A 201,459-nucleotide genomic window follows, 5' to 3' on the forward strand; every position below is an offset into this window, starting at 1 on the left:
TGCCGGAGTTGCCGGTGCAGTACGCGGACTACGCGGTGTGGCAGCGGGAGTGGCTGAAGGGGGAGGTGTTGGAGGAGCAGTTGTCGTGGTGGAGGGCGAGGCTGGCGGGAGCCCCAGAGGTGCTGGAGGTGCCGACGGACCGACCGAGGCCGGCGGTGCAGGGGTATCGCGGTGCGAGCGTGGCGGTGAAGCTGTCCTCGGGGCTGAGCGAGAAGCTGAAGCGCTTGAGTCGGCAGGAGGGCGTGACGCTGTACATGACGTTGCTGGCGGGCTTCCAGGTGCTGCTGGCGCGCTACAGCGGACAGTGGGACGTGGTGGTGGGTTCGCCGGTGTCTGGGCGGACGACGAAGGAAGTGGAGGGCTTGATTGGCTTCTTCGTGAACACGCTGGTGGTGAGGACGGAGGCGTCGAGCGAGCTGACATTCCGCGAGATGTTGGGGCGTGTGAAGGAGTCGGTGCTGGGAGCCTTCGGGCACCAAGAGGTGCCGTTCGAGAAGCTGGTGGAGGCGTTGCAGTCGAGCCGTGACTTGAGTCGCGCGCCCCTGGTCCAGATTGCCTTCGGCTTGAACGGGCCCGCTGAGTTGCCGGCGCTGCCGGGGTTGTCCTCGGTTGAGGTGACGTACGAGCCGGGCATGGCGAAGTTCGACCTCGCGCTGTCGGTGCGTGAGGACGCGGAGGACCTGACGGGCTTCTGGGAACTCAACACGGACCTGTTCGACGCGGCGACCGTGGAGCGCATGGCGGCGCACTTCCAGCAAGTGCTGGAGGCGGCGGTGGAGAATCCGGAGGCGAGGCTGAACGCGCTTCCGATGTCGGGGCACCAAGAAGTGCCGGTGAAGGTGCCGGTTGTTCGTCTCCAGGCTCGGCGGTTGGACCGGCTGGCTCCGGAGGTCGTGCCGGAGGGGTTCATTGCTCCGCGGACGGCCATCGAGGAGCTGGTGGCGGCAGTCTGGGCTCCACTGCTGGGCGTGAGGCACGTGGGGGCCGAAGACAACTTCTTCGAGCGGGGAGGGCACTCGCTGCTGGTGATGCAGGTGGCCTCGCGGCTGCGCGAGGTGTTGGGCCGAGAGGTGTCGGTGCGGACGCTCTTCGAGGCGCCCACTGTCGCCACGCTGGCCAGGAGCCTGGAGAGCGGTGGTACCGGGCAAGGACGGCCAGCGCTGGTGCCCACGACTCGCACGGAGGCTCCGCCCCAGTCGTTCGCACAGCAGCGCCTGTGGTTCCTGGACCGGCTGGAGCCGAACAGCCCGCTCTACAACATTCCCCTCGCGATACGACTGACGGGGGCGATGGACGTCGCCGCCCTGGAGCGCTCCTTCCACACGTTGGTCCGTCGCCACGAGTCCCTGCGGACGACCTTCGAGCAAGGCGACCAAGGGGCGGTGCAGCACATCCAGCCCTTCGCGCCAGTGCCGCTGCGAGTGGTGGACCTGAGTGGCCTCCCTAGCGAGACCCGAGAGCAACAGGCGCTCCGACTGGGGGGCGAGGAAGGACGGCGCCCGTTCGACCTGGGAACGGGCCCGCTGCTGCGAGTGACGCTGTTGAAGCTGAGCGAGCAGGAGCACGTGTTGGTGCTGGTGCTGCACCACATCGTCGCGGACGGCTGGTCGATGGGCGTGCTCACGAAGGAGCTGGAGACGCTCTACAGCTCCTTCGTGAAGGGCGAGGCCGCAACGTTGCCGGAGTTGCCGGTGCAGTACGCGGACTACGCGGTGTGGCAGCGGGAGTGGCTGAAGGGGGAGGTGTTGGAGGAGCAGTTGTCGTGGTGGAGGGCGAGGCTGGCGGGAGCCCCAGAGGTGCTGGAGGTGCCGACGGACCGACCGAGGCCGGCGGTGCAGGGGTATCGCGGTGCGAGCGTGGCGGTGAAGCTGTCCTCGGGGCTGAGCGAGAAGCTGAAGCGCTTGAGTCGGCAGGAGGGCGTGACGCTGTACATGACGTTGCTGGCGGGCTTCCAGGTGCTGCTGGCGCGCTACAGCGGACAGTGGGACGTGGTGGTGGGTTCGCCGGTGTCTGGGCGGACGACGAAGGAAGTGGAGGGCTTGATTGGCTTCTTCGTGAACACGCTGGTGGTGAGGACGGAGGCGTCGAGCGAGCTGACATTCCGGGAGATGCTGAGGCGTGTCCGGGACGCGGTCCTGGGCGCGCTCACGCACCAGGAGGTGCCGTTCGAGAAGCTGGTGGACGCGTTGCAGTTGTCTCGCGACTTGAGCCGCTCGCCGTTGGTGCAGGTGTCCTTCGCGCTCCAGAGTGCGCCGTCGGGGGCCCTCTCGTTGCCGGGGCTCACGCAGCAGCCGATGGACCTGGGAACGAGGACCGCCAAGTTCGACCTCGCGTTGTCCATGGGAGAGGACGCGGAGGGACTGTCAGGCACCTGGGAGCTGAACACGGACCTATACGACACGGCGACCGTGGAGCGCATGGCGACGCACTACCAGCGGTTGCTGGAGGCGGTCGTCGAGGTGCCGGAGGCGACCCTGCGTGCGCTGCCGATGCCTGGGCATCGCGAGGTGCAGGAGAAGGCTGTCGGTTCCCGCATCCAGTCACGCCAAGGCGAGCGCGTGATTCCGGAGCAGGGGTTGGAGGACTTCATCGCGCCCAGGACCGCGATGGAGGAGCTGGTGGCGGAGACCTGGGTCCCGCTGCTGGGCGTGAAGCGGTTGGGCGCGGAGGACAACTTCTTCGAGCGGGGAGGGCACTCGCTGCTGGTGATGCAAGCCGCGTCGCGGCTGCGAGCGGCGTTGGGGCACGAGGTTCCGGTGCGCATGCTCTTCGAGGCACCCACGGTGTCCTCGTTGGCCACGAGTCTGTCCGTGTTGGCGCGGGGTGGGCTCGGGGTTCGGAGTCCGCCGCTGCTCCCCGCATCGCGGGTGGATGCACCACCCCTGTCTTTCGCGCAGCAGCGCTTGTGGTTCCTCGACCGGCTGGAGCCGAACAGCCCGCTCTACAACATCGCCCTGGCCGTGACGATGGAGGGCGTGCTCGACATTGGCGCGCTGGAGAAGGCGTTCCATGCGCTGGTTCACCGCCACGAGTCCCTGAGGACGACGGTCCGACAGGTTGCGCTCGGTGCGGTCCAGCACATCAGTCCTTCCATGGCGGTCCCGCTGCCCGTGGTGGACCTGCGCGGGCTGCCCGTGGAGGCCCGAGCGCATGAAGCCTTGAGGCTCGGGATGCAGGAGGAACGGCGTCCTTTCGACCTGGGCACGGGTCCGCTGCTGCGAGTGACGCTGCTGAAGCTGAGCGAGCAGGAGCATGTGCTGGTGCTGGTACTGCACCACATCGTGTCCGACGGTTGGTCGATGGGCGTGCTCACGAAGGAGCTGGAGGCGCTCTACACCGCCCATGCGAAGGGCGGGGACGCGGCGTTGCCGGAGTTGCCCGTGCAGTACGCGGACTACGCGGTGTGGCAGCGAGAGTGGCTGAAGGGGGAGGTGCTGGAGGAGCAGTTGTCGTGGTGGAGGGCGAGGTTGGAGGGCGCCCCCGAAGCGCTGGAGCTGCCGACCGACCGACCGAGGCCCGCGGTGCAGGGGCATCGTGGCGCGAGCGTGGCGGTGAGGCTGTCCTTCGAGCTGAGCGAGAAGCTGAAGCAGTTGAGCCGGCGGGAAGGTGTGACGCTGTACATGTCACTGCTGGCGGTGTTCCAGGTGCTGCTGGCGCGCTACAGCGGACAGTGGGACGTGGTGGTGGGTTCGCCGGTGTCTGGGCGGACGACGAAGGAAGTGGAGGGGCTGATTGGCTTCTTCGTGAACACGCTGGTGGTGAGGACGGAGGCGTCACGTGCGCTGACGTACCGGGAGCTGCTGGCCCAGGTCCGGGAGTCGGTGCTGGGCGCCTTCGCGCATCAGGAAGTGCCGTTCGAGAAGCTGGTGGACGCGTTGCAGTTGTCTCGAGACTTGAGCCGCTCGCCGTTGGTGCAGGTGTCCTTCGCGCTCCAGAGTGCGCCGTCGGGGGACCTGTCGTTGCCAGGGCTCGCGCTGCGTCCGCTGGACCTGGGGACGCAGGTGGCGAAGTTCGACCTCGCGTTGTCCGTGCGAGAGGACGCGGAGGGAATGGCGGGGTACTGGGTGTTCAACACGGACCTGTTCGACACGGAGACCGTGGAGCGCCTGGCCATCCACTACGAGCGGTTGCTGGAGTCCGCCGTGGCGATGCCCGAAGCGCGGCTGGATGCGCTCGGGATGCCTGGGCACATTGAAGTGCCGGAGAGGACTCCGTCCGTTCGCATCCACGCCCATCGCACGGAGCGGCAGGATTCCGAGCAGATGTCGGAGTCCTTCATCGCGCCCAGGACGGCGATGGAGGAGCGGGTGGCGGAGATCTGGGCTCCGTTGCTCGGCGTGAAGCGCGTTGGCGCGGAGGACAACTTCTTCGAGCGAGGAGGGCACTCGCTGCTGGTGATGCAGGTGGCCTCGCGGTTGCGCGAGCTGCTGGGCCGCGACGTGCCAGTGCGGGTGCTCTTCGAGGCACCCACGGTGTCCGCGCTGGCCTCTCGATTGGATGAACTCTTGAAGGACGGGCTCAGGACAGGTCGTCCAGAGTTGGTCCGCACGGAACGGACGGAGGCACTGCCTCAGTCCTTCGCGCAGCAGCGCTTGTGGTTCCTCGACCGGCTGGAGCCGGGTGGCTCGCTCTACAACATCGCGCTCGCGATGAAGCTGGAGGGCGTGCTCGACGTGAAGGCTCTGGAGCGTGCCTTCAATGAGCTGGTCCGTCGTCACGAGACCCTGAGGACGACCTTCCATCAGCATGCGCAGGGGGCCGTGCAGCGCATCCACGCCGCCGCGTCCCTGCCGTTGTCCGTGGTGGACCTGAGTGGCCTCCCCGTCGAAACCCGAGAGCAAGAGGCCCTCCGACTGGGAGCCGAAGAAGGGCGGCGTCCGTTCGACTTGAGCGCGGGCCCGCTGCTGCGAGTGGCGCTGCTGAAGCTGAGCGAGCAGGAGCACATCCTGGTGCTGGTGCTGCACCACATCGTGTCCGATGGCTGGTCCACGTGGGTGCTCACGAAGGAATTGGAGACGCTCTACGGCGCCTACGTGAAGGGCGAGGCCGTGACGCTGCCGGAGTTGCCCGTGCAGTACGTGGACTACGCGGTGTGGCAGCGGGAATGGCTGACGGGGGAGGTGCTGGAGGAGCAGTTGTCGTGGTGGAGGACGAAGCTGGCGGGAGTCCCCGAAGCGCTGGAGGTGCCGACGGACCGGCCGAGGCCGGCGGTGCAGGGGTACCAGGGCGCGAGCGTGGCGGTGAAGCTGTCCTCTGAGTTGAGCGAGAAGTTGAAGCAACTGAGCCTGCGGGAGGGCGTGACGCTGTACATGACGCTGCTGGCGGGCTTCCAGGTGCTGCTGGCGCGCTACAGCGGACAGTGGGACGTGGTGGTGGGCTCGCCAGTGTCGGGGCGGACGACGAAGGCGGTGGAGGGGCTGATTGGCTTCTTCGTGAACACGCTGGTGGTGAGGACGGAGGCATCGGGTGAGCTGACGTTCCGGGAGATGTTGGGGCGTGTGAAGGAGTCGGTGCTGGGGGCCTTTGGGCACCAGGAAGTGCCGTTCGAGAAGCTGGTGGAGGCTCTGAGCCTGAAGCGCGACATGAGTCGCGCGCCGTTGGTCCAGGTGGTGTTCCAGCTCTTGAACACGCCTTCGGGAGACCTGTCGTTGTCCGGTCTCACGCAACGCCCGTTGGACCTGGGGCTTCGTGCCGCCAAGGTCGACCTCGCGCTGGGATTGAGAGAGACCGCCGACGGTATCGAGGGAGGACTCGAGTTCAGCAGCGACCTGTACGACGTCGCGACCATGGAGCGCTTCGGAGAGCACCTGGAGCGCCTGCTGGAAGGCGCGGTGACCGAGCCGGGCCGGCGACTGCGAGACCTTCCGCTTCTGAGTGTGTCCTCACGACAGTCGCTGCTGGCGCGGGGTGGCAGCGAAGCGCCCTTCGAGGGTGAGTGCCTGCACCGGTTGTTCGAGGCCCAGGTCGCACGAACGCCCGAGGCAGTGGCGGTGGAGATGGAGGGGCAGACGCTGACCTACGCCCAGCTCGACCGGAGAGCCCACAAGTTGGCCACGGTGTTGCGCAAGTGGGGCGTGAGGCCCGACGTGGTGGTGGGCCTGTGCCTGGGGCCGAGCCTCGACTGGGTCGTGGCGATGCTCGCCATCCTCAAGGCGGGCGGCGCCTACCTGCCGATGGACCCTGAGCATCCACCGGAGCGCCTCGCGTACATGCTGGATGACGCGAAGGTCGCGCTGCTGGTGTCGCGCTCGGAAGAGGCGTCGCAACTCGCCTACTCGGGGGCCACCGTGTTGCTGGATGAAATCGGTGAGCTCGATGACCTGGTGGGCGGGGAATCGCTGGCGCCCGAAGTCACGGCGCGAAACCTCGCGTATGTCATCTACACGTCGGGGAGCACGGGGCGCCCGAAGGGGACGCTGCTGACGCACCGGGGAGCCGCGAATCTGGCTGAGTCCTTCCCCTCGGTGCTCGGTGGCCTTGGCCCGGGCGACAGGACGTTGATGTTCGCGACGGTGAGCTTCGATGCCTCCGTGGCGGAGGTCTTCCCCGCACTGCTGAACGGGGCGACGCTGGTCCTGGCGCGGCGCGCGCAGATGGCACCTGGAAGGCCATTGACGGAGTTGCTCGCGCGCGAGCGAATCTCCGTGGCGACCCTGCCGCCGTCGGTCCTGGCGATGATGCCGGTGGTCGAGCTTCCCAGGCTTCGAGTCCTGCTCTCCGCCGGCGAGTCCTGCACCGAGGAACTGGTGGCACGGTGGAGCCCGGGGCGACGTTTCATCAATGGCTATGGCCCGACGGAAGGAACGGTGGCCGCGACCTGGGGCGAGTGCTTCCCGGGAACACGTCCCACGATTGGCAGGCCGTTGCGCAACGTGGTGGTGCGGGTGATGGATGACGCGGGCAATCTGGCTCCCACTGGAGTCTGGGGCGAGCTGTACCTCGGTGGCGTGGGACTGGCGCGAGGGTACCTGGGGCGTCCGGACCTGACGGCCGAGCGCTTCGTCCCGGACCCGTATGGTGAAGGGGGACGGCTATATCGAACGGGTGACGTGGTGCGGCTGCTCGAAGACGGAAGGTTCGAGTACCTGCGCCGTGCCGATGCCCAGGTGAAGGTGCGCGGTGTGCGCGTCGAGCCCGCGGAGGCGAGTGCCGCGCTCGCGGCGCATCCGGAGGTCCGCTCCGCCGTGGTCATGGGCCGGGAAGACACGCCGGGAGACATGCGGCTGGTGGCGTATGTGGTGCCGACGGAGGAGGCCACGTTGACGGCCGATGTGCTGCGCGCGTGGTTGAAGCGCTCGTTGCCGGAGCCGTGGATTCCGTCGGTGTTCGTGGTGCTGCGCGAGTTGCCGCTCACACCGAATGGGAAGGTGGACTGGAAGGTGCTGCCCTCGCCAGAGGCGCACCGGCCAGAGCTGAGCGGTGGCTACGTCGAGCCTCAAGAAGGCCTGGAGCAGGTGATCGCCCAACTGGTGGCGGAGGTGCTGAAGCTGGACCGCGTGGGCGCGGACGACAACTTCTTCGACCTGGGCGGCAACTCACTCCTGCTCCAGATGTTGCAGATGAAGCTGGAGGAGCGACTGGGGCGCAAGGTGCCGTTGGTGTCGCTGCTCCAGTTCCCCACCGTGCGCACGCTCGCTGCTCAGTTGGGGCCCGCCCCGGAGCCGGAGGCGCCTCGCCAGCCCGCGACTTCCGGAGACAGGCGTGAGGGCCTCCAGCGATTGGCACAGCAGCGGCGGCGGCGACCGGGCTCGGATTAACGCAGCAAGCGCGCCAACTTCGCTCCGAGCACCTCGACATGGGGTGCTTGCAGCATCGTGTGGTGGTCGCCAGGGACGACCTCCACGCGCGCCGCCGCGCCCAGGTCCAACCAGCCGAGTTCCGGGTGAGGTGGGAAGCCGGGAGGTGGCTGTTGGGCGCGGAAGTATTGGAACTCGCCCCCGCTCCAGCGCGGCGGCACGTAGAGACTCAATGCCCGCGTGTTCGCGCGCAGCACGTCCAGTTGTCTGCGGGCCGCTTCGAATTCCGAGAAGGGGGGCTCGATACCGTCCCGCGCCGCTTCCTCCTGGAGCAGGCGGAACTGCTCTTCGACGGACAAGTCCTTCGGCCACTCGGTGGAAGGTGTGAACGTCTTCCCCGCGCGGAAGGTCAGCAGCGAGACCTGGTCCGCGAGCTCCGCGGAGACGTGCCCAGGTGGCGGCGTGTCCAGGAGCGCGCACAGGGGCACGCTCTCGCCTTCAGCCGACAGTCGGCGCGCCATCTCGTAGGCGATGGTTCCACCCAGGGATGCACCCACGAGCAGATAGGGACCTCGGGGCCGTACGGTGCGAAGCGCCGTGAGGTAGTGCTCCGCCATCTGCTCCACGGTGGTGTGGCACGAGGTGCCCGAGTTGAGTCCCGCCGACTCGAAGCCGTACATGGGCCGCTCGGGAGCGAGGTGTCTCGCCAGCTCACGGTAGAAGAGCACCTGTCCACCGGCTGCATGCACGAAGAAGACAGGCACCCCGTAAGTTCCCTCCTGGAGTCGCACGAGGCAACTGGGGGCCGTGGGCGCGGCGTCGCGAGCACCTTCTCCAATGCGCGCGGCGAGTCGCGCGATGGTGGGAGATTCCAGCACGGCCTTCAGTGGAAGCCGCGCTCCAAGTCGGTCCTCGATACGGGCACTCAATCGCAAGGCGAGGAGGGAGTCGCCACCCAGCGCGAAGAAGTCGTCATGGATGCCGATGTTCTCCAGGTGGAACGTGAGCCGGAAGCACTCGAGCAACACCTGCTCCGTGGCATCGCGAGGCGCCGAGGCGCGCGGGCCCTCGTCGCGACCCATGGCGGGCCGCACTTCTTCGCGGGCTTCCACGGCACGAGTGGTCGAGGGCGCCGTGGGAGCCGTGGCGGGCTCAATCCAGTGTCGCTCCCGGTCGAAGCTGTAGCCCGGCAGTGGGACGCGTCGGCGCCGCTCTCCGGCGCGGAAGCGCTCCCAGTCGATGGTGATGCCCGCGAGCCAGGCCTCTCCGAGTGACGCGAGTGGATGCGGGGGCTGCTCGGCGGAGGCGGACGCCAACGTGGAGAGGACGGGCTGCGAGGTGCGGGTCGGATGTCGCCGCGCGAGCGAAGACAGCGCCGTGCCCGGGCCAACTTCGATGAAGGCGCGGTCTCCCGTGGAGAGCAGCAGGTGAAGTCCGTCGGAGAAGCGGACTGTCTCGCGCAGATGGCGGCACCAGTACAGTGGGTCCGCTGCTTCGCGCTCGCCGAGCCAGCGCCCGGTGACGCTCGACACCACGGGCAACTTGGGGGCACGGGGGGAGAAGCGGGAGACCACGCGTGCGAAGTCCGCCAGATGTGGTTCGAGCATCACCGAGTGCGCCGCGCGACTCATACGCAGTCTCCGCGTCTCGACGCCTCGCGTGGCGAGCGCGGTCTCCAGGGCATCGAGCGCCTCCAGCGGGCCCGAGAGGACGCAGTCGGAGGGTGTGTTGATGGCCGCCACGGACAGCAGGGGATTCAGCAGGGGCTCCACCTGGGCCAGCGGCGCGAGGACCGCCGTCATCCCGCCAGGAGGGAGCCGCTCCATGATTCTGCCGCGCGCGGCGACCAGCTCCAACGCCTCTTCGAGCGTGAAGACTCCGGCCAGACAGGCCGCGACGTACTCGCCCAGGGAATGGCCGAACAGCGCCTCGGGCTGGACACCCCGGGACAGCCAGAGCTGCGCCAGCGCCCAGTCACAGGTGAACAGCGCCGCCTGGGTCCACACCGGACGTGCCAGCTCACGAGCCGCCGTGTCGTAGCGCTCCGGGGGCGCGAACATCACCTCGCGCAGGTCACCACCGAGCGGGGCACGCAGCAATGCGGCACATCGGTCCACGGCTTCGCGGAACGCGGGCTCACCGAGCAGCTCCGCGCCCATGTTCACTCGCTGCGTGCCTCCGCCCGGGAACAGGAAGACGGCGCTTCTTCGCTCTGCTTCATCGAAGGCGGTGCGAGGTCGAAGTGGGTCGCCCTGGTGCCTCAAGCGCGCGGAGGTCTCCGAGAGCGTGCTCGCGGTGACGAAGCGTCGCCAGCCGAAGCGATTGCGTCCGACTTGAAGGGTGTGGGCCACGTCCGCGAGCGCGGCCTGGGTGTGGCCCAGGTGCTCGGACAGCGCCGTGGTCATCCGCTCCAGCGCGGCCTCGGACCTGGCGGACAGCAACACCAGTTGTTGTTCCGCACGAGGCGGGTCGCTCGCCGGAGTGGGGGCCTCTTCGAGCACGACGTGTACGTTGGTGCCGCCCATGCCGAACGAACTCACCCCCGCGCGTCGAGGGCCCGCGCTGTTCCAGGGACGAGGCTCGGCCACGACGTAGAAGGGACTGCCCGCGAGCTCCAGCAGGGGATTGGGCTGACGGAAGTGGACGGTGGGCGGAAGCTGTCGGTGCTCCAGCGCCAGCACCGCCTTGATGAGTCCGGACACTCCGGCCGCCGCGTCGAGATGGCCCAGGTTGCTCTTCACCGAGCCCAGGCCGATGGTGCCGGGGGCCACGCCTTGGAAGACCTGCTTGAGCGCGGTGACCTCGACAGGGTCTCCCAGCGGCGTGCCCGTGCCGTGGGCTTCGATGAAGGAGATGGAGCGGGGTTCGACTCCGGCCAGGGCCAGTGCATCGCTGATGGCGGCGACCTGCCCGGAGACGGACGGCGCGGTGAAGCCCGCCTTGCTGCTGCCATCGTTGTTGGCGGCGGAGCCGAGGATGACCGCGCGAATCGGGTCTCCATCCGCGAGCGCGTCCTCCAGTCGCTTGAGGAGCACCACGCCGACACCGTTGCCCGGCACGGTGCCCGCCGCCTGGGAGTCGAAGGCGCGGCAGTGTCCATCAGGTGAGGAGATGCCTCCCTCCTGCGTGGGGTACGCGACGAGCTGCGGAGAGCGCACGGCCGCGCCTCCCGCGAGCGCGAGGTTGCACTCCCCCGCGAGCAGCGCCTGACAGGCGAGGTGCACCGCGGTCAGCGATGTGGAGCACGCCGTCTGCACCGTCATCGCGGGCCCGGTGAGGTTCAGCTTGTAGGCCACGCGCGTCGCCAGGAAGTCGCTGTGCGTCCCGAGGATGCTCTCCGTCCAGTCGCTGGAGCGCCGCTCCATGCTGGGCAGGACGTTCGTCAGGAGATAGGTGCTGAGCGAAGCGCCGCCATAGATGCCCACGTGCAGCGGCCGGGCCCGCGCGGCATACCCCGCGGACTCGAGCGCCCCCCAACAGCACTCCATGAAGAGGCGTTGCTGGGGGTCGAGCTGCTCGGCCTCGCGAGGGGAGTAGCCGAAGAAGCGCGCGTCGAAGAGGTCGGCATCCGCGATGACACCCGCCGCCGCGACCCAACCTTCGTCCGAGGGAAGTCCGGCCTTCGCGCGCTGCTCGGCATCCAGCACCGTGACGGATTCAACGCCCGAGATGAGGTTGGACCAGAATCGCCGTGCGTCCGAAGCGCCCGGAAAGCGCAGCGACAGCCCGACGATGGCGATGGCCGTCGGGCCGGGCGGCTCATGAGACACGTTCTCACCCATCCCCGGACTAGAGCATGGCTGGATGCGCGAGTTGAACGTGGATGGCCTCGTACGCTGATAAAACTGATTTAAGCTGGAATAACAGTCGCTGCGGAGGGTCCGCCATGAGTGCGCCCGAGGTGAAGCGAGAGGTAACGAAGGTGCATGGCCTGCCCCCGTTGGTGCCCGTGCCGAGGGACTCGCCTCCGCCGTTGTCCTTCGCCCAGCAGCGCCTGTGGTTCCTCGCGCAGGTGGACGCGGGTGGCTACTCCTACAACGTGCCCTTCTTCGCGCGCCTGAAGGGACGGCTCGACGTAGCGGCGCTCGAGCGCGCCCTGACGGCGCTGGTGATGCGGCATGAAGTCCTGCGCACCACGTTTGGTGAAGAGGCGGGGCGGCCGGTGCAGCGCATCGCGCCCGACGTCGCGGTGACATTGCTCGTGGAGCCCGTGGCAGGAGAGGACGAGGTCCTGCGCCACGCCGAGGCAGAGGCGCGTCGCCCGTTCGACCTGAGCGCTGGGCCGATGCTGCGCGCGCGGTTGTTGAGGGTGAGCGAAGACGAGCACGTGCTGATGTTGATGCTCCATCACGTCTCGTGTGACGGCTGGTCCATGGGGGTGATGGAGCGCGAGCTGCGAGAGCTGTATGGCGCCTTCACCGAGGGCCGCGCGCCGACGTTGCCCGGGTTGCCGGTGCAGTACGCGGACTATGCGCTGTGGCAGCGCGAGTGGCTGAAGGGGGAAGTGCTGGAGTCGCAGCTCGCGTGGTGGAAGGCGCTGCTGTCGGGAGCCTCTCCCGCGCTGGAGCTGCCCGTGGACCGGCCGAGGCCGCCGGTGCAGACGTTTCAGGGGGCCACCGTGGTGATGCCCCTCTCGCCGTCGCTCTCGCAAGCGGTGAAGACGCGGGGCCGCGCCGAGGGCGTGACGCCGTTCATGCTGTTGCTGGCGGGCTTCCAGGTGCTGCTGTCCCGGTACAGCGGCCAACGGGACGTGGTGGTGGGGATGCCCATCTCCGGGCGGAACCGACGCGAGCTGGAGAGCCTCATCGGCTTCTTCGTCAACACGCTCGCGCCGAGGCTGGACGTGGATGGGGAGGAGTCATTCCGGGCGATGCTCGGACGGGTGCGTCGGATGTGTCTGGGGGCCTACGCGAATCAGGACGTCCCGTTCGAGACGGTGGTCGAGGCGATGCGGCCGGTTCGGGACTTGAGTCGCTCACCGCTGTTCCAGGTGATGTTCGTCATCGAGGGGCCGCGCGCCCTGCCGTCCCTGCCCGGGCTCACGGCGAGCCAGGTGGTCTTCGACTCCGGCATGGCGAAGTTCGACCTCACGTTCTTCCTGCGAGAGACGGCCGAGGGCTGGGTCGGCATCTGGGAGTACAACAAAGCGCTGTTCGACGAGGCGACCCTGCGGCGGATGGCGGGTCACTACGTCACGTTGATGGAGGGACTCCTCGCGGACCCGGGGCGACGCGTCGGCGATGTGTCGTTGCTGGACGATGCGGAGCGGCGCGCGTTGCTGCGTGAGTGGAGTGGACGCGCGGATTCGAGCGCCGTGCCCGGCTTGATGCACGCGTGGGTCGAGGCGCAGGTGATGCGCTCGCCCGATGCCGTGGCCGTGACGGACGGACAGTCGTCGCTGACGTACGCGAGCCTGGAGCGGCGTGCGAATCAGCTCGCGCATCACCTGCTGGCGTTGGGCGTACGGCCCGGAGGCACGGTGGGCCTGTGCCTGGAGCGGGCCTCCCTGGAGATGCCGGTGGCGGTGCTGGCGACGCTGAAGGCCGGCGCGGCCTTCCTCCCGTTGGACCCGAGCTATCCATCACAGCGCCTGGAGCAGATGTTGGAGGACACGGGTGCGCCCGTGGTGCTGGTGCACGGTGCGCTGGAGCGCGCGTTGCCCGAGCGCACGGGGACACGGCGCGTCCGGTTGGAAGAGGAGGCGGGACGGATCGAGGCGCGGCCCATGCACGCTCCGGCCGTTCCGCTCTCACCGGAGACTCCCTGTTACTTCGTCTACACGTCGGGGAGCACGGGGCGGCCGAAGGGCATCCTCATGTCCCATCGCGCGGTGGGGAACATGCTGCGCTGGTTGCTCGCGCGCACCGTGGACGCGGGAGCGACGACGCTCCAGTTCGCCTCGCTGAACTTCGATGTGTCGTTCCAGGAGTTGTTCGGGACGTGGTGCCTGGGAGGCACCGTGCTGCTCGTGGGGGAGGAGGAGCGAAGGGACCCGGTGGCCTTGCTGCGACGCATGGTGACTCACGGCGTGGGGCGGTTGTACCTGCCCTTCGTGGCGCTCCAGGCGTTGTGCGAGGTGGCGCAACACGAAGCCGTGCTGCCGCCGCTGCGCGAAGTGGTGACGGCGGGTGAGCAGCTGCAGGTGACTCCCGCGCTGGTGTCCTTCTTCGAGCGGCTGCCGGGGTGCGTGCTGGAGAATCAGTACGGCCCTTCGGAGGCCCACGTCGTCACGGCCTGGAGGGCGCATGGACCGCCCGCGACGTGGCCCGCGCTGCCTCCGGTAGGCGTGCCCATCTCGAACGTGAAGGTGTACGTGCTCGACGAGCGGGGTGCTCCGAGTCCCGTGGGTGTGGTGGGAGAGGTGTACGTCGGGGGCGCGAGTCTCGCGCACGGTTACTGGGAGCGGGCGGAGCTGACGGCGGACCGGTTCATTCCGGATGCGCTGAGTGACGAGCCGGGCGCGAGGCTGTATCGCACGGGGGACAAGGCGCGGTGGTTGGGGGATGGGAATCTGGAGTTCCTGGGGCGGGTGGACGGGCAGGTGAAGGTGCGCGGCTTCCGAGTGGAGCTGGGCGAGGTGGAGGTGGCGCTGAAGGCGCTGCCGGGGGTGAAGGACGCGGTGGTGGTGGTGCGGCAGGAGGAGGGTGGGGAGAAGCGACTGGTGGGCTACGTGGTGCACGCGGAGCCGTGGGACGCGGAGGCGTTGAGGTCGCGACTGGAGCAACGGCTGCCGGAGTACCTGGTGCCGAGTGTCCTGGTGCGCCTGGAGGCCCTGCCGCTGGCTCCCACGGGCAAGGTGGACCGCAAGGCGCTGCCCGCACCGGGACGCCATCAGCTCGCGTCACGCAGGGCGCACGAAGGTCCGCGCGACGAGCTGGAGCGGATGCTGGTGCGCGTGTGGGAAGAGGTGCTGGGCGTGAGCCCCGTGGGGGTGACAGAGGACTTCTTCGCGCTGGGCGGCCACTCGCTGATGGCCATTCGATTGCTCGCGCGCATCCGGGGCGCGGTGGGCCGGGTGCTACCGGTGGCAACGCTCTTCCAGCGCGCGACGGTGGAACATGTCGCGTCCGTGTTGCGTCGGGAGTCCTCGATGTCCGCCTGGAGTCCGCTGGTGCGATTGCAGGAGGGACAGGGACAGCGGCCCTTCTTCTGTGTGCACGCGGTGGGCGGAACGGTCCTGAGTTACGCGGAGCTGGCGAAGTCGTTGGGGCCCGAGCAGCCGTTCTTCGGGCTCCAGTCGCGGGGGCTGGAGGGAGATGTGCCTCCGTGCGAGCTCATCCCGGAGATGGCGAGCCTCTATCTCTCAGCGATGAGGGAGGTGCAGCCACGCGGGCCGTATCGGCTCGGAGGTTGGTCGATGGGGGCCAGCATCGCGTGGGAGATGGCGCACCAGCTCCAACAGCAAGGCGAGCGGACAGAGGTGCTCGCGCTCATCGACGGCTTCGTGCGTCCGTTCGATGGAGAGGGCGCGGCGCCTGGGCACGATGAGGCCCGGCGTTTCGGCGCGATGTTCTACACGGACCTGATGCGCGCGGCGGGGAACGCTGTCGCGATGACCGACGAGGAACTCGCCCGAGAGGACCCCGAGACGCTGATGCGCACCCTGGCGGCGGCGAACCCGAGCGGAGTCCAGTCACTCGAAGCCCTGCGCCGGGTCTTCGAGGTGAACCTCCTGGCGGCGTGGAGCTACGTGCCGGCTCCCTACTCGGGGCCTGTCCTCTCCATCGAGGCCACGGGCACCACGCGTGTGCACGGCTGGGAGCAGGTGGCGACGGGCGAACTCACCGTCCACGCGATTCCCGGTGACCACTACTCCATCTTGCGCGGCCCCGACGTGACACGGCTCGCGTCACTGCTTCGTGAGCACCTCGGGCGGGCTCGGGGCCTCACGACGCGGTGAGGATGGCGGCACCCCGGAATTGCATCCCAGGCTCGAATGGCACGCCGCTGGATGCTCGAAGCAACCCCAGACTGCTCAATACCGACGGACGCTCGGCTCCGGGCCGGAGCCTCGGATGCGCCAGACGGTGAGGCGCTGCGAGTTGGTGTGGCTCACCACCATGCCATCCTGCTGCATCTGCTCCAGCAGACGGTTCGTCTTCAGGCGGTCCAGGCCCACGGCCTTCGCCAGCACGTCACCGGGCAGGCCGGTGATGTTGCGGCGCAGCTCGTTGACGATGGCCTTCTTGAACTCGTTCTTCTGCAGGCCGTCCAGGTCCTGCGTCTTCCACGCCTGGAGGACGCCCGCGGTGATGAGCACCAGCGTCAGCACCGCCACCAGCGGGTAGATGATGTGACTGTTCTGCTCCAGAATCTCGAAGTACTTCGGAGACATGGAGGAGACAGGACGGGTGTAGTCCGGAACTATCTGCGCGAGCAGGCCGGAGAGCTGCAAGGACAATGCGGGAAAGGTCGCCACGGCTCCCCAACTCTAGGGGGAGCCGCGCCTGCCCCGCAACTCGCACGCCGCGTCAGATGACGCCCATGGCCTCGGAGGCGCCCTCGGCGAACAGCGTCGTGTCCGCCTTGGCCAACAATGTGGCGAGCCCCTCGCGCGACTGGGCGCTGATGGCCACCCCGCCCCGCGAGCGCAGCAGCGCCTCCACTTCCTCCGCCGGCATCAGGTCCGCCTTGTTCCAGACCATCAACCGGGGCTTCTCCATCAAATCCAGCGACGAGAGGATCTTCTCCACCGCCTCCACCTGCTCGTCCCTCGCCGGGTCCGCCGCGTCCACCACGTGCAACAGCAGCGTCGCGTCGTACAGCTCTTCCAGCGTGGCGCGGAAGGCCGCCACCAGGTCCTTGGGCAGGTCCCTGATGAAGCCCACCGTGTCGGTGATGATGACCTCGCGCTCCTGAGGGAAGCGCAGCCGGCGGCTCGTCGGGTCCAGCGTGGCGAACAGCTTGTTCTCCGCCAGCACCTGCGCGTTGGTAATCGCGTTGAGCAGCGTGGACTTGCCCGCGTTGGTGTAGCCGACGATGGAGATGACGGGCAGCTCGCGCCGGTTGCGCTGTGCACGCCGCACGCTGCGCTCCTTGCCAATCGCGTCGATGCGCTTCTCCAGATGGGTGATGCGCTCGCGCACCCGGCGTCGGTCGATTTCGAGCTTCGTCTCGCCAGGGCCTCGTCCGCCGATTCCACCCGCGAGCCGGCTGAGCGAGTCGTCGCTCTGCACCAGCCGGGGCAGCCGGTACTTCAGCTGCGCCAGCTCCACCTGGAGCTTGCCCTCCGCGCTCTGTGCCCGCTGCGCGAAGATGTCGAGGATGAGCTGCGTGCGGTCCAGAATCTTGAGGCTGGTGGCCTCGCCGATGTGGCGCCCCTGCGAGGGGGTGAGGTCCTTGTCGAAGATGAGCAGGTCCACCATGGACTGCATGGAGCGCAGGTTGAGGTCCTCCAACTTGCCCCGACCGATGAGGTAGCGAGGGTCCGCCTCGCGCTTCACCTGGAGCACGCTGTCGACGACCTCCACCCCCGCGGTGCGGGCCAGCTCCCGCAGCTCCGCGAGGCTCGCTTCCGCCCGCCCCCGGTTCCCGTCCAGGCACACCGCGACGAGGATGGCCTTCTCCCTCCCGCCCACCGCGCGCGCCGCAGCCTTGCGGCTGAACTCCTCCTCCAGCGCGCCCAGCGTGTCCGTCAGGTCCGGCTGCTCGCCGTGTACGGAGGGCAGGGTGGAGACGTGCCAGAACTCGCCGGTGCCGTTCTCCGGCACCAGATAGGCGTAGTGCAGCACGCCCGGCAGGCCCTCCTGGCCCACGCCCACGGCGGCCACGCAGTCCAGGCGCAGGAGCGCGAGGTCCGTCAGGTCGTCCTTGGTGAGCGGTTCGCTCTTGAGGTGCGTATGCACCAGCCGCAGGCCACGCAGACGCACCTGGCCCGCGCGGGCACGGCCAATGTCGGGCAACTCGAGCTTGTGGGCGTTGCCCACCACCACGTGCTCGATTTCACCCTTGCGGTTGATGAGCACGCCCACCTGGCGGTTCGTCTCGTGGGACAGCTCGGTGAGGTGGCGGGCGAGCTCGGGCGACACGATTTCGTGTGGAGACACGCGCCGGCGGAAGGTGTTGCGCAGCCGGTGTTGCTCGTTCGCCTTGAGGCCCAGGGTGTTGCCGAAGATTTCCTTCAAACGCTTGCTCCTCTGACGAGGACCGGCCGTCCTCGTCCTTCCCGGCACTGTATACGGCGCCGCGTCCGGGTGGCTGACACCGCCGTTGCCGGCCGGATTGCCGGAACCGTAGTGAACACACGGCCCTTGCGCGCTGTTTCCATTTCCGTCCTAGGCTGCCGTGCGTGAGTCACTCGGGACGTAACGCCCTGCGCGCCGCGAAGCGCGTGGTCGTGAAGATCGGCACCAACGCCCTCACCCATGCCACCGGCCGCTTCAACCGCGAGCACTTCGTGGCGCTGGGCAGGGATTTGCTGTGGGCGGCCCAGGGCCGCGAGCTGGTGGTGGTGTCCAGCGGCGCCATCGCCCTGGGCGTGGAGCGACTGGGCCTGTCCGCTCGGCCAAGGGACATCCCAGGCAAGCAGGCGTGCGCCGCGGTGGGACAGAGCCGGCTCATGCAGGCCTACGAGGACGTCTTCGGGGGGCAGGGGCAGGTGGTGGCTCAGGTGCTCCTCACCCACGAGGACATGCGCGACAGGCGGCGCTACCTCAACGTGAAGCACACGCTGGAGCGCCTGCTGTCCGCCAGTGTGGTGCCCGTCATCAACGAGAACGACACCGTCTCCGTGGATGAGCTGAAGTTCGGCGACAACGACACGCTCGCGGGACTGGTCGCGGGCGTGGTGGAGGCCGATGCCCTCGTGCTCCTCTCCGACGTGGATGGCCTGCACACCGCCGACCCGCGACGGGACGCGGGGGCCCGCCTGCTGGAGACGGTGGAGGCGGTGACTCCCGAGGTCCTGGCACTCGCCGGAGGCACCTCCAGTGGCGTGGGCACGGGCGGCATGGCGACCAAGGTCCGCGCCGTCGCGAGCGCCGCGGAGCAGGGCATCCGGGGCGTCATCACCTCCGGCTCCGTGCCCGGCCGCCTGCGCGCCGTGCTGGAGGGCGAGCCCGTGGGCACCCTCTTCGAACCCACGGGAGCGCGCAGGGGTTCGCGTGCCGCGTGGATTGCCCATGCGCTGCGCCCGTTGGGCACACTCACCGTGGATGCCGGGGCACGCGAGGCCATCGTCCAGGGCAAGCGCAGCCTGCTGCCCAGCGGGGTGCGCGGCGTGGAGGGGGACTTCGACCGGGGCGACCCGGTGGATCTGGCGGACGAGTCGGGAGCGGTGTTCGCGCGGGGCCTCGCCTCGTACGACGCCCTGGAGCTGAGGCGCATCGCCGGACGGCGGACGTCCGACATCGAGTCGGTGCTGGGCTACCGCTACCTGGACGAAGCCGTGCACCGCGACGACCTGGCGGTGCTCTAGCGCTGCTGGACGGGAGGGACGCGGGTCAGATGGAGCAGGCGGAGGAGCCGTTGCCGCCATCCGTGCCCAGCTGCATCAGCGCGCGGAACTCCGGAGAGTCCACCTTCATCAGGAGCAGGGACACTTCCAGCTCCCCGGGCACGCGGCCGAGCTGCAGCTTGCGCTGCTGCCCGTGGAGGAGCGCGAGCTCGGAGTGGCCCTTGGCTTCTGGCAGGAGCAGGTCCAACTGGAGGAGGAACGATTCGCCGTCCGCGCGGGGCATCAGCACCAGTCGGTAGTCGGCGAGCGGAGCTCCGGGCCGGCGGCGCTCGGCGCGCAGCGTGCGACCCGTCTCTCCCAGGAGCTTGGGTTGGGCCACCAGTCGGCCTTCGCGCCAGACTTCCACGGCGAAGTAGAGAGGCTCGGCTCCAGCGGACGAAGGCATCACCCCACAGGCCAGCCCCAACAGCAGTGCCAGCCCGGCAACCACGTTACGGAAGGTGCGGTACATGGTGAGGTCCCTTCTGAAGCTGGCGCAGGAATATCCCAAGTCGCGCCCGTAGTGCGAGCCCTCCTTGGGAGGTCTTCGGGTTCCTACCCGAATGACAAATATCACACAGATGAATACCTGCTTGCCTGTTCAGTCAAGGCCGGCTAACTGCCTGCCCCCCTCGCCGACCGGGCCGCTGTTTCCCACTGTCACGTACCCCTTCCTTGACCCCCCGGGGTCCGCCCGGCATCGTCGCCGATCTTCCCGAATGGACCGCACCGAACGCATCCTCGACCTCGTAGCCCTCTTGCTCGACGCCCGCGAGCCCATCTCATGGGCGGAGCTGCGCGAGCACTTCCCCGCTGACTACGGAGGTTCGGACGACGCCGCCGAGCGCAAGTTCGAGCGCGACAAGGCGGAGCTGGTGGAACTGGGCTTTCCGCTCACCTACGTCCAGGGCGATGACGAGCGCCGCGATGGCTACATCGTGGACCGTGACGCCTACTACCTGCCGGAGGCGGACCTGACGAAGGAGGAGCTGGCCGTGCTCTACGCCGCCGGCTCCGCGGCGCTCGCGTCCGGCGTCTTCCCCGGCAGGGATGACCTGGCGCACGCGCTGCGCAAGATTGGCTTCTTCGCGGGCGAGTCGCTGCCCACGCCCAGGGTCCGCATGGAGCTGGGCGCCACCCAGGCGGGACAGGAGAAGGAGGTCTCCGCCCGCCTCGAGCAGCTCTGGGACGCCTGCGCCTCGCGCAAGTGGGTGGAGATGTCCTACGCCAGCCCCAAGCACCCAGGCACCACGCAGCGCAAGGTGGACCCCTACGGGCTCGCGTTGCGGCGGGGCGTCTGGACGCTCGTGGGCCACTGCCACCTGCGCGGCGGCCTGCGCACGTTCCATGTCCACCGCGTGCGCGAGCTGAAGGCGAACACCGCGCGTCCTCGCACGCCGGACTTCCAGGTGCCGGAGGACTTCTCGCTCGACAACCACGTGGCGTACTTCCCGTGGCAGCACCGCTTCCACGAGCCGCTGGAGGTCGTGCTGCGGCTGTCGGGTGCGCTGGCGTCGCGTGCCTCGGGCCTGTTCCCGGGCGCGGTGCTGGAGCCGGTGGCGGAGGGCGGTGTCACGCTCGCGCGACTGAAGGTGAGCTTCCTGGATGGGCTCACGCGCTTCTGCCTCTCGCTGGGGGCGGACTGTGTCGTGGAGGGGCCGGAGAGTGCCCGGTCGCGGCTGCGGGAGATGGCCGCGCGCGTCGCCAACCGTCACGCGGACGCGCTGGAAGACAAGGTGAGCGCATGAGCAACGTCCACGAGCGGCTTCGCCGCCTGCTGTTCCTCGTCCCGTATGTGTCCAAGCACCCCGGCGTCACGGTGGAGGCGCTCGCGCGAGCCCTCAACATCAGCCGCGAGGACCTGCTGGAGGAGCTGGACCTGCTCACGTGCGTGGGCCGGCCACCCTTCAACCCGGACGACTACATCGACATCTACGTGGACAATGACCGCGTCTACGTGGACCTGGACCAGCGCCTGTTCGCGCCGCCCCGGCTGACCGCGGGAGAGGCCGCCGCGCTGGCCGCCTCGGCGGAGCTGTTGCGCCCGGCCTCCGGTGACGCGCTCCAGAGCGCCCTCCAGAAGCTGGAGCATGTGCTCCCACCCCAGGTGCGTGAGCGCTACCGGGAGATGTACCGGAAGATTGACGCCTCCACGGAGGCGCCCCAGGCGCTGGGGCCGCTCACCCGCGCCATTCTCGAAAGACGAGAAGTCACGTTCGGTTATGCCAGCCCGGGCCGGGCCGCCGAGCCGCGCCGGGTGCGTCCGTATGAGCTGCTCAGCCACCGGGGACAGTGGTATCTCCAGGGCTTCTGCCACACCCGGCAGGACGCTCGCCTGTTCCGGCTGGACCGGATGGAAGACCTCACCGTTACTGAAACGCCATTTCTCCCCCCGCCCGACGCCCGGGCGGACGTTCCCAACCCGGCCCGGAGCAGCTCCGAGGCGTCCGTGCGCGTGCGGTTCTCGCCCGTGGCGGCGCCCTATGTGAAGGAGCGCTTCGGCCAGGACGCTCGCCCGCTGGCCGATGGGGGCGTGGAAGTCCTCGTGGCCGGTGACAGCGAGCGCTGGCTCACGCAGTGGGTGCTGTCGTTTGGCGGCGAGGCGGAGGTGATGGAACCGGTCTCCGCGCGAGCGGCCGTTGCCCGAGCGGCGCGTGCCTCGATAGGATTGTAGGGCCCCCATGCCTTTCCAGCTGACGATCTCCGAGGGAAAAGACGCCGGCAAGGAGTTCGTCTTCGACCAGGACTCCGTGCTCATCGGTCGTACGTCCGAATGTGACGTCGTGCTGTACGACCCGGGCGTGTCCCGCAAACATTGCCGCCTGTTCCTCGATGGCGACGCCTACAGCGTCGAGGACCAGGGCAGCGCCAACGGCACCTTGCTCAATGGCACCGCGGTGCAGACGCAGGCCCTGGAGGACGGCGACAAGCTGACCCTGGGGCCGGTGACGTTCGTCTTCGCCCTGATGACGGATGAGCCCTCCACCGGCGAGGAGGAAGTGCCCGCGGGGGCGGAGGACGGCGCGAACAGCACCCGCATCGTCTCAGTGGACGCGCTGAAGCGTCAGCGCAACAAGGGCGTGGCCCTGGCTCCCGAGGGCGCTGACGAGGAGGCCCTGGAGGAGATGCGCCAGGGCGCCACGCGCAACAACCTGAGAGCGCTGCGGCCCGCGGGGCAGAGTGGTGCACGCGCGGCGCTGGCCGCGTCGTCGGAGCCCGCGGCCATCGAGAAGGCACCCTCGTCGGCCCCCGTGCCTCGCCGTCCTCCTGCGACCTCCGCGCCCGTGCGCGCGCGGCCGTCCTCCAATGCCGGTGCGGGCAGCGGCCTGTCCGCCGCCGAGCGCGCCCGCATCCGCCGTGAGTCTCCGGGCCTGGTGGCGAGCGCGAAGCTGTTCTGGGCGGACGCGAGCAACATGGTGCGCGGCGGCCTGGTGGGCGGCGCTGTCACCGTGGTGCTGGGACTCTTCGGCCTGTTGTACTGGCTGGTGCTCAGCGGCGCGGACACGGGACCGGTGGGCGAGGAGCCCTCGGTGCTCACCCAGCAGCCCATCCGCGACTCGTTCGGCCTGGGGCCCGACGTGACGTGGGCCCGGGCGGACATGAAGATTTTCGAGTGGGAGTACACCGCCGCCACCAAGGCCGTGGTCATCCTCCACTACCAGTCGCAGGGCATCTCCAAGGACGAGGTGATGGTCAGCGTCAACGGCGTGGACGTGGGCAAGGTGCCCCCGGACACGCTGGCCAGCCAGGACCGCTCGCTGGAGCTGATGATTCCGTCCCAGCACCTGAAGAAGGGCGAGCCCAACCGCATCGTCTTCGACAACACCAAGAATCCGCCGGGCGAGGACCCCTGGCGTATCTGGAACGTGTGGGTCGAGCGCGCGCTGTTGCCGGACCTGCTGCCCGAGGAGCTGCTGCGTCAGGCCACCGAGTCCTACAAGCGCGGCCGGAAGAACAACGACACGCCGGACATTGGCGCCCGCAACCGCTACGAGGCGTGGAAGTCCTTCCGCGAGGCGTGGCTGATGCTGGAGGCCCACCCGGAGCCCAAGCCGGACCTCTACTACGAGGCCCAGGAGCGCATGAAGGTGGCGCAGCAGGAGCTGGACCGGACCTGCGCCAAGCTGCTGCTGGAGGTGGAGGGCTACTACAACCAGGGCAACTACAAGGCCGCTTCCGCCACCCTGGACCACGTGAAGCAGTACTTCCCGGAGTTTGACCAGCCGTGTGCCACCCGCGCCGAGAACAAGCGCGGAGAGTACGGGCTGTAGCCGCCCCCCAGCTTTCGCGAGCTTGCACCGTCCCGCACCGGACGGTGCATCACCCTGGAGGGCCGTTCAGGCGGCCCTTCGGGTTGCCGCTCCGTGGCGCCGTCCTCACCGTGAGGACCATGCGCGACCTGGAGGTGATGAGCGAGAGGACGGGAGTGTCGGGAGAGGCGCTTCCCGAGCCCGGCTGTGCCCAGAGCCCCCTGCCAGAGCGAGCGCCCGTCTGGAGCCCCGGTGTCTCCGGCCTGCTCCTGGCGCGCTACTACCTGCCGCGCGGCCACGCGGTGACTCGGGGCAACGCGTGCGTGCTCCTGCGCGACGGCGTGGAGGCGTATCCGGCGATGCTGGAGGCCATCCGGCGGGCCCGGCGCTATATCCGCCTGGAGACGTACATGTTCATCACCGACGCCGTCGGTGAGCTGTTCGGCACGGCGCTCGCGGAGGCCGCCGAGCGCGGCGTGCACGTGAAGGTGCTCTACGACGCGGTGGGCTCCTGGACGAGCCGGAAGGGCTACTTCGAGGAGCTGCGCCAGCGCGGCGTGGACATCCGCCCCTTCAAGCCCTTCAACCTGTCGCACGGCTGGCGACACCTGCTGCGCCGGGACCACCGCAAAATCCTCGTCGTGGACGGCGAGGTCGCCTTCACCGGCGGGGTGAACATCTCCGCGCACTGGGCCCCGGAAGGGGAGGGCGCCGGGTGGCGCGACGACGTGCTGCGAATCGAAGGCCCCGCGGTGCACGCCCTGGAGCGGCGCTTCCTGGCCACCTGGCGGATGATGTTCCAGAACCGCATCCACCGCTGGGCGTCCGGGCTGCAGCACCGCCTGCGCCGGCGTCGGGCCGCGTCCCCGCGAGGCGCCACGGGGCTGGCGGTGCTGTCCAGCCGGCGGAGCATCCACCGCGCCTATCTGCACGCCATCCAGCGCTCCCGGCGCAGCGTGCTCATCGCCGCGGCGTACTTCGTGCCGGACCGCAAGCTCGTCGCCGCCCTGCGCGACGCGGCCCGGCGGGGCGTGGAGGTGAGCCTGCTCCTCAACGCCCGCAGCGACCACCCCTTGCTGGAGTTCGTCACCCGGGCCTTCTACGAGAAGCTCCTGGGGGCGGGGGTGCGCATCTTCGAGTGGCAGCGCGGTGTGCTCCACGCGAAGACGGCCGTGGTGGACGGGGCCTGGGGCACCATCGGCTCCTTCAACCTGGAGCGGCTGAGCCTGGCCTTCAACCACGAGGTGAACGCCGTGTTCGCCGACCCCAAGCTGGGCCAGGAACTGGAGGACTCCTTCCGAGCGGACTGCGGTGATTGCCGCGAGGTGACGCTGGCGGAATTCCGCCGCCGGCCCCTCTGGCGCAAGCTGCTGGAGCGCGCCCTGTACAGCCTGCGCAAGGTGTTCTGAGGGACGCGGTCTTGTCCCCAGCCCGCCGCGCCGTTACGGACAGGGTGTCTCAGACGACATTCCCCAGGGGGACGCATGGTTCCGATGAGCGGGGCTGGACTCTTGCTGGGTCAACAGTCCATCGCCGGATGCGCGTGCAGGAACCCTTTGCAACGCGTCAAAGGCGATCCTAGAAGTCCCCACATCCTGCGCACGGAAGGGCACCGCACATGACCGACAGTTTCGGCACGAAGTCCAAGCTCCAGGTGGGCTCGGCCACCTATGACTACTTCAGCCTGAGCAAGCTGGCCAAGGCACATCCCTCGGTGGATCGCCTTCCCTTCTCGTTGAAGGTGCTGCTGGAGAACCTGCTGCGCAACGAGGATGGTCGCGTCGTCAAGCGTGAGCACGTCGAGAAGATGCTGGCGTGGGACCCCAAGGCCACCCCGGACGTGGAGATTTCCTTCCACCCCGCGCGCGTGCTCCTCCAGGACTTCACCGGCGTGCCCGCCGTGGTGGACATGGCGGCGATGCGCGAGGCCCTGGCCACCATGGGTGGCGACCCCGCCAAAATCAATCCGCGCAACCCCGCCGACCTGGTCATCGACCACTCGGTGCAGATCGACTCCTTCGCCACGACGGCGGCCTTCAAGGAGAACGCGGAGCTGGAGTTCGAGCGCAACCGCGAGCGCTACGCCTTCCTGCGCTGGGGACAGAGCGCGTTCAAGGGCTTTGGCGTCGTCCCGCCGGACATCGGCATCTGCCACCAGGTCAATCTGGAGTTCCTGGCGCAGGTGACGTTCCGTCAGGGGACCACGGTGTACCCGGACACGCTGGTGGGCACCGACAGCCACACGACGATGATCAACGGCCTGGGCGTGGTGGGCTGGGGCGTGGGCGGCATCGAGGCGGAGGCCGCGCTGCTCGGCCAGCCGATTACGATGCTCATCCCCCAGGTGGTGGGCTTCAAGCTCACCGGCGCGCTGCCCGCGGGCGCCACCGCGACGGACCTGGTGCTCACCGTCACGCAGATGCTTCGCAAGAAGGGCGTGGTCGGCAAGTTCGTGGAGTTCTTCGGCACCGGCCTCAAGGGCCTGTCCCTCCCGGACCGCGCCACCATCGCGAACATGGCGCCCGAGTACGGGGCGACCATCGGCTTCTTCCCCGTGGACGAGGAGAGCCTCAACTACCTGCGCTTCACCGGCCGTCCCGACGCCGTCGTCGCCCTCACGGAGTCCTACGCCAAGGAGCAGGGCCTGTGGCGCAAGGATGACGCGCCGGAGCCGCTCTTCACCGACACGCTGGAGCTGGACCTGGCCACGGTGGTGCCCAGCCTCGCGGGCCCCAAGCGTCCGCAGGACCGCGTCCCGCTGACGGACATGAAGTCCGGCTACGAGAAGTCACTCGTGGAGATGCTCGCGGCCGGCAAGAGCAAGGGCGAGGACGACGAGGGTGGCGGCAAGGCCAAGGCCCCCGCGGCCCAGGTCCCTCCTGAGCGGCTGGCGCAGACCGTCACCGTGAAGCAGGGCCGGGAGAGCTACCAGCTGGGCCACGGCGCGGTGGTGATTGCGTCGATTACGTCCTGCACCAACACGTCCAACCCGGCGGTGCTGGTGGGCGCGGGCCTGCTCGCGAAGAAGGCCGTGGAGAAGGGCCTCAACCCCAAGCCCTGGGTGAAGACGAGCCTGGCGCCTGGCAGCCGCGTCGTCACCGAGTACCTGCGTGACTCGGGCCTGTTGCCCTACCTGGAGGCCGTCGGCTTCCACGTGGTGGGCTACGGCTGCACCACGTGCATCGGCAACTCCGGTCCGCTGACGGAGCCCGTCGCCAACGCCGTCGTCGAGGGAGACCTCGTCGTCGCCGCGGTGCTCTCCGGCAACCGCAACTTCGAGGGCCGCATCAACCCGCACGTGCGCATGAACTACCTGGCCAGCCCTCCGCTGGTGGTGGCCTACGCGCTCGCCGGCGAGGTGGGGCTGGACATGGACAAGGAGCCGCTGGGCCTGGACCCCAATGGTCGCCCCGTGTTCCTCAAGGACATCTGGCCCACCAACGAGGAAATCAAGACGGTCATCCGCGCGTCGGTGAAGCCCGAGCAGTTCCGCAGCCAGTACGCCAACGCCATGGACGGCGACGCGCTCTGGCAGCAGCTGCCCGTGGGCAAGGGCTCCACGTTCCAGTGGGACATCAAGTCCACCTACGTGCGCAAGCCGCCCTTCTTCGAGAACCTCCCGAAGGAGCCCAAGGCCACGCAGGACATCAAGGGCGCGCGCGTGCTGGCGCTCCTGGGTGACTCCGTGACGACGGACCACATCTCGCCCGCTGGCAACATCGCCAAGACGAGCCCGGCCGCCAAGTACCTGATGGCGGAGGGCGTGGAGCCCAAGGACTTCAACTCCTACGGCGCGCGTCGCGGCAACCACGAGGTGATGGTGCGCGGCACCTTCGCCAACATCCGCCTGAAGAACCTGCTCGTGCCCGGCGTGGAGGGTGGCGTCACCGTGCACATCCCCACCCGCGAGCGGATGAGCATCTACGACGCCTCCATGAAGTACCAGGCGGACGGCACCGCGCTGGTGGTGCTGGCCGGCGCCGAGTACGGCACGGGCTCCAGCCGTGACTGGGCCGCCAAGGGCACGCAGCTTCTGGGCGTGAAGGCCGTCATCGCCAAGAGCTTCGAGCGCATCCACCGCTCCAACCTCGTGGGCATGGGCGTGTTGCCCCTGCAGTTCGAGGCGGGCCAGGACGCGCAGTCGCTCGGCCTCACCGGCCACGAGACGTTCGAAATCACGGGCATCGCGCAGGATTTGGCGCCGCAGAAGAAGCTCACCGTGAAGGCCACGGGTGAGGGCGGCACCAAGGAGTTCACCGCGGTGTGCCGCATCGACACGCCGAACGAGCTCGACTACTACCGGCACGGCGGCATCCTCCAGTACGTGCTGCGCCAGCTCGCGAAGGCGTAGTCCCGGAAGACAGAGACCGGCACCCGCTTTCCTCGGCGGGTGCGGGACTCGCACAGCGGCCCGGAGTGCCCATGTGGCGCTCCGGGCCGTCGTGTCTCAGAGCTCCTTGAGCCGGGCCCAGGCGGCGCGGTAGCGGGCCAGCCGCTCCGTGTCCTTGGCCGTCACCGCGGTGAGCCGGCGCACGTCCATGTTGTCTTCCAGGTCCGCGAGCTTCACCCGCCGCGCCAGCGCGTCCGGACGCAGGCGCTCGATGAAGGCCTCGTACGTCTCGTGCTCCCGCCGCGTGAGGCCCTCCAGCGCGCGCAGCACTTGCTCCGGATATCCCTGCTCCCGCAGCCGCTCCAGCGTCCAGGGCGTGTCCTCCACCACGTCGTGAAGGATTGCGACGGTGCGCTCCTCCTCCGTCTCCAGCCGCATCATCAGCCGCAGCGGGTGCAGGATGTAGGGCTGGCCCGCCTTGTCCCGCTGGCCGCGGTGCGCCTCCACGGCGAGGGCAATCGCGTCTTCGAGGGTGGGCATTCCAGGTGTCCTTCGTGAGGCGCGGCGTCGAGGTCGGCGGAAGTCAGGGCCGCGTCAGTTGTGGTTGCCGGAGCCCGTTCCCGTGGTGCCCTGGGACGTGTTGGCGCCGCCTCCGCCGTTGTAGCTGAGCAGTCCCTCGAGCGCGAGGGTGGTGGGGCTCTGCGTCCCGTCGCTGCGGCGGGGGCGCAGCGTCTTGGAGATGCACACCGCGCCAACGACGACCACCTGGTCATTGTCGCGCCGCCAGTTGGGGGCGACGGGGTCGAACTCGTCCTCGTTGTCGCGGATGTAGAGGTACACGTCGTCCTCGCCGTCACCGTCCACGTCGGCGAAGAGGGCGCGCTTCGCGGTGCGCAGCGCGGTGGAGAACGGGTCCGCGGGCGTCGGGTTGAACGTGGAGCGCACCGGGTCGTGGATGGTCGGCGCGGCCAGGTAGGTGTTCCAGTTCGAGTAGTTGCGCCCGTAGTAGCTGCGCGCGAGCTGGAGACCGCTCTCCGCGCAGCTCTGCCGCTGGCCGGTGCGGCTGCTGGCGACGGCGCGCACGCGCTCACCGCCCGCGTACACCATGAGGCTGGCGACCAGGCCCAGCAGCACGGTGACGAGCATGACCACGACAATCAACGTGGCGCCGCGAGCGGCGCGGTGGAAGGGCTTGCGCGACTTGGGGCTCATGGCGCTCACAGGTTGGCGGCCGCCAGGTTGGGCAGCTCCAGACGGCGGGTGTAGAGGCTGCGGTAGAAGCCATCCGCGGCGACGGCGGCCGGCGGCACGTGGTTCTCCGTGGTGATGGGCTTGTCGTCCGCCAGCACCGCGGTGCTCTGCGTGTTGCGGCGCGGGTTGCGGCCGGTGGCCACCACGCTGACGCGCACCGTGCGCAGGCCCGGCTCGAAGCCGGAGCCCAGCCCGTGCCGCCACGTGTACTGGGACGGATCCTCCTGGCCCGAGGCGTCGAAGCCGAAGGCCACCTGCAGGTCCTCCACGTTCTCCTGCACGACGAAGGGCGGAGTCGCCGCCGGCTCCGAGAAGGGCCTGCCCAGCGCATCCGCCACCAGCGTGCCTTCCGTGCGCAAGAGCGACGGCCGGCCCGACGTGGGGTGGGGGCCGATGAAGAAGTGCACCAGCCGCACCGGATAGACGAGGTCCCCGCTCTGGTAGCCGCCCTTCTCCGGCGCGTTGGAGAAGCCCACCGTCCCCGCCTCGGCGTAGTTCACCTGGCCCGGCACGCCTGGAGACGGCGGGGTGACGACGATGTTGGAGATGAGCGCGGCGCTCGTCATGTTGCTGACCAGGTGGAGCGAGGTCGGCTTGAGGCTCTGCGTGCACGTCACCTGGAGCGCGCCCGTGCCGGGGCGCACCACGGAGACCGCGGCGCCGGGCGTGACGCAGGGCTCGCCCAGGTAGTCGCGGTCCGGCACCACCAGCCACAAGTCGTCGCTGCCGTTGGCGGTGGGCGTGTTGGGAGTGGTGCCCAGGCCGGTGGTGCCGTCGCGGCCGAAGATGGCGCTGACACGCACGGGCACACCGGCCTGCCGCACCCAGATGCCGCCGGGCGCGCCCGCTCCGGCCTGGCGCACCATGCTCATGATGGCCTCGCCGGCGAACCGGGAGGCGTCATGGCTGTCGGCCGTGTGCTCCGTGTTGTGGACGATGCGGCTGCCCGCCATCATCAGCGCCGCCGCGGCCGCGATGATGATGGCCGTGAGGGCCAGGGCGACCATCGTCTCCAGCAGGGTCATTCCTCGCCGGGCTCTCATTGGACGAACACCTCGTTGTGGAACTGGGCGCGCTCCGCGGTGTCGCCCTTGCGCACGACGCGGGTCCACACCGTCACGGGCCGCGAGCCCGCGGGAAGGAGCGCGGAGGCCGCGGTGGGCACGTCGAGCGGCAGGCCGGTCGTCACGAGAATCTCCCGGCAATACGTGCCGTCCGGCAGCGAGGCGTCGTTGCACGCCGTGTTGGCGGGGATGCCCGCGAGCGGCTCCACCTGGCCGGTGGCGGACAGCTTGAAGTACGCCCCGGAGCTGGGGTCACCGGCCACGGGCACGCTCGGGTCCGCCCGCCACGGCGCGGTGCCGGGAGCAATCTTGGTGGGGGCCAGCGTGGGACGCGCTACCGCCTGCGCGAGCAGCGGGCCCTTGGCGGCCAGCCACAGCCGCTGCGTGCTCGCCTCGAGCAGGTGTCGCTTCACCTGGAGCAACTGCCCGTCGTGCACGTCGCGCGAGGCGAACACCATCCCGCCCACCGCGCCGGTGGCGGCGAGCGCCAACACCATCATCGCGATGAGCACTTCGATGAGACTGGAGCCCCGAGGGGCGCGAGGATGTGAGTTCATTCGAAGAACCTCTGGCTCCAGTTGAGCAGCCGGAAGATGAAGCCACCCTGGCCATTGACGCGCAGTTCCTCGTTCGGGCTGGAGGGGCCCTTGGCGCCGGAGTTGTCGATGCGCGTGTTGGTGATGCGGCTGACCTCCAGCCCCACCACGTAGTCCTGCGACGAGGCGCCGTTCTCGCGGTGGTACACCGTCACGCCTCCGAAGTTGGCCAGGTTCAGGCCGGACAGGTTCGTGGCCGCGGCGCTGGCCGAGGTGGCGGTGTTGCCCAAATCCAGCTTCCAGGTGTTGCCGGACATCATCCCGTCGAGCGCCATCAGGTCGCCCAGCTTCCCGTTGGCCGTGCTGAAGTACGCGGTGCGTCCCGCAACGGTGATGTTGCCGTAGATGTGTCGGGGACCCGCGAAGGACAGGGGGAAGGGGGCGGGCTCCTGGAGCACGCCCTGGTTCTCGGCCAGGGTGTGCGCGCTCGAGGCCGTAATCGGGGCGTTGTTCAGCTTGAAGCCGTCCACGCCCATGGGCAGCCGCCGCTTGCGGTCCAGCATCGCCAGGTGCACCTGGCCCGCGGCACCCGGCTGCACCCAGTCCACGCCGCCCGTGCCCACCATGGCGATGAGCTCACCCTCGTAGCCCTTCAGGGCGGTGCCGGTGGTGATGTCCTGCGGCAGCCGCGCCAGCGCCACGTTGGTGGTGATGGGCCGGCGCTCGGTGTCGGTGGAGTCGGTGTCCAGCGCGGAGTACTTGCACGGCGATGTCTCCGAGCACGAGGGGCCCAGGCGCAGCACGTTGGAGTTCTGCCCGGTGGCGCCGTCCAGCTCCCACAGCCGTCCCTCCATGTCGCCCACGTACAGGCGCGAGGCGCCGCCTGTGTCCGTCAGCACGGTGGGCGCGGTGGGCGAGGTGTTGTCCACCCAGCTCTGCGTGTAGTCCTGCTCCCACTGCCACAGCTTCTGGCCGGTGGCGGCGTCGATGGCGAAGACCTCCATGCCGAACGCGGGCGCGCCGGAGGCGCCCGAGCTGCTGGAGGCGACGAACACGGCATAGACGGGCTCCAGGCCCTGGCGCACCACGCCCACGGACAGACCGCGCGTGCCGCCCAGGCCCCCGTAGTTGTAGAGGCCGGAGGGCTCACGGCCCGGGTCCGCCTGGGGCGCCATGAGGAAGCGCGCGTCCTTCTCCTTCCACTTCACCGCCCACTGCGTGCCGCCCGTGTCGCGGTCCGCCAGCTCCACCGGCGCGAACGCCGGGACGGCGCCCGTCTGCGCGTGGCTGCCCACCAGGTGCCACAGCAGCACCGGGCGCAACGGGTTCGTGATGTCCATGGCGAACAAGTCCCGGCCCGGGTTGCCCACGTTGGCCACGAGCACCGTGTGCCACTCGCGCTTGCCGCTGCCCACGAAGTCCGCGAAGACGTCCATCACCACCGGCGCGCTGTTGACGCGCGCGTTGTTGCTGCGCAGCCACGGAATCTGCGTGGCCGGCAGGAAGCTCCACAGCTCCGTGCCCCGAGCCGGCGTCGCGCCGCCGAGGAAGCTCTGGCTCCAGTTCTTCGGGAAGGCGGAGGCCGCGGGGCTGACGTTCGGGAAGGACAGCGTCTCCGCCGGGCCGTCGTAGCCAGCGCCGCCCGACACGTAGAAGGCGTGGAGCTGGCCGTCCAGGCCCGCCGCGTACGCCACGGTGGGGCGGGGCGCGCCCTGGTCCGGGATGTTCGCGCTGGCCTTCACCACCGCGGGCGCGGAGTGGACGAAGCCGCCCAGGTGCGCGCGGTTGTCCGCCTCGTCGTTGTTGCACTGGCTGTCGGAGGGCTCGAGGATGGGCGTGCCCGAGGCGTCGTTCCCCGAGCTGGTGGCGATGCAGAAGCCGCGCACGCGCTGGAGCAGCTGCGCCACCGCGTCGAAGTCCGCGGTGTGCTTCGCCTTGTTGACGGCCTCCGTGCTCTGCCCGAAGTCGGTGCCCGGCAGCTGCGGGGAGTACTGCACCGCCTGCTGCAAGTCGCACACGCCATCGCCCGTCGGGGTGGTGATGAAGTCGAAGCGCGACGTGCCGTCGGGGTTCTGGGCCTCGCCCAGCTTCAGCACGTCCACGCAGCCCGAGTTGGGGGCGGTGCCGTAGTTGGCGTTGATGTCGGTGCCGTCCACGTTTTGCGGCTTCCAGCCCACCTGGAGCACCCCGCGCGGAGCGCGCAGGCCAGCGCCCAGCGAGGGATTGGTCCGCACCTGTCCACCGAAGTAGGTGAAGAGGTTGCGCTCGCCGGGGCGGGGCAGCGCGGTGTCCGCGTCCCACAGGGTGGAGGAGTCCAGGTTGCTCTCGCCCGTGGCGAGCGCGTCGCCGCCGATGAGCGAGTGGGCGCGCAGGTGGCCCGGGAAGTATGGGAACACCCACTGCGAACCCTGGGCGTGCACGTACGTGTCCACGCCGGGCGGATAACCCGACACCGCGTCGTAGGTGGCCGCGAACACCAGGGCGCGAGACCCGTCGGAGTCGCTGCCGTTGGTGTCGTCGAAGGCGACGGGCGCGGAGAGGGCGCGCTCGCTGCTCAGGGGCTCGGAGCCGAGGTTGAGCAGCGTGTTGAGCACGATGCGCGTGCCGGGGACGCTCGACTTGAAGTCGTGGCCCGCGAGATAGACGATGGTCGCCTTCTTCGGGTCATTGTCCTTCTGGTTGAAGCTGAAGAAGTCGTGCCCGCGCCGGTTGTCCTCCGCGACCTGGGCGGCGTTGTCGAAGACGTGCTCGTCCTTGTGGCCGTACCAGCTCACCGCCAGACGGCGCACCCCGTCCTTGTAAGTCACGCGGTAGTTCTCCGTGTGGCCCACCACGCTGTTGAAGCGGAAGTCTCCCATCTGGGAGAACGGGTCTCCGGCGTTGGGGTAGAGGATGCATTCCTGCCGGTTGGCCAGCGGCTGGGCCATGTAGTCCGGGTCCGTGCAGTTGCGCCCGTCCCAGTCATCGCCATCGCTGAGCTTGTTGTACTGGAAGTTGCTCGCCCCCTGGAACCGGGAGCTGAGCACCGGCGTGTTGTCCGGGCGCCTCGTCGTCTCGTAGGACCAGATGCTCGCGCACTCGGCGAACAGGCCGTTGCCGCGCTGGTTGGTGAAGTGCGCGATGTTGTTGAGGGCGTTCTCGCGCTGCGTCGTCGCGCCGTCGCCGTTGGCCACGTACTCATTGCGGGCTTCGTTTCCGATTTCCCAGTGGGGCGCCCAGAACACCTTGTAGCGAGGCTTCTGGGTGACGGGGTCCACCGCGTTGAGCAGCCCCTTGGTGAAGGTGGCCGTGGAGATGAGGTCCACGTTGGCGTGGAGCGCGTCGTAGATGAGGCCGGGCTTCTTGTTGTTGAGCGTGCAGCCCGACGTCGTCCCCTCGGGGCAACCACCGGCTCCCGGGAAGTCCAGGCCCGCGTTGCGCAGGTAGTCGTCCAACATGCCGCCCTTCACCAGGGGGTCTCCGTTGCTGTTCTTGCCGTCGGACAAGTCCAGCAGGGCGATTCTGGGCGGGACGCGGTTGATGCGGCGGGCCACTGGCGCGGTGAACTCGATGGTGGCCTGGTGCATGCGCACGTGGTGGCAGCCGCTGTTGTTCTTGAAGGTGGCGCAGTCGTTCGCGCACGCGGTGCGGAACTTCTCCGGGGACAGGTCGCCGGTGCCGTCGCGGATGAAGTCGATGACGTACTTGGCATCCGCCGCGTCGATGATGAAGGCGCCGCCCATGTACCGCACCGTGCTGAAGCGCGGGCCGGTGACGGTGTTGTTCAGCGTCGCGGCGGTGAAGAACGGGCGGGCGTTGGCGGCCGTGGTGGTGAAGTTCTCGATGGCGCCGTACGGATAGATGCCGGTGGCGGGGAGCGCGCTGCCGTAGTTCACCGGCACCACGGGCTGCTCCGCGGTGTTGGTGATGGTGAAGTCGCAGCCGTCGTTCCACCGCGTGTCGTTGACGGGCGCCGGCGGTGTGTGGCGGTTGGTGGGCACGCACCGGTTGGGCGACGCCTTCAAATCATTGATGGCCAGATACACCGTCACCGGGTGGCTGGCGTTGGCGCCTCCTGGCTGGTTCGACTGGAGGATGCGCCACACCAGTCCGTACGCGGACAGCGAGCCGCAGCCCCGCTGGAAGGTGGCCTGCTCGGGAATGATGAGCGCGCCGCGACTGAAGGTGACGAGGTCCGTCGCCGAGGCGGGCAGTGCCACCAGCAAGGACATGGCGACGAGCGCGCGCCACAGCGTGGAAGAAGGGGGCCGAGGAGTCATGGGGTGCTCCCACCGGGGGTGAACCGACCCAATCCGGGTCAGCTTCGCCACCTCTCTGCACGCCATATGCCCGGGTGCGCCGCGCGCTCGCCCCGAGGACCGCCTCGAAAAATTGCCAGTGCGCCTGTACGCCTGGGAGGTGTGCGGCTATGCAAAGTTTGCGAGTCCGCAATCGTTTGCGTAGCAGCGCCTTCAGGGGTGCGGGGCTGGTTTCACCAGTCCGACTTGCCCCGCAGCGTCTTCTTCTCCGACGTGCGCTTCTTGCCTTCCAGGCGTCGGCGCTTGGCGCCCGCGGTGGGGCGCGTGGCCCTGCGGACCTTGGGCACGAAGGTGAGGGCGCGCAGGCCCTCTCGGAGTCGGTCCAGCGCGACGCCCTTGTTCTGGGTCTGGCTTCGGCGCTCGGTGGCGGTGACGGAGAGCTCCGTGGCGCCGTGGGTGAGGCGCACGCCGCTGGCGGTGGTGTTGCGGTGCTGGCCGCCCGGACCGGAGGCGATGAAGTAGTCCACCTCGCACGCCTTCAGCAGGGCCTCGTCATCGAGCGCCAGGGCGTCCAGCGCGGCTTGTCGGCGTATCGGTGAGGTGGTCATGGCGTCTCTCAAAGTAGCCCTCGACGCCCGTGCCGTGCACCGACTGACTGCTCCCGCCCGGCGCGTACGCGGGCCCTCGGAGGCCCCCTGGTTTCCATCCTTCCGGGGGCGCTCTCTTCTTGAGAGGGTGATTGTATCAAATTGATATGGATGGTGGGCGTTCCCGAGGCGTTCTTAAGTAATTCCAGTGGGTTGGGGTGTGGCCCGGCTGTTGCTCTATGGGTGGCCAGACGCGGTAAGCACAGGAGAAACGAACATGGCCATCAAGACCTGGCAGCTGGATACGACGCACACGACGGTGGGTTTCATGGTTCGCCACATGGTGGTGGCGAAGGTGCACGGCCGCTTCACGCGGTTCGAGGGCAAGGTGGAGGTGAATGGGGATGACCTGGCGCAGGGCTCGGCCGAGGTGAAGATCGACGTGTCGAGCATCGACACGGGCGTGGAGCAGCGTGACAACCACCTGCGCTCGCCGGACTTCTTCGACGCGGCGGCCTTCCCCAAGCTCATCTTCCGCAGCAAGCGCGTGCAGGACGCGGGCAAGGGCCACTACCGCGTGGTGGGTGACCTGACGATTCGCGACGTCACGCGCGAAGTGGTGCTGGAGACGGAGCTGCTCGGGAAGGTGAAGGACCCGTGGGGCAACGAGCGACTGGCCTTCCAGGCGAGCACCAGCATCGACCGCAAGGACTTCGGCCTCTCATGGAACCAGGCGCTGGAGGCAGGCGGGCTGCTGGTGGGTGAGCGTGTGGATATCACCCTGGACGTGCAGGCGGTGGCGGTGGCGGCGGAGAAGGCGGCGTGAAGAAGCCGACGGCGGGACGCCCGCTCACCCGAAGGTCCGTGGCGGGCGGGTTGGTGGTCGGTGCTTCGGGCCTCGTGGGTGGCGGGCTCCTGTCGCGCCCCGCAACGCGGGGTGGGGTTGATGCATCTGAGTTGCAGTTTTAAAGGAAAGGGAGGCAGGCGATGATCTTCGTTCGAAATGCAGAGGAAAGAGGCCATGCCAACCACGGCTGGTTGGACACGCACCACACGTTCTCCTTCGCGGACTACTACGACCCGGACTTCATGGGGTACAGGACGCTGAGGGTCATCAACGAGGACACGGTGGCGCCCAACCGCGGGTTCGGGATGCACCCGCACCGGGACATGGAGATCATCACCTACGTGCTGGGCGGCCAGGTGGAGCACCGCGACAGCATGGGGACCGAGGCGGTCATCAAGCCCGGCGAGGTGCAGCGGATGAGCGCGGGGACGGGCGTGGTGCACAGCGAGATGAACAACTTCTCGGAGCCGCTGCACATGCTGCAGATCTGGGTCGTCCCGAGCGAGAAGGGCCTGAAGCCGGGTTACGAGCAGAAGGCGTTCGACGTGAAGGAGCGCCAGGGCCGCTTCCGGGTGGTGGCGTCGCCGGATGGGCGGGAGGGCTCGCTGACGGTGCACCAGGACCTGGTGCTGCACGGCACGCTGCTGGGCGCGGGTGAGAAGGCGGAGTACGCGCTCGCTCCGGGACGGCACGCGTGGCTGCAGGTGGCGCGGGGTTCGGGCACCCTCAACGGGGTGAAGGTGAAGGCGGGCGACGGGGTGGCGGTGTCGGCCGAGGACAAACTGGTGCTCACCGCCGAGGCGCCGGTGGAGGCCCTGCTGTTCGACATGGCCTGAGCGTACGAATCTGGGCCGGGTGGCGAGGGCTGAGAGGCCCCTGCTCCCCGGCCCTCGTGCGTTTCGAGGGGCGGGCGTGTCGTCCCGACTAGCGGATGTTGAGCGTGAGGCCCGTCTTGGCCTGGCGTCCGTCCTCGCTGGTGGCGATGACGGTGATGGGTACGGGGAGTCGCGTGAGGCTGCTCTGCGTGTAGATGAGGAAGTTGACGGTGGTCTGGTCCGCGGCGACGACCACGGGCTGGGCGGAGATTCTCCGGGTGGGCGACTCGACGGTGAGCGTCACCGGACCGGCGAACGGGGCAATCCGGTTCACCGTGACTCCGACGAACTCGTTCGCGCCCGCGAGCACGGTGATCTGCCGGGGCTCCAGGGTGATGGAGAAATCTGGCTGCGCCACGGTCGGCGGAAGGACGACGACGTAGAACGTGGCGCCCGACGCGAAGTCCTTCACGCTGTCCGTCGCCAGCAGCAGCATCCGCTGGGTGCCGGTGACCTGGATGTCCTGGGCGACGGCGACGGTGACGGGCGTGGTGATGGTCGTCTCGCCCTCGGGGAGCACGACCTCGGGCGTGAGGGTGATGCCGTCGGGTTGGGACTCCAGATTCACCCGGAGCTCTCCGGGCTGGTCTCCCACGCGGTCCAGCGTCAGGTCGAACTGCGCGGACTCACCTGGCATGAGGCTGACCGCTTCAGGCGCGGTGATTTGGACCCGGTAGTAAGGCGAGTTGCTGTTGCAGGAGGCGGCGAACAGGCAGCCGAGGATGAAGAGGCTTCGGCGGATGACGGGCATCATGGTCGTGGGTCTCCCGGGGTCGTCGCAGCATGAAACCCCCGTCTCCGTCGGGCAAGCCGGCTGGAAGGCCAGCGTGCGCGGAGCGACACCGGCCGTGCGCTCTGGAAAAGACGTGAGGGGCTTCGTGGGGAAAGTGACGACGTCCAACCCTCGCTGGGGCCGGACATTCCTTGGGGCGAGGTGTGGGGACCGGAGGACTCGTGTCGGGGACGTAGAACTTCGGGCGGGGTGGTTCGTTCACTGAGACGAACAGACCCCTTCCATTCCCGGAGTACTTCATGGACCTCAAGTCCCTGTCGCGGGCCGTGCTGTCGGCCGCGCTCGCCACCAGCTTGTCCGCTGCCCCCGCCCTGGCCGAGTCCGCCGTCCCCGTGCGGCCTGGCGCCGTGGCTCCCAAGGCGCCCCCAGCGGTGAAGCCTTCCCAGGAGCAGCCCCCGGCGGTGAAGCCCATCCAGGAGGCGCCGCCCCAGGACGCGAAGGTGAAGGCGCCCCGCCCTGAAATCGAGGTGGTCTTCGTGCTCGACACCACGGGCTCGATGAGCGGCCTGCTGGAGGGCGCGAAGGCGAAAATCTACTCCATCGCGTCTCGCATCGCGCAGGGCCGGCCCACGCCGCACCTGAAGGTCGGCCTGGTGGCGTACCGCGACGTGGGGGACGACTATGTGACGAAGCGGTTCGACCTGAGCGACGACCTGGACACGGTGTTCGCGAACCTGCGGCGCTTCGAGGCGGGCGGCGGAGGCGACACGCCCGAGCACGTGGGCCGGGGTCTGGGCGAGGCGGTGTCGAAGCTGTCGTGGAACCAGGACCGGTCGGTGATGAAGGCCATCTTCCTGGTGGGCGACGCGCCTCCGGCGAAGCACAACGACGACTGGGACTTCAAGCACTGGGCCAAGCGCGCCCGCGAGCAGCACATCGTGGTGAACACCGTGCGTTGCGGCTCGGACGAGGAGACGCAGACGGCGTGGAAGTACGTGGCGAAGCTGACGGACGGCACGTTCGACTCCATCGACCAGTCGGGCGGCATGGTGGCGGTGGCGACGCCGTATGACGCGGAGCTGGCGAAGGTGAACTCGGCGCTGGCGTCGAAGACGCTCTACACGGGCAAGGCGGAGGTGCAGACGGCGAACAAGGCCCGCGCCGAGGCCATGGCGGAGCTGGCTCCGGAGGCCGCGGCCGAGCGCATCAGCTACATGCGCAAGACGAGCGGCAGCGGCTCGCCTGGTGCGCCCGCGCCGAGCAGCGCGCCCAAGGCCGTGGGCGGAGCGGTGGACCTGGTCTCCGCGCCCGCGGCGCTGGCGAGCGTGCGTGACGACGAACTGCCCTCGGAGCTGAAGGGCCTGAGCGTGGAGGGGCGGGCGAAGAAGGTGAAGCAGCTCGCCGACGAGAAGAAGGACCTGGAGACGCAGGCGTCCAAGCTCGCCGCCGAGCGCGAGGCGTGGCTCGCGAAGAACCGTCCGGAGAAGGAGGACGCCTTCGACGCCAACGTGATGAAGGGCGTCAAGGCCCAGGCCGCCAAGCACGGCGTGGCGTACTGAGCCGCGCTTCGCTCGAGACACCCAGGGGCCGTGGTTCGCCTTTCCAGGCGGCCACGGCCCTTTTCGCTATTCGCGCGTCACCGCCTGGAGGATGACTTCGCGGCGCCGGTCCAGCAGGCGCAGCGCCAGGGGCAGCGAGCCCCGGTAGATGACCAGGTTGAGGCCCGCGCACAGGGTAATCATCGCCGCGGACTGCCAGGAAGGGCCGTCCTTCCCCGCCAGCTTCAACGCCCAGCCAAAGGGCATGCAGCCGACGCTCGCCGCGACGATGCCCAGCATGGACGCCGTCAGCGGCACCTTGTCGCGCCGCTTGAGGCTCGCGTGGAACTTCACCGGGAAGTAGAGCGAGAGGAAGTTGCCGGCGGCCATCAGCACCGGCACGACGCCCAGCACCGCGGCCAGGGCGCACGCGATGTCCACCGCCGTCCCGAAGCCGAAGTACACCCGGTAGAAGACGGCCACCATCAGCGCCATGCCGAGCGCCGCCGCCGCCTGCACCTGGTTCTTCGCGCGCAGCACGTCCGCCAGGTCCAACGGCGCCGCGAGGAACGCCGCGAAGCCCTGTCCGTCATAGGCGAAGGTGTTCTGGGAGAACGTCGACGCAATCACCACCGCGCCGTAGATGCACAGGCCGCCCATCAGCCACGCGTCCGCGGAGCGACCCAGCAGGAAGACGAACAAGTCCCGCCCGGACAGGAGCTTCAGGAGGATGGCCAGGATGAAGGGCACCGACGCGAGCAGGCGCGCGCGCGGGTTGCGCCACAAGTCCAGCGCCTCGCGCGTCACCAGCGTGGAGAAGCGCGTGCGCGTGCGCTCGAACGGGTTGCTGTCCTTCGCGTCCTTCATCTGCGGCCCCGCGCGTCCCGACTGCCGGTGGAAGCGCATCAGCAGCGCGTATGCCACCGCCATGCCCACGGCCGCGAAGAACAGCAGGCCCAACGCCTCCGCCATCGCCACGCGCGGGCGGAACCAGGCGAGCTGTCCCAGGCCATCTCCGAAGAAGCCCGGAGGCACGCGGCCCAGCGCCACCGCCGCGTTGATGATGAGCGACATGTCCAGCGCGTCCACGCCGTCCTCGCCCACCGCCGTCAGCCACGAGGTGTCGATGGGCGGAATGAACGACGCGGCGATGAGGAACGCCAGCAGGCCGCCGCCCATGATTTCCGCGCTGCGCTTCTCTCGCAGCACGTTGATGACGGCGTACAGCGCCACGCGGCTCCACGCGGCGCAGAGGAACGCGAACAACACGTAGAGCACCACCGCCAGCCACGGTGCCCACAAGGGATAGACGGACGCGAAGCCCAGCGCGGCGCCCGTGAGCGGTGCGTAGAACACCAGCGCGCGCGGCTCGAAGAGGCTGGCCACCGTGGAGGCGATGAGCAGGCGGAAGGGCGAAATCGGAAACGCCGCGTACCGGCTCAGCTCCGAGTGGTCATCCACGCCAGCGGACAACAGCGGCCAGGTCACCCACACGGAGAAGGTGACGAAGCACAGCAGGTTGAGGATGAAGTAGGGCCAGACGTCGCTCTCCACGACGGGCTTGAGCCGCATCAGTGCGAAGAAGAACAGGCCGAAGAACAGGCCCGGCGCGCTCGACGCGACGAACGAGCCCACCGCGAGCAGGCGGCTCTTGCCCGGCCCCTGGTTCAACCCGATGTTGAAGCGCAGCCCCCACAACAGCCACAGGTGCCGGAAGAAACCGGGAACGGCGGGGCGGCTCATGCCGGCTCCCGCAGCGGGACGACGGGAGCGGGGGCCTCGCCGTAGAACGACAGCCGCGCGTTGCGCGACGACGGCACGGCGATGAGCTTCTCGAACACCGCCTCCAGCGAAGAACAGTCGTAGCGCTGGAGCAGGGAGGACACCGGTCCCTGGTCCAGCATGCGTCCGGCCTGGATGATGCCCGCGTGGGTGGCCAGCCGGTCCGCGATCTCCAGCACATGCGTGGTGAGCAGCAGCGTGACGCCGCGCCGGCTCAGCTCGCGCAAGAGTTCGCGGATGACGCCCGCCGCCAGCACGTCGATGCCCTCGAAGGGTTCGTCCAGCAACACCAGCTCCGGTGCGTGGATCAACGCCGCGGCGATGGCGAGCCGCCGCCGCATGCCCTTGGAGTACTCGGAGACGAGCGAGCCCGCCTTGTACGTCAGCTCCGTCAGCTCCAGGAGCTCCGTGGCCCGCGCCCCGGCCTCGTCGCCGTCCAGGCCGTACATGCGCGCGCAGAAGGTGAGGTACTGCCTGCCGGTGAGCCGCTCGAAGAGGCTCAGCTCCTCCGGCACCACGCCCACGCGGCGCTTCACCTCCATGGGCTTTTGCACCGCGTCCACGCCGAGCATGCGGATGGAGCCCGCGTCGGGGCCGTACACGCCTGTCAGGAGCGCGATGCTGGTGGACTTCCCGGCGCCGTTGGGGCCCAGGTACGCATAGAAGGCCCCCTTGGGTATCTGGAGGTCCAGGCCGTTGAGCGCGGTGAAGCCACCAAAGCGCTTGATCAGCCCGCGCGCGTCGACGGCGAGGTCATCGGAAGGGGAGGGCGTCATGAAGTGACGCCATCACACCCGAGCCCGGCCCCCGGCGACAATCCCCACCCGGCGCGCCGGGCACGGAATCCTCAGTGGACGAAGGCCATCTCCGGCGGGCCGACAATCTGCTGCACCGTCATCCGCACCTTGTCCAGGTCCACGGGCTTGGAGATGTAGCCGGCCGCGCCCACCAGCTCCGCCTCCCACTCGAAGCCGTAGCCGGAGATGATGATGATGGGCAGCCCCCGGGCACGCGGCATCTTCTTCAGCGCGTCCAGGAGTCCCCATCCGCTCATCACCGGCATGCGCAGGTCGAGCAACACGGCGGCGGGCATGTCGCCCTCCAGATGGTCCAGCGCTTCGCGGCCGTTGGCGGCCTGAACGGTTCGGTAACCCATCTCCTCGAGGGCATCGCAGATGAGCGTGCGGTGACTCGCGTCGTCATCGACGACCAGGATGTGGGACATGGCAGGGCCTCAGAGGGGAGCTGCGGCGTCTCGGACCGCGGGATTCTATGGGCGGCAAGATGGGAACGGGGAGTTCATTCCGGAAGGGGGCGCCCCACTTTTCAACAGCCAACCACCCTCGCGATGCAACCCGCTTCGCGGCTACTCCTGGGGCTTCTTCTCCAGGTCTCCGGACCCGTCTGCCCCGTGGTCCGTCCGCCGCAGATACGTGTTGTGCGCATAGCCCTGGCGCGACAACCGCTGCGACTCGATGGCGTCCGCGACCTTCGTGCACACCTGTCCCAGCAGGCGCAAGGACTCCGCCAGCAGCTTCTCGGCGTGGTCCTGGGCGTCGGCGGCGGCGATGGTGGTTCGCTCTTTGCGGAACAGCCCTGGCAACTTCATCCCTCCGAATCTAGGAGACCCCGCCGTCAGGCGCCACCGCCCTTGGGGCCCCTTCCGCCCCCCAGGGACCTGTCCCGGCCTCGGACTCGGCGCCACCTCGCTCCCTTGACAGGATTGACCGGCTGGCAAATTTACATTTTTGAGCAGACCTCGCCGGCGACACCCTCTCCAGCCCCGGAACTGTCGTGTAACCCACGGGAATTCAAAGGGCTTAACGAATTTTCAAGTGGGGGGATGACATCGAGTTAATTCGTCCCTACATTGCTTCTCGTCTCATTGCTGCGGAGGAGACGCGCATGGCTTACGACGGCGAGCTGGTGAAGATGGAGAACGGTCGCTGGGCGCGGTTCCAGCGGTGCCAGGTGTACCGCCCGGGTGTGGCGGACGCGGGCGAGACGATGCTGCTGATCGCCGTGGAGCTCGAGGAGCGCTACCAGCTCCTCCTCGACGGGGCGGCGGATTCCCTGGCCCAGTACCGCTACCAGGGCGTGCCCGTGCAGGTCCGGTTGGATCCGGACGCGCAGGCCATCACCCTTCAGCCGGAAGTGGCCGCATCCGTACCCGCCGTGCACTGATGCCGCGCTCCCCGTGAGCGCGCCGGTGCGGGTTTGACGGATTCACAACACAAGGGGCCTCGCGATTCACATCGCGGGGCCCTTTGAATTTACAGCCCCCGGCGGGCTGCGTCAGCGACCCTCCAGCCAGCGCGAGTACGCCCCGAAGTCGTAGCCCCGGCCGAGGAAGTCCCGGACCAGGTCCGCGGCGTCCTTGGAGCCCCCCGGCGCCAGCACGGTGTCGCGGTAGCGGTGGGCGGTCTCCACGTCCATCAGCCCGTGCTCCTCGAAGGGCGTGAGCAGGTCCCTCGCGATGACGAGCGACCAGAGGTACGCGTAGTAGAGCGCCGAGTAGTCGCCATCCAACTGGGTGAAGGCGAGGTGGGCGTACGTGCCGTTGACGGCGCGGAAGGGCAGGTAGCGCTCCTGGAGCGCCAGGACGCTCGCGGTGGAGTCGGTGCCCTCGGGGTTGCCGGCGTGCAGGTTGAGGCTGACGGCGGCGTAGAAGAGCTGCTGGCGCACCCAGAGCCCCTTGCCGAAGGAGTCCGCGCGGCGCATGCGGGAGATGAGGTCGGCGGGCAGCGGCGCGTCCGTGTCGACGTGGCGGGCGAAGCGCTGGAGTGACTCCACGCTCCAGGCCCACTCCTCCAGCACCTGCGCGGGGGCCTCCACGAAGTCGACCTCGGTGCGCGTGCCGGACAGCCCGGCCCAGCGGGCGCGGCCGCCCAGCAGGTGGTGCAGCAGGTGGCCGAACTCGTGGAAGAAGGTGCGCACCTCGGAGTGCTGGAGCAGCGCGGGCCGCGTGCCGGGGCGGGGGAAGTTGCACGTCAGCACGCCCTCCGGCAGGGCCTTGCCCGCGCGGCCGATGGCCAGGTCCCACTGCGCGGCGTGGGTGTACTTGCCGGGGCGCGGGTGCATGTCCAGGTAGAAGCGGCCCCGGCGCTCGGTGCCCTCGTAGACGTCCCAGACCTCCACGTCCGGGTGCCAGACGGGGGCGTCCGGCACGCGTCGGTAGGTGAGCCCGAAGAGGCTGGCGGTGAGGTCCAGCACGCCCTGCTTCACGCGCGTGTATTCGAAGTAGGGCCGCAACTCGCGCGAGTCGAAGCGGTACTGCTCGGCGCGCACGCGGTCCTCCAGCCACGCCTGCTCCCAGGGCTCCACGCGGATGGCGTCGGGCACCTGCTCGCGCTTGCGCGCGAGCAGCGTGGCGTACTCCCCGCGCATGCGGCCGTCGACGGCGGCGGCCAGCTCCTCGATGAAGTCCGCCGCCACCTGCTGTCGGCGCACCATCTTGTCCTCGGCCGCGTAGGCCGCCCAGCTCGGGTAGCCCAGCAGCGTGGCCAGCGCGTGGCGCGCCTGGAGCATCCGCGCGAGCGTGTCCAGGTTGCGCGGATGGCCCCGGCGCCGTCCCAGGCGCCACAGCGCCTCGCGCGCGGCCGTGTCGCGCGCATACGTCATGAAGGGCCCCAGGTCCGAGGAGTCCGTGGCCAGGCGCACGCGGCCATCAGGGCCGGGCGGGTGGGCGCGGACGTAGTCCTCCGGCAGGCCCGCCAGCGCCGACGGGGCCACGTCCAGGTGTCGCACGTCCTCGTGGATGTGGCGGCTGAACTCCTGGCCCAGGACGATGAGCTCCTCCTGGAGCACGCGCACCCGCTCCCGCGTGGCTTCGTCCCGGTCCACGCCCGCGCGCTGGAAGCCCTTGAGCACCCGCGCCACCCAGCGACGGGTCAGCGCGTCCTGACCCTCCAACTCCAACGAGGCCAGCACGTCGTAGACGCGGCGGTCCAACGAGATGTCCGTGCGCACCCGCTCCACGGCCTGCTCGCACCGCTCCGCGGCGGCCCGGAAGGCGCCGTCCGGGTGCACGTTGGCGCCGATGCCAGACCGGCCGACGGCGTCGTCCAGGAGCGCCACCGCGTCGTCATAGGTGGTGAGCAGGGCCTGGGTCGCCAGTCGCCGGGCGCCGGGCGCCGTCAGTCGCGCCACCGCGCCACGGGCCTCCTGGATGTCGCGCCGACACGCTTCCATGAAGCGCTCGGGTGTGGCGGCGAGCAGACGGCCGGCTTCCGGCGCGGGCGCCCCCCGCGTGTCGCCCGTGCGAACGGAGGGCCGGGTCGACGCACCCCCGCACCCCACGAACATGACGGCGGCGACGATGACGAACGTGGAACGCAAAGGGCCCTCCCGAACCGGAGTGTGAAAGCAGCGGCGGAGCCTGGGGCTTCCCCGTATGCGCTCTCGCCAATGAGGACGGATTGGGGTGTCTTTTGTTGCAAAAATTCAACCCGACTGGAGTCAGGAAGTGAATCGACCTGCCCTGAAGTGTGAGTCGGTGTGAAGGGCGGCACAGACGTGTGTGGCTCAGGTGCCCACCTGGAAGAAGCGGGCGGCGTTGTCCCGGGCGACGCGGCGCACGACGCGTTCGGAGAGGCGGGCCTTGGAGAGCAGGTTGGCCACGCGGGCCAGGCCCAGGATGTCACCGGCGCCGTCACCGGCGTCGGAGTTGAGCACCAGCCGTTCGCTGCCCAGCTTGCGCACCAGCGCGACGGCGCGCTCGGCGGCGAGTGCCTCCGGATGCAGCGTGAGACCGGCCCAGTGGCCCACTTCCAGGATGGTGCGCACGGTACGCGCGGTGGCGTGGTCCACCAGCACGCGCGAGGGCAGCACGCCGGACTGGCGCAGCAGAATCAGGATGCGGCGCGTGTGGCGCTCCTTGTCCGCCAGGGGCGTGTGCACGACGACGCGCAGCTTGAGGCTTCGCGCCAGCGCGAGCTGCTCCAGGAAGGCCTCTTCTTCTTCCTCTCCGCCCGCGTGCAGCCCCGTCTCTCCCAGGGCGACGACGCGGCCGCCCTGGAAGTAGTCGGGCAGCGCGGAGAGCACCTCCGACAGGCCGCGCCGGGGGATGCAGCGCGGGTGGACACCCAGCGCGGCGTAGGCGCGGATGCCCACCTTCTCCAGCCGGGGAAGCTGCCGCTCCACCACGTCGTCGAAGTGGCGCAGCAGGGCCTTGGATGTGGGCTCCGGGAAGTGGTGCGCCACCACGAGCGCCCGCTCCACTCCGAAGAAACGCATCGACTCGAGGTCCTGATCGCTCAGGCCTTCCGGGTGCAGGTGCGCGTCGAAGATGGGCAGGGGCTCGGGCACGGTCTCAATCCTGTCCCAGGGAGAGGCCCTCGTTGCGCGGGTCGCTCGCGGAGAAGCGCAGTCCTGTCTTCGGGTCGATGAACACCGCCTCCGCGTCGCCCCACTGGTCCACGCGTCGCACCTTGTGCCCCTTGGCCTCCAGTGCCGACAGTGTGGCCGGCTCCAGGCCCCACTTGTCCACCCACAACTCGTCCGGCAGGTACTGATGGTGGACGCGGCCTTCATTCACCGCGCGCGCCACGTCCATGCCGCTGTCCACCATGTTGCTGATGACCTGGATGACGGTGGTGGGGATGGTGGACCCGCCCGGGCTGCCCACCGCGAGCATGACGCGCTTGGGGTCCTCCTTGGAGAACACCAGCGTGGGCGACATGGAGGACTGGGGCACCTTGCCGGGCTGAATCGCGTTGGGCTCGCCGGTGACGAGTCCGTACGCGTTGGGCACGCCGGGCTGCGCGGCGAAGTCGTCCATCTCGTCGTTCAGCAGCACGCCGGTGCCCTTGGCGACGACGCACGAGCCGAAGCCGTAGTTCACCGTGGCCGTCAGCGCCACCGCGTTGCCCTGCTTGTCCACGACGGAGATGTGCGTGGTGTTCTTGCGCTCCGGCTCCGGCGTCAGCGTCACGGGCTTGTCCGTCAGCGTGGAGCCCTGCGTGCCCGCCGTCTGGGGCAGGAGCGCCAGGCTGGACGTCACCTTCTTCGGGTCGATGGAGCCCGCCAGGTCCGCGATGTGCCCCTTGGAGATGAGCCGCGCGGTGGGCACGTCGGCGAAGTCCGGGTCCCCCAGGTATTTGGCGCGGTCCACGTACGCGCGCCGCAGCGCCTCCACGTACAGGTGCAGGGCCTCCGGGTCCCTGAAGCCGAAGCCCTGGGGCCGCAGTTGCTCCATGGCGCCCAGCACCTGGAGCACCGCCACGCCGCCCGCGCTCGGCGGAGGCATGGTGAGGATGCGGTGGCCGCGGTAGCTGCCCTCCAGCGGCTCGCGCTTGCGCGTCTTGTAGGACGCCAGGTCCTCCAGCGTGAGCACGCCGCCGCCCGCCTGCACCGTGTCGACGATGCCCTTGGCCACCGCGCCCGAGTAGAAGCCCTTGGGGCCGCTCTTGGCGATGCTCGTGAGCGTGCGCGCCAGGTCCGGCTGGCGCAGCAGGTGGCCGATGGGCGGGACGACGTGTTCGCCCTGCTCGTTCTTGACGAGGAAGACGCGGGTCGCCTCCGGGTCCTTGCGCAGACACTCCAGCCGGCCCTCGGCCATGCTGCGGTAGCGCGGCGTCACCCACAGGCCCTTGCGCGCCGCTTCGATGGCCGGCGCCAGGACAACGGACGGGGGCAGAGTGCCGTGCGTCTTGAGCAGCTCCAGATATCCCGCCACCGCGCCCGGCACGGCGACGGCCAGCACGCCGTCCGTGGACAGCCCCGGCACCACCTTGCCGTCCTTCAGGAACATGTCCCGCGTGGCCGCCTTGGGCGCCACCTCGCGGAAGTCCAGCACCCGCGTCGCGCCGGACTTCGCGTCGTGCACCAGCGCGAAGCCGCCGCCGCCCACCCCCGAGTGGTACGGCCCGACGACCGCCGCCACGAAGGCCGCCGCCACCGCCGCGTCCACCGCGTTGCCGCCCTTGTCGAGCATCTTCAAGGCCGCTTCGCTGGCCGGCGGATACGCCGTGGCCACCGCGCCACCCCGGTACGGCCGCGCCGCGTGCGCCACACACGCCATCAATACGAGCGCCACCGCCAGCCCTCGCACCGTCGCCTCCAGCACCCTCGCGCTCGTGCGCGGGGCTTGCTTCTCGAAGCTCGTGTCGTTCACGGGAAAGTCCCCTCCTGGGGGCGCAATCAATACCTTGTGGCTGGCCTTCGTCGCGGATGTTGTGTTACCCGGCGGACACTCACCCACACCTGGGGGCCGGGACTCGGGGGCGCCGCACCGACTACACCTCTCCCGGTATGCACGAACTGTCCGCACCGGACCATGATTTCAACTCAGCAACAATTTTCCTCTTGGATTGTTTTTCAAGAGGGTGCATCCTTCCCCGGTCATGAGTCGCGACTGGGGGAGCAAATGAGCGCACCGGTCACACCTGAGAAACCGACCCGGTCCGGGTCTGTTCCGCCCTCGGGGCGGGTCACGCTCTTTCTCAAGCCGAGCTTCGGAATCACGGTGAAGAGCAACGCGCTGTGCGTGGCCGTGAGCGCGAAGCCGCGACCTGACAACACCTCCGAGACTTCGGAGCCTCGCGCGGTTGACGACTCGATTCCCTGTCCCTAATTCTCCGCCGCATGACAGCTCTGTCGGCGGTGGTGTTGTGTGCGGGCAAGGGCACGCGGATGAAGTCGAAGAAGGCGAAAGTCCTTCACGCCATCCTCGGAAAGCCCCTGTGCGCATATCCCCTCAAGCGAGCGCTCGAGCTTGGCGCCTCCACGGTGGTGCCCGTCGTGGGCCATCAATCGGAGAGCGTGGAGAAGGAAGTCCGGGCGTTGTTTCCGGACGCGCCCCTGCGCTTCGCGCTCCAGCGTGAGCAGCGCGGGACGGCGGACGCGGTGCGCTCTGCGGAAGAGGCCCTGAAGGGGTTCTCCGGCCGGGTCCTCATCCTGTACGGGGATGTGCCCCTGCTCCGTCGTGAAACGCTGGCGGCGCTGCTCGCCGCGCACGACGAGGCGGGCGGGGTGCTGGCGATGGTGACGACGATGCTCGACGACCCCACCGGCTACGGCCGCGTCCTTCGCGAGGGGGGCCGGGTGGTGCGGGTGGTGGAGCAGAAGGACGCCACCGCCGAGCAGCGCGCGGTGAAGGAGTGCAACGCGGGCATCTACTCCGTCGACGCGGCCTTCCTCTGGAAGGCGCTGGCCGAAATCAAACCGAACAATGCGCAGGGTGAGTACTACCTGACGGACCTGGTGGAGCTCGCCTCGAAGCAGGGTCGCGTGGGCACCGTGGACGTGGACGCCACGGAGACCGCGGGCGTGAATGACAAGGTGGAGCTGGCGGCGCGGGCGCGGGTGCTCCAGCGCCGCATCAACGAGGCGCACATGCGCGCCGGCGTTACCTTGTTGGACCCCGACACGACCTTCATCGAAGAGGACGTGGTGGTGGGCGCCGACAGCGAGGTGGGCCCCGGGGTGGTGCTGACGGCGGGCACCGTGGTGGGAGAGAACGTCACCATCGGCCCCGGCTGTGTGGTGAGCGCCTCCACCGTGGCGGACGGCTCCGTGCTCAAGCCCTACTCCGTGTTGGAGGAGGCGAAGGTCGGCGTGCGGAACGTCATTGGCCCGTTCGCTCGCCTGCGTCCCGGGACGGAGCTGGCCGAGGATGTGCATCTGGGTAACTTCGTGGAAACGAAGAAGGCGCAGATCGGCAAGGGGACCAAGGCCAACCACCTGACTTATCTGGGTGACGCCAAGATTGGCGCGGGCTGCAACGTGGGCGCGGGCACCATCACCTGTAACTATGACGGGGTGAACAAGAGCCTCACGGAGCTGGGAGACGGCGTCTTCATCGGCTCCGACACGCAGCTCGTCGCTCCCGTGAAGGTGGGGGACGGCGCCTACGTGGGGGCGGGCACCACGGTGACGAAAAATGTGCCGCCCGGCAGCCTCGCTGTGTCACGCGCGCCACAGGTGACGAAGGAAGGCTGGGTGGCCGCGAAGAAGGCGCGCCGCGCGGCGAAGGGCGGTTGAGCGCGGGCGTGGCTCTTGCTTGGGGAGCGGCCTGACAGCCACTCCCAGAGAAGTATGGGTATCCCTCGGTTTGCTCCGGCGGGCGTGGGCGTGAGAGAGAGGTCTGAATATGTGCGGGATTGTTGGTTACGTCGGTGACAAGGAATCGGCTCCCATCCTGGTGTCCGGGCTCAAGAAGCTCGAGTACCGGGGGTATGACTCGGCGGGCGTCGCGGTGGTCAATCGCAACCAGCTCAACGTGGTGCGCGCCACGGGGAAGCTGCGCAACCTGGAGAACCGGGTGGTGGCGGACCAGCCGCAAGGCAACATCGGCATTGGCCACACCCGTTGGGCCACGCACGGCCGTCCCTCGGACGAGAACGCGCACCCGCACACGTACAAGAACGTCGCGGTGGTCCACAACGGCATCATCGAGAACCACCTGTCACTGAAGGCGCAGCTTCGCGCCAAGGGCCACGTGTTCTCGTCGGAGACGGACACGGAGGTCTTCGCCCACCTCATCTCGGATGAGCTGGAGGCCGGCAAGGAGCTGCCGGACGCGGTGCGCGGGGCCATTGACCAGGTGAAGGGCACGTACGCGCTGGCGGTGGTGAGCGCGACGGACCCCCACCGCATCGTCTGCACGAAGAACGCGTCGCCCATGGTGCTGGGACTGAGCGAGGGGCAGAACTTCATCGCCAGCGACGTGCCCGCGGTGCTCGAGCACACGCGCGACATCGTCTACATGGAGGAGGGTGACCTGGCCATCGTCACCGCCGCCAAGGTGGACATCTTCAACCGCCAGGGTCAGCCGGTGAACCGCGCCACCCGCCGCATCGACTGGACGCCGATGATGGCGGAGAAGGGCGGCTACAAGCACTTCATGCACAAGGAGATCTGGGAGCAGCCCCGCGCCGTCGCGGACACGCTGCGCGGCCGGATGCTCCTGACCGAGGGCGACGTCCACTTCGAGGGCTGGAACATGACGCCCGAGAAGGTCCGCTCGCTGACGAAAATCACCATCCTGGCGTGCGGAACGTCGTGGCACTCGGGCGTGGCCGGCAAGCACATGATTGAGACGCTGGCGCGGCTCCCGGTGGAAGTGGAGCTGGCGAGCGAGTTCCGCTACCGCGACCCGATTGTCGAGTCCTCGCACCTGGCCATCGCCATCAGCCAGTCGGGTGAGACGGCGGACACGCTGGCGGCGTTCAAGGAGGCCAAGGCGCGCGGGGCCACGGCGATGGCCATCTGCAATGTCATTGGCAGCGCGATGACGCGCGAGGCGGAGTTCTCCGTCCTCACCAACGCCGGTCCGGAGATTGGCGTCGCGTCCACCAAGGCGTTCACCACGCAGCTGGTGGCTCTCTACCTGCTGGCGGTGAAGCTGGGCCGCATGCGCGGCACGCTGTCCGTGGCGGCGGCGCAGGAGCACCTCACCCATCTGACGGAAATCCCGAAGATGATTGAAGAGGTGCTCAAGTGCGAGCCGGCCGTGAAGCGCGTGGCCCGTGAGTTCATGAACTCGCAGGACTTCCTCTTCCTCGGTCGCGGCCCCATGCACCCGGTGGCGCTGGAGGGCGCGCTGAAGCTGAAGGAGATTTCGTACATCCACGCGGAGGGCTACGCGGGTGGCGAGATGAAGCACGGCCCGATTGCGCTCATCGACGAGAAGATGCCGGTGGTGGTCATCGCGCCGAAGAAGCCGCACGTGGCCTACGAGAAGATCATCGGCAACATCGAGGAGGTCCGCGCGCGCGGCGGCAAGGTCATCGCCGTCATCGACGAGGACGACGACCAGGTGGGCGGGCTCGCCGACCACGTCATCCGGGTTCCGGCGGCGTGCGCGCTGCTCGCGCCCGTGATTGCCACCATTCCGCTCCAGCTCCTCGCGTACCACGTGGCGGAGATGCGCGGGAATGACGTGGACCAGCCGCGCAACCTCGCCAAGAGCGTGACGGTGGAGTAGCCGCCGCTCGAGCGTCCCTGACGCACGCGAAGCCCGGGTTCCCCTCGAGGGAGCTCGGGCTTTCGTCGTTCTCGGGAGGACTTGGTGCCGGGCGGGGAGCGCTCAGTCCTGTTGGGCCAGCTCCATCAGCAGCTCCAGGTCCTCGGCGGCGTCCATGCTCTCCAGCAGCTCCAGGTTCTCCACCACCTCGCGGTCCTCCTCTGACAGGGCTGTCGCGGGTCGGGTGGGCTCACGCGACGGAGTCCTGGCGGGGACCGGGGGGAGGGGAGCTTCCTCGGTGGCGGGCGTTTCGGACGGGCCCTCGCCAAGAGCCACCGGGGCTGCCACCAGCGCCACGAACAACACGAGAGGTGCGGCGGGGCTCACCGGCGCCGCCTCTCGCGCACGCGCTCCCGCATCTCCTGGCGCTGCTCGGGCGTCATCTGCCGCCAGCGGCGCATGTTCTCCATGAGCTGCTCGCGCCGCTCCGGGTTCTCCCGCAGGTAGGCCTTCATCCGCTGGCGCATCGCGGCGCGCCGCTCCGGGTCCATCTTCCTCAGCTCGCGCGCCTGCTCACGCAGGGCCTGCCGTTCGGCGACGTTGAGCTTGCGCAGCTCCCGCTGGTTGGCGCGCAGCCGCTCGCGCTCCTCGGGGGGCAGCTTGCGCCAGCGCTCCAGGTTGCCCCGGATGCGCGTCTGCTCGTCCTTCGGCAGCGACTTGAACTCGCGCAGCTTTCCGCGCAGCGCTTGCTTCTGCTCCGGCGTCATCTTCTCGAAGCGCTCGGCGGCCGTCGCCGGACGCTCCGTCTCCGCGCGCGCGGCCGCGCCCGTCAGCAGCGCCACCCCCAGGCCCAGCGCCATCCACGTCCGGCCCGTCATTGCGCCACCTCCAGTTCGTGGAGGCTCGCGACGACCTCCAGGTCCTCGGGACTGTCGAGCCCCAACAGCTCGTAGTCCTCGACCAGCTCCAGGTTCGCCGCCAGCTCCATCACCGCCGGGTCCTCCAGCTCCTCGGGTGCCTCGGGGCCCGGCCCCACCACCACCAGCGCCAGCCCCACCGCCACGGCCAGCCCCGCGGAGGGCACCAGCACCGCCGGGCGCAGCAACGTCCGCAGCCGCTCCCACCACGGCACCGGCAGCGCATCCAGCTTCGCCAGCACCGCGCGCCTCGTGTCCGCCGAGGGCACGAAGTCCGGCAACTCCGCAACCCTTGCCACCGTGTGGCGCAGGAGCGCCTCCGTCGCGCGGCACCCGGTGCAGCCGACCAGGTGGGATGCGACTTGCTCGCGGCGGGCCGCGGGCAGCTCGCCGTCCACGTAGGCCGTGAGGTCTTCCTCGAAATGACAGCTCATGCCCTGCTCCTCGCGGGCACGGTGCCCGCCTGCAGCTCTTCAATCCTGCGCGCCACCGCCAGCGTCGCCCGGTGGATGAGGCTCTTCACGGCGGACTCGCTCGCCTCCAGCGCCTCCGCGATGTCCCGGTAGGCCATGCCCTCGAAGCGGCACATGGTGAAGGCCGCGCGCTCCCGGTCACTCATGTCGCGGAGCGCGTCGCCCACCGCCTGCTCCAGCTCCCGTCCCGCCAGCGCCTGGTCCGGCCTGTCGCCGTCCGGCCCCGCCATCTCCACGCCTCCGGTCTCCTCGCCGTCCGGCGCCTCGGTGGACGTGTGGGCCACGCGGTACTCCCCGCGCCGTACTTCGTTGAGGCAGTGATTGGTGGCCACCCGGAACAGGAACGTCTTGAAGCGCGCCGTGGGCTGGTACGCCTTCGCGTTGCGGTAGAGCTTCACGAAGATGTCCTGCGTCAGCTCCTCCGCGCGCTCCCTGTCTCCCACGAAGCGGAAGGCGAAACGCGCCACGCTCGCATGGTAGCGGTCGAACAGCCAGGCGAACGCCCGACGGTCCCCCGCGGCCACCTTCAGCATCGCCTGTGCGTCCGAATCCACGTCCACGGTCGACTTCAACCCCGTTACCCGCAAGAAGTTGCGGACACCGTCTCTTTGAACCGCGCGGGCCTCCGTGGATACAGTCTCCCCGTGTCGGACGCCACGCGCACACATCCACCCAGCTCCAGACCCGAGGAGGGCGCGGACGAGGAGCGTCTGGCGGACCTCGCCGCCTGGGCACCTCCTCCGTCAGAGGCGGCCGGACGGCCCACGCCTCCGGTGGAGCTGCCCCTGCCGGTGCTGGTGCGGGTGGAGCAGGCCGTGGGGGCCTCCCAGGCGGAGCGGCCCGAGGCGGCCGCGCGCCTCAATGAAGTCCTGAAGCAGTTGGGGACCGGCGGCGGGGAGCGGCAGGTGGCGGACACCCTGCACCGGCTGCTCGACGGCGGAAGGCTGGACGGACTGGTGGACGCCGACGGGCGCTCCTGCCGCGCGGTGGCGGTGGAGGCGCTCCTGTCCCTGGGCTTTCCCTACGCCCTGGAAGTCGAGCCCGACGACCTCAAGCACCTGCGCGCCAACACCGCGGCCCGGCCCGGCGGCCGCAAGAGCGTCTTCGATTTCGGGGCCGGAGTGCCCGCCACCGTGCTCACCGGCGGGCTGCTGGCCCAGGTCCTCGAGGAGCTGCTGCGGCCGGGCATCGTCGAAGGCACGGTGACCTTGCAGGTGGGCCTGAGCGTGATGGCGATGATGGCCTTGTGGCTTGCCCCGCCTCGCAGTCCCGTGTACCGGCTGGGCCTGGGCCTGCTGGCCCTCGTGTCGGGCTACGGGCTGCTGTTGGCCCTGGGGTCGGCCGGCCACGCCGGGGGGCTGTGGGCAGGTGTGGCAGGCGCGGTCGCCGTCCTCCTGGCTGCCCTCCGCGAGAGCTAGCTGACCGACAGGATGCAACACGGATGTCAGAGGGGTGGACTAGGGTCTACCCATCGCGTACTAAAAGCGCGTTCAGGTGAGCCGGGGTGGCTCGCCAATACAAGGAGCTCAAGTCAAATGGCCGTGAATCAGGAGAAGGAAAAGGCGATCGAGCTGGCGATGTCCGCGGTGGAGCGCCAGTTCGGTAAGGGTTCGATCATGCGGCTCGGCAACGACGAGCCGCTGATGCACGACGTGCAGGCCATTTCGACGGGCTCGATTTCCTTGGACATCGCCTTGGGCGTGGGCGGCGTGCCGAAGGGCCGAATCATCGAGATTTTCGGACCGGAGTCCTCCGGCAAGACGACGCTGTGTCTCCACATCGTCGCGGAGGCGCAGAAGCGCGGTGGCATCTGCGGCTACGTGGACGCGGAGCACGCGCTGGACGTGGGCTATGCGCGCAAGCTGGGCGTGCGCACCGACGACCTGCTCCTGAGCCAGCCGGACACCGGTGAGCAGGCGCTCGAAATCGCGGAGATGCTGGTGCGCTCGGGCGCCATCGACGTGCTGGTGGTGGACTCGGTGGCCGCGCTCGTCCCCAAGGCGGAGCTCGAGGGCGAGATGGGCGACGCGCACATGGGCGTGCAGGCGCGCCTCATGAGCCAGGCGCTGCGCAAGCTCACGGGCACCATCTCCAAGAGCCAGACGTGCGTCATCTTCATCAACCAGATTCGCATGAAGATTGGCGTGATGTTCGGCAACCCGGAGACGACGACGGGCGGCAACGCGCTGAAGTTCTACGCGTCGCAGCGCATGGACATCCGCCGCATCGGCGCCATCAAGAACGGCGATAACGTGGTGGGCAGCCGCACCCGCGTGAAGGTCGTGAAGAACAAGGTGGCCCCTCCGTTCAAGGAGGTCGAGTTCGACATCATGTACGGCTCGGGCATCTCCCGTGAGGGCGACCTCATCGACCTGGCCTCCAACGACAACATCGTGGAGAAGAGCGGCAGCTGGTTCTCCTTCAATGGAGAGCGCATCGGCCAGGGCCGTGAGAACGCGAAGGACTACCTGCGGGAGCACCCGGAGGTGGCGAAGGAGATTGAGGCGCGCGTGCTGGAGAAGTACGGCATCGCGAAGGGCCCGGGCGCCGCCGCCGCTCCCGCCGCGGAGGAGGCTCCCGCCGAGGCCACCACCGAGAAGCGCCCGCGCGTGAAGGCCGTGAAGTGAGTCGGTGACGGCGGCTCCTCGCGAGCCGCCTCTCGACACGCCGTTCGGGGCTGTCCTCTCCAGTCGAGGGCAGCCCCGTCGTGTTTCATGCGGGCCGCGTGAGTCGCGTGCGTCGCGGAGTGCTGACACGGTGCGTTGTGTCGGAGGCGTGGCGGGGATGTTTCCGGAGTGATGGACGAGGGCCGTAGACTCGCGCGCGCTGGTCCTTCACCCGCGCTCCATTTCGGGAGTCCCGCCTTGTTCGACAGATTGAAGCGTCGCAGCTTCCTGCAGGCCGTGGTTGCCGTCGCGGCAAGCACCTCATTCGGCTGTTCCGACGACGACACGCAGACCCATGACGGTGCGAAGTACTTCCCTCAGTCCATCTGTTCGGGAGATCCGCGTCCGGACAGCGTGGTGTTGTGGGTGCGCGCGGTGAACCCCGACAACGCGGGCGCGGATGCGCCGGTGCGGCTGGAGGTGTCGACGAGCGAGAGCTTCTCGAGCCTGGTGTTGGACAGGAGCTTCACGGCGCTGGTGGCGAATGACCATGCGCTGAAGGTGAAGGTGACGAACCTGTCGCCGCGCACGACGTACTACTACCGCTTCACCTTCGAGACGGGCGGGCAGAAGTACACGACGGCGACGGGCCGCACCCGCACGGCGCCGGCGGCCGGGGATGACGTGGCGGTGAAGTTCGCCTTCGCCAGCTGCCAGGACTACATCGGCCGTTACTACAACGCGTGGCAGCGGCTGCTGCAGCTCGACGAGGACCTGGACTTCGTCGTGTTCCTGGGTGACTACGTCTACGAGACGACGGGCGACCCGTCCTTCCAGTCGGGCGGCGACACCCGGACGGTGAAGTTCAGCGAGCCGGAGAAGGCGCTGAAGGTGGGCACGGGGCTGAGGGCCTTCTTCGCGGCCAACTCGCTGTCCAACTACCGCGACCTCTACAAGACGCTGCGCACGGACAAAATCATCCAGAAGGTCCACGAGCGCTACCCGTTCATCGTCATCTGGGACGACCATGAGTTCTCCGACGACAGCTGGGGGCCCAACGCGACGTACCTGGATGGGCGCGCGTCGGAGCTGCAGTTGGAGCGCAAGCAGAACTCGGAGCGGGCCTTCTTCGAGTACATCCCGCTGGACAACACGAACTCGGCGGAGGGCGCCATGGACCCGGCGGCCGCGCCGGTGTACCCGAACACGCGCGTCTACCGTGACTTCGAGTTCGGCAAGGCGCTGAAGCTGGCGGTGGCCGACTACCGCACCTTCCGTCCGGACCACCTCATCCCCGAGGACGCGTACCCGGGCCGGGTGGCGGTGCCCGCGCAGCTGCTGGCCGTGGCGCTGCCGAACCTGCCCGCGCCGGTGCAGGCGCTGCTCCAGTCGGAGACGTTCGCCTACGTGGACATCGACGCGGCGGAGCACGCCGTGCAGAAGGCGGTGTTGCAGGGCGCGTACGTGCAGCAGGCGATGGGCGCGGGCCTCACCCAGGCGGAGGCCACGGAGAAGGCCGGGTCATGGGTGAAGGGCGGCCAGTCGCTCTTCTACGTCAACCAGGTGCTGACGGCGGTGAACACCGCGCGTGTGGCGGCGCAGCAGCCGGCGATTCCGCTGCTCTCCGCGACGGGCGCGCCCCGGGGGCTGGCCTACGTGCACATGGGCAAGGCGGGCCTGTTCGGCATCCAGGGCTCGCGCTACATCGTGGTGAAGCCCATCTATGACTTGTTCTCGCGCCTCACCTATGGGGCCTCGCAGGGCGCCACGGAGGACGTGCTCGGCCAGGCGCAGCAGGCGTGGCTCCAGACGCAGCTGCAGTCGACCAACACCTGGAAGATTGTCGTCAGCTCCGTGTCGATGACGTCCATGGTGTTCGACCTGTCCGACAAGCCGGACATCGGTGAAGCGACGCTGCGTCAGGCGTTCTACTTCAGCGTGGACCAGTGGGACGGCTTCCCCACGAAGAAGGAGGAGCTGCTGGCGTTCGTCCGGGCGAACCAGGTGAAGAACGCGATGTTCATCTCCGGCGACATCCACGCGTCGTTCGCGTCGGAGGAGTCGGGCGTGCCCACACTGACTGCGCCCGCGATTACCTCCGGCTCCATCAAGGAGCTGGCGGGTCTGGCCGTCTTCGGCGCGGGCTACTCGCCCAACAGCCCCATCTACAAGTACGTCGTCACGCAGTTGAACGATTCGCTCATGGCCTCCAACCCGGGCATGCGCTACGTCAATGGTGACGAGCACGGCTTCGTGGTGATGGAGCTCAAGGGCACGCAGGCGCTGGCCTCCTACCACCTCATCCCCAGCTCCGAGGTGGCCAAGGACTACTCGTTCAAGACGGACAGCGAGCTCGCGGCGAAGTTCACGCGCGTGGACTTCCGCATCGAGAACGGGACGATTACCAAACTCTGATGACGTGACACTCGCTCTCGCCACGCGAGGGGGGGGACGAGGGCCGCGCCGAGAGCCAGGACGCTCCGGTGGCGGCCCTCGCCGCGTCTCGGGCGTGAGTGTCTTCGCACCCAGGTGTGCGGGATTCGGCGTCCGTCTAACCTGACGAATGGCCGAGCCAGGGGGCTCGGTGCGGTGTGTTGCATTCACCAGGACTCGGAGACGCCATGACTGCGCAAAGCATCAAGAAGCTGTCGCTGAAGAAGGAGACCCTTCGCACCCTGGACGTGAATCAGCTGGGGCAGCTCGAGGGGGCGGTGGGCGGGACTACGCCTGCCATCACCATCCCCGTCATCATCATCGCCACCATCATCGCCTCAAACGCCGACTGACGTCGGCGTGACTCCGTAGGGCCCTTCGAGGCACGAGCGCCGCTGGCCTTGAGGTCGGCGGCTCTCCGGCGGAGCGAGGGGCGCTGCCGCGGAGGCAGTCCTCCGAGGTGGAACGCGTTAGAAGTCGGGCCATGACGACTGGCTCCTCGGCTTCGGACCTCCACCTCGTTCCCGCCCGGCCCGAGCATGTGGACTTCTGGATGTCGCTGCGCGCGGAAGCCGCCGCGCGGCGCTACGTGGACACCGAGGAGGACTCGCCGGAGACGCTGGTGAAGCGCATCCTGGAGGCGAGTTCGCTGGAGGAGCCTCGGGCGAAGGGGTTTCGCTGGTTCGTGCGGTACCAGGACGCGTGGGTGGGCACGGTGTCCGCTCGGGACGTGTCCCGGGAGCATGGCCGGGCGCAGCTGGGCTACATGTTGTCGGAGGCGTACCACGGGCGCGGGTTGGGCTCGCGCGCGGTGGGGATGATGCTGGAGCGCCTCTTCACCTTGCCCTTCCTGGAGCGGGTGTGGCTGACGACGCTGTCGGAGAACCTGGCGTCCCAGGGCGTGGCGCGCAAGCTGGGCTTCACGCTGGAGGGGACGATGCGCGGGCACTGCATGCTGCGCGGGGAGCGCAAGGACCAGCAATACTGGGGACTGTTGTGCTCTGAGTGGGAGTCCCGACAGCGCGGGTGACGTGCGCTGGGAGCCGCGTGGGGACCGGGTTATAGAAGGGGCGTCATGCACGCCTACGCCGCTGAGTTGTCGCAGGAGCTGGGGCTCCGGCCCGAGCAGGTGGACCGCACCCTGGCGCTGAACGCCGACGGAGCCACCGTTCCCTTCATCGCGCGCTATCGCAAGGAAGTCACGGGAGGGCTGGACGAGGTTCAAATCCAGACCATCCTCGACAAGGCCTCCGAGCGCACCGAGCTGGACTCGCGCCGCGACACGATTCTGCGCTCCGTGGAGGAGCAGGGGAAGTTGACGCCGGAGCTGGCGAAGGCGCTCAAGGCGGCCAAGACGCGCACCGAGCTGGAGGACCTGTACCTGCCGTACAAGCCCAAGCGCCGCACGCGCGCGGCCATCGCTCGGGAGAAGGGGCTGGAGCCCCTGGCGGACCTCCTGTGGAAGCAGGAGGGGAAGCGGGGCGAGGACGCGGACGCGAAGGTGCGCCCCTTCGTCAACGCGGAGAAAGAGGTGCCGGACCTGGCGGCGGCGCTCGCGGGCGCGCGCGACATCTGCGCGGAGCGGGTGAGCGAGGACGCGGGTCTGCGCCGCGCGACGCGCGAGGTGTGCGCGAAGCGGGGCACGCTGCGCTCGGACGTGGTGCCCGCGAAGAAGAACGAGCCCACCAAGTTCGAGAACTACTACGGCCACGAGGAGCCCCTGTCCCAGGCCCCGTCGCACCGCGTGCTGGCGCTCTTGCGCGGTGAGGAGGAGGGCGTGTTGAAGGTGAAGCTCAACATGCCGGATGACGAGGTGAAGGCGCTGCTCGGTGGGCGCGTGGTGACGAAGCCACAGTCCCTCTTCGCCTCGGAGCTGCGCGCCGCGGTGGATGACAGTTGGGAGCGGCTGTTGGGGCCATCGTTGGAGTCGGAGCTGCGCGCGGAGCTGAAGGAGCGCGCGGACAAGGGCGCCATTGGCGTCTTCGGGGAGAACCTGCGGCACCTGTTGCTCACCGCTCCGGCGGGCGCGCGCGCGGTGCTCGCGTTGGACCCGGGCCTGCGCACGGGAATCAAACTGGCCATGCTGGACAACACGGGCAGCGTGGCGGAGACGGTGACGCTCTACTCGGAGCGCGGCGCGGACGAGCGGGTGCGCGCGGCGAAGCTGCTGTCTGCCGTGGTGCAGAAGCACAAGCCGGAGCTCATCGCCGTGGGCAACGGGACGGGCAGCCGCGAGGCGGAGACCTTCGTGCGCGACACGCTGAAGGCCCTGGGCTCGCAGGTGCCGGTGGTGTCGGTGAGCGAGCAGGGCGCGTCCATCTACTCGGCGTCCGAGGTGGCCCGTGACGAGTTCCCGGAAATGGACGTCAGCCTGCGGGGCGCGGTGTCCATTGGCCGGCGCTTGCAGGACCCGCTCGCGGAGCTGGTGAAGATAGACCCGAAGAGCATCGGCGTCGGGCAGTACCAGCACGACGTGGACCAGGGGCTCTTGAAGAAGAAGCTGGGCGAGGTGGTGGACTCGTGCGTGAACGCGGTGGGCGTGGATGTGAACACCGCCTCACCGCAGCTGTTGGAGCACGTGTCCGGCGTGGGCCCGTCGCTGGCGAAGAAGCTGGTGGCGCACCGGGCCTCGAAGGGGCGCTTCACCACGCGGCGGGAGTTGCTGAAGGTGAGCGGCCTGGGGCCGAAGACGTTCGAACAGGCGGCGGGCTTCCTGCGCGTGCGAGGGCCGGAGCCGCTGGACTCGAGCGCGGTGCATCCGGAGCGCTACTCGGTGGTGGAGCGCATGGCGAAGGACCTGGGCGTGGAGGTGGGCTCGCTCGTGGGGAACGCCGCGCTGGTGCGGAAAATCGACCCCAAGCGCTACCTGGGCCCGGACCTGGGAGAGCTGACGCTGAAGGACATCCTCGCGGAGCTGGAGAAGCCGAGCAGGGACCCTCGCGGCGACTTCACCGCGCCGGTGATGCGGGACGACCTGCGCACGCTGGAGGACGTGAAGGAGGGCATGGTGCTCCAGGGTGTGGTGACGAACGTCACCGCGTTCGGCGCCTTCGTGGACGTGGGCGTGCACCAGGATGGCCTTGTCCACGTGTCCCAGATTTCGACGAAGTTCGTGAAGGACCCCTCCGAGGTGGTGAAGGTGGGGGACCGGCTGACGGTGCGTGTGCTCACCGTGGATTTGCAGCGCAAGCGACTGGCGCTGTCCGTGCGCGCGGCGCAGGAGGGCGGCACGCCGCAGCCTTCGGGCCGACCCGCCGTGGGTGGCGCGTCGGGCGCGGGGCGGATGACGGACCGGGGCGGAGAACGGCCCTCGGGCCCTGGTGGCGGAGGGAAGGGGGCTTCCGGTGCGCGTCCGGGCGGGCAGGGCGCGGGCTCGCAGTCTGGAGGTCAGCGGCCGGGTTCGGGCGGGAGCGACAAGGACAAGAAGGGCCCGGAGCCGTTCAACAACCCGTTCAAGAACCTCAAGCGCTGAGTGGCGAGGGGCTGTCGAGACGCCTGGAAGTACGCCCCGCCGGTGGACCTTGGCGGGGCGTGACGTCTGTCTATGAGTGCGGCGTCAATGGCTGACGGCTAGGGGTAACCCCAGCAGGCGCCATTGTGGCCGTTGTAGCCAATGGACCTGCAGAAGGCGAACGCCGCCGAGGCGCAGTTGCCGTAGCCGACCGTGGAGACATGCCCAACCACGTACCAGTAGTTGATGGTGTCGTTGCATTCCGCGAAGCAGTAGTTGTTGCCGTCATAGCCACTACACGCGGCGAACGCGCTGACGTTGTTGCCGTCCTCCGACGTCGTGTCGGGCGACACCTGCTCCTGGGCGGGCGGCGTGACGGGCTCCGTCGTGCCTCCCTCGTCCAACTCCATACCACCACAAGCCGTAGCGACCACTGCGAACACCGTCAGGAGGGAAAGCCTTACGAGATGCATGGTGCGTCCTGTCTGACTTCGAGGGTCCGGCGGAATGGCAAGCATCCGTCGGGGCGCCTGGGATGGGCGCGCGCTATTGATATGTGAAAGTCCATGGGATGGAAGTGCGAAGCCCGCAATGACTCGCAAGGACTGATGCTTTATTCACAGACGCAACGCGGCAAAATCCGGATTTCGGTCAATTCCGGTTCGGGCCGCGTGCGCGTCCGCGGGCCCCCTAAGGGCAGCCCGCGTCACGCCGTGCGTCAATCGAGCGGGAACTCGCGCACTTCTTCCGCGAGCCGCTGGATTCGCGCGAGCCGCCGCGCGTAGCGGTCCGTGCCGTTGCGCGTGTCGAAGCGCGTGGCGATGTCCTTCGCCTGCTTGAGCATCCACGCGTGCAGCGCCTTCACTTCGTACCCGCCGTCGGCGCGGTGCTCCGGGAATGCCTTGGTCAGCCGCAGGCTCACCACGTCCCGGTCTCCCGTGGCCTTCACGCGCTCCAGGAGGAACGTCGCCGCCACGAGGAAGATGAAGCGGTCATTGAAGCTCCCGTGGTCCAGCGTCCACTCCAGGTGTTTCTCCAGCAGCGCCAGCCCGCGCGCCAGGTTCCCCGTCAGCGTGAGGAACTCGATGTGGTCGCCCACCGTGGCCAGGAAGTCGCGGTTCTTCGACGTCAGGCTGTAGCCCCGGCGATGCATCTCCGCGGCCCGCTCCAGCTCGCCCAGCTTGAACAGCGGATACAAGAGCGTGCCCAGCGTGAGGTGCGGAATCTCCGCGCACTTCACCCGCCCCTCCAGGATGGGCTTCGCCTTGCGCAGCGCCTGCTCCCACTCGCCCTTCTCGACGTGGTGGTCCAGTTCGTCATCCAGCTCGCACGCGCGGCAGTCCGTCAGGTGGTCCCTGGGCGTCGCGAGCCAGGAGGCCCACAACCGGTCCACCTCCGCCGCGTCGTCGCCCATGTCCCGCGCCGTCTGGTAGCGCAGCTTCAGCACCGAGCGCTTGCCGGCATCCACCTTGGTGAAGCACTGCTCGATGTCGTCCAGCGCGTCGGTAATCTGCTTGCGCGAGATGTGGGGGAACTCCTTGATGCGCCCCACCACCCACTTCTGCTTCCAGAGCAGGCCCTCCGGCTCGAAGCGCTCCGGGTCCTTCTTCTGCTGGCCCCGGCACCACGCGAAGGCCACCAGGGCCTTGTCCGGGTAGCCGCCGAAGGTCGCCGCGTCGATGAGGTCGTCGCGGAGCTGATAGCCCATGTCCACGTCGCCGTGGGAGTCGGCCATCCGCACCGCCTCTTCCAGCAGCTTCACCTTGCTCTCGCTCGACTTCTGCTTGCCTGCCCGGTCCCATAGCGCCTGGGCCTCCTCGCGCCAGTCGCCGGCCATCAGTGCAGCCCTCCCGAGCCCACGCCCCCGTCACCCTCTCCGCCGCCCGAGCCTCCCGTACCGAGCTGCGCGGAGATGAGCCCCAGCAACCCCTGGTTGAGCAGCGTCATCTCCTGCGCGTTCAGCGGGTGCTGACCCAGCAGCAACGCCTGCACGTAGAGCATCTCCACCGACAGCTTCATCATGTTCCGGTCCGTCACCGCCGCCAGCCGCCGCACCACCGGGTTGTGCAGGTTGAAGCACAGTTGCGCCGGCTCGCCGCCCGCCGCCGCCATGACCCCCTCCAGCACGCTCGCGTAGAGGTCGTCGGACTCGTCCCGCGCGCGCTCGGCGTCACGTCGGAAGGCGCCCTCCTCGTCCGCGCTGTAGAGCGTGGGCACCTCCGCCGGGAAGAACTTCTTCACCACCACGCCGCAGTGGAACGGGGCCAGCACCTGCTCGGCCGTGCGCAACAGCGGGAAGACCGCGTCGCGCTCGTCCATCGTCAGCTCCTCGAAGCTCTGCGGCAGGTCCGCCGCGGAGAAGGGCTCCACCTGCGCGCCCTCCACCACGTGCGGCAGCTTCTCCAGGAGTGCCGCGTCGTGCGTGTACGCCGCGTTGATGATGCACAGCCCCTGCGCCCCCGCCACGCGCGCCACCTGACGGAATCCGTCCAACGTCGCAGTGAAGCGCACCACCGGGTATGCGCGCCGGTACTCCGCCAGCGTCGTCACCCCCAGCGACGTCTCGAAGGGCAGCCAGCCAATCACCAGCCGGTAGAAGTCGTCGTCGTCCAGCGCCAGGGCCTTGATGCTCAGCCCGTGCAGGCCAATCAGCCGCTGCAGCGCGCGCGGGTCCTCGTGCGCCAGGTCCACCAGGTACTTGCGCAGCCCGTGGCCCAGGGCCTCGCGCGCCTGGGCGAGCGCGCCGTCCTCGTAGAAGGACTCGCGGCTGGCGGTGGGGCGCAGCGCGTTGGCGTTCACCACGCACTTCACAAAGAACGCCCACTCCGGCAGCAGGTTCTCCGCGCTCTCCGACAAGAGCATGTGCTTCAGGTACACGCGGTGCTTCTGCTTGGAGTTGAAGTGCGGAGAGGCCGGGAGCACGAAGGCCACCCCGTCCACGTCTCCCGCCTGCGAGCGCAGCGGGATGCAGTCGATGAAGTCCGTCTCGAAGACCTCGCGCCCGTACTCCAGCATCGCCTTGCGCCGCTCGCTCGCGCTCTCGTAGTCGCGGCGCCAGGGCGCGCCATCCAGGTCCAGCCGCTCCTGCTCCGCGCCCACGGTGAGCTGGATGGGGAAGGGCAGCAGGCCGCCGTAGTGCCGGCCGAGCTGGCGCAGCCGCTCCGGGGCGAACCACTCCACCATGTCCGCGCGAGCGACGAGGAACACCTGGGTGCCCGGCCGCTCCAGCGGGTGCTCGGATACCCGCACGGCGTACGTGCCGTCGTGCCGGCCGCGCCACTCCAGCGTGCGTCCATCCCCGCGCGCCGAGCGAGTCACCAGCAGCAGCTCGTCGCAGACCATGAAGCACGACAGGAGGCCGATGCCGAACTGGCCGATGAAGTCCTTGCGCCGGTCTTCCAGGGCCTCGCGCTTGGAGGACTCGCCGATGGTGGCCAGGAAGCGGTGGATTTCTTCTTCCGTCAGTCCGACGCCGTCGTCGCTGAAGACGAGGGTGGGAGGCCCGCCATCCTGTTTCTCCACCAGCTCGAGGCGGACGGTGCCTTGGTGTTCCGGTTCCAGGTGCTGCCGGGCGCGGATGGCGTCGGTGGCGTTCTGGAGCAGCTCTCGGAGGTAGACGCCCGGGGAGCTGTAGAGGTGGTGGGACAGGAGGTCGATGACCCCGCGGAGGCTGACTTGGAATCGGTGGTCCACGGCTGTCCCGACGTTAGCCCAGGGGACGGCCTGGGCGGGGAAGGAACCTCCTGCGGTTTTCGAGATTGCGGCGACCCGGCCGCCGAGGCATCTGTCGCCCCAGGGGCAGGCGATTCGCCCAGGCCCTTGAATGGCCGCCCGGACAGTGCCAAGCGGCGGCTCGGCCGGGGCGTGCCGTGAGGGCCCCCGGCGTCACGTCGTGATTTTTCGACCCGAGAGAGGACAACCATGCGGAACGAGCTCGTGGCAGTCGCGGTGGGTGCGCTGGTGACGTTCGCGGGGGTGGCCCATGCACAGGGCGCTCCGGCGCAGGGCACCCCGGCCCAGGGCGCGGCGGCGCCGAAGAAGGCGGAGGCGGTGAAGGCTCCGGCCGTGGCGAAGGGCAAGACGGAGGTGACGTGGTGGGGCCACGCGGCGTTCGTCATCCGCACCCCGGGGGGCGCGGTGATTGCCATCGACCCGTGGCTCACCAACCCCAAGGCGCCCAAGGACACCGCGCAGCCGGAGGCGCTCGACGCCATCCTCGTCAGCCACGGCCATTTCGACCACGTGGGCGAGACGAAGGCGCTGGCGCAGAAGACGGGCGCGAAGGTGTTCGGCTCGTTCGAGCTGGTGAACCTGCTGGGCCTGCCCGAAGCGCAGTCGGTGGGCGCCAACGCGGGCGGGACGTTCCAGGTGAAGGACGCCACCATCCACCTGGTGCAGGCGGTGCACTCCAGCAGCTACCAGTCGGACCCCAAGGGCCCGTCGCACTACGCGGGCGCGCCGCTGGGGTACGTGATTCAAATCGAGAAGGGTCCCACCCTGTACCACGCGGGTGACACCGGTCCCTTCGAGGGCATGTCCCTCATCGCCACCCAGTTCAAGCCCACCGTGGCGATGCTGCCCATCGGCGGGCACTTCACCATGGGCCCCGCGGAGGCGGCGCAGGCGGCGCGGCTGTTGAAGGCGCAGACGATTGTCCCCATGCACTACGGCACCTTCCCGCTGCTCCAGGGCAACCCGGACGCGCTCAAGGGTGAGCTGAAGAAGCTGCGCGGCGCGGCGAAGGTGATGGACCTGGAGCCCGGGAAGTCCACCGCGCTGTAGGCCGGGCTTTTCGTCCGGGGCGGCACTCTTCCGGGACCGTAGAAGTCCCGGTTCTGAGGCCGCTGACTCCGGGCGGTCAATCCCCCGAAGGGTGGGTGGAATCCCGGGGGCGGGTGGGTTACATCCGCCGGACCGTCACGAGGCGGGTCCGGGGGTGTTCCGGTGTTGGATTTCAGCAAGGCGGGGTGGCTCACTCCGCTCCTCAATGAAGCGGTCGCCGCTCACATGGGCACGCCCGCTTCGGAGGAGACCGCCTTGCATCTGGGCTCGGGACGCGCCCGTGCCCGGGCGTACCTGCGGCGCACCCTTCGCGCCAGTGGGCTCTTGTACGGCACTCCGGCGGACCCTCCCGAGTCCCTGGAGGCGGGTCCGGACACGGAGCTGCATGCGCGGGCGCTGGAGGATCAGCTCTTCCACGCGGTGGTGCGGACCCTGGCGACGCTGGCGCTGGAGCTGGCGCGGCACGTGGGCGCGCCGGCCGGGCCTCGCGGCGAGCAGTTGCTGGTCCTCTTCGCGGTGTTGTCCGGCGAGCTGGAGCTGGCGTCGACGCTGGCCGAGCAGCTCGCGGTGGGCAAGCCGGTGACGAAGCGGCAGGTGGCGAAGGTGGAGGTGGCGCTGCGCAAGCGCGAGCCCACGCTGGCCGGAGACCCGGTGTACGGGCTGGTGCTGCACAACGGCGCGCAGTACGCGGACGCGCAGTTGTTCTGCCGGCAGGCCATCGACTACTTCGCGAGCGGGCGGTTGTTGAAGGAGCAGGTGCGGCGGCGCTCCGACTTCGCGGCGAAGCAGAAGGCGCTGCTGGTGGACGTGCTGACGGGGCTGGCGTGTGTGGACCGGCAGCCGGGCACACCCGCTCGGCGGGCCATCCTCAAGCAGGTGGAGGATTTGAAGCTGCCGGCGGCGATGGCCTCCGAGCTGAAGGCGGCGGTGAAGCAGTCCTTCGAGCGACGGCGCTCCGTGCGGGACGTGGTGCGCCAGGTGCGCAGCGTGGACATGCGGCACTTCCTGCTGGAGCAGACGCTGTTGGCGGCGCTGGTGGATGGCCGGCGCACGCGGCGCGAGCGGGCCTTCATCGACGAACTGGCGGACGCGCTGCACGTGCCGAAAGAGGAGCTGCGGCGGCTGGAGCTGGAGATGGCGGAGTTCTATGCGCGCCACCGCTCCATCGTCGATGTGTTCACCGTGAGGGACGCGGCGAGCGCCATGGGCGACGACATGGTCGCCGGCATGCAGGAGACGCTGGAGAAGAACTTCTACCGGCTGATGCAGGAGGTCCGCGAGACGGGCGACCTGGCGGTGCTGGTGGCGAAGCTGGCGCGGCGGCAGAAGCTCACGGAGGACGAGCGGCACCGCATGCGCGCGCAGCTCATCGACGTGGCCAAGGCCATTCCCGCGCTCGCCATCTTCGCTGCGCCCGGAGGCTTCCTGCTCCTGGCCGCGCTGGCCAAGTTGTTGCCGTTCAGCCTGCTGCCCAGCTCGTTCCAGGATGAGGCGCCCGCGCCCTTCCCGGACGACGCGGAGGACTACGGGCCGGAGCGCGAGGCCGGGTAGGGACAGCGCCAGGGCGCGAGGTGGCGACGCCCTGGCTGCGGACTCCGTGTTCAACGGTTCGGAGGGCCCGGCCCGCTACAGGTCGATGGTGCAGATGCACATCCCGTTGAAGCAGGTGCCGGTGGCTCCCGACAGGCTGCATTGGTGCTGGCACAAGCTCCTGCTGCAGATGCCCGGGAGGGTCGGTCCCGCGGATTCAGTCGGCAACGGGTTTGCTCCCACGCTGAAGCCTCCGCCCAGTCCCACCATCAGTGCCGCGCTCATCATGATTCGACGCATGTTTCCTCCCATGCGCGGAGGGTTCCGCGCGGGAGGGCTACCCGGTTGACCGGGGGCTCATTTCCGGCCGGATACAGGCGGTCCGGGATGTTTGTCTTTTCGATGCCATCCGAGCCGCTCGGGAATGGTTGTCGCGAGACCTCGGGGAACGGCCGTTCACCTTGTCGGGGCCTGGGACACGTCGAGCGCCCGCCCGCCGGGCTGCCCTGTTTCTTCGAGAGAGGGTGCTGCCAGAAGCGCGGACGGGTCCCAGCTTTACCGGGCGGACCCGGGCCCATGCGGTGGCCTGCTTTTCGTGGGAGGCGTGTCGATGCGCGTACACCAGCGTGACGTGGAGGTGGGCGTGGGCGGCCGCCTGCTCTCGGGGCGGCTCGTCGTTCCCGAGCGGGCGGGCGGGCTCGTCATCCTCGCGGGGGATGCGGACTCGGCGCGAGCCGACGCGAGCGGTGGCGGCGGTGCGCTCCATGGTGTCCTGCATGCGGCGGGGCTCGCCACGCTGTGGCTGGAGTTGCGCACCGCGGACGAGGAGATGGCCGAGGACTGGACGCTGCGACAGGGCTCCCACGTGGAGCTCATCGCGCACCGGTTGGAGGTGGCTCGCGACTGGCTCCAGCGTGACGAGAGCCTCTCGTTGCTTCCGGTAGGCTACCTCGGCACGGGTCTGGGGTCGGCCGCCGTGCTCGTGGCCGCCGCGCATCAGCCCGGAGGCGTGCAGGCCGTGGTGACGTTGGGCGGCCGACCCGACAAGGCCGGCGCGCTCCTCGCGGACGTGCGGGTGCCCACGTTGCTTATCGGCGCGGGCGACGACGCGGACCGGGTGTCGCTGGTCCGGGGTGTGTTCGACAGGCTTCCTCCGAAGACACGCAAGGCGCTCCAGTTGCTCGACGGCGCCTCGCGAGGTTTTCCCGAGCCAGTCCCGCTCGCCTCGGCTGGGCGAATGGCCACGGCCTGGTTCTCCGACTGCTTCCGCGCCGCGGCGGGCCCCGGAGTCCTGGAGTGGACGGGCGAACAGGACGGAGCCGTGTGACGACGGGGACCTTCTTCGCTCCATGAACTCGCTCAGGCGTCACGTCGAGTCGTTCGTCCGACTGGAGCCCGCGCGTCCCGCGTTGGGAGCGGGCCTTCGCGCCGCGCTCGCCGTCGGTGTGCCCATGGTGGTCGCCGCGACGCAGCACCTGCCCGCCGCGACCTGGGTGGGCATGGCGGGCCTCTTCGTCACGCTCGTGGACCGGGGTGGCCCCTATCGCGACAGGGCCGTCACCATGGGGGCCATGACGTTGTTGGGCGCGGTGATGGGACTCGTCTCCGCCTGGCCACTGCCGTCATGGGCCGCCGTGTTGTTCACCTTCGCCTGGGTGACGGCGTGCGGTTTCGCGCGCTCGTATGGAGACACCCCTGGGTTGATGGGCGTGGTGCTCGCCAACTACACGGTGGTGTCGCTGGCTCTGCCGGCACATGACTTCGCCGCCGCGCTGTCCCGCTCCGGATTGTTCATCCTGGGGGGCCTGTGGGCGATGATGCTGGCGCTGGTGCTGTGGCCGCTGCGGCCCTATCGCCCCGCGCGCTTCGCCATCGCTCGCTGTTATCGCGACCTGGCGGACCGCGCGGAGGCGGTCGGAAAGTGGCCGCTCGAGGGGCCCACCGCGCCGCCCAATCTGGTGGAGGTCGTCGACTGGGAGTCGCGCGTGCGCCAGTCGCTGGAGGAGGCCCGCGGCGTGCTGGCGTCCACCCGTCGCGAGCGAGCAGGGGAGAGCGACCGGGGTGAACACCTGCTGGTGCTGCTGGAAGGCGCGGACGCGGTGCTCACGTTGCTGGTGGCGCTGCCAGAGACGCTGGAGGTGGCGCCTCGCGAGTCGCGCTACCACGCCCTGCGCGCGGAGGTGCAGCGCGCGCTCTCGGAGCACTCGAGGGACTTGCGGCACATCGCTCGCGCCCTGGAACAGGAGAAGGGGGAGTCGGAGCCCTCGACGTGGAATGCCGAGCGCGTGCGGCGCGCCCTGGCGGCGCAGGTGGCAGAGGGCGGTCTGTCCGACTCGGCTCGCGCGGCGTACTCGCATGCGGAGGCGTTGCTGGTCCGGTTGCGGGAGTACACGGAGGCCCTGCTGGAGGTGGCCAACCACCTGGAGGACGGCCGCCCCGTCGAGTCGGACCTGCCCATGGGGCCTCATCCCGCCTCGCTGAAGGGCCGTCCCTTGTTGGAGCCGTTGCGGGACAATCTGGGCACGGACTCCGTCATCTTCCGCCATGCGCTGAGGCTGGGCGTCACAGCCGCGCTCGCCACCGCGCTCGTGCGGGGGCTGGGGTTGGACCATGGCTATTGGGTCATCATCACCGTCATCGTCGTGCTCCAGCCCTATTCGGGGATGACGTTCCAGCGCGGGTTGCAGCGCGCTGCGGGGACGTTGTTGGGTGGGGCGCTGGCGGCGGGGCTCGTCGCGCTGGTCAGGGACCCGGCCGTGCTGCTGGGGGCCATCATGGTGTTCTTCGCCGTGGCCATCGCCGTGAAGCCGATGAGTCTCTCCTTCTTCCAGGTGTTGCTCGCCCCCGCGCTGGTGCTGTTGGCCGAAATCCAGACGGGCGACTGGGAGTTGGCGGGGGTGCGCATCGCCAACACGATGATTGGTGGTGCCATCGCGCTCGTGGGCGCGCGGCTGTTATGGCCCAGTCCGGAGCATGTTCGCTTCCCGGAGCAGGTGGCGAACGCACTGCGCGCCGACCGCGAGTATCTGTTGAGCGTGGCCTCCGCGCGCTCGGACGCGGAGCCGGAGGTGCGCGAGGCACGGCGCAAGCTGGGCTTGCAATTGCTGTCCGCCGAGGCGTCGTTCCAGCGGCTGCTCACCGAGTACCGGGGCTCATCGAGGCAGTTGGAGCCGGCGATGGCCCTGCTCGCGTATGCGCGCCGCTTCGGCGCCGCCGTGACGGCGCTGGCCGCGAGCCGCCAGTGGCACGCGAAGCAGGACTTGTCCCCCGTGGCGAGCTACGCGGGGAACGTGTTGGAGGACCTGGCGCTCGCGGTGGAGCACCGCCGCACGCCGTCCCCGTTGCCTCGGACCGCGTCGACGCACGAGAGCACGGATGTGCTGTCTCGCACCCAGATGGACCGACTGGTGCGCCAGCTCACCGTGCTCCACCACGCCACGGTGCGCGCGGCGCCCCAGTTGTCTCCGTAGCGCGGCGCCTGTTGCGGGGAGCGCCGCTTGGTGATGCGTGGCGTCGAGTGTGCTCCGTCGAGCGACGCCTCATCGCGGAGAGCGCCGCTCGATGGCCCTGCTCATGACCTCTCAGGTGCGCTCGATGCGCATCAGCAGGCGACGGAGGTCCTCGTTGACGCTGGCGAGCTGCGTGACGCCTTGCTCCTCCTGGAGCTGTTTGCGCAGGTCCGGCAGCGTGGTGTCACGCACCTTCTTCGCCGCGTCCTTCGAGCCGTCCAGCAGCCACCCCGTCGCGAGGATGAAGGCCAGCCGCACCTCCGTGTCGCGCTCTCCCAGCTTCGCGGCGAGCGCGGGCACGTGCTCGCCCGAGCCCGTGCGGCCCACTTCCAGCGCGGCCCGCTCCAGCATCGGCTTGCTCGCCTTGTCCATGCGCTGCACCCAGCAGCCCGCGTTGCCCGAACAGGCCTGCCCCGCCTCCAGCAGCGCCGCGTGCCCCGTCACGATGTCCGCGCGCTTCTTGCCCAGCGCCGCCGCGTCGTCGCAGCCTTCCTCGCCCGTCGCCTTGCAGTCGGCCGCGGTGCGCGCCGGCTCCGCCGCGGCGATCTTCTGGAGCAGCGGCAGTTCGCGCGCATCGCCGAGCATGGCCAGGCCCTTCACCGCGATTTCACGCGAGTACCAGTCGCCGGTGCCCGCGGCCTTCTCCAGCGCGGGCAGCGCGTCGCGTCCGCCCAGGCGCACCAGCGCGCGCACGTACGCGTCACGCACCGTCGGGTCCGTCTCCAGCACCAGCGTGGACAGCGGCTTCACCGCCTCCGGCGCCCGCAGCCGGCCCAGCGCATCCGCCGCCTGCATCCGCACCAGCGACTGAATCTGCACGTCCGAGTGCGAGAACGTCAGCAGCTTGAGCAGCGGCTCCACCGCGCGCTTCTCGCGCAAGTCGCCCAGCACCGTCGCCGCCTTCATGGGATAGCTGGCCGGGTTGACGCCGTTCGTCTTCGCCCAGGCGAGCAGCTCCGAGTCACGCCCCTCCAGCGCAGGCAGCAGCGCGTCCGCCGCGGGCTGGCCCAGTTGGTACAGCGCGAAGCTGCTCTCCACGTAGAAGGACTTGCCCTTGCGCTCCTTCGTCAGCATCCGGATGAGCGCGGGCGCCGCGCGGCCGTCGCCGATGTGGCCCAGCGCCTCGATGGCCTTCTTGTTGAGGAAGGGCTCCACGCCCTCGTCCGTGGCCAGGACGATGAGCGGCTCCACCGCCTCCTTCGCCTTCATCGTCCCCAGCACCTGGATGGCTTCGATGCGCGCATAGGTGTCCTTCGCGCGCAGCAGCGGCACCAGCGCGGGCACCGCGCGCACGTCACCGATGGCACCCAGCGCCGTCACCATCGCCTTGTTGGCCAATTGCGCGGACATGTCTCCCGCCGCCGGGTCGATGGCCGCCGACAGCGGCTCCACCGACGAGGCGTGATGCACGTCGCCAATCGCCCGGGCCAGCGCCGCCTTCACCTCCGGCTTGCGCTCCTGCGACAGCGCTTCGTGCAGCATGGGCAGGAAGGTTTCAGTGACCTTCGTCTTCGAACGCATCGCCTCGATGAGGCGTACCCGATCTTCAGCGCGCCGCGTTTGCTGCAGCGTCCCTTCCCAGTACTCGGGCGTGTTGGGGTCCGATTTGCACCCTGTGAGACAGAGGATTGCTGCGGCAACACACCACGCTGCGATGGGGCGGCTCATGCAGGCTCCTGGACGTCTGCGGGGTTGTCCTGTCCGCCGTCGTAAACCTCCTGTCACGAAGGAAGCAAATCAGCCGCGGCACCTGGGGTACGCTGGTCAACGACATGTCCGACGACATTCACAACGCGTCGCGCCCGGGCTACACCCGCCGGACGTACCTGCTCGACCGGGAGTTCCAGCTCAAGTACATCCTTCTACTGGCCGGCATGGGCGCGGGCAGCCTGGGGGTGTTCGGAGCGCTGGCCTACCGGCTCCACGTGTCCTCCGTGAGCGCGGGAGTGGACGGCGGGCCGTCGCTTCTATGGCTCACCGCGTTGGGCTCCGCGGGGCTCGGCGTGCTGCTGGGCCTGTTCGGTCTGCTGTTCACCCACCGGGTCGCCGGCCCCGTGCATGTGATGAGTCTCTATGTCGCGGCCCTGGCCGCCGGGCGCTACCCCCGGCTGCGCCCGCTGCGGAAGAAGGATGAGCTGAAGCGCTTCTTCGACCGGTTCAGCGAGGCGGTGGACCGCATCCGCCAGCGCGAGGCCGACGAGGCGCATGCCCTGGAGGTGGCGCTGGCCGCGCTCAAGCCCGTGGCCACCACCCCCGAGGCCCGCGAGGCGCTGGAGACGCTGAACCAGCTGCACACGCGCAAACGTCAAGCAGTGGACAATCCCACCGGGGGCACCTTCAAGTCCGTGGCTTGAAGCGTCGCCGCAGGAGAACCGCAACACCATGAGCCGACCCCGCATCATCTTCATGGGCACGCCCGACTTCGCCGTGTCCTCGCTCGAAGCCTGCTTCGACCTGGGCGAAGTCGTCGCTGTCGTCACCCAGCCGGACAAGCCCAAGGGCCGGGGCAACACGCTGACGGCGCCGCCCGTGAAGGAGCTGGCGCTGGCGCGAGGTGTGCCCGTGTTCCAGCCCGTCAAGCTGCGCACGCCCCCGTTCGCCGAGGAGCTGCGCCGCTTCGAGGCCGACGTGTGCGTGGTGACGGCCTACGGTCGCATCCTCCCGAAGGACATCCTCGACCTGCCCAGGATGGGCTGCGTCAACGTGCACGGCTCGCTGCTGCCGCGCTTCCGGGGCGCCGCGCCGATTCAGTGGTCGATTGCCTACGGCGACACCGAGACGGGCGTCACGCTGATGGTGATGGACGAGGGCCTGGACACCGGCCCCATGCTCGCGCTGAAGCGGCTGCCCATTGGCCCGGAGGACACGAGCGCGACCATGTACCCGAAGCTCGCGGCGCTCGGGGGAGCGCTGCTGCGCGAGTCGCTGCCGGCGTACCTGAGCGGTGAGCTGAAGCCCGTGCCCCAGCCCTCGGAGGGCATGGTGCTGGCGCCCATCATCGAGAAGGACGAGGGGAAGCTGGACTTCAACCGTCCCGCCATCGCGCTGGAGCGGCGGTTGCGCGCCTTCACGCCGTGGCCGGGGGCGTTCACCACGCTGGGCGGCAAGCTGGTGAAGATTCACCGCGTGCGCGTGGCGGAGGGGCAGGGCGCGCCGGGCACGGTGCTGGCGGCGGGGCCGGAGGGGCTGGAGGTGGCGTGCGGCGAGGGCTCGCTCGTGCTGCTGGACATCCAGCCGGAGGGCAAGCGGGTGATGAAGGCGGCGGAGTTCCTCATGGGCCACAAGCTGGCCGTGGGCAGCCAGCCGTTCGGCACCTAGGGGATATGTCGCGGACGGGACGCGCTTTTTCGAGTACAGGCGGATGGGCATGAGACTGCTGGTGTTGCATGGGCCGAACCTGAACCTGCTGGGTGTGCGCGATGGCACGCGCGGGCTGTCGGACCTGGATACCGCGCTGCGCGCGCGGGCCAGGGAACTGGGACTGACGCTGAAAATCGTCCAGTCCAACCACGAGGGCGTGCTGCTGGACACGCTCGCCGCCGAGCGCGAGGCGGTGGAGGGCATCCTCATCAACCCCGCGAGCCTCTTCGGCTCGTACGCCCTCAAGGAAGGGCTGGAGGCGGTGGGCCTGCCCGCCATCGAGGTGCTGCTGCGTCCCCCCGCCCGCGAGTCCGTCGTCGGGGAGGCATGTGTCCTCCAGGTGCACGGCGCCGGCGGTGGCTTCGAGCCCTACCTGGAAGCGCTGGACACCTTCGCCAGCGGCGTCTTCACCCCTGGCAAGCCGGAGCCGAAGAAGTCCCTGGGCCGCAAGCAGGAGGGCGAAAGCCCGGCGGCGGCGAAGTCCGCCTCCTCCGGTGCAGGCAAGTCGATGGGCCGCAAGGGTGCCTCGGAGACGACGGGGGCCGCGCTCGTGCGAGTCCCCGCGAAGCCGCTGGCGCTTCCGTCGGGGCAGGGTGCTTCCGGTTCTGGCAAGTCGATTGGACGCAAGCCGTCCGCCGCGAAGTCCGACGTCGCGGAGTCCTCCAAATCCGGCAAGACGCTGGGCCGCGGGTCGAAGTCGGTGGCGTCGACGACGGACCTGCTCACGCGGGTGCTGGTGCGCCAGAAGATTTCGGACCGGCTCGCCGGAAAGCTCACCGCCTCCGAGCTGTCCACCTGGGCGCGCTCACGATACGAGGCCATCCAAGGCGGCTCGCCCGCCGAGCATGGCCAGAGGGACTTGCTGGAAGACAGTCTCCAGCGCCTCACGCTGTCCCACCTCCCCTCGACGAAGCTCTCGGATGAGCAGCTCGTGGACTTGATGACTCGGCTCGACGAAGGATGAATCCCCGCGCACTCGCCATCCTCGTGTTGGCGCGCGTCCGAGCAACGGACGCCTATCTCAATGTGGTGCTCGACACGATGTTGTCGGAGTCACCCCCCAAGGACCCGCGTGACGCGGGGCTCGCCACGGAGCTGGCGTATGGCACCACGCGCCGGCAGCTCGCGCTGGACTACGCCATCACCCGCTTCGCCGACCGCAAGCTGGAAGCCATGGAGGACCGCGTGCTGGCGGCCCTGCGCATTGGCGCGTACCAGATATTCCACACCCGCGTGCCCGCGCGCGCCGCCGTGGCGGAGACGGTGCAGGCCCTGAAGGAAGTGGGACTCACCCGCGCCGCGGGCTTCACCAACGCCATCCTCCGCAAGCTCGCGGAGCTGCCCGCGCCGCCGCTGCCCTCGCCCACGGACGTCGCCCACCACCTGTCGGTGCGTGAGAGTCATCCCCAGTGGCTGGTGGAGCGCTGGCTGCGCCAGTTCGGCCGTGAGCGCGCCGAGTCCATGCTGGTGGCGGACAACCAGTCCCCGCCGGTGGTGATTCGCGCCAACACGTCCAAGGTGACGCGCGACGCGCTGCTCACGCAGTTGCAGGAAGTGGGCGTCGAAGCGAAGGCCGCGACGATTTCACCCGTGGGCATCATCCTGCCGCCGGTGGGCCGCATCGAGGATGTGTACGGCTACTCGGAGGGGCTGTGGCAGGTGCAGGACGAGGCCGCCCAGCTCGTCGGCGTGTACGGCGCCATTCCCGACAACGCGCGCGTGCTCGACGTGTGCGCGGCGCCGGGCGGCAAGTCCTGCCACCAGGCGCAGTCGCACGACGTCGTCGCCGTGGACCTGCACGCCCACAAGCTGCGCAAGATTGAGTCGGAGGTGAAGCGCCTGGGCCTGACGTCGCGCCTGAAGGCCTACGCGCACGACGCCTCGGAGCCCTTCCCGGAAGCCTGGGGCGAGTTCCACGCGATGCTGGTGGATGCGCCGTGCTCGGGGCTGGGCACGCTGCGCAGACACCCGGAGCTGCGCTACCGCCGCAAGGAGGAGGACGTCTCGCGACTGGCGGCGCTCCAGCGGCGCATCCTGGAGAACTGCCAGGAGGCGGTGCCGGCCGGCGGACTGCTCGTCTACGCGGTGTGCACGCTGGAGCCGCAGGAGGGGCAGGACCAGGTGGAGATGTTCCTGCGCAGCCACCCGGAGTGGACGGCCGAGCCGCCCGTGCTGCCGGGCCTCAAGTTGCCGCTCACCCAGGCGTACTTGAGGACCCTGCCAGGTCCGGAGGGCTTCGACGGGTTCTTCGCCGCGCGCCTCCGGAAGATGTACTAGCGACTACGTGTCCTCGGCGACCGGCAGGTTGGCGGCGGCCTTGAACGCCTCCAACACCGCCGCCGAGGCGCGGTCCAGGTACTTGCCCTTGCGGATGAGCAGGCCGATGGGGCGCGACACGGGGCCTTCCGCGAAGGGCTTGGCCACCAGCGAGCCGCCCTTCACCTCGCCCTGCGCGGTGGACACGGGGAGGATGGCGACGCCCAGGCCCATCTCCACCGCCCGCTTGATGGTCTCCACGTTGTCCATCTCCATCACCGGGTTGATGTCGATGTTCTTCTCGCGGAAGAGCCTGTCCAACGCCTTGCGCGTGGGCGCCTCGCGGTCGAACGCGATGAAGGGCACGCCGGACAGCGCCGTGAGGCTCACCTTCTGCTTGGAGGCGAAGGGGTGGTTGGGGGCGCAGACGATGGCGAGCTTGTCGTCGCGGAACGGGAGGATGTCCACGCCCGCGCGCGGCTGCGGATAGGCGACGATGCCAATCTCCGCCGCGCCCAGAATCACGTCGTCGTAGACCTGGTCATTGCGCCGGTAGTTCAGGCGCATGTTCACCTTGGGGTGCGCCTTGAGCAGCTGCTTCTGCACGGCGTTCAGCTCGTGCAGGCCCACCGAGTAGATGGTGGACACGGTGCTGGTGCCGGCGACCTCCGTGGCCTGCTCGCGAATCTCCTGCTCCACCTCCGCGAAGCGCGCGAGGATTTCCTTGCACCCACGAAACAGCCGCTCGCCCGCGGGCGTCGGCGTCACCTGCCGGGCACTGCGCGACAGGAGCTTCTGCTCGTAGCGGTTCTCCAACGCGCGAATCTGCTGACTGACCGCCGACTGCGTCACGTGGTTGAGCTGGGCCGCTCGCGAAAAGGAACCCGTCTCCACCACGTCACAGAACATTTTCAGGGACTCGAGCTGCATGGGCCGCTCCCTACTCCCAAACCTAATGGCCAGGCCACTATTAATTAGTCAGCCTACGTCACGCCGCCAAATGCTCTAACCCCTCGGCCAGGCCGGTTGCCCGGCGGAGGACGGAAGAGGGCCTCGCGCCGAGTGGCCGTCCGAGGGCTTCAGGGCGCGTCGGGAGGGGTGGGCGGGCGCCGACGCAGCAGGACGAAGAGGGCGGCGGCCAGGGCCACCAGCGCGCCGCCAAAGCGGGTCTGGAAGCGGCCCATCTCATGGGCGGCCTGCTGGAGCAGCTCGCACTCGGGGCCGGACAGCTGGGTGCAGTCCAGGGTGCCGAAGACCCCCTTCACTCCGGCGGCGAGCAGCCCGAGTCCTCCCAGGAACATGCCGCCCGCGAGTCCCAGCGCGGCGGCGCGCGGGAGGGAGGGCTTCGGGGGCGGAGGTGGGGAGGAGGGCATGGTGGGTGGGTAGCTATAGCCGCGGGGGCAGGGCGGGCTCAACGGGGGCGGGCGGGGGCGCGTATGCTTCCGCGCATGCGAATCCTCTACGGTGTCGTCGGCGAAGGCATGGGCCATGCGACGCGCTCCCGGGTGCTGCTCGAGGCGCTCACGAAGGAGCACGAGGTCCACATCGTCGTCTCAGGCCGGGCCCAGGACTACCTGGCCAAGCGCTTCCAGAACGTGCACGGCATCTGGGGCCTGACGCTGGCGTACGAAGGCAACTCCGTGAAGAAGTGGCAGACGGTGTTGCAGAACCTGACGGGCGCGGTGAAGGGCTTCCCGCAGAACGTGCGCCAGTACTTCGAGCTGGTGGACGACTTCAAGCCGGACGTCGTCGTCAGCGACTTCGAGACGTTCAGCTACCTGTTCGCGAAGACGCACCGGTTGCCCGTCATCAGCGTGGACAACATGCAGGTCATCAACCGCTGCCAGCACGAGCCCGCGCTCCTGGCCGGATATGAGGACAGCTATGAGACGTCGCGCGCCATCGTGAAGGCGAAGCTGCCGGGCGCGTTCCACTACCTCGTCACGACGTTCTTCTATCCGCCCTTGCGCAAGCGGCGCACCACGCTGGCCCCGTCGATTCTGCGCCCGGAAATCATCGAGGCGAAGTCGGAGCCGGGGGAGCACCTGCTGGTGTACCAGACGTCCACGACGAACACGGCGCTGCCGGACATCCTCAAGGCCGCGGGCATCCCCTGCCGGGTGTACGGCCTGCGTCGGGATATCACCGAGGACCTGGTGGACGGCAACCTCACGTACCGGCCGTTCAGCGAGAAGGGCTTCATCGACGACTTGCGCACGTCACGCGGCGTGGTGGCCAGCGGCGGTTTCACGCTGATGAGCGAGGCCGTCTACTTGAAGAAGCCCATGCTCAGCATCCCGCTGGAGGGCCAGTTCGAGCAGATCATCAACGCCCTGTATCTGGAGAAGCTGGGGTACGGGATGTACGTGAAGGCGCTGACGGTGGACGCGCTCAAGGAGTTCCTCTCGCGGGTGCCGCGCTGCGAGGAGGCGCTCAAGGGCTACGAGCAGGAGGGCAACACGAAGATGATTGCCGCCCTGCGCGAGCAACTGGCCCTGGCGTACGAGCACCGGGGCCACTGGGCCATGGAGATGGCGCAGGACTGAGGTGCCCGTCTAGTGGAGCGGGACGTCCATCTCGTTGTTCCGCTCCGCCGCGCGGCGTGACAGCTCCGTGAGCCAGGAGCGGGTGAGGGGCGTCTCGCTGTCCGCGCCGGTGTGTGAATCCTGGCCGCTGCTCTGGGGCAGCCGCCGGTTGGTCCAGGCCAGGAGCGCCGCGGTCAATTCGGGCGCGAGCACCCGGCCCACGGCGCCCAGCTTCGCGGCCAGGCCCACCAGCAGCTCCGCGTCGCCCCGGCGGCAGGCATCCAGAATCAGGCGCGCGGCGCGCTCGGCGCTCACCGACAGCCCGGGCAGCGAGTCGCCCACGGCGAACCACGCGTACTCCGCCTCGTTCTGGCCCTTGAAGCGCGCGTTGCGCGGGCTGCCCGTGCGCATCAGCCCCGGGCACACGGTGGTGACGAAGATGCCGTCCTGACGCAGCTCCGCGCGCAGGCCGTCCGACAGGCCCACCAGCGCGAACTTGCTCGCCGAGTAGGGCATGAGGTGCGGGACGCTGAGCCTGCCGCCCACGGAGGCGATGTTGACGATGCGCCCCTCGCCGCGCTGCTTCATCTCCGGCAGCACCGCCAGCGTCGTGTACAGCGCGCCCCACAGGTGCGTGTCCATGGCGTCCTGGAAGTCCTCCACCGTCATGGACTCCAGCGGCCCCACCTGGATGACGCCCGCGTTGTTGATGAGCACGTCCACCGCACCCCAGCGCTCGTGCACCGCGCTCACCGTGGCCTCCACCTGCACCGGGTCCCTCACGTCACAGGGCAGGGCGAGCAGCTGCGCGCCGCCGCGCTCCAGCTCCTCCCGCGCCCGCTCCAGCGCCGCCTCATCCCTGCCGCACAGGGCCACGCGCGCCCCTGCCTTCACCAGCCTGCGCGCGAGCACCAGCCCCAGGCCTCGCGAGCCGCCGGTGATGAGCACCGTGCGCCCGTTGAACGAGTAGCGGATGCGCAGCAGCGCCTTGCGCAGGCCGAGCGCCGCGCCGATACCCGCCGCCGCCAGCGTGCCCGGGGTGAAGCGGGGGGCCTGCCTGTCCTTGCGCCAGTCAGCCATGTGGGAGCCCTCCGGAAGGCCTCAGGGCGCGGGAGCGCCGGCCGAGGTGTCGTACTGGGTGAAGCGGTCCAGCACCGGGCGCACCTGGCGTACCGCGTCCTTGCCGGCGAAGTGGTGGCGGAGCCGGCGGTCCGCGTCGAAGACGAGCCACGCGGGGGTCTGCTTCACGCCGTACGCCTGGGCCATGGAGCCGTCATCCACGGCGATGGGATAGACGAGCCCGTGCTCGCGCGCGAACGCCTCCACCGCGTTGGTGTCGCGCAGCTCCCTGGCGGAGTGGGTGACGTCCACGCCGATGACCTTGAGGCCCCGAGGACCGAACTCCGCGAGGAAGCGCTTGAGCGCCGCGAAGTCATTGGCGTGGGCGTCCGAGGCCATGGAGAAGAAGTGGAGGAGCACGGGCAGTTCGTCGAGCTCCGAGACATGGACGGGGGCGTTGATCCACCCTCCATCCGGGTCCAGCAGCGTGAGGGGGATGTCGTGCGTTGGCGTGGGCATTCGGGCTCCCGCGATAGGGCCTGCGTCTGAAGGTCGCCCCTCAAGCTATGCATCCAGGGGAGTCCTCCAGGGCTTGCACCGGGGTGTCGACTGCCTGGCCGGAGGAGGGCGCGCGAGGCGGGTGGCGCTGGACGGACGGCGGCCAAGAGGGCAGACAGTCGCTTCATGCGCATCCCCGACTTCAAGCTGGAGCGGTACTTCGCGCGCTGGGAGTTCGCCGCGCCCTACACCCTGTGCTCTTCGGACATCGAGGGCTGGAAGATGCGGGAGCTGCTGGCGCTCGCCGAGCCGGACGCCCTGGCCCGCTGGGAGGAGCTGACGCTCGGCTACACCGAGGCCCCGGGCCTGCCCGCGCTGCGGCTGGAAATCGCCGCGCTCTACCAGGGCGTGGCGCCCGAACAGGTGCTGACCTTCGCCGGCGCCCAGGAGGCTGTCTTCATCCTGATGAACGTGCTGCTGGGCCCGGGAGACCACGCCGTCGTCACCTGGCCGGGCTACCAGTCCCTGCACGAAGTGGCGCGCGCCACCGGCGCGGACGTGACGCTGCTGCCGCTGCGCGAGGAGGACGGCTGGGCGTTGGATGTGGACGCCCTTCGCCGCGCGCTCAAGCCCCAGACGCGAATCGTCGTGGTGAACTTCCCTCACAACCCGACGGGCGCGCTGCCGGACCGGAAGACATTCCAGGCGCTGTGCGCGCTGTGTGACGAGCGAGGCATCTACCTCTTGTCCGACGAGGTGTACCGGCTGCTGGAGCATGACCCGAAGGACCTGCTGCCCGCCGCCGTCGAGCTGTCGCCGCGCGCCTTCAGCCTGGGCGTCATGTCCAAGGCGTTCGGGCTGGCGGGGCTGCGCGTGGGGTGGCTTGTCTGTCGCGACGAGGACGTGCTGCGCCGGTGCATGGCGTACAAGGACTACACCACCATCTGCAACAGCGCCCCCAGCGAGGTGCTCGCCCTCATCGCCCTGCGCGCGAAGGAGCGGGTGCTGGCGCGAAGCCGCGCGTTGCTCGCCTCCAACCTGGCCCTGCTGGACGCGTTCTTCGCGCGCCACGCGGACACCTTCCACTGGGTGCGTCCGCGCGCCGGAAGCGTGGCCTTTCCGCGCCTGCTGCGAGAGCAACACGTGGCCCGGTTCACCGATGCGCTCGTGCAACGAGAAGGCGTGCTGTTGCTACCCGGTGACGTCTACGACTTCCCCGGCAATCACTTCCGTCTGGGGTTGGGTCGCACCAGCCTGCCGGAAGCCCTGACACGCCTGGAGCGCTTCGTCACCGACACCCGGTGAGGCGATGACGCGATGGGCCAGGGCGACTGACGCCTTACGCCAGAGGGCGACGCATTGCGTCAGGTTTTGCGTCGGCTTCCTGGTTTCCGTGTTCTCGACCTTTTACACCCTGAGACTCTAGAGTGAGCGCTTCCCCGTCGGGTCCCCCACCTGGCGAGAGCTGTTCCCCCTACTCCCGAGCGGAGGCGTTCACGATGAAGAAGCTGATGGGTACGGCGATTGCCGCGGCCACGCTGTTGGTTGGCACGCAGGCTGCCGCCACCAATTACACGCTGTGGATTCACGGTCGGAACGGCGGCGGTACGCAGGCCGGGAACTACGGCGACTTCAGCTACTGGGGCCCTGCGGGTACCGCGGCGGGCGTGAACAAGAAGGCCGTGAATTGGAACGGCAAGGAGCGCATCGGCGGGCAGAACGCGCGCGTGCGTGACGCGCTGGACTGTTACTGCACGGGGAACAACTGGTGCTACATCGCCTCGCACAGCGCGGGCAATCTCCAGATTGGCTATGCGCTGTCGCTGTATGGCGGCTCGGCGCGCAGCAAGAAGAACGCGACGCCCAACGCGAGCGGCGTGTGTGGCAACACGGATGGCAGCACGCAGACGGGCTGGAACATCAAGTGGGTGAACGTGGCGTCCGGCGCTGGCGGCGGCAGCGAGCTGGCGGACGTGGGCGAGTGGGCCGTGGGCGAGCCGTTGGTGAGTGACCTGGTCACCACCACGTCGCGGGCCATGTACAACCACAACACCACGCGCAGCGTCTGGTTCTACATGTTCGCTGGTGCGAAGGGCACGCTCTACTCAGGCATCCTCCCCGGGCAGGACGACGAGGCGGTGTCGTACCACTCCACGGGCGGCGTGTCGGGCAGCTCCGGCAGCTCGCAGTGCAACCCGGGCGACTGGTTCTGTGGCGGCACGCTGAACACCGGCACCGCGAACACGAGCGACGGCCGCGCGAAGTGGAGCTTCCACACCGTGTCCCTGCGCGATGACGGCGAGTCGTTCAACCACTACGCCAACGGCAACTGGGGTGGCATCGTCGCCAAGGTCCGCGAGGACGTGGTGAAGTACGCGTACTGAGTCTGTCGCCCTGATGCAGCCATGACGCCCAACAGCCCTGCTCCTGCTCCTGTCTCCCGCCCGCGCCGTCTCGGGTGGGTCTTCCTGGTGATGACCCTGGCCGTGGGTGGGCTGGGGTGGTGGAGCTGGAGCCGGGAGGCTGGCGAGGAGGAGGCTCCGAGCGAGCCTCCTGTCCTGGCGGAGGGCCAGAATCGCGAGGCTGGAGAAGCCCCGCCGAAGTCGGGGTTCGTCGGGCGCGGCGCGGCGTTGGAGCGACGCTCGTCGCCGGGCACGGAGGACATGCGGGTCTCCGTGCTGAGCCCCGAGCAGCGCGAGCGCCTGGAGCGGCGGGAGCTGTGGACGGCTCGGCTGGAGCGGGCGAAGCAGACGCTGGAGTCCTACGTGTCCGCGACGCGTTATCCGCCGCAGTCCCGCTCCATCCGGGAGCATCCGGACCAGGTGGTGCTCGCGGAGCCGGAGCGCACGCGCCCGTTGAGTCGCGAGCACGCGGACGTGCAGCTCCGGTTGAAGCAGGACCGGGTCTTCGTGGTGAGCGACGAGGCGGTGCACTTCTTCGTCTCGTGTGAGGACGCGCAGCGCGCGCCCAGGCCCTGTCAGGTGTTGTCCGCGTCCGCGCACGAGGCCGAACACGTGCAAGGCGCGGGGGGTGTGCCCGCCGTGCCCGTGGCCTTCACGGACGATGGCGCCGCGGGTGACGCGCTCGCGGGGGACGGCATCTTCACGGGGCGGTTCCAGCCGTCGAAGCAGGGCTTCCCGCTGTACTCGGGCACGCTGCGCGTGGACGTGCGGGTGCGCTCGGACAAGGCCGAGGGCATGGCGTTCCTGGACATCCTGTACACGCCTTCTCCGCCGGCGACCTTCACGGGCAGGGTGCGTGAGGCGCTGGCGGACGGCTCGCTGCTGCTCTACCTGGGCATCCACGTGCGCAAGGCGGGGCGATATGTCGTGGCCGGACGCATCGACAACGAGAGCGGCGAGCCCTTCGCGCATGTCTCCTTCAACGAGGAGCTGAAGGAGGGGGTGCAGGAGGTGAAGCTCACCGTCTTCGGCAAGCTGGTCCTCGACGAGGCGCCGACCTTCCCCCTGCAGCTGCGCGACGTGGAGGGCTTCCTGCTCAAGGAGTCAGGGGACCCGGACCGCGAGCTGATGACCACGATGCGTGGCTATGTCCACACCACGAAGGAATATCCGGCGACGTCCTTCTCGCCCGATGAGTGGCAGAGCGAGGAGCGCAGTCGCAACCGGAACGAATTCATCCGCGACGTCGAGGAGGCGCAGCGGCAACTCGACGCGACGCTCGGCGAGGAAAAGCGTCCCTGAGTCGCGGGTGGGTCCTCCGACGTGACGGTGACGCCCGTTGGGGCGTCGTGGAGCGGCACGGCTCGCGCTTCAGGCGACGCCCGGCTCGTGAGAGTCCACCGGCGTGGGCTCCGTGGAGACAGCGGAGACCTCGGGCTCGATGGACGTCGCGCCCCGCTGCTCCGCCAGCAGTTGCGCCTGCGGCGCGGCCTGCTCCGCGAAGGTCTCACCCGGAGCCGAGGCCTGCTCCGTGTTGGACGGGGCGACCGCCACCGACTCCTCGAAGCTGTCGCCCACCATCGCGCTCTGCTCCGTGAGGAACTGCCCGAGCACCGAGGCCGGCTCCGCCGGTTGTGCGTCGGGCTGGAGCTCCACGGCGTCCGCCACCACGTCCACACCCTGCGCTCCGAGCGCGGAGACCACGGGGACACTGGCCGCGACGGGGTTGGCCGCGAGCGAGCCGAGCACGCCCGCGAGGGCCGCGTCCGCCGGGCCAAACTCTTCCTCTGGAACCAGGTCGCCCAGGTCGCTCAGGTCCGCGAGGAACTCCTCCGGTCCCGCGGGCCGCACGGACGCCCCCATCAACTCCCCGGACGCATACCGCGCCGCCGCCAGGCCCTCCACTGTGCTTCCACCCGGCATCACGCCGCCGATGGCCGAGGGGCTGTCCTCGAATGAGTCCAGGTCCAGGTTCAGGTCCAGCATGGGGTCCGCCCGCCCAGAGGAGCCCGGAGGGTCCATCATGAACAGCAGATCCTCCGGCGCATCCACGCTGGGCGAGGAGGTGTCCAGGTTGTGGAGCTCCCACGCCGCCTCGTCGGGCGAGAGGATGTCGGAAGCATCCGGCGCGTCCGCGCCCCCGCGCCTCGACGCCCGCCCCACTGCGCCGCCCGTGTCACGCGGCGCACCCAGCGCGGAAGGCAGCTGGGAGCCAAGCACCTGCGCGTAGCGGGGCGCGGCGGGCTCGAACGAACTCTCGCCGGAGAACACGCGCAGCGACGCATGATCCAGGTTGCGCGCCGAGCCGGTTTCCTCCGCCTCGTCCAGGTCGAACGAAGACAAGAGGGCATCGGCGCCATCCGCGCCGTCCGCCTGGAAGTCGCTCTCGTCGGAGTAGCCCCGGCGGATCTTCGACACGGGGTCCAGGGACTCGCTCTGGGTGAGCGGGGACACGCTGGTGTCCACGTCGAGCGAGGTGCGCCGCAGCGAGGACAGGATGCTCGAGGACAAACGGCGGATGGAAGTCATCGGACACCTCCCGGGGCGCACACGTCGGACATCATCGTCATTGTCGTCGTCCCTGGGTGAAAGTTGCCAGGGGCCCCGCGTGGGGTCCCCACCCACCCTGAAAGAGGGGAGTCCGCACCCATCACCTGTGGGGTCGCCACCCCTCCCACTGGACAACGTTTCCGGATGCAGGGCGCTTGCAACGTCCGCCACCGAACGAGTGCGGGGCGGGCGCCGAGGTCGGCTGGCACTCACGCTCCAGACACCGCAAAAAGAGAGGTATCCGTAGTGGGCGCTCGCCTGGGGATGGGCGCTGGCCTCCCGCTTGCTGGGGAGAGGCTCGAGGAGGCGGTGTCATGCTGCGTATCGAAAGCGCGGGACAGACCCATATCGGTCGCCGGCCCCACAACGAGGACTCCTACTGTGTCCTGCCGGAGCTGGGGCTGTACGTGGTCGCGGATGGGCTGGGTGGGCAGGAGGGCGGCGAGGTGGCGAGCCGCTGTGTCGTGGACACCTTCGCGGGCCTGGGGCATCGATGGGAGCGCGAGCGGGAGGCGGTGTGGCCGGAAGTCGCCGACCCCCGCCGCACGCGCGAGGAGAACCTGCTGGCGGCGTGCTCGCAGCTGGCCCAGCGAAACCTCCAGGCCCAGCGCGTGGGCCGGCTGAGCGAGATGGCCTCCACGGTGGTGGCGCTGGCGTTGGGGCAGGAGGGCGCGGCGGTGGCCCATGTAGGGGACAGCCGGCTGTACCGGCTGCGGGGCGGCAGGTTGGAGTCGCTGACCCGGGACCACTCGTTCATCGAGGAGCTGAAGGACGTGGGCATGGAGCCTCCGGGGGGAGCGTCCAACTGGCGGCACCTCATCACCCGCGCGCTCGGGACGGACAACGCGGAGCCCACGCTGCAGCGACTTCACGCGGAGCCTGGGGACGTCTTCCTGTTGTGTTCGGACGGCCTCTACGAGCCGCTGGGGATGGACGGGCTGGCGCGGCGCCTGTCGCTGTCCTCCGCGCGTGAGGTCTGCGACGCGCTGGTGGCGGATGCCTTCGAGGCGGGAGGCAAGGACAACATCACCGCCGTGGTGTTGCGCGTCGCCGACGCTTGAGGCGCAGGTCAGTGGAGGTGGGAGGGTCAGCCGGAGGGCGCCGGGTCATCCACGCCTTACTGCTCAAGCCTGGAAGCTTGGGGTAGGGTGTGGCTTCTGGGGTTCCCCCACCCTGGTCATTTCCCCTCACGTCCGACACCGCAGCGCATGACGCACAGCCTCGCCGCTCGTCTGACCATCGCCATCACCCTGGTCATCCTGGCCCTCACCGCGCTCTGCGTGACGTTCACGGGCGTCGTGCTGCGCTCCCGGATGGACACGGAGCTGGCCCAGGCGCTTACCCATGACGAGTCCGCCTGGAGCCGGTTGGTGGCCCAGGAGGCTCGGACACTGAAGGTCCTGCTGCGCAGCGCCGCGGCGAATACCCAGCTTCGCGCGCTGCTCTCCGGTGCGACGGTGGACGCGAAGGCGCTCCAGACGTTCTCCGAGGAGCAGAAGGCCCTGGTGTCGGTGGAGCTGTTGCTCATCACCACGCCGGAGGGCGGGCTGCTCGCGGGTTCGTACCGGGAGCCGCTGCCCGCGCTCGCGCAACTGGTGCGGAGCGGTGCGCCTGGGGTGCTCTTCGTGGGCGAGGCGGCCTACTGGACGGTGTCCCGGCCGGTGGAGGTGGACGGACGCGCGGTGGGGCACCTGGTGTTGGGGAGTCGGTTCGACGATGCGCCGCTGAAGGACTTGAGGAATCAGCGGGGCGTGGAGCTGCTGCTGCGCGTGGGCCCGAGGTTGGTGGCCCGGTCCGTGGACGTCGTGGCCCCGGAGGCCTTGCTGGCGGCGGTGGACGCGGACGTGGAAGAGGGGCGCGTGGACGTGGAGGACTCGTCGTTCCGCGTGGCGCGCCTGCCGGTGGGGCAGGGGTTGGAGCTGGTGCTCGCGCGGGACGAGAAGACGGAGGCGTCGCGTTTCGGCACGGCGGTGCTGCTCATCGTCGGGTTGGGGCTGTTCACTGCGCTGGCGGCGGGCGGTGTGATTTTCCTGCTCGTGCGACGGATGACGAGCCCCCTGCGGGAGCTGACGGCGGCGGCGGCGCGGGTGGTGGCGGAGGGCGACTTCCGGGGCACGCTGGAGGTTCACTCGCGAGACGAGATTGGCCGGCTGGCCGCGTCGTTCGCGGAGATGATGGTGCAGCTGCGTTCGCTGCTGATGGCGCTGAAGGGCTCGGCCGAGCAGCTCGAGTCCGCCGCCGCGCAGCTCACTGATTCCGCGTCGATACAGAACGAGGCGGTGTCCCAGCAGGCGGTGGCGCTGCACGAGACGCAGATGGCGGCGCAGCAGCTCCAGGAGTCCTCCCGGGCGGCGGCCAGGCGCGTGGAGACCATCCAGCGCGAGGCGGAGAAGGCGAGCGGCTTCGGTCAGGCCGGCGAGGCGGCGGTGTCTGGCAGCGTGGGGGGACTCACGCACATCCGCTCGCACGTCGAGCAGATTGGCCGCACCATCACCGTGTTGCATCAGCGCACGCGACTGGTGGGCGACATCACCCGCACGGTGAAGGACCTGGCGGACCAGTCCAACGTGCTGGCGTTGAACGCCTCCATCGAGGCGGCGCGCAGTGGCGACCAGGGGCGGGCCTTCTCCGTGGTGGCGCGGCAGATGCGCTCACTGGCGGACCAGTCCGCGGGAGCGACGACGCGCGTGCAGGGCATCCTGGGCGACATCGGCCGGGCCATCTCCGAAGCCGTGCGCATCAGTGAGGGTGGGGCGCGCGAAGTGGAGGGAGGGCTGGAGCAGGTGCAGGCGGCGGGTGAGAGCCTGCGCTCGCTGGCCGGCATCATCCAGAGCAACGGCCAGACGGTGCGGAGCATCTCCGATGCCGTGCGCCAGCAGGACGCGGGCATCGCGGAGCTGTTCGCCGCGCTCAGCTCCATGGCGGACGTGGCGGACCAGATTGTCGACCGCATGGCGGCCAGTGAACAGGCCGCCATCCAGCTCTCCGCCGCCTCGGGCGAGCTGAGCGCCATCGTCGGCCGTTACCAGCTCTGAGGTGGAGTCTCGCCTCGGGCGAGCTGAGCGCCATCATCGGCCGCTATCAGCTCCGAGGTGGTGGTTCACCTCGGGCGAGCCGAGCGCCATCGTCGGCCGCTACCAGCTCCGGGGTGGTGTCTCGCCTCGGGCGAACCTGACGCCGCGATGCCCTGCGAGGCATCGCGTGAGTCAGCCCCTTGAGACGCAGCTCGGATGCGCGACCCTCCCGAGGCCGCGCTCACGCCGAAGCGCTTCAGCCCAGCTCGCCACCGTCGATGGCGTGCGCTGCGCCGGTGATGGCTCCCGCCGCGTCCGACGCGAGGAAGAGGCACAGCGCCGCCACCTCCTCCGGCTGGACGATGCGGCCCATGGCGTTCATCGATGCCAGGGCCTCGCGCGCCTGCTCTCCGGTGCGGCCCGTCGTGTGTGAAATCGCCGCCGTCGCGTTGGAGAACATGTCCGTCTCCACCCAGCCCGGGTTCACCGCGTTCACCGTCACGTGCTTCTTCGCGTACTCCACAGCCAGCGCGCGCGTCAGGCCCAGCAGCGCGTGCTTGGAGGCGCAGTAGGCGGACGTGTATTTCATCCCGCGCACGGCGGCCATGGAGCCGATGTTGATGACCCGGCCACCTCCCGCCTGCGCCATGGCGGGCATCAGCTCGCGGCAGAGCAGGAAGGGGGCCGTCACGTTGATGGCCATCACCCGCGCCAGGTCCGCGGTGCTCGTCTTCGTCAGCGGCGCGGACACGGTGATGCCCGCGTTGTTCACGAGCACGCCCGGGGCGCCTTCCGCGAGAATCGTCTTCGTCGCCGCGACCAGCGCGGCCTCGTCCGCCACGTCCACGACGAGGGGCCGGATGCTGTCTCCACCCTCCTTCACGAGCACCGCGAGCGCATCCGCGGCGCGGGCCAGGGCCCAGACGCGATAGCCCTCGCGCGCGAAGGTCAACGCCACGGCGCGGCCAATGCCTCGGCTCGCGCCCGTCACCACCACGGTCTTCTGGATCGTCGTCATGCGCGGCAGCCTAGCGCCCCAGGCCGGCACGGGCACGCCCGACGACACGACTCACGCGGTGGGGGCGAGCACCGCGACGGGCGCCTGGGGCCGCAGCCGCTCCCCCACGCGCTCCAGCCCCTCGCCAGCCCGCGCGCGGGCATGCACCTGGGGATAGTCGTCGAACGCCGTGCCCAGCCACCGGTCCAGCACCGTGGTGTACAGGCCGTAGTGGCCCTGGTGCCGGGCGTGGTGCATGGCGTGGAAGGTGGGCGTGAGGACCTGTCGCCCGAGCCAGGTGGACACGAAGCGCTCCGGCAGCCACTCGGTGTTCCCATGGCCCACCACGTTGAGCACGTAGTTGGCGAGGATGTAGAGCATCACCCCCGCCTGGGTGACGGGCATCACCTCCAGCGCCAGGATGACAAGGCCGAAGTTGCCCGCCAGCAGCACCACGCGCTCCACCAGCGAGAAGGACAGCGAGGTCAGCGGATTCGTCACCTGCGCCACATGGTGCTGCGCGTGGAACCGGTAGAGCACGCGGGTGTGCAGCAGGCGGTGCGTGGCGTAGAACCACACCTCGAAGCCCACGAAGAGAAAGGCGAAGGTCGCCACCGTGGCGCCCACGCTGAAGGGTGCCAGTCGCGACTGGTACACGACGCGGAACGCGGCGACGAGCACCGCGTCGAAGACCAACACCCGCACCGCTGCCCACGCCTCGCTGCGAAGTTGTCCCGGCGCCAGCGGCTTGCGGTAGACGCGCCACCGCGCCCCGGCCTGGAGCCCGGCCGCCCACCATCCCAGGCCCACCATCGACACCTTCAGCGTCCCCGACACGCCCAGGACGAGGGGGAACAGCGCCATGAATGCGTGCACCATCGTGCTCCACCTCCGGCCCTTGCCGCCGACACCCCATGTTAACCCCCCGGAGGCAGGCGCGGTTGCGGGGGCGTTTGACGCTCCTGGAGGCGGGCGTTAGGACGGCGCCATGGCACGCGCGGACATCACTGACTTGTTCCGGCTGGACGACCTGCTGTCCCCCGAGGAGAAGGCCGCTCGCGACACGGTGGCCGCCTTCGTGGACCGCGAAGTGCTGCCCATCATCGGCGGGCACTTTCGCGATGGCACCTTCCCATTCCACCTGGTCCCCCAGCTCGCGGAGATGGGCGTGCTGGGAGCCAACCTCCAGGGCTACGGCTGCGCGGGGATGAACACCGTCAGCTACGGCCTCATCCTCCAGGAGCTGGAGCGGGGGGACTCGGGGCTGCGCTCCTTCGCCTCCGTGCAGGGTTCGCTCTGCATGTTCCCCATCCACGCGTATGGCAGCGATGAGCAGAAGGAGCGCTTCCTGCCGGGCATGGCCAAAGGGCGCGTCATCGGGTGCTTCGGCCTCACCGAGCCGGACTTCGGCTCCAACCCGGGAGGCATGCGCACCCGCGCGCGCAAGGACGGCGACGACTACGTCCTCAACGGCACCAAGACGTGGATTACCAACGGCGCCATCGCCGACGTCGCGGTGGTGTGGGCGAAGACGGACGACGGCGGCCCCGAGTCCGTCCGAGGCTTCCTGGTGGAGAAGGGCATGCCCGGCTTCACCGCGCGGGACATCCCCGGCAAGTTCTCCCTGCGCGCGTCCATCACCAGCGAGCTGTCCTTCCAGGACGTGCGTGTGCCCGCGCGCAACGTGCTGCCCGGCGTGGTGGGCCTGCGAGGCCCCTTGTCCTGTCTCAACAACGCGCGGTTGGGCATCGCCTTCGCTGTCACCGGCGCGGCCATCGCCTGCTTCGAGGGCGCTCGCGAGTACTCACTGTCCCGCGCGTCGTTCAACGGCAAGCCCGTGGCCGGCTACCAGCTCACGCAGGAGAAGCTGGCGGACATGCTCCAGGACATCGTCAAGGCGCAGCTCGTGGGCCTGCGAGTGGCGCGGCTCAAGGACGAGGGCAAGGTGACGCCCGTCATGGTGAGCCTGGCCAAGCGCAACAACGTGAAGAGCGCGCTCGACATCGCCCGCATGGCGCGGAGCATCTACGGCGCCAATGGCATCACCGATGCGTATCCGCCGGTGCGCCACATGCTGAATCTCGAATCGGTCTTCACCTACGAGGGCACCCACGAGGTGCACACGCTGGTGCTCGGCAAGGCCATCACCGGAATCGACGCCTTCGACTGACGCCCGTGTGATGCCTCCCCTCATCCCAGTCGAGCGGGAGAGGGGAGGGCCATCACAGGCGAAGTCGAGGTCAGCCCTGGCTCTCGCCGCCCTCGGCCTTCGGGGCTTCTTCGGCCGTCGTCGCCTCGGCTTCGGTCGGAGCGGACGTTTCGGCGCCTTCCTCCGAGGCGGTCTCCGTGCCTTCCGCCGAGGCCTCGTCGGACAGCTCCGGCGCGGTGCCAGCGGCTTCCGCCGCCTGCTGCGCCTTGAGCTCCTCGTCGTTCATGAAGCCGACGGGGTTGTCCTTCCGGTTGAAGAAGCGCACCGCCTTCTTCGAGAGCGCGAACATCTGCTCGGCCGCCGCGGCGGGCACCAGCGAGTGCTCGATTTGCGCCGGGTCCGGACGCTCCACCACGCCGAGCTCGCCGTCCTCCAGCCGCTTGGCCTGCTCCGGCGTCAACTCCATCCGCCGCAGCTTGCCCTTGCGGGTCATGAAGTAGAACGCCGTCTCCCCGGGCTCCAGCGGCACCTGCGAGCCCAGCACGAGCTCGCGCAGCGCCTTGTCCAACTCCACCTGGCGCTTGGATTCGGCGCGCTGGTAGGCCTTGGAGCCGGGCATGGGGGGCAGCTTGGGAATGGGCTTCTCGGCCACGGCGGCGGGACGCCCGTGCTGGGGCGCTCCACCTCCGCCACCGCCACCGGGCCGGAACGAGCCACCATGACGGGGCGCACCGCCACCACCAGGGCGGCCACCACCGGGACGTCCGCCACCCTCTCGGGGGCCGGGGCCACGGTCCTCGCTCCGGGGTGACGGGCCACCGGATGTCCGGTTCTCGTCACGCCGGGGCGGAGGACGGTTGCCGCCTGGACGTCCGCCCTCCTGGGGCTGGGGCCTCCGGGCTTCCGTCTGGCTGGTTGCCGCATCAGCCTTCTTGGACTGTTCCTCGGTGACGAGGCCCGCCTTCAACAACTTGTCGCGCAGGTTCTGCATGAGAAGGGCGTTCTATCCCTTGCACGGCCGCACGCAAGCCGCTGCTTGCCGCTCTTGTATGCGCCACGTAACTTGCCGCCCCCGTGGTACCCCCTCCGGAGGAGTCGTGAGCCGTCTGAAGAAGTCCGCCGTCACCCTCGCCTTGGCGCTGGCCGCCGCCAGTTGCTCGGACCCGGTCGACAAGGCGGCCAAGGCGCGCATCTTCTCGCCGGAGGACCCTCCCAAGGTGGTCGCCTCCGCCCAGCAGAAGCTCCCGCCGGAGGATGTCGCGGAAAACCCTCAGGTGGCCCGCCGAATCCTCGGCATGGACGCCGCCGAAATCACCGAGCGACTGGGGCCCCACCGCTACCAGGCCACCCTCGGCTACGAGTGGACCTCCGCCGAGTCCAACCCCGTGAAGCTCACCGAGACGCGCACGTTCCGCGCGGGGCCCGGGGGTGTCAGCGGCGACTTCCACGGCGTGCTGGAGAACTCGAGGGACCAGGGCCTGGAGGTCATGCGCGTGGGGGGACAGGTGTTCGCCCGCAACCGGTATGGCCCGTTCCGTCAGCGCCTTCGCGACCGCGGCATGGCCGAGCGCACCCGCACGGAGCTGACCGGCGCCATCCGCGACTTCGACATCCTCTTCCAGGGGCGGCTCAAGCTCGCCCCGCAGGGCACCGTCACCTATGAAGGGCGCACGGCGTGGCGCTACGTGGTGACGCTGGCCCCCGCCACGGAGGGCGATGCGTCCCGACCGCTGCCGGCGCTGTTCCAGTCCAAGGGTGGCTCGGACGAGACGACGCGTCGGCGCGCGAACTTCTTCGCCCACCGGCTGCCGCGCTCGCTGGATGGCGAGGTGCTGGTGGACGCGGCCACCTCCGTGGTCCTCAAGGCGCGGCTGGACGGGCGCGTCGGGGTGCCGTCGGAGAAGACGCCCGAGGCGGCGGAGTTGCGGCTGACCTTGGAGGCGTCCCTGTCGGAGCTGGGCAAGGACCCGAGGCTCGCGCCGCCCGAGGAGTTCCTCCCCGACGCGGACAAGCCCCAGGGCATCGCCGACGCGCTGGACCGCTTTGGCATCGAGCGCGCGAAGCCCGAGGGCGCCAAGAGCACGACGCCGGGTGAGGCGCCGCCCGAGCCCGAGGACGAGGCCGCGCCGGAGTAGTTCGTCGAGCGGGTGGGGCGCCCTACTGATGCCGCCGCGCCGGAGTCGTTCGTCGAGCGGGCGGGTCGCCTGGGTGAGCGCCCTCCCGGAGCGGTCCCGGCGGAGCCGTCCGTTGAACGAGTGGGCCTCCTCCCGAGGAGGCCTCCTTCGAGCCGGACAAGCGAGTCATGGGAGCCAGGCGCGCGGGTCGTCCGAGCCAGGCCGCCTGCCCTGACCCCATCGCCCGGACACCCGTGGCAGGGGCGCCAACGCGCCTCTCAAGCCCCTGGATTCACGTGGGATTCCGGGTGGCGTGTGCCTTGCTCTCCCTGGGCCCATGCGCTGTCTCCGCCTCCTGCTCCTGTGCCTGTGCGGGCTCGTCACGCCGCTCGCGAGGGCGGAGCCTCCCTCTCGCAGTCTGGGCGTCACCGTGTTCCCGGTGGGGGCGTTCGTCCTGAAGGACCCGGACGGGCGGCGGGAGGTGGGCTACAGCGCGGGGCTGGCCTGGAGCTATCGCCGGGAGCAGTCCCTCCTGGAGGTGGGCGGACATGTGGCCTCCAACCGCCGGCTCACCGAGGCGACCCCCATGTCCCTGCGAATCACGATTCCCGAAGCACGCCGGGTCCGCCCGTACCTGGGGCTGGGGGTGAGCCTCCTGGTGTCCCACGGCCGGGAAGGGGAAGAGCCGCCACGTGTTCTCCAATTGGGGCCGGAGCTGTGCGGGGGAATGGACGTGGAGCTGGGTGGCCGGCTGTTCCTGTCCGCCCAGGCCCGCTACCAGAACTTCTCCGCCAGCGGGTCTCCCTTTTCCGGGCGGCGCCAGGCGCTCTCCACCGCGTTCCTGGGACTGGGAATGCACCTGTAGGCACCCTCTGGCGCTACAGGGCGGGAGCGACCTGTTGGAAGAAAATTTGCGCCAACTCTTGCGTCCTCTACAATCCCCGACGGTTGCGGCTCGGACGCGTCCGACATGCTCGGATGTTCAGCGGACTGCACAACAAGGGAGCGGAGATGGAGCGCAAGGTCGGGAGTAGCACGGTGACGGCCAAGGAGGTCAAGGCGGCGCTGGAGAAGACGCGCACGCTCACGGCCGAGGAGGAGAAGGCGCTGCGCATGCGGCATGGCGCCGGCGCTTCCAGCACGCGAGCCCCGCTTCCGCGCGCTGCCGGTGACAACGAAGAGCTGGGCGACGAGCTGCTCGTCATCGAGATGCAGTTGATGAAGGCCATGCGCGCTCGCGCCGCGGCCAAGACGCCGGCCACCAAGGCGGCGGCGCCCGAAGCACCCCGTGCTCGCGAGACGGCCGCCAACCCGACGAAGGACAAGATCGTCCGGGCGCTGCGCAAGAAGAAGTAGTCGCTCGCGCAGCCACCACTACCGGTTGAGGATGGCCACGAGGCGCTCCCCCGCCTCGGGCAATGCCAGCGGCGTGCCCGACACCTCCGTGGCCAGTCCTTCCGCGTCATCCGTTCCACCCCGAGCGTACAGCCCCTTCAGCCAGGTGGCGGCGTTCGGGTTCCTCCAGAAGTCCTCGTTGAAGCGCTCGGTGAGGCGCGTGGTGAGTCGGGCCTCCAGGGCCCAGGCTCGCAGGTAGTGCGCCACGTAGAGCTGGGGGTCCACGTCGTACAGGTAGAACCCGGGATGTGGCTCCGCGAAGAGGGCGCGGCGCTGGCCGTCGGCGTACTCGTCGGCGCGCTCGGTGGACGGGCCCTTCCTGCAGAGCGACAGCTCGTAGGACAGCTTCGCGCAGTGGCGGCGCAGCACGCTGAGCGACTGGAACGCGGCCATCCGCGCCGTGTCGCGCGCGAGCATCGTGGCGAGGCCCAGGTAGCGCTTGAGCCAATCGGAGGACAACAGCAGTCGCTCGAAGACGGCGGCGTGCGCTTCCGTCACGGCCGCATCGCCCAGGCGGCGCAGCTCCATGGGCAGGTCCTCCGAGACATGCGCGCGGTGGTGGGCGTGGCCCAGCTCGTGGAGCAGGCTGCCCACGGCATCGAGTCCGCCGCGCGGCTGGAGCACCAGCCGGATGTCGTCCGGCACGCGGATGGTGACGACGAAGGGGCGGGGGGACTTGCCGGGGCGGTCCTCCTCGTCCAGGTGGATGCGGCCTCCGGCGTTGGGCGTGAAGCCCCACTCGCCCATCCACTGGCGCACCGCGGGCCACGCATCCTCGCGGCGGAAGTGCTCGTCCAGCCACGGGGCCTGGAGCGCGGCCTGAACGTCATGTCGACGCGCGTCACCACCGGGCAGGGGCCGCAGCTGCGGGTCGGTCTTCTTGAGCACGTAGGTGAGCACGTCGCGGTAGGCGTCCTCGGTGCGCTTCAGCGTCTGCTCGGCGGCCTCGGCGAGCTTCGCGTAGGCGATGCCGGTGACGTCCTCGCGCAGGGACGGATAGTCCTGGGCACCCAGTCGCTCGGCGGTGAGCAGGGCGGCTTCGCGACGGTCGCCATAGGGGCTTCGGTGTTCCCAGAGGTAGTTGCCGACGGCGCGCTCCAGGCCGGCGCGGCGGGCACGATTCGGTTCGTGGGGGAGTCGCCCCATGGCCCCGGAGAAGTTGAAGGACTCGTCGTCGACGTTGAGCACCGCGTTGGCTTCCACGGTCGCCATGGCCTGGGCGGCACGGGCGGCGAGGGCCTCTTCCACCTGGGTGGCCACCAGCTCGCGCACAAGTTGGATGCGGCGGGCGGCGAGGACGTCGTTCTTGGCTCGGGCCTTGGCGAGCGCCTCGCTGGCGGCGACGAAGGTGTCCGGGGCGGACAGCTCCGGGAAGGAGGCGTGGAGGCTCGCGATGGGAAGCTCTCGCGCGAGGCCGGCACCATGCCGGTACTGAAGGGTGGCCAGCTCGGCGAGGAAATCGTCCAGCCGTGTGCGGACGGCGTGTAGGGGGCGGTCCATGGGGCGCGGACCGTACCAGGGCTGGCGGGCACAAAGGGCCGAGGGTGGGATGCTCCGTCGCTTGTTGGCCCCTGGAGGACAGGTGAATCCCAGCGAGCGAGCAGGCTCCGGCTTGTGGTTCGCCGTGCCTTTCTGTAGCGAGCAGCCCGGCATTGGACGCGTGTGAGGTGGGCCGTGAAGCGTCGGACATTCCGGGCGGAAGGCGCGCGGGCGGTGGTGGAGGCGGTGGCCGCGGAGCTCGGCTTGCCCGTGGAGCAGGCGCGTGGGCTGGTGGAGGTGGGCGCCGTGTACGTGGCCGGGCGGCGCTGCCGGGACGTGAAGGCGCGGCTGTCCCCCGGGCAGGTGGTGGCGGTGGTGCTGGAGGAGGGAGGGCAGAGCCCGCTGGAGAAGGCCCCCGACGCCCCCACGTTCCGCGTGTTGCATGAGGACGCGGAGATCCTCGCCGTGGACAAGCCACCGGGGCTCCCCGCGCAGCCCACGGAGGCGCGCGTGGGAGGCAGCCTGGTGGACCAGGTGAGTGGCTACCTGGGACGCGAGGCGGGACTGGTGCACCGGTTGGACCGGGAGACTTCGGGAGTCACGGTGTTCGGCAAGACGCCCCAGGCGACGTCGGCGCTGGCGGCGGAGTTCCGGGAGGGCCGGGCGCGCAAGCGCTACGTGGCGGCCACTGGCCCTGGGCTGCCCGCGTCGGGGACGGTGGACCTGCCGTTGTCGAAGGACCCGTCGCGTCCGGGGCGCTGGCGAGCGACTCGCGCGGCGAACGGCGTGCCCGCGCTGACGCACTTCCGCACGCTGTACGCGGGGCCGGAGTTCTGTGTGGTGGAGCTGTTGCCCCAGACGGGACGCACGCACCAGCTGCGGGCGCACCTGACGGCGCTTGGCGCGCCCATTCTCGGGGACTCGCGCTATGGCGGCGCGGAGCGGGCGGGAGGCGTCGACGCGGCCCGCTGCCTGTTGCATGCGCAGGCGCTGGAGCTGGCGCATCCGCGCACGGGAACGCCGCTGCGAGTGGAGGCTCTGGTGCCCGAGGACCTGCTCCGCTTCTTCACCCTCGTGGGCGTCGCGGTTCCCCAGGGGACCGTGCCCGAGAAGTGAAGGGGCTCACCGGGGTTTCGTCCGGCCGGGCCACACGGGGCAGGTCGGGCTCGGCCTCCAGGGCGGCCACACCTGGCATCAGGCGGTGGGGGAGGGCGTCGTCGTCCGCATCCATCCGGGCGAGGTCGAGGGCTTCCCGGAGCGCCCGGTTCAGGTCCGCCACCAGACCTGGGCCGCCGCCGTCAAGTTGCTCCATCCCTGGGTCGTGGGCGGCCAGTCCCGCCAGGACGGTGAGGGTGCCCGCCGAGCCACCGTCGACAGCAGGCAGCCGAAGGTCCTGGAGAGTGCCTTTCAGGAGGCTCGCCGTCGCTCGGGCCACGGGGGCCTCGGCATTTCGAGCGGGAAGAATGACGGTGACAACCGGGATGGCCGTCGTTGTGTAGACTGCCGCACCCATGGGTGGCGTGAGAAACGGCAAGGACGCCGGCACGCCGGAGCCCGCGGCCGTCCGACAGGAGGTGCCGCGAACCGGCATGCTCGAGGTCGGGTCGACGGACGATGCGGAAGTCGGGGTGGCTCGCCACCTTGGTGCCGCTGTGCGCTGGCTGCGCGAAGGTGCGCCCTCGCGGGCCTTCGAGGAGCTGGAGAAAGCCGGCCGGACCCTTCCCATGTCGCCGCGCCTGGCCGCGGGGCTCGTTCGCTTCGCGCGACTCGCGGGTGTCGAGGCTGTGGCCATCGGGTTGCTGGATTCCGTTCCCGCCACCGCATCCGCCGAGGTGCGTCGCGCCGTACGGCGTCAGCTCGCGCGGGTGTTGCGCAAGACGAACCAGGCGCCCCGAGCGGTCTTGGTGCTGGAGGCCCTGGTGGGGGAGTTCCCCGAGGAGCGCCGCGCGCGGCGGGTCCTCGAGGTGCTCCGCGCCAGGGGTGGGGTGAGCGGAGGGCGCGCACCGTCGCCGACGAGCGCGGTGCTGGAGAAGCTGCCCACGAAGAAGTCGGGCGTGCAGGCCATGGCGGTCTGGGAAGAGGACGAGGTCGACTACCACGCGGCGACGGTGGTCGACGTCACGGGTGCGACGTCGGGTCCGCCTGCCGTGGTTTCGCTGCCGCGTACGCTCACGATGGAGCTGGCGCGGGTGCAGTTCCAGGTGGAGGGCCCGCCCCTCGGGTTGTCGATGGTGGAGGCAACGCCTGGCGTGGACTCCGGTCGGGGAGAGCCTCCCGAGGTTGGAAGCATGTCGGAGGCTCCGACCACCGTGGTGCCGCGCGCGGCGGAGGCCGTGTCGCTGGAGGATGCGTCTTCAGCGCGTTCCGTGCAGGCGCCCACGTCGTCGGCGAGTGCGCCGGTGGTGCCGTGGGATGTGGACCCGACCGAGTCGGTGCCGAGCGCGGGGGCCTCGTCGGGGCAAGAGTCCTCGGAGCAGGGGCTGCGCGACGGCGGACTGTTGTCAGTGGAATCCGCGCCATCACGCGCGAAGTCGGAGGCTGCGGCGAGTGGGATGGTTCACGCTCCCGCCACCGAGGCTTCGGCGGAGCTGTCGTTGTCGAGGGACGCAGGTCCCGGAGCTGTGCGAGGCGTGGCGGGGAGTGATGCGTCGGGTGCGTTGACGAATGCGGCTCCGGGGATGGGGCGGTTCGACAAAGAGGCTCCTCCGAACGAGGCGGATTCAATCGCGGGGGGGAGCCGCACGGGGACGTTGCCGACCGAACAGGCTCCTCGTGCTGGGCAAGGTGACGAGGCGGCTACATCGAGCAATGCAGTCCCGCGTGCTGCGGCAGACTTCTCGAAGGACCCGTCGAACAACGGAGCCCTGAGTGGACCGGGTGACGCGGAAGTTTTGCCGAGCGACGTAGCGTCAACTGGGCTCAGCGACGCAGAGGTCTCGCGCAACAAGGCGGCTTCAACAGCACCCAGCGACATAGCGGCTACGCCCAGCAAGCAGGCTTCAACAGGGGCCAGCGACGCAGCGGCTACGCCCAACAAGCAGGCTTCAACAGGGACCAGCGACGCAGCGGCTTCGCCCAATAAGTTGGTTTCACCTGGGCCGAGTGGCGCAGCGACTCTGACGAGCGAAGTGGCTTCAGCCGGGCCGAGTGGCGCAGCGCCCCTGGCGAGCGAGCTGGCTTCACCTGGGCAGAGAGGCGCAGCGCCTCTATCGAGCGACGTGGCTTCAGCCGGACAGAGTGGTGCGGCGCCTCTACCGAGCGAGATGGCTTTAACTGGGCCCAGCGGCGTGGATGCCTCGCCCAACAAAGTTGCTGCAACTGGGCCTCTCGATGAGGAGGCCCTTCCCAACAAGGCGGCATCAACCAGGCAGAGTGGCGCAGAGGCTCTTCCGAGCGAGTCGGCTTCAACTGGAACTCGCGATTTGGGGGCTCCGCCCAACAAGGCGGCTTCAACCAGTCAGAGTGGCGCGGACGCCTTGCCGACCGGAGCCGCATCGAGTGCCGGGCTGAGTGAAGTGGAAGCCTCTCTGTCCGAGGTGGCTTCCTCAACCTCATCGAGTAGTGCGGCCGTCGGAACGAAGGCACGCGCCGGGGTAGGGCAATCCGAGCATCAGGTCGTGGCGGGTGCGAAGCCGACGGACTCAGTCGCTTCGCCAGCCCGTACTGCATCAAGCGCTGCCCATCCTCGCCTGGGACACGCCTCGACACAGGTCGCGTCGAGCTTGGAGTTGACCGTTCCGACGGCTTCGCCCATCGGAGCCGAGCCGAGCGTGAGTCGGACCGATGCGTTGGCTCTGCCTCTCGATGCCGAGTCCATCGCGGGCCGCGCTGACACGGGGGCTTCCTCAAGTCCGTCCCCGGCAAGCACGAACCTGACTGACGAGATGGCTTCGTCGTCTCGTGCCGCGTCGAGCGATGAGGCTGCTCCTCCGGCGGATGCGGCCCCTGGGTCCACTCAGGCCCTGGCGGACGAGTCCCCGACCGAAGCCGACCTCCGCGCGAAGACCCAGGTGGAGATGCCGGCCGTCAGGGTCGAAGACCTGTCTTTCCCCTGGGATGTTCCCCCGCAGGAAGCGCCACCACCGGCGCGCTCCGCTGCTGGAAGCCCAGGCCGCTCCTCGAAGGGGAAGCCTGCCTTCGCGAGCCCGCCCCCCGTGCTGCACCCGGTGGGCACGGAGCCCGCTCGCTCTAGGACGCAGCCAGCGCCATCCATCACGAGAGCTGAAGAGGCTCCGCGTTCGGAGACGATGGAGGTTCCTCTCGCCGACCTCTTCGCCGCACTGGGCGGCGCACCGCCCGGTATGTCGGCACCGGTCCGCGCGGAGCCCGTGCCCCGGAACATGGGCAGCCCCGCCACCGTGCCGCCGTCCCGAACGGGGCGACCTGGGCCCGTGGAGTCCACTCCTGGCGAGGACGCGGAGGAACTGGCGCGTTCGCAGAAGCTGGAGGCGCAGTTCGTCGCGCGTCGGGCCTGGCGTGAACTGGCCCAGCTGTACCTCAAGCGCGCGGACCGCGCGAAGGACCCCGTGGCGCGGGCGGAGGCGCTGACGCGGCTCGCGGAGGTGATGGAGACCGAGCTCCAGGACCCCGCTGGCGCGGCGCGCATGTACCGGGAGATCGTCGAACTGACCGGTGACCGGGCCGCGCTGCGTGAGCAGGTCCGGTTGCTGGCCTCGCGTGATGACGCCTCGCTGGTTCGGCGTGCGCTCGATGAGGCGATTCAGCATGCGAAGACAGGCCGCGCACGCGCCACGGCCCTGCTGACCCGAGGAGAGCGCTGGCTCCACATGGGGGAGCCGCAGAAGGCCCGCGCGGATTTCGAGGCCTCGGAGGCGCTTGTGCCGGGGCTGATTCCCGCGCTCGCGGGCCTGCTGCTGTGTGTCGAGGACGCGGAGCGCTCAGTCATCGCGACACGCCTTCGCTCGGTGCTCGCCGCCACGCCGCGTCGGGCGGCTGACCGCGCGGAGGCGCTCCGGGTGCTCGCGCGTACGGCGGAGGAACAGCTCGATGATTCGCGCCTGGCTCAGTGGGCCTGGGGCGAGGTGCTCATCGAGATTCCCGACAGTGAGCAGGCCCGTGAGCGGCTCCTGTGGCTCGCGCGAGAGTTGGGGGACATGGCGGCGCTCGGGCAGCTTCTTCGCGCCCAGATTGCGCGAGAGTCGCGAGGGCCCGTCGCGCGGCAGTCCCGCCTGGAGTTGGTGGCCACGCTGGAGTCGTCGGGAGACAGCGAGGCCGCGCTGAACGAGCTGCGTCAGGCGGTGCGCTTCGAGCCAGGGCACAAGGAAGCGTGGCTGCTGCTCGTGGAGCGCCTGCTGGCGCGCGACAACAAGGGTGAGGCGGCCTGGGCGCTCGAGAATGCGGCCACCGCGACGGAGGACGAACTCGAACGCGAGCAGACCTGGGACAGGCTGGCGCGGATGTGGCGTGAATCGCTCCGGAATCCCGAGCGCGCGCAGGTCTATGCAAGGCGCGCGGAAGGGCTGAGGCTCGCGCGTGAGGAGCGGGAGGCGGCTCCCCCCGAGCCTCCTCGCAGCGCGACACCTCGCCGTGAGCCGAGCGGACCCAAGTCACCGCTCGTTCCGTTGCCCGTGGCGACGACGTCTCTCGTCGCGGCCGGGCGCGATGACTTGTCCGAAGAAATTACGTCGACCTCCGACCCCAGTGTTTCTCCTGGTGGGGCCGCGGTGGAAGGCTCGGAGCGTTCGCCGGCGCCGCGTGGTGAGAAGGGCGGCGCCTCACAAGCCTCCGTGGCTGCGAGTGTATCGGCGGCGCGCGGGGACAAGGGACCAGGCGCGGCTCAGCGGCAAGAGAAGGCGACGATTCCTCAGGGGGCCGCTTCTGCTCGAGGTGGCGCGTCCGACGCTCGCGAGGAGCGGGGCGGATCGCCATCTGGAGGGCAAGGCGCTTCGGTCGCGCGCGGTGAGAAGGGGCCTGTGCTCACAGGCGGAGCCACTGCGCAGGGCAGTGCAGGAGGAGCGCGCCCGGAGAAGTCGCCGCCGCCTTCTGGCACTTCCTCCGCGTCGGGGGCTGTCGCTGAGCAAGGCGCGAGGTTGGCGGCGCCTGTGAGTGCAGCTGCCGCGCAAAGTGATGCAGCGAGCGCCCGGGGTGAGAGGGCAGCACCTGCCCGGGCCGAGGGTGTTCGCGCCGAGAAGCCCGCCGCGTCTGGTGCACGCGGCGAGCAGCCTGTCGCGTCCGGTGAACGCATCGAGAAGAACGCCGCGTCTGGCGGACGCGCCGAGAAGCCTGCCTCGTCCGGCGAACGCACCGAGCAGCCCGTCGGGTCCGGCGCACGCGCCGAGCAGCCCGTCGCGTCCAGTTCCCGCGCCGAGAGGCCTGCGTCTTCTCGGGCCGATGGCGCACGCGCCGAGAAGCCCGCACCTGCTGGGGCCACGGGAGCGCGCGCCGAGAAGCCCGCCGTACGTACCGAGAAGCCCGCAGCTGCCCGGGCCGAGGGCGACCACGCCGAGAATCCGGCACCTGCCGGAGCCACGGGAGCGCGCACCGAGAAACCCTCCGTACGCGCCGAGAATCCGGCACCTGCCGGAGCCACGGGAGCGCGCGCCGAGAAGCCCGCCGCGCGCACCGAGAAACCCGCGCGCCCACCGGGTCGCGCGCAAGAGTCGCGCGAGGATCCACTGGGCTCATTGGGCCCGGAGCTCGACAGACCCGCGCCGTCGGGGTCGACGGTGGCCTTCGGCGCGAATGTCCCCGTGCGCGCGGACAAGCCCGCCGAAGCAAAAGCCCCCGCCGCCCCGCCGCCTCGCGCATCCGCTCCTCGCGCCGAACGTCCCCCCGCGCCCCCGGCCCCTCCGGCCGACAGTGCCCCTCCCGCGCGCGCCCAGGGCACCGCGCGTCCCGCGAGCCCTCCAGAATCCCCCCGAGGCGGCAAGGCCATCGACCTCATGAGCGGCAAGCCCATGGACCTCGATGCCGCGTCCGTCCCCGAAACGCGCGTCATCTCCTGGGAAGCCCCGCCGGGACGCATGGACCCCGTGCGCCGCGTCCTCCGTGGCTCTCGCCCCGAGGGCACCTCGGCCGGTCCCGCGCCGGGCCGCACCTTCATCTCGAAGCCCGCCGCGCAATCCGAGCGTCCCTCCGTGGGCGCCGCCGAGACGCGCGAGAACCCCATCGTCGTCCCCGAGCCCGCTCCACCGGCCGACACCGAGCCCGAGGTCTTCCGCCAGCTCCGCGAGCGCCCCCTCGACACCGTCTCCTACGCGAACCTCGCCGACTTCTTCGACACCCGAGGCGACGCCCCTCGCGCCGCCCTCATGCGCGAAATCGTCGAGGCCCTCGCCGGCCGCGACGTCCCCGTGTCTCGACTCCAGCGGCCCTCCCTCACCGCCGACGAGCGCGCGGGCCTGCGTCACCCCGGACTGCGGACCTCCTCGGGTGAACTGCTCGCATGCTCGGGTATCGCCCTCTGTCGCCTCTTCCCCGCCCAGGGCCGCGCCGCCGACGCCTCCGAACCCCTGCGCGCCGTCGCGGGCCCGGGCGCTCCCGCCGTCCTCGACGCCCTGCACACCTCCGCGCGAGTGCTCGCGGTGAACCTGCCGGAGCTCGTGCTCGCCGAGGACGATGGTCCGCCCTTCACCGCCGTCCACACCGACAAGCCTCGCCTGCTCGTGGGCCGCGCAGTGATTCGCCAGGCCCTGCCCGCCGCCGAGCTGCGCTTCCACGCAGGCCGTGCCCTGCTGTCGCTGTCACCCGATCTGCTCGCCCTGCGCGCGCTCAAGGGCGCCCAGCTCCTGCGCGCCCTGGCCCTGCTGTCCACCGTCCTCAAGAACCCGAAGGACTCCAGCGCGGACGCCCGGCTCGTGCGCGAAACGCTGTCCCCGCGCGCCCTGGAGCGCACCCTCGAGCTGCTGGATTCCGGCACCCGGGACTTCAACGCCTCGTCCCTCGCGGACGCCGCGCGAGACTCCGCCAACCGCGCGGGCCTGGTGGCCTGCGGTGGTGTGGGGCCGGCGGTGACGGTGATTCGCTCCCGTCGCTCGCAGGACTCGGAGCTGGTGGAGCTGCTGCGCTTCGCCGCGTCCGAGCGCTACCTCTCCCTGCGCGCTCCCCGCTGAAGCTCAGTTCATCTGCATGCGGATGGTGAGCGCCAGCATGCGGCTCTTCTCGCCACCCATCTCGTACCGGTACGCCAGGTCCAGACCGCCGCCCGTCTCGGTCATGAAGCCCAGGCCCGTGCTCAGCCGCGACGTGCGCGTGAAGCCGTCATACGAATAGCCCGCACGCAGCGGAACCTGCATCCCGAGGATGTACTCCAGGCCACCGCTGTACGTGAGCGTCGTCTTGTCGTTCGTCTCGAAGTCCGCGCGCACGTCACCGGCCACCGTCAACATCCCCGAGTTGATGCCGAGATGACCCGTGTAGTACCGCGTCAGCTCCACGTTGTTGGTGTTGATGAGGTTGTGCCCGGACACCCCGGCCACCAGTGACTGGGACAGCCGGAACAACAGGCCCGTGTCAACTGTCACCGAGTTGGCATATCGGTCCATGCCACTCATCCGGAGGTAGCGCGCCGCGGCACCAATCAGGATGCCCGGGGTCAATGGAAACCCCACGCCCAGCGAGCTGAGATGGGCGGTGGTGCGAGCGCCGCCGCGTCCCAGGCTGACCCAGTGGTAGTCCATCCCCATGGCCAGTTTGCTGGTGGCGCCGTCGATGACGGAGACGCCGAGCACGCCCTCCTTGATGCGGTGGTCCCAGGCCGCTGTCCCCTCGACGCGGTAGGCCGGATACAGGGCCATGGCGGCGGGGTTGCCCAGGATGGCCTCCGTGCCCAGGCCGAGGGCGCGGTAGGCGCCGCCCATGCCATAGGCGCGTGCGCTCATGACGTCCCTCAGGTCCTCCGAGGGCTGGGCCAGGGCGGCGGTGGAGACACACACGGCGAACAGCAGCACGACGGGGCGGAGCGACATGGGGCCATCATCCTAACCAGCTTGATGGGGTGGGTGGGCGCCAATAGATTCCCTGGCCCCATGTCCGCCAACGCACCGAAGGCAGAGCCCCTTATCCGTAAGTGTGTCATCCCGGCAGCCGGGCTGGGCACGCGCTTTCTTCCCGCCACGAAGTCCGTGCCCAAGGAGATGTTGCCCATCGTCGACACTCCCACCCTCCAGTACATCGTGGAGGAGGCGGTGTCCGCCGGCATCGAGGATGTCGTCCTCATCAATGGCCGCGGCAAGGGCGCCATCGAGGACCACTTCGACATCGCCTTCGAACTGGAGACCACGCTGCGCGCCCGGGGCAAGACGGCGGACGCGGACAAGCTGCGCGCCATCGCCGACCTGGTCCGGGTCGTCAGCATCCGCCAGAAGGAGCCCAAGGGCCTGGGCCACGCGGTGCTGTGCGCCAAGAGCGCCATCGGCAACGAGCCCTTCGGCGTGCTGCTGGGCGACGACATGATTGACGCCGAGGAGCCGGGCATCCGCCAGCTCGCTCGCGTGTTCCGCCAGTACAACCAGGCCGTCATCGCGCTGATGGAAGTGCCCGATGACGAGACGCACATGTACGGCATCGCCGCCGGCACGGACCTGGGCGACGGCGTCATCCGCATCGACCGCGTCGTGGAGAAGCCGAAGAAGGGCACCGCGCCCTCCAACCTCGCCGTCATCGGCCGCTATGTGCTGCCCCCGGAAATCTTCCCCATCCTGGAGCAGCAGACGCCGGGCGTGGGCGGGGAAATCCAGCTCACCGACGGCCTGGCCACGCTCCAGCAGTCGCACGGTCTGTTGGGGTACAAATTCAAGGGTCAGCGCTATGACGCGGGCGACAAGGTGGGATACCTGAAGGCGAACATCGCCTACGCCCTCAAGCGCCCCGAGCTGCGGGGCGGGTTGCTCGAGTACATGCGTGAGGTCGTGAAGACGGAGAAGCCGTGAAGCGCATCGTCGCACTCGTCGCAGTCCTGCTGTCCTTCACCGCTGCCGCCTACGTGCTGCCGGGAGGCTCCATCCTCCGGCGCATGGTGGGGGAGCGGGACGAACTGAAGCTCTCCGGGCTGCGAGTGGAAGGCTCGCTGAGCTTCAGTGGCCCCGGGGTGAAGGAGGCGGGCTCGGCGCTGGGTACCGCGACGGACCGTCCCGACGTGCAGGGCGACGGCGTGCTGTACCTGCGCATGCCGGGCCGCTGCCGCTTCGAGGCCTCGGTGCCGGACGGCAACGCGCGCACCGCCGTGGTGCAGGTGGCGGGGCGTCGCCGGCTGGAGGGCAATGACATCCCGTCGCTCTCCGTGCTCGTCGCGCAGGTGTGTCCGCTCTTCGCCGCGGGCGGCGGGCCGGTGCAGCAGCTCAAGGAGTCGGTGCAGCAGTACCTTCAGGGGCTGGGTGTCGACACGTCCCGCACGGGCCTGGCGCGCTTCAGTGGAGAGGTCGCGTATGTGCTCGGCGACCAGGCCGAGGGGCGTCCCCAGTTCTGGGTGTACAAGGACTCCTTCCGCCCCGCGCGGCTGCGCTACACGGACTCGGCCAAGGTCGCGTGGGACGTGCGCTTCCTGGACTACAACTCGCCCGCGGTGGGTGAGGCGATGCCGCGCAGCATCGAGGTGTGGCGCGGTGACCAGCGCGTCGTGCGCTTCACCGCGCTGAAGGGCGACACCCGGGCCACGGTGCCCGACAAGCTCTTCACGCCGTAGTCACCGGGACACCGCCGACACTTCCGCCGGGGCGTTGACGCGTCACGGTGGTGGAGCGGCGGTGTTCACGGCGCGGACCTTCCTTCCTGATTCGCTTGCGACGTCCGGGGGCGCGATGAAGAGTCGCGCCGCCCAGCCGGGGCCTTCGCGGCCCTGGACGCCGACAGAGGGAGAACGCACATGAAGGTCTACGGCCACCCGATGAGCATCTGTACGCGCAAGGTCCTCACCACGCTGCTGGAGAAGGGGCAGGAGGCCCAGTTCGTCCTCGTGGACCTGGGCAAGGGTGAGCAGAAGCACCCCTCGCACCTGGCGCGCCATCCCTTCGGTGTCGTGCCCGCCTTCGAGGACGACGACGGCTTCATCCTCTACGAGTCGCGCGCCATCATCCGCTACCTGGACCGCAAGCTGCCGGGGGCCTCGCTCACGCCATCCCAGCCGCATGCCTATGGGCTGATGGAGCAGTTCATCGGCGTGGAGCAGAGCTACTTCAGCCCCGCGGCCTTCAAGGTCATCTGGGAGCGCGTCTTCAAGCCGCACATGGGTGGCGGCGCCGCGGATGAGTCCCGGGTGCAGGAGGGCCGCGCGGGCGTGGACAAGGTGTTCGGCATCCTCGAGCCGATGCTGGCGAAGCAGCCCTATCTCGCGGGAGACAGCTTCTCGCTCGCGGACGTGTCGTGGATGCCGGAGCTGGAGTTCCTGGTCGCGGCCGGTGAGCAGGGCCTGTTCGACAAGCACCCGAGCGTGGCCGCGTGGTGGAAGCGCATCAGCAGCCGGCCCTCGTGGAAGAAGGTCGCCCACGGATAGGTCTCGTCCGGGGCGGCGAGGGGCAAGCCCGCACGCGCTCGTCGTGCGCGGGCCCGTGCTCCGACGGCCTACGCCGTGCGCGCCGTCTCCTCGGGCCCCATGCCGGAGCGCGCCTCCGGGGGACGCCACATGAACCACTGGGGCGGTCCTCCGTCGAAGCACGGCTCGGTGCGCCGCAGGTCGAAGCCGAAGCCCAGGTACCAGTCGCGGTTGGCCGCCTTGGCCGTCTCCAGGAAGCACGGCGCGTGGGTCTCCTCGGCCAGCGCCAGGCCCGCGCGCATCAAGCGAACGCCCAGCCCGCGTCCCTGATGCGCCGGGTCCACCGCGATGGTGGCCAGATACCAGTGGGTGGGCGTGTGCGGGTGGTAGCGCTCCAGCCTCGCCAGCGCCTGGAGTGCCAGCCGCGCGCGTCCCGGAAAGTGACGCAGGCCCGCCCAGACAGTGGGCAGGAAGCCCGCCTGTCTGCCGAGTGACTGGGGGAAAGCCCCCGGCCGCAGCCACGCGGCCACGCCCGTCAGCCGTCCGTCCTCGACGGTGGCATGCACCACGCCATGCTCCAGACAGTCGCGCACCGTGGCGACGTAGAAGGCCGAGGCCACCCGTGCGCGCTTCTCCGAGGGGCCCGGAAACAGCTCCGCGAGGAAGGGGTAGTCATCGAAGGCCCGTGCGCACAGCGGCCCCACCTGCTCCAGCAACTCCGGTCCGAGGTTCTGGATGCTCACCGTCATGATGGAGCAACTGTAGACCGACCCTGGGCACGCCCGCCCGTGTCGCGGACAATGACCCGCGCGAGTCGCGCCTCGCTGAACTCCGACCGATGTCCTGCCGTCGGGCGCGCGCCGTCGAGCCGATGCCCATGTCTTCCTCCGACTCCCACTCCCGCGTCGCCATCCTCCCCGCCACGCTGGAGGACGGCGCACGGTTCGCCGCGCTCGAACGGGCCTCTGGTGAGCTGTTCCGTCAGCTCGACGACCTGGCCTGGATTGCCGACGACGACGTCATGGAGGAGGCCGACCACCGCCCGTTCATCCTGGCGCGCACGGTGTGGGTGGCCCGGGACGCGGAAGCGGGCGTCGTGGGCTTCCTCACCGCGCAGGCGGTGGGCTCCGCGCTGCATGTCTGGCAGATGGCGGTGCACCCCTCTCATCAGCGGCGGGGCCTGGGCCGCGCGTTGCTCCGGGCCGCCGCCGCGCATGCCCGCGAGGCGGGCCTGTCCACCCTCACCTTGACCACGTTCCGCGACGTGCCCTGGAACGAGCCCTTCTATGTCGGGCTCGGGTTCACCCGCATTCCGGACGACGCACTGGATGACCGGCTCAAGGAAGTGTTGGAGCACGAAGCGAGGGCGGGCCTGCCGCGAGAGCGGCGCTGTGCGCTGTGGCTCGACCCGCGAGTGATGGTGGACTGAGGACTCGTGCGCCGCGCTGCCTGGACGCACGCGTGCTCGCCTGCTCGGCGGCGCCATGGTGCGGGGACTCGTTCTATGGTGGCCCGTGAGATGTGCGTTCGAACGTGGCAAGGGCGAGGACGGGCCATCCGGTGCTTGGGCGGAAGTAGAAGTCGGATGGGATTGATGTACGGCCTCCTGCTCGCGCTCGTGCTGGGCGGACCCGGAATCGCGTCCGCCGAGCCTCCTGCCCGGATGACGACGCTCCGGGATTTCCACCACACCGCGTGGACGCAGAAGGATGGAGCCCCCTCCGGAATCTGGGCCATGGCCCAGACGGTCGACGGCTGGCTGTGGCTGGGGACGGCGTCGGGCCTGTACCGCTTCGACGGTGTCCGGTTCGAACGTCACGACTTGTTGCCCCCGGACAGCACCGCGTCGCGCTCCATCAGCGTGTTGCAAGCCACCACGAACGGGGACCTCTGGGTCGCGTATTCCTTCGGCGGCGCCAGTGTCCGCAAGGCGTCCGGGGAAATTCTCCAGTTCTTCCCGGGGGGCTTGCCCCAGGGCTCGCCCGTGGAGTCCTTCGAGGAGGATGGGGACGGGCGTCCGTGGGCCATCACCCCTCAGGGGCTCTACGTCTTCGAGCAGGGCGCGTGGTCACCCGGGGACCTCGGCTGGGGGCTGGCCCGGATTTATTGGAACGCGCTCACGCGGGACCGGAGCGGCGGACTGTGGGTGACGGGCGACGGTGGCACGTACGTGCTTCGTCCGGGGGCTCGCCGCTTCGAGCGGGTGGAGACGCCTGGGCCCACCCTGTGGGGAATGTGGCTGGTTCATGACGGCACCTTCTGGAAGGCCGACGACCAGGGGTTCAGTCCCCTGCGCGGCCTGGGTCTGCCCGAGCCCTCGGGCTCCGCTCCCGTCAGTCCCTTCCAGGGGGCGACCTCCCAGGACACGCTGTTCGACCGGGACGGCGCCATGTGGCTGTGTGGCTGCGTCAATGCCGGCATCTGTCGCGACGCGAAGCCCTCCGCGGTTGGCAAACCGTTCCAGCGCCGGGTGGTGACGGGCGATGTCTTCGGCGCGAGAGACGGGCTCTCGTCCGACGCGGCGATGACGCTGCTCGAGGACCGCGAGGGCAACATCTGGGTGGGTTCCCAGTTGGGGCTGGACCGCTTCCGCCGGAACGATGTGACGGCTGTCCGCTTCCCCACCCACGTCAACTACTTCGCGCTCATCGCCGACCGCGACGGCGGGATGTGGACGGGCAGCGCGACGCGCCTGAAGACCCTGGACAAGTGGTGGCGGCTGGACGCCGAGCCGGTCCTGGTTCCCGGCATCGAAGGTGAAATCACCGCGACCGCGCTGGACACGGACGGCAGCCTCCTCCTGGGCGGCTCCGAGGGCTTCTGGCGCTTCAACCCGGGCCGCATCGAGTCCCTGTCCCGCCCCGAGAAGGAGCAGGAGCAGCGCATCCAGGCCATCGTGCGCGACGCGGCGGGGAAGCTGTGGGTGTCGTTCCGTGCCTCGACGGTGTACCGGCTGGATGGCGACACGTGGACTCCGAAAGGCGGCATCGCGGCGCTCCCCGACCTGCCGCCTGCTCGCGCGGTGCTCGATGGCCAGGGGCGTGTCTGGTTCGGCTACAGCGCCAACCAGCTCGCCATCATGGAGGGCCCGCGGGTCCGCACGTTCACGGAAGCGCACGGCCTGCGCACGGGCACGGTGACCGCCATCCTCCCGGGGGAGACCACGCTGGTGGGCGGCGCGTTGGGGCTGGCCGCGTTCGACGGTGAGCGGTTCCGGCCGTTGCAGGCGACCCGGCCGGAGGCGCTGACGGGCATCACCGGCTTGCTGGAGACGAAGGACGGCACGCTGTGGCTCAACGGCCATGCGGGCGGCGTGCGCATCGCGGCGGAAGACCTGCGGCGGGCGCTGAAGGACTCGGCGTATCCGATGCCCGTCGAACTCTTCGACATGAACGACGGCATGCCGGGCGGCGCGCAGCAGGTCCGTCCACTGCCCACCCTGGTGGAGGGTGGAGACGGCAGGCTCTGGTTCGCCGCCGCCAACGGATTGGGCTGGATTGACCCGAGCCACATCCAGCGCAACTCCGTGGCGCCTCCCGTCGTGATTCGCTCGGTGGCGACAGGCGATTCGACGTACGCGTCGGCGCTCACGCTCCATCTGCCGCCGCGCACGCGGGAGCTGCGCATCGCCTACAGCGCGCTGGCGTTGGGGATGCCGGAGCGCGTGGTGTTCCGCTATCGGCTCCACGGCGTGGATGACGGCTGGAAGGACGCGGGCCAACGACGGGAGGCCACCTATACGAACCTGGGCCCCGGCCCGTATCGCTTCCAGGTGATGGCCGCCAACGAGGACGGCGTCTGGAACGAGCAGGGCGCCACGCTCGCCTTCGAAATCGAGCCGACCTTCTTCCAGACGGGTGCGTTCATCGCGCTGTGTGTCCTGGGCGCCCTGGTGGCCCTGTGGCTCCTGTATGCCTTGCGGCTGTGGCAGGTGACGCGGCGGCTGCGGATGCGACTGGAGGAACGGCACGCGGAGCGCGAGCGCATCGCCCGGGAGCTGCACGACACGCTGTTGCAGGGCATCCAGGCGCTCGTGCTCAACGTCCACGTGGTGACCTCGCGGTTGCCGGCGGGAGAGATGCGCCTTGGGCTCCAGAGCGCGTTGGACCGGGCGGACGACATGCTGACGGAGGGACGCGACAGGGTCAGCGCGTTGCGCGACACCCGTCAGGGTCAGGACGACCTGGCCGCGGCTTTCGCGTCGTTGATGCGTGACTTCGACGAACGGGAAGGGCCCCAGCTGCGCATGGTGGTCAAGGGCGCCGCGCGCACGCTGGAACCGCTGGTCGCCGATGAACTCTACCGCATCGGCCGCGAGGCCATTGGCAACGCCTTCGTGCATTCCCGCGCGCGCGAGGTGGAGGTCAGCCTGCTGTTCGAGCCCCCGGAGTTGCGGCTGTGCGTGCGCGATGACGGCAGTGGCATCGACTCCGCCACCCTGGACCAGGGTGGCCGGGCGGGCCACTGGGGCTTGCGCGGCATGAGAGAGCGGGCCGCGAAGGTGGGCGGTCGGCTGGAGATCGTCAGCCGCGAAGGCGCCGGTACGGAAATCGTCGTCGCGGTGCGCGCGGACCGTGCCTACCTGCGCCACCCGCTGGAGGGCTGGCGTCGCCTGTTGCGCCCGTGGTCGGGCCGTCGCTGACGGACTTCGTTCGGAAGCGGTGCTTTGCGTTCGTCCTTCGCACGCCCGGGCGGGTGGCGTGCGAGCAGGCCTCCCCAGGGAGTGGCGCCGTGGCCTCGCGAGCCCCACGCGCGGAGCCGTGGACCTGGGGGCCGGGCCATGTCAGACAGCCCTGGCACTGTGGTTCCCGGTAGCAGGACGGACGGGGCAGGGGCGGTGGTTGAAGGGAGTGCCATGGAGCAGCGACCCTTGTGGGAAGAGCCGACGGAGAGCGCGGCGGAGGCACCCTCCACCACGGGTTCCATGGCGGTGCGTACCTCGGGTGCGAGGCGTCGCCGGGAACTGTCCCAACCGGAACAGGCCGCTACAGTGCCGCCCGCAGTGAGCGAGAGTCCTCCCGTCCTGGCGTCCGTCGCCGTTGCTCGCCCCGTCCGGGGTGAATTCACGTACTCCGTGCCGGAGGCGCTCACGGGCCAGCTCGCGCCCGGGCAGCGCGTGCTGGTGCCCTTCGGCCGAGGCACCGCGCTGGGCTTCTACCTGGGGCCCGCGAACAAGCCCCTGGGGGAGAAGGTCCGGCTCAAGCCCATCCAGCGCGTGCTGGAGGACTCGCCCTCGTTGCCGAAGGACCTCATCGCGCTGTTGCGCTTCGCGGCCGAGCACTACCGCTATCCGCTGGGCGAGGTCATCCGCGGCGCCCTTCCTCCCGGGCTGTCGAAGCCCCTGGACGAGAAGGAAGCGAAGCCGGACGTGCAGCAGTTCGCGGTGGCGCTCGTGAGCGAGGTGCCGCCGGCGCTCGCTCGCGCGCATGCGCAGTCCGCGGTGCTCGCGTATCTGCTGGCCGTGGGGGGCAGTGCTCCGCTGGAGGAGGTGAGCCACGCCATCCCGGGCGCACGAGAACTCTTGAAGAGCCTGGCCAAGAAGGGGCTGGCTCGCATCGACGAGAAGAAGCTGGAGGCGGGGGTGAAGGAGGGCCTGATTCAGGGCCGGCCGGACCGCCTCACGCTGGAGCAGGACGCGGCGGGTGTCGAGCTGCGTGGGGCCCTGGACACAGGGGTGTTCCAGCCGTTCCTTCTCCACGGCGTCACGGGCAGCGGGAAGACGGAGGTGTACCTGCGCGCGGCGGAGCATGCGCTGTCCCTGGGCAAGGGCAGCCTCATCCTCGTGCCGGAAATCGCGCTGACGCCGCAGTTGGTGGGGCGCTTCCGCAGCCGCTTCGGCGCGGAGGTGGCGGTGCTGCACTCGGCGCTGAAGGACCGGGAGCGGCTGTTCCACTGGCAGGCGCTGCGCCGGGGCGACGTGAAGATTGCCGTCGGCGTGCGCTCGGCGGTGTTCGCCCCGGTGGAGAACCTGGGGCTCATCGTCGTGGACGAGGAGCATGACCCGTCCTTCAAGCAGGACGACAGCCTTCGCTACCAGGCGCGCGACCTGGCGGTGGTGCGCGGCAAGCAGGCCGGGGCGGTGGTGGTGCTGGGCTCGGCCACGCCGGCGCTGGAGACGCTGGAGAACGTGAAGCGCGGGCGCTACCGGCTCCTGGAGCTCAAGCGCCGCGTGGATGACCGGCCCATGCCCACCATCGAACTGGTGGACCTGCGTCAGGAGCGGCCCCGCGAGGGCATGGTGACGGAGGAGGCGCCCATCCTGAGTCCGCCGCTGCTGGCGGCGATGGAGGAGACGCTGGGGCGAGGGCAGCAGGTCATCCTCTTCCTGAACCGCCGGGGGCACAGCACGGTGCTCCTGTGCGAGGTGTGTGGGCTGTCGCTCAAGTGCAGTGCGTGCGACGTGTGCCTCACGCATCACCGCTCCCAGAACCGGGTGGTGTGCCACTACTGCGGGCTGGCGATGCCGGTGCCGGAGCGGTGCCTGGAGTGTACGGGCCCCATGCTGAAGCTGGGCATCGGCACCGAGCGGGTAGAGGCGGAGGTGCTGGAGCGCATGCCCACGGCGCGGGTGGCGCGGTTGGACAGGGACTCGGCGACGAGCGCGGAGCGGCTGACGGAGATGCTGGCGTCGTTCGCCCGGCGGGAGCTGGACGTGCTGGTGGGCACGCAGATGGTGGCCAAGGGGCACGACTTCCCGGGCGTGACGCTGGTGTGTGTCGTCATGGCGGATACGTCCCTGGCGATTCCCGACTTTCGAGCCTCCGAGCGGACCTTCCACCTGTTGACCCAGGTGTCGGGGCGGGCGGGGCGGGGCAAGGACCCGGGTCGGGTGCTGGTGCAGACGTACAACCCGGACGCGGAGCCGGTGAAGCGGGTGCTGGCCCATGACTTCGATGGGTTTGCCCAGCAGGAGCTGGAGTGGCGCAAGGCGCTGGCGTATCCGCCCTTCGCGCGCATGGCGTCCATCCGGTTGGAGGGGGAGCACCCGGAGCAGACGGCCAGCGTGGCCCGGCACCTGGGGAACCTCGTCACCAAGAACATGCCTCCGGCGTCGGTGGGGGTGCGGCTTCTGGGGCCGGCCCTGGCGCCCATCGCCAAAATCCGGGGCAAGACGCGCTGGCAGTTGCTCCTGAAGGGGCCGACGCATGTGGCGCTTGCCCCGCTGCTCGCCAGGGTGGAGGCGGCCCTGGTTGACGTTCCTTCGGCGGTGAAGGTCGTGATCGACGTGGATCCGGGGGCCATGCTGTAGACTCGGTGCCCCCCCATGGGCGCACCGGTCCTCCTCGTCCACGACGACATCGCCACCATCGCCGCAGTGCGGCGTCTGCTCACCCGTGACGGGCACGAGGTCATCCTCGCCACGTCCGCCGCGGATGCGCTCATTGCCTACGGGCATCACCTGCCGGCGCTCATCGTGCTGGCCCCTGGCGTGGAGAGTGGCCGGGGTCGGCTGGTGTTGGAGGAATTGCTCCAGCATCCGGATGGGAAGGGCGCCCGGGTGTTGCTCCTGGGCGAGGCCATCGAGGGGTTCAGTGCGCCGGTGGCGCCGCTGCCCCTGGATGGAACGAGCTTCGTGGCGCAGGTGGACACGCTCATCCGCGCGCCGTCGGAGGCGGACGCGTGGCATGTGCTGGAGAACCGGAGCCTGCCGGGAGTCCGAGGGGATGGGGTGGGAGGCGGGGAGGGCTCGGAGGCGTGGCACGCGACGGGGCCAGGGTCGGTGGCTGGGGACCCCACGCTGGCGAATGCGTTGTTCGGAGACCTGGCGCCGCTGCACCAGACGGACTGGGAGCTGGCGGCGATGACGCGCGAGGAGCGGACGGCGCGCGCCGAGGAGCGTGAGCATCGCTCGCCGCTCGACGTGCAGGCGACGCTGGAGCAGGCGCACCAGGAGGTGGAGGCCGCGGCGATGGCGTCCATCCAATCCGCGCGAGGAGGCGAGGACTGGGGTGCGGCCGTGGCGGGCGGCGAGGGCGAGGCTTTTGATGAGGGCGCGCTGTCCGCGGGCGAGATGTTCCGGGCGGAAGGGGATGACGCGGGCGCCGGGGCCGTGGCGAGCGCCGACGCAGGTGTTGCCGCTGATGCGTATGCGCCTGGCGCTGATGGCGGGGCTTCCGCCGAGGGCTACGGTGGTGCTTCTCCCGAGGGGCATGACGCAGGGGCGTACGGTGGCGGTGCCGCTCCCGAGGGTCATGACCCCGGTGCGTACGGTGGTGCCTCTCCCGAGGGTTATGACCCCGGTGTGAACGGTGGTGGTGCCGCTCCCGAGGGCTATGACCCTGGTGCGTCCGGTGGTGCTTCTCCCGAGGGGTATGACGCAGGAGCGTACGGAGGTGGTGCCTCTCCCGAGGGTCATGACCTCGGTGCATACGAAGGTGAGTCCTCTCCCGAGGGGCATGACCTCGGTGCGTACGGTGGTGCTTCTCCCGAGGGTTATGACGCAGGAGCGTATGGAGGTGGTGTCTCTCCCGAGGGTCATGACCTCGGTGCGTCCGGTGGTGCTTCTCCCGAGGGGTATGACGCAGGGGCGTACGGAGGTGGTGCCTCTCCCGAGGGTCATGACCTCGGTGCGTACGAAGGAGAGGCCTCCCCTGAGGGTCATGACCCCAGCACATACGGTGGTGCCTCACCTGATGGTCATGACGCAGGTGCGTACGGTGGTGCCTCCCCTGAGGGATATGACCCGGGGGCTGTCTCTCCCGAGGGTCATGACGCAGGTGCGTACGGTGGTGCTACCCCCGAGGGATATGACCCCGAGGCTGCCTCCCCCGAGGGGTATGACTCCGGTGCATACGGTGGTGCTTCTCCCGAGGGCTACGACCCTCGTGCGTACGGTGGTGCTACCCCCGAGGGATATGACCTCGGGGCTGCCTCCCCCGAGGGGCATGACTCCGGTGCATACGGTGGTGCTTCCCCCGAGGGTTACGACCCTGGTGGTGCCTCCTCGGAGGTTCATGCCCCCGGCGCGTACGAGGCGGGCACGGCGACTGGCTATGACTCCCCGGCGCATGGAACAAGCTCGGAGCCCTACAGCGAGGAGGGATATGAGGCGGGTGCGTATGGCGGAGACTCGCTGACGGGATACGACTCCACCGAGCCAGCCGGGGCCTCGGAGTCCTACGGCGCGGATGGCTCGACGGCGAGTGCCTACGAGCACGGAGGCGCGGGTTTCGCGGAGGGCACGCTGGGCCCGGACGCGTTGGCCGCGGCCGGCGGGCAGGACCTGGATGGTGCCGCGACGGATGCGCTGGATGAAGCGGCGATGGACGCGGCGTACGGGACCGACGAAGCGTCGACTGCTCCGAGCGCGGACATTGCTCCGGCGAGCGAAGGCGCATCATCGCTGGGACTCGAAGGGTGGGGCGGGCAGTCCGGGCAGGGAAATGTCGCGACCCCCGGGAGCTTGGATGATGCGTTCTCCGAGGGCTTCGCAAGCGCGGTGACGGGTGACGGGAGCCCGGGTGGAGTGAGTGGTCCTCCCACGGTCCTGTATGGCGTGAGTACTCCAGAAGCTGGGGCACTGACGGACTGGACGGCTGCACAGCCGGATGCGGGAGGTGAGGTCGAAGCCTCTCCGCCACTGGGGAGACTCGCCTGGACAGAGGAGGCCGTTTCCGCGCCGGCGTCACGGCCGGTGGCGGTGGCGCCTCGGCTCGGGGACGAGGGGTTCTTCGACGTCGACACTCCAGCGTCCTCGCAGGGAGATGCGCTCTCCGCGGCCGAAGCAGAGCTGGCCGCCATGCGCGATGTGGGAGCACGGCCGTCCGTGCCGCTCGAGGCCTCACCGTGGACGGAGTTGCCACCGGACCCCGAGGTCGAGAACTCCGCGAAGGATTTCGCCGAAGTCGACGATGTGTCTCAGGCGCCGAAGGGAGAGCCAGTCGCGGAGGCGTCGACCGAAATCGAATCCGCGCCGACCGACGGAGCGGAAGAGGAGAGCCTGCCCGCCTCGCCGTGGGACGTATTGGAGGCGGAGCTTCAGGCCAAGGTTCGACAGGATGACCCGACAGGTGCTCCCGTTGAGCCCCCGGCCGCAAGTGTTGGCGCGGACTGGTTTGACTCGGAGCCGGCTGGTGCGGAGGCTGCGGCGGTAGCGAGTGCTCCCACTGACGCAGCTTCGGTGGACGCATCGGCGAGCGAGCCCGAAGGGCAATCACGGGCCGAGGCCACCGATGAATCGGCGGACGGGTCTGGCGCGGAGCCAGGAGCCGAGGCCGCCGGAGCGAACGAGGCGACGGACTGGTCTGGCGCGGAGCCAGAGGCCGCCGGAGCGAACGAGGCGACGGACTGGTCTGGCGCGGAGCCAGAGGCCGCCAGAGCGAACGAAGCGACGGACTGGTCTGGCGCGGAGCCCGGAGCCGAGGCGTCTGGCGCAAACGAGGCGACGGACTGGTCCGGAGCAGAGCCCGGAGTCGAGGCCTCTGGCGCGAACGACTCGACGGACTGGTCCGGAGCGGAGCCCGGAGCCGAGGCAGCCAGAGCAAACGAGTCGACGGACTGGTCCGGAGCGGAGCCCGAGGCTGCCGGAGCAAACGAGTCGACGGACTGGTCCGGAGCGGAGCCCGGATCGGAGCCTTCCAGCGCGGATGTGGCCGGGGGCTGGTTCGATTCTGAAACAGGTGACGTGCAGTCTCCGACGGGCACTGTCTCCGATTCGCTCCCCACGGAAGTCGAAGGCGTCGCGTCGCTCGATGCGAGTCATCACGCCACGGATGCGGCTGTCCTCGCGGCCGACGGTGTCACGGCGACGGCGTCGGACGCCTCGGCGGGATGGTTCGACTCCGAGCCGGAGGGCGCCGCGCCAGTCGACTCGTCCCCTGGCTCTGTGTGGTTCGACTCGAACACGGCAGACACCGCCTCGGACGTGTCTGGCCAGGCAAGCCAGCACACGACGGCGCCGGGGGCTGAGTACTGGCCCGCGTCCACCGAATCGGAGTCGGTACACAGGGCGGACACGGAGCCTGAAGGCGCCGTGGAGGACACGTCCCTTCCCGAGTCGAACGCCCGGCCGGAGGAGTTCGAGAAGCAACTGGAGGAAGCGCATGAGCGCGTCCGCTCACTGAGGGCCTCGCTGGAGCAGGAGCTCGCGTTTCGTCAGGACGCCGAGCGTCGAATCGAGGAGTCGCGCGAGCTCAGCGAGTCCCTGCGAGGTGTCCTGGATCGCGAAGCGGCCCTGCGCGTGGAAGCCGAGGCCGTGCGCGACCGGAACGGAGAGCTGTTCCAGTCGTTTCAGGCGCGTCTCGCCGAATTGGAAGAGGAGCACGCGCGAGAGGCCACGCTGCGTGCGGAAGTGGAGCAGCAGCTCGACGAGGCTCGTGCGCGGGAGTCGGAGTTCGCGACGGCCCAGGCTCGAGAAGAGAGCCAGCGGCGAGAGCTCGAAGCGGAGCTGGAGCTGTCGCGGCGGCGAGAGTCCGAGCAGGACGTTCGGAGTGGCTCCGAGGTGGAGTCCCTCCGCACGGAGCTCGCGGACCTCCAGGAGCGTCTGGACGCGGCGGAGGCTCGAGCGGAAGCCGAGGCCCAGGCGCGTGCGACGGTGGACGCCGCCGCGAAGGCGGCCTTGGCGCGCATCGAGACGCGCGAGCAGGACTTCATCGAGCTGCGGGGCCTGCTGGATGCCGCGGCGACGGAAGCCCGAGAGCTCACGCGGTTGAGGGTGGAAGACCTCGCGCGAGTGGAGGCCAGGGCGAAGGAGGCGCTCCTCGCGAGGGACGATGCGCAGGAGCGTGCCGACCAGGAATCCCTGGCACGAGCCGATGTCCAGTCGCGTCTCGTGGAGTTGGAGGCGAGGCTTCAGGAGACGGAGACGCGAGAGGCGGCGGCGGCGCAGGCGCTGAAGGAAATCGAGATTCGGCTCGAATCCGAGGCGGCGGGACGGGTCGAGTCCGAGTCGCGTGCCGAGACGGAGGCGCAGTCACGTCGGAGCCTGGAAGCGCGCGTGAAGTCCGCGGAGGTGGCCCTGGTCGAAGCGGAGGCCCGGGCGGGAGCAGAGGCCCTGGCGCGAGCGGAGGCAGAGGCCCGCGCGGCGACGGCGGACGCGGAGCGAATCGAAGCGGAGACGCGCGCGAAGATGGAATCGCGTGCGCGCGCGGAGGCGGAGGCCCAGGCGGAGCTGGATTCCAGGGCGCGGAACGAAGCCGAGGTGAGAGCGGAGTCCGAGACCCGTGCTCGCGAGGAACTGGAGTCCCGGACGAAGGCGGAGGTCCTCGCGCTCGCGGAGCTGGAGTCCCAGGCTTCGACCGAGGCGAGGGAGCGTCTCGAACAAGAGGTCCAGGCCCGAGCCGAGGCGGAAGCCCGAGCGAAATCCGAGGCCAAGCACCGCGCGGAGGCCGAGGCACGCGCGGAGATTGAAGCCCAGAACCGAGCGGAAGCCGAGGGACGAGCAGAGTCCGAGGCGAAGCAGCGCGAGGAAGCAGAGGCGCGAGCGGAGTCCGAGGCGAAGCAGCGCAAGGACGCCGAGGCGCGTGCCGAGTCCGAAGCGAAGCAGCGCAAGGAAGCCGAGGCGCGTGCCGAGTCCGAAGTGAAGCGGCGCGAGGAAGCCGAAGCGCGGGCGGAGTCCGAAGCGAAGCAGCGTGAGGAGGCCGAGGCCCGAGCCGAAGCCGAGGCGAAGCAGGGCGAGGCCGCCGAGGCCCATGCGGAGGCCGAAGCCAGGCAGCGCACGGAGCTCGAGATGCGAGCGGAGTCCGAGGCGAAGCAGCGCGAGGACGCCGAGGCGCGGGCGGAGTCCGAGGCCCGACAGCGAGCGGAGTCCGAGGCTCGAGCGGAGTCAGAAGCACGGCTGCGAGCCGAAGCCGAGGCCCGAGCGGAGTCCGAAGCGAAGCAGCGAGCCGAAGCCGAGGCCCGCGCGGAGACGGAAGCACGCCTGCGCGCCGAAGCCGAGGCGCGAGCGGAGTCCGATGCGAAGCAGCGCGTCGTCGCGGAGACGCGAGCGGAGTCGGAGGCGAGGCAGCGCGCGGAGGCGGAGTCCCGCGCCGCGGCCGAAGCCGAGGTTCGGGCGGAGGCCGAGCTTCGCGCCCAGAAGGCCGCACAGGCGCTGACCGATGCGGAAGCGCGCGCCAAGACCGAGGGCCGTCACCGCACCGCGCTGGAAGTACGTCTGGACGCCGAAGCGCGCCAGCGCGAGGCCATCGAGACCCGCATCGAGGAACAGACCCAGGCGCGAACCGAAGCCAAGTCGCTGTCCGCCCGCCTCGCTGAGCAACTCGCCCAGCTCCAATCTCGCCTGGAGCAAACGGAAGCGGACCTGTCCCAGGTGCGGACGGAGCGTGAGGAAGCGCGCCAGTCCTTGGAGGCACTGCACGCGGAGAAGGCTCGATTGGAAGCGGACTCCGCGGAGGAGCGAGCCCGGTCCGAGCGCGAGCGCCTGGAGTTGGAGGAACGAGGCCACCGCGAGGCCGAGGAGGCCGCCGCGCATGCCCGTGCGGCCCTGCTCCCCCTGGAGGCCCCACCGGGGCGCCCCGAACTCGCGGTATCCCGCAGCGGCAGTGTCACCCAGGAGGGCCTGTCCCGACTGGTGCTCCGCCTCTGCGAGGCGCGCATGGAGGTGCGCCTGGAGCTGAAGGTGATGAACGCGCTGCGCGTGTTGTGGCTCCGGGATGGCTCGCTCGTGGGGGCCGTCTCGTCCGCGTCGGGTGAGTCGCTCATCGACCGTGCCCGCGCGGACGGCCTCATCGACGCGCGGCAGGAGGGCGAGCTGCGGTTGGTGCGCAGCGCCACCACCGGCGCGCTGCTCGACGCGCTCCGAGGCCGAGGCTATCTGCGCGAGTCCGAGTCCGTGCCTCTGGTGCAGCGCTACACGGAGCAGGTCTTCCTGGATGCCCTGGCCGAGCCCTCCACGCTGTACCGGTTGGTGCAGGAGCCGGCGCCGCACGAGGTGGCGCTCGCCGCCGCCACGCGCCCGCCGCTGTTCCTGCTGGCGGAGGCCCTGCGCAACACGCTGACCGCCGAGTCCCTGCTGGCGTCCGCTGGCGGACTCCGCGCCCGAGTCGCCCGAGGTGACCTGCACCTCGCGCCCGACGACTTCGGCCTGCCTCCCAAGGACTTGCAGCTGCTGTCCCAGGTGGATGGTGAGCACACGGTGGAGGCGCTGTTGTTGGGGGCGGGTGTGCCGCAGGACTCGGCCTTGAAGGCGCTCTCGGTGGCGAGGACGCTGGGGCTCATCATCCTGCGGCCCGCGGACGCGGATGACTCCGGAGAGCTACCGCCCGAGCTGGACGTCCGTCGGCTGGAAGCGAAGTTCGAGGAGATTCAGGACGCGGACTACTTCACCGTGCTGGGGCTGGCACGCACGGCGGGTAGCGAGGAGGTCAAGCGGGCCTACGAGCTGCTCGCCGCCGAGTTCCACCCGCTGCGTTTCGCGGGGCATCCGGACCCGGCGCTCCAGCACCGCGCGCAGCAGATTCGGGGTGTGTTGTCCGAAGCCGCCCAGGCCCTGGGGGATGACCGACTGCGCTCCGAGTACGCACGCAGCCTGCTCGACTGACAGGGGGTGGACGTCCCGTGCGCCGGGGCGGGGGCGGGCTGCCCGCACGGGGTTGCCCGTGCGCGCGGGGGGAGTTAAGAGGGCCTCCATGGTTCGTGAGATCCTCATCTGGCCCGACCCCATCCTGAAGCAGAAGGCCAAGCCCGTGACGAAGGTGGACGACTCCACCCGCGCGCTGGTGAAGGACATGTTCGAGACGATGTACGCCGCCGACGGCGTGGGACTCGCGGCGCCGCAGATTGGCGTGCTCCAGCGCGTCATCGTCCTGGACACCACGCCGCGTCAGCCCGAGTCCAAGCCCCTGGCGATGATCAACCCGGAGCTCGTCGCGCTCGAGGGTGAGACGACCTACAACGAGGGCTGCCTCTCCCTCCCCGGTGAGTCGGAGGACGTGGACCGCGCCGCCGTCGTCACGGTGAAGTACCTGGACGTGGACGGTCAGGAGCAGACGCTGCGCTGTGACGAGCTGCTCGCCATCGCCGTGCAGCACGAGACGGACCACCTGAATGGCACCGTCTTCGTGGACCACGTCTCCACGCTGAAGCGCGAGTTCATCCGCAAGCGGATGAAGAAGCTCAAGGCTTCGCGCGAGAGCGAGCTGAACCCTTCGGCTTCTCGGTAGTCGCTCGGGCCACGCCCTTCTTGGGGCACAGCTCGGCCACGACGCACCGGTCGCACTCGGGGGAGCGGGCAAAACACGTCCGCCTCCCGTGCCACACCAGGAGCTGGTGGCCTTTCGTCCACCAGGGGATGGGCAGCACGGACCGCATGTCCGTCTCCACCTTGTCCGGGTCCTCGTGCGTGGTGAAGCCGAGCCGGTACGCGAGCCGCTTCACGTGGGTGTCCACCGGGAAGGCATCGTCGCCGCCCAGGTGGATGCACACGACGCCCGCCGTCTTGCGGCCCACGCCGGGCAGCTCCGCGAGCGTGTCGCGCCGGAGCGGCACCTGGCCGCCATGTTCCCCCACGAGGATTTTCGCCGCCGCGACGATGTTCTTCGCCTTGGCGCGGTACAGGCCGCAGGTGCGGATGAAGGGCTCCACGTCGGCGGGTTGGACCTCCGCGTAGGCGTGGGCGTTGGGGAAGCGTTGGAATAGCGCGGGGGTCACCATGTTGACCCGCTTGTCGGTGCACTGGGCGGAGAGCATCACCGCCACGAGCAGCTCCAGGGGGGAGCGGAAATCCAGCTCGATGTGGGCATCGGGCATGGAGGCTTCCAGCCGCTCCATGACCTTCACCGCGCGCTCACGCTTCGCCGCCGTTGTCTCACGTCCGGGCACGCGGCCGTTGTATGTCACCCCTGTCGTGCCCCCAAGCCCTGGCTGTCGCCACCCCGCGGGAGAACCATGAAGCCCATCGACTTTCGCTCCGACACCGTCACCAAGCCCACCGCCGGTATGCGCCGAGCCATCGCGGAAGCGGAGGTGGGGGACGACGTCTACGGCGAGGACCCCACGGTGCTGCGCCTGGAGGCCCGGGTGGCGGAGCGGCTCGGGCTCGAGGCGGCCGTCTTCGTACCCTCGGGCACGCAGGCCAACCAGGTGGCCATCGGCGCGCACTGCCGGGCGGGGGACGAGGTGCTGACCGAGGCGGGCAGTCACATCCTTCACTACGAGGGCGGCGCGGTGCCGGCGCTGTGGGGCGTGCAGCCGCAGCCGCTGCCGGGTGAGCGGGGCTTGCTGACGCCGGAGGACGTGGCGGCGGCGGTGCGCGAGGACAACATGCACAACCCGCGCACGCGGCTGCTGTCGTTGGAGAACACGCACAATCGCGGCGGGGGCTCGGTGTGGCCGGTGGAGCGCTTCCGCGCGGTGGTGGAGGTCGCACGCAAGGCGGGGCTGGCGGTGCACCTGGATGGTGCGCGCCTGTTCAACGCGGAGGTGGCGGCGGGTGTGCCCGCGTCGACGTGGGCGAGGCTGACGGACACGACGTCGGTGTGTTTCTCGAAGGGGCTGGGGGCGCCGGTGGGCTCGGCGCTGGCGGGCCGCGCGGACCTCATCAAGGAGGCGCGTCGGCTGCGCAAGCGGCTGGGTGGAGGCATGCGGCAGGCGGGCATCCTGGCCGCGGCGGCGCTGTACGCGTTGGACCACCATGTGGAGCGGCTCGCCGAGGACCATGCGAATGCGCGCCGACTCGCGGCGGCGCTGGCCGAGGTGCCGGGAGTGAAGGTGGACACGGCGCGGGTGGAGACGAACATGGTGTTCGCGGAGTTCGACCGCCCGGCCCTGGAGATGGTGACGCTGCTGGGGGGACACGGCGTGCTGACGAACCCGGCGGGGGGACCGCGCTCGGTGAGGTTGGTGACGCACCTGGACCTGTCCGCGGCGGACATCGACGAATCGGTCGCGCGCATCCGGCGAGCATTGGCGTAGGCCGCCGGTCGCCACGCGGGGCTCAACGAAGGGGCGAGTTTTTCCGGGCAGCGAATCTGCCCGTCCCCCGGGGTTGCTTGCTCGCTTCCGCTCCGGGCGAAGCCGTGGCTGCTGGGCGAGGGAAGGCACCGAGCGGAGCGTGGTAGGCTCGCCGGGCCGTGCGTCGACTCCGCCTCCTCGCCTTCGTCAGCGTCTGCGCCTGCTCCACCCCTCGGTCGGAGCAGAAGATGAGCTTCGATGAGGTCTACGAGACCCCGGAGCGGTCCTCCGCGGAGCCGTCCTCGTCCCCTGTCCCCGAGGGTGTCCCCGCCCCGCCGGGTGGACGTGTACGCCTGGCCGCGCCCGAGCCCTCCATGGAACTCCAGGAGGCCCTGGAGTCCTTCAGGGAGCGGGCCCGTGGGCACCGTCGGAAGGTGGCGAGGGGTGGGCCCATGCCGTTGGGTCAGGTGGAGAGCTGGGAGCTGATGAACGGGATGTTGGATGCGTTCCTGGCGCGCGCGGTGGAGCGCACGGACTCCCGTGACGTGGAGCGAGCCCGAGGCGTCCTGGAGGCCGAACTGGAGCAGGACGGCAGGACGTATGGCGACATGCCTGGAGCCCTGGCGGAGGCCGTGGTGCTGAGGGTCGGGCGGCTCGCGGTGCGCATGGCGGAGCTGCGGCGGCTGGAGCATCCGGAGGAGGTCAACGGACTGCCCCGACTGGCCTGGCCCGTGGATCCGGTGACCATCACCAGCGTCTTCGGCCAGCGCTGGCACCCCATCCTGGGCGAGCAGCGGCGCCACCTCGGCGTGGACCTGGCGGCGAAGCAGGGCCAGGTCGTCTACACGGCGACGAAGGGCGTGGTGTTGCGTGCGGGGTGGAACGGCGACCACGGCCTCCAGGTGGAGGTGCAGCACGATGGGCGCTGGTTGACGCGCTACAGCCACCTGTCCCGGGTGCTGGTGGAGCCAGGGGAGATTCTCGAGCGGGGCCACGCGGTGGGACTGGCCGGCGAGACGGGGCTGGCCACGGGCGTGCACCTGCACTTCGAGCTGTGGCGGGATGGGGAGGTGATGGACCCCCTGGACGCGCTCGGTGACGAGGGTGAAGGGCGTCTGGAGGCGCCGCCGATGGCGCGGGGTGGTGCGGGCTTGTGAGCCCGCAACGCATCAGGGGCGCCACCGGCTTGAGGTAGCGCCCCTGAGGGGAGTGCCCGGTCCATCGCGAGTCCCTGGGACGCCACGGCATGAACCGGGGTGGCGTCAGCGACTCACAGCGAGTTCTTCAGCTCCTTGGCCGGACGGAAGCCAATGGTCTTCGAGGCCTTCAGCTTCATCATCTCGTTGGTCTGCGGGTTGCGAATCTTCCGCGCCTTGCGGGAACGCACCGACCAGGTTCCGAAGCCGGGGTAGCTGAATCGCGCGTCCTTCTTCACCGCCTTGCCGATGTTGGTGAAGACGATGTCGAGGATCTGCGCCGCCGACTTCTTGGTGAGACGTGTCTGCGCCGCCACCACCTCGACGAGCTCTGCCTTGGTCATTACGCCCCTCCGTCCTGCGTTGTCTGGCCTTGAATGCGCGTAAGCCAACCGGTGGTAACAAATCGCTCTTTTCCCTGTCAATGCTGACCGCGCTCCGAGGCCGGAAAATCGGCCTCCGGACGAAAAGTTGGCTCGGTGAAACACCGGGCGTAGACAGAGGGAGAAATCCGCACCCGAGACACCGACACACCGTGTGGAATCAGGGTGTCGAAAACAATTGGGTTGATCGTGATTTGAAGAAAGTCTTTGGGATTTCGATCACTTGGCGTGTGTTGCTGATCGCGCCTGGGTCGGGGTGGGCGGGAATGGACTAGGGTTTCCGCCTGCGTGCGCTTCCGAACGTTTCCGACGTTGATGATCCTGACGCTGGGTGCCTGCCGGGGCCCGGGGCTGCCCGTGGCCGGGGGAGTTCCCCCTGGGCGGGAGCAGGTCCGTGTCGAGGTGTGGGTGGACGCGGCGTGGTGGCGGCCCGGGGATGGTTCCAGGGAGAGGCCCTTGAGGTCGCTGGCGGAGGCGCTGGCCCGGCCGGGTCCGCTGACGGTGCACCTGGCGGCGGGAGCGTACCGGGGCTCCTTCACCCTGCCCGAGGACGTCCGGCTGGAGGGCGAGGGACCCGGCACGGTGCTGCTGGTGGAAGCCCCGCAGGGCACGGTGCTGCGCGCCGCCGGGCCATCAGGTGGGGCGGAGGGACCCGAGGAGACGCTGCCGAGCGCCGCCGGGCCATCGGGTGGGGCGGAAGGGCCTGCGAGTGATGGGCAGCGTGTGCTCCCGCCGATTTCTCCAGGCTTGCAGGGCTTGCCGTTTCGGCCCGAGGGGCATGGTGGCTTCCCGTGGACCTCCCCTGGGCAGCAGGGCGTGCCGTCTCAGTCCGTGGGGCATGGTGGCTTCCCGTTGAGCCCCTTGGGCCCGCGGGGCTTGGTCGCGGTGTCGAGTGGATCTCCGTTGAAAGCCACGGATCCTCAGGACCTTTCGTCGCCAGCCCCGGGAACGGGGGGAGTGCTGTTGCGGAACCTGGAGGTGCGGGGCGGAACCTGGGGCCTGGAGGTGACGGGCGGCGGGCGCGTCTTGGTGGAGAACGTGGGTTTCAGCGGCCAGCGCCAGGGCGCGGTGCGGGTGACCTCCGGAAGGTTCGACGCGGTGGATGCACGCTTCGAGGCCACCGTGTCGGAGACCGTGGGTGTCCTGCTCGACGCGCCCGAAGAGGCTCCGTCTCCACCGTCATCCCGGGACGCGTGGCTGCGAGGAACCTCCTTCACGGGTCCCTTCCGTCGCGCGGTCCGCGTCCGAGGTGCCGAGTCTCGGGTGCTGCTGGAGGACGTGCGCTTCACGGGGCCGGTGACGGCGGTGGGGATGGATGGTGGGCACGCGGAGGTCCGCCGTGCGGTGTCGGAAGGCGGCCGAGGCGCGGCCTTCTCGGTGGTGGAGGGCAGCCTGGTGATGGAGGACGTGCGAGTGCGGGGGCACGAACTCGCGGTCTCCGCCATGCGTGCGCTGCGTCTGGAGGTGCGGGGGCTCTTCTCAGTGGGCGCCGAACGGGCGGGATTGGGCGTGGTCGCCTCGCGCGGCGTGCTGCTGGAGGACGTGGTGGTGCGCGGCAGTGGCAGCCACGGTGCGTTCCAGCTCACGGGCTCGGAGGTGGAGGCGCGGCGCCTCCATGTGGAGGATGCCGCCGAGTACGGAGTGGTGGCGGTCGGCGGAAGCCTGAGGCTCATGGGCGGCACCGTGGTGGGCGTGCGCTCGGTGGATGGCATCACCGGAGACGGGCTGCACCTGCGTCAGGTGCGCGCGGATGTGGAGGGCGTGGTGATTCGGCGAACCACGGGGGCCTGCGTCCTCGCGGCGCAGAACGCGCGAGTGTCCTTGCGCGACGCGGAACTGGAGCAGTGCGGGCAAGCGGCGCTGCTGGTGGACACGCTCGCGAGGCTGGACGCCACGGGAGTGGAAGCGCGAGACAGCGGTGAGACGGTGCTGGCGGCGATGGGTGATGGTGACCTGCGCGTGGACGCGCTCCTCGTAGGGGGGGCCAGCCAGGGCCTCATCTGGGCCGAGTGCACGGGAGACACCCGGGTGAGACTGGGGCGCATCCGCACGGAGGACCGGAGGGGAGAGGAGGCGCCGTGCGTGGAGCGCCTCGCCGAGCCTCGGCCCGGTCCGCGCTGATCACGCGGGAGGTGGCGCGGGCGCGTCGGCGGAATCCAGGGGCGTGGCGTGCTTCTCCAGCCACTCGCGGATGACGGGATACACCTCCTGGGGCGCGCCCTTGCCGAACACGAGGTCTCCGTGCCCGTAGTCCAGCGCGTCTCCCCGGTCCCTGCCGAAGACGTGCAGCGTGCGGTCCTCGGCGGTGACGAGGGCGAACTGGCTCTCCACGTTCTCGGCGGTGGCCAGCCGGTCCGCGCTCCCGCCCATGACGAGGATGGGGAGCTGGAGGCGGGAGATGCCGGCGCGCCAGTCACGGGTGCGGTCGAACGAGCGGAACGCGTCATGCTCAATCCAGTCCTGGAACTGGAGCAGCACCTTGCGGCTCATCGACGACATCATGTTCGCGTAGACCTGCCGCTGGATGCGCGGAGGGATGTGCAGGGGATTCACCACCAGGTCCGACAGCGGGAGCGTCACGTAGCCGAGGAAGGGCGCGAGGCTCGCGCTCATCCACTCCTGCCGGAAGCGCGCGGGCCATGCCGCGCGGACGCCCAGCGAGATGAGCGTGCGCAGGAAGGGCTCTGACTTGAAGTGCACGGGGGCGCCGAGCGTGAGCAGTCCCGACAGCTTCGCCCCTTCCGGGCCTTGCGCCAGGGCATAGCCCACGAGCCCTCCCAGCGAATGCCCGAGCCAGAAGGCCCGCTTCGCGCCCGTCTCCTTCAGGGCCAGCTCCAGCAGTGCGGGGCCGTCCTGGAGGATGTGGTCATCGATGGTGAAGTCCGTGTACCGCCGGCCACGGGGGGGCAGGCGCGAGTGCCCGGTGCCGCGCCATTCGACGCTGAAGCAGTCGAAACCCGCCTCCGCCAGATAGTGGGCGACGGAATAGGGGGGCTCGAAGTCGAAGGTGTACCGGTTGGCGGCCAGTCCATGGCACAGCAGCACCGGCTCCTCGAAGCGCCGCACGGGGGCGCGCCGGGCGTGGACCGCCAGCTCCCATCCATCCGCGCACTGGGCCTTGAGGGCCTGGGGCAGCGGGGTGCGCAGCCGGTACCACCTCCGGACGAGCGCCACCCACAGGACATTGCCCATGACCACGACCAGGCTGGCGACCAGCACCCACACGACCCATCGCCAGTCTCCCATGTTGCCCTCCTGGATGACCCCTCGGTCTGACGGTGCCTCGAATAAAACCCTGCTAAGGTCCGTTCACCCGCCGTCCTGTTGCCAGGAACTCACGGGCATCAGAGGAAGTCGAGGGAGCGATGAAGTTACGGAAACTGATGTTCGTGCTGCCGAACCTCTTCACTGTCACGTCCATCTTCTGTGGCTTCTACGCCATCACGCTGTGCGCGGGTGAAGCGGGTCCTGTCCAGCTCTATCAGGCCGCGCTGGCCATCTTCTTCGCGATGTTCTTCGACGGGTTCGACGGTCGCGTCGCCCGGTTGACGAAGACGCAGAGCGACTTCGGTGTGCAGCTCGACAGTCTGGCGGACGTCGTCTCGTTCGGGGCGGCTCCGGCGCTGTTGGTCTACAAGTGGGCGTTGGCGCCGCTGGGTTTCGCGGGGCTGTTCATCTCCTTCGCGTTCGCCGCGTGCGGCGCGCTGCGGCTGGCGCGCTTCAACGTGCTGGCGGCGCGCAATCCGCATGGCGGGGGTGGGCGCTTCTTCGTGGGCCTGCCGATTCCCCTGGCCGCAGGCATGCTCGTCTCGGTCATCATCTCCCACCACGTGGCCTCGCGAGGCGAGCCGTTGCACGAGTCGGCCGTTGTCCCGGTGGCGGTCGCGGTGGTGGGACTGGCGCTGCTGATGGTGTCGACGGTGCGTTACCGCACCTTCAAGGACACCCGTCCCAGTCGCAAGAGCGCGGGTGTGTTCACGTTGATGGTGGTCGGCGGTGTGGCCATCGCGACGCAGTACCATCCCGCGTGGTTGTTGGTGGCCTGCTGTGGTGCGTACCTCGCGCTGGGGTTGGTGGAGTCCGCGGTGCAGGTGCGCACGCATCTGGCCGCGCGCAAGGTGGCCGCCGGCTCCACGGCTGTCGCCGCCGTCATCGACGACGAGGATGATGACGAAGAGGCCGAGGACGGTACCGGTCCGGGCAACGACGGGCCCGCCTTCCTCTGACCGAACGAGCGGAGTCGGAGCCCTCCTTCTGGGCGGCCGACACCCGCTCGACGACGCCACGGCGCGAGTGCCGAGACCTCGCCCGAAGGCGGCCCTCGCCGTGCAGACGTGCCCGGCACCGAGGAAGCAGGCGCGAGCCCGCGCCGAGGGAAGGCGGGCGTCCGGACGCGGTCCTGGCGGGTGAGCGAGCGCGGAGATGCTTCCGTCCGTGCCGAGGCTGACAGGTGCCGCTAGGATGCGCGACCCATGCGCGTCGAGTTGCTGTGCACTGGTGACGAGCTGGTCACCGGCCTCATCACGGATACGAACAGCACCTACCTGGAGGCCCGTCTCTTCGACTTGGGCGTCAAGGTGGAGCGGGTGGTGTTGGTGGGCGACGTCCGCCCCGACATCACCCAGGCGTTGCTGGAGGCGTCGTCCCGGGCGGATGTGGTGGTGGTCTCCGGCGGGTTGGGACCCACCGCGGACGACTTCACGCTGGAGTGCGCCGCCGCAGCAGCGGGTGTCCCGTTCGAGGAGGACGCACGGGTGCTTGGCTGGCTGCAAGAGCGCTATGCGGCCCGGGGTCTCCCCATCAATCCGAGCGCGCTGCGCATGGCCCGTATCCCTCGCGGCAGCGAGCCGGTACGCAATCTGGTGGGCTCCGCGCCCCTCGTCGTCCTCACCCTGGGACGTTGTCGCCTGTTCTTTCTGCCCGGGGTGCCGCGCGAGTTCCGCGCCCTGCTGGATGGAGAGGTGCTGCCACGCATCCAGGCGGAGCTGGAGGCCAGACCCGGTCGAATCTTCCGTGCCTTCCGCCTGTTGCGTACGGTGGGGCTTCCCGAGTCGGAGATGGACCTCGCCGTGGCGCCCCTGGCTTCGAGCCACCCCCGGGTGGTGTTCGGCTTCCGAACGCACGCACCGGAGAACCACCTCAAGCTGATGGCGGAGGCGCCCTCGCAGGCCGAGGCTGATGGTGCGCTGGCGGCCGCCGAGGTCGACTGCCGACGGGTGTTGGGTGCCCGCGTCTTCGGCGCGGACGGGGACGAGTACGCCCCGGTGCTGCTGGATGTGCTGGGCCGCGCGGGTGCCACGCTGGCGACGGCGGAGAGCTGCACGGGGGGCCTCATCGCCCAGTGGCTCACGGCGGTGGCGGGAGCCAGCACCGTCTTCGTCGGAGGGGCGGTGGTGTACTCGGAGAAGATGAAGTCCGCATGGGTGGGTGTTCCACCCGAGATTCTCGAGCGTCATTCCGCCGTGTCCTCCCAGACGGCCATCGCCATGGCCGAGGGCGCGCGTGCCGCCTGCGGCACCACATATGGCTTGTCCGTGACAGGGTACGCGGGGCCTGGGGGAGGAACTCCCGAGGACCCCGTGGGCACCGTGTACTGCGCGCTCGCGGGCCCGGACCTGGTGACCCGGTGTGAGCGCATGTCCTTTTCCGGAGACAGAGAGCGCGTGCGGCTCTTCGCTGCCTCCCACACGCTGGAGATGCTGCGACAGCACCTGCTGTCCGCCGCCCGCCCATGAGTCGCTCCAAGTCCAAGCGCCAAGAGCCATCCACCCCCGAGCCCGGTGTGACGGGCCCGGCCCCAGAGGAGTCGGCCATCCCAGCTCCCGAGTCGCCCGCGGAGGCCACTGCCCCCTCCACGCAGAGCGCGCCCTCGCTTTCGGGAGGCGCGCCCGGTGCCATGCTTCGCGTGTGGTTCGCCGCCTACCGCGTGGAGGTGCTGCTGTTCGTGGTGGCGTTCGTCGTGCTCTCGAGCTTCAGCTCCCAGCGCTTCCTGCGCCAGAGCGCGGCGCCGCACTTCATCTACCAGGCCCAGTCGTGGTTGGAGGGGCGGCTGGACGTGGACCCCCAGGTCCTCCCCAATCTGGAGGACTGGGCCTGTGTGCGTCAGATGGGTGGCGAGAAGGTCCGCTGCGAGGGCCGGCCGCTTCCCGATGACCGCTGGTTCGTGAGCTTCCCATCCTTCCCCGCCGTGGCGATGCTGCCCTTCGTCGCGCTGCACGGGTATCAGTTCAACGACACCTCGTTCGGCGTCATCGTTGGCGCGTTGGCGGTGGCGCTCTTCTATTCGCTGCTGCGCTTCCTGGCGAAGGAAGGTGAAACGGCGCGCACCCGCGATGAGAACGTCGTGCTCGCGCTCACGCTCGCCTTCGGCACGTTGTTCTTCTACTGCGCGATACGTGGCGAGGTGTGGTTCAGCGCCGAGGTCATGGGCGTGGCCCTCACCTGCCTCTACGTGCGCAACGCCCTGCGTGCCCACCGGCCTGTTCTGGCCGGAGTGTTCTTCTCCATGGCCACGCTCACCCGCACGCCGCTGTTCTTCGCGGGCCTCTTCTTCGTGCTGGAGGCGCTGTGCCCGGGCCCCGGGCCTCGGCTGGAGCAACTCAAGGCCCTGGGGCGCAACTGGAAGCCGGCGGCGCGGAAGGTGGGCCTGTTCGCGCTGGGCGCCGCACCGCTGGGGCTGCTGGCCGCTGGCTACAACGTGTATCGCTTCGGCCGATTGAGCGAGTTCGGCCACGCCTTCCTCTTCAACAACCGCGTCAACGTGGACATCGACCGGTGGGGCCTCTTCCACTGGGAATACCTGGGGCGCAACCTGGAGGCCGCCTTCCTCAAGTGGCCGTCGCTGTCGCTGGCGCCGCTCAAGCTCGGCTATGACCCCCGAGGGCTCACGTTGTTGCTGACGCTGCCCTTGCTCGTCTTCCTGCTGATTCCGAAGCTGAGACCGCGCCTGCACTGGCCGCTGTGGCTCACCGTGGCCGTGTGCGCGCTGCCAGGGCTCTTCTACCAGAACACGGGTTACATGCAGTTCGGCTTCCGCTTCAGTCTGGACTACACGCCCTATCTCTTGCTGCTCTTCGCCATTGGCGGCTGGTCGCTGCGCCAGCGCGTGGTGCTGGCGACGCTGGCGCTGGGCGTGCTGGTGAACTTCTGGGGCGCGGTGGCCTTCCGGGGCTACACGGAGCTTGTCCGGAACTGGTAGGGCAGTGGAGCCCGAGGACTTGAATCCCCCAGGCTCCGCGCGCAGATAGAAAGAGGCCATGCAACCTCCCACCGGACAGCCTCCTGCCGGCAAGCGCTGGCACACCCGCGAGGACAGCGGCATCCGCCTCGATGCCCGCCTGCGCTGGTGGCACGACGACGAGCCCATCGAGCATCCGAAAATCATCGAGCTCTTCAACGCTTCCCTCATCCTGGACGACACGGGCCGCTACCAGCTCCGCATCGGCAATGACTGGTGCTTCGTGCAGGTGGCGGATGCCGCGTACGAGGTGCGGACCGTGGACGTCACGCCGGAGGAACGCGTGTCCATCCGGTTGAGTGACCGCACCGCCGAGGTGTTGGACCTCTCCACCCTGGCCGCGGAGTCCGATGGGGTCCTGACCTGTCGCGTGAAGCAGGGCAGGGCCAAGGCGCGCTTCTCCCGGGACGCGCAGTACCAACTCGGCCAGTTGTTGGAGCCGGCTCCCGAGGGTGGGTTGCTGTTGTGCGCGGGTGAGCGTCGCTATCCCGTGGCCCTCACCCTGGATGAGCTGGCTGGCTAGGCCGCTGCCTCCACGGGCGCGGTGGGGCAGGGGAGGGGCGGCGTACCCGCCAGTTCCCGGGCCAGCGTCTCCAGGGCGTCGGGGTGCTCACGCAGCCATTCCACCGCGCGTTCCCGTCCCTGTCCGATGCGCTCTCCCCGCAGGCTGAAGTGGCTGCCGGCCTTGTCGATGAGGCCCGAGGCCACGCCCAGGTCGAGCACCTCGCCTGTGCGGTGGATGCCGCTGCCGTACAGCAGGTCGAACTCCGCTTCCTGGAAGGGCGGGGCGACCTTGTTCTTCACCACCTTCACGCGGGCCCTCGAGCCCACCACGGCGTCTCAGTCCTTGATGTTGCCCGTGCGGCGAATCTCCAGCCGAACCGAGGAGTAGAACTTCAAGGCGTTGCCGCCCGTGGTGGTCTCCGGGTTGCCGAACATCACCCCAATCTTCATGCGAATCTGATTGATGAAGACGATGCAGGTGCCCGAGCGACTCACCGCGCCCGTGAGCTTGCGCAGGGCCTGGCTCATCAGCCGCGCCTGCACGCCCATGTGCGCGTCTCCCATCTCCCCTTCGATTTCCGCGCGGGGCACCAGCGCCGCCACCGAGTCCACGACGATGAGGTCCACGGCTCCGGAGCGCACGAGTTGCTCGGTGATTTCCAGCGCCTGCTCACCGGTATCCGGCTGTGAGACCAACAACTCCTCCACGCGCACGCCCAGCTTGCGCGCGTAGTGGATGTCGAGCGCGTGCTCCGCGTCGATGAAGGCCGCCACGCCTCCCGCAGCCTGGACCTGCGCAATCGCATGCAAGGTGAGTGTCGTCTTGCCCGACGACTCGTTGCCGAACACCTCCACCACGCGCCCTCGGGGATAGCCGCCCACACCGAGGGCCCGGTCGAGTCCCACGGAGCCCGTCGGAATCACCGCGACCTTCTGTTCGTGCGCGTCAGCCCCCAGCGTCATCACCGAGCCTCGCCCGAACTGCTTCTCGATGGATGCCACCGCCGCCGCCACTGCCTTCAGCTTCTCCGTCAGCTTGCTCATCGACACCCTCGCCGCCCTGTCCTTGTGACTGTGCTGCGTTCCTTCTCCTCCGGATGGAGGTGACGGACGCATCGGCGTGGGGATGAGCAACGTGCATGCCGGGGGCGTGCTCCCCTGGAGCGCGCGTGACGAGGTGTCCGCGAGGCCGGTGGAGTGTCCCGGATGGTGGAGGGTGCGCGCGGCGAGCCCGCACATGTCCTTCGGGCCCCGACAGGCTCGGCGCGCGTCTCCGGGGCGGACACCTCCATTGCACCGCCGATGTCCCGGTGCCATCGCGGGAGAGCCACACGCGCGTCGCCCGATACCCCCCGCGAAGCCGCGGTGAGCGGGGACTGCATGGGCTTGCAGATGAGACTGTGGGGGCTCCCAGTCTTTCGCTTAATGCCTCGCATTATCGTGCGATTCATCTGGAGCAAGGGGGCGCTCGGTTGCTCGTCGGGGGCACGGCGCTTTGCGTTGAAGTTTGGAGGGGGCGGCATGACCTTTCCCTCGTGAAAACCCAACGCGAAGACCTGCCTCATGTGGTCATCCTCGGTGGAGGGTTCGCCGGGCTCAGCGCCGCGCGGCAGCTCGTCAAGGCGCCTGTCCGCATCACGCTGGTGGACCGACACAACCACCACCTCTTCCAGCCGCTGCTGTACCAGGTGGCCACGGCGACGTTGAGTCCCAGTGAGATTGCCGCACCCCTGCGCGGGCTCCTGGGTCCCAAGGGCGTGGCGGTGGTGCTGGCGGACGTGACGGGTGTGGACACCGCGGGCAAGCGGGTGCTGCTGTCGGATGGCGAACTGAAGTACGACTACCTCGTCATCGCCACGGGGGCGACGCACTCGTATTTCGGCAATGACCATTGGGCGCCTTTCGCCCCTGGCCTCAAGTCCATCGAGGATGCGGTGGAGATTCGGCGTCGCGTCCTGCTGGCCTACGAGATGGCCGAGCGGGAGACGGACCCGAGCATCCGCCGGGCGCTGCTCAACTTCGTCATCATCGGTGCGGGGCCCACGGGCGTGGAGATGGCGGGCTCGCTGGCGGAGATAAGTCGGAGCTCCTTGACGGGAGACTTCAAGAACATCGACACGCGCGACGCGCGCATCATCCTCATCGAGGGGCTGGGCAAGGTCCTGCCCGTGTATCCCGACGACCTCGCCGCGCAGGCCCGCCGCACGCTGGAGAAGCTGGGCGTGGAGGTCCGCACGGGCGCCCGGGTGACGAACATCGACGAGTCAGGTGTCTACATCGGCACGGAACACATCGCGGCCCGCACGGTGCTCTGGGCCGCGGGTGTCGCCGCCTCGCCGGTGGCGCGTTCGTTGGGTGCTCCGCTGGACCGCGCGGGCCGGGTGAACGTGACGCCCGAGCTGACAGTGCCGGGGCATGAGGATGTCTTCGTCGTGGGAGACCTCGCCTCGCTCAAACAGGCGGATGGCACGCCTGTGCCAGGGCTCGCGCCCGCGGCGATGCAGGAAGGCAAGCACGCGGCCCACAACATCCTCCGTCGGCTCCGGGGCCAGCCGATGGTGCCGTTCAAGTACTGGGACAGAGGCTCCTACGCGGTGATTGGTCGCGGCCACGCGGTGGGAATCGCCTTCCGCCGCTTCAAGCAATCGGGCTTCCTCGCCTGGTCGGCCTGGCTCTTCATCCACCTGATGTTCCTCATCGGCTTCCGCAGCAAGCTGGCGGTGATGCTCGACTGGGCCTATTCGTATCTGACGTTCAACAAGTCGGCCCGCATCATCACCGGCCCCGCGCCTCGGTTGGATCAGCTCCGTCTCCCGAGCTCGACCACCCGCGGCGAGCAGATACTGCTGACGGACGCGGAGCCCTCGACACACGGCGCCGCATCCTCGCGGGGGCTGGCTCCTCCGTCCTCGCACTGAGCCTTCGCCGCGTCAGGGGCGCTCGGGTGGCCCCGTTCCGGAAGGAGTCACCGGCCAGCGGGAACCGGAACGGGAGGGCGGGGTGCCGCCGTGCGTGTTGGCGTGCAGCCACCCACGCCGGTCCAGTGCCCTGCAGTCAATGGCGAGTTGCATGTCCACGTCCTCGATGCGCCCGTGTCCTTCCAGGTCTGCCCGAGTCAGGGCCAGCTTGAGCAGCCGGTCATGCGCGCGTGCGGACAGGCCGTGGTGACGCACCGCCAGCTCGAGCATCCGTTCCGCTCGCGGGCTCAGGACGCAATGGCGTCGCAGCAGATGTGAGGGAAGCTGGGCGTTGCAGTGCACGCTGGGCTCGTCACGGTAGCGTTCCCGTTGGCGTTGCCGCGCGGTCTCCACGCGCTCCCGGTGGTGGAGGCTCGTGGTCTCCTTCGGCTCCGCGCGCGCCAGGTGGTGGTACTCCACCGGGCGCGTCTGCAGTGTGATGTCGACACGGTCCAGAAGAGGTCCGCTGACTCGCGCGTGGTAGTCGAACACCCGATGCTCGGGACATGTGCAGGTGTGGCCCGGCACGTTGAAGTAGCCGCACGGGCAGGGGTTCATCGCCGCCACCAGCATCACCTGACACGGATAGCTGATGTTCTGGTTCGCCCGTGCGAGGTGGATGACCCCTTCCTCCAGCGGTTGGCGCAGCACCTCCAGCACGTTTCGTCGGAACTCCGGCAACTCGTCCAGGAACAGCACGCCGTGGTGCGCCAGGGAGAGTTCGCCGGGGCGCGCCAGGGGGCCTCCGCCGACGAGGCCCGCATCGGAGAGGGTGTGGTGCGGCGCGCGGAAGGGCCGTGCTCGCACCAGTGAGTGTCCCGCGTTGAGCAGCCCCAACACCGAATAGACCTTCGTCACCTCGAGCGCCTCGGCGAAGGTCATCGCCGGAAGAATGCTGGGCAGGCGACGTGCGAGCATCGTCTTGCCGGAGCCTGGTGGTCCGCACATCAGCACGTTGTGCCCACCCGCGGCCGCCAGCTCCAGGGCGAGCTTGAGCTCGGGTTGTCCCCGCACGTCCGCCATGTCGGGCTCGGGCCGCCCTTGCGGCGCCGCGGCGGAGGGACCTTCGCGGCGGAAGGGCGTGATGACGTGGGTGCCCGCGAGGTGGTCCACCGCTTCGCGCAGGCTTGTCACCGGGAGCACCGTCAGTCCCTCGACGAGCGCGGCTTCGGCCGCATTGGCCGCGGGCACCATGACGCCCTCGAAGCCCCGGTCCCTCGCCGCCACCGCGAGTGGCAACACTCCCTTGATGGGCTTGAGCGAGCCGTCCAGCGACAGCTCTCCACCGAAGAGGTAGCGAGCCAGGGGCCCGTCCTCGAGCAGCTTCGCCGCCGCCAGCACGCCCAGGGCGATGGGCAGCTCGAACGCCACCCCGTCCTTGCGCAAGTCCGCGGGCGCCAGGTTCACGGTGATGCGCTTCTGCGGCAGCTCGAAGCCCGTGTTCTTCAGCGCGGACACGACGCGCACCTTCGACTCCCGCACCGCGCCCTCTGGCAGCCCCACCACGTTGAAGTAGGGAAGCCCGAGCGCCATGTCGACCTCGCACTCCACCACCACCGCGTCGATACCCATCAACGCCCCCGACCGCACCCTCGCCAGCATGTCCCCGCCCTCTCCCTCAGACGTCGCGACCTTCGCGGAGCAACCCGCGTACCGACGGCGTCCCGAGGCGACGGCCCTTCGAATCCAATCTCCCCAGGCGGATGCCCATCCCGAGGGCCCGCGCGTCACGATTCCAGATGCACTGGATTAGTGAAGGTGGGTCTAGCCAGGGCGGGTGCCTCTTGGGTACCTTGGCGGGTATCTGGGGAATGCATGGGGGAGATGACGCGCATGGGGTCGCAGGTCATTCATCGGCGCCGTCCGGTCCGTATCCGTCGGGCTGACATGAAGCGAGGCCAGCGGATGAAGGTGGCCTTCGCGATGTTCCGCTTCTGCCTCTACGGCATGGTGGGACTCAGCTCGGAGATCTTCTTCTACAACCTGGTGCGCATCTCCCGGGACGTGCCCATCCTCGGGACGCTGTTCCAGTTCCAGTGGCAGGTGGACGACCGGCTGGGACTCAACGCCATCTGGAACACACCCAACATCACGGCCTATGGCCAGTGCTCGCTGTGGATGTTCCTCATCTACGGCGTCGCGTGCTTCTGCTTCGTGGAGCCCGTCTACCGCTGGATGCTCTACCAGCACGCCAGCTTGCGAGCCGTCGTCTACGGCGTCGGCATCCTGCTCTTCGAGGCCTTCAGCGGGCTGATGCTGGAGCGGCTCACGGGCTACCGCATCTGGTACTACGCGGACGCGGGCGCCATCTTCTGGGAGATGACGTCGCTCTACATCCTGCCCATCTGGATGGTGACGGGGCTCATCGCCGAGTTCATCTACAGGGAGCTGATGGACCCGGACCTCATGGCGGCCTTGGAGTCCCCGCTGCCCGCGACGCCGGAGGAGACCGAGGCCTCCTTCCAGTTGATGCGATAGGTGCAGGCGTGGCCGTCGTAGCCGGACGGCTCCACCTTCACGTCCTGTGCGCCGGCCACCCGCAGTCCCGCGTGGATGATGCCGGCGGTGAAGTCCGGGTAGTCACCCACCTCGTTCATCCACAACTCGAACTGGGTGGGAGTGAGCTCCACCAGCTTCGACTCGGTGTAGTTGTTGCCCGCCCGGAAGTTCTGTGTGGCCCGCATGAGCGTCCGGCGAGGCCCCAGCACGCGCAGCAGCGACAGCACCGCGCGGCCCAGCATGGTCTCCCGGAAGCCCTCGATATAGGCCTCGCCGAGCTTCCATGTACCGGGGCCGATGGCTTCCTGGGGAAAGAGCTCTTCCGCGGCGATGCGCAGGAAGGCCATCCACGACGGGAAGGCGTAGGCGGGACGAAGCTTCTGGTCCACGTCGAGCCCCGCCTGGCGCAGGCGACTCTTGCACGCGGGCGTCAGCCGCCCGTGCAGCGCGCGCAGGAAGAGGGCTTCGATGGTCTGTTCAAAGACGAGAAGCTCGTCAGCCATGAGAAGTGAACTCTAGCCGACGAGCTTCTGATTGTGAACCGCGACTCCAACCCGGAGCGTAGGGCTCCGGGCGGAGGTTTTCAGGGAGTCGGCGTCGGAGCAGGCGTCGGAGTGCCGGTGTCCACCTGCGTACCCTGGATGATGGCGTTCGACGGCAGCTCGGTCGCCATGGCGAGGACCTTCGCGCCGGCGCCCTTCGCGCCATCCATGGCCACGATGAGGCGGCCGTAGTTGGTCGCATCGTCCGCCATGAAGAAGACGACCTTCTCGTCCGCTTTCTTCGCCGCGAGCATCCGCTTGAGCCGGTTGACGTAGTCGGCCGTGGGCACCTTCTCCGTGTTGATGGAGTAGCCGCCGTCCTTGTCCAGCAGGACCACCAGCTGCTGGTTATTCGGGTCTTCCGGCGGCGGCTGATCCTCCACCTCGGTGTCCGGCACGCGCACCAGGATGTCCTTCTCCAGGAGGGGCGTGACGACCATGAAGATGATGAGGAGCACCAACACCACGTCCACCAGCGGCGTGACGTTGATCTCCGAGTTGGGCGGCGTTTGCGGCTTCACCCACTGACGCTGCTTGTGGCCCGCCATTACTTCTTCTCCTCGACGCCGAGCGCGATCTGCTTGGCCTTGGCCTTGCGGGCCACGTCCAGCACCCTGCGCACGTCGCCCACGTTCACGGTGTTGTCGCCCTTGAGCAGGATCTTCTTGCCCGGGTCCTTCGCCAGCTCCTGCGTCAGTCGGTCCTGGAGCGCCTGCTCGTCCACCTGGTCATTCTCCAGGAACACCTTCTTGTCCGGAGTGATGGAGACGTAGAGAGGGTCTGAGTCCTTGCCCTTCTCCTTCTCGATTTCGGTGGCCTTCGGCAGCTCCACGGACTTGCCGCGCTGGAGCATGGGAGTGACGACCATGAAGATGATGAGGAGCACCAACACCACGTCCACCAGCGGCGTGACGTTGATCTCGCTCTTGATGCCCCCCTTGGGGCCAGCTGACATTCCCATGCGTTTAACCTGCTTCCAGGTGGTGGAAGCCCGCCGTCCCGGGTGGCGTCGCTGGCCCCCGGACTTCAGGGGCCGCGTTCACTTCGGGAGGCGGGCCTCGGGTCGTCCCCGGGCTCGCCGGTGACTGCTCAGGCCGCGTGCGAGGAGTGCGCGCCGCCGCCCATGTGGCGGGCGACCACGTCGAGGAACTCGTTGGAGGACTCAGAGATGTCCACCGAGCGAGCATCCACCCAGCCCTGCAGGAAGTTGTAGGCCATCACCGCGGGGATGGCGACCAACAGACCGAAGGCCGTGGTGATGAGCGCCTCGGCGATACCGGCCGAGATGGTGCCCAGACCGCCGGAGCCGGCCGCCGCCATGAGCTGGAAGGCGTTGACGATACCCATCGTCGTGCCGAGCAGACCCACGAACGGAGCCGTGGAGCCGACCGTGGCCAGCAGGCCCAGGCCGCGCTTCATGCTCTGAACCTCGCGCTGCGCCTGACGCTCGAGCGCCCGCGCCACCGACTCCACCGCGATGTCCTTGTTGTTGGGGCTGATGCGGTACGCGGTGAGGCCGGAGTTGATCACCCGACCCAGGTGACCCACGTCCTTGCCCAGGTTCGTGTTGGCCGCGGTGGTCAGGTCGCCCTTCGCCAGGATGGCACCCATCTTGGCGGCGAAGTTGCGGCTGTCGGACCGGGTCTTGCGGAAGACGATCATCCGCTCCGCCATCACGACCAGGGACGCCACCGACATGATGGCCAGGGTGAAGATGATCATACGGGCGAAGGTGCCCGTGTGGTGCCAAATATCGATGAGAGTGAATTGCATGGCTTGATTAAGCGCTCCTCCTCACGAGCGCGGGGTGGTCGGCGGTGCTTCTCTACGGCGCGCCCGGATCAGCGCGGAAGCTTCAGATTCAGGGTGAAGGTGTAATCCACCTGGACCGGACGGCCCTGGAACGTGACGGGCTTGTAGCGTGACGAGGTCAGGGCGTCCATGACGGCCTGTTCCATGTGGGGCAGGGGCTTGATGATTCGGCAGCGCTCCACTCGACCTTCCACGGTGATGACGCACTTGACGATCATCGTGCCCTGCACGCGGGACTCGAGCGCCTCGCGCGTGTACTCGGGCTGCGGGCCGGAGACCTTCTCCGGACGCGTCATGCCCGCACCGAACGGCAGCACTTCCGTCCCCGTCCCGCCCAGCTGCCCGCCGACCACGCCGCCAATCACGCCACCCACGACGCCGCCCACCACACCGCCGGCGACACCGCCCTCGACGCCACCCTCGACCTGCTCCTCGCTGGCCTCCTCGGGAGCCTCTTCCGGCTCTTCGGCCGGCTCGGCCTCCTTGGGGATCTCTTTCGGGATCTCCTTGGGCTGGACGATGGTGTCGGGCTTCTTGGGCTTCTTGGGCGTCGTCTTCGGCTTGGTGCTCGCCGCCGGGGGAGGAGGCGGCGGGGGAGGAGGAGGCGGGGCCATGGTGGCCTTCAGCGTCACCTCGATCTCCTTCTCCTCCTCGACCGGTTCCCTCGTCGACAGGAAGTAGGCCACGCCGAACAATGCGACGTGCAGGATCACGGAGATGGTGGTCCCCACGCCGAACCGCGCTCTGGGCGCCTGACCGCGGTCAAGGACTGAATCAAACATGTACTAGACTCCTCATCACCAGTGGACACCCACCACGCCCCGCCCGGCTGAAAGGGCGCGCTACCATACAGAAACGCGTTCCGGGTTCAAGCAAGCACGGTCAAGGGTAACTGACGTGATCGCGCAATTGCCCCACTGGTTACCAAAAAGCAACGGTCTATTGACAACTGCTTGACCTCGGATATTTTCCCCAGTCATTTTCGGTTGCAGCCCACCTTGGAGGGGTCTGGTATGCACTTGAACCGAGTGCTCCGGGAAACCGGAGTTGTCCTGGCCGCAGGTCTGCTTTATGGATCGGCGGCTTTCGCGCAGTCGAGCACGATGATCGGTACTGTCATCGACGCTCAAAGCCGGCAGCCTGTTCCTGACGTTGTTGTCACCGCGACCTCGCCCAACCTTCAGGGTGAGCAGACCGTGGTTACCGACGCTCAGGGCAACTACCGTATTCCCCAGCTGCCGCCTGGTGTTTACACCCTGCGGTTCGAGAAAGAGCAGTTCAAGCCGTACGCACGTTCTGACGTCCAGCTGCGTCTGAACCGCACCATCCGCGTCAACGTCGAGCTGCTCCCCGAGTCCCTCGGTGAAGTGGTGGAGATCGTCGGCGCGCCGCCGACCATCGACGTGGGCTCCACGACCACGGGCGTCAACGTGGATCAGGAGTTCATCAAGCGCATCGCCGTGGCCCGTCCGGGTGGCAAGGGAGGAGCGGCTCGCTCCTTCGAGTCCCTGGCCGAGCTGGCGCCTGGCGCCCAGAACGACCAGTACGGTGTGTCCATCAACGGCGCGACCTCGCCTGAGAACGGGTACGTGGTGGACGGTCTGTCCACGAACGACCCCGCCTACGGCGTGAACGCCAGCCCGATGAGCATCGAGTTCGTGCAGGACGTGAACATCATCACCGGCGGTTACCTGCCGGAGTTCGGTCGCTCCACGGGCGGTGTCATCAACGCGGTGACCCGGTCTGGTTCCAACGAGTTCCACGGTTCCGTGTTCGCGAACTGGACGCCGGGAACCTTCGAAGGCACCCGCAAGCAGGTCCAGGAAGAGGGCACTGTCATCAGTGGCCTCAACGAGCTGCAGAACCTGGGTGACTTCGGCGCGACCCTCGGTGGCCCGATCCTCAAGGACAAGCTGTGGTTCTTCGCCGGTTTCGCGCCGTCGTTCACGCGCTACCAGCACACCCGCACGCTGAACGCCATCCGGCTGAACGCGGACGGTACCTCGGTGGCCAACGACGAGGGCTTCACCGTCGTCGACCCCATCGCGGGCTCTGACCGTCAGTACTACGCCGACACCCGGACCGTGCAGTACATGGGCAAGTTGACGTACCTCATCAACCAGGACCACAACGTCTCGATCGCCCTCAACGGCACCCCGACGACGACCGGTGGCATGGGCAAGCTGAGCATCAACCCGCAGTCCGGTGGTCTGCCGGGCGCGCTGTCCTCCCGCCCGGGCGACTTCGCCTTCACGGAGACCAACGCGAACGCCACGTCGCTGGCCCTGAAGTACGCGGGCGCGTTCATGGACAAGAAGGTCCTGGTCGACGCGAACCTCGGCTGGTTCCACCAGACGGCGTCCACCCTCCCGGCGGACGGCAGCAAGATCGGCTCGTCGCAGGGCCTCGCGGGCTACTCCCGCATGCTCTACAACTTCGAGCGCCGGCTGACCGTGTTCGAGAACCTGCCCGCGGGTCAGGAGGCGGCATGCGATCCGCTCATCCTGAACGAGGGCACGCCGCAGGAAGAGGTCCACGAGCGTTGCCCCGTGACGGGCTACACGCTGGGTGGTCCTGGCTTGATGTCCGACGCGAAGCTTGATCGCTACCAGATCAACGCGAAGGCCACGTACCTGCTGAACGCGCTCGGCACCCACGTGCTGAAGGCCGGTGTCGACACCGAGTTCCTGTCGTACGACCAGCTCAAGGCGTACGGCGGCGGCGTGTACTTCCAGGAGAATCGCCCGTACGCGGGTGCGACCCTCAACGGGCAGCCCTACACGGAGACCATCGCGGTTCATGACTACCGCCGCTATGGCTACCAGGCGTCCCCTGACAGCCCCATCACCCAGCTGACCCAGCAGTCGAAGACCACCAGCACCACGGTCGGTGGCTTCCTGCAGGACTCCTGGTCCATCGCCAACCGCGTCACGCTGAACCTCGGCGTGCGCTACGACGTGCAGGCGATGTACGGCGGTGATGGCGATCTGGCCCTCATCCTCGGCAACCAGTGGTCGCCCCGTATCGGCGCCATCGTCGACCCGTTCGCCAACGGCCGCACGAAGTTCTTCGTGAACTTCGCCCGGTACTACGAGCAGGTTCCGCTGAACATGCTCGACCGCGCGTTCCCGGGTGAGCGTCGTTACGAGGCCCGCCGCGCCATGGTGGAGCCGGGTGAGTCGGGTGGTTGCGACCCGTCCAGCCGCGAGAGCCAGGAGACGGAGTGCCGGGATCCCAACTACGTCCTCGGTCAGCCGGAGAGCAGCCGTAACCCGAACCGCCTCTTCACGGGCGGCAAGGTGGAGAACGAGCCGATCGATCCGGACATCAACCCCCAGTCGTCCGACGAAATCGTCGTCGGCGGCGAGTACGAGCTCATCGCGAACACCCGCGTGGGCGCCAGCTACACCCACCGCGACATGAACATGGTCATCGAGGACATGAGCCGCGATGACGGTCGCTCGTACTTCCTCGGCAACCCGGGCAGCGGCTTCGCCAAGGAGTTCCCGAAGCCGGAGCGTAACTACGACAACGTCACCGTCTACCTGAACCGCACGTTCTCGGACGGCTGGCTGGCCCAGGCGAACTACACCTGGTCCCGTCTGTACGGTAACTACCCGGGTCTGTTCCGTCCGGAGACCGCTCAGCTCGACCCGAACATCCTGTCGGACTTCGACCTCATCAGCCTCCTGGCGAACCGCACGGGTCTGCTCCCGTTCGACCGTACCCACCAGATCAAGGTGTTCGGCGCCAAGGAGTTCAACTTCACCAACGAGCTCTCCGCGAGCATCGGTCTGTCCTACCGCGGCAACTCCGGCACGCCGATCAACTACTTCGGTGCGCACGCTCTCTACGGTTCGGACGAGTCCTTCGTCCTCCCCCGTGGCGCGGGTGGCCGTACGCCCTGGCTGAACGTCATTGACTCCAACATTGGCGTCAACTACCGCGTCAGCAAGGACAGCGTGATCTCCGTGACCCTCGACGTCTTCAACCTCTTCAACTTCCAGGGCGTCAGCACGGTGGACCAGACGTACACCCTGCTCAGCGTCGCCCCGATCCCGAACGGCAAGCCCAGCGACCTGCCGGGCAACGTGACGTGGCAGGAAGGCGAGGAGCGCACGGAGCCGTTCGGTAGCGTGGACGGAGACGTCAACCCCAACTTCAAGAACCCGACCAGCTACCAGCCGCCGCGGCAGATGCGCCTTGGCGTCCGGTACACGTTCTAGTCTCTGGCCACTCACGGAACCGGGATTTCAAGTCACATGACCAAGAACATTTTCAATGCTGCGATGGTCCTTGTTGGCACGGCGAGCGTGCTGACGGGCTGCAACTTCGACCAGCCAGAGGCGCCCTGCTTCGTGCAGGACAACGCCAACTGGGTGGTCAAGTACGATGCGGTGGATTCCCCCACCCTCGTCAACGGTGGTGGTGCTTGCACCATCGTTGCTCCCCCTGGAGAGTTGCTCGGCGTCTTCAAGTTCAATGACCCGGACAACCTGAACAACTCGCTGCTCACGATTCGTCCCAACGGCCTGGCGAGCATCGCGAGCCGGGATCCTGGGGCCCCCTCGGAGCAGACGGCGCTGGGTGCGCTCGCTACGGAGCCTGATGACAAGGACTTCTGCGCGGCCCCCTCGCTGTCGGCGGCCACCGTCAATGCCGCGGCGACCAGCACCGCTGCGGCGACGACGATCCGCTACGAGTACACCAACGTGGATGTCTACGCGGCTCCGTTCGCGCCCGGCACCCAGCTGAAGGGTGAGCTGAAGTACACGAAGGATGGTTGCGCCTCGAACTACACCATGCGTGCCCTGTGGCCCGCGATTGCGTGCAGTCCGTCGGATGCGACTTCTTGCGGTCCGGACTCGGGTCTGAACCCCGATTTCGCCGCGGAGTGCCTCACGATTCGATTCAACGCGGACGGGACGCCGGCGGCGTCGTACTGCGTTCCTTCGAAGCAGGTTCCGTCCTTCAGGTAGTCGTTCAACGCTGAACAGCGCCACCTGACAGGTGGCGCCTCGCGGCCCCGCCAGCCCTCCTCAAGGAGTGGACTGACGGGGCCGCGGTGTTTGATGGGCTGTACCTGTCTGTCAGGGTTGTTTCTGTCTGGAGGAACATGGAGGGCCGTTACTCACTCATCCACCACGTCCGCTCGCTGTTGGACGACGAAGAAGGCACCCTCTACAAGGAGGCTCCCTTCCGTGTGGCCCTCTGCTACCCGAGCCCCTACCACGTGGGGATGAGCTCGCTGGGCTTCCAGGCCATCTACCGGGAGGTTCACGAGCACCCGGGTGCCACCGCCGAGCGCGCCTTCCTTCCGGATGACGTGGAGGCGTTCAAGCGCACCCGGACGCCGTTGTTCACCTGGGAGTCCCAGGCTCCCGTCTCCAGCTTCGCGATGCTGGCGTTCTCCGTGGCGTATGAGCTGGAGCTGACGGGGTTCTTCACGATGCTGGAGTTGGCGGGGCTGCCCGTGCTGGCGGAGGAGCGCCGGGATGGGCGCCATCCCCTGGTCGTGGCGGGAGGGCCCCTGACGTTCTCCAACCCGGATCCGCTGGAGCCCTTCGTGGACGTGCTCGTCCAGGGCGAGGCGGAAGACCTCATGCACGTGCTGGTGGAGGCGGCGGCCACGATGGAGCGCGAGGCCCTGCTGGACCACCTGGCACGCATCCCTGGCTTTCGTGTGCCGGGGCGCGGAGGCCAGCGCTACCACGTGGCTCGGGCCACGGATTCGAGGCTGCCTGCTCGCACGCAGATCATCACCCCGCATACCGAGCTGCGCTCGATGTTCCTCATCGAGCCGGAGCGGGGGTGCTCGCGCGGCTGCCACTACTGCGTCATGCGCCGCACGACGAACGGGGGCATGCGCACGGTGCCTCCAGAGCGGGTGCTGTCGCTGATCCCCGCGCACGCCCGGAGGGTGGGCCTGGTGGGCGCGGCGGTGACGGATCATCCGCGCATCGTCGAACTGCTGCGCACGCTCGTGGACGCGGGGAAGGAAGTCGGGGTGTCGTCACTCCGGGCGGATCGGCTGACGCAGGAGCTGGTGGATCAGCTCCGCCGGGGTGGGGCGACCAACCTGACGGTGGCGGCGGACGGGGCCTCGCAGCGCATGCGGGACATGGTGGACCGCAAGCACTCGGAGGAACAGATTGTCCGTGCGGCGGGGTACGCCCGCACGGCGGGCATGAAGCAGCTCAAGGTCTACAACGTCGTGGGGCTTCCCTTCGAAGGGGACGAGGACATCGACGAGCTGATCCGCTTCACCGCGGAGCTGTCCCGCATCCTTCCCGTGGCGTTGGGGGTGGCACCCTTCGTGGCCAAGCGGAACACGCCGCTGGACGGGGCACCCTTCGCGGGCATCAAGGAGGTCGAGAACCGGTTGGAGAGGCTGCGCAAGGGCCTGCGTGGGCGCGCCGAGGTGCGTCCCACGTCCGCCCGGTGGGCGTGGGTGGAGTACATGCTGGCCCAATGTGGCCCGGAGGGTGGCCTGGCCGCGATGGACGCCTGGCGTGCCGGGGGGAGCTTCGCGGCCTGGAAGAAGGCCTTCGAGGCCCGGGGCTGTGAGCCCTATCTGGCGCGTCGGGTGGAGGACGGGCGGCGCAACCCCGTCCATTGGCCCACCGTCCCGAAGATGGCGCCCCCCGCGTCCGCCGCGTGACGGGGATGTGCAAGTGCCGCTGCACTGCGGGCTCCGCTTCCGCTAGAAGTCCGCATGCGCCGATGGCCGGCGCCCAGGGGCAGCGGAGAACCAGGTGAGCGCGCAGCGTGTGGACAAGGCGTGGCAGCAGAAGGGCCTGAAGGAGTACTCGACGGAGGCCCTGGTCGGAACGCTCGGTCACTACGGTATTTCCGTGGCCGAGGCGGACTTCCGAAAGCTCTCGGAGACGACCTTCCCGCTGGGCATCGCCCAACAGTGGAAGGCCCAGTGGAAGGGCACGGGCCCCTTCAAGGACTTCGTGGTGGCGGCGCCGGTGGAGCTGTGGCGCCGCTGGCTGCCGGACCGCGTGGCGCCGTACGAGCTGACGGATACGCTCGCCTCGCTCATGAAGTCGCTGCTCCAGTTGCTCAATGGCGCGGCGGACGCTCCGGTGGCTCCGGCCTTCGAGAAGATGAACGGCCTGCGCACGCGCCTGCCCGTGGATGACAAGGGCGGGCCCCAGGAGCGCTTCATGCAGGAGGCGCTGGCGCCGTTCTCGGAGAAGGACGCGGAGCTGTTCGACAGCCTCGCGGAGACGCTCGCCCGTTCGGGGCACGGGGCTCACGCGGAGTCGTTCGCGGACCTGGAGGAGTTCTTCCTGCCGGACCGCAAGGGCATCTCCCGCGCCATGGTGCGCGCGGCGCGCGGCGAGCAGGACGCGGCCGTGTCGGACCTGGTGAAGCTGACCGAGGACACGGCGCGTACGCCCATCGCCCGGATTCTGGCCGTGGACGGCCTCATCCACCTGAAGGCGAATGGTCCCGCCGCATCGGCCGGCCGCATGCTGCTGGAGTGGGCCGAGTCGACCAAGGACCTGCACCTGGCGCTGGACCTCGTTCCCCGTCTGGAGCACGTCTACAAGGCGCAGAACGACCGCGTCTCCCTGCTGGACCTGGTGCGCACGGCCGACCGCCTCAATGCGGAGCACGACCGCATCCACCCCGGCCACACCCGTCACCGTCACGGGCGCTGAAGCCAGCACCTGGCGGCGCGCGGGCGAGTGCTCGCGCGTCGCATCCAGAAGGGCAGGGCGCGCCACCGGCGCTTCCAGAGGCGCCCGTGAACGCGAAGACGGTGAGGCGCATGCGATGAGGAGTCGCTCGCGGCGCACCTCACCGCGAGGCGCCTCCGGCGAACGTGGTGGGCTCGCGAGGCGCATGCGACGAGGAATTGCTCGCGTCATACTGCCCCGAGAAGTCCCTCATGAGAACGGGTGAGCTCGCGACGAAGTCGGCGAGGGATGCCCTCGTGACCGTCGATGTGCCCTGGAGAGGCCCTACTCGGCGGTGTTCGAGCCTGTGCTCCGCGCCTGACGCGCCGGTTGTTTGCGCCGTGCCTTCTTCTTGGGAGAGGTCGCGGCCTCCGCGGCCCGCGCGGTCGCTTGCTCGGCGGAGGCCTCGCCGCCGCCCTCCGTCAGCGCCGTCGTCGGAGGTGAATCCGGCGAGGCGACTTCGACTTCCAGCGCGGCGACTTCCTGGGTCGCCAGGGGCGTCGAGCGCTTCAACGGAATCTTGAGCACCCGGGGCACGCCTTCCACGACGTCTCGCGTGGGCACCACCGCGCCCACCGTCGTGTAGCGGATGGCGCCAGTCTGGGTGAAGGCGTGCTTGAGCGTGTACTCCTTCGCGCGTGGCAGGAACCAGTCACGCACTGCCTTGAGGGGCATCACGTGCAGCTCTCCCTGCGAGAGGAAGACGTACACGAGGAGGTCCGCGCCGCTGTAGAGGAAGCAGCCCGGCGTGTCCTTCTCCAGGTTGGAGACCAGCTCGAAGAAGTAGCGGCGTCGGGTGGCGTTGCGGTCGCCCTTCACCTCGATGCCGCGCACCTCTCCCGTCGGCAGCTCCCAGAGGAGGTCCACGCCACGGTGCTGGAAGCGGGGGTCTGACTGCACGTCATGCACGCGCGAGCCCGGCTCCGTCTCCAGCAACCACGTCCGAGCGTGTTGCACGGCGCGGTCCGCCGCGCCCTGCACGCCCCTCATGCTGAAGCTGCGCGCCATGTCCTAGCGGCGCAGCTCAACGCCCGTCGCGACGAGCTGAACCTCGCGCGGCTTGCCGTCCGCGCCACGCGGGACGATGGCGCCTTCCGCCTCGTAGTGCGACGCGTGGCCCTCGCTCAGCTCCGCCACCTTCACCACGCCCTCCACGCGCGCCTGCGAGCCCGCCGAGTCCAGCGGGACGAAGAAGCCGTAGTCCTTGAACGTCACGCGCACGCCCGGCCCCTTGGCCTGGGGGTCCGTCGCCAGCTCCATCCAGCAGCCCTTCTTCTCGCAGGCCTTGCGCACCGTGCCCTCGAGCCGCACCGTCTTCCCATCATGGGGCTGGGGCTTCGCCAGCAGGTCCGCGAGCTTCACGGGAGATGCGCCCTTGAGCGCCTCGCCCCGGGTGAGCTTCCAGTTCTCCTGCGCGGCGGCAGGCGCCGTGGCGGCGGTCGCCTCGGGCTTCGGCGCTGCCTTGGCGGCCTCGGCGGGGTGGTGACAGTCGGCCGCCGCGGCCTTGTCCTTGGCGGGCGTCTTGTCGCCAGCGAACGCAATCAGGGGAACAGCGACCAGCAGCATCAGGGACGTGCGGAGCGAGTTCATGACTCGCTCGCTTAGCCAAAACTCGTTGCCCCGGCAAGGCGGCGCCCGTACTAGAGTGGGACTCCCGCACACCTCTGGGCGAGGCGCGCATGAAGGTCTTCCTCCCTCCTCGCAATCGACGCCTCGGCACCGTGGACTACCTGGGGTTCATCGGCCTCGTGGGGCTGCTCGTGGCCCGGTACATCCCCGTGGCGAAGCTCATCCCCTTCTGGGGCTGCGTGCTGCGCGAGCGGACAGGCTGGCCCTGCCTCGGCTGTGGGCTGACGCGCGCGGCCGACCGCTTCGCCCACTTCAACTTCGAGGGGGCCTGGGAGGCCAACCCCCTGGGGACGGTGGCCGCCTTCCTGTTCGCCCTGGCGGTCGTGGTGACGGTGCTGCACCTCGTCTTCGCCGTCCCCATCCCCGAAATCCGACTCTCGCCCCGGGAGTGGAAGGTGTTCCAGATGGTGATGCCCGCCATCCTCCTGGTGAATTACGCCTACGTGGTGGTGAAGACGCGCTTCCCCCACCTGCTGCTATAGCGTGGGGTCGTGACTTTCGCGCTCGTCCTGCTGGGCTACTTCGCCGGCTCCATTCCCTTCGGTGTCCTGCTGACGCGATGGCTGCGTGGCGTGGACGTGCGCCAGAGCGGCAGCGGCAACATCGGCGCCACCAACGTCACCCGCGTCGCGGGCAAGAAGCTGGGCGCGGTGGTGCTCGTGCTGGACGCGGTGAAGGGCGCGCTGCCCGTCGCGCTCGCGCTGCAGCTCGTGCCGGACCTTCCCACGGTGCACGTGCTGGTGGGCCTGGCCGCGGTGCTGGGCCACGTCTATCCGGTGTGGCTCAAGCTGCACGGCGGCAAGGGCGTGGCCACCGCGCTGGGCGTGCTGCTGGTGCTCGCTCCGCTGGCCGCGCTGGCCGCGGGCGCCGCGTACATCACCTTCTTCGCGGTGTGGCGGGTCAGCTCCCTGGGCTCGCTCGCGGCCGGAGCCACGGCGGTGGGCACGTCGGCCTTCACCGCCCGGGCTCCGGAGTACACCGGCCTCTCAGCTGTCCTCTTCGCCCTCATGCTTTGGACGCACCGGAGCAACATTGGCCGGCTGCTTCGGCGCACGGAGCGGCGCTTCTGAGTTTTCGTCCAGGTGGCTGCTGCCCGCGGCCCGGTAGCCGAGCAACGTGCATTCGATGGGGCCGTTCCACATCTCCCGGCGCGCGGACGGGCGCGAATGGAACGCGCTCTCGAAGGCCGGGTTGCCGGAGAGCACCCAGACGCGCCAGCCGGGCACGCGCAGGGACTCGCCCAGCTTGTAATAGAAGCTCTTCATGCCCTTCTGTCCGCCGGAGCCCGTCAGCCGGTCTCCATAGGGCGGATTGGTGAGCAGCAGGCCACTGGCGGCGGGCAGGTGCGGCAGATCCGTCGCGTCGGCTTCGGCGAGGATGATTTCCTCCGACAGCCGTGCGGCCTGCACGTTGCGCTGGGCGGCCTCCAGGGCCTCCGGGTCCTTGTCGAAGCCCCAGATGGGGACCTCCACCTTGCGCTCGTTGCGGCGGGCATCCGCGCGCAGGTCCACGAGCAGCTCCTTCGCGCGCGGGCCGATGACGGGCCAGCGCTCCACCGCGAAGTCGCGGTTGAGTCCGGGCGCTCGGCGACGGGCCATCATCCCGCCTTCAATCAGCAGCGTGCCGGAGCCGCACATCGGGTCCACCAGCGCCTCTTCGCCCGTGTAGTGCGCGGCGCGCAGCACGGCGGCGGCCAGCGTCTCCTTGAGCGGCGCGACGGTGGGCCGCACGCGGTAGCCCCGGCGATTCAACGCATCGCCGCACAGGTCCAACGACAGCGACAGCGTCTCGCGCGACAGGTGCGCCACCACGCTCACGTCCGGGTTCTTCGTGTTCACGTCCGGCCGGGTGCCGACCTTGGTGCGCATCCGGTCGACGATGGCGTCCTTCACCTTGAGCGCCACGAAGCCCGAGTGACTGTGCTCGCTGTCCTTCAGCGTGGCATCCACCGCGAACGTCGTGGTGGGCGTCAGGTGCTCCTCCCAGGGGACGCTCGCGGCGGCTTCGTACAGTCCCTCCGCGCCGTGGGCCTCGAAGGTGCCCAGCGGGTAGAGGATGCGCATGGCGATGCGGGACCAGAGGCAGACCCTGAGGGCCTCGTCCAGCGAGGCCATGAAGCGGACTCCACCGCGGTCCTGTCGGATGCGGCGCGCGCCAAGCTCCTTGAGCTCGTCCGCGAGAAGGTCTTCGGTGCCGCGAGCCGTGGTGGCGAAAAGGGCGATGCGTTCAGCCATAAGACACCGCCCTTAGACGACCTGGGACTGCTTGGGAACCCACAAGACGCCTCAGGTGCCCACCACCTCGTAGATGGCGAACGTCGCCCCGTCCTGCTCGGCGCTGGCCTCCTTGGCGCGCCGGAAGTCCTCCGACTGGAAATAGCTCCGCATCGCCTCCTTGTCCCGCCAGCGCGTCACCAGCAGGAGCTCCGGCGAGCGCTCGAAGGACCGCAGCACCTCCAGCCCCAGGAACCCGTCATGGGTGTCCACCCGCCGCGCGCGCTCCTGGAAGCGGGCAATCAGGCGCTCGGCCTCCTCAGGGGCGGGGCGGAAGCGGGAGATGGCGACAATCATGGGCGCTCACCTGGGATGTCGTGAGGTGGGGGAAACGAAGAGGGGGCGCCCGGACCGCTCCGGACACCCCCACGATGAACAATCGGGGCCGCTTTCCTGGCGGCCCTACATGGCCCCGGCGCCGGGCATGTCGCCCACACCCCGGATGAGTACCTCGCGGGGCTTGGCGCCATCCGCCGCGCCCACCACGCCGTCGCGCTCCATGCGCTCAATCATGCGAGCCGCGCGGTTGTAGCCGATGCGCATCTTGCGCTGGAGCATGGAGATGGAGACGGCCCGCATCTCGCTGACCGTCGCGAGCGCCTGGTCGTACAGCTCGTCGGACAGCTCGTCCTCTTCGCCACCAGACTCCACGTCCTCGTCGCGCGGCTTGAGGATGGACTCGTCGAAGACGGGCTTGCCCTGGGCCTTGAGGTGGTCCACCGCCTTCTTGATTTCGTTCTCCGACACGTAGGCGCCGTGCACGCGCTGCAGGTGCGCGCTCGTGGGCGGCATGATGAGCATGTCGCCCATGCCCAGCAGGGCCTCCGCGCCCACCGTGCCCAGAATCGTCATCGAGTCCGGCTTGGAGCGCAGCATGAAGCTGATGCGCGTGGGGAAGTTCGCCTTGATGACGCCGGTGACGACGTCCGTGGACGGACGCTGCGTGGCGACCATCAGGTGGATGCCGGACGCACGCGCCATCTGCGCCAGGCGCGCCACGTAGGTCTCCACCTCGCGGCTGGCCACCATCATCAAATCCGCCAGCTCGTCGATGATGACCACGATGTACGGCAGCTTCTTGAGCTCCTTCTTCTCCGGCTTGTCGCCTGCCGAGACGAAGGGCACGTCCGACTCGTCGTCGGCCTCGGCTTCCACCTCGGGCACTTCGTCCGGCGCGTCGGACCCCTGCGCCTCGTGCAGCTCGTCGTCGTCCCGAGGCACGGCCACGCCCAGTCCGTCCCCGCTCGAGGCGGGCTTGTCGCCGCCCTCCACGTCGAGCACGAGCATCTTCTTGGGCTTCGACTTCTTCTTCGGGGCGGCCTCGGGAGTGCCCGACGCGCCCTTCACCTCGGTGGCGGAGCTCTCCACCAGCTTGTTGTAGCCGGCGATGTTGCGCACGCCCGCCTCGGAAAGCAGCTGGTAGCGGCGCTCCATCTCCTCCACGGCCCAGCGCAGCGCGAGCGCCGCCTTCTTCGGGTCCGTCACGACGGGCAATAGCAGATGCGGGATGCCCTCGTAGATGGAGAGCTCCAGCATCTTCGGGTCCACCATGATGAAGCGGACCTCCTCCGGTGTGGACTTGAGGAGGATGCTCATGATCATGGAGTTGACGGCCACCGACTTGCCGGAGCCGGTGGTGCCGGCGATGAGCAGGTGGGGCGCCTTGGCCAGGTCGAAGACATACGGCATGCCCTCGATGTCCTTGCCCACGCACATGGTCAGCTTGCTGGCGCTCTTGATGAAGGCGTCCTGCTCGGCGATCTCCTTGAGGTAGACGGTCTCCCGGTCCTTGTTGGGAACCTCGATGCCCACCACGCCCTTGCCGGGGATGGGCGCGACGATGCGCACGCGCATCGCCTCCATGGCCATGGCCAGGTCGTCCGCGAGCGCTGCAATCTTGCTCACCTTGATGCCCGGTCCCGGCAGGAACTCGTACATGGTGACGACGGGGCCGGGACGAATCTCCACCACCTCGCCGACGATGCCGAAGTCGGCCAGCTTCGCGCGCAGCTTCTCCGCCGTGGAGAGGAAGGCGTCCTTGTCCAGCTCGGAGCGCTCCTGCTTGTCGCACTCCAGGACGTCCAGCGGCGGCAGCGAGAAGCTCTTGCGGTCACCCACGAACTCGAACTGGTCCTGGGCCTTCTTCCCGGTGGGCGCGGCCAGCGCCTTGGGCGCCACGATGAGCGGCATGCGCGCCGCCGCCGGGGTGGCGGGCGCGGGAGCCGGGGCAGGGGCCTGCGCGACGGGCTGAGGCGCCGGCGCGGCGATGATGGGGGCCGCGGGCGCGGGCTCGTGGCTCTCCGGCAGCGCGGCGACGGGCGGCGTGCCCGGACCGGTGACGATGTTCGGAGTCTTCCGGCGGCTCCTCGGGGGCTCGACACCCTCGGGGACAATCGGGGTGGAGTGGGGCGCAGGCGCGAGGAACGACGCGGCCCAGGCCGGGTCCGCTCCGGGCGCGGGACGCTTCTCGGCGCGCAGCGCGAGCCTGTTGTCGGCGGGCAGGGCCGGCGAGGACGTGGGCGGCAGCGAGTCCGTCTCGGCGGGGAGCGGCAGTGCCTTGCGCTTCTCCCCCTTCTCGCGACCGTCCTTGAGAGCCAGCTTCGCGGCGAGGGCCTGCTCCTTCTCGTTCTGCCGGGCCAGGCGCACGGCCTCCTCGGCCATGGCCTCCGCCTCGGCGGCTTCGGCCTCTTCGGCGGCGCGCTCGGCCTCGGCCAGCTCTTCCTCATCCGCTTCGATTTGCGCGAGGAACGCGGCCTCCTCCAGCTTCTCCTCCGCGGCGCGCTCCTGACGGACCTTGTAGGACGCCTTCTGGGCCTCCCAGAAGACGTTCGCGGACTCGGCGACGCGGCGGCCCAGCACGCTCAGGCCGGCCCACACCAGCGAGCACAGCTTGAAGAACGTGTACTGCGTCCCGACGATGAGGGCGGCGGCGCTGATGGCCGTCACCAGGATGACGGTGCCGACCGTGGAGAACAGTCCCTCCATCACCCCACCCAGGCCTGCGCCCAGCGCGCCACCCGGCGGGTGCGCCCAGCCCTTGTCCCCGGCGAACATGAGCTGCGCCAGGACGGAGATGCTCACGGTCAGCAGCACGAGGCTGATGATTTGAGGACCCCGCTTGCGCTCGCGGCTGCCCACGAAGAGCACCATGGCCGTGTAGAGCCCACCTACGGGGGCCAGGTAGGCGCACACGCCCAGCATCCCTCGCAGCGTCTCCGCGATGAGGTGGCCCATGGGGCCCACCGCGTTGCGGAAGCCCGGTCCGACCCTGTCATGGGCGTCGAACGTGGCGACCGCCAACAGGGACAAGAGCGACGCCGCGAGCAGGAACACGCCGGTGATGGCACGCCCCGCGCTGCCGTCGCCTCCCTCGGCGCCCGCCTTCCGTCGCTTGTCCGCGAGCGCCTTGCGACGCGTCGCGATCTCCTGACGGGAGAGTACCGCCTTTTCCGCCCGACCCTTCTTCGCCGTCATGACCTTCTTCCCTCTGCGCGTCTCAGCCGCGTAGCGGGCTGTAGCAATGCCCGTCGCGAGTGTAGGGAGGGAGGGGGTCTGGTCAATTTTCCGGCAGTCGCTCCAGCCCGGGCGGAAGGTGCCGGACACGGGGCCTACATTTCGGCTGCACCCTCCACCAGAGGGGGTATGGTGCCGCCACGATTTCTTGGAGGAGCATCGCCATGGCAGACACCGACAAGCCGTCCTCGAGCGAGGAAGAGTACTTCGCCCGGGAGGACATCGAAAAGAAGCGCAAGCTGGCGCTCCAGCAGGCCGCGGAGACGGCGGAGAAGCAGCGCGAGGACCTCAAGAAGCTCCACTGGATGAAGTGCCCCAAGTGCGGCATGGACCTCCAGACGCTCAAGCAGGGCAACATCGAACTGGAGACGTGCTTCAACTGCGGCGGCGTCTTCCTGGACTCCGGTGAGCTGGAGCAGTTGATGGCGCACCACGGCCACGAGGGCAGTGGCAAGGTGATGGGCGCCATCCTGAACCTCTTCAAGCGCAAGTAGTCACTCGCGGTCGGAGGCTCCACGCATGGCCCTCACGCTCGAGCAGGTGCGACATGTGGCCACGCTTGCGCGGCTGGCGCTGACTCCCGAGGAGGAGCAGCGCCTGTCCACGCAGCTGTCGGCGGTGCTGGACGCGGTGACGCAGTTGCAGTCGTTGGATGTGGAGAACGTGGAGCCCACGTCGCACGCCACGCTGACGGCCTCGCTCCTGCGGGAGGACGTGACGCGGCCTTCGCTGCCTCCCGAGAAGTCGCTGGCCAACGCCCCGGCGAAGTCGGGCACGTCCTTCGCGGTGCCCAAAATCATCGAGTAGTCCGGAGGGGAGCCCCACGTCATGCAGCTCACGGACCTGACGATGCTGGAGCTCGCGGAGAAGCTGGCCGCGGGTCAGGTGTCCTCCGTGGAAGCCACTCGCGCGTGTCTGGAGCGCATCCAGCGGGTGGACCCGAAGATTCGCGCCTTCCTGCGCGTGGACGAGGCTGGTGCCCTGGCCGCCGCCGAGGCCAGTGATGCGCGCCGCAAGGCGGGCACTCCGGCAAGCCCCCTGGACGGCGTGCCCGTGGGACTCAAGGACCTCTTCCTCACCGAGGGGCTGGAGACCACCGCCGGCTCGCGCGTGCTGGAGGGCTTCGTGCCGCCGCTGGACGCGACGGTGGTGCGCCTGTTGCGAGAGGCGGGCCTGCCGCTGTTGGGCAAGCTCAACCTGGATGAGTTCGCGATGGGCTCCTCCAACGAGTCCAGCGCCTACTTCCCCACGCACAATCCCTGGGACGTGACGCGCACGCCGGGAGGCTCCTCGGGAGGCTCGGCGGCGGCGGTGGCCGCGCGCGAGGTGTTCGGCGCGCTGGGCACGGACACGGGTGGCTCCATCCGCCAGCCCGCGGCCTTCACCAACACGGTGGGCCTCAAGCCGACGTATGGGCGCGTGTCGCGTTACGGCGTCATCGCCTATGCCTCGTCGCTGGACCAGCCCGGGCCGATGACGCGCACGGTGTCGGACGCGGCGGCGCTGCTTCAAATCCTGGCGCGGCATGACCCACGGGACTCCACGTCCGCGCCGGTGAAGACGCCGGACTATTCGGCGGAGCTGGAGAAGGGCGTGCGCGGGCTGAAGCTGGGCGTGCCGCGCGAGTACTTCGCCCAGGGCATGGAGGAGGAAGTGGAGGCCTCCGTGCGCGCGGCCCTGCGCGAGTATGAGCGCCTGGGCGCGACGCTGGTGGACGTGTCGCTGCCGCATACGAAGTACGCGCTGGCGACGTACTACCTCATCGCTCCCGCCGAGGCGTCCAGCAACCTGGCCCGCTACGACGGCGTTCGCTACGGCCTCAGGGCCAAGGACGCTCGCGGCCTCAAGGAGCTGTACTCGCTGACGCGCGAGCGGGGCTTCGGGCCGGAGGTGAAGCGCCGCATCATGCTGGGCACGTACGCGCTGTCCGCCGGCTACTACGACGCCTACTACCTGCGCGCGCAGAAGGTCCGCACCCTCATCCGCGAGGACTTCACGCGCGTCTTCCAGGAGGTGGATGCGCTGGTGGCCCCCATCTCCCCGGTGGCGCCGTTCAAGCTGGGCGAGAAGGTGGATGACCCGCTGTCCATGTACTTGATGGACGTCTACACGCTGCCCTGCAACCTGGCGGGCGTGCCGGGCCTGTCGGTGCCCTGCGGCTTCACGAAGGCGGGGCTGCCGGTGGGACTCCAGATTCTGGGACGGGCCTTCGACGAGGCCCTCCTGCTGCGCATCGCTCGGGCCTTCGAGCGCGAGCACGACTTCTTCCGCCGCCTCGCGCCCGTCTAGGGCACGAGGTCCGCATCGGTGACACCGCCATGCCCGTGAGCGATTTCCAGCCCGTCATCGGCCTCGAGGTCCACGCGCAGCTCCTCACGCAGTCGAAGATTTTCTGCGGCTGCTCCACCGCGTTCGGCGCGGAGCCCAACCGCAACACGTGTCCTGTGTGCCTGGGTATGCCCGGCGTGCTGCCCGTGCTCAACGAGCGCGTCGTCGACTTCGCCATCCGTACGGGCCTGGCGCTCGAGTGCCGCGTCAACGCGAAGAGCGTGTGGAGCCGGAAGAACTACTTCTATCCGGACCTGCCCAAGGGCTACCAGATTACGCAGTACGACCTGCCCATCTGCGAGTACGGCAAGCTCCTCATCGACACGCCGCAGGGCGAGAAGCTCATCCGCGTGCGCCGCATCCACATGGAGGAGGACGCGGGCAAGAGCGTGCATGACGCGGGCGGGGGGCAGAGCCTGGTGGACCTCAACCGCGCGGGCGTGCCGCTCTTGGAAATCGTCAGCGAGCCGGACCTGCGCGACGCGGACGAGGCGGTGGAGTACCTCAAGGCGCTGCGTGACGTGCTCGTGTACCTGGGCGTCAACGACGGCAACCTGGACGAGGGAAGCTTCCGCTGCGACGCCAACGTGTCGGTGATGCCCAAGGGCTCCGACACCTATGGCCAGCGCTGCGAGCTGAAGAACCTCAACTCGTTCCGCTTCGTGAAGCAGGCCATCGAGTACGAGATTTCCCGGCAGGTGGACGTCATCGAGTCCGGCGGGAAGGTGGACCAGGAGACGCGCCTGTGGGACGTCAACAAGGGCGTCTCTCGCTCCATGCGCAGCAAGGAGGACGCGCACGACTACCGGTACTTCCCGGAGCCGGATCTCCCGCCGCTGCACGTGACGACGGAGGTCATCGAGGCGGTGGGCCACGAACTACCGGAGCTGCCTCGCGCGAAGCTCCAGCGCTTCGTGAGTCAGTACGGCCTGCCCGCGTATGACGCGCGCATCCTCACCGCGGAGCGCCCGCTCGCGGACTTCTTCGAGGCGTGCGCCGAGCGCTACCCGGACGCGAAGAAGCTCTCCAACTGGTTCCTCGGGGAGCTGCTGCGGCTCTTGAAGGAAGAGGGCTCGACGGTGTCCTCGGTGCGCTTCACGCCCGGGCAGTTGGCGGAGCTGCTGGGCGCGGTGGACCAGGGCACGGTGTCGGCGAACGCGGGCAAGGACGTGCTGGCGGAGATGTTCCGCACGGGCCGCTCGGCCTCGGACATCATCACGGAGAAGGGCCTCGCTCAGGTGAGCGACACGGGCGCGATTGAGGCCGTGGTGGACGACATCCTCGCGAAGAACGCGGGCGAGATTGAGAAGTACCGCGCGGGCAAGAAGCAGGTGTTCGGCTTCTTCGTGGGCCAGGTGATGCGGGCCATGAAGGGCAAGGGCAACCCCGCGCTCGTCAACGAATTGCTCAAGAAGAAGCTCGGCGACTGATTACGCGGGACACGCGGGCACGGTGACGTGGAGCACGTCCTCGTCCCGTGGGTGCTCCGAGCGCGCGAGCACCCTTGGCTGTGCCTCGTCCGTGCGCTCGAGGATGAGCGAGGGCGCCTCGAAGTGGTTGTCGAACAGGTCTCCCACGAGCTGGGCCGTCACGGTGTAGCGGACCCGGCGGAAGCTGGAGAGCTGGGAGGCAAGGCCCTCGTCGAACCACTGCTCGCTTCCCGCGCGTGGGTTGTCTTCCGTCGAGTCGAAGGGCCACGGTGAGTCCCACGGCCACGGGTTGGCGGAGGGGTGGGCGAGGATGTCCGCACCCAGGGCGTCCAGGTACTGCGCGCAGGGGACGAACCAGGGTTCCTTCGTGGTGTGGGGCGTTCGGAAGGCGTCGTAGCCCAACAGCGTGCCCAGTCGGCCGAAGGGTGTGGCGAGCACCGTCAGGTCCTCGGGCCGTCCGGGACTCAGGTGCAGCACGTCCTCGCGCCCGGGCACCAGGTTCACCTTGCGCGTCACCGCCACGCAGTGGCCCTCGGGGTTGAAGGTATGGCTGGTGTTGTACGTGCGCGCGCCTCGGGGCTCGAAGTCCGGGGTGCCGAATCCTCGCCTGTTGTCCGGGAGCAACGCGCTGCCCGCCACCACCCACAGACCGAAGTCCCGGGCGATGCCGGAGAACGTCTCGTGCACCACGCGATGCACGCGGGAGGCGAGCGCGGCGTAGAGGCACTCTTCTCGCGTCGGAGGCTGGAGTGTTCTCCAGGCGCGCCACATCGGCCCCCACTCGGCCAGCGCCACTCGCCGCATGGCGCTTCGAGTCGTCGTGTGGCGCCGCACGCGGGGAAGGTGGCCCATCATCCCCAGGGGCGCGCCCACCAGCTCTGGCCACACCGCGAGGGCGGGATGAAGAGGACGGCCAGAGGTGTCGCGCGCCCGCAGGCCATCGATTCGTGCCGCGAGCGCACGGTGCTTCGCGGTGAAGGCAGCGGGGGACGCGTAGTCCTCGAGCGCGATTCGGGGCTGGAGGGCGAACAGCTCGACGTGCGTGGGGGAGAGGGCGTCGTCCACGAATGGGCCAGGGCAACCGGTGGGGCGCGAGCTTGCGCCGTCCACCGGGCGGAAGCGTGTGCCTACTTCAAGAGTCCGTTCTCCCGCAGACGCTGTTGCAGGAAGGCGCCCGCGGTGATGGGCGCGTGGCGGGCCGGGTTGTCCGGCGTCTCGGTGCTGGGCAGCGGCTTGAGCACGCAGTCCGAGAACGGATGCACGAAGAAGGGCAGCGAGTAGCGGACCGTGTCCTCGTCCGTGCTCTTCGGATTCACCACCCGGTGCGTGGTGGCGGGGATGACCTCGTTCGTCACGCGGCTGAGCATGTCGCCGGAGTCCACGACAATCTGCCCGCGCAGCGTGTCCACGGGCAGCCACTCGCCGTCGCGCGTGAGCAGCTCCAGGCCGGACGCGGTGCCTTCGCACAGCAGGGTGATGAGGTTGATGTCCTCGTGCTCGGCGGCGCGGACTCCACCCGGGATGAAGCGCTCGCGCAGCGGCGGATAGTGGATGAGCCGCAGCACCGAGTTGCCGTCGGTGGCCATGTCACTGAACGTCGTGCGCGCCACGCCGAAGAACTCCGCCAGGGCCTGGAGCATGACGCCGGCGGCGCCATCCAGCTCGCGGAAGAGCGACAGGGTGTTCTCGCGGAAGGAGGGCACTTCCCCGGGCCACACGTTGGCGCCGTAGTCCTTCAGGTACGGGTGGCCGGCTGGAAGCTCGCGGCCCACGTGCCAGAACTCCTTCAGGTCCCCCACCTTGCGGTCCTTCGCGTGCTCCTTGCCGAAGCCGGTGTAGCCGCGCTGGCCCGCCAGCTCCGGCACCGCGTAGCGCGTCTTCACGTCCTCCGGGAGCTGGAACAGTCGCTCCACGTCCGAGTAGGTGCGGCGGATGAGCGCGTCGTCGATGCCATGGCCGACGATGGAGACGAAGCCGAACTCCCTCAACCCCTCACCGAAGACTTGTACGAAACGAGCGCGCGCGGTGGGTGTGCCGCTTCGGTAGTGGGACAGGTCGAGGAGGGGGATGCGGCGTGAGGTTCCGGACATGGGCTGCGCACTCTAATCGAGCGTGATGGATTGTCGGCATCGACAGCGTCGGCCGGCGGACCGTCTTCATGTACCGCGGCGCTGGCTTGCGTCACACCAGCCGACATCCTCGCGGGCCGCCAGTGGTCAGCTCGGGACGGGAATGTCCAGATTAGCAGGGCAGGCCCGGGGGAGTGGCATGGCCGAGGTGAGCAGCGGTGATGCGTGCGAGGCGTGCGGCCAGCGACATGGGTCGGCGACGTCTTGCTCGACGCTGGTTCGCGCGGAAGGAGAGGGGCCGGCGCCCAGGCCGAGGTGCCCCGTGGCAAGCGAGGAAGCAGACCCATTGGTGGGCGCTCGTCTGGGCAGCTTCCGACTGGTGCGCCGATTGGGGCGCGGCGGCATGGGGACGGTGTACCTGGGCGAGCACGTGTCCATCGGCAGTCGGGTGGCGGTGAAGGTCCTGCACGAGCACCTGGCCATGTACCCGGAGCTGGTGCAGCGCTTTCACGCGGAGGCTCGGGCCGTCAATGTCATCGGCCACGAGAACATCGTCAGTATCTTCGACCTGAACGCGGGGCCGCCCCGGCCGTACCTCATCATGGAGTACCTGGACGGCGCGCCGCTGTCGGCCTGGGTGGGCACGCCGCTGCCCGCACCGGCGGTGGTGTCGGTGCTCTCGCAGGTGTGCGACGCGCTCCAGGCCGCGCACTTGAGTGGAATCGTCCACCGCGACCTCAAGCCGGACAACATCTTCCTGGTGCGGCGCGGGCGGGGCACGCCCTTCGTGAAGGTGCTCGACTTCGGCATCGCGAAGCTGGCGGATGCGAACATGCCGCAGACCCACGCCGGCATCATCGTGGGCACGCCCGAGTACATGGCCCCGGAGCAGTCACTCAGTCGTCGCGTGGACGGGCGCGCGGACCTGTATGCGTTGGGCGTCATCGCCTATCAGCTGGTCACCGGGCGCCTGCCCTTCGAGGACGAGGGGCTGACGGCGCAGCTCGTGGCCCATCAGATGCGAGCGCCGCCGCCGCCTCGCTCGGTGCATGCGGCGGTCCCCGTGGCGTTGGAGCGGGTCATCCTGCGCACCCTGGCCAAGGCGCCCGAGGAGCGGTACACGACGGCCGCCATCCTGCGCGCGGCCCTGGAGGGAGCACTGGCGGAAGAGGCGCGTGCGCGCACGAAGCCGGCGCGTCCTCCCGGGACTCCGCCAGCGCCCGTCAGGACGGTTCCTCCCGCTATCTCACCGGAAATCGTCGTGATGGAGGACGCCATGGCGCCCTGGTCGCCGGCGCCTCGGCCCGTGTCTCCAGGGTGGGCCTCGTCGCCTCCGCGGAGTGCGCCGGTAGCGCCTCCACGTCTGGCTCCTCCGGTGCCTGTCGCGAGTCGTGAGGGGGCCGCGCGCGCGGGCATGCCCGTCGGCGCGGGGACACCGCCTTCGCCAGTGGCCGTCGCGAGTCGTGAGGTGGGTCCTCGCGCGGGCATGCCGTTCGGCGCGGGGACACCGCCTTCGCCAGCGGCCATCGCGAGTCGTGAGGTTGGTCCCCGCACGGGCATGCCCGTCGGCACGGGGACACCGCCTGCGCCAGTGGCCATCGCGAGCCGAGAGGGCGCTCCGCGCGTGGTCATTCCCGTCGGCCTGGGGACGCCGCCTGCGCCAGTGGCCATCGCGAGCCGAGAGGGAGCTCCGCGAGTGGGCGACCCTGTCGGCATGGGGGCACCGTCCGCGCAGGCTCTCGTGCCGATGGCCGTCGCGAGTCGTGGCGGTGTTCCGAGCGTGGGTGCAGCCCTCGGAAGTGGGACTCCTTCATCGAGGGCACGCACGGTGGAGCTGCCGGTGCGCGTGGTGTTGCGGCCCGGGGAGACGCCGGTGTGGCTGACGGGCTCGGACCTGTCGCGCGGAGGGCTGTTCCTGCGCAGCGAGGGGGTGCTGCCACCCATCTTCGCGCGGCTGCCCATGGTGCTGGAGCTGGACTCCGGGCCGCAGTCCGTCGTCTGCGAGGTGGTGCGCCACGTTCCGGAGGAACAGGCTCGCGTCTGGGGCATGGCCACGGGCTTCGGCGTCCAGTTCGTCGAAGCCACGCTGGCGCTCAAGGCCTCCGTGGACGCGCTCCTGCGAGCAGGTCCCAACCGCCGTCCACCTCCTCCACTCGTGCCCATGGCGGACGACGCGGAAGCCGCGCACGTGCTGGAGTCGTACCGGACGCGGCTCGCGGGGGACCACTACGCGGTGCTGGCCGTGCCCCCTGACCTGGAAATGGGCGCCCTGCGCACCCGCACACGCGAGGCCCGTGGCTCCCTGGAGTCGCTGCGCCAGCGGCCTTTGTCACCCTCGCAGTGCCTGCTGCTCGACTCGGTGCTGGGCCGGCTGCATGAGGCCGGAGACGTCCTGGGCACGGTGACTCAGCGGGCGCTGTATGACGCCTGGCGGGGCAATCACCGAGGTGTCGCCCGATGTCTGGAGGCGGGGCTCACGTCGGAGCAGCTCGATTCCCTCCGGCGGGAGTTCCTCGCGCGCAGGCCCCAGTCCGCGGGGATGGCGCGTGTGCACTATCTCTCCGGCTCCGCGCTGGAGCGTGAAGGGCAACTGTCGCGTGCCCTGGAGACCTACGAGCGGGGGCTGGCACTGGACCCGCTGGAGTCGAGCCTCCACCACCGCTACCGCACCGTCCGCCGGGCGCTGGATGCTCGCGGCGCTTCGGAGCGCACCAACGACAGGACCCGACCTTCCTGACGGAAGACCGGGCCCGGTGAGGCGCGAGGAGCGGGCGACTACCCGCCAGCGGCGGCGGCGCAGGTGGCGCTGATGCCCTCGGTGCGGTCGAAACAGTCGCTGAACTGGTCAATCCACTCCACTTCGCTGCCCACCCTGCAGTCCGGCAGATCCTGGATGCAGTCGGCCAGGTCGCTCAGCCGGTCCTTGTCGCTGTCCGAGCAGGCATCCAGCGCGTCCTCGCAGACGCCCTTGTCGAAGGTGTCCTCCTCCTCACCCCCCGTATCCGTGCCGCAGGCCGACACCTTCTCCTCCAGGGCCTTGTTCGCGTCCTCCAGGTCATCGCAGGCGTTTCCGCCGCAGCCGGCGCCGAACAAAAGGGTGACGGCGGCCATCAGGCCGAACATGAATTTCTTCATTGTGGAATTCCCCCCCGGGGGACAGTCAGATTGGTTGGACGGTGATCGGCCGGGCTTGCTCTGGCCGGACCATCAGGTAGGGTCGCCCTTTCCCAGGGGCAATCTGGACTGCCGGACGAGATGATCCAGCAACCGTCTTGACTCCCCAGGGCATCTCCCGTAAATCCGGCCGTCCTTTGCGCCACAGGGCGGTCCGTCCGTCCGAAATGCGCGGCCGATTCCACGGGTTGACCCAACCCGAAGCTGACAGGGGTTAGACGATGTACGCAGTGATTCGCACGGGCGGAAAGCAGTACCGCGTCGCCGAGGGCGATGTCCTCCGGATCGAGAAGATTACCGGCGACATCGGGGCCGAGGTGTCCTTTACCGATGTCCTGCTGCTGGGCGGCACGGATAGCCCCAAGGTGGGCCGTCCCACGGTCTCCGGCGCTCGCGTCGTGGGCAAGGTGCTCGCGCAGGACAAGCACCGCCGCGTCCTCCATTTCCGCAAGGAGAAGGAGGGCTGGACCCGTCGCCGTGGCCATCGCCAGCCGTATACCGAGGTGAAGGTCACCTCCATCTCCGGCTAGTCCGGACGGTTTCACCTCAACTTCAGGAGCAAGGTGTCATGGCCCATAAAAAGGGACAGGGTTCTTCGCGAAACGGTCGCGATTCCAACCCGCAGTACCGCGGCGTGAAGGTGTACGGCGGCCAGGAAGTCTCGGCTGGCAGCATCCTGGTTCGCCAGGTCGGCACGGTCATCCACGCGGGGTCGAACGTGAAGCTCGGCCGCGACTTCACCCTCTATTCGGTGGTGGACGGCATCGTGAAGTACGAGCGCCTGGGCCGCGACCGCAAGAAGGTCTCGGTCTATCCGGCCGCCGAGCAGGCCAGCGCCTGACGGTAACCCGGCCTCACAGGGCCGGTCGCCGCGAGGCATCCACGAGCGGGTCGCTTCTCCAGTCCACGCGCCCTTTCCGGCGCCCAGGACGCGAGGCGGCCCGCTCTGCGTTTTTCAGGAGACGCTTTCATGAAGTTCGTCGATGAGGTCCGCATCTTCGTGAAGGCGGGCGATGGCGGTAACGGCTCCGTGTCCTTCCGGCGTGAGAAGTTCATCGAGCGCGGTGGGCCCAATGGAGGAGACGGCGGCAACGGTGGCTCCGTCATCTTCGTGGGAGACCCCCAGCTCACCACGCTGCTGGACTACCGCTATCAGCAGCACCACCGCGCCAAGAATGGCGAACACGGCATGGGCAGCGACTGCAACGGTCGCGCGGCCGACGACATGATCCTCCGCGTGCCGGTGGGCACGCTGGTGAAGGACCACCACACCGAAGAGTTGCTGGTGGACCTGAGCGAGCCGGGCCAGCGCTGGGTGGCGGCCAAGGGCGGGCGGGGTGGGTTGGGCAACATGAACTTCGCGACCTCGACGCGGCAGACCCCGCGCTTCGCCCAGGACGGGACGAAGGGCGAGGAAGTCACGTTGCGGCTGGAGCTGAAGCTGCTGGCGGACGTGGGCCTGTTGGGCTTCCCCAACGCGGGCAAGAGCACGTTCATCTCGCGGGTGAGCCGGGCCCGGCCGAAGATCGCCGACTACCCGTTCACCACGCTGGTCCCCAACCTGGGCATGGTCCAGTACAAGAACGACCTGTCGTTCGTGATGGCGGACATCCCCGGCATCATCGAGGGCGCCAGCGAGGGCGTGGGTCTGGGGCACCAGTTCCTGCGCCACGTCGAGCGGTGCAAGGTGTTGATCCACCTCATCGACATGGGCGCGGAGGGTGAGGGCCGCGAGCCGCTGCACGACTTCGACGTGCTCAACCGTGAGCTGGCGAAGTACAGCGCGGAGCTGGCGAGCCGGCCGCAGGTGGTCGCCGCCAACAAGCTGGACCTGCCGGATGCGCAGGCGCGTCTGGAGGCGTTCCGCGAGGCGCTGCGCGAGCGCGGCATCCGCGTGTACCCGGTGTCCTGCGCCACGGGCGAGGGCATGCCGGCGCTGATGGACTCGGTGGCGGAGGTGCTGTTCACCGGTCGCACCGAAAAGCTGCATGTCGAGGCTCCGCCCCGAGCGAAGGGCGCGAGCAACAAGTCCGTGGCCAAGGCCGCGATTGCCAAGGTGCGCGAGACCCTCTCCAAGGGTACCGCCGCCGTGGTGAAGGCGACCGCCGCGAAGCTGGGGCGGGCGAAGAGCGCTGCTGTGAAGAGTGCTCCCACGAAGCAAGGCAGTGCGAAGGGAGCTCATGTGAAGACGACTCTGGTGAAGCAGGCCGCGGTGGCGAAGGCGGCGACGAAGGCTTCGGCGAAGAAGAGCGCTGGGGCGAAGAAGGCGGCGGCGACGAAGGCCCCCGCGAAGAAGGCCGCTGCCGCGAAGAAGGCTCCGGCGAAGAAGGCCGCTGTCGCGAAGAAGTCCGCGGCGAAGAAGGCTCCGGCGAAGAAGGCCGCTGCCGCGAAGAAGTCGACGACGAAGGCCGTGGCGAAGAAGGGCACCTCGGCGAAGAGGGCCTCTGCCGCGAAGAAGCCCGCGTCGCGCAAGTCAGGCGGAAGGGGCTGAGACGATGGCTGGCGGCGGTCCTCGGTACGAGCGCTTCGAGAAGGACAAGTTGGAGCCGGAGCAGTTCCTGCTCGATGTGCGCAAGGAGAAGATCGACCGCGTCGTCAGCCAGCGTACGCGCAACTTCACGGTCGTCCTGGACCGGCTGGAGGACAGCTTCAACATGGCCGCGGTGCTACGCACCTGCGAGTCCATGGGGGTCCAGGAAGTCCACGTCGTCATCAACCCGGAGGCACCCTTCCTGCCGAACTCGAGGGTGGCTCAGGGCTGCGACAAGTGGCTGGACGTGAAGCTCTACAAGTCCTTCGGCGAGTGTCGCGAACACCTGAAGTCGCGGGGCTTCCAGTTGTACGCCGCCGCCATCCGTGACGGTGCCACCAGCCTGTATTCGCTGCGCTTCGACGGGAAGGTGGCCATCGTCCTCGGCAACGAGCGCTACGGGGTGAGCGACGACGTGCTCAACGCCGTGGACGGGACGTTCTGGATTCCGATGCGGGGCTTCAGCCAGAGCCTCAACATCTCCGCCGCTGCCTCGGCGTGTGTCAGCCGGGCGATTGCCTGGCGGGATGAGCACCTGGCGGGGGGCTCTGGAGACCTGTCGCCGGACGAGGCGCAGGAGCTCCGCGAGCGCTTCTACGTGCTGGCCATCAAACAGAGGAAGCGGATCTTCAAGAAGCAGCCATGAATGCCGGCCCCCCGGGGCGCGTCGGTATGGGGTAGATGGACGCGGTGGGCCTACCCGGCCCCCTGGAGACGCACGCCATGTTCCTGGAAACCCTGCTCGCCACGCTCCTGTCCGCGCAAGCGGTGCCCCAGACCTCCTCCTCGCAGGCCGTCCCCACGCAGCCCGTCCTGGTGGCCCAGGGCGCGCCGGCGGGCGCTGGAAAGCCCACGGTGCCGCCTCCCACGGGCGGCGCGGCCAAGGCTCCCGCAGCCCAGCAGGGCGTGAATCCGGTGACGCCCGCCGCGAAGCCGCCCGCCACCGAGTCAGGCAAGCCGGCCACGACGCCCCCTCAGAGCGCGCCGGACACGAAGCCCGCCGTGAAGGCCACGGCGCCGATGACGCCCGAGGTGAAGTCCCTGGTGGACCGGATGCAGGCCTTCTACGAGAAGACCGGCGACTTCAAGGCGGGCTTCCGGCAGGACTACAAGTACAAGACCTTCCGGCGCACGCAGACGTCCGAGGGTGTCGTGTCCTACAAGAAGCCCGGGCTGATGCGGTGGGAGTACCAGAAGCCCTCCGTGCGCACCTTCGTGCTCGCCGGCAACAAGATCTACGCGTACGACCCGACGGCCCAGTCGCTCACGGTGGCCAACGTGGACACGAGCCAGCTCTCCGCCTCGGTGACGTTCCTTTTCGGACAGGGCAGGCTCGCGGACGAGTTCGCCATCAGCAAGGGGGCCTGCAAGGACTGCAAGGGCACGCTGCTGGTGTTGGATCCGCTGAAGGTGGAGCCCCGCTTCAAGCAGGTCCGGCTGGAGGTGGACCCCGCGTCGGCGCAGGTGCTGAAGAGCACCGTGGTGGATCCGGACGGCAGCGAGAACACCATCTCCTTCCTGGACCTGAAGACGAACGTGGGCATCTCCGCGGACAGCTTCAAGATGGACGTGCCGGACGACACTCGCGTGGATGACTTCACCAAGCAGAAGAAGCAGTAACCTGCGCGCCGTGCGCGGCGCGTTCCTGCTCTGGGTGGGTTTGAGTGTGGTGGGGGCTGGGTGTCACCGGGAGGTGGCGTCCGGCCCTTCACGTTCCGAGGGACTGACGGGGCGGACGCTGCCGCTGCTGGCGTCGCCAGCGCTGCGCCTCACCGTCGCGGGGAGGCTCGGGACTCGTGTCGTCCCGGTGGTGCTGGACGTGGCGAGGCCCTTGTCGATGGTCTCCCAGGAGTGCTTCGACGGAGGTCCTCCCGCGCCCGATGGCACCGTGCGCGCACCTGAAATCGCGGGAGGCTTCAGGGCCTGGCCGGTGGTGCCGCTGCCCGTGCTCACCGTGGGAGGGGCTTCGGTGCCGCTGCGCACCGCGGGGCTGTCGGGTGAGAAGCCCTGCTCATTGACGCTGGGTTCGGACGTGCTGGAGCCCTATGCGCTCACGGTGGATCCGCTGCGGCGAGAGGTGACCTTCACCGCGTCGCGTCCGCGTGAGGCGCAACCGGCGGCGGAGGTGGCTTCGGATGCCGCGCGGGAAGTGCACCGCGTGGAGCTCAGTCGCGAGCCGGTGGGCGACTGGCCCCTCCTGGCGGTGCGGGTGTCTCAGGGGGAGGCGGAGCTCACCGGACCCTTCGTGCTCACCACGCGCGAGCCCTTCTCGCGCATCGCGGTGGGGCCCGCCGAGGCGCAGGGGCTGCAACCCTTGGAGACGGTCGCGCATCTGCCGCCGCGCACCTTCGCGGTGGACTCGGTGGACGTGGCGGAGGGCGTGGGCGCGCGGCCGCTGGTGGTGGAGGCGGCGGGACGATGGGACTCGCCGAGCAGCCTGGGACGGCTGGGGCCTGACGTGTGGGGGCGCTTCACCGCGACGCTGGATGCGAAGGGCGGGGTGCTGGTGCTGCGGCGTCCACGAGTCCGAGCAGTGGACGAGACTGAAGTGGGTTCGGTGTCATCACCACGGGCGGGGAGGGCGGAGGGACCCGATGCGTCCGCGACTTCACCACGGTCCACGACGACGGAAGGCGCAGGAGGGATGGGGGCGAGCGCATCCTCGACGCCGTCCGCGGGGACAGTCGGTGCCGCACCAGTGCCTTCAGGGGGCACTGCCTCGTCTCCGTCACGCTCCACGACATCCCCTGCTGCGACAACTGGCACTGCACCAAGGGCTTCGGGCACCGCTTCACCTTCGCCCGAGTCACCAGCACGGCCCACGGCGTCGGCGGCCCCCACGGCGCAGGCTCCTGGTGGCACCTCGCCCTCAACATCGTCGGAGCCGGCACGTCCGGCGACTCCGAGCCCTGTCGCCAGGCGACAGCAGTGCACCGATGCGCACGGCGTCTTCAGCGAAGAGGCCTGCTACGGCCTGCACGTGCGCAAGGAACCCGAGGGCGGCATCTCCGTGGTGGGCGCGGTGTTCCGCGACCTGCCCGAAGGCGGACGCCTCCATTTGGAGCCAGTGGGCGCGGATGGCCAGCGGTTGGAGTCCGGGTGCGGAATCGGCCTGAGCTTCCCGGCCACCAGTCGCGGTTTGACGACTCAGCACCGCCTGCCGTGGCCGTCGCTCGCACATGCCCTGCCCGTGTGCCACGCGGCGCTCGTTCAGGCGCGAGGCTTCAACCTGGCGCTCTTCGAGGAGGGCAGTCAGCCTGAGTGCCCCACGGCGTGCGCCTTCGTCACCGAGACGTCCTCGCGCCGCACGGTGTGCGAGTGCCAGCCCACGCCCCTGGGAGAAGGGGTCGCCGCGCCATCCCGCAAGGCACCGTCTCGCGAACCACCGCGCGAGGAGCGCGAGCTGGAGCCCGACGACCCGAGTTGAGAGCCTCGCTCCATCTGCTCACGACAAACCGTGGGCGCGCTCGTGCAGATAGAGTTGAAGTGAGCGCAGATGCATTCCCCAGTGCGACGTGAAGCCGAATCGGAAGAGCCAGAGTGCTTCGGCTTCGCCGGCGGTCTCCCAACAGGTGACGACTGCTTGGATGTCCTTCACGATATCGACGAGGTCGTCGAGAGCATCACCCACCACGAGCGAGGACTCACCCACGCGCTCGGCGATGTCACTCGCGACGTTGTAGTAGCCGAGCCCGGGAAAGAGCGGGCCGATACGCGCGCGAAGGCCGTCGTCAGCGGGTGCGGGTGGGCTCCACCGCGAACTGCTCGTGTCGAGGGGTACTTCGGCGAAGTGCGAGGCCAGTGCGAGCCGGTCGAGCGCCTCTCGAAGCATCACCTCTCGGTGCTCGGGGCTCAGGGAGCGCTCAAGCACGGAGAGGAAGCTCCTCAGGGCGCTCAGTATCTCGTCGCGTTTCACGGGAACTTCACCTGGATGCGGTGGGGACGTCGCGTGAGCTTCGCGCGGCGAATGTGTCGGGGCTCCCCTCGACAGGCACGAACTCCCGGGCCACTTCGCGATTCACGCGGCGGCGGCCCGGGAAGAACCACCTACTCCAGCCGGGTCACAGGCCGGGGCGCGGGCACCAGCTTCACCGGCGCCGGGTGCGCGTCGCGAGCGGTGTGCTGCCGCTGCTTCGGGTCCGGGCGCTCCACCACGCGAGCCACCAGGTCGTAGTCGTGCGCTTCCGTCACCTCCACGGTGACCAGCTCACCCGGGTACGCCAGGCCGTCGTTGATGTAGACGAGCCCGTCGATGTCCGGCGCCTGACCCTGGTGCCGACCCACGAGCAGGTGCTCCGTCTCCGGCGCGGGGCCTTCCACCAGCACCTCCAGACGCTTGCCGACGAGCTTCTTGTTCTGCTCGCGGTTGATGCGCTTCTGGATGGCCATCACCTCGCGCCACCGGCGCTCGATGGTCTTCTGCGGCACCTTGTCCGGCAGGTCGAACGCCGCCGTGCCTTCCTCGTCGGAGTACTGGAAGACGCCCAGGCGCTCGAAGCGCTGCGTCTTCACGAACTCCTTCAACATCTCGAAGTCCTCTTCCGTCTCGCCCGGAAGGCCGACGATGAGCGAGGTGCGCATCACCAGCCCCGGCACGCGCTCGCGCAGCTTCGTCAAGAGGCCCTTGAGGAACTCCGAGTTGCGGCCACGCTTCATCGACAGGAGCAGCTTGTCGCTGACGTGCTGCACCGGCATGTCCAGGTAGCGGGCAATCTTCGGCTCCGACGCCATCACGTCGATGAGCTCGTCCGGGAACACGCGCGGATAGGCGTAGTGCAGCCGAATCCACTTCACGTCCACCTGCACCAGCGCCTTGAGCAGGTCATGCAGCTTCGGACGGCCCGGCAGGTCATGCCCGTACGCCGTCAGGTCCTGCGCGACGAGGTTCAGCTCCTGCACGCCGCTGTCCGCCAGTCGCCGGGCCTCGATCATGATGTCGTCGATGGGCCGCGAGCGCTGTCCACCACGCAGCGTGGGGATGATGCAGAACGCGCAGGCGTTGTCGCAGCCCTCGGACACCTTGAGGTACGCGGTGTACTTCGGCATCGAGTTGATGCGCGGCGTGTTCGCGTCGTGGATGTAGTCGGGGTCCGGAATCACCTGACGCGGAGAGGCCTCGGCCGCCAGCAGGTCGCCAATCTGGGCATAGGCGCTGGTGCCCAGGAAGTGGTCCACCTCCGGCATCTCCTTCGCCAGCTCCTCGCCGTAGCGCTGGGACAGACACCCCGTCACCACCAGGGTGCTGCAGCTGCCCGACTTCTTGAGCTCGGCCATCTCCAGGATGGAGTCCACCGACTCCTGCTTGGCGGGACCGATGAAGGCACAGGTATTGACGACGATGACCTGGGCCTCGGACGCTTCCTGCACCAGCGTGTATCCGCGGTGCTTCAACGTGCCGAGCATCACCTCGGAGTCCACCCGGTTCTTCGGGCAGCCGAGGGTCATCATGTACAGGTTCTTGGTTGGTTCCACCGCGTCTACCTATTTCCAAGCTCGGTTCGCGTGAAGTGGTCACCACTCCAGGCAAAGTTCATGGTCGCGCCGTTCGAGTAACGGATGGTCAACCCGTCCTCTTCATCCAGCTCCACCGAGGAGGCTCGCCCCAGGGCGCACGTAGCAGCCGGCCACTCGAGCACCCGAGCCGCCGTCTTCCCCGTCACGATGTAAAACCCCAGTCGAAGCTCCTTTTCGGCGTCACATTGACCCGCGACGGCATAGGGATTCTTCCCGGAGAGCACCGTAACGACCGGTCGCCCGTCCGGCAGGCTCAACGTGTCCGGCACATTCACGTTCACCGACGCGGCCTTCAGCGGGTCCGTCACCACCAGCTCGCGCAGCGTCTCCGGCGTCAGCTCCTCGTCACCCTGCGCCCAGGCCGGATAGCTGAGCAGGTCCCAGCCCAGCCAGCCCGTGGCCGCGGGCTCCAGCGCCGTGACGTGCTCCGGCGGCTTGAGCTTGAGCGCCTTGCGCGGCTCGTCCGGAAGCCTCAGCGCGTCGCCGACCATGGTGCCGCTCTGGCAGTTGGAGACAGGCACCGCCTTGGTGCCCGCGCCGTCCTGGTCCTCGTAGGTGATGCACAGGTCCATCACCATCGGGTCCCGAGCGGAGAAGCGCGGCAGCGCGCGCACCGGCACCGCGGCCACCAGCGACAGCGTGTTGCCACGACGCTCCACCGCGCCATTCACCTTCTGCTGCGCGAACTCCGGCGTGCCGCTGTCCGCACCCGACGCGCGCTTGCCGTCGAAGCCGAAGCGCCACGTGTAGCCCGTCGTCAGCGGCCCGGTGTCCGGGAAGTAGATGGACAGCGTGAGCACATCGCCCGCGAGGAGCTGATCATCCTTGGCGTCCACGCCCACGTAGAGCGTGTCCTTGCGGAAGCCCACCTTGGCGGTGAAGGACGCGCTGGCGCCTTCGGTGTCCAGGGACTTGAGCGCCAGCGGCGAGGTGAAGCCCTTGAGGCCTCCCTGGAAGCGCGGCGGCTTGGTCATGTTGGGCACCGGCCGTGACGGACGGGGCGCTTCTTCCTGGGCGGAGGCGATGGCCGGAACGCAGAGCATCCAGCAGAGGGACAGGGCAGCAGCGGCTCGCATGGGCTTGTTCAATCGCGGAAGTTGGTGAACTGCATGTCCAGCTTCAGTCGGTCCTGCTCCCCACGGAACAGGGCGATGGCGGCCTGGAGGTCATCCCGGTTCTTGCCGGTGACACGCAGCTGGTCGGCCTGGATGGAGCCCTGCACCTTCATCTTCGAATCCTTCAACAGCTTCACCAGCTCCTTGGACTTCTCCACCGGGATGCCCTGCTGGAGCTTGATGACCTGCTTCACGTTGTGCAGCCCCGTCTTCTCGATGTCGCCGTACTCGAGCGCGCGCAGGCTGATGTTCCGCTTGGCCAGCTTCACCAGGAGGACCTCCTTGGCGGCCTGGACGCGCTCCTCGCTGTTGGCCTTCACGGTGATGGCCGTGTGGTCCGGAGCGACGAGGACGTCCGCCTGGGTGCCCTGGAAGTCATAGCGGGTGCTGAGCTCCTTCTTGGTCTGATTGACCGCGTTGTCGAGCTCGGCGAGGTCGATTTTCGAGACGACATCGAACGAGGGCATGGGCAGCAGCGGCCCTTAACATACCTACACCCTGACGACCATGGGCACCACCAGGGGGCGCTTGGAGGTGTACAGCCGGAACGCACGGCGCACCACCCGGGTGAGTTCCTCTCGCACCAGGGCGTCGTCACCTCGCAGCTGGACGGACAGCTCCTCGAAGAGCGCCCGGGCCTCCTGGGCCACCCGGGGGAGGATCACCTGTTCGTCCAGTGACAGCCCCTGGCCGGAGAGTTGCGGGCCACCCAGCAGCTTCTGGGTGTCGCGCTGGAGCACGATGACGGCGGCCACCAGCCCCGTCTCGGACAGGCGCACCCGCTCATGGAGTGTGTCCGCCGTCACCATGCCCCCTCCGAAGCGGTCCTTGAAGATGCGCCCGGAAGTCACGCTGCCGGTGAAGCGGCCGCGCCCCTCCTCGAAGCCGACGATGTCTCCGTCCTGGGCCAGCAGGCACTGCGCGGGCTCCATCCCCGACTCCCGGGCGGTGGCCAGATGTCGGTGGAGGTGGCGGCCCTCGCCATGGACGGGGATGAAGTGGCGCGGCTTCACCAGCTCCAGCACGCGCTGCTGCTGGGGGCGGCTGGCGTGGCCGGACACGTGGACGCCGGGCTCCACCTGCGCGTAGGCGACGCGCGCGCCGCGCCATTGGAGCTGGTCGATGAGGGCGCCCACGCCGCGCTCGTTGCCGGGGATGGCTCGCGAGCTGAGGACGACCAGGTCACCCGGGCCCAGCTTGAACGGGCCATCACCGGCGGCGAGCTGGGACAGGCCCGCGCGCGGCTCGCCCTGCGCTCCGGTGGTGAGCACCAGCACGCGCTGCTGCGGCAGCTGCGGCACCGTGTCCAGGTGCACGAAGAGCGAGTCGGGCACGTCCAGGTAGCCCAGCTCGCGCGCCATCTCCACGTTGCGCACCATGCTGCGGCCCTGGAGCGCGACCTTGCGGCCCAGTCGCTCGGCGAGGGCCAGCAGGTGCCGCACGCGGTGCAGGTTGGAGGAGAAGAGGGCGACGACGATGCGGCCGGTGGCGTCCTTGAAGAGGCGCTCGAAGGTCTGCTCGACGACGCGCTCGCTGCCGGTCTCCTCCGTCAGCTCGGAGTTGGTGGAGTCCGACAGGAGGCACAGCACGCCTTCCTCGCCCGCCTCACCCCAGCGCTCCAGGTCCGTGCGCAGCCCGTCGATGGGGTCCGGGTCCAGCTTGAAGTCACCTGTGTGGATGAAGGTGCCTTCGGGCGTGCGGATGATGAAGCCCACCGCGTCCGGCACGGTGTGCGTCACGCGACTGGCCTCGACCTTGAACATGGTGCCGACGGCGAAGGGCTCGCGCGGCTCGATTTCGCGCAGGTCCGCCTCGATGCCCAGCTCGCTCAAGCGGTGGCGCGCCATGGCCAGCGTGAAGCGCGTGCCGTAGACGGGGACGTTCACCTCGCCGAGCAGGTAGGGAAGCGCACCCAGGTGGTCCTCGTGGCCGTGGGTGAGCACCACGCCCTTGAGCTGGGCGGCGTTCTGCTTCAGGTGGGTGAAGTCCGGGATGATGATGTCGACACCGGGCATCCCCTCCGAGGGGAACATCAGGCCGGCGTCGATGAGAAGCATCTCCCCGCGACAGGCGATGACCAGGGAGTTGAGGCCGATTTCTCCCAGGCCGCCCAGGGGAATGACTTGAAGCATTGGGAAGAGTCTAAAGACTCCCCCCGTCGCGCGCGTTGGAAAGTTGCGCGGTGACTGGCTAGGTGATGCGGATGGGCAGGCCGCAGCCGCGCACCGCCCCCGTGGGACAGCCGGGGGTGCCGAAGATGTCCGGGCGGTGGAGCCAGGGCTTGATGCGGGTGCCGGTCCAGGGCTCCAGCTTCGTCTTGGGAACCCAGGGCGCCAGGCCCAGCGGGCGGGAGGGCGGTCGGGGCCGGCTGGTGATGCGAATGGGCAGTCCCGAACCCGTTGGCCGAGGCCCGACGAACTTGTCGGCCTGGGGACCGTCCCGTCGGGTGCCCGGCTTGGGAGCCGCTGGCCACTGCTTCAGCAGCGAGGGCTCGCGGAGCAGGCGTCCGAGCAGCTTCAACTGCGGAAAGAGCGCCTTGAAGCTCGCCGTGCGAGCCGAGGCCGCGGACAGGGGAGAGGCTGGACGCGGACCGGTTCTGGCGGCGGACTTCGGCGAAGACTCAATGCGCATGACGCACCCCCGTGCGCGGTACCGACGTGAAAAGGCCCGCACTTGGAGTATCGGCGGATGTGGCGCGAAGGTGCTTCGCTCCGACGTGATGAGGGCGTCCCTGATGAACAGGAGACATGACGCGGAGCGTTCTGGGGATTCAGGGAGCCGGGGTGGAGCGCCCGCTCATCCACGTCTTGACGCGCTGGGCCTCGGTGGACCAGCCAGCGGGCTCCGCGCCGTAGAAGCCCAGGGCCTGCTGGGCGAGGGCACGTGCGCGGGAGGCTTCGTGGGTGGGCAGGGCGCGGGCCAGGGCGAAGCGGGTGGCGGCGAGTCCGTCGCCCGGGCCGGGGGTTGCGGTGCGCAGGGCCAACGCGCGCTCCAGGGTGGCGCGAGCCTCGCGCGGCTTGCCCAGGGCGAGCTGGGCGAGTCCGAGCGTGGTGAGCGGCGCGGCCTGGTCGGGATGGCCCTTCTGGAAGGCCTCGTAGGCCTGGGTGCTGCGTTGGGCCAGGTCCACGGCGTCGCGGGTGCGGCCCTCGCTCAGGGCGAGCTCCGCCAGCAGGGCCTGGTCCGAGGCGGTCTCCGGATGCGAGGGGCCATGGGTCTCCAGGTCCAGCGCGAGGGCCCGCTCACGCAGCTTTCGCGCTTCGGCGTAGCGACGGAGCGATTCCAATGCGGTGGCGAGATTGTTGAGGGGATAGCTGAGCGTGGCGCTGTTCGCGCCCATCGCCCGCTCCTCCAGGGCAACGGCCTGCTCGAGGAAGGGAATGGCCTCCTCGAAGCGGCGGCTGACTGTCAGGTGGTAGCCCACCGCGTTGGCGGCCATCGCCGTCTGGGGATGGTCTGGGCCCATCACTTCCTTCGTCGTCTCCAGCACGCGGCGCAGCAGTCGCGCGGTGTGCTCGGCCTCGGGAGTGCGGGAGAGGGAGGCGGCCTGGTTGCGCAGGGACTCGAGGGTGAGCAGGTGCACGGCGCCGTGGGCCTGCTCTCGCAGCATGGCGGAGCGGCCGAAGGCCTCGGCGGCCTGTGCGTACTGGCCTCGGAGGAACGCGTTGCGCGCGAGGCTCGTCTGGAGCAGGGCCTCCAGGTCCGGGGTGCCACCCGCGCGCTCGATGCAGGACTTCGCCTGCGCGATGCTCCACTCCTCCATCGCGGGCGTCTGGGACAGGGTGGTCACCAGTCGCGCGGCGGCGCGTGCGGCCACTTCATCGTGGCGCGTGGCCTGTGCGGTGAGCAGGGCCTCGCGCAGGGCCTTCTGCGCGCGAGGCTCGTCTCCGAGCACCAGTCCGAGCCGGCCTTCCAGCTCCAGGGCCTCCGCGAGCACCGGCCGGTAGTCGAGTGCGCGGGCCTGCCCCAGCGTCGCCTTCAGCTCCTCGTTGGCCTGCTCATATCGGCCGGCGTCGACGAGCGCGGTGGTGCGGTCCAGGCCGGCGCGGATTTTCTCCACGCGCTGGCGCTGCTCGGGAGATTCGGGGAGTCCCAGGCGCAGGGCATCCACGTTCGCGCAGTCGGCGACGGAGGGCAGGCGCTGGGCCGCGTCCAGCGAGGTGGTGAGCGACTCCGCGTCGGTCTGCGCGAGCACGCCGACCACGGCGTCGAGCGTGGAGCGACGGCGCTCCAGGCAGGCCATGCGCAGCGACAGCACGGCGTCCGACTGGTGGCCGTGCACGCGTGTCGCCTCGCAGGCCTCCTGATGCATGCCGGCCCACTCCTGGGCGAAGGCGTCCAGGCTCTGTGCCACGCGGGAGAAGAACTCGGGGGCCTGGGGTTTGTTCGTGGCGGCGAAGGCCCGGCTCACGGTGTCCTTGCGTGAGGTGTCCCAGATGCCGGCCAGTCGAGCCTCGGCGCCCAGACATGGGGCGTGGCGACGGTTGCCCATCCACCAGGTGACGCCCATGAAGCCATAGATGAGGAGGAAGCCGGCGGCCAGGATGCTCCGGCGTCGCCACGCCACGGACGGGTCCTTGCCGAGCTCGGTCAGCAGTGCCTCCATGGACGGGTAGCGCTCGTCAGGCGTGGGCGCGAGGCCTCGGGTGATGGCGCGGAACAGCCAGGCGGGGACGTGGCAGCTGCGTGGGGGTTGGCGCACGCGGTTGGCGAGGGACTCCTGGAGGTAGGCGGTGGCTTGTTTCCCTTCGAAGGGGAGCTGGCCGTAGAGGGCCTCGTAGAGCGAGGCGCAGAAGCTGAACTGGTCGCCGCGTGCGTCGGTGCGGCCGTCCTCGTGTTGCTCGGGCGGCATGTACGCGGGCGTGCCCATGACGAGGCCCGCCTCGGTGAGCGGAGACTCGAGCAGGTCGTCGTCGCGCAGCGCGAGTCGTGAGGGCTTGGTGGCACGCCCTTCCTCCATGGCGTCCAGGTCGGCGGTGTTGCGAGCCAGGCCGAAGTCCGTCACCTGGGCGCGGCCGTCCCGGTTGACGAGCACGTTGGCGGGCTTGAAGTCGCGGTGGACGAGTCCGGCCGCGTGAGCGGCGGCGAGTCCGCGTCCCGCCTGACGGAAGAGGTCGAGCACGTCGCGCCACGAGCGATGTTCGGCGCGCAGCCAGTGGCGCAGGGACAGGCCCTCGACCAGCTCCATGGTGATGAAGACGCGACCGGCGAAGGTGCCCGCGTCGTAGACGGAGACGACGTTGGGGTGGGACAGGCGGGCCATGGCCTGGGCTTCGCGCAACAGGCGAGAGGCGCCGTCGGTGCGGACCACGGTGTTGGCCTCCGGGTGGAGCAGCTTGATGGCTACTCGGCGATGCAGGTCCGGGTCATAGGCGCTGTAGACGACGCCCATGCCGCCGGAGCCCAGCTTGTCGAGGATGTGGTAGCGGCCCACCGAGGCGCGCGATGACGTCTCCGAGGCGTCGCCCTTGCGAGCGGAGTCATTGAAGGGAGGGCTGGACCGCCCTGGTGCGCCTTGCGCGGGTGGATGGATGCGGACGCTCGAGCCCAGTGGTGGGGCGGGAGGTGGTGCCACCCATGTGCCCGCGCCCGCGGGTGGTAGCGGCGGTGGCGCAATCAAGGTTCCTGGGGCGGCGACAGGAGCGCGCGGGTTCGCCGCGACGGCCGAAGGTGCGGCCTGTGGCGTTGCGTTGCTGGGCGCAGACGAGGATTGCGCGCGCGAACTCGCTCCGATGGAAGACCGGGGAGGAGGAGCGCCTTGTGGGCTCTCGTTCGAGGCCGCCGATGAGGACCTGCCACGAGAGCCCGCCACGACGGATGCAGGAGCAACTGCCTGAGGGCTCGTGCTGGCGGGAGGCTGTGTTGCTGCACCCGATTTTCCCGAGGTGCTGGCGGAGGACTGTGGAGTCGCTGCGCGCCCGCGCGCTCCAGCGGATGTTTGAGGCGGCGGCGTGGAGGTCCTCGAGCCAGCCGAGCCTTGAATCGGTGCCACCACCGTGCCTGCCTCGGAAGGGCGTCGTGGGGGTGGCGCAATCAGTGTCCCCGCATCGGCGGGCAACTGCGGCTCGGATTCGCTCGCAGAGGCCTCATCCGTGAGGAATTGCGGACCATCGCGGTGATGGAATCCCTCGTCAGTCGAAGCCGGGGATGTGAGGCCAAGGCCCGATTCCATCGCGCCGCGCAGGTCGGAGTCCACCAGCGTGCTGGCCCTGTGCGCGGAGGGCGACGGCAAGGCGGGGAGGAGCGGAACGGAGGCCTCGTGTTCGCGGGTCTCCGCGGAGACTCCGGACGCGGGTGAGGGCAGTGGAGCGGGCCTGTCCACTGTTGTGCTGTCATTGGCCACGCGAGCGGCACGAGCGGTCCGGATGGGCTCAGTGGGCAGGTCGAGGTCGGAGACCTCTCCGAGCAGCGCCGCGCGAGGGATGGCCAGGTCCGTGGCCTCATCCTGGGGCGGCGTGACTCGATGAGCGGCGGTGCCGGGCGGTGTCACGCGACCCAGGAGCGCCGCGCACTGGCGGCAGCCCTCCGCATGGCGCCGCAATCGCTGTGCGTCCACGGCGGAGAGCATTCCGGTGGCCAGCGCCCGCGCGGTCTTCTCATCGAAGCAGGACACGACCGGGATGTTCCACCACGCGGCAGGTTCCTGAGAAGGGGGCCTCCTCAAGTGGCCCGGTAGGTTTTGACCTGGGCTTGCAACGATTCAGCCCGAACGTGCCGCGGCGCGGCGGAAAGCCTCTCCGCCACGCCCCGAATCCCTTCACCGGGGGATGAGCGAAATGTCATCCAGGTACACCGCCGCCTGGTCCTCTCCAGAGTCGTCCTGGAAGTACAGGTCGCGCAGCGTGCCCGACGTCGCCCCCATGTCATCGAGCGACAGCGTCACCTTTCTCCACTCGCCCGCGACCAGCGGCCCGCCCAGGGCCGCATCCAGCCGCGCCGTCCCGAGCACGTCCGTGCCGTCATGCAGCAGGACTCTCACCGACTGTCCCCCGGTGGTACCGCCGTGGACCCACAGTTCGATGGATTGGTAACCCGCGATGTCCACGCCCGAGTGATGCAGGAGCACGCCCGCCCACGTGTCCGGCTCGAAGCGGATGGAGGCCGTGCCCGCGTGGACGATGGCCGTCTCGTCCAGCGAATGCTCCGCCCAGCTCCAATCCGCGAAGCCGCTCTCCAGGGCATCGCCGTAGATGGACAGTCCCGCGGACGGCTCCGGCGTGGTGCGGCCCTCCATCAGCGCCAGGCCTTGCGACAACGTCACGGTGCGCGCGCCGCGCAGGCGGATGTGGTCCAGGATGGCCGTGAAGCTCGACGTCCGGTACTGCGTGTCGCGCGTGGGAGTTCCATCGACGAACTCGTGGAAGACGAGGATGAGCCAGCTCTTCTCCGCGAGCGCCTGGTCAATCCAACCTTGCACCGTGCTCACCGGAATGTTGCGCGCCACGTCGTTGCCCCGCAGCTCGTAGACGATGGTGTCGCGGAAGTTGCGCCCGGCGTTCACCGTGCGGCTGCTGGAGTATTGCTGCCGGATGGCGGCGAGCACGGTGGAGTCATAGCGCCCGTAGGGGATGACGAAGTCGGGCACCGAGGCCAATCCCAGATTGTCCACCAGCCAGTCCCGCGAGTCCCGCAGCTCCGAGAGGATCTCCGGGGCGGAAAGCGTGGTCAGGTCCGGGTGGGTCAACGTGTGGCTGGCAATGCCGTTGCCTTCGGCGACGAGCGTCTGTACTTGAGCGGTGCTCATGTAGCCACCCCATCCCTGGGCAAGCGCCTGGGTGATGAGGGCGTACGTGGCGGGGATGTTCCTCGCGTTGAGCGCGGGCCGGGCCTTGTCGTACTGCGTGGACCAGCCGTCATCCAGCGTGATGGTGACCATGCCCTGCTCAAAGGGCTGGGCCGCGAACGCGGGCGTACGGAACGTCACCACCAACAGTACGGCAATGAATCGCAACAGCGGGAACTGATCAATCATGGACATCCCCCCGCGCCTCATGCGGCGCGGTGCGGGCGATAGCAGAGGTCCGTGATGCCAGGCAACCGAGCAGGCACGCACGAGTCGTGTGGCCTGGTGAGCGGCTGTGCCGTGGAGCCAATGGCGGACGCCGCCAGGGATTCGGGCCGGAGGCGGTGGTGTTCGGGATGTGTTCGTAGATACCGCCGCACCCCCGACAGCGTCTTTTGAAAGGACACGTCACATGAAGAAGTTCGCCGCGCTCGTAGGTCTGCTGGGCGTCCTGGGAGTCCTGCCCGCGCATGCCGCCGAGCTCAAGGACGTGTTTGGAAAAGAAGTCCCTATCGGAAAGGGGCGGCCTACCGTGGTGCTGTATGCCAACAAGGGCACCCGGGATGAGCTGCGAGAGCACGCCTACCAGTTCGTCTACGACGTGCGAGCGGTCAAACCCATCGTCGTGGTCCGCGTGGACCTGCGGGACGTCCCCGGCCTCTTCAAGGGCATGGCGAAGGGGGAGATTCGCAAGAGCCACGCGGAGTCGCTCGGCCTCATGCGCGACCTCTTCCAGCGGCACGGCGAGTCGCCGCCCCCCGAGCTCGACTCCTCACTCTTCATGGTCGCCGACAGCAAGGGAGAGCCGCACCAGTCGGTGGGGCTGAAGAAGGGCTTCAAGACGGTCTACGCGCAGGTGCTGGACCCCGCGGGTCAGGAACTGGCGCGCGGCCCCTTCCCCCAAAGCGCGGGCACGCTTGGCAGGGCCGTGGCCACCTCGCCCACCTCGCCCGCGCCCGCACGGCTGGCGGGCGTGGTTCGCTGACACGCTGAAGCCCTCGTGGATTCGATACACGACACATTTGGAAACATTCAGGTGTCGACTTCGCCCCGTTTGTTTCATGAAACCTCAAGCTCCGAGAGAAGGTTGGGTTTGACGGAGTCTTTTCGGACTTCATGAGGCTTCCCTGGGAGTAATACCTCCCAGGCACTTCCGGCACTTTCAGTCTTCCTGCTACGCACTTACAGCGCGTGCCTGGAGCATGAAGCGGCGTCCGCCGCGTCGCTCCGCAGGCCAAGCAACGGGAGACTTCATGAAGAGGCTGGAGTGGAGCGCGACCGCCACGAGGTGGCTGGTCATGGGTTTGTTTGTCGGTGTGAGCGCGGGATGTTCGGGCGGAGAGCCTGCCCAGGAGCAGCCCACACTGGAGACGGCGTCGAGCCCCCTGAACCCCGGGCCTGACCTGGTGGTGACGGGAGTCCGAGGCCCCGCGAGCGTCTTCGCGGCTGACTCGTTCACCACGACGGTGACGGTCTGCAACCAGGGCACGACATACGCGAACCGTGGCTCCACGGTGGCGGTGTTGCTGTCCCTGGACAACGTGCTCTCCCCTCTGACGACCATGCCTCCTCCGGCGGACCAGTCCCTGGTGGGTCAGGAGACGCTCCATGAGACGCTGGAGGCGGGCCAGTGCGCGGACGTCCGAGTGACGGGCACGTCCTGGTTGCCTCCGGCGGCGCAGGGCGATGGGGCCTACTTCCTGGGCGCCATCGTCGACACGAATCAGTCCGTGGCGGAGGTCAACGAGAACAACAACGCGAATGCGCAGACGCGCATCGGCGTGGGCAACCGGCCGGACCTCGTCATCACCGAGCTGTCGAGCCCTCCCAGCGTGCCGCAAGGCGGGTATTTCACCGTGGCGGTGACGGTGTGCAACCAGGGCACCGCGAGCGTCCCCTCGGTCCGCACCCAGCTCTTCCTGTCGACCGACAACGTGCTGACGCCGACCGGCCCGGGTGTTCCCGCCATGGACCAGTCGCCGATCGGTGAAGTGCAAACCCAGATGCCGCTGAACGCGGGCGCATGTGTCCGTCGCAGCGTCTCTGTCTGGGCATCGCTGCCTCCCGCGGGACAGGGTGACGGGGCGTACTACCTGGGCGCCATCGTCGATGACCCGGCGTCGGTGCAGGAGCTGCGCGAGGACAACAACGCCTACGCGAAGGAGCGCATCGGCGTGGGCAACAAGCCCGACCTCATCATCACCGAGCTGCGCGGGCCCGCCAGCGTGTTGGACAACCAGGGCTTCGACGTCCAGGTGCGGGTCTGCAACCAGGGGACGACCTATGCCCCGGGGCATTCGGCGCGGCTCTTCTTGTCGACGGACGACGTGCTGACGCCGACCGGCCCGGGTGCTCCCGCCATGGACCAGTCGCCCGTGGGCTCGGTGCAGCTCCCCCTGTTGAACCCGGGGCAGTGCGTGACGCGCACCGTGGCCGCCCAGGCATGGCTGCCTCCCGCGGGGCAGGGCGCGGGCGCCTACTTCCTGGGGGCCATCGTGGATGACCCGTCCTCCGTGCAGGAGCTTCGCGAGGACAACAACAGCTACGCGAAGGAGCGCATCGGCGTGGGCAGTCGGCCGGACCTCGTGGTCACCGCGATGACGTCGCAGGCGAGCATGAACACGGGGCAGGCCACCGCCGTCAGCGTGACGGTGTGCAACCAGGGCACGACGATGAGCAACTCGTCGTGGACCAACCTGTACCTCTCGCTCGATGCGGTGCTGACGCCCATGAACCCCATGGGCCCTCCCGCGAATGACCAGTCGCCGCTGGGCGGACTCCAGATTCCGTCGCTGAATCCCGGGCAGTGCGTGACGCGTGGCGACAGCTTCTGGCCCTCGCTGCCGCCGATTCCCACGAATGCCACCGCGTTCTACCTGGCCGCCATCGTGGACGAGTCCGGCTTCGTGCAGGAGCTGCGCGAGGACAACAACATCTTCGTGAACGGCCTCGTGGGCCTGGGCAACCGCCCGGACCTCGTCGTCACCGAGCTGAGCGTGCCGCCGACCCTTTCGCCCGGCCAGTCCTTCACCGCCACGGCGACGGTGTGCAACCAGGGCACCCTCTCCAGCAACGCGACGCAGGCGCAGCTCTACCTGTCGATGGACACGTCGCTGACGCCGATGATGGTCGGTCCAGGGGGCTCGCCTCCGACGGACCAGGCGCCGTTGGGAATGGTCAGCGTGCCCCCGCTGAGCGCGGGGCAGTGCGCGACGCGCAGCACGTCTGCCTGGGTGAACTACCCCATGGATGGGCAAGGCGAAGGGGCCTACTACGTGGGGGCCATCGTGGACGAGCAGGGCTCCGTGCTGGAGCTGCGTGAGGACAACAATGCCTTCGTGAAGGGCCTCGTCGGCGTGGGCAACCGAGCGGACCTCGTCATCACCGCGATGACCGGACCGGCGAGCATCACCTCCGGCCAGAACTTCACGGCGACGGTGACGTTCTGCAACCAGGGCCTCCAGTCCAGCCCCTCGACGCAGGCGCAGCTCTACCTGTCGACGGACACGTCGCTGACGCCGCTGTCGTCTGGCCCTGGCGGTCCTCCGTCGGACCAGATGCCGCTGGGCTCCCTGTCCGTGCCCTCGCTGAACGCAGGGGTGTGCCTGACGCGGAGCGGCTCATTCTATGGAAGCCCGCCGCCGGACGGGGCGGGGGACGGCGCCTACTACCTGGGGGCCATCGTCGATGACCCGAGCTCCGTGCAGGAGTTGCGCGAGGACAACAACGCCTTCGTGAAGGGGCTCATCGGCGTGGGCAACCGGCCGGACCTCGTCGTCACCGGGCTGAACGTGCCGCAGGCCCTCCAGAATGGTCAGTCCTTCACCGCCGCGGTGACGGTGTGCAACCAGGGCACGCAGGCGAGCATGTCGACGCAGGCGCAAATCTACGTGTCGATGGACACCGTGTTGACCCCGATGCCGTACGGGCCCGGTGGCTCCCCTGCGACGGACCAGTCGCCGGTGGGAGGTGTCTCCGTGCCGTCGCTGAATCCGGGACAGTGCGCGACGCGCTCGACGACGGGCTGGGCCGGGCTGCCGCCGGACGCGCAGGGCGATGGGGCGTACTACCTGGGAGCCCTCGTCGATGACCCGTCCTCGGTGCAGGAGCTTCGCGAGGACAACAACAGCTTCGTGAAGGGCCCCATCGGCATTGGCAATCGGCCGGACCTGGTCATCACCGCGATGACCGCGCCCACGAGCGCGTCCATCAACCAGCCGTTCACCCTCGGCGTGACGGTATGCAACCGGGGAACGGTGCTCAGCAACTCGACGGCGGCTCGCCTCTTCCTGTCGATGGACGCCGCGCTGACGTCGATGTCGGCACCCGGCTCTCCCGCCGCGGACCAGTCCGAGGTCGCGAACGTGAGCATCCCCTCGCTGGCGGTGGGACAGTGCGCCACGCGCTCCGCGAGCGCGACCGCGTGGCTGCCGCCAGATGCGCAGGGTGACGGTGCGTACTACGTGGGAGCCCTCGTCGATGACCCGTCCTCGGTGCAGGAGCTGCGCGAGGACAACAACACCTTCGTGAAGGGGCTCATCGGCGTGGGCAGTCGCTCGGACCTGGTCATCACCGCGATGACCTCGCCCACGAGTGTGACTCAGGGGCAGGCCTTCACCGCGACGGTGACGGTGTGCAACCAGGGCACCCAGTCCAGCACCTCCACGAGTGCGCAACTGGTCCTGTCGCTGGATGACGCGCTGTCCCTGTCGGTGTCGCCGCCCGCGTTGGACCAGGTGGCGATTGGCTCGGTGGACGTGCCAGCCCTGCTCGCGGCCCAGTGCGTGACGCGCAGCGCGAGCGTCAACGCCTATGCGCCCCCGGCCGGTGAGGGCACTGCCTATTACCTGGGCGCGCTCGTGGACTCGAGTGGCGGAGTGCAGGAGCTGCGCGAGGACAACAACACCTTCGTGAAGGGCCTTATCGGCGTGGGGACGAGGCCGGACCTCGTCATCACGTCGCTGACGGGGCCTGTCTCCATCCTGGTGGGCAACACCCTCACCTCGACGGTGAGGGTCTGCAACCAGGGCACGCAGGCGAGCAGCCCTGGCTGGGTGTCGCTCTACCTGTCCGTGGACACGAGCCTCGCTCCGGAGCCTTCCATGCCGGGGCCGGGGAGCAGCGCCAACATGGACCAGCGTGAGCTGGGGGGCGCGAATGTCATCGCCCTGAACCCGGGCGACTGCATCACCCAGAGCCTGAACGTGACGGCCCACCTGCCGCAGGACGCGATGGGCCAGGGTGGCTCCTACTTCCTGGGCGCCTACGCGGACCCCTACCAGTCACAGCCGGAGCTGCGCGAGGACAACAACTCCAGGACCCTCGCGCTCCAGGTCACCTTGTAGCTCGTTGACAGTCATTGGAGGGGACGGGGCGGGATGGCCCGTCCCCTCGCTTCTTCCAGCCGCTCAGCTCCCCAGCGGTGGCTCCGTCGGGGGGCGCGAAATCCACGCGGCGATGAACACGTCCAGCTCGCCGCGCAGCACGTCCTTCACGCGCGGAGTCCCTGCGCCGGTGCGAGGGTCCTCCACCCGGGCGCTGCGGCCCAGGTAGTAGCGCCGCGCCTCGTCCGTGCTGCCGCCCTGTCCGGCCACCACGCGCGCGGCGATGTCCTTCAGCTCGTCCAGCTCGCCCGCGCCGGTGAGCGTCAGCACGCGTCCGGTGGACTCATCCTTCACCGTGACCTCCGTACGCACGCGCTGGAGGTAGGCGCCCTCGTGACTCTTCACCGGTCGGCCGAGCACCTCCAGCAGCTCCAGCTCCTCCTCGGAGAGAGCGCCTCCCCGGTGCACGCGGACATAGGCGCGCTGGCGCTTCTCGTCCTCCAGCCGTCGATGCAGGCCCGCCTCACCCGCGAGGAAGCCATAGGCCCCAGGGCCGGCGATGCGCACCACCACGCGAGCCGGCTCCTCGGCTTCCGCCACCGCCACGGCCTCGTAGCCGCGACGCTGCGCCCAGCCCAGGTACATGGTGGCCAGCTCCTGCACCCACGCCTCCTGCGTCTCCGCCGAGTCGCTCGCGCAGATGTCCACCAGGGCCTCGGTGTCCTGGGTGGTGGCGCCGGACGCGTGGAGTGCCTCGGCCATCTGCACCTCGCGCGCGACGTCTTCGACCTGTCGCGCCGCGGAGGCCAGCTGCACCTCGTTCTTCGCCTCGCGCACCAGGCGTCGCCCGAAGAGACACGCGGCCTCCAGGCGCTCCAGTTCGTTGAGGTGGGCCTCCACCGTCCGGAAGGCCCGGATGACATCGGCCGCGTGCGTGGGGTCGTCCCAGAGGTTGGGCGCCTGTGTCTCCGTCAGCAGGGCGGCTCGGCGATCCTCCATCTCCGGCCGTCCCGCGGAGGCCGCCAGCGAGCGGGCCTTGCCCACCAGCCGGTCCATCTCCACGAGCAGCGACTTGCGGTCCAACCGCCGCTTCACCGGTGCGGCGCGCGCGGACGGCAGCAGCAACTGCGCGGTAGGCGAGGGCGGCGGCGCTGCGGGCTCGGCCACCGCGATGACCCGGCCTCCGACGCGTGCTTCCACGCGCACGGGCGTGCCAGGAGGCAGGGGCTTGCGCGCAATCTCCACGGCCAGCGCCGCGGTGAGCGTCTTCTCGATTTCCCGTTGGAGGTAGCGCGCGCCGAACTGGGGCGAATAGCCGCGCTCCACGAGGCGGTCGACGACCTCGGGTGTCACCTCCACGTCCAGGGAGCGCGCGCGGATGCCCTCGCGCTCCAGCACGCGGCCCACCTCGCGCTGCGCGATTTTCCGGATGTCCACCTTGGACAGCGGCTGGAAGTGACAGATGGCATCGAAGCGGTTGAGGAACTCCGGCCGGAACGCCTCGCCGATGCGGCGGTCGACCTCCGACACCATCTCGTCCGCGCGCTTGGTGCCGGCGAAACCCATGGCGGGCTCCCGGTACACCTCCGCGCCCACGTTGGACGTGGCGACGATGAGCGTGTTGTTGCACGAGACGACCTCGCCCGCGCCGTTGACGAACGTGCCCTCATCGAAGAGCTGGAGGAAGCGGTCATGCACGCTGCGCGCGGCCTTCTCGAACTCGTCGAGCAGCAGCACGGAGAACACCTTTCCGTCCAGGAGCGCGCTCAGCTCTCCGCGACGTGTCTCCAGCGCTGGTGCCCAGGACGCGCCGAAGGGCACGCTCTCGTCGCCGTCGTTGGGATAGTCCGCCATGTTCAGGCGCACCAGCCTGTCCGCGGAGCCGAAGAGGTACTCGGCCAGCAGCTTCGCGAGCTGCGTCTTCCCCACGCCCGTGGGGCCCGCGAACAGGAACACGCCGAGCGGTCGGCGCGGGTCGTTCAGTCCCGCCTTGAGCAGCGCCACCGAGCGCAACACCGCGCCCACCGCGTCCGTCTGGCCGAGCAGCCGCTCTCCGAAGAAGCGCTCCGTCTCCTCCAGGTCCAGCGGCATCGCATCGTCCACCACGAAGCGTGGCAGGCGCGTGGCGGCACAGAAGCGGGTGAGCACGTCCTCCGGACCCACGTGGTCCTTGGCCGCGCCCGCGGCCTCCGCCGCCGTCTCCTTCAAAAGCTCGATGGCCTTGCGCGGCATGCGCTGCGCCAGCAGGAACTTGGCCGACAGGCGCAGGGCCAGGTCACACGCGGCCGGGTCGATGGGCAGGCGCAGCTCGCGCTCCAGCTCCTCCGCCACCCGGCCCAGCACCCAGCGCGCCTTCTCCAGGGGAGGCTCGTGCAGGGGGAGCAGGTGCAGTCGCTCCGCCAGCGCCTCGTCGGAGCGCAGCAGCTCCTGCACGCGCTTGGGCTCCGTCTCGAAAATGAAGCGCATGCCGCCGGTGCGCAGCGCGCGCACGGCCACGGGGGCCAGGGGCCCGCCCAGCGCCGCTGGCAGGTCTCGGATGTAGACGATGGGACAGGGGTGCCGCGCCAGGTGGGCCAGCAGCTCCTCGAAGCTCTCGGCGGCCTGGCGGTGGGTGCTTCGCGCCAGGATGTTGGCGATGGACACCTCCACCAGGCGCGACTGCGCCAGCTCCGAGTCCACGCGCCCCTCGGCGATGCGGCGCGCCACTTCCTGCACGAGCGCGCTCTTGCCCACGCCGGGGTCTCCCGCCAGCAGCGGGTGCTTGCCACCGCGCGTCAGCAGCCCCAGAACCTCCGTCACCGCGGCGTCCACGCCATGCGCGGCCGGCAGCCGGCCCTCTCGGGCCATCGCGGTCAGGTCCCGGTCGATGAGTCGCTCCTGGTCCTCGCTCTTCCTCGTCGCCATCTCGTCAACCGCCCCCTCGCCGGAGCACGCACTCTAACCGCTGAACCGCCGAGGTGAGCGCGCAATCCCGGCGAGCAGCCGGAAGCCCCTGGAGCGCGGGGCCAGACGGACGCGACGTGCGCGTCAGGGATACGGCTGAGGCGGCACGGGCGTGGGCACACTCCCGGGCTGAGCCGCGGGGATGGCCCGGAGGTATTCGTAGACGGCCCTCAGGTCCGCGTCCCGCATCTTCGCGAAGATGGGCCAGGGCATCACCTGCAGCAGCGCGCCGCCAGGCTCCCGGCCCGTGCGCATCAACGCCAGGAAGGCCTCATACGTGAGGCCCGACGGCAGCCCCTGCGCATCCGGGGTGATGTTCCGCGAGACGATTCCCGTGCCGAAGGGTCTCCCCCCCGCCAGGAAGTTCGCGGTGTTGATCTGCTCTGGCTGTCCCTGAAAGGGGTCCCCACCCGCCGAGTAGGGTGGGTAGGTGTGGCAGTCGGTGCATCCTCCCTGGGAGTTGACGATGTAGCTGCCCAGGCCCACGAGGTTCCGGTCCAAGCCCGTGAGGTTGAGCGTCACGGGGGAGATGACCAGGCCCTTTTCGATGCGCTCCTGGTCCTCGGCGCCCACGGGCGTCTGGGTCTGTTGGTTCTGCGAGTCCGACGAGGAGCTCGACCCGCACCCTCCCGCCAACACACCCGCGAGCGCGAAGAGGGCCCATCCCCTCGCCACGCGGCGCCCCGTCCTGAAATCCTTCATGTGTGCTTCCTTTCCCTTCACCGGATGTCCCGGTCGGGATGGAGGCTAGGGACGCTGGGGCGAGGGGCCATGCTGCGTGCCGGTGTCAGCCCGGCGTTGCCCCGTGCACAGGTCGGGACAAAGGCTGCCCTGGGGGGCAGCGAGAGCGGAAGTCGGAGGACTCGAACCTCAAGCCGGAAGGCCGGCTCGCACCCGGTAGCAGCGGGGCCTGGCGCCATCGCCAGTCCAACTTCCAATCAGACAGGTGAAGCGAACGGAACACGGTGGAGTCGAACCACGAGCCCCGAAGGGCCCTCCTGGTTTCCAGCCAGGCGGCCGGCCACCCGGCCCGCATGCTCCAAGACACAACGGAAGACAGGGGACTCGAACCCCGAGCGCGTCATGCACCCGCACCGCTTTCGAAACGGGCCGCCGGCCTCCGGCGTCGGTCTTCCAGAAAGTCGCCGGCAGCAGCGCACCCGCCTGCCGGCTCGCGGGGAGGTCCACGGGCGGGAGGCCGCCTCTGGCGGACCTCCTCATCCCCTCCAGGCGCACTGTCCTGGGATGGGCGGGGACGGGGGCCACCTCCGGTGGACCCCCTTCACCTGGAACCTCATGCCTCCAGCTCGCCATGCCAGTACGCCACGTCCCTCAGGAACTTGGCCCACGACATGGGCATGCCCTGCTCGAAGACGAACGTCAGGTGCATCGCGTCCGGCAGCTTCTTGGGCTTCACCGGGGCGCAGCGCAGCGCCATCTTCGCGTGCTCCGGAGTCCGGTTGCCCTTGCGCTGGTTGCAGGGCACACACGCGATGACGACGTTGTCCCAGGACGTCCGGCCACCCTGGGCCCGCGGCAGGACGTGGTCATACGTCGCCTCCGCGCGCGACACCTTCAAGCCGCAGTACTGGCAGCGGCAGCGGTCTCGCAGGTAGACGTTCTCCCGGCTGAACTTCACGCCCTTGGGGCCCTTGCGCAGCCCGCGGAAGAAGCGAATGACGGAGGGCATGCGAATCTCCACCGTCACCGAGCGCACGAAGCGGTCCTCGTACTCCTCGACCACCTCGACCTTGCCCTGGAAGATGAGCATCACCGCGCGCTGCCAGGGAATCCGCGCGACGGGCTCGAAGGACTGACTGAGAACCAGCGTCTCCATGACGCAACGCCTTTCGGTTGTATCCGCGGCGAGATTCGAACTCGCACTGGGCCGGGTTTGAGCCGGCGGCCTCTCCCGTTTGGGCTACGCGGACGGACTTCGGGAGTTCCTGCTGACTTGCGACTGCGGGCTACGGACTGCGACGACAGTGCCGGTGGCGGGAGTCGAACCCGCAACCTCCAGGTTCTCGACCTGGCACCTCTACCTATTGGGCTACACCGGCAAGACTGCGGGGATACGAGTGCACGCCCCGGGGATCGAACCCGGCGAAAACGGTGTGTGGGACCGTCGCCGTCTCCAGCTGGCTCGGCGTGCAGGAAGAGTTGCGGAGCAGGGAGTCGAACCCTGGAGGCCAGGCTTATGAGGCCCGGTGAGGCACCAGCCTCTCCCCGCAGAAAATGTGAAACGTGTGTGCTCCCGGCAGGACTCGAACCTGCGACCGTGCGCTTAGGACGCGCCTGCTCTGAATCCACTGAGCTACGGAAGCGGATGGCACAAATGAAGCGAGTGCCCCTGGCAGGGATTGAACCTGCGACCTCACGGTTCGGAACCGTGCGCTCTCATCCACTGAGCTACAAGGGCATGAAGTGGATCCGCCGGGACTCGAACCCGGAACCCCTCGGGTGCAAACCGAGTGCTCTCCCATTGAGCCACGAACCCATGTGACGACTGCACTGCGTGTTGCGTGAAGTGCCCCCGGTCGGGTTCGAACCGACAACCCCCGGTTTACGAAACCGGTGCTGCTACCAGTTGAGCTACAGGGGCGAAACGAGCAGGCCGCCAGGGAGTTGAACCCCGCGCGCTCGGATTTGGAGTCCAAGCTGCTCCCGGAGCGCGGCCTATGAAGATGAAGCGTGCTGCCAAGTGCCGACCCTCGGAATCGAACCGAGTCCTCCCGCTCTTCAGACGGGCGCGCGGACCACCTACGCCAGGTCGGCAATGATGAAGATGAGGCCAGTACGGGAGTCGAACCCGTCCCAAACGGTTTTGCAGACCGTTGCCACCCCGGGCGGAACTGGCCATTAGTGTGTGTCGCAAAGCTCCCCAGGAGGGATTCGAACCCTCAACTTCGCGGTTAACAGCCGCGCGCTCTGCCATTGAGCTACCGGGGAATGTGCTGCGTGAAGAGAGAACCGGAGGCAGGAATTGCACCTGCACCTGCGGAGTCAGAATCCGCCATCCTCGCTAGTTAGACGACCCCGGTATGAGTACCTCCGGAGGGATTCGAACCCTCGCCGTCCGCTTAAGAGGCGGATGCTCTTCCAATGAGCTACGGAGGCAGATTGCTTGCCGCCCCGGATGCGCGCGGGCGGCATACATTCACCACGACGATTCAGTTGTCAGAGACCTTGAGGCTGTCGGGTACTCGAACGCGAGCCAGGATTCCTGGCGCACGGACGCGAGTCCGGCCCTCGAGCTGCAACTCGTGATGCGGTGTGGCTGTGCGTGGCTGGCCACGCCGGTGTTGAATGGGGACGCTGGGAGCCCAGAAAGCCGAGAGGCCGGGTCCCCTGGATGGGAGCCCGGCCTCTGCGTGGCTTGGCGCGCCAGTGAAGGAGCGCGAGCGTCAGCAGGGTACGGGCGGAGGGCCGCCAAGCCGGTCAAATCCCACGAGGGACTTCGAGGCGAAGCTCACAAGGGAGCAGGAGGCGGCACCGAACTGGGGCCAGAGGTTGTTGCGATAGCTGCGCTTCATCGGGTTCGTCCGCGTCGTCAACGTCGTCATGGTCGCCGCTCCTTTCGGGGAGACTCTACGGCGGGTGATTTTCGTTCCTGACAAGGCCCGATTATTTGAGCTTCACGGCCGTGGCCCCCGGTTTCAGGGAAGTTGTCGCCTCGGCTGACGTGCCGAGTTGATGACGCCTTGGGGGCGAGAGCAGGCAGGACGCAGCGCCGTGGCCATGGTCTCCATCGCGTGGACTCTCTCGCAGCGGGCGCAGCTGCCCCGCGGGTTCGCAAGGAGTCTGACGCGGAGACCTCCGTGCCGCACGGCGCGTCCGAGGAGAGGCATCTGGCCCGGCGATGCGCGCGGGGGCCGGTGCTCATGCTCCGGCCCGCGGGTGTGCCTGGGCTTCAAGCGGGACGCCGTGTGTACGACCGCGTGAACGGCGGCACCGAGCGCGAGCTCCCAACTCGGAGCAGCAAGGCCGGCCATGGGGACGTGCCCCACGACCGGCCTTGCTCCTCGGCGTGTCGACGCGGTCCTACCGCAGGGGCACGCGCTTGAGCTTGAAGGGCGAGGGGCTCTCGCTCATCGTGAAGTAGCTCGCGCCGTTGGCCTCGTACTCGATCGCCTCACCCTGGCCCTCGGTGGTGTCGGTCAGCGTGACGGGCGTCGCGAAGACGGCCGACTCGAAGCCAAGTCCCGGCGTCGCACGGAACTCGTAGACAGTGCGGTAGGTGCGAAGGAGGAAGCGATCCGCGCATGGGTGGATCGCCGCCGCGGTCGCGGCCGAGAAGTTGGCGTCTCCGTTCAGCGGCAGCTGGATCGTGTGGACGTGGATCAGCGTGGCCTGCACACCCGGCGTCAGCGGCTGGGGGAACTTGTACACGCCGCTCTGCCCCGTGCCTCCGTTCTTGGTGACGACGTAGATGTCCCCGGTGGTGGGGTGCACCATCAGCGACTCCGCGTCCTTCGCGCCGTCCGGATAGACGAACGGGAAGGCCTCGGCGACGAGCCCCCCCGAGGTCTGGCCGTTGGCGAGAGCCGGCTCGGGCACGCGGTAGATCGTGAACGACGTGGGGCTGCCACCCGCAGGGAAGTTGGCGCTCCACTTCCCGATGTCACCGATGAAGATGCACGAGCCGCTCGGGCAGGGCCCGGTTGCGAGGTCCTCCCAGTCGGCCGGCGTCACGTTGGTCACGTTGAACGTGCCGATCGTGCTCGCGTTGAGCGTGTTGATCGCGATGATCGCGGTGGTGTCCTCGTTGTGCACGTAGAGCGCGTTGCCGACCACGCGGCTCGCGGCCAGGCCCGAGGGCTCCACGATTTCCGGCGCGGTCACGGTGCCCTGGAGCGTGAAGGTGCTCGCGTACGTGTCGCCGACCATGCAGGCGGGGGCGTTGGCGGCGCGCAGGACGATCACGTGCGCGGTGTTGGTCTGCACGAACGCGGAGCTGCCGGAGAGGCCCGTCTGGAGGCCCGGCGCGGTGAGCGACCGGTAGGCCGCATTGAAGAGCAGTCCGTTGGCGTGACCCAGGCACGCGTCGAAGGCCTCGGTGAAGCCGAGCGGCGGCTCGATGCCGGTGGCAGGGCAGGTGGCGTCCGGCCAGACCTGTGAGCCGTACCAGACGGCGAGTCCACCCGCGCTGCCGGTCACCACGTCGGGCACGGTGAACGACGCGGAGTCGCCGTTCTTCTGGCCTGCGTGCACGTCGATTGGCTGGACCGGATCGACGCCGCTGAAGGCCTCCACGCTCCCCGCCATGTGGGTGGTCGCGTCCAGTCCGAACGTGTAGCTCGCGGGCTCGGAGGCGCCCGCGACGCGGTAGAAGATCCAGGTGCGGATGGCCCAGGCGCTCTGCTCCGAGCGCAGGAACGTCCAGCCGGCGGGCGGCGTGACGGTCGCGGAGATGTTGTTGCGCACGGTCACCCGGGCGATGAGCGCGTCGTTGGCCGCGGTCCCCGACGGTTTGGGGATCGACAGCGAAGCGAGCGACAGGCCGCTGTGGTGCGAGCTCCCACGCAACGAGACCCCCGAGGACGGCGCGACCTCGGCGCGGCGAAGGGCGACGACCTGCGCGACGTTGGTCTCGGCGAACGTCGAGCTCCCGTTGAACGGTCCCTGGAGGCCGGCACCGGCGAGGGGCATGAAGGCGGCGTTGAAGACGAGGCCCTGGGACGAGGACACCAAGCAGGTGTCGTAGGTCTCGGCGAAGCCCACGGGGGGCTCGATCGCCGGGGTCGGACACGCGGCGCCGGTCCACGTCTGCGCGCCGAACCAGACGGCAGCCCCGCCCGCGGTCGAGGTGCTCAGCTGCGGCGTCGTGAAGGCCGTCGAGCCGCTGTTGCTCTTGCCGGCGTGCGTGTCAATCGGGTTGGCCGGATCGACGCCGGCATACGCCACGAGGTTGCCGACGAGGTAGCTCGCGATGGAGCTCTGGAACGTGTGGCTCGCGGGCTCGCTGGCGGTGGCGACGCGGACGAAGACCCAGCCGCGGATGCTCCAGGTGCTCATGTCGGTGCGCACCAGCGTCCAACCCGCGGGCGGGGTGAGCTCGGTGCCGATCTGGTTCCGGTTCGCAAGGTGCGCAAGCAGCACGTTACCGGCGGCGACGCCCGGAGGGCTCGAGAGGGTCAGGCTGGTGACCGTCTTGCCGCTCGCGTGCGTGGTGCCGACGAGGGAGATCTCCTTGGTGGCCGGCGGCTGGAGGGGGCGCAGCACCACCGCGTGCGTGATGTTGGTGTTGGGGAGCGTGGAGCTGCCGGTGAAGGCGGGCTGGGCACCTGCGGCCCCGAGCTCCGAGGTGGCGGCGCTGTGCAGCACGCCGTGCGACGACGAGACGAGGCAGGTGTCGAGCTGCTCGGTGAAGCCCGTCGGAGGGGTGTGGACCGCGGGGCACGCGGCGCCTCCCCAGACCTGGGCCGAGAACCACACTGCGAGGCCGTTCGCGGACGACGTGGTGGCGACGGGCAGCGCGAGGCTCGCGCTGTTGCCATTCTTCTGGCCCACGTGCACGTCGAACGGCTGGAGCGGATCCGCGCCCGACACCGCGACCAGGGTGGCCGCCATGGAGCTGGCGAGGTCGAGGGTGAAGGTGTGACTGCTCGGCTCGGCCGCGCTGGCCACGCGGAGGAATAGCCAGGACTTGATGGCCGAGGCGCTCTGCTCGGAGCGCAGCAGCGTCCAGCCAGCGGGTGGGGTAGCGACGGCTGTGACGGCCTCACGATTGCTCAGCTGCATCACCAGCACATCTCCGGCGGCCGTACCGACGGGGGTGGGAATGGAGAGGGTGGTGGTGGCCAGGCCGCTCGCGCTGGTGGTTCCTCGCACGGAGAGGGTGGAGAGGCCCTGGGCCGTCGTCGCATCCTGTACGTCGTCGGGCTGCGCGAGCTCAGTCGTTTCACAGGCGGCCATCAGTAGGGCGGCCGCGAGCCACAGACTTCGGATTGGGGTCATGGGGTTTTGATCAGGTGTCGACTCACTGGACTGGAGGTCCGGGAATCGGCCATGTGAAGGACCCCGCAGCGCGAAGCGCAATCGACTGTCATGACACGGGAAAGCTACCGTGAAATGGCTTGGATCGTCGGGTGTCATCGAAAAAAGGTGGCAGTCCTGTCCATGCGGTCACGCGGAGTACTTTGAAAACGCGAAGCCCAAAGATATCTGCGCACGGTGCAAGGGCCGAAGGGCGGTCGGCACCCCGAGGGGTGGGCCTCCAGGCAAGCCTCGTGACCGTGGCTGTGACCGGCTCGTGACATCAGCAGAACGGTGCTGACATCCTGTAATCTGGAGCGTGCCTGGAACTGTGGGCTTCGTCGAGCTCGTGGGGCACGAAGCCCTTGAAGTCACTGGCATCTGGGACGACCGCCGCTACCTGGACACGGTGAGCGTCAAGGTAGATGTCGCGTGAGAGGGTTCAGCCGATGCGCTTCATCTCCTGCACGGCCGGGGTGAGGCTGGGCGAGGGGCCCAGGCGGACGGAGCCTGCGGGAGTCCAGTTGCGAGTGACGCGGCTCCAGCGCTCCGGGTGACGGGATTGGGCGCGCTGGTACACCCGGTGGCGTCGAGCCAGCAGCGAGGCCTCGCGACCGAAGTGCCTGTCGTCGGGCGTGACGAAGCGGATGGCGGAGTGAAGGTGCTCGGTGTTGTACCAAGCCACGAAGCGCGTCACCCAGCAGCAGGCGGCCTCGACGGACGCGAAGGGACGCCGAGGAAAGTTGGGACGGTACTTCAGCGTACGGAAGAGGGCTTCGGAGAAGGGGTTGTCGTCCGAGACGCGGGGCCGGCTGAAGGACGGGGTGACTCCCAGCCATTGCAAGGTGGCCAGCAACGTGGCGCCCTTCATCGGGCCACCGTTGTCCGAATGCAGCACCAGCCCCTCGGGGCAGCCAGCCTCCTGCCAAGAGCGGCGGATGAGGGCCGAGGCATGCTCGGACGACTCCTCCTCGTGCACCGCGAAGCCCATGATGCGCCGACTGAAGACGTCCACCACCAGGTACAGGTAGAGGAAGGCGCCCTTCACCGGGCCCTTCAGGTAGGTGATATCCCAACTCCAGACTTGGTTCGGCCCGGTGGCGGTGTGCTCGGCCCGGGGCCTGGGCGTGGGCACCCTGGCATGGCCTCGGTGGGCCAACTGCCCCGCTTCGCGCAGCACCCGGTAGAAACTCGCTTCGCTGGCGACGTACTCGCCCCGGTCCGCCAGCCTGGGGACAATCTGCTTGGGCGAGGCGTCCCGGAACTCCTCGCTGTTGGCCACCGCCAGGATTCGGCGCCGCTCCACCTCGGACAGCCGGTTGGCCGGACGGGTATGCGGGCCGCACCGCCGGTCCTCCGCCGTGGCGGGCTTCCTCCAGTGCGTATTCCGGTCATGGTGAGCACTCGTTCCGGCTCAAGCCGAGCAGCGATTCCGGCTGGTGGCGAGCGGTCGGAGCGTCAGCGACGCTGGGTGGTTCATCCCTTGGCCTGCTTCCGACCCTTCGTCAAATTTGTCTCCACGTACCGGATGGACTCTCCGCCCAGCTTGATGCGATGGGAGTTGTGGACCAGACGGTCGAGGATGGCGTCGGCGAGCGTGGCGTCACCGATGACGGCGTGCCAGTCCTTCGGCTCGAGCTGGGAGGTCACCACGGTGCTCGAAAGTCGGTAGCGGTCCTCCAGGACTTCGAGCAGTTCCTTGCGCTCTGGAGCACCGAGCGGCTCAAGGCCGAAGTCGTCGAGGATGAGCACCTGGGCCTTGGCCAGGCGCTTGAGCACCTGCGCGTAGGTTCCATCGGCGCGCGCCTGAGCGAGCTCATCGAAGAGACGTGAGGCCCGGCGGTACACCACCGAGTAGCCATCCCGACACGCCTTCTGTCCCAGGGCGCATGCGAGGAAGGACTTGCCGACGCCCGTGGGCCCGGTGAGGAGTACATTCTGCTTGTCCGCCGCCCACTTCGAGGTGGACAGCTCCATCACCTGCGTCTTGGCGAGCCCGCGCGCATGCCCGTAGTCGATGTCTTCCAATGCCGCGGCCTGGCGCAGGCGCGCCGCGCTCAGCCGAGAGGAGAGCTTCTTGTTCTCTCGGTGCATCCACTCCGCGTCGGCCAGCAGACCCACGAGGTCGGCGGGGCTGACGTCTCGCTCCGCTGGCCTCGCCAACCAGTCGCGCAGGT

At 69.2% G+C, this 201,459-nt stretch carries 147 protein-coding genes, 13 tRNA genes and 2 pseudogenes; 76 read left to right on the forward strand and 86 right to left on the reverse strand.

From position 1 onward, the window contains the following. Positions 1-14 precede the first annotated feature (14 nt). Entirely contained in the window at positions 15-7,757 is a 7,743-nt protein-coding gene (locus HUA78_RS25830; protein WP_371745661.1) for an amino acid adenylation domain-containing protein, read from the forward strand. On the opposite strand, the gene HUA78_RS25835 is transcribed toward HUA78_RS25830, so the two are convergent. Next, a complete protein-coding gene (locus tag HUA78_RS25835) occupies positions 7,754-11,518 on the reverse strand; it encodes a type I polyketide synthase (RefSeq protein WP_174477376.1) in 3,765 nt (1,254 codons plus the stop codon). The two genes, HUA78_RS25830 and HUA78_RS25835, sit on opposite strands and share 4 nt — an antisense overlap. 104 nt (positions 11,519-11,622) lie before the next feature. On the opposite strand from HUA78_RS25835, the gene HUA78_RS25840 reads away from it, so the two are divergent. Further along, the gene (locus HUA78_RS25840) at positions 11,623-15,636 is read left to right on the forward strand and encodes a non-ribosomal peptide synthetase (protein WP_174477377.1); all 4,014 of its coding nucleotides are present in this window, start codon (positions 11,623-11,625) and stop codon (positions 15,634-15,636) included. A 75-nt stretch (positions 15,637-15,711) separates the two neighbouring features. On the opposite strand, the gene HUA78_RS25845 is transcribed toward HUA78_RS25840, so the two are convergent. After that, the gene (locus tag HUA78_RS25845) at positions 15,712-16,155 is read right to left on the reverse strand and encodes a hypothetical protein (RefSeq protein ID WP_371745662.1); all 444 of its coding nucleotides are present in this window, start codon (positions 16,153-16,155) and stop codon (positions 15,712-15,714) included. 52 nt (positions 16,156-16,207) lie between these two features. Further along, the gene (hflX, locus tag HUA78_RS25850; RefSeq protein WP_174454758.1) at positions 16,208-17,860 is read right to left on the reverse strand and encodes a GTPase HflX; all 1,653 of its coding nucleotides are present in this window, start codon (positions 17,858-17,860) and stop codon (positions 16,208-16,210) included. Between the two features lie 164 nt (positions 17,861-18,024). Between hflX and proB the strand changes: the two genes are divergently transcribed. Then, positions 18,025-19,152, forward strand: a complete 1,128-nt coding sequence (gene proB / locus HUA78_RS25855; protein WP_371745663.1) for a glutamate 5-kinase — start codon at positions 18,025-18,027, stop codon at positions 19,150-19,152. Positions 19,153-19,177: 25 nt separating this feature from the next. Here the strand turns inward: proB and HUA78_RS25860 are convergent, their stop codons facing one another. Then, entirely contained in the window at positions 19,178-19,642 is a 465-nt protein-coding gene (locus HUA78_RS25860) for a hypothetical protein (RefSeq protein ID WP_141642701.1), read from the reverse strand. Positions 19,643-19,889: 247 nt separating this feature from the next. Here HUA78_RS25860 and HUA78_RS25865 point away from each other — a divergent pair, with 247 nt between their 5' ends. From HUA78_RS25865 to acnA, 5 genes are all read left to right on the forward strand, one after another. Continuing rightward, a complete protein-coding gene (locus HUA78_RS25865; RefSeq protein ID WP_174454759.1) occupies positions 19,890-20,918 on the forward strand; it encodes a YafY family protein in 1,029 nt (342 codons plus the stop codon). Beyond that, on the forward strand, positions 20,915-21,844 hold the full coding sequence (locus HUA78_RS25870; protein WP_174462931.1) for a WYL domain-containing protein: 930 nt from the start codon (positions 20,915-20,917) through the stop codon (positions 21,842-21,844). The genes HUA78_RS25865 and HUA78_RS25870 overlap by 4 nt, the downstream gene beginning before the upstream one ends. A gap of 7 nt (positions 21,845-21,851) precedes the next feature. Continuing rightward, the gene (locus HUA78_RS25875; protein WP_174454760.1) at positions 21,852-23,441 is read left to right on the forward strand and encodes an FHA domain-containing protein; all 1,590 of its coding nucleotides are present in this window, start codon (positions 21,852-21,854) and stop codon (positions 23,439-23,441) included. A 119-nt stretch (positions 23,442-23,560) separates the two neighbouring features. After that, positions 23,561-24,829 (forward strand): phosphatidylserine/phosphatidylglycerophosphate/cardiolipin synthase family protein, encoded by a 1,269-nt coding sequence (locus HUA78_RS25880; RefSeq protein ID WP_141642717.1) that lies wholly within the window; start codon positions 23,561-23,563, stop codon positions 24,827-24,829. Between the two features lie 209 nt (positions 24,830-25,038). Then, on the forward strand, positions 25,039-27,771 hold the full coding sequence (gene acnA, locus HUA78_RS25885; protein WP_174466607.1) for an aconitate hydratase AcnA: 2,733 nt from the start codon (positions 25,039-25,041) through the stop codon (positions 27,769-27,771). 96 nt (positions 27,772-27,867) lie between these two features. Here acnA and HUA78_RS25890 read toward each other — a convergent pair whose 3' ends face one another. The 6 genes from HUA78_RS25890 to HUA78_RS25915 form a co-directional block, all read right to left on the reverse strand. Then, positions 27,868-28,290, reverse strand: coding sequence for an HD domain-containing protein (locus tag HUA78_RS25890; RefSeq protein ID WP_174462929.1), 423 nt, complete (start codon positions 28,288-28,290; stop codon positions 27,868-27,870). 54 nt (positions 28,291-28,344) lie between these two features. After that, on the reverse strand, positions 28,345-28,962 hold the full coding sequence (locus tag HUA78_RS25895) for a hypothetical protein (RefSeq protein WP_174454761.1): 618 nt from the start codon (positions 28,960-28,962) through the stop codon (positions 28,345-28,347). 5 nt (positions 28,963-28,967) lie between these two features. Continuing rightward, positions 28,968-30,026, reverse strand: coding sequence for a PilW family protein (locus tag HUA78_RS25900; RefSeq protein ID WP_254623901.1), 1,059 nt, complete (start codon positions 30,024-30,026; stop codon positions 28,968-28,970). 14 nt (positions 30,027-30,040) lie between these two features. Next, on the reverse strand, positions 30,041-30,622 hold the full coding sequence (locus tag HUA78_RS25905; RefSeq protein ID WP_174454763.1) for a type II secretion system protein J: 582 nt from the start codon (positions 30,620-30,622) through the stop codon (positions 30,041-30,043). Continuing rightward, on the reverse strand, positions 30,619-34,860 hold the full coding sequence (locus HUA78_RS25910; RefSeq protein WP_174454764.1) for a hypothetical protein: 4,242 nt from the start codon (positions 34,858-34,860) through the stop codon (positions 30,619-30,621). The genes HUA78_RS25905 and HUA78_RS25910 overlap by 4 nt, the downstream gene beginning before the upstream one ends. Positions 34,861-35,072: 212 nt before the next feature. After that, entirely contained in the window at positions 35,073-35,447 is a 375-nt protein-coding gene (locus tag HUA78_RS25915; protein WP_141642691.1) for a peptide chain release factor-like protein, read from the reverse strand. A gap of 256 nt (positions 35,448-35,703) precedes the next feature. Between HUA78_RS25915 and HUA78_RS25920 the strand changes: the two genes are divergently transcribed. Both HUA78_RS25920 and HUA78_RS25925 read left to right on the forward strand, forming a co-directional pair. Continuing rightward, positions 35,704-36,252, forward strand: coding sequence for a YceI family protein (locus tag HUA78_RS25920; protein WP_141642690.1), 549 nt, complete (start codon positions 35,704-35,706; stop codon positions 36,250-36,252). 161 nt (positions 36,253-36,413) lie between these two features. Further along, positions 36,414-37,109, forward strand: a complete 696-nt coding sequence (locus HUA78_RS25925) for a pirin family protein (RefSeq protein ID WP_174454765.1) — start codon at positions 36,414-36,416, stop codon at positions 37,107-37,109. 88 nt (positions 37,110-37,197) lie between these two features. Here HUA78_RS25925 and HUA78_RS25930 read toward each other — a convergent pair whose 3' ends face one another. After that, a complete protein-coding gene (locus tag HUA78_RS25930; protein WP_174466611.1) occupies positions 37,198-37,902 on the reverse strand; it encodes a hypothetical protein in 705 nt (234 codons plus the stop codon). Between the two features lie 278 nt (positions 37,903-38,180). Between HUA78_RS25930 and HUA78_RS25935 the strand changes: the two genes are divergently transcribed. Beyond that, positions 38,181-39,440 (forward strand): VWA domain-containing protein, encoded by a 1,260-nt coding sequence (locus tag HUA78_RS25935; protein ID WP_174462928.1) that lies wholly within the window; start codon positions 38,181-38,183, stop codon positions 39,438-39,440. 66 nt (positions 39,441-39,506) lie between these two features. On the opposite strand, the gene HUA78_RS25940 is transcribed toward HUA78_RS25935, so the two are convergent. The 4 genes from HUA78_RS25940 to HUA78_RS25955 form a co-directional block, all read right to left on the reverse strand. Next, entirely contained in the window at positions 39,507-41,162 is a 1,656-nt protein-coding gene (locus HUA78_RS25940) for a hypothetical protein (protein WP_174477378.1), read from the reverse strand. Continuing rightward, entirely contained in the window at positions 41,159-41,977 is an 819-nt protein-coding gene (locus HUA78_RS25945) for an ABC transporter ATP-binding protein (RefSeq protein ID WP_141642686.1), read from the reverse strand. Before HUA78_RS25945 ends, HUA78_RS25940 begins: the two co-directional genes overlap by 4 nt. 71 nt (positions 41,978-42,048) lie before the next feature. Next, a complete protein-coding gene (locus tag HUA78_RS25950) occupies positions 42,049-42,426 on the reverse strand; it encodes a response regulator (RefSeq protein WP_141642685.1) in 378 nt (125 codons plus the stop codon). A gap of 141 nt (positions 42,427-42,567) precedes the next feature. Then, on the reverse strand, positions 42,568-42,810 hold the full coding sequence (locus HUA78_RS25955) for a hypothetical protein (RefSeq protein WP_141642684.1): 243 nt from the start codon (positions 42,808-42,810) through the stop codon (positions 42,568-42,570). A 296-nt stretch (positions 42,811-43,106) separates the two neighbouring features. Here HUA78_RS25955 and HUA78_RS25960 point away from each other — a divergent pair, with 296 nt between their 5' ends. Then, positions 43,107-43,385: a hypothetical protein gene (locus HUA78_RS25960; RefSeq protein ID WP_141642683.1), complete on the forward strand. Its 279-nt coding sequence runs from the start codon at positions 43,107-43,109 to the stop codon at positions 43,383-43,385. Between the two features lie 111 nt (positions 43,386-43,496). Here the strand turns inward: HUA78_RS25960 and HUA78_RS25965 are convergent, their stop codons facing one another. The 3 genes from HUA78_RS25965 to ggt form a co-directional block, all read right to left on the reverse strand. Continuing rightward, positions 43,497-45,392, reverse strand: a complete 1,896-nt coding sequence (locus HUA78_RS25965) for a M3 family metallopeptidase (protein WP_174477413.1) — start codon at positions 45,390-45,392, stop codon at positions 43,497-43,499. A 333-nt stretch (positions 45,393-45,725) separates the two neighbouring features. Next, entirely contained in the window at positions 45,726-46,508 is a 783-nt protein-coding gene (locus HUA78_RS25970) for a TatD family hydrolase (protein WP_174454768.1), read from the reverse strand. A gap of 4 nt (positions 46,509-46,512) precedes the next feature. Next, positions 46,513-48,222, reverse strand: a complete 1,710-nt coding sequence (gene ggt / locus HUA78_RS25975) for a gamma-glutamyltransferase (protein WP_174454875.1) — start codon at positions 48,220-48,222, stop codon at positions 46,513-46,515. 551 nt (positions 48,223-48,773) lie between these two features. Between ggt and glmU the strand changes: the two genes are divergently transcribed. Further along, positions 48,774-50,183 carry a bifunctional UDP-N-acetylglucosamine diphosphorylase/glucosamine-1-phosphate N-acetyltransferase GlmU gene (gene glmU, locus HUA78_RS25980; protein ID WP_220137960.1) on the forward strand — a complete coding sequence of 470 codons (1,410 nt, stop codon included), beginning with the start codon at positions 48,774-48,776 and terminating at the stop codon, positions 50,181-50,183. 109 nt (positions 50,184-50,292) lie between these two features. Next, positions 50,293-52,128: a glutamine--fructose-6-phosphate transaminase (isomerizing) gene (gene glmS, locus HUA78_RS25985; protein ID WP_141649119.1), complete on the forward strand. Its 1,836-nt coding sequence runs from the start codon at positions 50,293-50,295 to the stop codon at positions 52,126-52,128. Positions 52,129-52,230: 102 nt separating this feature from the next. Here the strand turns inward: glmS and HUA78_RS25990 are convergent, their stop codons facing one another. The 4 genes from HUA78_RS25990 to HUA78_RS26005 are packed head-to-tail and all read right to left on the reverse strand — an operon-like array spanning position 52,231 to position 54,057. Beyond that, complete coding sequence (locus HUA78_RS25990; RefSeq protein ID WP_174477379.1) at positions 52,231-52,494, reverse strand: hypothetical protein; 264 nt, start codon at positions 52,492-52,494, stop codon at positions 52,231-52,233. Next, entirely contained in the window at positions 52,491-52,985 is a 495-nt protein-coding gene (locus HUA78_RS25995; RefSeq protein ID WP_141648873.1) for a DUF3106 domain-containing protein, read from the reverse strand. The genes HUA78_RS25990 and HUA78_RS25995 overlap by 4 nt, the downstream gene beginning before the upstream one ends. Then, positions 52,982-53,458, reverse strand: coding sequence for an anti-sigma factor (locus tag HUA78_RS26000; protein ID WP_174477380.1), 477 nt, complete (start codon positions 53,456-53,458; stop codon positions 52,982-52,984). The genes HUA78_RS25995 and HUA78_RS26000 overlap by 4 nt, the downstream gene beginning before the upstream one ends. Then, positions 53,455-54,057 (reverse strand): RNA polymerase sigma factor, encoded by a 603-nt coding sequence (locus tag HUA78_RS26005; protein WP_246137821.1) that lies wholly within the window; start codon positions 54,055-54,057, stop codon positions 53,455-53,457. The genes HUA78_RS26000 and HUA78_RS26005 overlap by 4 nt, the downstream gene beginning before the upstream one ends. An 84-nt stretch (positions 54,058-54,141) precedes the next feature. On the opposite strand from HUA78_RS26005, the gene HUA78_RS26010 reads away from it, so the two are divergent. The 6 genes from HUA78_RS26010 to HUA78_RS26035 all read left to right on the forward strand — a co-directional run bounded on the left by HUA78_RS26010 (position 54,142) and on the right by HUA78_RS26035 (position 62,008). Further along, positions 54,142-54,915, forward strand: a complete 774-nt coding sequence (locus HUA78_RS26010; RefSeq protein WP_174467671.1) for a hypothetical protein — start codon at positions 54,142-54,144, stop codon at positions 54,913-54,915. A gap of 117 nt (positions 54,916-55,032) precedes the next feature. Further along, positions 55,033-56,124 (forward strand): recombinase RecA, encoded by a 1,092-nt coding sequence (gene recA, locus HUA78_RS26015; protein WP_141648877.1) that lies wholly within the window; start codon positions 55,033-55,035, stop codon positions 56,122-56,124. Positions 56,125-56,361: 237 nt separating this feature from the next. Further along, positions 56,362-58,518, forward strand: a complete 2,157-nt coding sequence (locus HUA78_RS26020) for an alkaline phosphatase (RefSeq protein WP_254623902.1) — start codon at positions 56,362-56,364, stop codon at positions 58,516-58,518. A gap of 206 nt (positions 58,519-58,724) precedes the next feature. Beyond that, positions 58,725-58,889 carry a class I lanthipeptide gene (locus HUA78_RS26025; RefSeq protein ID WP_174454774.1) on the forward strand — a complete coding sequence of 55 codons (165 nt, stop codon included), beginning with the start codon at positions 58,725-58,727 and terminating at the stop codon, positions 58,887-58,889. A 131-nt stretch (positions 58,890-59,020) separates the two neighbouring features. Beyond that, a complete protein-coding gene (locus HUA78_RS26030; RefSeq protein WP_174477381.1) occupies positions 59,021-59,566 on the forward strand; it encodes a GNAT family N-acetyltransferase in 546 nt (181 codons plus the stop codon). Between the two features lie 45 nt (positions 59,567-59,611). Then, on the forward strand, positions 59,612-62,008 hold the full coding sequence (locus tag HUA78_RS26035) for a Tex family protein (RefSeq protein ID WP_174477382.1): 2,397 nt from the start codon (positions 59,612-59,614) through the stop codon (positions 62,006-62,008). A gap of 98 nt (positions 62,009-62,106) precedes the next feature. On the opposite strand, the gene HUA78_RS26040 is transcribed toward HUA78_RS26035, so the two are convergent. The 3 genes from HUA78_RS26040 to HUA78_RS26050 all read right to left on the reverse strand — a co-directional run bounded on the left by HUA78_RS26040 (position 62,107) and on the right by HUA78_RS26050 (position 65,680). Next, positions 62,107-62,397, reverse strand: a complete 291-nt coding sequence (locus tag HUA78_RS26040; protein ID WP_141649472.1) for a hypothetical protein — start codon at positions 62,395-62,397, stop codon at positions 62,107-62,109. Between the two features lie 308 nt (positions 62,398-62,705). Next, positions 62,706-63,824 (reverse strand): hypothetical protein, encoded by a 1,119-nt coding sequence (locus tag HUA78_RS26045; protein ID WP_174477383.1) that lies wholly within the window; start codon positions 63,822-63,824, stop codon positions 62,706-62,708. Further along, positions 63,824-65,680 (reverse strand): HSP90 family protein, encoded by a 1,857-nt coding sequence (locus HUA78_RS26050; RefSeq protein WP_174477384.1) that lies wholly within the window; start codon positions 65,678-65,680, stop codon positions 63,824-63,826. The genes HUA78_RS26045 and HUA78_RS26050 overlap by 1 nt, the downstream gene beginning before the upstream one ends. A 228-nt stretch (positions 65,681-65,908) precedes the next feature. Between HUA78_RS26050 and HUA78_RS26055 the strand changes: the two genes are divergently transcribed. Beyond that, positions 65,909-66,769 (forward strand): metal-dependent hydrolase, encoded by an 861-nt coding sequence (locus tag HUA78_RS26055; RefSeq protein WP_174454780.1) that lies wholly within the window; start codon positions 65,909-65,911, stop codon positions 66,767-66,769. Between the two features lie 225 nt (positions 66,770-66,994). Continuing rightward, positions 66,995-68,320 (forward strand): TerB family tellurite resistance protein, encoded by a 1,326-nt coding sequence (locus HUA78_RS26060; RefSeq protein ID WP_254623903.1) that lies wholly within the window; start codon positions 66,995-66,997, stop codon positions 68,318-68,320. Positions 68,321-68,395: 75 nt separating this feature from the next. Here HUA78_RS26060 and HUA78_RS26065 read toward each other — a convergent pair whose 3' ends face one another. After that, the gene (locus tag HUA78_RS26065; RefSeq protein ID WP_141648459.1) at positions 68,396-68,599 is read right to left on the reverse strand and encodes a hypothetical protein; all 204 of its coding nucleotides are present in this window, start codon (positions 68,597-68,599) and stop codon (positions 68,396-68,398) included. Positions 68,600-68,909: 310 nt separating this feature from the next. Here HUA78_RS26065 and HUA78_RS26070 point away from each other — a divergent pair, with 310 nt between their 5' ends. Both HUA78_RS26070 and HUA78_RS26075 read left to right on the forward strand, forming a co-directional pair. Further along, positions 68,910-69,626: a hypothetical protein gene (locus HUA78_RS26070; RefSeq protein WP_174466754.1), complete on the forward strand. Its 717-nt coding sequence runs from the start codon at positions 68,910-68,912 to the stop codon at positions 69,624-69,626. 22 nt (positions 69,627-69,648) lie between these two features. Then, complete coding sequence (locus tag HUA78_RS26075; RefSeq protein ID WP_174477386.1) at positions 69,649-71,769, forward strand: FUSC family protein; 2,121 nt, start codon at positions 69,649-69,651, stop codon at positions 71,767-71,769. Positions 71,770-71,880: 111 nt separating this feature from the next. On the opposite strand, the gene HUA78_RS26080 is transcribed toward HUA78_RS26075, so the two are convergent. Continuing rightward, a complete protein-coding gene (locus tag HUA78_RS26080; RefSeq protein WP_305794253.1) occupies positions 71,881-73,329 on the reverse strand; it encodes a HEAT repeat domain-containing protein in 1,449 nt (482 codons plus the stop codon). A gap of 251 nt (positions 73,330-73,580) precedes the next feature. Between HUA78_RS26080 and HUA78_RS26085 the strand changes: the two genes are divergently transcribed. From HUA78_RS26085 to rsmB, 4 genes are read left to right on the forward strand one after another with little or no spacing between them, the layout of a single operon-like run. Next, positions 73,581-74,162, forward strand: a complete 582-nt coding sequence (locus HUA78_RS26085; protein WP_141648463.1) for a signal protein — start codon at positions 73,581-73,583, stop codon at positions 74,160-74,162. A gap of 28 nt (positions 74,163-74,190) precedes the next feature. Then, positions 74,191-75,126, forward strand: a complete 936-nt coding sequence (gene fmt / locus HUA78_RS26090; protein WP_174462916.1) for a methionyl-tRNA formyltransferase — start codon at positions 74,191-74,193, stop codon at positions 75,124-75,126. 49 nt (positions 75,127-75,175) lie between these two features. Beyond that, positions 75,176-76,132, forward strand: coding sequence for a type II 3-dehydroquinate dehydratase (locus HUA78_RS26095; protein WP_174462992.1), 957 nt, complete (start codon positions 75,176-75,178; stop codon positions 76,130-76,132). Then, positions 76,129-77,445, forward strand: a complete 1,317-nt coding sequence (gene rsmB / locus HUA78_RS26100) for a 16S rRNA (cytosine(967)-C(5))-methyltransferase RsmB (protein WP_141648465.1) — start codon at positions 76,129-76,131, stop codon at positions 77,443-77,445. Before HUA78_RS26095 ends, rsmB begins: the two co-directional genes overlap by 4 nt. Positions 77,446-77,448: 3 nt before the next feature. Here the strand turns inward: rsmB and HUA78_RS26105 are convergent, their stop codons facing one another. Then, the gene (locus HUA78_RS26105) at positions 77,449-78,354 is read right to left on the reverse strand and encodes a LysR family transcriptional regulator (RefSeq protein WP_141648466.1); all 906 of its coding nucleotides are present in this window, start codon (positions 78,352-78,354) and stop codon (positions 77,449-77,451) included. Positions 78,355-78,503: 149 nt separating this feature from the next. Then, positions 78,504-78,797 (reverse strand): hypothetical protein, encoded by a 294-nt coding sequence (locus HUA78_RS26110; RefSeq protein ID WP_174454785.1) that lies wholly within the window; start codon positions 78,795-78,797, stop codon positions 78,504-78,506. Between the two features lie 75 nt (positions 78,798-78,872). Here HUA78_RS26110 and HUA78_RS26115 point away from each other — a divergent pair, with 75 nt between their 5' ends. Beyond that, complete coding sequence (locus HUA78_RS26115; RefSeq protein ID WP_254623904.1) at positions 78,873-79,970, forward strand: MJ1255/VC2487 family glycosyltransferase; 1,098 nt, start codon at positions 78,873-78,875, stop codon at positions 79,968-79,970. Positions 79,971-79,979: 9 nt separating this feature from the next. Here HUA78_RS26115 and HUA78_RS26120 read toward each other — a convergent pair whose 3' ends face one another. After that, positions 79,980-81,029 carry an SDR family oxidoreductase gene (locus HUA78_RS26120; RefSeq protein ID WP_174477387.1) on the reverse strand — a complete coding sequence of 350 codons (1,050 nt, stop codon included), beginning with the start codon at positions 81,027-81,029 and terminating at the stop codon, positions 79,980-79,982. 21 nt (positions 81,030-81,050) lie between these two features. Beyond that, positions 81,051-81,527 (reverse strand): peroxiredoxin, encoded by a 477-nt coding sequence (locus tag HUA78_RS26125; RefSeq protein ID WP_141646500.1) that lies wholly within the window; start codon positions 81,525-81,527, stop codon positions 81,051-81,053. A gap of 165 nt (positions 81,528-81,692) precedes the next feature. Between HUA78_RS26125 and HUA78_RS26130 the strand changes: the two genes are divergently transcribed. The 3 genes from HUA78_RS26130 (at position 81,693) to HUA78_RS26140 (ending at position 85,210) form a co-directional block, all read left to right on the forward strand. Further along, the gene (locus tag HUA78_RS26130) at positions 81,693-82,811 is read left to right on the forward strand and encodes an aminotransferase class I/II-fold pyridoxal phosphate-dependent enzyme (RefSeq protein WP_141646499.1); all 1,119 of its coding nucleotides are present in this window, start codon (positions 81,693-81,695) and stop codon (positions 82,809-82,811) included. 194 nt (positions 82,812-83,005) lie between these two features. Next, on the forward strand, positions 83,006-83,890 hold the full coding sequence (locus tag HUA78_RS26135; RefSeq protein WP_141646498.1) for a hypothetical protein: 885 nt from the start codon (positions 83,006-83,008) through the stop codon (positions 83,888-83,890). A 21-nt stretch (positions 83,891-83,911) separates the two neighbouring features. Further along, the gene (locus HUA78_RS26140) at positions 83,912-85,210 is read left to right on the forward strand and encodes a choice-of-anchor X domain-containing protein (protein ID WP_174454790.1); all 1,299 of its coding nucleotides are present in this window, start codon (positions 83,912-83,914) and stop codon (positions 85,208-85,210) included. 69 nt (positions 85,211-85,279) lie between these two features. On the opposite strand, the gene HUA78_RS26145 is transcribed toward HUA78_RS26140, so the two are convergent. Beyond that, complete coding sequence (locus HUA78_RS26145) at positions 85,280-86,437, reverse strand: hypothetical protein (RefSeq protein WP_174477388.1); 1,158 nt, start codon at positions 86,435-86,437, stop codon at positions 85,280-85,282. 335 nt (positions 86,438-86,772) lie between these two features. Between HUA78_RS26145 and HUA78_RS26150 the strand changes: the two genes are divergently transcribed. Both HUA78_RS26150 and HUA78_RS26155 read left to right on the forward strand, forming a co-directional pair. Next, complete coding sequence (locus tag HUA78_RS26150) at positions 86,773-87,519, forward strand: PP2C family serine/threonine-protein phosphatase (protein ID WP_174454792.1); 747 nt, start codon at positions 86,773-86,775, stop codon at positions 87,517-87,519. A 147-nt stretch (positions 87,520-87,666) separates the two neighbouring features. After that, on the forward strand, positions 87,667-89,493 hold the full coding sequence (locus tag HUA78_RS26155) for a methyl-accepting chemotaxis protein (RefSeq protein WP_174462910.1): 1,827 nt from the start codon (positions 87,667-87,669) through the stop codon (positions 89,491-89,493). 235 nt (positions 89,494-89,728) lie between these two features. On the opposite strand, the gene HUA78_RS26160 is transcribed toward HUA78_RS26155, so the two are convergent. Then, complete coding sequence (locus HUA78_RS26160; RefSeq protein ID WP_174477389.1) at positions 89,729-90,490, reverse strand: SDR family NAD(P)-dependent oxidoreductase; 762 nt, start codon at positions 90,488-90,490, stop codon at positions 89,729-89,731. A gap of 51 nt (positions 90,491-90,541) precedes the next feature. After that, positions 90,542-91,348, reverse strand: coding sequence for a sterol desaturase family protein (locus HUA78_RS26165; RefSeq protein ID WP_174477390.1), 807 nt, complete (start codon positions 91,346-91,348; stop codon positions 90,542-90,544). Positions 91,349-91,457: 109 nt separating this feature from the next. On the opposite strand from HUA78_RS26165, the gene HUA78_RS26170 reads away from it, so the two are divergent. Continuing rightward, the gene (locus HUA78_RS26170) at positions 91,458-92,639 is read left to right on the forward strand and encodes an acyl-CoA dehydrogenase family protein (protein WP_174477391.1); all 1,182 of its coding nucleotides are present in this window, start codon (positions 91,458-91,460) and stop codon (positions 92,637-92,639) included. Between the two features lie 70 nt (positions 92,640-92,709). On the opposite strand, the gene HUA78_RS26175 is transcribed toward HUA78_RS26170, so the two are convergent. Beyond that, positions 92,710-93,609 carry a DUF2058 family protein gene (locus tag HUA78_RS26175; protein ID WP_174462907.1) on the reverse strand — a complete coding sequence of 300 codons (900 nt, stop codon included), beginning with the start codon at positions 93,607-93,609 and terminating at the stop codon, positions 92,710-92,712. Positions 93,610-93,715: 106 nt separating this feature from the next. Here HUA78_RS26175 and HUA78_RS26180 point away from each other — a divergent pair, with 106 nt between their 5' ends. The 3 genes from HUA78_RS26180 (at position 93,716) to HUA78_RS26190 (ending at position 96,088) form a co-directional block, all read left to right on the forward strand. Continuing rightward, on the forward strand, positions 93,716-94,753 hold the full coding sequence (locus HUA78_RS26180; RefSeq protein WP_141646491.1) for a hypothetical protein: 1,038 nt from the start codon (positions 93,716-93,718) through the stop codon (positions 94,751-94,753). Positions 94,754-95,069: 316 nt separating this feature from the next. Beyond that, positions 95,070-95,597, forward strand: coding sequence for a hypothetical protein (locus HUA78_RS26185; RefSeq protein WP_174477392.1), 528 nt, complete (start codon positions 95,070-95,072; stop codon positions 95,595-95,597). Between the two features lie 146 nt (positions 95,598-95,743). Beyond that, positions 95,744-96,088: a hypothetical protein gene (locus HUA78_RS26190; RefSeq protein WP_141646503.1), complete on the forward strand. Its 345-nt coding sequence runs from the start codon at positions 95,744-95,746 to the stop codon at positions 96,086-96,088. A gap of 18 nt (positions 96,089-96,106) precedes the next feature. Here HUA78_RS26190 and HUA78_RS26195 read toward each other — a convergent pair whose 3' ends face one another. After that, on the reverse strand, positions 96,107-97,627 hold the full coding sequence (locus HUA78_RS26195) for a peptidase M3 (RefSeq protein WP_174477393.1): 1,521 nt from the start codon (positions 97,625-97,627) through the stop codon (positions 96,107-96,109). Positions 97,628-97,801: 174 nt separating this feature from the next. Between HUA78_RS26195 and HUA78_RS26200 the strand changes: the two genes are divergently transcribed. Then, positions 97,802-98,722 carry an RluA family pseudouridine synthase gene (locus tag HUA78_RS26200; protein ID WP_174468299.1) on the forward strand — a complete coding sequence of 307 codons (921 nt, stop codon included), beginning with the start codon at positions 97,802-97,804 and terminating at the stop codon, positions 98,720-98,722. Here HUA78_RS26200 and HUA78_RS47760 read toward each other — a convergent pair. Both HUA78_RS47760 and HUA78_RS26210 read right to left on the reverse strand, forming a co-directional pair. Beyond that, positions 98,673-99,398, reverse strand: a complete 726-nt coding sequence (locus HUA78_RS47760; RefSeq protein ID WP_371745664.1) for a glycosyltransferase family 2 protein — start codon at positions 99,396-99,398, stop codon at positions 98,673-98,675. The genes HUA78_RS26200 and HUA78_RS47760 overlap by 50 nt on opposite strands. 60 nt (positions 99,399-99,458) lie before the next feature. Then, on the reverse strand, positions 99,459-99,671 hold the full coding sequence (locus HUA78_RS26210; RefSeq protein ID WP_174468298.1) for a hypothetical protein: 213 nt from the start codon (positions 99,669-99,671) through the stop codon (positions 99,459-99,461). Between the two features lie 2,182 nt (positions 99,672-101,853). On the opposite strand from HUA78_RS26210, the gene HUA78_RS26215 reads away from it, so the two are divergent. Further along, the gene (locus tag HUA78_RS26215) at positions 101,854-105,678 is read left to right on the forward strand and encodes a hypothetical protein (protein ID WP_174477394.1); all 3,825 of its coding nucleotides are present in this window, start codon (positions 101,854-101,856) and stop codon (positions 105,676-105,678) included. A gap of 3 nt (positions 105,679-105,681) precedes the next feature. Here the strand turns inward: HUA78_RS26215 and HUA78_RS26220 are convergent, their stop codons facing one another. Continuing rightward, positions 105,682-106,533 carry a hypothetical protein gene (locus tag HUA78_RS26220; RefSeq protein ID WP_141648657.1) on the reverse strand — a complete coding sequence of 284 codons (852 nt, stop codon included), beginning with the start codon at positions 106,531-106,533 and terminating at the stop codon, positions 105,682-105,684. 60 nt (positions 106,534-106,593) lie between these two features. Between HUA78_RS26220 and galU the strand changes: the two genes are divergently transcribed. From galU to HUA78_RS26235, 3 genes are all read left to right on the forward strand, one after another. Continuing rightward, positions 106,594-107,496 carry a UTP--glucose-1-phosphate uridylyltransferase GalU gene (gene galU / locus HUA78_RS26225; RefSeq protein WP_174454797.1) on the forward strand — a complete coding sequence of 301 codons (903 nt, stop codon included), beginning with the start codon at positions 106,594-106,596 and terminating at the stop codon, positions 107,494-107,496. After that, the gene (locus tag HUA78_RS26230) at positions 107,493-108,248 is read left to right on the forward strand and encodes a hypothetical protein (RefSeq protein WP_141648655.1); all 756 of its coding nucleotides are present in this window, start codon (positions 107,493-107,495) and stop codon (positions 108,246-108,248) included. Before galU ends, HUA78_RS26230 begins: the two co-directional genes overlap by 4 nt. Before the next feature lie 180 nt (positions 108,249-108,428). Continuing rightward, entirely contained in the window at positions 108,429-109,055 is a 627-nt protein-coding gene (locus HUA78_RS26235; RefSeq protein WP_174477395.1) for a glutathione S-transferase family protein, read from the forward strand. 68 nt (positions 109,056-109,123) lie between these two features. Here HUA78_RS26235 and HUA78_RS26240 read toward each other — a convergent pair whose 3' ends face one another. Then, entirely contained in the window at positions 109,124-109,783 is a 660-nt protein-coding gene (locus HUA78_RS26240) for an N-acetyltransferase (protein WP_174477396.1), read from the reverse strand. Between the two features lie 128 nt (positions 109,784-109,911). Between HUA78_RS26240 and HUA78_RS26245 the strand changes: the two genes are divergently transcribed. From HUA78_RS26245 to def, 5 genes are all read left to right on the forward strand, one after another. Next, complete coding sequence (locus HUA78_RS26245) at positions 109,912-110,463, forward strand: GNAT family N-acetyltransferase (protein WP_174462903.1); 552 nt, start codon at positions 109,912-109,914, stop codon at positions 110,461-110,463. A 156-nt stretch (positions 110,464-110,619) separates the two neighbouring features. Then, complete coding sequence (locus HUA78_RS26250) at positions 110,620-113,676, forward strand: sensor histidine kinase (protein ID WP_174477397.1); 3,057 nt, start codon at positions 110,620-110,622, stop codon at positions 113,674-113,676. 213 nt (positions 113,677-113,889) lie between these two features. Next, positions 113,890-116,283, forward strand: a complete 2,394-nt coding sequence (gene priA / locus HUA78_RS26255) for a primosomal protein N' (RefSeq protein WP_174462901.1) — start codon at positions 113,890-113,892, stop codon at positions 116,281-116,283. A gap of 15 nt (positions 116,284-116,298) precedes the next feature. Further along, entirely contained in the window at positions 116,299-123,513 is a 7,215-nt protein-coding gene (locus tag HUA78_RS26260) for a DnaJ domain-containing protein (protein ID WP_174477398.1), read from the forward strand. An 88-nt stretch (positions 123,514-123,601) separates the two neighbouring features. Next, a complete protein-coding gene (gene def / locus HUA78_RS26265) occupies positions 123,602-124,135 on the forward strand; it encodes a peptide deformylase (protein WP_141648714.1) in 534 nt (177 codons plus the stop codon). Here def and nth read toward each other — a convergent pair. Beyond that, complete coding sequence (gene nth / locus HUA78_RS26270; protein WP_141648713.1) at positions 124,089-124,793, reverse strand: endonuclease III; 705 nt, start codon at positions 124,791-124,793, stop codon at positions 124,089-124,091. The two genes, def and nth, sit on opposite strands and share 47 nt — an antisense overlap. 66 nt (positions 124,794-124,859) lie before the next feature. Here nth and ltaE point away from each other — a divergent pair, with 66 nt between their 5' ends. Beyond that, positions 124,860-125,885 carry a low-specificity L-threonine aldolase gene (gene ltaE / locus HUA78_RS26275; RefSeq protein ID WP_174454803.1) on the forward strand — a complete coding sequence of 342 codons (1,026 nt, stop codon included), beginning with the start codon at positions 124,860-124,862 and terminating at the stop codon, positions 125,883-125,885. 158 nt (positions 125,886-126,043) lie between these two features. After that, positions 126,044-127,021 carry a M23 family metallopeptidase gene (locus tag HUA78_RS26280; RefSeq protein WP_141648711.1) on the forward strand — a complete coding sequence of 326 codons (978 nt, stop codon included), beginning with the start codon at positions 126,044-126,046 and terminating at the stop codon, positions 127,019-127,021. A 113-nt stretch (positions 127,022-127,134) separates the two neighbouring features. On the opposite strand, the gene HUA78_RS26285 is transcribed toward HUA78_RS26280, so the two are convergent. Then, positions 127,135-127,404 (reverse strand): HU family DNA-binding protein, encoded by a 270-nt coding sequence (locus tag HUA78_RS26285; RefSeq protein WP_002635502.1) that lies wholly within the window; start codon positions 127,402-127,404, stop codon positions 127,135-127,137. 495 nt (positions 127,405-127,899) lie between these two features. Here HUA78_RS26285 and HUA78_RS26290 point away from each other — a divergent pair, with 495 nt between their 5' ends. Beyond that, on the forward strand, positions 127,900-129,564 hold the full coding sequence (locus HUA78_RS26290) for a proline-rich domain-containing protein (RefSeq protein ID WP_254623905.1): 1,665 nt from the start codon (positions 127,900-127,902) through the stop codon (positions 129,562-129,564). On the opposite strand, the gene HUA78_RS26295 is transcribed toward HUA78_RS26290, so the two are convergent. Continuing rightward, positions 129,565-130,689 carry an alpha/beta fold hydrolase gene (locus HUA78_RS26295; protein ID WP_141647768.1) on the reverse strand — a complete coding sequence of 375 codons (1,125 nt, stop codon included), beginning with the start codon at positions 130,687-130,689 and terminating at the stop codon, positions 129,565-129,567. It lies immediately after the preceding gene. 119 nt (positions 130,690-130,808) lie between these two features. On the opposite strand from HUA78_RS26295, the gene pssA reads away from it, so the two are divergent. From pssA to HUA78_RS26315, 4 genes are all read left to right on the forward strand, one after another. After that, positions 130,809-131,669, forward strand: coding sequence for a CDP-diacylglycerol--serine O-phosphatidyltransferase (pssA, locus tag HUA78_RS26300; RefSeq protein WP_141647767.1), 861 nt, complete (start codon positions 130,809-130,811; stop codon positions 131,667-131,669). Positions 131,670-131,915: 246 nt separating this feature from the next. Then, positions 131,916-133,178, forward strand: a complete 1,263-nt coding sequence (locus HUA78_RS26305) for a CinA family nicotinamide mononucleotide deamidase-related protein (RefSeq protein ID WP_174467751.1) — start codon at positions 131,916-131,918, stop codon at positions 133,176-133,178. Beyond that, positions 133,175-134,641 (forward strand): hypothetical protein, encoded by a 1,467-nt coding sequence (locus HUA78_RS26310; protein WP_174467752.1) that lies wholly within the window; start codon positions 133,175-133,177, stop codon positions 134,639-134,641. Before HUA78_RS26305 ends, HUA78_RS26310 begins: the two co-directional genes overlap by 4 nt. A 58-nt stretch (positions 134,642-134,699) precedes the next feature. Next, positions 134,700-135,203: a DUF1285 domain-containing protein gene (locus HUA78_RS26315; protein ID WP_141647764.1), complete on the forward strand. Its 504-nt coding sequence runs from the start codon at positions 134,700-134,702 to the stop codon at positions 135,201-135,203. On the opposite strand, the pseudogene recA (HUA78_RS26320) reads toward HUA78_RS26315, so the two are convergent. Continuing rightward, a pseudogene (gene recA, locus HUA78_RS26320) lies at positions 135,200-136,228 on the reverse strand (recombinase RecA). The gene HUA78_RS26315 and the pseudogene recA (HUA78_RS26320) overlap by 4 nt on opposite strands. A gap of 491 nt (positions 136,229-136,719) precedes the next feature. On the opposite strand from recA (HUA78_RS26320), the gene HUA78_RS26325 reads away from it, so the two are divergent. Beyond that, the gene (locus HUA78_RS26325; protein WP_174454810.1) at positions 136,720-138,102 is read left to right on the forward strand and encodes an NAD(P)/FAD-dependent oxidoreductase; all 1,383 of its coding nucleotides are present in this window, start codon (positions 136,720-136,722) and stop codon (positions 138,100-138,102) included. A gap of 12 nt (positions 138,103-138,114) precedes the next feature. On the opposite strand, the gene HUA78_RS26330 is transcribed toward HUA78_RS26325, so the two are convergent. Next, the gene (locus HUA78_RS26330; RefSeq protein WP_174462897.1) at positions 138,115-139,743 is read right to left on the reverse strand and encodes a YifB family Mg chelatase-like AAA ATPase; all 1,629 of its coding nucleotides are present in this window, start codon (positions 139,741-139,743) and stop codon (positions 138,115-138,117) included. Between the two features lie 285 nt (positions 139,744-140,028). Between HUA78_RS26330 and HUA78_RS26335 the strand changes: the two genes are divergently transcribed. Next, positions 140,029-140,619, forward strand: a complete 591-nt coding sequence (locus tag HUA78_RS26335; RefSeq protein ID WP_246137702.1) for a hypothetical protein — start codon at positions 140,029-140,031, stop codon at positions 140,617-140,619. Here HUA78_RS26335 and HUA78_RS26340 read toward each other — a convergent pair. From HUA78_RS26340 to HUA78_RS26360, 5 genes are all read right to left on the reverse strand, one after another. Next, complete coding sequence (locus HUA78_RS26340) at positions 140,520-141,143, reverse strand: DUF2378 family protein (RefSeq protein WP_141647759.1); 624 nt, start codon at positions 141,141-141,143, stop codon at positions 140,520-140,522. The genes HUA78_RS26335 and HUA78_RS26340 overlap by 100 nt on opposite strands. Before the next feature lie 80 nt (positions 141,144-141,223). Next, positions 141,224-141,730, reverse strand: a complete 507-nt coding sequence (locus HUA78_RS26345) for a biopolymer transporter ExbD (RefSeq protein ID WP_174477399.1) — start codon at positions 141,728-141,730, stop codon at positions 141,224-141,226. Continuing rightward, positions 141,730-142,143, reverse strand: coding sequence for a biopolymer transporter ExbD (locus HUA78_RS26350; protein WP_141647757.1), 414 nt, complete (start codon positions 142,141-142,143; stop codon positions 141,730-141,732). Before HUA78_RS26350 ends, HUA78_RS26345 begins: the two co-directional genes overlap by 1 nt. A 128-nt stretch (positions 142,144-142,271) precedes the next feature. After that, entirely contained in the window at positions 142,272-142,955 is a 684-nt protein-coding gene (locus HUA78_RS26355) for a MotA/TolQ/ExbB proton channel family protein (protein ID WP_141647756.1), read from the reverse strand. Between the two features lie 68 nt (positions 142,956-143,023). Further along, positions 143,024-143,776, reverse strand: a complete 753-nt coding sequence (locus tag HUA78_RS26360; protein ID WP_174462896.1) for an energy transducer TonB — start codon at positions 143,774-143,776, stop codon at positions 143,024-143,026. A 231-nt stretch (positions 143,777-144,007) separates the two neighbouring features. Here HUA78_RS26360 and HUA78_RS26365 point away from each other — a divergent pair, with 231 nt between their 5' ends. The 4 genes from HUA78_RS26365 (at position 144,008) to HUA78_RS26380 (ending at position 150,667) form a co-directional block, all read left to right on the forward strand. Next, on the forward strand, positions 144,008-147,220 hold the full coding sequence (locus tag HUA78_RS26365) for a TonB-dependent receptor (RefSeq protein WP_174477400.1): 3,213 nt from the start codon (positions 144,008-144,010) through the stop codon (positions 147,218-147,220). Positions 147,221-147,256: 36 nt separating this feature from the next. Continuing rightward, a complete protein-coding gene (locus tag HUA78_RS26370; RefSeq protein WP_174454814.1) occupies positions 147,257-147,973 on the forward strand; it encodes a hypothetical protein in 717 nt (238 codons plus the stop codon). Positions 147,974-148,110: 137 nt separating this feature from the next. Beyond that, positions 148,111-149,655: a radical SAM protein gene (locus HUA78_RS26375; protein WP_174454815.1), complete on the forward strand. Its 1,545-nt coding sequence runs from the start codon at positions 148,111-148,113 to the stop codon at positions 149,653-149,655. A 94-nt stretch (positions 149,656-149,749) separates the two neighbouring features. Beyond that, positions 149,750-150,667, forward strand: coding sequence for a hypothetical protein (locus tag HUA78_RS26380; RefSeq protein WP_174454816.1), 918 nt, complete (start codon positions 149,750-149,752; stop codon positions 150,665-150,667). A 303-nt stretch (positions 150,668-150,970) separates the two neighbouring features. On the opposite strand, the gene HUA78_RS26385 is transcribed toward HUA78_RS26380, so the two are convergent. Continuing rightward, positions 150,971-151,693: a hypothetical protein gene (locus HUA78_RS26385; RefSeq protein ID WP_254623907.1), complete on the reverse strand. Its 723-nt coding sequence runs from the start codon at positions 151,691-151,693 to the stop codon at positions 150,971-150,973. A 3-nt stretch (positions 151,694-151,696) separates the two neighbouring features. Further along, on the reverse strand, positions 151,697-152,275 hold the full coding sequence (locus HUA78_RS26390; RefSeq protein WP_174454817.1) for a DUF4920 domain-containing protein: 579 nt from the start codon (positions 152,273-152,275) through the stop codon (positions 151,697-151,699). Between the two features lie 89 nt (positions 152,276-152,364). Here HUA78_RS26390 and HUA78_RS26395 point away from each other — a divergent pair, with 89 nt between their 5' ends. Both HUA78_RS26395 and plsY read left to right on the forward strand, forming a co-directional pair. Further along, positions 152,365-152,796 carry a DUF2752 domain-containing protein gene (locus tag HUA78_RS26395; protein WP_174477401.1) on the forward strand — a complete coding sequence of 144 codons (432 nt, stop codon included), beginning with the start codon at positions 152,365-152,367 and terminating at the stop codon, positions 152,794-152,796. 9 nt (positions 152,797-152,805) lie between these two features. Beyond that, positions 152,806-153,384 carry a glycerol-3-phosphate 1-O-acyltransferase PlsY gene (plsY, locus tag HUA78_RS26400; protein ID WP_141646517.1) on the forward strand — a complete coding sequence of 193 codons (579 nt, stop codon included), beginning with the start codon at positions 152,806-152,808 and terminating at the stop codon, positions 153,382-153,384. Here the strand turns inward: plsY and HUA78_RS26405 are convergent. The 3 genes from HUA78_RS26405 to HUA78_RS26415 all read right to left on the reverse strand — a co-directional run bounded on the left by HUA78_RS26405 (position 153,301) and on the right by HUA78_RS26415 (position 158,061). Beyond that, the gene (locus HUA78_RS26405; protein WP_174454818.1) at positions 153,301-154,548 is read right to left on the reverse strand and encodes a class I SAM-dependent RNA methyltransferase; all 1,248 of its coding nucleotides are present in this window, start codon (positions 154,546-154,548) and stop codon (positions 153,301-153,303) included. The two genes, plsY and HUA78_RS26405, sit on opposite strands and share 84 nt — an antisense overlap. Before the next feature lie 51 nt (positions 154,549-154,599). Then, complete coding sequence (locus HUA78_RS26410) at positions 154,600-154,884, reverse strand: antibiotic biosynthesis monooxygenase (protein ID WP_141646515.1); 285 nt, start codon at positions 154,882-154,884, stop codon at positions 154,600-154,602. Between the two features lie 105 nt (positions 154,885-154,989). Then, a complete protein-coding gene (locus HUA78_RS26415; RefSeq protein ID WP_174462892.1) occupies positions 154,990-158,061 on the reverse strand; it encodes a DNA translocase FtsK 4TM domain-containing protein in 3,072 nt (1,023 codons plus the stop codon). A gap of 203 nt (positions 158,062-158,264) precedes the next feature. On the opposite strand from HUA78_RS26415, the gene HUA78_RS26420 reads away from it, so the two are divergent. From HUA78_RS26420 to gatB, 4 genes are read left to right on the forward strand one after another with little or no spacing between them, the layout of a single operon-like run. Next, on the forward strand, positions 158,265-158,594 hold the full coding sequence (locus tag HUA78_RS26420) for a zf-TFIIB domain-containing protein (protein WP_141646513.1): 330 nt from the start codon (positions 158,265-158,267) through the stop codon (positions 158,592-158,594). Positions 158,595-158,619: 25 nt separating this feature from the next. Then, positions 158,620-158,907, forward strand: coding sequence for an Asp-tRNA(Asn)/Glu-tRNA(Gln) amidotransferase subunit GatC (gatC, locus tag HUA78_RS26425; protein ID WP_141646512.1), 288 nt, complete (start codon positions 158,620-158,622; stop codon positions 158,905-158,907). Between the two features lie 21 nt (positions 158,908-158,928). Then, positions 158,929-160,389 carry an Asp-tRNA(Asn)/Glu-tRNA(Gln) amidotransferase subunit GatA gene (gene gatA / locus HUA78_RS26430; RefSeq protein WP_174454820.1) on the forward strand — a complete coding sequence of 487 codons (1,461 nt, stop codon included), beginning with the start codon at positions 158,929-158,931 and terminating at the stop codon, positions 160,387-160,389. 29 nt (positions 160,390-160,418) lie between these two features. Then, on the forward strand, positions 160,419-161,858 hold the full coding sequence (gene gatB / locus HUA78_RS26435; protein ID WP_174466908.1) for an Asp-tRNA(Asn)/Glu-tRNA(Gln) amidotransferase subunit GatB: 1,440 nt from the start codon (positions 160,419-160,421) through the stop codon (positions 161,856-161,858). Here gatB and HUA78_RS26440 read toward each other — a convergent pair whose 3' ends face one another. Beyond that, positions 161,859-162,923 (reverse strand): carbon-nitrogen hydrolase family protein, encoded by a 1,065-nt coding sequence (locus tag HUA78_RS26440; RefSeq protein WP_174466907.1) that lies wholly within the window; start codon positions 162,921-162,923, stop codon positions 161,859-161,861. A gap of 62 nt (positions 162,924-162,985) precedes the next feature. Then, a complete protein-coding gene (locus HUA78_RS26445) occupies positions 162,986-163,948 on the reverse strand; it encodes an isopenicillin N synthase family oxygenase (protein ID WP_174466906.1) in 963 nt (320 codons plus the stop codon). Between the two features lie 178 nt (positions 163,949-164,126). Here HUA78_RS26445 and HUA78_RS46630 point away from each other — a divergent pair, with 178 nt between their 5' ends. Beyond that, positions 164,127-166,664: a serine/threonine protein kinase gene (locus HUA78_RS46630; RefSeq protein WP_254623908.1), complete on the forward strand. Its 2,538-nt coding sequence runs from the start codon at positions 164,127-164,129 to the stop codon at positions 166,662-166,664. A 38-nt stretch (positions 166,665-166,702) separates the two neighbouring features. Here the strand turns inward: HUA78_RS46630 and HUA78_RS26460 are convergent, their stop codons facing one another. Beyond that, on the reverse strand, positions 166,703-167,062 hold the full coding sequence (locus tag HUA78_RS26460; protein ID WP_141646507.1) for a hypothetical protein: 360 nt from the start codon (positions 167,060-167,062) through the stop codon (positions 166,703-166,705). A gap of 260 nt (positions 167,063-167,322) precedes the next feature. Between HUA78_RS26460 and rplU the strand changes: the two genes are divergently transcribed. The 6 genes from rplU (at position 167,323) to HUA78_RS46635 (ending at position 173,058) form a co-directional block, all read left to right on the forward strand. Next, entirely contained in the window at positions 167,323-167,631 is a 309-nt protein-coding gene (rplU, locus tag HUA78_RS26465) for a 50S ribosomal protein L21 (protein WP_141646506.1), read from the forward strand. 38 nt (positions 167,632-167,669) lie between these two features. Then, on the forward strand, positions 167,670-167,942 hold the full coding sequence (gene rpmA, locus HUA78_RS26470; RefSeq protein WP_141646505.1) for a 50S ribosomal protein L27: 273 nt from the start codon (positions 167,670-167,672) through the stop codon (positions 167,940-167,942). A 129-nt stretch (positions 167,943-168,071) separates the two neighbouring features. After that, positions 168,072-169,592 carry a GTPase ObgE gene (obgE, locus tag HUA78_RS26475; RefSeq protein ID WP_174462888.1) on the forward strand — a complete coding sequence of 507 codons (1,521 nt, stop codon included), beginning with the start codon at positions 168,072-168,074 and terminating at the stop codon, positions 169,590-169,592. A 4-nt stretch (positions 169,593-169,596) separates the two neighbouring features. Continuing rightward, positions 169,597-170,277 (forward strand): RNA methyltransferase, encoded by a 681-nt coding sequence (locus HUA78_RS26480; RefSeq protein ID WP_141646006.1) that lies wholly within the window; start codon positions 169,597-169,599, stop codon positions 170,275-170,277. Positions 170,278-170,354: 77 nt separating this feature from the next. Next, the gene (locus tag HUA78_RS26485) at positions 170,355-171,251 is read left to right on the forward strand and encodes an outer membrane lipoprotein carrier protein LolA (RefSeq protein ID WP_174462887.1); all 897 of its coding nucleotides are present in this window, start codon (positions 170,355-170,357) and stop codon (positions 171,249-171,251) included. Further along, positions 171,223-173,058, forward strand: a complete 1,836-nt coding sequence (locus tag HUA78_RS46635; protein ID WP_254623909.1) for a hypothetical protein — start codon at positions 171,223-171,225, stop codon at positions 173,056-173,058. The genes HUA78_RS26485 and HUA78_RS46635 overlap by 29 nt, the downstream gene beginning before the upstream one ends. Positions 173,059-173,076: 18 nt before the next feature. Here HUA78_RS46635 and HUA78_RS26500 read toward each other — a convergent pair whose 3' ends face one another. The 8 genes from HUA78_RS26500 to HUA78_RS26535 all read right to left on the reverse strand — a co-directional run bounded on the left by HUA78_RS26500 (position 173,077) and on the right by HUA78_RS26535 (position 184,235). Beyond that, positions 173,077-173,502, reverse strand: a complete 426-nt coding sequence (locus tag HUA78_RS26500; protein WP_371745665.1) for a DUF5063 domain-containing protein — start codon at positions 173,500-173,502, stop codon at positions 173,077-173,079. Between the two features lie 176 nt (positions 173,503-173,678). Continuing rightward, entirely contained in the window at positions 173,679-175,076 is a 1,398-nt protein-coding gene (gene rimO / locus HUA78_RS26505) for a 30S ribosomal protein S12 methylthiotransferase RimO (RefSeq protein ID WP_217440474.1), read from the reverse strand. Between the two features lie 32 nt (positions 175,077-175,108). Beyond that, a complete protein-coding gene (locus HUA78_RS26510; RefSeq protein ID WP_174462886.1) occupies positions 175,109-176,221 on the reverse strand; it encodes a hypothetical protein in 1,113 nt (370 codons plus the stop codon). Between the two features lie 8 nt (positions 176,222-176,229). Then, positions 176,230-176,727 (reverse strand): YajQ family cyclic di-GMP-binding protein, encoded by a 498-nt coding sequence (locus HUA78_RS26515; protein ID WP_141646009.1) that lies wholly within the window; start codon positions 176,725-176,727, stop codon positions 176,230-176,232. A 24-nt stretch (positions 176,728-176,751) separates the two neighbouring features. Beyond that, positions 176,752-178,392, reverse strand: a complete 1,641-nt coding sequence (locus HUA78_RS26520; protein ID WP_174477403.1) for a ribonuclease J — start codon at positions 178,390-178,392, stop codon at positions 176,752-176,754. 58 nt (positions 178,393-178,450) lie between these two features. Continuing rightward, positions 178,451-178,891 (reverse strand): hypothetical protein, encoded by a 441-nt coding sequence (locus HUA78_RS26525; RefSeq protein WP_174454826.1) that lies wholly within the window; start codon positions 178,889-178,891, stop codon positions 178,451-178,453. Positions 178,892-179,030: 139 nt separating this feature from the next. Beyond that, positions 179,031-181,832 (reverse strand): tetratricopeptide repeat protein, encoded by a 2,802-nt coding sequence (locus tag HUA78_RS26530; RefSeq protein ID WP_371745666.1) that lies wholly within the window; start codon positions 181,830-181,832, stop codon positions 179,031-179,033. Between the two features lie 1,182 nt (positions 181,833-183,014). Next, positions 183,015-184,235, reverse strand: a complete 1,221-nt coding sequence (locus HUA78_RS26535; RefSeq protein WP_254623910.1) for a polysaccharide deacetylase family protein — start codon at positions 184,233-184,235, stop codon at positions 183,015-183,017. Between the two features lie 217 nt (positions 184,236-184,452). On the opposite strand from HUA78_RS26535, the gene HUA78_RS26540 reads away from it, so the two are divergent. Both HUA78_RS26540 and HUA78_RS26545 read left to right on the forward strand, forming a co-directional pair. Next, on the forward strand, positions 184,453-185,025 hold the full coding sequence (locus HUA78_RS26540) for a hypothetical protein (protein WP_174462883.1): 573 nt from the start codon (positions 184,453-184,455) through the stop codon (positions 185,023-185,025). A gap of 313 nt (positions 185,026-185,338) precedes the next feature. After that, complete coding sequence (locus HUA78_RS26545; protein WP_217442596.1) at positions 185,339-189,385, forward strand: CARDB domain-containing protein; 4,047 nt, start codon at positions 185,339-185,341, stop codon at positions 189,383-189,385. A gap of 63 nt (positions 189,386-189,448) precedes the next feature. On the opposite strand, the gene HUA78_RS26550 is transcribed toward HUA78_RS26545, so the two are convergent. The 20 genes and pseudogenes from HUA78_RS26550 to istB form a co-directional block, all read right to left on the reverse strand. Continuing rightward, a complete protein-coding gene (locus tag HUA78_RS26550) occupies positions 189,449-192,268 on the reverse strand; it encodes an AAA family ATPase (protein WP_174477405.1) in 2,820 nt (939 codons plus the stop codon). A 123-nt stretch (positions 192,269-192,391) separates the two neighbouring features. After that, positions 192,392-193,009, reverse strand: coding sequence for a cytochrome C (locus HUA78_RS26555; RefSeq protein ID WP_174462881.1), 618 nt, complete (start codon positions 193,007-193,009; stop codon positions 192,392-192,394). A 254-nt stretch (positions 193,010-193,263) separates the two neighbouring features. After that, positions 193,264-193,348 (reverse strand) — tRNA-Ser (locus tag HUA78_RS26560). A gap of 253 nt (positions 193,349-193,601) precedes the next feature. Next, positions 193,602-194,144: an HNH endonuclease gene (locus HUA78_RS26565; protein WP_141646017.1), complete on the reverse strand. Its 543-nt coding sequence runs from the start codon at positions 194,142-194,144 to the stop codon at positions 193,602-193,604. Positions 194,145-194,164: 20 nt separating this feature from the next. After that, positions 194,165-194,238, reverse strand: a tRNA-Leu gene (locus HUA78_RS26570). A gap of 55 nt (positions 194,239-194,293) precedes the next feature. Then, positions 194,294-194,367: transfer RNA gene (locus HUA78_RS26575), tRNA-Leu, on the reverse strand. 100 nt (positions 194,368-194,467) lie between these two features. Continuing rightward, positions 194,468-194,538: transfer RNA gene (locus tag HUA78_RS26580), tRNA-Met, on the reverse strand. A gap of 18 nt (positions 194,539-194,556) precedes the next feature. Beyond that, positions 194,557-194,631: transfer RNA gene (locus HUA78_RS26585), tRNA-Arg, on the reverse strand. Positions 194,632-194,652: 21 nt separating this feature from the next. Further along, positions 194,653-194,726 (reverse strand) — tRNA-Arg (locus HUA78_RS26590). Between the two features lie 6 nt (positions 194,727-194,732). Continuing rightward, positions 194,733-194,804 (reverse strand) — tRNA-Ala (locus HUA78_RS26595). 31 nt (positions 194,805-194,835) lie between these two features. Then, a tRNA-Thr gene (locus HUA78_RS26600) sits at positions 194,836-194,909 on the reverse strand. A 100-nt stretch (positions 194,910-195,009) separates the two neighbouring features. After that, a tRNA-Phe gene (locus tag HUA78_RS26605) sits at positions 195,010-195,082 on the reverse strand. Positions 195,083-195,095: 13 nt separating this feature from the next. Beyond that, a tRNA-Cys gene (locus HUA78_RS26610) sits at positions 195,096-195,165 on the reverse strand. Positions 195,166-195,184: 19 nt separating this feature from the next. After that, a tRNA-Asn gene (locus tag HUA78_RS26615) sits at positions 195,185-195,256 on the reverse strand. Positions 195,257-195,275: 19 nt separating this feature from the next. Beyond that, positions 195,276-195,348 (reverse strand) — tRNA-Gln (locus HUA78_RS26620). 5 nt (positions 195,349-195,353) lie between these two features. Next, a tRNA-Lys gene (locus HUA78_RS26625) sits at positions 195,354-195,424 on the reverse strand. Positions 195,425-195,711: 287 nt separating this feature from the next. Then, complete coding sequence (locus tag HUA78_RS26630; protein ID WP_174454832.1) at positions 195,712-195,870, reverse strand: hypothetical protein; 159 nt, start codon at positions 195,868-195,870, stop codon at positions 195,712-195,714. A 478-nt stretch (positions 195,871-196,348) separates the two neighbouring features. Further along, positions 196,349-199,264 carry a cell wall anchor protein gene (locus HUA78_RS26635; protein ID WP_174477406.1) on the reverse strand — a complete coding sequence of 972 codons (2,916 nt, stop codon included), beginning with the start codon at positions 199,262-199,264 and terminating at the stop codon, positions 196,349-196,351. Positions 199,265-199,724: 460 nt separating this feature from the next. Next, a pseudogene (locus HUA78_RS26640) lies at positions 199,725-200,660 on the reverse strand (IS3 family transposase); the annotation flags it as partial. A gap of 98 nt (positions 200,661-200,758) precedes the next feature. Continuing rightward, positions 200,759-201,459, reverse strand: a 701-nt coding sequence (gene istB / locus HUA78_RS26645; RefSeq protein WP_174477408.1) for an IS21-like element helper ATPase IstB, incomplete at its 5' end; no start/stop codon positions are given.

Origin of the sequence: Myxococcus sp. CA033 (assembly GCF_013336625.1) — a bacterium.
Classification (GTDB): Bacteria; Myxococcota; Myxococcia; order Myxococcales; family Myxococcaceae; genus Myxococcus; species Myxococcus llanfairpwllgwyngyllgogerychwyrndrobwllllantysiliogogogochensis.

What these genes read in the sequence shown, in the direction of transcription:
- HUA78_RS25835 (WP_174477376.1), bottom strand. Translation starts at nt 11,518, where the DNA reads ATGGGTGAGAACGTGTCTCATGAGCCGCCCGGCCCGACGGCCATCGCC.
- HUA78_RS25840 (WP_174477377.1), top strand. Translation starts at nt 11,623, where the DNA reads ATGAGTGCGCCCGAGGTGAAGCGAGAGGTAACGAAGGTGCATGGCCTG.
- HUA78_RS25860 (WP_141642701.1), bottom strand. Translation starts at nt 19,642, where the DNA reads ATGTACCGCACCTTCCGTAACGTGGTTGCCGGGCTGGCACTGCTGTTG.
- HUA78_RS25865 (WP_174454759.1), top strand. Translation starts at nt 19,890, where the DNA reads ATGGACCGCACCGAACGCATCCTCGACCTCGTAGCCCTCTTGCTCGAC.
- HUA78_RS25870 (WP_174462931.1), top strand. Translation starts at nt 20,915, where the DNA reads ATGAGCAACGTCCACGAGCGGCTTCGCCGCCTGCTGTTCCTCGTCCCG.
- HUA78_RS25875 (WP_174454760.1), top strand. Translation starts at nt 21,852, where the DNA reads ATGCCTTTCCAGCTGACGATCTCCGAGGGAAAAGACGCCGGCAAGGAG.
- HUA78_RS25880 (WP_141642717.1), top strand. Translation starts at nt 23,561, where the DNA reads ATGCGCGACCTGGAGGTGATGAGCGAGAGGACGGGAGTGTCGGGAGAG.
- acnA (WP_174466607.1), top strand. Translation starts at nt 25,039, where the DNA reads ATGACCGACAGTTTCGGCACGAAGTCCAAGCTCCAGGTGGGCTCGGCC.
- HUA78_RS25890 (WP_174462929.1), bottom strand. Translation starts at nt 28,290, where the DNA reads ATGCCCACCCTCGAAGACGCGATTGCCCTCGCCGTGGAGGCGCACCGC.
- HUA78_RS25895 (WP_174454761.1), bottom strand. Translation starts at nt 28,962, where the DNA reads ATGAGCCCCAAGTCGCGCAAGCCCTTCCACCGCGCCGCTCGCGGCGCC.
- HUA78_RS25900 (WP_254623901.1), bottom strand. Translation starts at nt 30,026, where the DNA reads ATGACCCTGCTGGAGACGATGGTCGCCCTGGCCCTCACGGCCATCATC.
- HUA78_RS25905 (WP_174454763.1), bottom strand. Translation starts at nt 30,622, where the DNA reads ATGAACTCACATCCTCGCGCCCCTCGGGGCTCCAGTCTCATCGAAGTG.
- HUA78_RS25910 (WP_174454764.1), bottom strand. Translation starts at nt 34,860, where the DNA reads ATGACTCCTCGGCCCCCTTCTTCCACGCTGTGGCGCGCGCTCGTCGCC.
- HUA78_RS25915 (WP_141642691.1), bottom strand. Translation starts at nt 35,447, where the DNA reads ATGACCACCTCACCGATACGCCGACAAGCCGCGCTGGACGCCCTGGCG.
- HUA78_RS25920 (WP_141642690.1), top strand. Translation starts at nt 35,704, where the DNA reads ATGGCCATCAAGACCTGGCAGCTGGATACGACGCACACGACGGTGGGT.
- HUA78_RS25925 (WP_174454765.1), top strand. Translation starts at nt 36,414, where the DNA reads ATGATCTTCGTTCGAAATGCAGAGGAAAGAGGCCATGCCAACCACGGC.
- HUA78_RS25930 (WP_174466611.1), bottom strand. Translation starts at nt 37,902, where the DNA reads ATGATGCCCGTCATCCGCCGAAGCCTCTTCATCCTCGGCTGCCTGTTC.
- HUA78_RS25935 (WP_174462928.1), top strand. Translation starts at nt 38,181, where the DNA reads ATGGACCTCAAGTCCCTGTCGCGGGCCGTGCTGTCGGCCGCGCTCGCC.
- HUA78_RS25940 (WP_174477378.1), bottom strand. Translation starts at nt 41,162, where the DNA reads ATGAGCCGCCCCGCCGTTCCCGGTTTCTTCCGGCACCTGTGGCTGTTG.
- HUA78_RS25945 (WP_141642686.1), bottom strand. Translation starts at nt 41,977, where the DNA reads ATGACGCCCTCCCCTTCCGATGACCTCGCCGTCGACGCGCGCGGGCTG.
- HUA78_RS25950 (WP_141642685.1), bottom strand. Translation starts at nt 42,426, where the DNA reads ATGTCCCACATCCTGGTCGTCGATGACGACGCGAGTCACCGCACGCTC.
- HUA78_RS25955 (WP_141642684.1), bottom strand. Translation starts at nt 42,810, where the DNA reads ATGAAGTTGCCAGGGCTGTTCCGCAAAGAGCGAACCACCATCGCCGCC.
- HUA78_RS25960 (WP_141642683.1), top strand. Translation starts at nt 43,107, where the DNA reads ATGGCTTACGACGGCGAGCTGGTGAAGATGGAGAACGGTCGCTGGGCG.
- HUA78_RS25965 (WP_174477413.1), bottom strand. Translation starts at nt 45,392, where the DNA reads ATGGAAGCGTGTCGGCGCGACATCCAGGAGGCCCGTGGCGCGGTGGCG.
- ggt (WP_174454875.1), bottom strand. Translation starts at nt 48,222, where the DNA reads ATGGCGTGTGTGGCGCACGCGGCGCGGCCGTACCGGGGTGGCGCGGTG.
- glmS (WP_141649119.1), top strand. Translation starts at nt 50,293, where the DNA reads ATGTGCGGGATTGTTGGTTACGTCGGTGACAAGGAATCGGCTCCCATC.
- HUA78_RS25995 (WP_141648873.1), bottom strand. Translation starts at nt 52,985, where the DNA reads ATGACGGGCCGGACGTGGATGGCGCTGGGCCTGGGGGTGGCGCTGCTG.
- HUA78_RS26000 (WP_174477380.1), bottom strand. Translation starts at nt 53,458, where the DNA reads ATGAGCTGTCATTTCGAGGAAGACCTCACGGCCTACGTGGACGGCGAG.
- recA (WP_141648877.1), top strand. Translation starts at nt 55,033, where the DNA reads ATGGCCGTGAATCAGGAGAAGGAAAAGGCGATCGAGCTGGCGATGTCC.
- HUA78_RS26025 (WP_174454774.1), top strand. Translation starts at nt 58,725, where the DNA reads ATGACTGCGCAAAGCATCAAGAAGCTGTCGCTGAAGAAGGAGACCCTT.
- HUA78_RS26030 (WP_174477381.1), top strand. Translation starts at nt 59,021, where the DNA reads ATGACGACTGGCTCCTCGGCTTCGGACCTCCACCTCGTTCCCGCCCGG.
- HUA78_RS26035 (WP_174477382.1), top strand. Translation starts at nt 59,612, where the DNA reads ATGCACGCCTACGCCGCTGAGTTGTCGCAGGAGCTGGGGCTCCGGCCC.
- HUA78_RS26040 (WP_141649472.1), bottom strand. Translation starts at nt 62,397, where the DNA reads ATGGAGTTGGACGAGGGAGGCACGACGGAGCCCGTCACGCCGCCCGCC.
- HUA78_RS26045 (WP_174477383.1), bottom strand. Translation starts at nt 63,824, where the DNA reads ATGGCCGGCGACTGGCGCGAGGAGGCCCAGGCGCTATGGGACCGGGCA.
- HUA78_RS26055 (WP_174454780.1), top strand. Translation starts at nt 65,909, where the DNA reads ATGCGGAACGAGCTCGTGGCAGTCGCGGTGGGTGCGCTGGTGACGTTC.
- HUA78_RS26060 (WP_254623903.1), top strand. Translation starts at nt 66,995, where the DNA reads ATGGGCACGCCCGCTTCGGAGGAGACCGCCTTGCATCTGGGCTCGGGA.
- HUA78_RS26065 (WP_141648459.1), bottom strand. Translation starts at nt 68,599, where the DNA reads ATGCGTCGAATCATGATGAGCGCGGCACTGATGGTGGGACTGGGCGGA.
- HUA78_RS26070 (WP_174466754.1), top strand. Translation starts at nt 68,910, where the DNA reads ATGCGCGTACACCAGCGTGACGTGGAGGTGGGCGTGGGCGGCCGCCTG.
- HUA78_RS26075 (WP_174477386.1), top strand. Translation starts at nt 69,649, where the DNA reads ATGAACTCGCTCAGGCGTCACGTCGAGTCGTTCGTCCGACTGGAGCCC.
- HUA78_RS26080 (WP_305794253.1), bottom strand. Translation starts at nt 73,329, where the DNA reads ATGCGTTCGAAGACGAAGGTCACTGAAACCTTCCTGCCCATGCTGCAC.
- HUA78_RS26085 (WP_141648463.1), top strand. Translation starts at nt 73,581, where the DNA reads ATGTCCGACGACATTCACAACGCGTCGCGCCCGGGCTACACCCGCCGG.
- fmt (WP_174462916.1), top strand. Translation starts at nt 74,191, where the DNA reads ATGAGCCGACCCCGCATCATCTTCATGGGCACGCCCGACTTCGCCGTG.
- HUA78_RS26095 (WP_174462992.1), top strand. Translation starts at nt 75,176, where the DNA reads ATGAGACTGCTGGTGTTGCATGGGCCGAACCTGAACCTGCTGGGTGTG.
- rsmB (WP_141648465.1), top strand. Translation starts at nt 76,129, where the DNA reads ATGAATCCCCGCGCACTCGCCATCCTCGTGTTGGCGCGCGTCCGAGCA.
- HUA78_RS26105 (WP_141648466.1), bottom strand. Translation starts at nt 78,354, where the DNA reads ATGCAGCTCGAGTCCCTGAAAATGTTCTGTGACGTGGTGGAGACGGGT.
- HUA78_RS26110 (WP_174454785.1), bottom strand. Translation starts at nt 78,797, where the DNA reads ATGCCCTCCTCCCCACCTCCGCCCCCGAAGCCCTCCCTCCCGCGCGCC.
- HUA78_RS26115 (WP_254623904.1), top strand. Translation starts at nt 78,873, where the DNA reads ATGCGAATCCTCTACGGTGTCGTCGGCGAAGGCATGGGCCATGCGACG.
- HUA78_RS26120 (WP_174477387.1), bottom strand. Translation starts at nt 81,029, where the DNA reads ATGGCTGACTGGCGCAAGGACAGGCAGGCCCCCCGCTTCACCCCGGGC.
- HUA78_RS26125 (WP_141646500.1), bottom strand. Translation starts at nt 81,527, where the DNA reads ATGCCCACGCCAACGCACGACATCCCCCTCACGCTGCTGGACCCGGAT.
- HUA78_RS26130 (WP_141646499.1), top strand. Translation starts at nt 81,693, where the DNA reads ATGCGCATCCCCGACTTCAAGCTGGAGCGGTACTTCGCGCGCTGGGAG.
- HUA78_RS26135 (WP_141646498.1), top strand. Translation starts at nt 83,006, where the DNA reads ATGAAGAAGCTGATGGGTACGGCGATTGCCGCGGCCACGCTGTTGGTT.
- HUA78_RS26140 (WP_174454790.1), top strand. Translation starts at nt 83,912, where the DNA reads ATGACGCCCAACAGCCCTGCTCCTGCTCCTGTCTCCCGCCCGCGCCGT.
- HUA78_RS26145 (WP_174477388.1), bottom strand. Translation starts at nt 86,437, where the DNA reads ATGACTTCCATCCGCCGTTTGTCCTCGAGCATCCTGTCCTCGCTGCGG.
- HUA78_RS26150 (WP_174454792.1), top strand. Translation starts at nt 86,773, where the DNA reads ATGCTGCGTATCGAAAGCGCGGGACAGACCCATATCGGTCGCCGGCCC.
- HUA78_RS26155 (WP_174462910.1), top strand. Translation starts at nt 87,667, where the DNA reads ATGACGCACAGCCTCGCCGCTCGTCTGACCATCGCCATCACCCTGGTC.
- HUA78_RS26160 (WP_174477389.1), bottom strand. Translation starts at nt 90,490, where the DNA reads ATGACGACGATCCAGAAGACCGTGGTGGTGACGGGCGCGAGCCGAGGC.
- HUA78_RS26165 (WP_174477390.1), bottom strand. Translation starts at nt 91,348, where the DNA reads ATGGTGCACGCATTCATGGCGCTGTTCCCCCTCGTCCTGGGCGTGTCG.
- HUA78_RS26170 (WP_174477391.1), top strand. Translation starts at nt 91,458, where the DNA reads ATGGCACGCGCGGACATCACTGACTTGTTCCGGCTGGACGACCTGCTG.
- HUA78_RS26175 (WP_174462907.1), bottom strand. Translation starts at nt 93,609, where the DNA reads ATGCAGAACCTGCGCGACAAGTTGTTGAAGGCGGGCCTCGTCACCGAG.
- HUA78_RS26185 (WP_174477392.1), top strand. Translation starts at nt 95,070, where the DNA reads ATGCGCTGTCTCCGCCTCCTGCTCCTGTGCCTGTGCGGGCTCGTCACG.
- HUA78_RS26190 (WP_141646503.1), top strand. Translation starts at nt 95,744, where the DNA reads ATGGAGCGCAAGGTCGGGAGTAGCACGGTGACGGCCAAGGAGGTCAAG.
- HUA78_RS26195 (WP_174477393.1), bottom strand. Translation starts at nt 97,627, where the DNA reads ATGGACCGCCCCCTACACGCCGTCCGCACACGGCTGGACGATTTCCTC.
- HUA78_RS47760 (WP_371745664.1), bottom strand. Translation starts at nt 99,398, where the DNA reads ATGGCCACAGCCTCGACACCCGCGAGTCGCGCGAAGCGAACGAGCCCC.
- HUA78_RS26210 (WP_174468298.1), bottom strand. Translation starts at nt 99,671, where the DNA reads ATGGCCTGCACGCCCGACTTCTTCGTGGGCAGCTTCTCCAGCACCGCG.
- HUA78_RS26215 (WP_174477394.1), top strand. Translation starts at nt 101,854, where the DNA reads ATGGAGGTTCCTCTCGCCGACCTCTTCGCCGCACTGGGCGGCGCACCG.
- HUA78_RS26220 (WP_141648657.1), bottom strand. Translation starts at nt 106,533, where the DNA reads ATGTCGCTCCGCCCCGTCGTGCTGCTGTTCGCCGTGTGTGTCTCCACC.
- galU (WP_174454797.1), top strand. Translation starts at nt 106,594, where the DNA reads ATGTCCGCCAACGCACCGAAGGCAGAGCCCCTTATCCGTAAGTGTGTC.
- HUA78_RS26235 (WP_174477395.1), top strand. Translation starts at nt 108,429, where the DNA reads ATGAAGGTCTACGGCCACCCGATGAGCATCTGTACGCGCAAGGTCCTC.
- HUA78_RS26240 (WP_174477396.1), bottom strand. Translation starts at nt 109,783, where the DNA reads ATGACGGTGAGCATCCAGAACCTCGGACCGGAGTTGCTGGAGCAGGTG.
- HUA78_RS26245 (WP_174462903.1), top strand. Translation starts at nt 109,912, where the DNA reads ATGTCTTCCTCCGACTCCCACTCCCGCGTCGCCATCCTCCCCGCCACG.
- HUA78_RS26250 (WP_174477397.1), top strand. Translation starts at nt 110,620, where the DNA reads ATGGGATTGATGTACGGCCTCCTGCTCGCGCTCGTGCTGGGCGGACCC.
- priA (WP_174462901.1), top strand. Translation starts at nt 113,890, where the DNA reads ATGGAGCAGCGACCCTTGTGGGAAGAGCCGACGGAGAGCGCGGCGGAG.
- HUA78_RS26260 (WP_174477398.1), top strand. Translation starts at nt 116,299, where the DNA reads ATGGGCGCACCGGTCCTCCTCGTCCACGACGACATCGCCACCATCGCC.
- def (WP_141648714.1), top strand. Translation starts at nt 123,602, where the DNA reads ATGGTTCGTGAGATCCTCATCTGGCCCGACCCCATCCTGAAGCAGAAG.
- ltaE (WP_174454803.1), top strand. Translation starts at nt 124,860, where the DNA reads ATGAAGCCCATCGACTTTCGCTCCGACACCGTCACCAAGCCCACCGCC.
- HUA78_RS26285 (WP_002635502.1), bottom strand. Translation starts at nt 127,404, where the DNA reads ATGACCAAGGCAGAGCTCGTCGAGGTGGTGGCGGCGCAGACACGTCTC.
- HUA78_RS26295 (WP_141647768.1), bottom strand. Translation starts at nt 130,689, where the DNA reads ATGGGAGACTGGCGATGGGTCGTGTGGGTGCTGGTCGCCAGCCTGGTC.
- pssA (WP_141647767.1), top strand. Translation starts at nt 130,809, where the DNA reads ATGAAGTTACGGAAACTGATGTTCGTGCTGCCGAACCTCTTCACTGTC.
- HUA78_RS26305 (WP_174467751.1), top strand. Translation starts at nt 131,916, where the DNA reads ATGCGCGTCGAGTTGCTGTGCACTGGTGACGAGCTGGTCACCGGCCTC.
- HUA78_RS26310 (WP_174467752.1), top strand. Translation starts at nt 133,175, where the DNA reads ATGAGTCGCTCCAAGTCCAAGCGCCAAGAGCCATCCACCCCCGAGCCC.
- HUA78_RS26315 (WP_141647764.1), top strand. Translation starts at nt 134,700, where the DNA reads ATGCAACCTCCCACCGGACAGCCTCCTGCCGGCAAGCGCTGGCACACC.
- HUA78_RS26330 (WP_174462897.1), bottom strand. Translation starts at nt 139,743, where the DNA reads ATGCTGGCGAGGGTGCGGTCGGGGGCGTTGATGGGTATCGACGCGGTG.
- HUA78_RS26335 (WP_246137702.1), top strand. Translation starts at nt 140,029, where the DNA reads ATGAAGCGAGGCCAGCGGATGAAGGTGGCCTTCGCGATGTTCCGCTTC.
- HUA78_RS26340 (WP_141647759.1), bottom strand. Translation starts at nt 141,143, where the DNA reads ATGGCTGACGAGCTTCTCGTCTTTGAACAGACCATCGAAGCCCTCTTC.
- HUA78_RS26345 (WP_174477399.1), bottom strand. Translation starts at nt 141,730, where the DNA reads ATGGCGGGCCACAAGCAGCGTCAGTGGGTGAAGCCGCAAACGCCGCCC.
- HUA78_RS26350 (WP_141647757.1), bottom strand. Translation starts at nt 142,143, where the DNA reads ATGGGAATGTCAGCTGGCCCCAAGGGGGGCATCAAGAGCGAGATCAAC.
- HUA78_RS26355 (WP_141647756.1), bottom strand. Translation starts at nt 142,955, where the DNA reads ATGCAATTCACTCTCATCGATATTTGGCACCACACGGGCACCTTCGCC.
- HUA78_RS26360 (WP_174462896.1), bottom strand. Translation starts at nt 143,776, where the DNA reads ATGTTTGATTCAGTCCTTGACCGCGGTCAGGCGCCCAGAGCGCGGTTC.
- HUA78_RS26365 (WP_174477400.1), top strand. Translation starts at nt 144,008, where the DNA reads ATGCACTTGAACCGAGTGCTCCGGGAAACCGGAGTTGTCCTGGCCGCA.
- HUA78_RS26370 (WP_174454814.1), top strand. Translation starts at nt 147,257, where the DNA reads ATGACCAAGAACATTTTCAATGCTGCGATGGTCCTTGTTGGCACGGCG.
- HUA78_RS26375 (WP_174454815.1), top strand. Translation starts at nt 148,111, where the DNA reads ATGGAGGGCCGTTACTCACTCATCCACCACGTCCGCTCGCTGTTGGAC.
- HUA78_RS26385 (WP_254623907.1), bottom strand. Translation starts at nt 151,693, where the DNA reads ATGGCGCGCAGCTTCAGCATGAGGGGCGTGCAGGGCGCGGCGGACCGC.
- HUA78_RS26390 (WP_174454817.1), bottom strand. Translation starts at nt 152,275, where the DNA reads ATGAACTCGCTCCGCACGTCCCTGATGCTGCTGGTCGCTGTTCCCCTG.
- HUA78_RS26395 (WP_174477401.1), top strand. Translation starts at nt 152,365, where the DNA reads ATGAAGGTCTTCCTCCCTCCTCGCAATCGACGCCTCGGCACCGTGGAC.
- HUA78_RS26405 (WP_174454818.1), bottom strand. Translation starts at nt 154,548, where the DNA reads ATGGCTGAACGCATCGCCCTTTTCGCCACCACGGCTCGCGGCACCGAA.
- HUA78_RS26410 (WP_141646515.1), bottom strand. Translation starts at nt 154,884, where the DNA reads ATGATTGTCGCCATCTCCCGCTTCCGCCCCGCCCCTGAGGAGGCCGAG.
- HUA78_RS26415 (WP_174462892.1), bottom strand. Translation starts at nt 158,061, where the DNA reads ATGACGGCGAAGAAGGGTCGGGCGGAAAAGGCGGTACTCTCCCGTCAG.
- HUA78_RS26420 (WP_141646513.1), top strand. Translation starts at nt 158,265, where the DNA reads ATGGCAGACACCGACAAGCCGTCCTCGAGCGAGGAAGAGTACTTCGCC.
- gatC (WP_141646512.1), top strand. Translation starts at nt 158,620, where the DNA reads ATGGCCCTCACGCTCGAGCAGGTGCGACATGTGGCCACGCTTGCGCGG.
- gatA (WP_174454820.1), top strand. Translation starts at nt 158,929, where the DNA reads ATGCAGCTCACGGACCTGACGATGCTGGAGCTCGCGGAGAAGCTGGCC.
- gatB (WP_174466908.1), top strand. Translation starts at nt 160,419, where the DNA reads ATGCCCGTGAGCGATTTCCAGCCCGTCATCGGCCTCGAGGTCCACGCG.
- HUA78_RS26445 (WP_174466906.1), bottom strand. Translation starts at nt 163,948, where the DNA reads ATGTCCGGAACCTCACGCCGCATCCCCCTCCTCGACCTGTCCCACTAC.
- HUA78_RS46630 (WP_254623908.1), top strand. Translation starts at nt 164,127, where the DNA reads ATGGCCGAGGTGAGCAGCGGTGATGCGTGCGAGGCGTGCGGCCAGCGA.
- HUA78_RS26460 (WP_141646507.1), bottom strand. Translation starts at nt 167,062, where the DNA reads ATGAAGAAATTCATGTTCGGCCTGATGGCCGCCGTCACCCTTTTGTTC.
- rplU (WP_141646506.1), top strand. Translation starts at nt 167,323, where the DNA reads ATGTACGCAGTGATTCGCACGGGCGGAAAGCAGTACCGCGTCGCCGAG.
- rpmA (WP_141646505.1), top strand. Translation starts at nt 167,670, where the DNA reads ATGGCCCATAAAAAGGGACAGGGTTCTTCGCGAAACGGTCGCGATTCC.
- obgE (WP_174462888.1), top strand. Translation starts at nt 168,072, where the DNA reads ATGAAGTTCGTCGATGAGGTCCGCATCTTCGTGAAGGCGGGCGATGGC.
- HUA78_RS26480 (WP_141646006.1), top strand. Translation starts at nt 169,597, where the DNA reads ATGGCTGGCGGCGGTCCTCGGTACGAGCGCTTCGAGAAGGACAAGTTG.
- HUA78_RS26485 (WP_174462887.1), top strand. Translation starts at nt 170,355, where the DNA reads ATGTTCCTGGAAACCCTGCTCGCCACGCTCCTGTCCGCGCAAGCGGTG.
- HUA78_RS46635 (WP_254623909.1), top strand. Translation starts at nt 171,223, where the DNA reads ATGACTTCACCAAGCAGAAGAAGCAGTAACCTGCGCGCCGTGCGCGGC.
- rimO (WP_217440474.1), bottom strand. Translation starts at nt 175,076, where the DNA reads ATGACCCTCGGCTGCCCGAAGAACCGGGTGGACTCCGAGGTGATGCTC.
- HUA78_RS26510 (WP_174462886.1), bottom strand. Translation starts at nt 176,221, where the DNA reads ATGCGAGCCGCTGCTGCCCTGTCCCTCTGCTGGATGCTCTGCGTTCCG.
- HUA78_RS26515 (WP_141646009.1), bottom strand. Translation starts at nt 176,727, where the DNA reads ATGCCCTCGTTCGATGTCGTCTCGAAAATCGACCTCGCCGAGCTCGAC.
- HUA78_RS26520 (WP_174477403.1), bottom strand. Translation starts at nt 178,392, where the DNA reads ATGCTTCAAGTCATTCCCCTGGGCGGCCTGGGAGAAATCGGCCTCAAC.
- HUA78_RS26525 (WP_174454826.1), bottom strand. Translation starts at nt 178,891, where the DNA reads ATGCGCATTGAGTCTTCGCCGAAGTCCGCCGCCAGAACCGGTCCGCGT.
- HUA78_RS26535 (WP_254623910.1), bottom strand. Translation starts at nt 184,235, where the DNA reads ATGTCCATGATTGATCAGTTCCCGCTGTTGCGATTCATTGCCGTACTG.
- HUA78_RS26540 (WP_174462883.1), top strand. Translation starts at nt 184,453, where the DNA reads ATGAAGAAGTTCGCCGCGCTCGTAGGTCTGCTGGGCGTCCTGGGAGTC.
- HUA78_RS26545 (WP_217442596.1), top strand. Translation starts at nt 185,339, where the DNA reads ATGGGTTTGTTTGTCGGTGTGAGCGCGGGATGTTCGGGCGGAGAGCCT.
- HUA78_RS26550 (WP_174477405.1), bottom strand. Translation starts at nt 192,268, where the DNA reads ATGGCGACGAGGAAGAGCGAGGACCAGGAGCGACTCATCGACCGGGAC.
- HUA78_RS26555 (WP_174462881.1), bottom strand. Translation starts at nt 193,009, where the DNA reads ATGAAGGATTTCAGGACGGGGCGCCGCGTGGCGAGGGGATGGGCCCTC.
- HUA78_RS26565 (WP_141646017.1), bottom strand. Translation starts at nt 194,144, where the DNA reads ATGGAGACGCTGGTTCTCAGTCAGTCCTTCGAGCCCGTCGCGCGGATT.
- HUA78_RS26630 (WP_174454832.1), bottom strand. Translation starts at nt 195,870, where the DNA reads ATGACGACGTTGACGACGCGGACGAACCCGATGAAGCGCAGCTATCGC.
- HUA78_RS26635 (WP_174477406.1), bottom strand. Translation starts at nt 199,264, where the DNA reads ATGACCCCAATCCGAAGTCTGTGGCTCGCGGCCGCCCTACTGATGGCC.